Source organism: Aestuariirhabdus litorea (assembly GCF_003864255.1).
Taxonomy (GTDB): Bacteria; Pseudomonadota; Gammaproteobacteria; order Pseudomonadales; family Aestuariirhabdaceae; genus Aestuariirhabdus; species Aestuariirhabdus litorea.
In genome coordinates, this window is record NZ_QWEZ01000002.1 from 1 (window position 1) to 230,686 (window position 230,686).

The following is a 230,686-nucleotide window of genomic DNA, read 5'->3' on the forward strand; positions in this document are numbered from 1 at the left end:
GAAATCCCCTCTCAACGCCAGATTTCCCCCGCCTTGGCGGTGCCTTGTCGTTGAGAAGGACGCGCATTATATAGCGAGCAGCGACTTCGTCAAGCCCCTTTACTCAAACAATTTCAACCGACCCGCCACCGCAACGGAAACCACCGGGACAATAAAGATAGCCAGCCCACCAGGACCGCGCCTCCCCATCGAAAGATCGTTTCGCAATTACCACAACACTGAAAACGTTTACGCTTATATAGACAAAAGAAAAGGCGCCTTCGGCGCCTTTTCCAATGCTTATCTCAGGGTTTGCCCGTCGAAGCCGATCGACTTCGACGACCTAACCGCATAACCGCCATCACCGGCCCTGAAATCGTGTACCCCAGGAACACCACCCACAACACCCTGGGAGGGTCGTAGGCTACAACAGCAAACACCAACACCACGACCAGAATAAAAACAAAGGGCACCCTTCCTTTCAGGTCGAGGTCCTTAAAGCTATGAAAGCGGATGTTGGTCACCATCATCACGCCCGCAGCCGCGGTAACAATCATTGCCATCAAGGAGAACCAGAGCGAGTGATCACCACCGTATTCGCTGAAGGACCACACCATGCCGGCCACCACCGCCGCCGCCGCCGGGCTCGGCAGGCCGGTAAAAAAGCGCTTGTCCGCCGAACTGATCTGGGTGTTAAAACGCGCCAGCCGCAAAGCCGCCCCGGCAGCGTAAATAAAGGCCACAACCCAGCCCAGCTTTCCCAAATCCTCCAGCGCCCAGCTGTAGGCAACCACGGCGGGAGCTACTCCAAAGGAGACCATGTCGGAAAGGCTATCGTATTCCGCACCAAAGGCGCTCTGGGTATTGGTCAAGCGGGCAACACGCCCATCGAGACCATCGAGCACCATCGCTACGAAAATCGAAATGGCGGCAGGCTCGAAGGCCCCTTTCATAGCAGCGATCACCGCATAAAAACCACAAAAAAGCGCTGCCGTTGTAAACAGGTTGGGAAGCAGGTAGATCCCCCGGTGCTGAACTCGGCGACCATTTTCAGCCACCTCTTCGACATGCTCGTCAATCAGCAGGCTCTCCTGCAGATCAGCCCCATCGTCACCAGTCACTTTGCTATCATCAGTCATCGCTATCAGCGCCCACAAGAAACAGTGCCGGCATTATAAACAGCATCCCGTCAAATGTCCCCCATGGTCTCAGGAGGCCCTAGCGGCGCACACTTTCCGCAATCGACCACAACGCCTTGATGGCCGGTTTCTGTAATGACCGCCCGCGGACACAGAGTCCGATCTCGAAGGCGGGCAGTCGCGGCTCAATGGGCAGCACTTTTACCCGGTCAACCACCGGGCTGTTCTGCAATACCAGCTCCGGCACCACCCCCACACCACACCCCAGGTTCACCATGGCGACAATGGCCTCGTTTCCGGCCACGGTGGCGTAGACATTCGGCTCAATGCCCTGCTCGACAAACCAGGCATCCAGATAGGTTCTCGCCAACCCACTTTCAGCCTGCACCAGGGGCAGCTCATACCACGAAGCTCCTGCCTCCAGGCTACTTAACACCCCCCCTTCCAGCAACGGGGCGATTAACTGCAGCGGCGTTTCACTGATGGGCTGAAAATGGAAATCCGCACTCAGCTCCTCTGGCCGCGCGGCAATCACGAGATCTGCCTCCCCGCCCATCAATTTGGGCAGTGAGAGTGCGGCATCGCCGGTTCTTAAGTTGATCTCCACCCCCGGGTGGCGACGCCGGAACTCACTCAACAGCTCCGGCAAAAATCGATAGCTGGCGGTTACGGAGCAATAGATGCTCAGCTCACCACCGAGCGGACCACTTTCACCGATGCGTTCCTTGAGCTGCCACCAGCGCTCGACCACTTCACGGGCGTAACGCTGGAACTCGCGCCCCGCCGGCGTCAGCATAACCGAGCGGTTATCCCGGTAGAGAAGCGGCGCCCCCACCTCGGACTCCAGCCGCTGCACCACCCGGCTCAGAGTCGAAGGGCTCACATGGCACAGCTCACTCGCCCGGGAAAAATGCAGCGACTCGCTCAACACCAGAAACTGTTCCAACGCTACCCGATTCATCACCGCCCCCTTTATTGCAATTTATGAAACAAAGTATTTCATATAATTCATTTTACGCAATAAAGATATTTCGGTAGGGTGACGTCACCGTTGCCGCACCGGCGAGCAACACCCCCATGTCGCGCCCTTGCGGTGCTACCCACTACCGGAGAGACGAATGAACTATTTCAACACCCTGCCACTGCGCATCCAACTGGAAGAGCTCGGCAAGTGCCGCTTCATGCAACGCCACGAGTTTGACCAGGGCGTTAGCAAGATCAAAGACTGGAAGCTGGTCATCGTGGGTTGTGGTGCCCAGGGCCTGAACCAGGGCCTGAACCTGCGCGACAGTGGCCTGGATGTCTCCTACGCACTGCGTGAAGCAGCGATCACCGAGAAGCGCCAGTCCTGGAAGAACGCCAGCGAAAACGGCTTCAACGTTGGCACCTATGAAGACCTGATCCCCGCTGCAGACCTGGTCCTGAACCTGACACCCGACAAGCAGCACACCTCCGTTGTGAAGCAGGTTGTACCGCTGATGAAAAAAGGCGCCACCCTGGCCTACTCCCACGGCTTCAACATCGTTGAAGAGGGCACCAAGATCCGCGAGGACATCACTGTCGTGATGGTGGCTCCGAAGTGCCCCGGCACCGAAGTTCGCGAAGAGTACAAGCGCGGGTTTGGTGTGCCCACCCTGATCGCCGTCCACCGTGAAAACGACCCCAATGGTGACGGGCTGGAGATCGCCAAGGCATACGCTGCCGGTACCGGCGGCCATCGCGCGGGCGTACTCGAATCCTCCTTTATCGCCGAAGTAAAGTCGGACCTGGTGGGTGAGCAAACCATCCTCTGCGGCATGCTGCAAGCCGGCTCCCTGCTGTGCTTCGACCGCATGATCGAGAAGGGCATCGACGCCGGCTACGCCTCCAAGCTGATCCAGTACGGCTGGGAAGTGATCACCGAAGGCCTCAAGCTGGGCGGCATAACCAACATGATGGATCGCCTGAGCAACCCGGCCAAGATTCGCACCTTCGAGCTGGCGGAAGAGCTGAAAGAGCTGATGCGCCCGCTCTATAACAAGCACATGGATGACGTCATCAGCGGCCACTTCTCCTCCACCATGATGGCCGACTGGGCCAACGACGATGCTGACCTGCTGGCCTGGCGCGCCGCGACCCAGGACACCGCATTTGAGAACACCCCGGCGGGTGACGTTGAGATCAACGAGCAGGAGTACTACGACAATGGCATCCTCATGATCGCCATGGTCAAGGCGGGTGTTGAGCTTGCCTTTGAAGCGATGACCAGCTCCGGAATCATTGCCGAGTCAGCCTACTACGAGTCACTCCATGAGCTGCCCCTGATCGCCAACACCGTGGCGCGCAAGAAACTCTATGAAATGAACGTGGTGATCTCCGATACCGCCGAGTACGGCAACTACCTGTTCGCCAACGCCTGCGTACCACTGTTGAAGGATTTCATGCAGACTGTCGATACCGACGTAATCGGTGCCGGCCTGAAGGTCTCCAGCAACAGCGTTGACAACCGTCAGCTGGTGGATATCAACGAACGCATCCGTAGCCACGGTGTCGAAGTGATCGGCAAGCAGCTACGCGCCTACATGACCGACATGAAGCGCATCGTGTAACCCGCACGAGCAGCAACAAAAAAAGCCCGGCAATGCCGGGCTTTTTGCTATCTGTTCCAGCTCGGGAGCCGGTGGCTGCCGAGACTCACTACAGGCTCAACACCTTCTCACCGCGGGCGATACCGGAAACCCCGGTCCGCACCACCTCGACAATAATAGAGGGGCCGATCGCCTGGATGAAGGCATCCAGCTTGTCACTATCGCCGGTCAGTTGCAGCGTATAGATTGAGCTGGTGACATCCACCACCTGGCCACGAAAGATATCGGTGGTGCGCTTGACTTCGGCACGCTGTGCACCTCCCGCCTTTACCTTCACCAACATCAGCTCACGCTCAATGTGAGCCCCCTCGGTCAGGTCAACCACCTTAACCACATCAACCAGCTTGTTGAGCTGCTTGGTGATCTGCTCGATCTTCTTATCCTCCCCGACGGTGGTCAGGGTCAGGCGCGACAGCGTCGAGTCTTCCGTGGGTGCCACATTGAGGCTTTCAATGTTGTAGTTACGCTGGGCAAAAAGACCCACGATGCGAGACAGGGCACCTGGCTCGTTTTCCATCAATACAGAAATAATATGGCGCATCAGGTTCGCTCCGTCTTACTCAACCACATATCACGCATGGACCCATCCTTGATCTGCATCGGATAGACATGCTCGGAGGCATCAACCACGATATCCATAAAGACCAGCCGGTCTTTCATCGCAAAGGCTTCCTCCATCGCCGGCTTCAGGTCAGCGAGCTTTTCGACTCGCATACCGACGTGCCCATAGGCCTCGACCAGCTTTTTGAAGTCCGGCAGCGAGTCCATGTAGGAGTGGGAATACCGCCCCTCGTACTGCATCTCCTGCCACTGGCGCACCATGCCCAGCACCTGGTTGTTCAGGTTGATAATCTTTACCGGCAGGTCGTACTGCATGCAGGTGGAGAGCTCCTGAATATTCATCTGGATACTGCCCTCACCGGTGATGCAGGCCACCTCCGCATTGGGGTAATGCAGCTTGATGCCGTTAGCAGCCGGGAAACCGAAACCCATGGTGCCCAGGCCACCGGAGTTGATCCAGCGACGCGGCTTGTCAAACTTGAAGTACTGGGCGCCGAACATCTGGTGTTGACCCACATCGGAGGTGATGTAGATATCCATATCCCGGGTCACTTCGTAGAGGGTCTCCACCGCCTTTTGCGGTTTGATAATCACCCCGTCGCCCTCATCGTAGGGGAAGATTCCCTTGCTGGAGCGCCACTCGTTCACCTGCTTCCACCAGCTGGCGATCGCCTCCTTATCGGCACCGCGCTTTTCCTCCTTCAGCTGCTTCAGCATCTCGTTCAGCACGCTGTCGACCGGACCCACAATAGGAATGTCGGCCACGATATTTTTGGAGATGCTCGCCGGGTCAACATCAATATGTATCACCTTTGCGCCGGGACAAAACTTGCCAATACCGTTGGTTACCCGATCATCAAAGCGAGCCCCTACTGCCAGAATCACATCCGCGTGGTGCATCGCCAGGTTGGAAGGATAGCTGCCGTGCATACCCAGCATGCCCAGAAACTGCTCGTCAGAGCCGGGAAAGCCACCCAACCCCATGAGGGTGTTGGTGACCGGAAAATTGAGCATTCGGGCCAGCTCTGTCAGCTCCGCAGAAGCACCACCGGTCACCACACCACCGCCACTGTAGATCACCGGGCGCTTTGCACTCAGGAGCAGGTCCAGTGCCTTACGGATCTGGCCGCTGTGGCCACGGTTGGCAGGGTTGTAGGAGCGCATCTTGACCTTTTTAGGGTAGTGATACTCAAACTTTTCCGCCGGGTTGGTGATGTCCTTGGGAATATCCACCACCACAGGACCGGGTCGGCCTGTCTGGGCAATATGGAACGCTTTCTTGATGGTTTCCGGGATATCCTCGGCGCGCTTAACCAGGAAGCTGTGCTTCACGATCGGACGCGAGATACCGACCATATCGGTCTCCTGGAACATGTCCGTGCCAATGAAATCGGAGGGTACCTGGCCAGACAAAATCACCATCGGGATGGAGTCCATATAGGCCGTTGCAATACCGGTAATGGTATTGGTTGCACCCGGCCCCGAAGTGACCAGCACCACGCCTGGCTTACCGCTGGCGCGAGCGTAACCATCCGCCATATGGGTGGCCGCCTGCTCGTGCCTTACCAGGATGTGGGTGACCGCATCCTGCCTGAAAATTGCGTCGTAAACATGAAGAAGGGCTCCGCCCGGATACCCGTAAATATATTCAACCCCTTCGTCTGCAAGGGAGCGCACTACCATTTCTGCGCCAGATAAAAGCTCCACAATATTCCCCTAAAATATGTACAGACCACTACCAGGAGTGATCCTGAATAACTGAGATACATTGACTATACGGTCTACTGCAATCCGTACAAACAGGACAGAGCACACCACCACACCGGATACCGAACAACAAAAATAACAAGCCTGACCATACCGGCCATCGCTTGTCCGCTTCCGTTGTCCTGTCCCCGTAGCCAAACTACTTTGCCCTCATGGGCTTTGGGCTACTATAAAGCCAGATTGTCGATGCGCCCCGCTTGTCGCGAAACGCCACAACCCAGCGCGTGGTAACGCGTCTCGGGAGAATCCGTTGCCGAGGGTAACAGCGCCGGATCTGATGGGTCAGGACCCTGCACCCCAAACGCCAGGCTCGCGGGTGCCAGTCTTTCTCGAAGGGGCATTATTGTAACTTCACTTCTATAAGTCAACGCCGGCCCAAAACCGTGCTCAAATCACAGTGCGATACCACTTCACAGCCTTCGGCTACACAGCCTATAACCAAAGGTATATAGTAATTGCACACAAGGATATTGCCTTCGGGAAGCGCTCAGATGAAAAAAGCCTGCCTCATAATTATTTCTGTTCTCATGACCGCTAACGCTGCTCAGGCGGCCAGCTACTACAAGTGGGTCGACGAAAACGGGTTAACCCACTTTTCGGCCACTCCACCCGTCGGCATTCCCAGCATTCAGATAGAGAAAGGAATGGCTCGGCCAGCATCCGGCTCCGGGGGCTCCCCGCTCCCGGCACCGGGATTGGCGGAACCCGACTCCGACGAGACCAGTACCGAGAAACAGGCTGAGCAAGAGGGCTTTCAGGATCAGCTGGCAGAAGCCGACGAAACCCGCCAAAAGAACTGCGAGACGGCTAAACAGAACAAGATTCAGCTGACCCTGAAGAACCGCATCCGCCTGCTGCAAGAGGACGGCTCCTATCGAGTACTCTCCGATGCCGAGAAGCAGCAGGAACTACGCCAGGCCGACGAGGCGATCGACACCTACTGCAACTGAGTTTTGGTCCGGGGATCGCTAGCGGGTTAGCAACCGATCGATCTCCCCGATCAACCTGAGCAAGGCTGCGCTTTCGGCCAGCCGCCCCTTAAAATACTCCTCGGCCAACGGACGCAATTCGCTCTTTCCGGGAAGCTCGGCCTGCGCCTCGATCATGGCCCGCAACCGGGCTACAAACACCCATTGCAACCACTGGTCAAACCCCATCGTATCAATACAAAAGGGCTCCTGGCTGGCAAACGCCTCAGCCGGCGGAGGCGTCCCCTGCCACAAGCGCAGTGCCCGCATCTCCTCTTCGAGTTGTGACAGCAACAGGGTCAGTTCACTGGCGACCACAGCCTACCCCCTCATCCGGGATTGAGCCTGCTCAACCAGACGCTGCAAGCGGGCCCGCTGGGCCGCATCCTGGGTAACCGATAACCCTCGGCGGGCGAGCTGATCGGCCTGGTCGTAACGACCCTGCTGCATGCGCACCAGCGCCAGTCGATAATAGAGATCGGGATCTGTCGGCGAGATCCGCAGCGCCCGCTCCAGGGAGGCCGCTGCGGCGTCGTACTGCTCATCGTTTCGCTGCTGCTCGGACAGTGCCACCAACTGTTCCACCCCGGCCGACCGCTTGGCCGGCTTAGCCGATACAGGATCAATGTAGGCGTAGGGTTGCTCGACCGGTTCCACAGGCGCCACGGCTTCGGTGCGGGTGTCGGCTTCTACCTCCGGCACCAACCCGCGCCCCGGGTCCTGCTCGGGAACGTAATAGTACTGCGGATGGGAGGCACATCCGGCCAACATCAAGCCCCCGATAAACACACTAAAGACCTTAACGCTTGCCATCACCTTTTCCCATCTGCCGAAATCCGCTCCACTAGTCAAACCAGGAGCGGAACCAGTCTACCACAGGCCCCTGGATACGGCAGATACTACTGGATCGAGGCTCGCTGCCAACGATAAACGGCATGTAGCGTGCCCCGGAACAGCCCGCTCCGCTGCGCTTACCGCTACCCGACTCCACCCACAGATAACTCACCCCCTCTACCGGGGTAGGCTGCAGAGATTCTCGCTGCCCTTGCGCCATAAAATCACTCCACACGCGAAGGGCGCCGCTACTGCCCGTCAGACGGGTCGAGCGGTTATCGTCGCGCCCAAGCCACACCACCGCCAGCCGGTCTGCACTGTAGCCGGCAAACCAGCTATCCCTAAGGTCATTGGTGGTGCCGGTTTTCCCGGCTACGCGCATGGAGTCGGGCAAAAACTGGTAGGCCGAGCGCCCTGTTCCCTCCCGCATAACCTCCATCAGGGCGTACTGGAGCAGGTGCACCACCGCCGGCGAGAACCGCTGCTCTACCGCCAGCGGGTAGCGGCTCAGGAGAACGCCTTGATTGGTCACCACCGAACGAATCGAGCGCAGCGGCACCTCAAAGCCATTGGACGCAATGGTCTGATAGAGAGAGGCCACCTCAATGGGGGAAAGTGAGGCGGCTCCCAGCAGTAGCGCCGGATAGTCGGTAAGCGGACGGGTAACACCGAGCCGGCGTAACACCTGCTGAACCTCGGATACTCCGACCTCCATACCCAACCTCGCCGCCGCCTGGTTGTAAGAGCGTGCCAGCGCCTCGTGCAACGGCACGTGACCGTGGCTCTTACGGTCGAAATTCTGTGGCGTCCATACATCCTCCTGGGAGAGGGTCACACTGAACGGTCCATCATCGACAGGGGTAACCAGATTGTATCGATCGTACTGCTCCAGCGCCGCCAGATAGACCGCCGGTTTGATGAGGGAGCCGATCGGGCGCAGCGCGTCCAACGCCCGGTTAAAGCCGGCGAAGCCTGCTTTGCGCCCCCCCACCAGCGCCAGCACCTCCCCCGTGCCAGGCGAGGTCACCACCATCGCCCCCTGGATCTGGTCATCCTCACCTGCCACACGGGACAGGGTGCGCTGCACGCTGGCCTGGGCTCGCTGCTGAGCCAGTGGCGACAAACTGGTAAAGATTCTCAACCCCTCGGAGGTCAGGTCCTGCTCGCGATAATCCCGTTTTAATTGACGCTTCACCAGATCCAGGTACGCGGTGTAGAGATTCCCCTGACCTCCCGGGCGACTGATCACCCCCAGCGGTTTCTGTTTGGCCCGCTCACCTTCAGCCCCGGACACCTCCCCCTGCTTAACCAGCTGGTCAATCACCAGGTTGCGTCGAGCCAACGCGCGCTCGGGGTGACGGCGGGGGTCATAGTAGGAAGCCCCTTTGACCAGCCCCACCAGCAGCGCCGCTCGCTCAAGGGACAGTTCCTCCAGCGGTTGCCCAAAATAAAACTCACTGGCCAGGCCAAACCCATGAATCGCCCGCTGCCCCTGCTGCCCCAGATAGATCTCGTTGATGTAGGTTTCGAGTATCTCCTCCTTGCTGTAATGAAACTCCAGCAGGAGCGCCATCAGCGCCTCGATACCCTTGCGCCACAGTGAGCGCTCATCACTGAGGTAGAAGTTTTTGACCAGCTGCTGGGTCAGGGTGCTCCCCCCCTGGCGTACCCCGCCCGCGCCTATATTGACCACCAGCGCCCGGGCGATCGATTTCGGCGACACTCCCATATGCTCATAAAACCCTCGATCTTCCACGGCTAACAGCGCCGGGATCAGGGTCGATGGCAGCTGTTGAAGGTTCACCAGCAGCCGATCCTCATTATTGGACGGATAGATTCCCCCCATCAGCAGCGGTTCCAGGCGTGCGACCCCCAGCTCAGCGCCGGCCGTATCGCTAAGCGCTACTACCCGGCCAGCCGAAAACTCAACCACCAGGCGCTGCGAAGGCTCTGCTCCGTCGGGAAACGCAAAACCACGGGTATGAATCTCCAGGCGCTGCCCGCTACGGGCGACTTGTCCGGGCCGATTCACCCGGCCCACGGGCTGGTACCCCAGCAGCTTTATCTGTTCAAGGGCCGACTCGAGATCGATCGGAGCCCCCACATAGAACTCCAGTGGGCTGGCATACACTTTGGCTGGAATCGCCCATTTCTTACCTTCAAAGCGACTGACCACCGCTGCGTCCAGATAGGCCAGCAGGAACCCGCCCACCACACAAGCCGCCAAAAGCCCCTTGAGCAGCAGCGAACCCCAGTTTTGTTTGCGGAAAGCCGGAGATCTCCGGCGGCGCCTTGAACGGCGCTTAGAGGTGGATGTCGACATAGGCGCGGATTATACCCCAGCCAACCGCTGGAACTGCGTGCTACATTTACTATTGAAGCAAAATCGCCATAATGGTCCGTCCGATACAGAACCGACCCCGAGGAGCTGCCGTGAGCAACCCCCTGATCGAGGCGCTTTCACGCCCCTCCCTGTTTGATCATCCGGTCGACTCATTCGAGTTGATCGAGACCCATATCTCCTGGGTCCTGCTTACCGGCCCCTATGCCTACAAGATCAAAAAGCCGGTAGACTTCGGGTTTCTCAACTTCACCTCTCTTGAGGCCCGCAAGACCTACTGTGAAGCCGAGGTCGAGCTGAACCGGCGCCTGGCACCCAACATCTACGATTGTGTTCTGCCTCTTTACGGCACGGCAGAGGCCCCCTCCTTTAACCCTGGGGGCGAACCCTTCGAGTACCTGGTGCGCATGCATCAATTCCCCAAGGGGCAACTGCTCAGCCAGCTGCAGGAACGCGGTGAGCTCAGCCTTGAGCAGATCGACCAGCTGGGAAAAATCCTGGCGGACTTCCATGCCAGCATCGAGGTAGCCGCCCCCGACAGCGACTACGGCACCCCGGACCAGGTGATGGCCCCGATCAGCCAAAACTTTGAGCAGGTCCGCCCCCTGCTGGGGGAGGACACCCAGGCCCTGCGGCAACTGGAGTTACTGCAGGGCTGGGCTGAGGACAGCTTTCAGCGACTCCACCCCCTGCTGACCCAACGCAAGGAGCAGGGTTTCATCCGCGCCTGCCATGGTGATGTCCATCTGGGTAACATCACCCTCTTTAATGACCAGGTCACCCTGTTCGACTGCATCGAGTTCAACGAGTCTTTCCGCTGGACCGACACCTGCGCTGATATCGCCTTCCTGATCATGGACCTGGAAGCCCGCGGTGAGCCCCAGCTCGCCAACCACTGCCTCAATCGCTACCTTGAGATCAGTGGCGATTACCAATCCCTGGCCCTTCTCAGCTTTTACAAGGCTTACCGCGCCATGGTTCGAGCCAAGGTATCGCTGTTTATGATGCAGGGGGCTGACGAGGCGGGCCGCGAAGCGCTGCTCAGGGAGTACCACAAGTACGCTGAGCTGGCGGAGAGTTACACCTGCGTACCCTTCCGCTTTGCCGCCATCACCCATGGCCTTTCCGGCTCCGGCAAGAGCACCGCCAGCAGCAAGCTGATTGACGGGCTGCGTATTATCCGTGTGCGTTCCGATGTCGAGCGCAAGCGCCTGTTCGGACTGGCCCCAGACGCCTCCTCCGACAGCGAACTCAACGCCAACATCTATACGCCGGAGGCGAGCCAGCGTACCTACGACCACCTGACACAACTGTGCACCGAGATTCTCGGCTACGGCTTCAGCGTGGTGGTCGACGCCACCTACCTGAAACAGCAGCAACGCCAGCAGATCCATGACGCTGTCGAGGAGCTGGGGGTTCCCTTCCTTATCCTCAGCTGCGAAGCAGAACTGGATAACATCCGCCAGTGGATCAGGGAGCGCGCCGCTCAGGGGGGCGACCCCTCCGAAGCCAACCTGGATGTACTGGAGCAGCAGCTGAAAAGCAGCGAGCCCCTGACCGAGCAAGAGAGGCTTTACCGCAAACTGGTCAAAACCGACGACAAAGACAGCGTCGACTCCCTGGTTGCCCGTATACACCAGCGTTTCGAGTAACCCGGTCCCCATCCTTGCATTTGTCTCAGGTCGTCTATTATTAGTGGGTGAACCATTTCCGTTCGCCCACTTCTCCAGACCACCAGCAAACACGGCGTTATCGCCGCGTGACCAAAAGGACTGCAAGCGATGTCATCCAACCTGATCGAAATGAAGAACCTGGGTAAGACCTCGGTTCAATGGCTCAATGCGGTGGGGATCCGCGATAAGGAAAAACTGCAGGAGGTCGGCTCGGTTGAAGCCTACCGAAAGATCAAAACCCGCGGCTTTAAAGTATCCAAAGTCCTTCTCTATGCCCTCGAAGGGGCGCTGATCAACGCCCACTGGAATAAGCTTGACCCCTCCCTTAAGGAACGCCTGGTCGAGCAGGCTGAGGACAACGGGTAAAAAATAGGACGCAGTCGACAGACTGTCTCTTTAACTTACCCGGCAATTGGCCTATCGTTGACCGTTGAATTGTACTTCGGAAGCTTGATATGTACCTGCTGGGTGAACATCCTCCTTATATTGACAGCCTGATCGAGAGCCTTCAGGCCCTCCCTGCCCAGATGCTTGATGGCCTCGAGCCGGTCGACCAGCCCATCGAACTCAGCGGCATTGATAACCTTTACCAGCAATACAGCAGTGACCGGCTCTATTATGTCCAGCAGGGTGTTGTGCACGTCGAAATTGAGGGACGCGCGCTCTTCTACCTGCAAGACGGCGATCTGGCGGGCTTACGCCAGGGGCTGGGGCTTCCCCCCAGCACCTACTCCATTGGCCACAGTGCCGTACTCATACCCTACGACCGCCAGCAGGCCTTCCGACATATCCATCAGGATGAGGAGCGCCAGCAACTGTTCACCCGCTATATCCTCGGCCATGCAGCGCTGTTTGCCGACGCCCTGGCCCGCAACAGCCAGGTCAAAGCCCACCCGGCCACCGGCTTTATGCATGTTCGCAAGGGGGAGGCGATCATCCGCGAGGGTGAGGTGGCTGACCACGTTTACATCATTATGACCGGCCACGCCGAGGCCTTCGTCGAGGGGGTCAAGGTGGGAGAGGTCTATAAAGACGAAGTGTTTGGTGCAATGGCCGTGTTCACTGGTGAAAAACGAAGCGCCTCCGTGGTCGCCAGCGAAAACTCCACCGTTATGACCGTCCCCAAGGACCAGTTTGTCGACCTGATGCAGACCCACCCAAGAATCTGCTCCACTCTCATAGAGAACATGGCCCGGACCATCACCTCCCTCAATAAAAAATTGTTGGAGTGTGAGACCTGTCGCAAGCCCTGATCACTCCCACGGGAGAAGAAAGCCTACTTCCACTTGACCCGGAAGATGAGAATGATTATTATTTGCATAGGTTGTCGCAGGGCAACTCGATAAGCTGAACAGGACAGTCTAGCAATCCTGCTCGGGTTATCTCCTCATCAGGCTAATCACGGTTTGCCCCTCTCTAACGAGAGGGGTTTTTTTATGTACAGGATGTACGGTAGATCGCGAGAGCCAGGGACGGCGGTAGCGATCAGACGGATGAGCCTGGTCGCGAGAGCCAGGGACGGCGGTAGCGGTCAGACGGATGGGCCAGGTCGCAGCGCCATCCCCCCCTAACTGCCCCCGGAGTGTTTGGCCCAGTCAGCACAATAGTCGGGCCGGGGCATCTGGGGGGTAAACCAGAGATAGTCATACACCCCTTGATGGTTCAGGAGCGCCTTATCAAGGCCGCCATCAGCCTCCTCCGTCAGCTCAATCATGGCCAGCGTGGCAAGCTTGGCGTCCGGCTCCTGACGTAACAGATAGAGGGGCACCCCGAGATCCCGACGAATGTGGTAACCACCGGCCACCAGAACCGATACCCGTGGCAGCCCCGCCATCGCCTGCGCCATACTGAGGTCACGATTCTGCTGAACACGGACCATCGCCTTCAAATGCCCGCCTTCGGCTTGGCCGCAGTGGGATTCAATGATCTGCGCCTCCAGTTCCTTCTGTACCCGCTCCTGCTGATCGGGCCCCAGCAGGGCAGCCACCTCCTCTCCCTGACCATAGATCTCACGGATCCGGGCTCGATCCAGGTTACCGGCCCGCAGAGGCACTCCTTGAGACAGCGCCAGCTGCATCATTGGTCCGTAAAAGGGCCAGTCCCACCCTTTCACCTCGTCCCAGCGCAACGCCGCTTTCAGATCCGACAACCCGGGGTCCTGCAACTGGGCTGCACGGTCAACCAGAGACTGCTGCTCCTGCTTGAGCATCTCCATGGTGAGCGCCCCCAGCCGCTGCTGCTGCTGCAGCCGGTAGAGCAGATACCATTGAATACGGTGATGGTCGGGGTTGTCGTGCTTCTCTCCCAGCATGAGGTAATCATCCTGCGCAACCGCCTCCACCAGCTCATCCACCGAGATCCACTGCATCCGCGGGTAAGACCAGATACGCCCCAAAGCCGGTGCGTCTCTATTCAAGGGCGCCTGCCATTGCTGAAGTTCTGCTGCTTCCCTGACCTCTATAGAGGGCTGCACAGCACAACCTGCAAGAGCAGCCAGGAGAACCGCACCAAGGGCGGCCAGCCACACACTTTTCATACCGTTTCCAGCTCCTTTATATTTGTTGGCTTCAGTGCGAAGGGCAAACGCCCTGTCAGGCCGATCGACACCGGACTCACCTCAGCCCCATAAGCGATCACTTCAACCCCCGCCTCCACGGCCAGCCGCAGAGTGTTGGCATACTCGGGGTCGATCATCGACGCCGGCGCCACCTTATCGATGGCCGTATGGGGTACCACAAACAACAAAACCGCCCGTCCCCCGGCGGCAACCACCGCCATCAACTCACGCAGATGTTTACTGCCACGGGCCGTGACGGCGTCGGGAAAAAGCCCAAGCCCTCCCCCCACGGCCAGAGTGACACTTTTCACTTCAACATAGCAGTCGGGTCGCCCTTCGGCCTGTAGCAAAAGATCGATACGGCTTCGCTCCTCGCCATAGGCAACCTCCCGGCGAATCTTGCTGTACCCCCTCAACTCCGCCAACACCCCCGATTCAATTGCCTCATGCGCGATCTGGTTGGGGCGAGCGGTATTGATACAGGCCACCCCCTCTATCGAACCCTCCCCCAGCTCCGTTTCGGAAGTCTCCACCAACTCCCAGGTATGGGGGTACTTGCGCTTGCTATTGCCGGAGTCCCAGAACCAGACCCGACTACCCGGGAGAGCGCAGTTTTTCATCGAGCCGGTGTTGGGGCAGTGAAGGGTCAGGCAGTCCCCCGCCGCGGTCTCGATATCAGCCAGGAAACGCTTGTAGCGGCGCACAAGGCGCCCTTCCAGCAAGGGGGGGGAGTAGATCATGGAACCGCCAAATTCATAGGCCGGGCCATCTGTGGATGGCCCCCACAGGGTTAATCGGCAACCTTAGCCCCCCATTAAACCGATGAATTTGTGAGAATTCACGCAGATTCTGACCCACCGTCAACGAAGCGGTGATTTTTTTATTAATTTTCTAGCGCAGCGACCACTGTTCTGGTAGTTTCTCCGCTCTTGCGAGTAGATGGATTCTACGTGACCGATCCACTGGGTGGGCCCATCTGCGATAAAGATATCTATTTCTGTAGAGGCTGAGAGTATGCCAGCACAAAAAAACACCACCAACCTGATTCGTAGCTTCGTCCCTTATAAAGAGAAGAAGGGCGAAGAGTATATGAATGAGGCCCAGGTTGCCCACTTCACCCAGATTCTCAACAACTGGAAACTGGAGCTGATGGAGGAGGTGGATCGCACGGTTAACCATATGCAGGATGAAGCCGCCAACTTCCCTGACCCTGCTGACAGGGCAAGCCAGGAGGAGGAGTTCAGCCTCGAGCTACGCACCCGCGACCGCGAGCGTAAATTGATCAAAAAGATTGAGAAAACCCTGCAACGCATCGAAGATGACGACTACGGCTACTGCGACTCCTGCGGTGTCGAGATCGGCATTCGTCGCCTGGAAGCGCGCCCAACCGCGACCCTCTGCATCGACTGCAAAACCCTTGCTGAGATCAAGGAAAAGCAGCTGGGTACCTGATGTATGCCCGGAGCCGCTCACACCTGAGGGCGGCTCTATCCAGCTATGGCTGATCCCTCCTACATCGGGCGCTTTGCCCCCTCCCCCACCGGCCCCCTTCACTTCGGCTCCTTGCTTGCCGCGCTAGCCAGCTATCTGGATGCACGCGCCGAGGGCGGACAGTGGCTACTGCGTATCGATGACATCGACCCCCTGCGGGAACAGGCCGGGGCCAGCGATGCAATCCAGCGAACCCTGGAGCACTTTGGCCTGACCTGGGATGGAAGCACTCACTTCCAGTCCCGACACCTTGAGCGCTTCCGCGACCTCTGCGACCAGCTACAACAGGCTCACCAGGCTTACCCCTGTAACTGCTCACGCAAAAAACTGGCGGCCTATGGTGGCCGCTATCCCGGGTTTTGCCGACAAGGCCCCTCGGGGAGCGGCGACTTCGCGATCCGGGTGTGGTGCGACCATAACCCGGTCGAGTTTACCGACCGGATCCAGGGACACCAGCACTACGACCTCGCCCAGGATCCAGGGGATTACATTATCTGGCGCCGCGACAATTTGGTCGCTTACCAACTGGCGGCCGCTGCTGACGACGCCTGGCAGGAGGTCAACCAGGTCGTCCGTGGCGTTGACCTGATCGACTCAACACCCCGCCAGCTTCACCTCCAGGCGCTGCTTGGCTTCCCCCCCGCGACCTACGCTCATATTCCCGTGGTGGTCAACGACAACGGACAAAAGCTCAGCAAGCAGAACCTGGCCCGGCCGCTCCCAGAGGATGACCCTCGCCCGGCCCTGGTGGCAGCACTGGAGCTATTGGGCCAGCATCCCCCCTCTGAGCTGCGGGAAAGCGCCCTGGATGACCTGTTGGGGTGGGGGATCGCCCACTGGTCGTTGGCGCAGGTTCCGCGCCGCATCGCGCTATCAGCCTCCACGCTGGAGTTGCCCTTTGATGTTTAACCACAGCTTGAGTACCATCGGTCCCACCCTGGACACCAGAGGCCTGTTATGTACATCTACCGACTGGTAACCCTGCTGGTTATAGGCATCTACCTGTTCTCCCCCGCGATCATGGATTGGTGGATACGCTCATCCGTCGACTGGTATGCCCCCTGGGTTCTGTGGCTGATCCTGATCATTGTCTGCCTGCTTCTGCAGCAGCAGCGGAGCTCCGATGAGCTTTGAACTCAGCACCCTGTTACTGGTCACCCTCGGCTATCTCGCCTGCCTCTTCCTGGCGGCCTGGGTCACCGAACGCGGGCTGATCCCCAGCCGTCTGGTTCGCCACCCATTAACCTATGTGCTGTCACTGGGGGTATACGCAAGCGCCTGGGCGATCTACGGCTCCGTCGGTTTTGCGCACCATTACGGCATGGTGTTCCTCGCGTATTACCTGGGAATCTGCGGCGCCTTCTTTCTGGCGCCGGTACTGCTGGCCCCCATTCTTAAAATCACACGCACTTACCAGCTGGGCTCGCTGGCCGACCTCTTTGCTTTCCGCTTCCGCAGTTCCTGGGCTGGAACCCTCAGTACTGCCCTCATGGTGATCGCCATCTTGCCGCTGCTGGCCCTGCAGATACAGGCCGTAGCCGATGCCGTGCAACTGCTGACCCACCACCGTTCCCCGGAGGCGCTGGCCCTCGGTTTCTGCCTGCTGATGATCCTCTTCTCCATCCTGTTCGGGGCCCGTCATACCTCTTCTCGCGAGCGCCACGAAGGGCTGGTCTTCGCCATCGCCTTCGAATCAGTGGTTAAACTGGTGGCCATGGTGGCCCTCAGCCTGCTGGCGGTGTACCAGTTTTTTGATGGCCCGGAGGGGCTTGAGCGCTGGCTGGAGTCGAACCAGTCACTGATGCCCGCCCTTGAGTACTCTCTCGAGGGGGGACCCTGGCGCACCCTCCTGCTGGTGTTTTTCGCCTCTGCCGTCACCATGCCCCACATGTTCCACATGATCTTTACGGAAAACCTCAACCGCCGCGCCCTGCTTAGCGCCAGCTGGGGTATGCCCCTGTTTCTGCTGGTGCTGAGCCTTTGTGTCATCCCCATCCTGGCCAGCGGCCTTTTTCTCAACGCCCCGACCAACCCGGAGTACTTCACCCTCGGCATTGGCATCGGTGCTGAAAGCCCGCTGATGAGCCTGCTGGCTTACATCGCAGGACTCTCCGCCTCCAGCGGACTGATTATCGTCACCACCCTGGCGTTATCGGCGATGGTGCTCAACCATCTGGTGTTGCCCTTCTACCAACCCAGCGCCAAAGGCAACATCTACAGCTGGCTGGGGTGGACCCGTCGCATTCTCATCAGCACCATCATCCTGGCCAGTTACGGCTTTTATCACCTGCTGCAATCCAACCAGGATCTCTCCAACCTGGCGGTGGTCGCCTTCGTCGGCACCCTGCAGTTCCTGCCCGGTATCCTGGCCACCCTCTACTGGCCCACCGCCAACCGCCAAGGCTTCATAGCAGGCTTGCTGGCAGGCGGACTGGTGTGGACCCTGGCCATGCTGATTCCGCTGATTACCGGCTGGCAGCAGATCACGCTGCCCCTTTTCGATTACCCCCTCGCGATCGATGGCGACACCTGGAACACTGCTGCCATCCTTTCCCTGAGCCTCAACAGCCTGGTCTTTATCGTAATTTCCATGCTCACCCGCAGCTCGGCCGAAGAGATCAGCGCCGCCTCCGCCTGCGCCGTGGATGCCATGAACCGACCCCAACGCCGCGAGCTGAGTATTCAGACCCCGCAGGAGTTCCAGCAGCAGCTGGGTAAACCCCTCGGGGCAAGAATTGCCCAACGCGAGGTCAACCAGGCTTTGCGGGATCTGGGGTTGGGCTACAACGAAAAGCGCCCCTACGCACTGCGACGCCTGCGTGACCGTATCCAGGCCAACCTTTCAGGCCTGATGGGGCCCAGCGTTGCCCAGGAGATCGTCGACAACTTCCTCCCCTATAAGGAGGGGGTCGCCGGTTACATCACCGAAGATATCCACTTTATGGAGAGTCGGCTCGAGGACTACCACCACCAACTCAGCGGTATGGCTGCGGAGCTTGACGGCTTGCGACGTTACCACCGGGAAACCCTCAAAAGCCTACCGATGGCAGTCTGCTCGCTGGGAGAGGATCAGGAGATCCTGATGTGGAACCGGGTAATGGAACAGATCACCGGCATCGAGTCCAGCGAGATCATTGGTTCCCGCCTGGGAGATATCCCGCCCCCCTGGCGCGAGCTGTTGCAAGGCTTTGTGGAGGACAGCGCCCCCCACCTCTACAAGCAGCAGGTCGACATACTGGGGGAACAGCGCTGGATCAGTCTGCACAAAGCCGCCATCAGCGCGACCCAGACACTGCGCAGCGGCACCATTGTGTTGCTGGAGGACCTAACCGACACCAAGTTGTTGGAGGAGAAGCTGGTTCACAGCGAGCGTCTGGCCTCCATCGGCCGCCTGGCCGCAGGGGTCGCCCACGAGATCGGCAACCCGATTACCGGTATCGCCTGCCTGGCCCAGGAGATGCGCGAAGAGGCCGACAACGAGGAGTTCCGTGACATGGCACAACAGGTGCTGGGGCAAACCCAGCGCGTCACCCGCATCGTGCAATCACTGGTCAACTTTTCCCACAGTGGCACCAACCACCAGCAAAATGCGCCTGCCGATCCGGTCAATATGCGAGTCACGGTCAATGAGGCGATCGACCTGCTCTCCCTCAGCCGCAAGGAGCAAGGGATCCGCTACAACAACCAGATCGAGGCTCAGCTGACCGCCAGCGGTGACAGCCAGCGCCTATTGCAGGTGTTCGTCAATCTGCTCAGCAACGCCCGCGATGCTTCTCCGCCCAACAGTGAAATCACCATTAGCTGCGGCGCAAGTGAGCACACACTGACTCTTTCCGTATCTGACCAGGGAAGCGGTATCCCGGAAGGGATCCGAGACACCCTGTTTGAACCCTTTGTCACCACCAAGGACCCCGGCAAGGGCACCGGACTGGGTTTGGCTTTGGTATACAGTATTATTGAAGAACATTTTGGTAAGATAGAAGTGGTCAGTCCAACCGAAAGCGGTCGCGGCACCTGTATTCAGGTGACCCTGCCACGATACCAGCAGACCATAGTCTCCCCTGAGTCCCACTAATAGAGCATACAGGTTTTCCATGCAGCCAATCCTGATCGTCGAAGATGAACCCATCATTCGCTCTGCCCTGCGTCGCCTTTTGGAACGGAATGACTATCAGGTTCGCGAGGCCGGTTCGGTTCAGGAGGCACTGCAGAACAATAACCTACAGGAGCTGTCCCTGATCATCAGTGACCTGCGCTTGCCGGGTGAACCCGGTACCGACATGATCAAACACGCCAACGGGACGCCAGTGTTGATCATGACCAGCTACGCCAGCCTTCGCTCTGCAGTAGACTCCATGAAAATGGGGGCAGTCGACTACATCGCCAAGCCCTTCGACCACGAGGAGATGCTGCAAGCCGTCAAGCGCATCACCCTTGGACACCAGGACCGAACCAGCAACCCGTCGCAGTCGGCCGGTAGCGATAGCGAAGCGCCTACCCAGGGTAACGAAATCATCGGCCAGTGCCCCCCCATGCTGGAACTGTTTAAACGCATCAGCAAGGTCGCCCCCACCGATACCACCGTGCTGATTCTGGGCGAGTCGGGTACGGGCAAGGAGCTGGTTGCCCGGGCGCTGCACCGTGAAAGCCGACGCACTGACGCGCCCCTGATCTCCGTAAACTGCGCAGCGATTCCCGAGACACTGATTGAGTCCGAACTGTTCGGTCATGAAAAGGGGGCCTTTACCGGCGCCACCAACGCTCGTAACGGTCTGGTGGAGGCGGCTGACGGGGGCACCCTGTTCCTGGACGAGATAGGAGAGCTCCCCCTCGAAGCCCAGGCCCGTCTGTTACGGGTCCTGCAGGAGGGTGAAATTCGCAGGGTAGGCTCGGTGCAAAGCCACAAAGTTAATGTGCGGCTGATCGCAGCTACCCACCGCAACCTCAAGGCGCTGGCCAAAACCGGTGAGTTCCGGGAAGACCTCTACTACCGCCTCAATGTGATGCAGCTGCAGCTACCCGCGCTGCGGGAGCGGGGCAGCGATGTCATTGAGATCGCCCAGAAACTGCTGCAGCGAACCTGCGAAAAGCTTGGCAAGGAGCCCCACTTCTTTAGCCCCGAGTCCCTGCAGGCGATCGCCGGCTATCATTGGCCTGGTAACGTGAGGGAGCTGGAAAATGCGGTGGAGCGAGCGGTAATTCTGGCGGAAAACGGTATCATCAGCCATGACCTGCTGGACATCGAGTTTGAAGCTCCTGCCTCCGACCGCAGCCTCCCTCGCTCGGGCGGTATCGATGACGAATTGCCCCTCGGGAGCGAGATCGCGGCGCCACAGGCAAGTGTTGCCCAGGAGGAGCTGTCGCTGGAGGATTATTTCCAGCATTTCGTGCTTGAGCATCAGGATAAGATGACCGAGACCGAACTGGCACAGAAGCTGGGGATCAGCCGTAAATGCCTGTGGGAGCGTCGCCAACGGCTCGGCATCCCCCGTAAGAAGAGCAGCACCACCAGCCACTAACCACCCAGTAGGGCAGGCTTTCACTCGGCCAGCCCTCTTTACCCAGCCCATGCCCCACCTCCGGCGGTAACCCCCGCAACCCACCGACTGTTACCGTCCGTCCGCAGCAAACTGTTACCCCCGCCAGATGGAGGTAACACCTTAGCCGGCCCGGGGTACACCATCGGTAACACTTTTGGGTTTCTTCCCCCTCAAATCCCCACACAAAAAACAGAGAAATACGCAAAGTATTGTTTTTAAAGGTTTTTATAAAACTGGCACAGGACCTGCTCTAGTAAGCGCACAATAAAAATAAAAACCCATAACAATAAGAACAACAGAACGCCCGCATAATAAAAATAACAGGGGTAGAGCAAACTGATTTTTTTGGAGAGGGGCCTTTTTAGTGGCCAGATGAGCACTCTGCGGAGTGGCCGGATAATAAAAAGATCGCGCAAGCGAGGATAATACCGGCAGGCAAAACATGCTTCTCAACAACTGCCTCACCCAGCTTCCAAAAGAATCCGCTTGCTGCTTGCAGGCCGTTTGGGCCTCATACACCCGGGAGGGTGGATTCAACATAATAAGAATAAAAACGACAACAAGAACAACAGCAAAGCATTTTTATACAAGGAGGGCCCTGCCCTCCTTTTGCTTTACTGACGCGTCGAAATTATCCTGAAACACTGAAATGCCGCGACCTCAGTGGTATGATTGCCCACCAATACAACGATTGTCCCACTTTTCAGGAACCCATCCCCACGATGTTAAAACGGCTGTTTCGCAAACTGCGCCCGTCGCCGTCCGGCATTGCCATGCCCACCCAAACCCTGATCCCCCGAGACCACCACACCGTTAGCCGTAAACGGATCAGCGATAATGCCCTCAAGGTGCTTCGCCGCCTGCAGGAGGGCGGGTTCGATGCCTTTTTGGTGGGTGGCTGCATTCGCGATATCTTGCTGGGTCACCACCCCAAGGATTTTGATGTTGCCACCAACGCGACCCCGGAACAGGTCCGCGGCCTGTTCCGCAACTCGCGCCTGATCGGCCGACGCTTCAAACTGGTGCATGTGCAGTTTGGGCGCGAAATCATCGAGGTGGCCACCTTCCGTGCCGACCACAGCGCCGCCACCGGCCGCAAGGACAAATCCCGGGTTGCCGACAGCGGACGCATCCTGCGGGACAACGTCTACGGCACCATCGAGCAGGACGCGATCCGGCGGGATTTCACCATGAACGCGCTTTACTACACCTCGGAAGATTTCAGCATCCGCGACTTCACGGATGGGCTGCGCGATATCAAGCAACGCAAGATCCGCCTTATCGGCGACCCCACCACCCGCTACCAGGAGGACCCGGTGCGTATGCTGCGGGCCGTGCGCTTCGCGGCCAAGCTCGATTTTACGATTGAAAAGCAGACGGCCGCCCCCATCCGCCCCCTCGCACACCTGCTGGGCGAGGTACCTGCCGCCCGCATGTTCGACGAAATCCTGAAGCTATTGCAGGCGGGTCGGGGGCACCGTACCTTCACCCTAATGCAGGAGTATCACCTGCTCGAGCCCCTGTTTCCCGCCACCCATCGCGCACTGACGGAGGACAGCTTCTATCAGCGCATGATCGAGTCGGCCCTGCACAACACCGACGAGCGCCTGCGCCAAAGGAAGCCGGTCACCCCTGCCTTCCTGTTTGCAGCGCTGCTATGGGGTCCCCTGCAAGCCTGTCGCAAGGAGATCGAAGCCCAGGGCATACCGCCGATTCCAGCCCTGCAGCAGGCCATTCAGGTGGTGATTAACAACCAGTCCAACCACACCACCATCCCCAAGCGGTTTGGTATCCCGATGCGAGAGATCTGGGAACTACAGGATCGACTGCCCCGCCGCCAGGGCAAGCGTGCCGAGCAGCTGATGGAGCATCCGCGCTTCCGTGCCGCCTACGATTTCATGCTGTTGCGCTGCGAAGCGGGCGAGAGCGAACTCAAGGAGCTGTGTGACTGGTGGACCCACTACCAAACTCTGGAGGAGGGTGACCGCCGCACGCTTTCGCAGCAGATTGCTCCGCAAAAGCGTTCGCGCCCCCGCCGCCGTCGACGCAAGCCTGCTAACCCCTCATGATTCGCTGCTACCTGGGACTGGGAAGCAACCTGGCCGCACCGCAGCAGCAGCTGCAAGCAGCCGTTAACGCCCTGTCCCGGTTACCCCAGAGCCGCTGGTGCGGTAGCTCCAGCCAGTATGGGAGCCGGGCTGTCGGCCCCGAGCAGCCCGACTACCTCAATTTGGTCGCTGCCCTGGACACCCGACTCTCCCCCCTCGTATTACTGGATGCCCTGCAAACGATCGAGCAGGAGCAGGGGCGCGAGCGCAAGGAGCGCTGGGGTCCCCGCACCCTCGACATTGACCTGCTACTCTACGGCAACCAGTCGATCGACCTGCCCCGCCTTAAAGTCCCTCACCCCGAGATGCACTGGCGGGATTTTGTGCTGGTGCCGTTGCAAGAACTCGCCCCCGACAGTCAACTGCCAACGGGTGAGTCCCTCGCCCCCTTACTAGCAACCTGCGTGGACACCCACCTTACCCGGGTGGGACCGCCATTAACTCCCACGGACTGACCTGTGAGCCTGAGCCAACCACCCCGTCACCGTTTTATCGCCGTTGAGGGTCCCATCGGGGTCGGTAAAACCACCCTGGCCCGTCGTCTGGCCGAAAGTTTTGAATACGCCCCCCTGCTGGAATCGGTGGAGCACAACCCCTTCCTCGAGCGTTTTTACCGGAACCCGCGTCAGGGCGCCTTCGCCGCCCAGCTCTACTTCCTCTTCCAGCGCACTCAACAGATCCAGGAGCTGCGCCAGAACGACCTCTTCAGCCCCGCCTGGGTGGCCGACTTCCTGATGGATAAGGACCGCCTTTTCGCACGCCTGACCCTCGATGCAGACGAGCTCGATCTCTACAACAAGGCCTACGAACTGCAAACCCTGGATATCCCCCAGCCCGATCTGGTGATCTACCTGCAGGCTCCCACCCAGGTGCTGCAGCAGCGCATCCACCGACGCGGGGTCGCCGCCGAACAGCAGATCAGCGACCGTTACCTGCAAAGTATCAACGATGCCTACACCGAGTTCTTCTATTACTACGATGAGGCCCCGCTGTTGATCATCAACGCCAGCGATATCGACCTGGTCAATAATGAAGCGGACTACAACCAGTTGCTGCTGCAGATCAACAGCATCGGTAGTGGCCGCCACTACTTCAACCCCGGCCACCAGCCCTGACAGGCGGCCTGAGGCGCGGGCGCAGATATGGGATTTAAGGCGATTTTGCGTATAATCGCTGCTTCATTCGCAGTATTGATTGGTGATCGCGTTGAATATAACCCTCGACACTCTTCGTAAGCTCAAGGCCGGTGGCGACAAGTTTGCCTGCCTGACCGCTTACGATGCCGCCTTTGCCCATGCGGTCAGTACCGCCGGAGTGGAGGTTATCCTGGTCGGCGATTCCCTGGGCATGGTACTGCAAGGACGCGACAGCACCCTGCCGGTAACGGTCGAGGATATGGTGTACCACACTCGCTGCGTTGCCCGCGGCAACCAGGGGGCCCTGATCATGGCCGACTTGCCCTTTGGCAGCTACTCCAGCCCCGAGCAGACCCTCGAAAACTCGGCCGCGCTGATGCGCGCCGGGGCCCACCTGGTCAAGCTGGAGGGCGGCAGCTGGCTGTGCGATAGCGTGCAGCTACTGGCCCGTAACGGCATTCCCGCCTGTGTCCATCTGGGGCTCACCCCCCAATCGGTCAATGTGTTCGGCGGATTCAAGGTACAGGGCCGCAATCAGGACGCAGCGCGCGCGATGGTCGAAGATGGCCAGCGACTGGACCAGGCCGGCGCTGCCCTGCTGCTGCTCGAATGCGTCCCCTCGACGTTGGCCAGGGAGTTTACCCAGGCGGTGTCCGCGCCGGTGATCGGCATCGGGGCGGGTGGTGATACCGATGGCCAGGTGCTGGTACTGCACGACATGCTGGGGGTTACCCCCGGTCGCCGCCCGCGCTTCGTTAAAAACTTCATGGAGGGGCAATCCAGCATCGAAAACGCCATCAAGGCCTACAGCGAGGCGGTCAAATCCTCCCAATTCCCCGCCGAGGAGCATCAGTTCACATCATGAATACCGTTTACAGCATTGCCGATGTGCGTGAATACGTGCGGACTGCCCGGGCAGCTGGCCAGCGTATCGCCTTTGTCCCCACCATGGGTAATCTCCACAAGGGACACCTGACTCTGGTGCACAAGGCCCGTGAACACGCCGACCTGGTGATTGTCAGCATCTACGTCAACCCGCTGCAGTTTGGTGCCAGCGAGGATCTCGAATCCTACCCCCGCACCCTGGCCGAAGACCAGGCCCAGCTCAAGGACGAGAAGGTTGACCTGCTGTTTGCACCCTCCAGCAACGAGATCTATCCCCACGGTATGGAACACCACACCAATGTTTCGGTGGACTGCCTCTCCAATATGCACTGCGGCAAGAGCCGTCCGGGCCACTTCACCGGCGTAGCAACCATCGTCTGCAAGCTGTTTAATATTGTACAGCCCGACGTCGCGGTGTTTGGGGTCAAGGATTTCCAGCAGCTGGCGGTGATTCGCCAGATGGTGGAGGATCTCTACATGCCGGTTGAGATCATCGGTGCCGACATCGCCCGTGACAGCCGTGGCCTTGCGCTCAGCTCCCGTAACGGTTACCTGAGTGACGCCGAGCTGGATATCGCCCCCAGCCTCTACCGCGTCCTCTGCGAGGCTCGTGAACAGATATTGCAAGGGGTCAGTTACGACCTGATCCTGCGGGATGCGCTGGCCAAACTGGCCCAGGCCGGGCTTAAGCCCGACTATATTGATATCTGCAGCCAACATAGCCTGCAACCCGCCAGTGCCCAGGACCGGGAGCTGGTGATTCTGGCCGCCGCCCACCTCGGTCGTGCGCGCCTGATCGATAACGTCACCCTGACCCTCGACTGAGGAGCCCGGGCAACAGGAGAGGAATCCTGAAACAGTACGCCGCCTACCCGCTGCTGGCGCAGCACAAACAGCGCCTCACCGAACAGACCCTCTGCGACCTGTTCGCGCAGCAACCCGACCGCTTCCAGCGCTATCATCGGGTGGCGGCCGACTGGACCCTCGACTTTTCCAAGAACCGGATTGACGATTCCGCCCTGGCCGAGCTGTTGCGGCTCGCCGAGCAGACCGGTATCGCCGACAAGCGCGACGCCCTCTTTGCCGGCGAACCGGTCAACCATACTGAACAGCGCCCTGCCCTGCACACGGCGCTGCGCAGCCAGGACACCCAACCGCTGATTGTGGATGGGGAGGATATTCGCCCCCTGATCCACTCAACCCGGCAGCAGATCCAGCGCTTATGCGAGCAGATCCACGGCGGGCAGTGGCGCGGCTTCAGCGGCCAGCCGATACGGGACGTGGTTAATATCGGCATCGGCGGCTCCTTCCTGGGCCCCAAGGTGGTGATCGAAGGGCTGCAGCCCTACCGCCACCCCGGTATCAAGGTGCACTTTATCGCCAACATTGACCCGGCGGACATGCAGGAAACCCTCAACCGGATCGATCCCGCCACCACGCTCTTTATTGTCGCCTCCAAATCCTTCGGCACCCAGGAGACAATCTGCAACGCCCGCGCCTGCCGCGCCTGGCTGCAGGCCGCCGGGGTGGCAGAGGCCGATCTGGCCAAGCACTTTGTGGCGGTGACCGCCAATGTGGCCAAGGCCGTCGCCTTTGGTATCGATGCCCGCAATGTACTGCCGATGTGGGACTGGGTGGGCGGGCGCTACTCGCTCTGGTCCGCCATTGGCCTGCCGATCGCCCTCGGGGTGGGTTACCAACACTTCTGCCAGCTGCTCGATGGTGCCCGTGCCATGGACGAGCATTTCTGCGAGGCCCCCCTCACCGACAACCTGCCGGTGCTGCTGGGGATGCTCGGTATCTGGTACCAGAACTTCTGGCACGCCCGTAGCCACGGCCTGCTCTGCTACAGCTACTACCTGCGCAGCCTGGTGGATCATATCCAGCAGCTCGACATGGAGAGTAACGGCAAGAGCATCAACCGCCTTGGCACAGTGATCAACTACCGAAGCGGCGCCATTATCTGGGGCGGTGAAGGCTGCAACGGCCAGCACGCCTACCACCAGCTGCTGCACCAGGGCAACCAGTTCACCCCGGTGGACTTTATCCTGCCGCTCCTGAGCCACCACCCGGAACACCAAGCCCAACACCGGATACTGGTGGCCAACGCCCTCAGCCAGAGCCAGGCCCTGATGCAGGGCAAGAGCAGCGGCCAGATCAGCGATGAGTTGCGCGCCCAGGGGCTGGACGCCGCGGCCATCGAAGCACTGCTCCCCCACAAGATGGTGCCCGGCAACCGACCCAGTAACACCCTGGTCACCGACCGCCTCACCCCCCACAGCCTGGGGGCCTTGCTGGCGCTCTACGAGCACAAGGTGTTCGTGCAGGCGATGGTGTGGGGCATCAACCCCTTCGACCAATGGGGAGTTGAACTGGGTAAACAGCTAAGCGACACTCTGCTTGAAAGGTTACAGGACCCCGGGGCGCCGGCGGATCAGGACAGTTCCAGCAACGGTTTGATCAGGCTTTATCATCGCGCTCTCGACGTGTAACCGTCACGGCCCCTGCGGCCGCGTACTATAACAATAACCCAAACGAGAGACGCAACATGTTCGAGATTGAAAACCATCCGGTCAAGGATGCCATCAAGCAACGCGCCCATATCAACGATGCCCAGTACAAGGAGATGTACCAGCAGTCCATCGAGCAGCCCGACACCTTCTGGGGCAATATGGCCAGCGAGTTCCTGGAGTGGTTTACCCCCTGGGAAAAGGTCTCCGAGTTTGATTTCAATAAGGGCGAGGCCACCTGGTTCAAGGGCGGGAAGCTGAACGTCAGCCACAACTGCATCGACCGCCATCTCGCCACCAAGGCCAACGATACCGCCATTATCTGGGAGGGGGACAATCCGGACGAAGACCTCACCATCACCTACCAGCAGCTGCACGACAAGGTGTGCCGCCTGGCCAACGTTCTCAAGGCCCGCGGCGTAAAGAAGGGTGACCGGGTCTGCATCTACATGCCGATGATCCCCGAAGCGGCTTACGCCATGCTGGCCTGTGCCCGCATCGGCGCCGTGCACTCGGTGGTGTTCGGCGGTTTCTCCCCCGAATCCCTCAAGGACCGTATTCTCGACTCCGACTGCCAGGCCGTAATCACCGCTGACGAAGGTCTGCGTGGAGGCAAGGCGGTACCCCTCAAGGTCAACACCGACACCGCGCTGGCCAGCTGCCCCAACGTGCACACCGTCGTGGTCGTCAAACGCACCGGCGGAGAGATCGCCTGGAACGACAGCCGTGACATCTGGTACCACGAGCAGACCGACGCCGCCAGCAACCAGTGTCCTGCCGAACCGATGGACGCTGAAGACCCGCTGTTCATCCTCTACACCTCCGGCTCCACAGGCAAGCCCAAGGGGGTGCTGCACACCACCGGCGGCTACCTGTTGCAGTCGGCCATGACCCACAAGTACATCTTCGATTACCACCCCGGTGACGTCTACTGGTGTACCGCCGACGTCGGCTGGATCACCGGCCACTCCTACATCGTCTACGGCCCGCTGTGCAATGCGGCCATCACCCTGATGTTCGAGGGGGTCCCCACCTACCCCGACGCCTCCCGCTGCTGGCAGGTGATCGACAAACACCAGGTCAATGTCTTCTACACTGCCCCCACCGCCATCCGCGCACTGATGGCCCAGGGCGACGATTACGTGACCCGTACCGACCGCTCTAGCCTCAAGATCCTCGGTACCGTGGGCGAGCCGATCAACCCCGAGGCCTGGGAGTGGTACTACCATGTAGTGGGAGAGACCCGCTGTCCGATCATGGACACCTGGTGGCAGACCGAAACCGGCGCCGTGATGATCACCCCGCTGCCCGGCGCCACCAACCTCAAACCCGGTTCCGCTACCCGCCCCTTCTTTGGTGTGCAGCCCGCGCTGGTTGACCCGGAAGGCCAGATCCTCGAAGGGGCCACCGAGGGTAACCTGGTGATCACCGCCTCCTGGCCGAGCCAGATCCGTAGCGTTTACGGCGACCACGAGCGCTGCATCCAGACCTACTACAGCACCTATCCCGGCTATTACTTCACCGGTGATGGCGCGCGTCGTGACGAGGATGGCTATTACTGGATCACCGGCCGTGTGGACGACGTACTCAACGTGTCCGGTCACCGCATGGGGACCGCCGAGATCGAGAGCGCCCTGGTGCTGCACGATGCCGTGGCCGAGGCCGCCGTGGTGGGCTTCCCCCACGATATCAAGGGGCAGGGGATCTATGCCTACATCACCCCGATGCACGATGTGGAGCCCAGTCCCGAACTGGAGAAGGAGCTGCGCGAGTTCGTCACCAAGGAGATCGGTGCCATCGCCAAGCCGGACTTCATCCAGTGGGCGGTTGGCCTGCCGAAGACCCGCTCCGGCAAGATCATGCGCCGCATCCTGCGCAAGATCGCCAGCGACGAGATCGATTCCCTGGGCGACACCTCAACTCTGGCCGACCCCAGCGTGGTCGACAACCTGATCGACAACCGCGCCAAGCGTTAAACCAAACGTTACAAGGCACAAAAAAGGGCGGCCCTTTGGCCGCCCTTTTTTGTGCCCTTCCAATCACATCATACTCAGGCCCCGACCGCCTCCGCCGCACTCTCCACCCTAAGGTAACGCACCCGGTTCTTGCCCTGCTGCTTGGCCAGGTAGAGCTGTTCATCTGCCTTGCCGATTAACTCCTCAAGCCGACCGCCGGCAACATCACTCACCGCAATCCCAATGCTGGCCGTACAGGCAAAGGCTTCGCTGCCCACCTCCACCGCCATGGTCTCGATGCGGCAACGAATCCGTTCGGCTACTCGCGCCGCCTCCTCCAACGCGGTATCGGGCAACAACGCGATGAACTCCTCTCCCCCCCAGCGCGAAGCTATGTCGCTGGACCTGAGCCCCTTGCGCAGGGTGTGGGCTACCTGCACCAACACCTCGTCGCCGGCCGTATGCCCGTGCAGGTCGTTGATCGCTTTAAAACCGTCCACATCCAGCAGTAACACGCACAGTGGCCGTCGGCTGCGCTGGGCCGAGCTCCAGAGGGGCGCCACCAGCTCGTAGAAGGCGCGCCGGTTATTCAGCCCGGTCAACGGATCGACCCGGGCCAGGGTCTCGGCCTTAACCTTTGCATCCTGGGTAATACGGAAACGGTCCGCCAGCGCCATCGCCAACAGCACCACATCGAACAACATGCCGATATCGATCGCACGGAAGGTAAGGCTGTTGTAGGGGATGACTCCCAACACCGCCAGCCCCGTCACCGAAGCCCCCCCCGCCGCCGACAGCGAGCCCAGCAGGAAGAACTTGGCTGAACGGTTGCCGGAGCGCAGCGAGAGTGCCCCCAGCCATACCATGGAGAAGGGAAACAATACCACTAAGAAAAATGCCACCCACAACGCCCAGGTGCGGTTATCAAAGGCGACCGCCAGCAGCATCAACATACAGAGCAAGAGGACGAAGGCATGCATCCCGCGATAGACACGGGGGAAGCTCTGTTTGAGATCGAGGAAGCGGCTGGCAAACAACCAGCCACTGAGGATATAACCCATCATCAACAGCGGGTTTGCCCATTGCTGCCAGACAGGCGAGTCAGGCCACCCCCACAGGTAAGCATGCCCTGTGTAAGCAAGGTTCATCGCCAGAAAGGCGGACAGGTAGAGAGCGTAATAGAGGTAACGGTTATCTCGCAGCCCGACAAAGAGCATCAGGTTGTAGGCCAGCAGGGAGCCCACCGCACCGTAGAGAAACCCGTAGCTGTAACCCTCGAAGAGGGAGGCTTCAGCCGCCGCATCCTGATCCCGTAGGTAAACCGGAAGCACCATCGGATCGCTGGTCTCCACCCGGATCAAGAGGGTGGTCTGGCCAGGGACGAAGTCGTGATCTAATACAAAGAAGCGATGGTTGTTACCTCGCTCGGCAAAAGGCGCCCGGTCGCCTGTCTGGTTGCTGGCCACCAGCCGCCCTTCATAAAACAGGTAGAATTCAACCCGGTCCAGCCAGGCAGCCTCGACCGACAGCCGCTTGCGAACCGGGAAAAGGGTGCTGTTTTGCAGCTCGGCCCCGAGCCAGTGCCCCCCCGCCCCGATACCAAAACCAAGGACCTCGCGTTGGGAGGCGCTGAACTGCCCCCCTTCAAGTGCCGCCAGCGCCTCCTGGGGGGAGAGCGGAGCACCGGGTTCCGCCAGGCTGTGCAGGTAGCGGCCGATCGGCTCCTCCACTCCAGCGGTCAGGTCAAGGGTAGCGGCACCAGCCGGTGCCGCCAGCAGCATAAGCGCAAAAAATAACGACCCCCCCCAGCCCATAACCCCCAGCCCTTTCCATCAATAGTTGGTGCACAGCCCTCCAGGGCCCGCTCAGAGCATCCTGACACAGATTCAGAATAACTCAAGCCACCCACCGCAAAGCCGACCCTGAAGGCTATTGGCTCCCCCCCACCAAGACGCTATAATCGCCGCTCTTTTCGGGCCTATAGCTCAGTTGGTTAGAGCAGGGGACTCATAATCCCTTGGTCCCAGGTTCAAGTCCTGGTGGGCCCACCAGTAAAATCAAAGCCTTGCAGCGTTTATGCCCTGCAAGGCTTTTTTGTTTATAGCCCGTGTAGACGCAATGTAGACACCGATTGATCCTTTGCTCGAAAGACTGCCAAATATCTTTTCCCCTTGATCGATTGGGATGAATTACGGAAAAAATTACCTGCCCAGAGCTCCAGGCTAACGAACTTTTCGGATGGTTATCGAGCCTAATGGAGTGTCGCTAAAAGGCAGCTATCAACACTTTGCTGCCGCTCATCTTTGGCTAGAGCAGGCTGTCGATGAAACCTCGTAGTTCCAGAAAGCGGACACCTATCAGAGCGAGAGGTCACGGCAGGAATATCTACAGCGCGGCCATCAGGATCGAAGAACCATAGGCAGCAGACCTGCTCGCTTTGGGCTTGTCAGCATGAACCAAATTCAATCTGATGATGGGCGTGAAACTCATCACTTTTCATAGGTGGGGGCTTATTGATGAGTCACCCGATTTCAGCTTATGCGCCCTAAGCAGGCATCTCGATGGCTTCCGATATTGCGGTTTCAACGACACTGCCAACATTTTCTCGTACCTTTGCAGGGGTATTCATAGACCTTAAAGTGCAGACAATCAGACACCTTCTAAGCTGTTTGCTGGGTAACGTTGTGAGAGGCAAGAGCATAATGGAGCTGGCTTAGATGGTTACCATGCCTGCAATATACCGATTGCATCAAAACGTAAAATCGACATTTATGGCTTTGAGGGTTTGGCTTAACTGCTCAAAGACCAACTGGCGCAACCAAATATGTCCAGGGTCTTTCAAATGCCGTTTATGCCAGATGATGGAATAGGTAAAGTCATCCTGTTCCAGAGGGAAGGGTAGGATTTTGAGCTGATACTGCGCCGCACAACTTTTTGCTAATCCGTAAGGTACCGTCAATATGAGATCACTTTGAGCAACCAGTGCCAGTGCTGCAACGAAATGAGGCACTCTTAATGCGATACGGCGTTTTAGCCCTTTTTGCTCGAGTAGGTGGTCAATCGCTCCCTTACGCGAGCCTCCCATCGTAATCAATGCATGCGGGTGACCGACATAACGTTCCAGATCCAGCCCTTGTGCACTGAGATGGTGCCCTTCACGCACGACACAGACAAACCGGTCACTGCCGACCCCGCGACCATGAATCGTAGCAGGGACATCGGCGACAGTGCAGGTGGCCAGGTCGATATCCTGTTGATCCAGCTGCTGCAACAAACTCTCGTGCCACGGAATGATCTCCAGATTCACCTGCGGTGCTTCGACTCTCAGGCGCTTTATTACCGACGGCAATAAGACTTGAGCGCCATAATCTGTCGTCGCTAGCCTGAAGTTATTAGTCGCCTCTGCGGGAATAAAGGTCGCCGGTTCAATCAACAGGCTGAGATCTTGCAATGACTGCTGCAGCTGAAGCGCTAGAGCTTGCGCTCGTGGGGTCGGAGCCAAGCCCTTAGGCGTGCGTGTAAACAGGGGGTCGTTAAACAGCTGACGCAACCGAGCCAAGTTACGGCTGATAGCCGGCTGGGTTAAATTCAAACGGCCGGCAGCACGGGTGACATTTCGCTCTTCCAACAGCACCTGAAAAACAGGCAGTAGATTCAGGTCAGCAGAAGACAGGCTAGTTAGATTCAAGGTTGTCATACCTTCATTGAATAACTAATAATCATAACATCTATTCTTGTAATGCATTGGATGCATCTTAAATAGCAGAATAAACTATTGGCCTGATAACTGACAACGCTTTACCAGAGGCCTAACCATGTACATCGAAAAGAACCTACAGATTCACCTTAAAAGCCGTCCCGTAGGCCTACCTGCCGCAGAAAATTTCAGTCTCGTTTCGACGCCCATTGCCATGTTGAAAGACGGCGAGGTTCTGGTTAAAAACCTATGGATGTCGGTCGACCCTTATATGCGTGGCCGCATGATTGATCGCGACAGCTACATCGCGCCTTTTGCCATCGATAAAGTTCTTGAGGGTGGCGCTATTGGTGAAGTGGTTGAATCCAACAACCCGGCATTCGTCGTCGGAGCCAAAGTCTCTAGCATGAATGGCTGGCGCCAGTATTTCACCACAACCGGTGAAGACCTGCAGGTGCTGCCAGAAACCGGGATTGCTGAACAAGCGTTTTTAGGGGTGTTGGGTATGCCGGGGCTGACGGCCTTTACCGGGCTGACGAAAATTGCAGAGCTTAAACCCAGCGATCGTGTATTTGTCTCGGCGGCATCGGGTGCAGTAGGGGCCATTGTTTGCCAAATCGCCAAATTGAAAGGCTGTTATGTGGCTGGCAGTGTTGGCTCTGATGCCAAATCCCGCTACCTGATGGAGGAACTAGGAGTCGATGCCGTGGTTAATTACAAAACCACCGACGACCTGCAGCAGGATATTGCTACCGCGTGCCCCGAAGGCATCGATGTCTATTTTGAAAATGTGGGTGGCGCGCATCTGGAAGCCGTCCTCAATCTGATGAACGCCAATGGCCGAATAGCCGTCTGCGGTATGATCGACCAATACAACGCGACAACACCTCAACCGGGGCCAGCAAACCTGTCACAGATTGTCAGAAAAAAGCTGAAGATGCAGGGCTTTATTGTGTTTGACCATTGGGATGGCTACCCCGCGTTTGTCGAGCAAATGGTGCAGTGGATTCAGCAAGGGAAAGTCAGCTGGAGGGAGACCGTTTTTAACGGCATAGAGCAGGCTCCAGAAGCGTTTATTGGCCTGTTTGAAGGTAAAAATACCGGCAAGATGCTGGTCAAGTTATAAGAAATCTGATCACTAACAGCCTAGGTTCCCGCCTCTAATCGATCAAAATGGTCGACCTAAGCCATGACTCATGGCAGGCGGTAATTTTCAAGGAAAAGCCCTATGAACATCCTATTCGTTTTGACCTCGCACGACTCGCTCGGTAATACCGGCGAAAAAACCGGCTTCTGGATTGAAGAGTTTGCTGCTCCGTATTACACACTTGCTGATGCAGGAAGTCATATCACCTTGGCGTCACCGGCGGGCGGACAGCCTCCGATTGATCCCAAAAGTGAGCTTGAGGATTTTCAGACCGACGCCACGCGTCGCTTTGATACGGATAGCGAGCTTCAGAAAAAACTGGCTAAAACGCTACGGCTAACAGAGGTCAATGCGGATGATTATGACGCCATCTTCTATCCGGGAGGGCATGGCCCCATGTGGGATTTAACCACTGATGCCGATTCGATTCGATTGATCGAAGCTTTCGCCCGGCAGAACAAGCCGATTTCCGCCGTCTGTCACGCTCCTAGCGTGCTGCTGAATGCTAAAAACGCACAGGGAGAGTCACTGCTTAATGGCAAGCAAATTACCGGTTTTACTAATACAGAAGAAGCCGCTGTTGGACTGACCGAGGTGGTGCCTTTCTTGCTTGAAGATGAACTGAAGAACCGGGGCGGATTATACAGTCAGGGCCCTGACTGGACGCCCTACTGTGTCCAGGATGGTGTGTTGATCACCGGCCAAAACCCCGCTTCGTCGACTGCCGTGGCAGAGGCAGTGTTGACCCGTCTTAAAGACTAAGCCTGATTAAGGGCTGAACGAGGAAGGACCGACGTGCTGAACTTCTCCGCCCTGCGGACGGCCCACACCTTCAAGCGTGCCAGTAGCACGCCTGGCAAACGATCACCCGGTCAACCACACCCTTTACGCGCTGAATAGTCTCCCCATAGGCGTTCTTTTTCGGCTGGCCTTCGGCGTTTTTCTCAGGGCTTTAAACAGCTGCAGCGCCTGCTCCAGACGCTTGGCAATAGGCCCACCCATCAGCAATACAAAAGTTGAGTGCATCAGCGGCAGCACGCGCTTTGTCTATCGACTCGGGCAACGCCCTGCCAGTTTGGCCTCCTCATCTGAAATCCTGCACAGCTCTCGCCAAATAGATACCTGCGGACCACCAAAATGAGCGGCGATTATAGCGTCACAGCTGCTCCACACTTCCGTTTACTGACATAGAACAGCCTCCGTCCAAGGGGCTTCCGTCCTTGGCCGGGACATCGTTTCGAACCTCATGGCGCAAGGGTCAACTGAAGCCAACAGCGACTGTAGTGGTCAAGTAAAACTGGCCAATGGTTTATAAGCCTTCCCGTACGTTCTCTCGGCCACATTTGGCGGCAGATCGTCATTGTGTCGATGATATTGATAGCGCAAAAAAGTCACTACAGATCAGGACTTAATCAGGGTTCCAATGCATCTGGATAGTACTGCTCGAGTAGCTCGTTGACGACCGCCAGGTTTTGACCGAGTTTTTTAAGCCCCAAAAGGCGCATTCGGTTGAACTTGGCGTTCTTTGGCACGAGACGCATTATGTAAGCCGCTCGCTTGCCTTGAGCTACGCCCTCGGACTTGTGGAAGAATGCATTACAGAACAGAAGCGCATCACCAGCATCCAGGGAGGGGGTGAATTTGGTCCGCTCCATATACTCATGCTCCTGCCGCGTCATTTGGAACGGTGGATGCTCCGGCACCGTCGGATCGACAACCCTCAACAGGCTATGTAACTGGTTGGCTTCACGGATCAATGACAGTCTAACGGCGCCCTCTTCCATAACGATCGACAGCTGCCCGGAGCCGACCTCGTTGACGGGTGTCAGCGGAATCCAAACAGTGAGCATCTCCTCGGGGCGCTCCATGAAGCCGATGGAGTCAAAATCTGTATGGAACGGAAAACCGTCGTCGCCGGGCGTCTTCTCCAAATAGAGATCGGCCAAAATGCGGTACTCAGGCAACAGCTGCTTGATTGTATCGGCGATCCCCAAATCCTGGTCGCGAAACACCATGGGGCCATAGATGGCTTTGGCGTAAATGTCGGCGTACCAGGTTTCACTGCTCGGCATGGCATCCAGCTTGGCCGCTAGCTTCTGCCGTATCTCCCTATTAAGCACATTGCGCACCACCTCACCATGATGTGGCGAGATGCCCTGCAAAAACTCGGGGCGGCTTGTTGTCATCTTTTGCTGACCCTTTGGTAGTTACGAGATCCTGGTGCTGATTGTCACGATCCCTGCTATTGCTCTCCCTTGAAGGAGACGGGGGCAACGTTTCCTCTGTCGACACTTAGTTGAAAAACATCGGGCCGGCCATAATGACCCGTTACATCGAGAGATTTTCTGGCGTTTTTAGAGGCCTCGAGGTCGATATCGGCGTACAGAACGGCCTTCTGTTTGTGCATCGGCCCTGCGGCGATACCACCAAAAGGCTTCACCACCACTGCGCCGCCTGTATTAATCCACTCGTCGCCATCAAACAGCTGGGCCTTGCCCGGGAAGTCAGCGGGGATATCATTTCCGGAAATGGCGGTCGCGGTACTGAGCACCCAACAGCCACCTTCTCTGGCGATGTGATTCATTGAGGCGACCCAGGTATCGCCATTGTCCCAGGTTGGAGCGATATAGATATCGATGTTTTGACTGTAGAGCGCAAATCGAGCCAGCGGCATGTAGCTTTCCCAGCAGATCAGGCAGCCCAACCGCCCTACCGCGGTTTCCACAACTTTCAGCCCGGACGCATCTCCCATGCCCCACACCATCCGTTCCGGGTTGGTGGGCATCAATTTACGGTGGCGATTGACCAGGCTGCCATCGGCATCGAACACAAACAGGGAGTTGAACAGGGTTGAACCGCTGAATTCGGATTCCAGTTCATGGCCGCCCATCACGACGACGATCTGGTGCTTGGCCGCCGCCTGGGCAATAGGGTCCAGGTCTCCCGCCTGAAGATCGACAGAGTTGGCGCGTAGCCTGGCATGTATCTCATTACCCAGCCCAATATCTCCGCCCGGCCTCAGACGCCATATCCAGGTGGGATAACCGGGCAGATAGGCCTCGGGGAAGACAATCAGCCTGGCGCCGTTGCCGGCCGCCTCTTCGATGGTTTCCACTGCCCGCGCCAGTGAAGCGTGAAGATCCAGCAGCACCGGAGGCTTTTGGGTAATAGCGACCTTAACCATGACTTTCCCCTTTTGGCTCACTGTCTATTTCATTCATTCATTCATCTCTTCGCCAGAGCCACCCATCTCGGCAGGCACGTCTTTAAGCTTGGTCACGCCGTCCTTGATCGCCAACCGATGCTCCTGATAGTGGACATGCACGCCAGCCTGATAAGGAAAGTCTGGAATCACCGCCGCAAAGACATCGATCAAGCCCATACCGGGATGCTCGGTGAAGATGTGGCCACCGCACTGTTGGCACCACTTGCGGTAACTATTGGGCGTTTTGTTGAAGGTGCCGATGTTGTCCGCGCCCTGTTGCACTTGAACCTGTTCGGGTTTCCACAGGGTGAAAGCATTAACCGGCGAAGCCGACCAGTGGCGACAGGATTCGCAGTGGCAATAGCCCATCCCTGCTGGCTCACCCGTCACGGTGAATTGGACAGCTCCGCAGAAGCAGCTGCCGCTATAGCTCTTTTGGTTAGTCATCGTTGCCTCCTGCTATAGATAGCAAGTTATCTGTCCGCTTGGGCGAGCAACGCTCTTGCACCCACCGGGGGCATGCTGTGAGCGTATGGAATATCCTTCCACATCACCGCGCATGTTAGACAAAGCCCAGCGGCCTGGCCTCGAAAGACGCCTTGGTTGCAACCGCCGGTCGCATCGTCATCCCGCGGGCATCGTTACAGATGGCTGAGTTATCACCAGGCAGGGTTTCGGCCATGCCGGCCCAGCCGTTACTGCCTTTAGCGATCTCTTTTCCCTGGTGGATAACGGTCGCGTTGGCACTGACCAGCGAAGGTGCAACGGCGCGGGGCTGGTCGATCAGAAGCGGGTGATTATCAGCCGATACCAGTGAAGTTGTGGTTAGCAAAAGCGCGTCGCAATACAGCCGTTTTGTCGAGAAGAGTATAGAACCTCCCGCGTTAGCGTCGTCGCTTGAACTGGAGGTTGGGTACAGCCATTAACCAACCGGTTTACTCGGTTGTGTAACTATAGACCACGCCGTTCGCTCTAACATAAGTTTTGAGGTGCCAAACGGCATCCCCACACCAGGCCACTGGCTGGTTTCCATGACCTTGTCGGAGAGCTTCGGCGCATCCAGGGTGATCCCCTGTGGCGGAAGCAGCCTGCCCACGTAAACCAATAATACCCACACAGTTAGAGCGCCTATACTGGAGGCATACCATTAAGCTTTTGGGTATGCACGTGTTCAGGCCGTTATCTTATCGCATGAAGGGGAACATCATGCTCAATAGATTGTTCGATAGCGCTCGTTCGCCGTGGAAACTCTTCATGTTTTGGCCAGTCTTGGCGTTTTTACTAAGCGCTTGCGTAGCCAATGTTCAATACCAGGCCGCGGTGCCTCTGATCCCCTCAGGAACGGTTGGAAAGATCCACAACGAGCTAATTGAACTTAAGTTGCCCAAGGTAACGCTATACGCCCAGCTGCAGGCATTTAATTGGAGCGGCCAGTACCTGCTACCCCCTTTAGGGTTGTGGCTGAATATAGAGCCTCACAAGGGGCCGCTATCATTAACCACAGCAAAAGTCCTCCTGCTCTCCGACGGTTCCCAAGCCCGCACAGTATCCTATCTTGGGCCAGACTCAGCCTGGTTCAGCCCGAGGGCCCTGGCAGCAGGATGCGGCCCTCGATTCTACAGAACAGGTATTGGATTGACCCGATTTGGAGCATCCCAGGAGTCAGTCCTTAGCGCAGACAACTCATTGGGAATTTTCAGGCCATCAGAACAACCGGTCTCTTTTGAGAACACAAGTTGCTTTATGTTCTGGTTTGACACCGATTCCCTTCCCAGCCACAACTTTATCTTAAAGGTCGACGGACTAAGCTCCGATGGTGAACGGATTGAGATTCCCGAAATACAGTTTCAACAGAAAACACTCAGGCAGTTTCGGGCTTTTCCCTAAACAGGGGCAGCCCCCAAACCAGACCAAATCCGGCATGCCATGTTGCCGAGACTAAGCACTCTGTTATCGATAACTGCCCTGGCCACTTCTGGCTGTGCCTGGTACGAGGAAACGTACAAGAATCCCGACAGGGAATGCTGGGCGCGCAAAGGCGAGCTACTGAATACGGTTAGCTGCCAGGCGTTTATTCAACTGAAGTGTCCTGACCCGCTCTATCCAAAAGCAGCTCCTCTTGAGAACGGGAGTACAGCCAAATCTATACCGATTTTAATCAAGGTCCCTGATGGCCCTGAGTCGCCACGCGTCGGCAACCTTATGGCTCACGTGAATCCGTACCCCATCCATGCAAAAAAATCACCCTGGCAGACACTAAAGAGAGACCTCGAACGAATCTTGCTCGAACAGGGTTACTCCATCGTTGCCGTTCCCGATGAAGCCTCTTACCTGTTTAAAGCCGACATCACTTATCTTGATGTTCGCTCAGAAACCGGCTGGGTCAAGGGAGTCACCCATGCAGAAGCAAAGTTTGTTGTAGCGGTATCAGACGCAGAAGGCAATCCATTAGGCAATAGAGGTTTTTCCGGTAAACATGACAAGGCGTTCACCTACGCCTACATAAAGGACTATGAAGTAACGCTGGGAGAGGCCTACTGCCAGGCGCTCAAGCAGTTCTCAAGCCACTTGGGAAATTCTGATTTTGAAAAGCTGCAGTGGTAATTCTCAGAATGACATGCCCCTTCAGGCGGAGACTGTTCCGGCCTCTGCCCGGTAGTTTTATTCCCTCCCCTATCGACACGGATCTGCAAGCTCATAAAGGAAGTGTTGCTTGGCCTTAGCGGGCTCTCAACAGTGAATAGAAGCATGCACAGCGCCTTGAGGCCCAGGGTTCTTTGCCACCCTCTCAACTTCGCTCACCACCCCTTGCTACCCCGGTTCAGGCCATGGTGGGCAGCCGTAACCGCCAGCAGGTCGGCCAGCAGCAGGGTACCGTAGATCATGGCGTAGGCGTTACTGGTCAGGGGCTTGAGCCCCCGTTGCTGTGGCGCAGCGAGATCATATTGCCCAGCGAAAAGAGAGAGGTGCCGAGCACCGCCAACCCCATCCCCTTGAGGTCGGCCAAGGTGGCGCCGCTGCGGTCGAGTTCCGGCCAGAACGTCAGTCCGAGGCCCGCCACCCCAAGCCCACCGGCACCAAGCACCCGCGCGCCGTCACGCTCTCCCCAGAACAGGCGGCTATAGAGGGCGTTAAAAAGAGTGACACCGGCGCAATACCGCAACCTGACCACTGCAACGCCGCTCGTCACGGCCTTACTCGACCAGCTCTGTGCCGTTCCCTGATGACCTTTACCCTGCTTTTCCTTTATCCTTAGCCGTCGGATTAGCCCCCCGGCGCCCCCACACAGCGGCCCCGCACGCCGGGAAACATCAGCCTGCACCGATAGGACACACTATGGACATCGCTACCTACCTGAACGCGGTTACCGCCCTTTTTGTGATCATCGACCCGGTGGGGGCGGCGCTGGTGTTCCACGCGTTGGTTCCGGCCGGCGATGCCCGTCACCGCTTTGCCATGGCGGCCAAGGCCACCCTGATTTCGACGTTGCTGCTGATTATCTTCGGCAACTACGGCGGGCCCCTCATGAGTCGGCTCGGTATCAGCATCGATGCGCTGCGCATCTCCGGAGGACTGCTGCTGTTCTTCACCGCCTTCAACATGATCACCAAGGATTTTGAGGTCAGCCAGTCCACCGAGCGCAAGGATGTGTCGGTCTTCCCCCTGTCGATCCCGATGTTGGCAGGCCCCGGCTCTCTCACCCTGGCGATCCTGCTTTTCTCCCGCGCGGATGCCCTCCCGGCACAGCTATCGGTGTTGACCGCTATCCTCAGCATCACCCTGCTCACCTTTGTACTGATGCTGCTATCGAAATACGTCAAGCTGGTGATCGGGCGCACCGGTGATGAGATCCTGCGTCGCTTCCTGGGAGTGATTCTTGCGGCTCTGGCCATCCAGTTTATCGCCGACGGGATTGCCGGCATGGGTTTCTGATCGACCAGCCACAAATGATGGTCAGTGCCGCAACCCCAACGCCGGTGGCCCCTATTTGATGTTGCGGGATACCTCCTACGCCCACATCATGATTCCGGTGCAGAAGCGAGACTAGCTAACGCATGGCGGGCGAGGCGTTCCGCCGTATTTGAAAGGGCTTTCAACAACTGCCGAGGTTGCTCAAGGCCTTGGCAATAGCGCCTGCCCATCAGCAAGACAAAAAACCTGCTTAACGAATCAGCTGATCTACCTAGCCCCCCATTAAGCGTTGCGCACGATTTATATAGTGGTTTAATTTTGTACCCACACAGCTGCGAAGGTCATTCCACGACCTCTAGCGTCGAACGGATTGAGGGGATCGCTCACGACTCTGGTACTGACCGTGGCCACGCTTTCCTGTTACCTTGCCATTATCCAGCACCACCACTCCCCGACTCAGCACAGTCACCGGCCAGCCTGTAATTTCGACTCCCTCATACGGCGTGTAATCGCAGGCGCTATGCAACATTTCATGGGTAATGGTTACTTTCTTGATGGGGTCCCAGAGCGCGATATCAGCATCGGACCCAACCGCAATAGTGCCTTTTTTAGGGTACATGCCATAGAGCTTCGCGTGGTTTGTCGAACTTAGTGCAACAAACCGATTAAGGTCGATACGACCTTTTGACACTCCCTCCGAAAAGAGGATGGGCAATCGTGTCTCTACTCCCGGGACGCCGTTGGCAACACGGCAAAACGAGGTATGCTCGCCTTCACGAAGTTTTCCTGTAGTCCCCTCAAACAGAAATGGGCAATGGTCCGAAGAAAACACCTGAAACACATTCTGCTGCAATCCCTCCCAGCATGCCTCCTGGCTATCTCTATCACGAGGGGGAGGAGAGCAAATATATTTAGCTCCCTCCTGCCCCTCCCTGTCCAGGTCGTCCTGGGTCAACATCAGGTACTGCGGACAGGTTTCACCGTAAATCTTCAAGCCTTTCTGCTGTCCCCAACGGATCTGCTCCATTGCTTCACGAGCTGATACGTGAACCAACAGCATTGGTACATCGATAAATTCGGCTAGCGATATAGCTCGGTGAGTAGCTTCACGCTCAACCAGTTGTGGCCGCGACAGCGCATGGGAAAATGCTTCGGTTCGACCTTCGGCTTCCAGCTTTTCAACCATATAACGAATAGTGTCATAGCCTTCTGCGTGCACCATGATGAAAGCCCCGTGACGACGAGCCACCTCCAACAAATCAAGAATCTGACGATCATCGAGTCGCAGGCCTTCATAAGTCATGAATACTTTATACGAGGTATAACCCTCATCTACCATCGCAGGCAGCTCACACTCCAGAACGTCCTTGGTAGGATCGCTGATAATCATATGGAAGCTGTGATCAATCCAGCTTTGCCCCTCGGCTTTGTCATGATAAATCTTTACCGCCTCGCGCAGTGATTGCCCTTTATCCTGGAAGGCAAATGGAATAACCGTAGTATTGCCACCGCATAGGGCTGACAACGTACCGCTATCAAAACCGTCCGCCATTACGATGCCTGGACCCGAGGGTTGATCCAAGTGAATATGGCTGTCGATACCACCGGGCATTACTAGCAGCCCGCTAGCATTGATTACGTGAGCGCCTTCATCCTGCAAGTCGGCCCCTAGGGTTGTCACTATGCCGTCCCGAATGCCGACATCGCAACGAATGGTGTCGGCTGCGGTGACGACTGTGCCACCACGAATAATAGTATCGAACTGTTTCATGCTGGATTCCTTGGTTTCTATTGCGCTAGTTGAGTATGCGGGTGAGGCTTTCGATCAACTGGTCGACCTCTTCAGTGGTGTTGTAATGCACCATGGAAACCCGGATCACTCCGTCACCGTCAACCAGATCCAGCTTTTCAATAAGCCGGCGCGAATGGAAGTCCCCGTAACGAATGCCAATTTTATCTTCATTTGCCAGCTCCACGACCTGACGAGAGTTACGCCCTTTGACCCGAAATGAAATGGTCGGGACCCTCAGTGCTCTGTTGCTACTGCTTTTACCAATAATATTTATGTCATCACGTTCCCGTAACCATGAAAGCAGGCGCTCGCTGAGCAGCTCTTCATGGGCAGCGATCGCATCAAACCCTTTAATAATTGAGGTACGGTCTCCTCCCCCGCCCCCCAGAGTATCGATGTAATCAACAATCGCCGTGGTCCCCCAGGCCAGCTCATAATTGGCATTACCAGGCTCCATTTTTGCCGGCACTTTGTCCTTCCCATAAAAATAGTGATAAAGCCCATCCAACTTCAGCATCTCTTCATGCTTTGCATATAACATAGCGAAATGGGGGCCATAGACCTTATAAAAACTGAGCACATAAAAATCGACATCCCACTCGGCTACGTCAACTGCACGGTGCGGCGCATAGGCCACCGCATCTACACAGATTTTCGCACCCTGGTCGTGAACTATCTTGGCTATATCTCCGACCGGGTAGATCTCACCAAAAATGTTGGATGCATGGGTCATGGCAACCAATTTGGTGCGATCCGTCATCAGCGCTTTAAGATCTTCGACGTCGGGTGACATAGTCTCAGAATTTATGTTCCACACCTTGATCACAGCACCGCACTCTTGCAGCGTTAGCCATGGACCTATATTCGATTCATGATCAAAGTCAGTAATGATAATCTCGTCGCCGGCCTCTATCTGCCCTCGAATCGCACGAGCCAACCATTGCAGGCATACCGTAGCACCAGGCCCAAAGGCAATCTCATCCGGGCGTTCGGCACCAACGAATCTGGCAACTTTAGTACGGGCTTCTTGCAATCTGGCCACCGCAATCTGAGACAAGGTATAGCTGGCGCCATGCTGCACATTGGTGTTAATTAAATAGTCGGATATTCGCTCTGCGACTGATTTCAGCACTTGCGAGCCACCTGCATTGTCCAGCAGCACATTGTCTGCGCAGAGACCGGGAAATTGAGATCGAACATAGTCAAGGTTTAAGGTCATGACAGTACGGTATCCTGTTGTCTAATAACGGATGAAACTTGAAATGGAGCACTGAGCCGACACTCAACACAGTCAGCATCGGTTTGCTGTTTCCACATAATCATCGTAAATAAGCCTTCTTCATCTAGCGGCATCAGTGGAAGGTGCCAAGTCTGGGGAAAGTAATGAACGCCAGTGCAAGCAGGCGCGATAAACGCCCTGACTTGATCCATATCAGGCAACCCAACTGAGTTGGATGGCGCCACAACAACCAAATAACGCTCAGATCTAACTGGGATAAAGACCTGGCTAGAATGCGGGTGGCGCTCCAATAAGTTTATAATGACCGGGAGACTACTAGGCATCACCTTATACATTGAGATGCAGGGATCGCTCTCAGTCTCGAAATGATCGAGATTGAACTGGCATTCAAATTTCTCACCCCGCCCCTGATTAACTTTAGTGCCTTGCCCTGAAACACACTGAACATCAACCAACTCTCCAAAAAGGTGAAAATCAGCACCCTCGATAGGGCACGGAAAAATAGTTTCCATAATGCCCTCCTAGTGAGAAAGAATGGATTCAAGGAAGGTTTTAAGCCGCGGGTCTTTAGGATTGGAAAATATCTCGTCCGGAGAACCCTCCTCCACAATCCTTCCGTTTTCCATGAATACCACCCGATCAGCAACTTGACGTGCGAAGCCCATTTCATGGGTCACAACAATCATTGTTACTCCATCCTGTGCTAGGCTTTTCATCACATCGAGGACTTCCCCAACCATCTCTGGATCCAGTGCTGAGGTCGGCTCATCAAAGAGCAGCACTTCAGGTTCCATAGCTAGCGCGCGCGCAATCGCTACACGCTGCTGCTGACCGCCAGATAGTTGCGAAGGATATTTTTGTGCCTGCGCGGCAATGTTCACCCTTTCGAGCAGCTTCATTGCTCTCTGCTCGGCTTCCCGCCATGACAGTCCACGCACCCGGACAGGCGCCAAAGCAACATTCCGCAAAATTGACATATTAGGAAACAGGTTAAAGCCTTGAAAGACCATACCCACGTCAGCTCTCACGGCTGACAGGTTAGCGCCATTCTCGACTCGAACCCCTGCAACGAGAATGTCGCCCTCGTCATAGGACTCCAGTAAATTAATGCACCGTGCCAAGGTTGACTTTCCTGAACCTGACGGGCCAATAACAACGACCACCTCACCTTTTGCAATATCAAGATTAATGTCTGTAATTGCAGTGAATTTACCGAAACGTTTTTCAACGCCTTTTATTTCAATAATATTTTGAACCACGGAAGCAATCACCTCTCAGCAAAACGTTTTTCAAATACTGCTACCAGGCGTACTAGTGGCAATAAGAGCAGAATATAGATTACTGCCGCGCCAATGAGCGGAGTCGGATTTGCAGCCAAGGCCTGCGCCTGTGTTGCTTGCTTTAAGAGGTCTGGCATGGCTACTACTGATGCCAGCGCAGTGTCTTTTAAAACATTAATTGAGTTACTGGTAATGGGTGGGATTACAATCTTTATTGCCTGAGGTAAAACAACATCTCCCATTAGCCAGAAATAGTTCAAGCCAAGCGCGCGCGCTGCTTCAAACTGTCCCTTTGGCACGGCTTCAATGCCCGAACGAAAAATTTCTGCAGCATACGCGCTTGAAACGATAGTTAGCGCTAAAGTTGCGGCAGTGAATGAGGTCAGGCGCACCCCTATAAATGGTAGGGCGTAATAAATAACAATGAGTAAAACCAGAAGCGGAATTGCCCGAAAGACGTCAATAAACGCGATCGCTATCCCACGAATATAAGTAGGTCCATATAAGCGGCATAGCGCCAGCATCAAACCGCCGATGAGCCCCAGAACAATACTTAATGCACCGAGCTTGATGGTTATCCACAGCCCCTTCAGCAGCATAGGTAAGGCATCGACAAATACTGGCCAATTTAGAAATGTATTAAAAATATCCAATTCATTACCCATTGCTTTTGTTATTAGTTGCGCAGCCACCAGCAGGCGTCAGCCTGTAACCTCCGACGCCCGCTAGTACTCAAAACCATATGAGATTTTTTAGCTATGACTCCTTGGGAGCATCCATTACCATCACGGTAGAGGTGGTTTTTTCAGGTACAGAGCCAAACCACTTGCCGTGAAGAGCTGCGATATAGCCCTCTTTCTTCAGTTCTGTCAGGACTGAGTTAACTTTGGCTTGCAGCGGAGAGTTTTTCGCAAACATGATCGAGTACTGCTCCCCCGTTTTGATGCGAGCAACAACCTTCAAATCTGGCTTGTCTTTGGTGTAATACTGCATTGCAGGAATATCACTGATATAACCATCGGTGCGACCGGCAACCAGGTCCAGCATTGCGTTACTTAAGCCTTCATAACGACGGATCTCAGCAATACCTGTCTTCTCTTTATTTGCCTCTGCCCAAATATCTCCGGTGGATCCAGTGTCGACAGAGATAATTTTACCCTTGATATCATCAACGCTTTTGACCTTGCTATCGCTGCGCGCCGTTAGTGATTGATCACTGTCATAGTAGGGCTGGGCAAAAGAGACCGATTTAAGGCGTTTTTCTGTGATGGTAATGGAAGAAACTGCAGCATCAATCTGGCCGGACTGAACAGCCGCAAACAACCCGTTGAATGGAATATTTGTTATCTCAACATCCATCTGTAGTCGCTTTGCAACCTCGTTTACCAGGTCAATTTCAAAACCTATATTTTTGCCGCTCTTATCCTGAAACTCCCACGGGACATTGCCAATATTTGCGCCGACCTTGAGTGTTTCTGCTTGAGCTGCATTAGCGCCTAGCGCGACTGTGGCAATAAGTAGCGTTGTTTTAAAAATATTCTTCATTCCCATTCCACCTTTAGATTATGTTGTCGTTTAGAGTATGATTCATCTCTGTGGCTGGTCTTACCGGTCAGACCGGTCTGTCCGATAATGTTTCAAGTCGGCTTCTCTTGTCAACCACAGGCCTTCTTTTCTGCAGTCTATGAATTAATTACACTGATACCGACTCAAGGATTCTTAGGTTTATGGCTTCTCTAGCGATTGATAGTCTCAAGTTGTTACTGCCTAGCAACGACACACTCAGTGCAAGATTATTGGCACGCCATCTTCAACGACTGATTTTAAATGGTTCCATTGAGCCGGGCGTTCAGCTGCCCTCTCAGCGAGAGCTTTCCGAGGGGCTATCAATCAGTCGTCCCTCCTTACGCGAAGCCATCTCTACCCTGGAAGCATTGGGCCTGGTGCGTGTTGATACGGGGAAGGGTGCTTTTGTTACTACCCCTGAGCAGCGCGTCCCAACCTGGAGATTTTCCAGCCACTGCACACCCAATGACGTATATGAGTCTCGCTATGGCCTTGAAGCGTATGCAGCGAGCTTGGCCGCGATGCGCATTGGTAACGAGAGTTTAAAGCGATTGAAAGACCGGCTGGATAACATGCGAGAGGCCGGCAAGCAGTTGGATTTAGCCCTTATATCCGTTAATGACACTGAATTTCACGACATCATTGTAGAGGCTGCAAACAATCCATTGATCTCTTTTATGTATCGCTCCCTTCGTGAGGAGCTGATCGAGTGCCAGCACGTGTTCTTAATACCCGAGGAGCTCGATAGCAATTTAAGGGAACATCAGGCGATATATGACGCTATAGAGCAAAAAAACCCCGCCGCTGCCGCTGACCAAATGCGTCAACACATAGCCGCTTCAGCAATAAGGACAGGTACCGACTTCAAACCACACCCCCTCTAGTCGAACACAATATTGGAGATAGCGGTGAGTCGAGCAGGCAGTACTTGTAGCGATTACCTGTCCTCCCCTATTCACTTGATACGGCAGGCTCTCGTCTCAGGTACAACGTCTGGTCAGGGTGACCCAGAGGCACGAGCATGAGTGATGGCATAGAGAATGCGTAACCCCATGACCGGGAGTCGCTAACCATGGCTGGCGATCAGTTTCTCACTGCCCATATAGCCGGCATGGGTTTCTGATCGATCCCGGCCCATCGCCACAACAAACTGGTCATAAAACAGGCAAAACCGACGATTCGGTCCTATAGTTATTTACCCGACTGAACGGGTTGGTTAAATGCTGTATCCAGCCTCCACCCTACAACTGCCGAGTGGCAGAGGAGGTCCCATGATGAATACCCCCAAACAACTGGCTTGCATCCTACTGCTGGCATCCTCTACTCAGGCCCTGGGCGACCAGAACCAGGCCCTGATCGACCAGGCGCGAATGGCCGCCCCCTCGATGGTCAGTGCCGAGGCCACCATTGTCTATCAAGGGAAAGTGCTCCACCAGGGCACCAACGGCTGGACCTGCATGCCGGAAACCCTGCCGGGGGATAACTCCCCCATCTGTAACGACCCTACCTGGATGCAGATGCTGCAGGCGGTGGGCAGCAAGGCGCCCTTTGAAACTCAGGGCCTTGGTTTTTCCTACATGCTGGGCGGCGATGGCGGCGTCAGCAACTCCGACCCCTACCATCCGGATCACAGGAGTGCGAAAGACTTTATCAAGGAGGGCCCCCACCTGATGCTGATCGTCCCCAGAGCCGCCCTTGAGGGGATCACGGACGACCCCCACGCCGGTGGTCCCTATGTGATGTGGCGGGATACCCCCTACGCCCACATCATGATTCCGGTGGGGGCGCGGGACTAGCAAACCGCCCAGCGGGCGCGCCGTCTTAGGTGCTCTCCAAAATCTTGAGGAAGGTATCCAGCACCAGGTTGGCACGCCCCCCCTTACGGGTGATGGCGGCAAAACGGGTGTTGTAGTGGTAGCGCTCCGGTAGCAGCACCTGCATCCGCCCCTCGCTGACCCAGCGTTGGGCAAAGTGGCTGGGGAGGTAGCCGATGTAGCAGTCGGACAGGATCAGGAAAGCCACCCCCTCCCGGTCGGTGGCGGTGGCCGACGCCTTGAAGGGTTGGTAGCGCGAGCGGATCTCCGGGGACTGGGCGTAGGAGGGAACCACCGCCTCCTGTCCGCGGATCATCGCCTCCGTCAACTGCCCTTCGGGTACCCGGAACAGGGGGTGATTGGAGGAGCAGTAGAGCAGTGACTGCTCCTCGTAGAGAGAGCGGTACTCAAGTCCGGAGAGGGGCTTCAGTTCGGGCACTACCCCCAGGTGCAGCCGCCCCTCCAGCACCCCCAGTTCGATCTCGTTGGGGGGGCTCATGCGAATGTGGTAATTGACCTCCGCCCCCTGCCCCTTCAGCGCCTTGAGGGCATTGGTGATGCGCATATGGGGCATGGTGACCAGATTGTCGGTGATACCGATATTGAGCTCCCCCTTGAGCTGGGCGTGGAGCGCATTGACCTGGGTGCGAAAATCCTCCAGCGCGGAGAGCAGCTGCAAGCTGTAATCGTAGACCCGGCTGCCCTCGTCGGTAAGGGAGAAACCGGAGCGTCCACGCTGGCACAACCGCAACCCCAAACGGGTCTCCAGATCCGCCATGGCGATACTGATCGCCGCCCGGCTGATATTAAGCTCCACCTCGGCGGCGGAAAACCCGCCGCACTCGACTACCTTGCGAAAGATCCGCAACATGCGCAGGTCGACATCGCTGACCTGCCCCTTGAACCGGCTTGGTTTGGTCTTCATGTGGCCCATTCTTTGGTTAGCATTTATTTAACTAAAGTTAAGTAAAAATAGATTTACTAAACATATTCAGGCAGTCACAGTGTGTCAACCGAGCACGGGACCGACCAGGTCGGACCCAGCCTACAGGATTCCCTTCCGCCCCTGGGGCGGCCCGAACGATATAAACAGGATTGAGGAGATAGCATGACCACCATTGGCCACCTGATTAATGGCGAAACCCGCTGCGATGCCGAGCGCACCCAGGCGGTGTTTAACCCCTCCACCGGCGCTGCCGACAAGCAGGTTGCCCTCGCCTCCAAGGCGACCGTCGAGGAGGCGATCGCTGCCGCCCAGGCTGCCTTCCCGGCCTGGCGCGCCACTCCGCCTCTGAAACGGGCCCGCATCATGTTCCGTTTCAAGGAGCTGCTGGAGGCCAACAGCGAGACCATCTGCCGGCTGATCGGTGAAGAGCATGGAAAGATCGCCCACGACGCCGCCGGCGAGCTGCAGCGGGGCATCGAAAACGTGGAGTACGCCTGCGGCGTGCCCGAGCTGCTGAAGGGTGAGCACAGCCGGGACGTGGGCCCGGGGATCGACTCCTGGAGCGAGTTTCAGCCGCTGGGGGTAGTGGCCGGCATCACCCCCTTCAACTTCCCGGTAATGGTGCCCCTGTGGATGTACCCAATGGCGATCGCCTGCGGCAACACCTTTGTCCTCAAACCCTCCGAGCGCGACCCCAGCTCAACCCTCTTCATCGCCCGTTTGCTGGAGGAGGCAGGCCTGCCCAAGGGGGTGCTCAACGTAGTCAACGGTGACAAGACCGCGGTCGACTGCCTGCTCACCGACAGCCGCATCAAGGCAGTCAGCTTCGTCGGTTCTACCCCCATCGCCGAATACATCTACAGCACCGCAAACGCCAACGGCAAGCGCTGCCAGGCGCTGGGCGGCGCCAAGAACCATGCCATCGTGATGCCCGATGCCGACATGGATAACGCCGTTAACCAGCTGCTGGGAGCGGCTTTCGGCTCCTCCGGCGAGCGCTGCATGGCGTTGTCGGTGGCGGTGGCGGTGGGTGATGCCGCGGCCGATGCCCTGGTCAGCAAGATGCAGGCGGCAATGGCGAGCCTCAAGGTCGGTGCCTTTTCCGACAGCAGCAATGACTTTGGTCCGCTGATCACCGCCGCCCACCGCGACAAGGTGGTGGGCTACATCAACAGCGCCGAGGCCGATGGCGCCGAGGTGGTGGTCGATGGCCGTCACCCCGAGGTTGAGGGGCATGCGGAAGGTTTCTTCGTAGGCGGCACCCTGATCGACCGGGTCACCCCAGAGATGGTCTCCTACAAGGAGGAGATCTTCGGCCCTGTGCTGCAGGTGGTTCGGGTCAAGACCATGGAGGAGGCGATGCAGCTGATCAACGACCACGAGTACGGGAACGGCACCTGCATCTTCACCCGTGACGGAGAAGCCGCGCGCTACTTCTCCGACCACATCGAGGTGGGGATGGTGGGCATCAACGTGCCCTTACCGGTGCCGGTGGCCTACCACAGCTTCGGTGGCTGGAAACGCTCGCTGTTTGGTGACCTCCACGCCTACGGACCCGATGCGGTTCGCTTCTACACCAAGCGCAAGACCATCACCCAACGCTGGCCCTCGGCGGGAGTGCGTGAAGGGGTCCAGTTCGCCTTCCCCTCCTGACCGAAAACAGGGGCACTCAGCGCCCCCAACCGCAGGGCTCCAGCCGGGGCCCTGCTCTCTCTTGTCCCCCTGATTAGAAAGCCTCGCGCTCGCGGGCTATAGTAGGGCTTTACCGCCGAGAGGCGGTCTCATTCATCTGTTCACGAGGACTCCCAATGCGTTTGACGCTGCTGCCCCTGGCATCGCTGCTGGTCAGCTGTTTTATCATGATGCTGGGCAACGGACTGATCAACATCCTGCTGCCAGTGCGTATGGACCTGGAGTCGATGGGCACCGATACCATCGGCCTGGTGCTGTCGCTCTATTTTGTCGGCATGCTCGCCGGAGGGCTTTATGCCCGCCAGCTGATCCGCCGCGCCGGCCATATCCGCATGTTTGCCGGCTGCCTGGCCATTGCCGCAGTCAGCGTCCTGCTGTGCAGCCTCTACACCGACGCCGCCCTGTGGGGAGCGATGCGCGTCGTGATCGGCTTTTGCAACGCCTGCGCATATTGCGCCATGGAGAGCTGGCTCAATGAAAGTGCCAGCAAGAGTAACCGCGGGCGGGTGCTGGCCTTCTATCAAGTTGTGATGCTGGTGGGGCTTTTCATGGGCCAGTTCCTGCTCAACCTGGCCGCGCCTACCGAAACCACCCTGTTCGTGCTGGGTGGCATCCTGCTGACCGCCTCTGTGATTCCGGTGGTCCTGAGCCGCCAGAGCGGCCCCGCACTGGCGGAAGTGGCCACCATGTCCCTGAAAACGCTCTACCAGCGCTCGCCGCTGGGGGTGGTGAGCTGTTTTATGGCCGGAGTGGTCTACTCGGCCCTGTTCAACATGCTACCCCTGTTCGCCCGCTATTACGGGATCACCGATAGTCGTCTACCCCTTTATATGGGGGCCGCCATTATGGGCGGGTTCCTGCTGCAGTTCCCCGTGGGTTACCTGACCGACCGCTTTGATCGCCGTAGCGTCCTGCTGGTGGTGCTGCTGATCTCCTGCATCAGTGGCCTCTCAGTCACGGGTCTGGCGAGTGCCGGGCAGTTCTGGCTGACCTGCGCGGCGACGGCGGTTACTGCGGGAATCATCTCCTGCTTCTACCCCATTAGCATCGCCGAGGCGTTCGACAAGCTACGCACCAACGAGATGGTGGCGGCTATGGGTTGCCTGATCCTCGCCTTCTCGCTGGGGGGTATCCTGGGCCCCTACGCGGCATCTCTGGTCATGGGCGTAGCCGGCTATGGCGCCTTGTTTGTTTTCCTGGCTGTAGGGCAACTGTTACTGGCCGCCTTCGTGGTCTACCGTATGCGGGCCCGAAAGGCACTGCCGGTGGAGGAGCAGGAGCAGGTTTCGGTGCACACCGGCGCTGCACCCATGATGCCCGACCGCGACCCACGCACCGACTTCATCGAATCGCCCGGCGAGCTCAGTGAGGAGGCGCGGATCGCCTCCGAGGTCGCCGAAACCGATCCGGGCGCGGCTATCAAACTGGCACGGGCGGTGGCGATGGCTGGTTCCGAGCACAGCGCCGAAATCACCACCGCGGTCGCCAGCGTCGAACAGATCGACCCCTTGCGCTTCTACCAGGTGCTGCTGGATGCGGTACCGGAGCAGGCATTGGAGATTACCATTGCCATTGTCCGCGCCCAACCGAATCGCGCTTACGCCCTGGTCAGCCGCCTGGCCCGAGAGATGCCGGAACGGGTGGTGGAGATCGCCGCCGAGATCGGCCGGGAGATGCCGGATCTGCGGCTGGAGATGGCGAGAGTAGCCATCGAATCGGCCCCCGAATCCGCCATAGCGGTGGCTGAATACTACGCCCGGGTACTGGCCGAAGAACACCAGTCCGTGCGCCCAGCCGACCGCGAGGATGACAACAGCGAGCAGAGCGCCGCCGAGTTGGTCAGCGAGATTTCGGAGCTGGCCCCCGAGCAGGCCGCTGAGGTGGCCGCCACCTTCGCCGAGGCGATGCCCGAGGTGGCAGAGGTTTTGGCCGAGGAGCTGGACAACACCCCGGCTGGCCGTTGATCGACCAACGTAGTAGCTCTCCGGACGGCCCTTTTTTGCTATAGTCGTGCGCCCGTTAACTGGAGGTTGCTATGCCCGCGTACGTACTTGGTCACAAAATCCCCGATTCCGACTCCATCTGCTCCGCTATCGCCCTTGCCCACCTAAAAAACAGCATCGGCGAATCGGCGGCCCCGGCGCGGTTGGGGGAGCTGAATCCCGAGACCGCTTTTATCCTCGACACCTTCGGACTGGAGGCCCCGGCCCTGAAAACCTCCTTCGCCGGCGAATCGGTCTACATCGTCGACCATTCCGACCGCGCCCAGAGCCCGGACGATCTCAGTGAAGCCACCATCCTCGGTATCGTGGACCACCATAAGCTGGGGGATATCACCACCTCGGCACCGCTGGAGTGCTGGATCCGGCCGGTGGGCTGCAGCAACACCATCATCAAGGAGATGTACGACTACTACGGTATCGAAATCCCCAAGGCGATTGCCGGCATCATGATGAGCGCTATCCTCAGCGATACCGTGATCTTTAAGTCCCCCACCTGCACCCCCCTCGACATCGCTGCAGTGGAAGCCCTGGCCACCATCGCCGGCGTCGAGGACGCCAAGGCCTTTGGGGTTGAGATGTTCAAGGTAAAGTCTAACGTGCAGGGTACCCCGGTACGCGAGCTGGTGATGCGCGATTTCAAGGATTTCGATATGGGTGGCAAGCGCGTGGGCATCGGCCAGCTGGAGACCGTGGACCTGTCGGTGTTTGACCCCATCAAGGCCGACCTGCAGGCCGATATTGCTCGTCTCAAGGCGGAGGGGGAGCGCCACAGCGTCTGCCTGCTGCTGACCGACATCATGCAGGAGGGATCCGAGCTACTGGTGGTGAGCGATGACCTCAGCCTGGTTGAAAACGCCTTCGAGACCGCCCTCGTGGAGGGTCGGGCCTGGCTCGACGGCGTCCTCAGCCGCAAGAAGCAGGTGGTTCCACCGCTGGAAAAAGCCTTCGCCTGATCCCCTCAGGTCCGCCCCGGTCGCCGGGGTTCACCCCGGCGGTCCTAACTACTCCTCGAGCGAATCAAACGCTCCGTGGCGGCCCGCCCCAGCCGCAAACCGTTCGGCACCGCTCAGCGCCTCCTGAAACACAATGGGGTAGCCCCCTGCCCCCTCATTGGCCAGTGCCGTCGGCAAATCATGGTCCCACTGCTGGTAGCTGGAGCGACGATCGGCGTTCATGCACTGCTGGGGAAAAGCGGCGATATCCCGCGCCAGTTGACGAGCTGCTTCCAGCGCCTCACCCTCCTCAACCACCCGGTTGGCCAACCCGATCTGCAGGGCCTCATCGGCCTTCACCGGGCGCCCGGTGAGGATCATATCCAGGGCTCGCCCCTGGCCGATGATGCGCGGCAGACGCACGGTACCGCCGTCGATCAGTGGCACCCCCCAGCGCCGGCAAAATACCCCGAACACTGCCGAGCGCTCGGCCACTCGCAGGTCGCACAGCAGGGCCAACTCCAGGCCGCCCGCCACCGCATGACCGGATACTGCTGCAATCACCGGTTTGCTCAGCAGCATCCGGCTCGGCCCCATGGGCCCCGGACCGGTACCGCTGGGCTCGATCGCGTTGCGCCGCTGCGGGTCACCGAAGGCCTTGAGATCAGCCCCGGCACAGAAGTTCCCACCGGCACCGGCCAGTACGGCTACGTGCAGCGTGGGGTCGGCATCAAAGCGCTCGAAGGCGGCACGCAGCGCCGTCGCCGTCGGGCCATCCACGGCGTTGCGTACCTCCGGCCGGTTAAGAGTGATGGTGCAGACGGCACCCTCGATGTCGAACAGAACGGCAGATGAAGTCACACAGGCTCCCGGCGGTATGAATTACGAAGGCTGACCGACGCCCGTGGAGCCTTGTTCTCGCTGCAAGCGTGGTAACCGATGATCGTCATGATAGCGACTGCACGGCGCACATCTCAATACGCAGAGCGGGGGCGACAGCTTAGGCCAGGTTGTTGACGCCCCTCTGTCCGCAACCAACTACCAGCAGGCTGCGGGGGTTTTGAGGCCCGTATGAGCGAGGGTCAGTGTGGTGCAGCCGGTATCATTAACCTGCCCACGGGTTGCCGTTGCCGTCAACACAAAGCAATCACCGTCGGCCGCACAGCCGGTGGTGGCCGCGGTATTGTCCACCGACAGGTTGTAATAACCCTCAGCGGAGACGTTACCCCCGATGTCCGCCATCGCGTTGCTGTAGCGATTATTGCGGGTAAAGAAACGCTCCTGCAGGGTAGCGGCGTTGGCCAGCGCCGCCTTGCCATCCGATCGATTGGATTTGCGAACGCTCTCCTGGTAGTTGGGGATGGCAATGGCGGCAATAACGGCCACGATGGCCACCACGATCATCAATTCAATCAGTGAAAAACCTTTTTGTGGTTGCATCTTAAGTCCTTAAACCTGGGCGCCCCTGCCCATAGCAGGGCGCCTCTCTATTACTAAAAAATCTGCCGCCAGCTGGCTCGACCACCCCGGGAGGTCACGTTGACCAGATCGGTACCGATTTCACCGGTCGACTTCTGGGTAATGATACTGGTGGTTCCGTCCCCACCCCGGTGGATGAGGGGAGCAGAGGCCAGCCCGGTACCAATATCAAGCCGGTCGACAATCACATTGTTGGTATTGCTGACGTACTCTGTGCTGTTGCCGAATCCTTGCATCAGCGAAGCCGTCCCGGTGCGGTAGTCCAGCGCATTGATGTAACTGTTACCCTCAATATCACACTGTTCGGCAGGCGGTACATATTCGGTAAAATACAGGGTTTCAAACAGCCGCTCGGACGCACTCAGGTTACGGCCGCTGGGTAGGCTGTTGTTATGCTCCAGATTGCGTTTCCAGCCAGACCAGTTATTCATCTCCCGGATGAGGGAGGCCATATTGGTCAGGGTGGACCCATTAATCACCACATCCTGCAGCGAACCGCTGCTTATATCCTTGATCGAGCTATCGGTGAACACCGCTATAGAGCTGTTGTCACTGATCTCACTCATGGGCACTGAGGCGTAGGTGCGCACGCCGGTCGTGGCATCCAGAGGCTCCTTCACACCATAGTAGCTCTGCTGTTCGATATTGCGGTTGTCGCTGGTCACCAGTAGGCGGCCGGTGCCGGCATAGATCCAGTTGCGCTTGAGGGTATCAACCAGAGTGTAGGGCTCCGCCACGATCGGTTGCCCGGTCTCCAGCAGGGTTGAAATGCCCGAGCCGGTGGTGACCCCATTGGAATCCCAGCTCAGCACCCAGCGTTTGAGGTTACCCGACACGCTATTGCCGCCACTGAGATCGACGTTACTGGTGCCAAAGTAAACCACATCGTCGATGTTGTCATCGTTCCAGTCCACCGCGGTGAGGTCGCCAAGATAACTGCTGCCGAGCGCGCTGTCACCCGCTGCGGAGGCCACACCCACCGCCGTCAGACCGCTGGCAAATTGACCGGTGGCCAGATCAAAGAGAAAGAGTTTACCAGTCTGGTTGCTGGCCGCCGAGGCGAGGTCAGTCGGGCCGGAGCCCAGCGCCAGATACCACTTATTGAGTACCGGCGGCTGGCTCCAGTCCGGTGCATTGAGTGCGTCCACTGCGGGTACCCGTGCCTTGACCAGGGTCGGTTTGCTGGTGGTATAACCGAGCTCAGGGTGGGTAATTTCCGCCAGCAGGGTCGGTGGCGACTCGGGGTCGGTCACATCAAAGACCAGATAGCCAGAGCTCAGGACTTCACTGGTACCGCCAACGGTCACGCTCTGGGCTCCACCACCGAACCGCATACCCACCACCAGAATCGTACCCCAGCCATTGGGATGGGTGGTGGAGGGGGTAAAGATGTTAGCGTCAAAGCTGATCGGCTCGCCATCCACATAGTAGACATGGGGGTAATTGCGCTCGGCCAGCCATCGAAGATGAGGCAGTACCTGCTTGGGCACGTAGCCCCAGACTTCCGCCCCAAGTTCATGGGCCGTTTCCGAGGTTCTTACCTTGTCGAAGCCCTGGGTATTTGAGTTCCAGAAGCCGCCATTGAAGGCGTGTAACATACCGTCATTGGCGCCCACGTAGATCATCTGGCGGCGATCCTTATAGGTGTTCCAGTACTCCGTGAAGGTCGGGTCCTGACGGGTGATGTTGTAGTTGCCTTCGGGCGGCCCCACGATCTCGGGGGTCGAATGAATAACATCGCCCAGGCGCCAGACCTTGGCCGTTCCGCTAGAATCCATCACGATGGTACGGCTGCGGAAGTTGGGATTACTGTCATCGCCCCGAATGTAGTTCACTAACTGAGTCGCTTCCGACGCACTGGGGACCGCCAGATACTCATAAAAACTGCTCATGGTGGACGCGGTGAAGTCCACCAGTTCATCCGCTCCGTCGCCGTCCGTATCCAGCGAGGTCAGCAGATGGCGCAACGTATTGGCTGCGTTGTAGCCGCGCTGGGTGGCCGCGTTGCCATTACTCATTTTGGCCAGCTCAAGTCGCGCATCCCAAATGGGCTTCAGCTCAGAGATATCCCGCGGTGAACCGGTCGGGCTCAGGGTCTGGTCGGTATTGACCACATAGCGCTGCAGCAGGGTGCGATCCACCGAGGCATCAAAGTAGATATTAATGGCGTAGTCGGAGGAGTCCAGACGCTTGTTGCCATTGCTGTCCTCGCGAATACGGCCACGACCATCGATAAAGAGGGAGTGCATGTAACCGGCCCAGGTCACCGCCTGGTTCCCCTTGTTAACCCGTGGCTGGTACAGCGCCTGGTAGATGGCCCCGACACCGGTATTGGAGCTGGAGACCACCGCGGCGTTGGTTCCCGAAGAGGTGCGACTGATGATGCTGTCAAACACTTCGCTCAACTGGCTTTTCAGGCGCGCCGGGTTGCTGGCAAAGAAGTAGTTATCCGGCTCTCCATCGGGCACAAACTCACCAGTGAGGTTATTCTTCGCATCCCACTCCCGGTTATCGCCCGAACTGTGGTTGGGGGTGTTGTCACCATCCAGGTCATTGAAACCGCCGTACTTGGCGGTATACCAAAGCGGGCTCTTGAGCAACACGGCGGTGGTTCGGCCCGCGGTAAACACCGTATCGATGGGGGAGGGCTGGTTGCCGAGGTTAACCTCCTCTCCGGGGAAGGCACTGAAGTTCTGCCCCCCTGGGCGCAGCAGCCAGTTGCCGTTGCTGTTCCCCGTATTGAGGCCGTCACGGGTCGATCCGGAGACCGCGTAGGTGAAGCGCATGCTATTGCCGGCAAATGCATAGATGAGGCCGTTGGTAAAACGCACCTCGTTAGCCCTGACTTGGTTAGAACCGCAGGTGGCTCCCACGCAATAGTCGATGGTTTGCACCCCGTCGATATCGTAGTCATTGCCCCACAGCGAGTCCTCCCAGTAAAACCGCAGGGTGCCCTGGGTCGACGTACTGCCATCAACAATCTCTACGTTGGTCAGGCTGCATCCCTGCCAATTACTATCGCCGAGGTCACTACTTACCTTGTTGGACTCGCAGGCTGGTAAAATGCTGATCATGCCGCCATCAACCTGGAACTCGAAGCTGGGCAGCGTCTCATTCATCTGCATGGCGTAGGTGGTAATGTTTTGCTGGTCGGGCAGTGCATTTCTCAGGTCAGCAATGCGGGAGTAGTAGGCCAGGCCAGCCGAATCATACCCGCCCTTGAGCATGGGCACTTCGGGGCAGACCCCGTCGATACCCGACAGCTGGGTTACCGTCTGTGCGACACAGTTGCCGTTGCCATTGTTGGCGATGTACTCACCGCTGAAGCTACCGCCCATCTCAATGTTACCGACCCGGTCGGTCAGGGCCTGCACATCGGCCGTACCGCTCAACCCCTCTACATCGGCTGCCGAGGCAAGCTGGTCGCGGTCGAAGGAGTTCATTCCGGAAGCCAGCATAATGATGGCGCAACTGGCACAGGCGTTGGTGCTGTTCAGCGGATCGATCCAGTTGCTTTCCCGGGTCAAGCCCGTGACATAGTCATCATCGTTGGCGGTATCGAAGGTCGTGGTCGCTACCTGGGCACCGGAGAAGTAGCGCAGCGCCTCAAGGTAGATTTCGGCAACCGGGTTACCCCAGTTGCTGCACTTATAATCCCCCCTGAGGTATTGGTCGACGCTGACACTGTGGGTGCCACAATCGGTATAACGGTGGGTGCTGTGGTCATATTTGGCGATGCGAAAACGATCGATGGTGTTGATAATGCCGTTGACCGTATTGAAACGGCCCGATACGGCATCCACCTCATCGTCGGTGGGGTCGGTATTGCCGCCGATCAGGCCGATATTCTTGCGCAACACCCCGCCGGCATCCCGTTTGTCGTAACTGCCGGAGATCAGGCCAAAGCGGATGTTGCCCTGCTCACCGTAGTTCTGCAGTAAACCCACGGGCTTGTGGTTTCCGTTACTGTAGGTCTGGCACTCGTCCGACGTCGCCGCATCCAGGCTGGCTTCACAACGCACCACCCTCACATAGGCTTCCATCAGCTTATTGGTAGCCTCAGGGGGCGAAGATAGCCCATTATCCCAGGCGCACTGAAAGGACTCACTGGAGGCCCAGCGCGGCCAATCACCACTGGCGACGCGCATCAAGGGGGCACTGGTGGTGGAGGTGGAGAGACTGCACAGGCTGACGGCGCTGGTATATGGGGTCAGCTGGCCAATATCGGACCCCTGATAGACCTTGCCAAAGGCATGCACATCTTCGGGCAGATAGGCCCGCTCCAGCACCGTTTTGCCATCGATATCCGTGCTGCGCTTGCCGCCATAGAGCACCTTGCGAATCAGGTCGATGCGACTCATGCTTGCCCAGTTGAGGAAGTTACCACTCCACAGCCGTTGCCCTGAGAGGGAGCTGCAATAGTGGTTAGAGCCGTCGCTGATCCCGTCTACGGCTTTGATGGGGGAAAACTCCCCACTGCCATAGCTGTAGCACCAGTCGCTGTCGAAATAGCCGTAGTAATCGAAGCTGTCGGTGTAAGTGGTGTTCAGCTGCCCATCCGCATCCAGGTCGGTGTAGTCGCTGTAAGCCCGCTTGAACAACTCGTGGTCGACCGACATCCCGAGCATCACCAATGGTACGCTGCTGCGGGTCAACAGGGGGGGGGTTGCGGAAAAGTCATCGGATGTCGCCACACTGGCGTCGATAGCCGCATTGCTCTGGGTGGATGCCAGCAGGAGCACCAGCGCACCAAGGGTTTTGTAGATCACAGGTTGTTGGCTCATGATGACTCTCCTAATCCTTACGAACCGTGCTTTGCAGCATGGCTCGATTCGTGTCCCGACCACCGGTACCCAGCGCCGTAATTCGATACAGTTCGGACCACTGCGCGGCATCGTTCGGATAGGGCTGCGGTGCCGGAGCTTCCGGGTCCTTTTGGGTAAAACAGCGGAACTCAACAATGTACTTGGCCGGCGAGCTCACCCCGGAGAGGGTGGTGCCCACGGTGCGGTGGAGGTTAGCATCCTCCCAGACATTGACGTAGTTGCCTGAACCATCGTGGGCAGCGGCGTCGGTCAGTTCATTTCCGGTGGCCGGATCGACTACCCAGGGGTGGTTTTCGGTGGTACGCAGCGAGCAACCACTGCTGATCGCCCCCGTCAGGCACAGTCCTCCATCGCAGCCGCTATCAAAACAGAGTGCATTGCCGGTACATCCGGCACGCAGGTGCACCTCGCGGTCGAAGTCGGTGCTCAGTACCCAGTCCTCGGCTTCGGTCAGGGCCGCCTCCGCGGCCTGGAAAGCCAGGTTGTTGTCCTGGTAGTTTCCGGACATACGCTCCTCCAGCGCCGTCGACTGCATGCCGCGGATCCCCACCATGGTCAGGATCAGGAGAAGGATCAGGCTGATGGCCAATACACTGCCACGTTGCTTTTTCACGCAATTATCCCCGGTTACGAATCTGTACGGTGGTCGTAAAGCGCTGGCGGAGGTAGTCCCCCTCGAAGCGCTCGATACTGCGAACATCGAGAATCAGGCGCACGGCCACCACCATGGGCCAGTCCGACTCATCCACTTCGGTGGCCAATAGATACTGGTTAGCTACTGCGTCCAGGTCGGTATCTAGGCCATACAAAACCCTCAGTCCCTCTACACCCGGCACCAGCTCCTCGGCGCTGGTCTCATTTACCCGCAACCGGTAGAGGGCGGGTGTTGAAGCATCGGCCCCTGAGTTGCGAATAAAATAGGTGGATGACTCAACTGCCAACACGCTGGAGCCCGGCCCATATTGCTTGGCCTCAGCCGATCCGGAGACACAGGTAAACTCACCGCCGAGGAACTTGGTACAGTTTTCCACGGGGTTGGTACCGGTATTGTGCACAATGGTGGTTGCGTTATTGCTGTTATTGGTGGGGCCGGACATGGCAAACACACCGATCTGCGAGCAATCCTCGCTGGCCATGATCATGATGGTGCCCGGCTTATAGGAGTGGGTCTGGTCGAAATGGATGGTGGCCGCATTGGGATTGTGGGCGGTCACGGTCAACCCCTCACCACCGCCGACATTGTGGGCCTGGAAGGCATCGGTGCCGGGCCAGGCATCGTTGAGTATGGCGGGGTAGTCACTGACCGGGATGACATCCACCCCACGGGCCGGGTAACCATCCCCTGCTTTATCAAGGTGAAAGCCGACAATTCCCTGCTGGAACATCGCCCCCTCTCCGGAGGGGTCATCCACACTGTTGGCTATTTTGGTGGCACTGCCACAGCCACCGTAGCCCACCATGCGCAGGTCTTCGGTCATCTCATGCAGGGCGAAGCGGGCGCTCTCCTGAATGCCCTCCTGCTCTCGCTGCATCAGGTAGGTGCCTTTGTTGGCGATAAAGATCTGCACCACCCCCGCCATCAGGATCAGACCGATCGCCATGGCCACCAGCAACTCCACCAGGGAGAAGCCTCTAATCCCCTTGGACCCGTTCATCATAACAGCGCCTCCACCGTTTCCGTGGCCAGGGTCTGGGCCGCCTGACCGCGGCTCTCATCCCACTGCACGGTGACCGTTACCCGACCGCCCGCAACCGACACGGTGCCATCCCCCTTGGGCAGCTGGGACTGCAACAGGAACAGCCACTGCTGCTTGTCGTAGGTGGCCAGCGTGGCAGTATTGCAGGCAGCCGCTTCGCAGGTATCCACATCACTGCCGCTATCGCCGATAGCGATATCATAGCCACCACCCTGGGCTACCGTTGGGTTGGCCCTGATGCGGTCGATAATGTCGTAAGCGAGGACACTGGCCTGGGTGCGCACGTAGGCGGAGTGACCCAACCGCAGCGCGTTGGCCTGCAGCGCTGCCATACCCAGAAAGCCAACCGCAAGGATCAGCAGGGTGACCAGGATTTCGATCAGGCCCACACCGGCCTGCTTGCGGGGAAATGAACTCAACATGCCAACGCCCCCCCGTTCACTGTTTTTTCCGAGCGCCGCACCCGCCCGGTATTGGTCACCGTGACGGACTTTGCGTACACCAGACTGGCGTCGTCGTCACACAGAGTGAAGGTACCGGTAACCGAGGTGAAGCCCTGGTTGTTGTATACCAGGCTGCCGCCGCTACTCCAGGACAGTGTTGCCCCGGTCAGCGCGCTGCGGACCCTCAGGGCCTGTTCACCGGCGTCCAGGGTGCCATTGGCGTTGGCGTCCTCAAACACGATCCAGCCGCTACTCCAGTCAACCACTCCGGCGCCGCCGCTGCAGCTGGTTTGATTGGCGCTGACACAGAGGCTCACCGGTAACGAGCGGTTGACCGCTTCGGAACGGGCAAAGATCAATGCGCTAAACAGCTCGTCCTGCGCCATCGCCACCCGGTTGCGCTTTATGGAGTCACGAAACGTTGGCATGGCCAGGCTGACCAACACCCCTGCTATCGCCACCGCGATCATCAGTTCCATGATGGTAAAACCTTTTTCCCTGTACTTCTGAGGCATCATTGACCATCCTGCAGTTTGGCATTCAGAACGCCAGTCAAACTTAAATCCACCCGATCAAAATACTCCAATTTCGATGCGCGGTATTACCAGTAACCTACAGCATTTAACACTTTTATCTTACCCCGAGCTTTATCTATATCCTGCATAATAATCCACTTTTACGCCAATTTGTTGACGCGAAACACGTTTCCAAGGATGACCCTGTGTATATCTCATTGAATTGACGGGCTATTGAATGCAGTGCCATCCAGCCCCCTAACTTTTGAGGCGATAACCGGTATAAAAAATCCGACCGACGACCCCCAGACAGAGCAGCAAGAACAGCAGCGTCATCCCCAGGCTGAGGGCCAGGTTGACGTCGGCGACCCCGTAAAAGGCCCAGCGGAAACCGCTAATCAGGTAAACCACCGGGTTGAACAGGGTCAGTGTCTGCCAGGGCTCGGGCAACATGCTGATGGAGTAGAAGGCACCGCCGAGGAAGGTAAGGGGGGTGATCACCATCAAGGGGATGATCTGCAGCTTCTGGAAATCATCCGCCCAGATGCCGATCACGAAGCCAAACAGGCTGAAGGTAACGGCCGTCAGCACCAGGAAAGTCAGCATCCACAGCGGGTGCTGGATCTCGTAGTCCACAAACAGCCGGGCCGTCAGCAGGATCAGCAGCCCCAACAGAATTGACTTGGTGGCCGCCGCCCCCACGTAGCCCAATACGATCTCGAAGGGGGAGACCGGCGCCGATAACACCTCATAGATGGTGCCGGAAAACTTGGGGAAAAATATCCCGAACGAAGCGTTGGAGATACTCTCCCCCAGCAGCGATAGCATCACCAGCCCGGGGATAATGAAGGCTCCGTAGCTGATCCCCTCGATATTACCCATGCGATCGCCAATGGCGGTGCCGAACACCACAAAATAGAGGGTGGTGGAGAGCACCGGCGAAGCGATGCTCTGCATCAGGGTGCGCCAGGCCCTTGCCATCTCAAAGGTATAAATGGCTCGTATTCCGTACAGGTTCATCTCAGGGCTCCCGCACCAGGCTGACGAAGATCTCTTCCAGCGAGCTTTCACTGGAGTGGAGATCACGCACTTCCAGGCCCGCTTCGTTGAGGCTACGCAAAAGGTCGGCGATGCCGTTCTCCGAGCGCTGGGTATCGTAACCGTACACCAGCACGCAGCCATCTTCCTCAACCCCCAGCTTATAGGTTGCCAGGGCGGTAGGCATTTGCTCCAGCGGGCGTTGCAGGGTAACCCGCAGCTCTTTCTTACCCAGTTTGGCCATCAGCTGCCGCTTCTCCTCTACCAGAATCAGCCGCCCCTTGTTGATCACCCCGATCCGGTCGGCCATCTCTTCCGCCTCCTCGATGTAGTGGGTGGTAAGAATAATGGTGACCCCCCGGTCCCGCAGCTGACGCACCATCTCCCACATATCCCGGCGCAGCTCAACATCCACCCCCGCCGTGGGTTCGTCGAGGAACAGGATGTCGGGCTCATGGGAGAGCGCCTTGGCGATCATCACCCGCCGCTTCATCCCCCCGGAAAGCTCCCTGAGCTGGGCGTGCCGCTTATCCCACAGCGAAAGCTGGCGCAGTACCTGCTCGATATAGGCCGCATTGGGCGCCTTACCGAACAGACCGCGACTGAAGGTCACCGTAGCCCACACGCTTTCGAAGGAGTCGGTGCAGAGCTCCTGGGGCACCAGCCCGATCTTGCGACGGGCCGCGCGGTAGTCGCGCAGGATATCGTGACCGTCGGCCAGCACCCGCCCCTTGGAGGGGTTGACGATGCCGCAAACGATGCTGATAAGGGTGGTCTTACCGGCACCATTAGGCCCCAATAGCGCGAAAATCTCGCCGCGTCGGATCTCCAGGTCGATCCCCCTGAGGGCGACAAAACCGGAGCCGTAGGTCTTACCGAGGCCGGTGACTGAAATGATGGGATCCACTGCGCCTCCTGCGGGGAATAGATCGACTGGGGCCCATACCCTGAGCTTCAACACGCCGCTCGGCCCGAGCGTTCATTGCCCCACCCATAACGTTGTGACGGGTGGCTATGGTACTCTATATGCCTCAGGTTGCCGACTCCTGCACTGCTTAGGCACGCGGGATATGGCCAGTCTGAATCAGGCCGTTCCATCCACCAGTGCAGCAGAAAAGGACCCCATGTCCACGGCCATCCACCTGCAGCACACCCCTGCGTCGACGATCGGGGAGCACCGCCAGCGCCGCCGAGACAGCGAGGCGCATACTGTTTGAGCACATCCGCCGCAGCGTAGAAGTAGCGTTCAGACCCCTTCGGTCGAAGTCCCCTCCGTAACCGCTTCTCGCCTGTCGCCCGCGGATTCGGTTACAGCTCGACACTCACCTCGCCCACGCCGGGAAAGCAAACCCTGACCGAACTGCCCGGAGGCACAAACTCCATGCCGGTCCAGGTACCGGTGGTCACGTGGTCACCCGCCCGCAGCCCACCCTGGCGACCGGTGCAATGGTTGACCAGCCAGGGGATCAGGCAGAGGGGGTCCCCCAGGGGGTGCGACCCCGTGCGGGCGATCACCCGCTTGCCATTGAGCCACTGCTCCGCCGCCTGACGGGAATTGTCGACCCCCTGCCAGTCGTCGATGCCCGAGCCCAGCACTAGGCCGCCGTTGACCTGGTTATCCGCCAGTTTCCACCAGGGCCCCGCCTCGTCCCAGCGTTCAAGCCGGGTATCGACGATCTCGATGGCGGCGCAGACGCCGTCGATCCCCTCCCACACCTCCTCAGGGGTATACGCCTCAGACCGGGCAGGAAAGTCGCGACAAAAGCGGTAGGCAAGCTCCGCCTCGATGCCGATGACATAGAACCCGGCACCCTCAAGCCGTGCTCCGTCAGGGTGGACCAGGGCGTCTGCAATCGGCGCCGCGATCGGGGTGGCCTCCCGCGAGGGGGCCCCCACCTTCCAGGCACTGACCCGTTGCTGACGCCCAGCAGCCAGGCGGGCCAGTACTGCCTCCTGTATCCAGTACGCCTCCTCCTCCGTGGCAGGCCCCCTGACAGCGGCCAGTTGCGACAGACTCAGGGGGCGTTGCTGCTCTCGGGCCTGACACAACAGCTCGACCGCCGGCGCCAGGTGGTTGTTATTACTGGGCATAAATGCACTCCTCGTCGGTGATCTGCCTCCACGGTCTCCCGGGGCCAGCATATAGAATATGTAATTATATCTGCTTCACCACAAGCTCCCATCGAGCTACAGCAAGTATCTCGCCCACCCTTCACTTTGGGCTCCCGGCAAAAAAAAACCACACCCAAAGGTGTGGCTTTTTGTCGGGAGCAAAGCCCTACTTCTTGGCGTTACGCTTGACCCAGAAGTCGGCGTTCTTGATCCCCAGCTTCTCGGGATCGAAGCTGTAACGCTCTACCCCCTCTTTCTGCTGACGCTCGTAGTCCTTGAGGGCCTTCATCGCCGGACGGGCCATAAAGAAGATGATCAGGATTCCGATGATGTTAAGCCAGGCCATCAGACCCACACCCACATCGCCCAGGCCCCAGGCCAGATCCGCAGTTCGCACAGCTCCGTAGAAGGTGGACGCCATCAGTGCGATCTTCAGGGCGAAGATCAGCCCCGGGATGTGCAGCGTACGTTTGATGTAAGCCACATTGGTCTCGGCAATATAGTAGTAGGCCAGAATGGTGGTGAAAGAGAAGAAGAACAACGCCAGCGCTACAAACGGCTTGCCCACACCCGGCAGCACCGACTCCACCGCGGTCTGGGTAAAGGCAGGGCTGTTGGCCGCCACGTTGGCCGCGAGGTTTTGCACCAGGAAGGCATCGCCGGCACCGTGCACATTGTAGGCACCGGTGATCAGGATCATAAAGGCGGTGGCGGAGCAGACAAACAGGGTGTCTACATACACGGAAAACGCCTGCACCAGACCCTGTTGGGCAGGATGCTGCACTTCAGCGGCGGCCGCCGCGTGGGGACCGGTGCCCTGGCCCGCTTCGTTGGAGTAAACCCCGCGTTTCACACCCCAGCCGATCGCCGCACCCACTCCCGCCATGGGGGTGAAGGCATCGCTGAGGATCATGCCGATGATGCCGGGGATCTCGCTAATATTGAGGGCGATGATCACGCAGGCAAGGATGATGTAGGAGAGCGCCATAAAGGGCACCACAACCTGGGTAAAATGGGCGATCCGCTTCACACCTCCGAAGATGATGAAGCCCAGCACCAGCACCACAATGGTGCCACTGAGGATCTTGGCAAAGCTCAGCTGGCCCATAGCGGTATCAATCATGGCGCCACTACCGAAGGCCAGCTCGACCGCATTACCGATACTGTTGGACTGAACCCCCGGGAGCAGCACACCCACGGCAAAGATGGTGGCGATGGCAAAGATCCAGGCGTACCACTTCTGTCCCATCGCTTTTTCGATGTAGTAGGCGGGGCCCCCACGGTACTCACCCTCCTGCTCCTCTTTATAGATCTGCGCCAGGGTGGACTCAATGTACGCCGTGGCCGCCCCTAGAAAAGCCACCATCCACATCCAGAAAACCGCACCGGGTCCGCCGAAGCCGATGGCTGCCGCAACACCGGCAATGTTACCCGTGCCCACGCGACCGGAAAGAGAAACCGCCAGCGCCTGGAAGGAGGAGATCCCCTTCTCGGACTCCTTGCCGGAGAACAGCAGGCGCCACATCTCACGAAAATGCCGTACCTGCACAAAACGGGTGACGATAGAGAAAAAGAGACCGGTTCCCAGGCACAGGTAGATCAGTGCCGGGCTCCAGATAAAACCGTTGAGAGTATCAACCAGGTCTTGCATCACAAGGCTCCATAGATGGCTATTTATTAGATTGCTGTCGATGTGGACAGAGGGTCAGAAAGGCGGCGATTATACGTAAAAGCCGAAATACCAACTGTCGTAATTGAGACATCAAATATCGAAAGTGCGCACTGCCCGGTTTGACCGACATAGCCCTGCAGGCAGGCTTGGGCGTATGATGCAGCCCCATGCCGCTTCCCTGCCCCCCCCCACCCAGCGACCTCTGCGCACAGTTTCAACAGCTGGACCGTCTTCTGCTCGCACTGCGTCCCTACTGGCAGCTGCGCCCTTTTGCCGAACTGCAACTCCCCTGGGAGAACAACCCCGACCTGCAGGCATTCCTGGCTCGCCTTAGCGATGAGCAGCTGGACCGGCTGGAGGCGAATATGCAGTCACGCACCGCAGCCCTCGCCCCTTTTATCCCCGAAGTCGACACCCTGATGGCGCTGAGCCAGGCCCAACCGCTGCCCCTGCAGCGGGCTCCATTGCAGGATGCCGCCTTGAGCTTCGGTGTCCCCGGGCGCAAGTGGCAGCAGGTCACCGCTTTCTGTGCGACCCTGCCACAGGAGTCACTCCCCTTTCTGGAGTGGTGTGCCGGCAAGGGGCATCTGGGCCGGGTCCTGCACCGAGTACATGGCCACCCCGTGACCAGCCTCGAGCTGCAAACGGAGCTCTGCCACGCCGGTGACCGACTGACCCAGCGCCACGGCAGCAACTGCCGCATGCAAGCCTGTGATGTACTGTCAGATGAGGTACTTCAGCACCTCCAGCCCGGGCAGCATGCAGTGGCTCTGCATGCCTGCGGCCAGTTGCACCTGCAGCTACTGCAGCAGGCCAGCCGCCAGCAAGTGCAACGAGTGAGCCTCTCCCCCTGCTGCTACCACCTGATTGCAGCGGACCGCTATCAGCCCCTGAGTGAGCATGCCCAGGCCAGCCCCCTGCGCCTGAGCCGTCATGACCTGCGGCTGGCGGTGCAGGAGACCGTCACCGCCGGCGCCCGCGAACGACGCCACCGCGACCGTGAGTTTCACTGGCGACTCAGCTTCGACCTGTTGCAACGAATCCTGCGGGGGAAGAACAGCTACCTCAACTGTCCCGCGGTTCCCCGCAGCCTGTTAGGGAAGAGGTTTCGCGATTTCTGCGCGTATATGGCCCAGCATAAAGGGCTAACCCTGGATCCAGCTCTGGACTACGACCGGTTCGAGCGGGAGGGGCTGGCCCGAACGGCGATTGTCTCGCGCATTGAGCTGGTTCGACACCTGTTCCGGCGCCCCCTGGAGCTGTGGCTGGTGCTGGACCGGGCGCTCTATCTGCAGCAGCAGGGCTACCGGGTCACAGTCGGTGAGTTCTGCGACTACCGCCTGACGCCGAGAAACCTGCTGATCCTGGCGTCCCGCACCTGACTCCTTCCGGGATAAATGGCTACTCGGCGATGCGATAGCCTTTTTTCCCGGTCTCCTTTACCAGGTACATCGCCCGGTCCGCCGAGCGCGTCAGAGCGTCGCAGTCTTCACCATGGTCGGGATAGAGGCTGACCCCCACGGAGGCCCCAATCTGGGCGTCCCCCCCGGAGGGCAGGGGTATCGGCCGCGTCACCGACTGTACAATCTTGTCGGCAATATCGGTAATGGTGGCCATATCGCCGCAGTCCTCCAGTAGCACGACGAACTCATCGCCCCCGTGACGGGCCAGGATGTCGGTACTGCGAATACAACCTCGGATACGAGCAACCGTCACCTGCAATACCGAATCCCCTGATTCGTGGCCAAAACGGTCGTTGACCGCTTTAAAGTCATCCAGATCAACAAACATCAGCGCCAGCCGTGCCCGCCTTCTGGCCGCCAGTTTGATGGTCCGTTCAAACTGGTCGTAAAACAGTGTTCGGTTGGCCACCCCGGTGAGGAGATCCGTATGGACCAGCTCCTTCAAGCGGTTTTCCATCCGCTTGCGGTCTGTGATATCAATGGCCATCGACACCACCATGCGCCCCCGTCCCCGCACCGCGGGCAATACCACATTGCGCCAATCGCAGAGAATCTTGCGTCCGCTTTTGGTCAGGTTCCAGTTTTCATGCTGCTGTACCGAGCGCTGCTCCAATAGATTGAACAGGTTGCCCACTGCCTGTATCTCCTCGGGCGGAACCATAAAGTCGTTGATCGAACGACCCAGCACCTCATCACGCCGCCAGCCAAAGGTCTGCTGGGCCTGGTGACTCCAGCCCACCACCCGCCCCCCCTCATCAATCTGCACCAGGGCGGTGGGGGCGTGATCAAACAGCATCTGCAACCAGGCTTCGCTCGAGGCCAAACGGCGACTCAGGCGAAAGAATGCCAGCGCCAGCAGCAGCGCGATAGCCGACAGCAGCAGCCATACCCACACCCAGGGCTGCCAGATCAGGGAGCCCCTCTCGTTGGGATCATAGAGGAACCCCTCCAGCTTCAGGTTGCCCGGCATCATCCCCAGCTCCCGATAAACACTGGCAATATGTTGCCAACGTCCCTCACTCATATAGCCCACATCCACCAGGTCGGGGCGCATCAGGCGCTGCATCTCCGCGGCCTCGAAGCGGAGGTGCTCGGCGCTGTGGCGAGTGCTGTATTTGCTGAGAATCAACTGCACCATCTCCTCGGGGTGGGACATGGCGTAGCGCCATCCCTTGAGGCTAGCCTCGCGAAAGGCGGCCACCACCTCCGGGGATTGCGCCACCCGCTGCTCGGTGGTGAAGAGGTTGTCGCCGTAGAAATCGATGCCCCCCACGGAGGGCTCAAACAGCTGGTAGTTGACCCCCGCACGCTGCAAAACGAAGGGCTCGTCGGTCACATAGACCGACATGGCCGCCACTTTGCCGGAGATCAGGTCATTGGTATCAAAACTGTGGGGGACGATTTTCAGGCGTTCACTGGCGATCCCCTCATTGGCGAGGAAGCCCAGCAGCTCCGCTGAGTTGGGCTCCACCATCAGTGGCCGGTCGGCCAGATCGTGAATATTTCGCACGCTGCCGTTGCGTAGCGCCAACAGGCCCAGCGGGGAGTGTTGCATAACCACCCCCAGCACAACCACCGGCTCCCCTCGCTGACGGAGCAGCAGCAGGTCCGAGGTTCCCACCCCGAAGTCCGCCTTTCCGTCAATGACCGCAGCAACGGTATCCTGGCCCTGCTGCGCCGGAAGCAGTTCCACCTCAAGGCCGGCCGCCCGGTAGTATCCGTGTTCAATGGCAGCGTAGTAACCGGCAAATTGGAACTGGTGTTTCCACTTCAGCTGGAGGCTGACCTTCTGCAGGGCTGAGGCCGGGGAGGCCAGCAGGCAGAGCAGTAAGCAGCCGCCAACGGCCCATCCTGGGGTACGGTGTTTGATCATTAATTCGCCTATCTCTATCCCTGACGGCATCGGTCCCGGTATTGTGGCCAGCGTCCTCCAGTTTTGCAATCCAGCCATCAGGCGCTGGCGATTGAGGTGATACAGGCTCTATAATTGCGCCCCTCTTCCAGCTACTCCCCACAGGAGCCCGCGATGGCCTGGCTACAACTGCGCATTGATATCACCCCGGACCAGATAGAGCGGTTCGAGGAGTTCCTGCTCGCCTTCGGCGCCCATGCCGTCACCCTCGAAGATCGTAAGAACCAGCCGCTGTTTGAGCCCACCCCGGATTACACCCCTTTTTGGGATCACACCCGGTTAACCGCGCTGTTTGACGCCGACACCGATATGGAGCCCTTGCTTGAACAGCTCAGGAGTGCTCTCGGTTACGACAGCCTGCCGCGTCACCAAGTGGAGATACTGGAAGACAAGGATTGGGTACGGGAGTGGATGAGCCACTTTGAGCCGACCCGCTTCGGCCAGCAGCTGTGGGTCTGTCCCAGCTGGAAGCCGGTACCCGATCCCGATGCTGTCAACCTGATGCTCGATCCGGGGCTGGCCTTCGGCACCGGCACCCACCCCACCACCGCCCTGTGCCTGGAGTGGCTGGATGGCCAGCCCCTGCGCGGCCAGCAGGTCGTGGACTACGGTTGTGGCTCCGGCATCCTGGGGATTGCCGCCCTGCTGTTGGGCGCCGAGCGGGTCACAGGTGTTGACTACGACCCCCAGGCCCTGGAAGCCAGCGCCGATAACCTGCAGCGCAACCAGCTACCCGCTGACGCCATGGCGCTCTACCTGCCGGGGGACACGCCTGAGCTCAGTGCTGACCTGGTGATCGCCAATATACTTGCCGGCCCGCTGCAGCAGCTCTACCCGACCCTCGACGGGCTGCTCAAGCCGGGGGGGCGAATCGCCCTTTCCGGCATTCTGGTAGAGCAGGCTCCAAGCCTATTGGAGACCTACAGCGCCAGCTTCGATATGGAGCCCCCACGGGTAAAAGGTGACTGGGTTCTGCTTTACGGTCGTAAACGCGGCTGATGCCCATTCCCACGACTAGCCTTGCAGGCACTATATTGGATACACTCGACAGCTCAGGAAGCAAGGGATCGCCTCCCACCACTAGAAGTCGCCACATATGAGTAAAACCTGGGTTACACGCTGCCCGCAGTGCCAGACCGCTTTTCGCCTTACCCGTGCCCAGCTGCAAGCGGCCAACGGCTCGGTGCGCTGCGGTTCCTGCCTGCATGTGTTCAAGGCGACCAACCACATCGTCGGCCAGCCCGATTCTGCGCCTGCCCCTGCTCCGGCGGCCGCCCCCAAAACGCCTCCGCCTGCCCCGGCACGCCCGGCCACCCCGCCGGTCTCCCACCCGGAGCAACCCCGGGAAGAGTTCGAGCTAAGCGACGATTTCCAGAGCCTTGACGCCTGGACCCCGGAGCGCACCTCGACCTTCAGCCACGACAGCGACAAAGTAGGCGACGAAGCCGCCGACGAAAGCTGGGCTATGGCCATGCTGGAGGAAATGGAGAAGGAGCACCAGCCCGCGCCGCCCCAGGCGACGGCCAAGCCTGCCCCCAAACCCACCCCTGCCGCTGATGATGGCGACTGGGGACTCGACGGCGAGCCAGACTTTTCAGACAGTGACCTCTCCACCTTCGACGAGATAAACCGCATGGAGGCCTCCCACCCGCAGAGCGCCCCGCCTGCGGATGAGATGAGTGGCCTCAGGGCAGACCGGCGGGTACTCCACGGCCTCAACGAAGAGCCGCTCAATCTCCACCTGCCCGAGCAGCCTGCTCGCTGGAAAAGGGTGCTCACCGGCCTCGCCAGCCTGCTGGCGGCGGCGGCCCTGCTGCTGCAATACGCCTGGTACGACCGCGACCGGCTGGCGCGTCAGGACAGTCTGCGACCCTATTACCAACTGGTCTGCGATCGGGCCGGCTGCTCGCTGCCCGAAAAGGTCAACATCGCCGCCATACGCGGTACTAACCTGGTGGTGCGCAGCCATCCCCGCTTCGAGAACGCACTGATGGTCGACGCCATCATCAGCAACCAGGCCAACTACAGCCAGCCCTTCCCGGCCATCCAGATCAGTTTTTCCGACCTCTCCGGCAACCCGGTCGCCTCGCGTCGTTTCACCCCTACCGAGTACCTGGCGGGGGAGTTAGCCGGTACCCGCGAGATGCCCAGCCACACTCCCATCCACCTGGCCCTGGAGATCGTCGACCCCGGCCAGAAGGCGGTCAACTACCACCTCGACTTCTTTCCGGCGCCCTGATTCCAGGGCACCATACCGGCGTGTAAACGGCTGCCCATTTTTCCACCAAGCGGGGCAGAATTCGTCCAATTTTTCCTTTATCGGCCGCCACCAACAGAGTATGATACCGCCCCCTGAGCGACAGGTTTATTTTTAACCAGCCCACCCCTTGCGCTGATCCGTCGCCCACCCAACCCAAGACCCCATTACCGACGATACGACGATTGCAGCGTGTTTCAGATAGGCCCATACCAGATAGAGAACCCGGTGGTCCTGGCCCCCATGGCGGGCGTCACAGACCAGCCATTCCGTCTGCTGTGCCGGCGCCTTGGGGCAGGGCTGGTGGTCTCCGAGATGGTGACCTCGGACCAGCGTCTGTGGAACACCCGCAAATCGCGCCAGCGCCTTAACCACAGCGGCGAGTGCGAACCCCGTTCAGTCCAGATCGCCGGCAACGACCCACAAATGATGGCGCAGGCGGCCCGCGAAAGCGTACGTCTGGGGGCGCAGATCGTCGATATCAACATGGGCTGCCCCGCCAAGAAAGTGTGCAACAAGGCCGCCGGTTCGGCGCTGCTGCGGGACGAGCCCCTGGTGCGCGATATCCTGCAGGCGGTGGTTGAGGCGGTCAGCGTTCCGGTCACCGTCAAGATTCGTACCGGATGGAGCCCCGAGCAGCGTAACGGAGTAACCATTGCGCGCATCGCCGAGGACTGTGGCATCCGCGCTATCGCGGTGCACGGGCGCACCCGTGCCTGCGCCTATAAAGGAGCGGTGGAGTACGACACCATCGCCCGCATTAAACAGGCGGTCGCTATTCCCGTGATCGCCAATGGAGACATCAACAGTCCGGCCGATGCCAGGGCTGTTATCGACTACACCGGTGCCGATGGTGTGATGATCGGTCGCGGAGCCCATGGCCGGCCCTGGATCTTCCGCGAGATCAACCACTACCTGCGCACCGGTTCCACCCTGTGTACCATCGACCTGCACGAGTTCCAGTCGATACTGCTCGAGCATCTGAGCAGTATTCACGCCTTCTATGGGGAATATCTGGGCGTACGGATCGCGCGCAAGCATGTTGCCTGGTACACCAATACGCAGCCAGGCGGCAGCGCGTTTCGACGCGAGTTTGTGCAACTCGAATCCGCTCAAGCCCAGTGCGCGAGCGCTCAACAGTTTTGTGAGCGCCTAATTAACAATGAGGATATTGCGGCATGACTGCACCCGAACTAGCTTCCAACGACCAGATGACTGCAGCGGATGTTACCCTGCGTCAAAACCTGACCCAGCAGCCCGTGGAGAAGGGAGAAACCCTGCGTGACTGCGTCGAGAGTGCGCTCAGCAACTATTTTGCGCACCTCGAAGGCCAGTCGGTCACCGACGTTTACCAAATGGTGCTGTCCGAGGTTGAGGCCCCCCTGCTGGATGTGGTGATGGCCCACGTTAAGGGTAACCAGACCAAGGCGTCGATTCTGCTGGGGCTCAACCGGGGCACCCTGCGCAAGAAGCTGAAGCAGTACGGACTGCTCTAAGCTGACGCGACCCCAAAGGCGGATTGGACTCAATCCGCCTTTTTGCATTATCCGACCCCCTTTTTCCATTCACCTCCTATCGAATCGAATCTATCACTATGGCTGACCAACACCCCCTTCCCGTCCGCAGAGCGCTGATCAGCGTTTCCGATAAAACCGGCATCGTCGAATTTGCCCAGGCCCTGCACCAGCGCGGCATCGAAATCCTGTCAACCGGCGGCACTTTTCGCCTGCTGACCGAGAGCGGTATTCCCGCCATCGAGGTTTCCGATTACACCGGTTTCCCGGAGATGATGGATGGCCGCGTCAAGACCCTGCACCCGAAGATTCACGGCGGTATTCTCGCCCGTCGCGGTCAGGATGATGAGGTGATGGCCGCCCACGGCATCCAGCCGATCGACATGGTGGTGGTGAACCTTTACCCCTTCGAGCAGACCATCGCCCGCGAGGATTGCGACCTGGCGATGGCGATCGAGAACATCGACATCGGTGGCCCCACCATGGTGCGCGCCACCGCCAAGAACCACCGCTACGTCTCCATCGTGGTCAACAGCAGTGACTACCAAGCGATCCTGAATGAGCTGGCGCAAAACGAGGGTAGCCTCTCCCAGGCGACCCGCTTCGACCTGGCCGTAAAAGCCTTCGAACACACTGCCGCCTACGATGGTGCCATCGCCAATTACCTCGGCCGTCTCACCGAAGGTGACAGCCCCGCCACCTTCCCGCGCACCTTCAACACCCAGCTGGTCAAGGCACAGGATATGCGTTACGGCGAAAACCCCCACCAGCGCGCCGCCTTTTATGTCGAGAAACAGCCCGCCGAGGCCAGTGTCGCCACTGCCCGCCAGCTGCAGGGTAAGGAGCTCTCCTACAACAACGTGGCCGATACCGACGCCGCCCTGGAGTGCGTAAAGTCCTTCGAGGAGCCGGCCTGCGTCATCGTCAAGCACGCCAACCCCTGTGGAGTGGCGCTGGGCAGCGACCTCCTCGAGGCCTACCTGCTGGCCTACCAGACCGACCCCACCTCGGCCTTTGGCGGCATCATCGCCTTTAACCGTGAGCTGAGCGTTGAGGTTGCCCAGGCGATCATCGACCGCCAGTTCGTAGAGGTGATCATCGCACCCAGCGTATCCGCTGAGGCCGCTGCGGTGCTGGCACAAAAGCAGAACGTACGCCTGCTGGCCTGCGGCCAGTGGCCGAGCGAACGCATCGCCGGGCTCGACTACAAGCGCGTCAACGGCGGCCTGCTGGTGCAGGACACCGACCTGGGCCGCATCAGCGCCGATGACCTCAGGATCGTCACCGAGCGCCAGCCCACCCCCAGCGAGTTGAGTGATCTGCTGTTTGCCTGGCGCGTTGCCAAGTACGTTAAATCCAACGCCATCGTCTATGCCCGCAACGGCCAGACCATCGGTGTCGGCGCCGGCCAGATGAGCCGTGTTTACAGTGCCCGCATCGCCGGCATCAAGGCGGCTGACGAGAACCTGGAGGTGAAAGGCTCCGTGATGGCCTCCGACGCCTTCTTCCCCTTCCGCGATGGCATCGATGCCGCGGCCAACGCCGGCATCAGTGCGGTGGTCCAGCCCGGCGGCTCCATGCGCGACCAGGAGGTGATCGACGCCGCCAACGAAGCGGGCATGGCGATGGTCTTCACCGGCATGCGTCACTTCCGCCACTAAGCCAACCAACAGAGGGAACCGCAATGAAAGTACTGGTAATTGGCAGCGGCGGGCGTGAGCACGCACTGGCCTGGAAAGCAGCGCAGGACCCCCGGGTAGAGCAGGTGTTCGTCGCCCCAGGCAATGCGGGCACCGCCATCGAGCCGGGCCTCAGCAACGTCGATATCTCCGTGGACGACCAGCAGGCACTGGCGGATTTCGCCACCGAGCAGGGCATCGACCTCACGATCGTCGGTCCCGAGGGGCCCCTGGTCGCCGGCGTTGTCGACTATTTCCAGAGCCGGCAGCTGGCCTGCTTCGGTCCCAGCAAGGGGGCGGCCCAACTGGAGGGCTCCAAAGCCTTCACCAAGGATTTCCTCCACCGCCACCGGATACCCACCGCAGCCTACCGGAACTTCACCGAAGTGGAGCCGGCGCTGGCGTACTTGCGTGAGATGGGAGCCCCCATTGTGGTCAAGGCCGATGGCCTGGCGGCGGGCAAGGGCGTTATCGTGGCTGAAACCTTGGCGCAGGCGGAAGAAGCGGTACGCGACATGCTGTCCGGCAACGCCTTCGGCGACGCCGGCTGCCGCGTTGTGATCGAGGAGTTCCTGACCGGCGAAGAGGCCAGCTTCATCGTCATGGTCGACGGCAGCAATGTACTGGCGATGGCCACCAGCCAGGACCACAAGCGCGTGGGTGAAGGCGATACCGGCCCCAACACCGGAGGCATGGGGGCCTACTCGCCCGCACCGGTGGTGACCCCCGAGATCCACCAACGCATCATGGAGGAGGTGATCTACCCGACTGTGAAGGGGATGGCGGCCGAGGGCAACACCTACACCGGCTTCCTCTACGCCGGCCTGATGATCGATGACTCCGGCACCCCCAAGGTGATCGAATACAACTGTCGTTTCGGCGATCCCGAGACCCAGCCCATCATGCTGCGCCTCAACTCCAGCCTGGTGGCTCTGTGTGAGGCAGCTCTCGACGGGCGCCTGGACCAGGTCAGTGCCGACTGGGACCCCCGCGCCAGTGTTGGCGTGGTGCTGGCAGCCGGCGGCTATCCCGGCGACTACGCCAAGGGAGCCCCGATCAAGGGACTCGAGGCGGCCACCAGTGAGTTCGGTAAGGTGTTCCACGCCGGCACCCGCCTTGAGCAGGACTCAGTCGTGACCAGCGGCGGGCGGGTACTCTGTGCCACCGCCCTGGGTGACAGCGTCAGCACTGCGCAACAGGCGGCCTACCAGCTGGCCGACCGCATCAGCTGGGAGGGGATCTACCGCCGTAACGACATCGCCTGGCGGGCGATCGAGCGCGAGCAGCAGTAGTCTGGCCGGGCGCCGACACCGGACCTGCCGGCGCCCTTAGACACCCCCCCCGATTTCTATATAATCAGGGATCAGCAGCAGGGAGGCAGACCGTGACCCGGTCCAGACAACAGATGAGAACCCTTCATGGACCCATGGCCAGCTGCCTGTTATGGCTGCTCGTTCTCATCGCCCCGTCCGTTTTCGCTATGGTTGAGGTGCCCACCGGCAGCTACCATATCAACCTCACTCGCAGCCTCGACACCTATCTGGACGACAGCGGTAATCTCTCCCTTGAGGAGCTCCGCTCGGACTATTACGTCAACCGTTTTTCCCCATCACGGCTGGAGTACCTGCAACTGGGGTCGACCGATGCTACCGTATGGATCCGCATCCGACTCAACAGTACCCAGGCCACCCTCACCCCCTACCTGATGGTGACACCTCCGGATATCGGTGAGCTGGAACTGTTTCAACGCAACCAGCAGGGTTGGACCAGCACCCTGACCGGCGCCAACCACCCCTACCCCACGCGACCCATCGATACCCGGGACTTCATCTTTCCGCTGGCGGCCAGTGACGTGCCCCAGGAAATCTATCTGCGCCTGCGATCCGCACGCCCCCTGAACATCAGTGTCCACCTGGCCAGTGCCGACCAACTGATTGGGCATGAGCACTCGGCCCACTGGTTCAGCGGCGTGCTGTTTGGGCTATTTTTGGCCACGCTCATCTATAACCTGATCGCCTGGAGCGGCTTTAGGGACCGCAGCTTCATCTATCTCTCCCTGTTTATGCTTTGCGGGTTACTGTTCCAGGCCAGTTGGCAGGGCCTTCTTGCCGAACTACTACCGCAGTGGCCCCGTTTACAGTCCTATACCTACACCCTGTCGATACTGGCCGGCACTGCCCTGGGCTCCCAGCTGATACGCCGTTTTTTTTCGACCCACGAAACCCAACCCCTGATCGACCAGAGCCTGCGCCTGCTTGTGATCATCCCGCTACTAGCGAGCCTCCTGGTTCCCTTTCTGGGTGATCGGTTTCCGGTTGGTGCGGCGCTCCTTATGGGTACCCTCTCCTCTACCCTCATTTTCGCCTCAACGCTCTACTACATCCGCAAAAACTTTCCCTGCGCCATTGATCTTTTCGTTGCCCAAACCCCTTTTGCCCTCGCCGCCCTGCTCAATTTCCTGGCAGCGCTTTCCCTTGTCCGCATAGATCCCCAGGTACTGGAGTGGGCCATCATCAGCATCGCCAGCCTGACCATGATCGGTGAGTCCTGGGCCTTCACCAAACACCACCGCCGACTGCGCCGGCAAAAAACCCAGGCGGTCGTGCAGGACCGCATCCGCACCACCTCGGCCATTGCCAAAAGTGAGCTACTTTCGAAGATCAGTCACAGCCTGCGTGGCCCGATGAACGGCATTCTGGGCATGAGCGAGCTCCTGCTAGAAAGCAGCCTGACCCCTAAGCAGAAAGATTATGTGAGTACCATACACAATTCGGGTAACGACCTGCTCAACCTGCTGAACGAAGTGCAGGACATCAGCAAGCTCGAAACCGGCAAAATGATACTCAGCGATGTGCGCTTCGAACTGCACCCCCTTATTGACTCCTGCCTCGACCTCTACAAGGTAACGGCCGAACAGCGCGGCATTGAGTTGATCAGCTACGTGCAGTTAGGCATACCCGAAACCCTCAATGGCGACCCGGTCCGTCTCAAGCACGTACTACTGGCGATGCTGGCACAATCGTTTCGCACCATCGAACAGGGTGAGGTACTGCTCTCGGTAACCCTGGTCTCCTCCAGCGAGACACCGCGCATCCTCTTTACCGTTAAAGACAGTAGCAACAGCATCAGCGAAGCGGAACGTTCCTTTCTCCTCAACACCCGCATCGACACCCACAACTTCCTCGATAGCAGCAACACCCAGTACTCCCTCGGACTGCTGGTATCACGCCACGTCATCAACCAGATGGGCGGCACACTGGGTATAGAGTCGACCCCCGGCGTCGGTAACCGGTACTGGTTTACCCTGCCCTACCTGCCCATCGATGAAGCCGCCTCTGATACCGGATCTTTCAATTTCTCCGGCATACGGGCTCTGGTGGTGGATGACAATGACACCTGCCTTAAGGTGCTGACCCAGCAGTGCCTGGCACTGGGTATGGAGGTGAGCCCCTGCCTGGATGGGAAAGAGGCGCTGGCATTACTGCGTACCAAAAGCCACCTCAACAGCCCCTTTGACCTGGTAATCCTGGACCACAATATGCCGGGTATGAACGGTATGGAGCTGGCCGCCAAGATCAAGGAGGACCCGGCCTTCTCCGAGCTGGTGATCATCATGTTGACGGGCATCAGCAACACCCCCAGCCGCATCATGTCACGCAATGCCGGCATCCAGCGCATTTTGACCAAGCCGGTTGCCAACTACATGCTGCGCACCACCCTGGCGGAGGAGCTTCAAAACCACCTGCCGGCCAAGCCGGGCGGCGAGCCCGGGTCGGAAACCCTACTGGTGGTGACTCAAAACAGCGCCCTGGGGCAAGAGGTACAGCAGCTCGCCCGCCAGCGCCAGATAGAAACCAGTATCGCCATCAGCGCCAGCCAGGCACTGGACACCCTGCGCAGCGGTGACTATCGGCTGGTATTGATCGACTGCTCGAGCCGGGTCCACGATGGCTTTGAGGTCGCCCAGCGCATTCGCCGCTGGCAGGAAGCCCAGGGACTGAGCGCGGTCCCGTTGGTGGCGATGAGTGAACAGAGCAACCCCGACTTCGATCAACAGCTGCGCCTGGTTCAGATCAACGGCCTGCTCCCCCTCCCGCTGACATCAGCCCAGCTGGACAAACAACTTGACCATTGGCTCTCCTGACCCATGACACTGGCGGCCCTGCTGTTTGCCCTGCTGGGGGAGACGGTGCATCCCGCCCCCGCGCCGTTGGCGCTGCTCCAGAGCCTTCCGATAGAATCCAGCGACTCAGGCCTGCACCTCTCGGCCCTCAGCCTTTGCGACGGCACGCTGCTGACCCTATCCGACCGCCACGACCGGCAGGTCTATCGGCTTGAAATCGACCCCACCGCTGCACTGGCCAGGACCCAGGTCTGGCGTACCCTTTCGCCCCCGGCCCCGGCGGATTGGGGCTGGCGGCAAAGGGTCTCATCCTGGTTTGCCGGCCGCCTGTACGATTGGGAAGGGATTGCCTGCCGGGGCGATCGGCTCTACCTCCTCAGCGAGCAGCTCAACGACCTGCTCATCAGTAGCAACCGGGGTGAGTCCTGGTTGCAGCTACCCCGCCAGCAGTTTGTCAATCAAGGGGGCGTTCTGCGCTCCACCAACGCCGGTCTCGAGGGTCTCACCTTCAACGGGCAGGGGCTGGTGCTGGCGGCGGAGCGGGAGGCCCGCGGTCTGCTACAGTTCGTGCCGGAAAAGGGGGGCTGGCAGCTGCAGTGGCTCCACAGCCCGCTGCCACCGGAACCGCCGCTGGCCGGGCGCAGCCCTGACTTCTCCGGCCTCTGGTTCGAGTCGCCCTGGCTCTACACACTGGAGCGGAACCTGTTCCGTATCTGCCGCAGGGATACCCGCTTTCAGCAGCAGCGCTGCTGGAGTTACGCCGATACCGAACTCGCCCCCGAGCGGCGCTATCGCACCGAGTTCGGGGTTGCGGAGGGGATCGCCGCCGATGCGCAGCGCATCTACCTGATTACCGATAACAACGGCGATGCGCGGGTCGCGGACGCCGATGACCGGCGTCCCCAGCTATGGATTTTCGCCAAGCCGGCGGACTGGCGGGAGTAATTATTCGAAGCCGTAGCCGTCGTAGACGCCGGGGGCCAGATTCTCGAAGCGGGTGTACTTACCGATAAAGGCCATGCGGGCGGTGCCGATCGGACCGTTCCGCTGCTTACCAATAATGATTTCGGCCACCCCCTTGAACTCGGTATCGGGGTTGTAGACCTCGTCGCGGTAAACAAACATGATGACGTCGGCATCCTGCTCGATTGCGCCCGATTCCCGCAGATCCGAGTTGACCGGCCGCTTGTTGGGGCGGTTCTCGAGGGAGCGGTTGAGCTGTGACAGCGCCACCACCGGCACCTCGAACTCCTTGGCCAGCGCCTTGAGGGATCGGGAGATCTCGGAGATCTCGTTAGTACGGTTCTCTCCACCGCCGGGAATCTGCATCAGCTGCAGGTAGTCGATCATGATCAGCCCCAGCTCGCCGTGCTCGCGCACCACCCGCCGCGCGCGCGAACGCATCTCGGAGGGGCTGATACCGGCGGTGTCGTCGATCAGCAGCTTCTTGTCGTTGAGCATGGTGACCGCCGAGGTCAGCTTGGGCCAATCCTCATCCTCCAGAGCCCCGGCCCGCATACGGGTGGCATCGATGCGTCCCAGGGAGGAGAGCATACGCGCCACCAGCTGGTCCGCAGGCATCTCCAGGCTGAACACCAGCATGGTCTTATCGCTGTTGAGCAGGGCGTTCTCCACCAGGTTCATGGCGAAGGTGGTCTTACCCATGGAGGGACGCCCCGCCACAATGATCAGGTCGGAAGACTGCAGCCCAGAGGTCATCTCGTCGAGATCGGTAAAGCCGGTGGTCATACCGGTGAGGCCGCCACCACTGTTGAACAGGTGGTCGATGCGGTCGATCGCCTTGCCCAACAGGTCCTTGACCGCGACCGGGCCCCCGCTCTTGGGCCGCGACTCGGCGATCTGGAACACCTCGCGCTCCGCCTCATCGAGCAGTTCGGCGCTGGTGCGCCCCTCAGGGTTGTAGGCACGGTCGGCGATCTGGGTGCTGGCCTTGATCAGCTTACGCATCACCGAGCGCTCATAGATGATCTCGGCGTAGGCGCGAATATTGGAGATACTGGGGGTGTTCTGCACCAGCTCGGTGAGGTAGGCCAGTCCACCGATGCGCTCGAGTTCACCGTGGCTGTCGAGGCGCTCGGAGAGGGTGATGGGGTCGAAGGGTTCGCTCTGCCCCACCAGCTCACCGATCATACGGTAGAGAATACGGTGCGACGGGTTGTAGAAATCCCCCTCCACCAGGCGATCGGAGACCGCCTCCCAGGCGTTGTTGTCCAGCAACAGCCCCCCCAGCACCGACTGCTCCGCCTCCACTGAGTGGGGCGGGGTTTTCAGGGAGATCACCTGATCGTCAAAACCGGGGAACTGTTGGGGGATAGTCTCGCTCACACTTACCGCACCTGTCTGGGGGAAGGGGTATTCTGGCATAGCCGGCAGAGACAAAAAAGCACCTCCCGCCCAAGGCGGAGAGGTGCTTCTCAATCAGCCAGGCTGATCTTAGGCGGAGGTAACGATTACCTTAACGGTAGCGGTTACATCGCTGTGCAGCTGAAGGTCGATCTCGAACTCGCCTACCTGGCGCAGAACGCCCTCGGGCAGACGAACTTCAGACTTGTCCACTTCAACGCCGGCGGCAGTGATGGCATCCGCCAGGTCGCGGGTACCGATGGAGCCAAACAGCTTGCCCTCGTCTCCGGCCTTGGCCTCGATGGTCACTTCCAGACCGCTCAGCTTCTCGGCACGTGCCTCTGCAGCCGCGCGCTTCTCAGCAGCGATCTTCTCCAGCTCGGCGCGACGGGCTTCAAATTCAGCCACGTTGGAAGCAGTTGCAGGAACCGCCTTGCCGAAAGGGATCAGAAAGTTACGGCCGTAGCCAGACTTTACGTTTACCTTGTCACCCAGGTTACCCAGGTTTGAAATTCTCTCGAGCAGAATAACTTCCATCTCGTTTACCTCTAAATCTATGTCAAGTCGTTGTCTGACTCAGGCTTGCGGCTTGGCCGCGCGGCTCCGAAAATCAAACAAACTGTCCAAAAACGCCATCAGTACGATCAGGGGATAGGCAATCTGCGTGGCAATAAAGAGCATCAGGTAGAGTCCGTAGATCCACACCCGAGACATCTTTCGTAGAGCCACCTGCCCGTGCAGCAGCGCCAGTCCGGCAACAAACAGCGGTACCGATGCAATCGGTATCATGGCTGTCACCATAGGCGGTAACTGGGCTCCCATCAGGATCATCGCCAGCAACGCCACCGCCCAGAGGACGGGCAACCGCAGCTGGTAGAACTCCTGCTGAAAACCACCGGGGTTATAGAGCAGTGACTGCCAGTAACGCGCCAGCGCCAGGGAGGCTACTGCGAACAGCAGGTAAGCCCAGGCGATCACACCGGCCATCACAAAGGGCAAGAGCTGTTGCAGACGATCCAGCAGAGCGTCCAGCTCAGGGCTCTCGCCGACCGAGGCCAGCTGTTGCGCGATAATCTGGTGGGCCTGTGCACTCAGCTCGTTGATGGTACCGGGTATCAATACCTGAACCATCACCACCAGTGCCGCCCCCACAATCAGGGCCAGCAGCAGGGTGGTTCGCCAGGAGACCGTGATTCGCAACAGGGCGGCCAACACCGCACCCGCGCTGATCACGAGCAGTGCCGCAGGATTTCCCTGCAGCGCCCAGTAACCCGCTGGAATCAAGGCGGCAATCAGTACCTCCAGGGCACTGTTCCAGCCTCGACGCAGCAGCACCAGTGCCACCACCGCCGAACTCAACCAGAAAAACATCGGCACAGCCGCAGCCACCAGTGCAATTCCACCGGCCTGCAGTCGACCCTTCATGATCAGTTCAGCGAGACTACGCATCGATTACTATTCCCCCAACAACCCGTACTTACTCGTGGGCGTCGGTGTAAGGCAGCAGCGCAACGTAACGCGCGCGCTTGATCGCAGTAGCCAGCTGACGCTGGTACTTGGCCTTGGTGCCAGTAATACGGCTGGGTACGATCTTGCCGGTTTCGGACACATAAGCCTTCAGGGTAGCCAGATCCTTGTAATCGATCTCGACGGTTCCTTCAGCGGTAAAACGACAGAACTTTCTACGACGGAAAAAACGTGCCATAGCAACGTCTCCTTTATCTTTAACTCAATATTCGTTGGACAATCGGCAGAACCGATCAGGCTTCGCTTGCAGTTTCTTCGTCAGCGGAAGTATCAGCGGGCTTTTCAGCCTTGGCTTCGCTGTTGTCACTGCGCTGGTCACGGTCACGACGATCCTCACGGTTGTCACGACGCTCGCTACGGCTCTCTTCAGCCTTGAGAATATCGGACGGTTCGGTGACGGCGGCGTTGCGACGGATAACCATGCTACGAATAACGGCATCGTTAAAGCGGAAGTTGCTGTTCAGCTCTTCCAGAACCTCATTGCTGCACTCGATGTTCATCAGAACATAGTGAGCCTTGTGGATCTTGTTGATGGGATAAGCGAGCTGACGACGACCCCAATCCTCCAGACGGTGGATTTTGCCGTTGTCGTCTTCGATCAGCTTGGTGTAACGCTCGACCATAGCGTTAACTTGCTCGCTTTGGTCGGGGTGCACCAAGAATACAATTTCATAATGACGCATAATTGCTCCTTACGGGTTATAGCCTCCCGAAGCGGGACCATCCCGTCGGTAAGGCAAGGAGAAAAACAGAGAGCGTCCAGAGATGAAGTCGCGCCAGGCGCTGGCTTCTACTGCAGTCTCTCTGGATTCCTTTCAAGGAACCGCGCATTCTAGTGATTTGATCGTCAACATGCAAGCCCCTGAATCCCCCTTGAGCGCCCAGAATTCGTGGGGTTCAGGGGGATACAGAGGCAAGTGGGAGGGGTTTCTCACACCAGACGGTTGCGCGACTCCCCGGCCAAAAATGCCCTGAGATTGCCGGCCGCGATCTCCACCAGGCGCTGGCGCGCCTCGCGGCTGCCCCAGGCGCTGTGGGGCGTCAGGATCAGGTTGGGAATATCTTTTCCCAGCAAGGGGTTATCGGCCCGCGGCGGCTCACTGCTTAGAACATCCACCCCGGCACCGGCCAGCTGGCCGGCGCGCAGGGCTGCAGCCAGTGCCGCCTCATCCACCAACCCGCCGCGTGCGGTGTTGATCAACAGCGCGGAAGGCTTCATCAACCCCAGGCGGCGGGCATCCACCAGGCCGAGGGTGGGTTCGGTCAGGGGGCAATGCAAGCTGATCACATCCGCCCCGGGCAAGGCCGCATCAAGATCCGGACGATCCCTGCGCTGGTTGGGTGAGCCCGGGGTGTTGGCCACCACCACCTTCATAGCGAACGCCTCAGCGATCCGCGCCACCCCCTGCCCCAACTCACCGTAGCCCACCAGCAGCAGGGTTTTGCCCGCCAGTTCCATGATGGGGTAGTCGAGCAGGCAGAAGCTGTCGCTGACGGTCCAGCGTCCGGCGACCACATCCCGGTGGTAAAGAGACTGGCGCGTGGCCAGGGAGAGGATCAATGACCAGCAGTGCTGCACCACACTGGGGGCGCCATAGCCGGTGACATTGGTGACCGCCACCCCGCAAGCCTCAGCGGCCTTGAGGTCCACATTATTGGTGCCGGTGGCCAGTACCCCGATGTAGCGCAACTGCGGATTGGCCTCAATCAGCGACCGGTCAAGCACCACCTTGTTGGTGAGCACAATCTCCGCTCCTGCTATCCGCTCTGCCAACTCGCCGGTGGCGGTTTTCGGGTAGCGTTGCCAATCGGCTTCTATCGATAGCAGCCCCGAGAGATCGAGGTCCTCTGCAGCCAGGGTGGCTTCGTCGACAATCACTGCTCGCATCAGGCTACCCCCCCTGGCGCTTGGCGCTGGCGCACCGCTTCAAACAGGCAGATACCGGTGGCCACTGACACGTTCAGGCTGCTGACCTCGCCCGCCATCGGCAGGTAGGCGAGGCGGTCGCAGTGTTCACGGGTCAGGCGACGCATCCCCTTGCCCTCGGCCCCCATCACCACGGCAAGCGGCCCGGTCAGGTCGAGTTGAAACAGCGATTCGGTTGCCTCACCGGCGGTACCGGTGATCCATATCCCCCGTTGCTGAAGGCCTTTCATCGTCCGAGCCAGGTTGGTCACCGCAATATAGGGGATCACCTCGGCGGCTCCGCAGGCCACCTTACGCACCGTGGCGTTGAGGGGCGCCGAACGATCCTTGGGTGCGATCACCGCGTGCACGCCAGCGGCATCGGCGCTGCGCAGGCAGGCACCCAGGTTATGTGGGTCGGTGACGCCATCGAGGATCAACAGCAGCGGCGGCACCTCAAGCCCCTCCAGTAGCTGCTCCAGGCTTCCTTCATTCCCCGCCCGTAGCATGGCAACCCGGGCGGCGACACCCTGGTGCACCCCCTCCAGATGCTCATCCATCCAGCGCTTATCCTTGTACCCGATACGGATACCGGCGGCCTCCGCCCGCATCAGCAGTTCATCGATACGTCCTCCCCGTTTGCCGCGCTGGAGAATCAGCTCCTGCACCTGGTCGGGGTGGTTATCCAGCAGGGAGGCTACCGCGTGCACCCCGAAACTGATTTCGCTACTCACTACATCTCCTTACTGTTTGCACCCAACCCATTGACCAGGCCGGACATGGTCTCTGCGAGCGGCCGCGACTAGCGGTCCGCCGGCTTGCGACGGGACGAGCGCCGCTTGCGGCTCTTGCTCTTGCCTTTGTTCTTGTCACCCGACTGGGCCGCCTCGGCCGCTTTTTTTACCAGTTCTTCCCGCGCTCCGCTCTTTTTCTGGCCAGTGCGCGCCGATGAGCGGCCCGAACTCGTCCCCTTGGCGGAGCGGCGACCACCCCCGCCTTTGGCGCGCTTCGGCGGGCGGCTGTCGGCCAGCTCGAAATCGATCTTCTTCTCGTCGAGATCGACCCGTACCACCTTGACCATCAACTCATCACCCAGCCGATAGCTGACCCGACTGCGCTCGCCCTGAAGCCGCTGGTGGACCGGATCAAAACTGAAGTAGTCGCTGCCCAGGCCGGTGACATGGACCAACCCCTCAACAAAGATCTCCTCCAACTCGACAAAGAGCCCAAAGCCGGTCACTGCGGTGACTACCCCCGGGTAGGTTTCGCCGATATGACCCTGCATATATTCGCACTTGAGCCAGGACTCCACATCCCTGACCGCCTCGTCCGCCCGTCGCTCGGCCATGGAGCAGTGCTCGCCCAGAGTCAGCATACGGGCCAGGTCATAGGGGTAGATCTCTTCCCTCTTCAGCAGCCCGGCGCCCTTTACGCGCCCCATGACAGCACTGTCCCCCCGGGGACGAATGGTATCCTTGATGCGCGACAGCACGCCGGTACGACGCGTGCCACCCTCCGTTGCCCCTTGGGCACTGGAGCGGATCATGTAACGGATTGCCCGGTGAACCAGCAGGTCCGGATAGCGACGAATGGGGGAGGTGAAGTGGGCGTAGGCGCTGTACGCCAGGCCGAAGTGGCCATCGTTATCCGGGGTATAAACCGCCTGCCCAAGGGACCGCAGCATCATCGACTGGATCATATGGGCATCGGGGCGATCCTTGACCCGCTCCAGCAACTGCTGGTAGTCCCGTGGTTCAGGCTTGTCACGCCCGGGCAGGCTCAAACCCAGCTCGCCGAGAAACTTGTGCAGATTCTCCAGCTTTTCCTGCTTGGGCCCGGGGTGTACCCGGTAGAGCGCCGGCACATCGAGTTTTTCCAGGAAGCGCGCGGTGGCCACATTGGCGCACAGCATGCACTCCTCGATCAGTTTGTGGGCTTCGTTGCGCACGGTCGGGACAATGCGCTCGATCTTGCGCTCTTCCCCGAACAGGATGCGGGTTTCGACGGTTTCGAAATCGATCGCGCCGCGCTGTTCACGACTCTTGCGTAACACCTTGTAGAGGGCAAACAGCTCCTGAAGGTGCGGCACCAGCGGATCCAGTTGACGGATCAGCTGCTTGCCCGCACGGGACTCGGGATGCTCAAGCAGCGTGCCGACCTGAGTGTAGGTGAGGCGGGCGTGGGAGCAGATCACCGCCTCATAGAATCGATAACCGCTCAGCTTGCCACTGGCACTGATGGTCATCTCACAGACCATCGCCAGGCGATCCACTTCGGGATTCAACGAGCAGAGACCGTTGGAGAGCACCTCCGGCAGCATGGGAATAACCTGGCCGGGAAAATAGACGGAGGTGGCCCGGTTCAACGCTTCCTCATCCAGCGCGGTGCCCACTTTTACGTAATGGGAGACATCAGCGATCGCCACATAGAGGCGCCAGCCGCCCCCGCGCTTGGCTTCGCAGTAGACCGCATCGTCGAAGTCCCGGGCATCTTCACCATCGATGGTCACCAGAGGCAGTTGACGCAGGTCGACCCGCGCCTGCTTGTCGGCCTCCGTAACCCGCTCGCTGAAGTCTCGAATCTGGCGAAGCACTGCATCGGGCCAGCTGTGGGGGAGCTGGTGGGAACGCACCGCCACATCGATCTCCATACCCGGCGCCATGTGATCTCCCAGCACCTCCTTGACGATCCCCTGGGCGGCGCTGTGCTTTCCGGGCTGGGCGGTGATCTCGACCACAACAAACTGACCCTGGCGTACTTTGAGGGAGGAGCCACTGATCTGCACATCCTGTCCCAGGCGGGCGTTGTCGGGCACGACGAAGGCGTGACCGTTCTCCTCGAAGTAGCGCCCTACCAGGCTATGGGTATTACGTTCGAGTACCTCCACCAGAACCCCTTCACGGCGCCCGCGTCGATCAACCCCCCCAACACGCACCAGCGCACGGTCACCATCAAACAGCCGGCGCATCTGCCCCTGACTCAGGAACAGATCATCCCCCCCCGCATCGGGCACAAGGAAGCCATAACCATCCTTGTGCCCCTGCACGCGCCCGGGGATCAGGTTCATTTTACTCATCGGGCCATAGCACTCGTTGCGGTGGGTGTAGACCAGCTGCCCATCGCGGCACATGGCACGCAGGCGAAACTGCAGGGCTTCCTGTTCGCCGGTCTGTTCCAGCCCCAACTCCTTGCACAGCTTGGCATGGTTGGCGGGTGCCCCCCGCTGTTCCAGGTGCTGCAGAATCAGCTCCCGGCTGGGAATCGGGTTATCGTAATTGCGCGCCTCTCGCTCGGCGTGGGGGTCTTTTCGACTCCATTTCTTGCTCATGGGGTTCTCCATTGGAGCGGGACAGGGCTAAAGGCAGTATAGAGTAGCCGAATCAGTGGGGTTTAGGGGAATATCCCCGGGGAAAATAAAAAGAGGGGCCCAGGCCCCTCTTTTGTCCAGCGCGAAGCGGTTACTCCGCAAAGGGGTGGCGCAGCACAATGGTTTCGTTACGATCCGGGCCGGTAGAAACGATATCGATCGGGGCGCCAACCAGCTTGGCAATACGCTCGATGTAAGCCTGTGCTGCCGCAGGCAGATCGTCGATCGCCTTGGCACCCAGAGTGGACTCACTCCAGCCGGGCATCTCTTCGTAGATAGGCTTAAGGGCGGCGTAGTCCTCGGCATCCACCGGGCTGGCGGTGATCTCCTGGCCTTCGGCATCCCGGTAACCGACACAGATCTGGATCGTCTCCAGGCCATCCATGACATCGAGCTTGGTCAGGCAGAGACCGGAGATGCTGTTGACCTGCACCGCGTGGCGCAGTGCTACTGCATCAAACCAGCCACAGCGACGGGCGCGCCCGGTGGTTGCACCAAACTCATGGCCCCGCTCGGCCAGGTATTTGCCCACTTCGCACTCGAGTTCGGTGGGAAAGGGGCCGGAGCCAACGCGGGTGGTGTAGGCCTTAGTGATACCCAGAATGTAGTCAAGGTAGAGCGGCCCCACTCCACTGCCGGTGGCGGTCCCGCCAGCGGTGGTGTTGGAGGAGGTGACGAAGGGATAGGTGCCGTGGTCGATATCCAGCAGCGATCCCTGCGCGCCCTCGAACATGATCTTGTCGCCATTCCGGCGGTGCTGATGGAGCGCATCCACCACGTTCACTACCATCGGCGCCAGGGTACGCCCCATTTCCATGAAACTGTCGAGTACCGTCTGGTAGTCGATCGCGGCTTCCTGGTAGTAGTTGGTCAGCATGAAGTTATGATACTCCATCACTTCTTTCAGCTTGCTGGCAAAGCGCTCAGGGTGAGCCAGATCGCCCACACGCAGGCCTCGACGCGCAACCTTATCCTCGTAGGCGGGACCAATACCACGACCGGTGGTACCTATCTTGGCGTTACCACGCGCCTTTTCACGCGCCTGGTCCAGCGCAATATGGAAGGGCAGGATCAACGGGCAGGCAGGGCTCAGGCGCAGGCGCTCGGAGACCGGAATCCCCTTCGCCTCCAGCTCAGCCATCTCCTTGAGCAGTGCCTCAGGAGACAACACCACGCCGTTGCCGATGTAGCAGGTAACCCCATCACGCAGGATACCGGATGGTATCAGGTGCAACACCGTCTTCACGCCATCGATCACCAGCGTGTGACCGGCATTGTGTCCTCCCTGGAAGCGAACTACCGCCGCGGCCTGGTCGGTGAGAAGATCCACGATCTTGCCCTTGCCCTCATCACCCCACTGGGTGCCCAGCACTACAACATTTTTACCCATGTCTGTTCTCTTTAAACAACGCTAGATTAATCTGCCGGCGAGACTACTGCTCGACAGGCTCGATCTGCCAACCACCGGCGGTCTCCACCAGGCGACGATTGCAACCCAACTCAGCCGCTCCCTGCGACTGTCCCGGTAACTCATAAATAACCCGCTCGCCCTGGGCCCGCAGCCCCTGCACCAGCTCCGCACTGGCCCCCTGGGGGGCGAAAATGGCGGAGCGGGGGGCGGTTTCCTGCACCATTAACCCCAGTAGCAACTTGAGGTCGGTACTGAAGCCGGTGGCCGGTCGTGCCCGACCGAAGGCCGCACCAATGCCGTCATAGCGACCGCCCTTGGCGATCGCCTGCCCGCTACCGGGCAGATAGGCCGCAAACACAACCCCTGTATGGTAGTTGTAGTTGTAGCCGCTGAGCTCGCTCAAGTCGAAGTAGAGCGACACCTCAGGAAATGCTTGCTGAACCCCGGCGGCAATCTGCTCCAGCAGAACCAGCGCCGCGCGCACATCGGCCGGAGCCCCCGCGAGCCGCTTGCCCGCGTCGGCCAGAATGGAGATATCCCCATTAAGATGGGGGAGCAGGCACAGCATCTCGGCGATAGCCGGATCATTGACCCCCTCCGCCACCAGCGCCTGCACCTCGGGATTGGCCTTGCGCTGGAGGGCATCGAACAGCCGCTCCTGCTGGTCGGCATCCAGCCCGGACTCACGCATCAGGCCGCGAAAAATACCGGCGTGCCCGATATCCACATTGATCTGCTGCTGGCCCACATGCTTGAGGGTGGTGAGCATCAGGGAGATCACCTCCACATCGCTCTCGAACCCGGCATGGCCGTAAAGCTCCGCTCCCAACTGGATCGGGCTGCGCGATGCCGAGGAGGCGCTCGCCTTGGTATGAAACACGCTACCGCAATAGCAGAGGCGAACCGGCCCCTCGCGCCGCAGGGTGTGGGCGTCGATGCGAGCCACCGAGGGGGTAGTATCGGCCCGTAGCCCCATCATGCGCCCGGTCAGCTGGTCAACGACCTTGAAGGTTTGCAGGTCCAGGTCATGGCCCGCTCCCGCCTGCAGGGACTCGAGGTATTCAATGTGCGGCGGAATCACCAGCTCGTAGCCCCAGCTGGAGTAAAGATCCAGAAGCTCACGCCGCAAACGTTCCACCTGCTGCGCCGCAGCGGGCAACACCTCGTCGATTCCATCCGGCAGCAGCCAGCGGTCAGCTATCGTCATTCGTCAACGCCTGTTGTTAATTCACCAGGTAGAGCAGCCCAGTGCCACACAGCATGGTAACCAGCCCCATTATCCTCAATGTGCGATCGTCGGTGGCGGCCAGTTGCGCGACCAGCACCCGCCAGCGGCGAGGATACAGAAAGGGGATGATTCCCTCCAGCACCAGCATCAGACAAAACGCCACCAGCAACTGGTGCCAAATATCCATTCGCAGCCCTGCCCGTTTAAATCGGGGTCATAAAAAAACCGGGTGGGACCCGGTTTGAACAATATTAACACAATACTGTTGGGAGGCAGAAGTACTCTGCGCTCCCATTTACAGTGCGGTGCTATTTGACTTCGGACTGCTTGAGATAACGGAAGAAATCGCTCTCCGGATCAAGCACCATGATGTCACCTTGCTTGCGGAAGGTCTCCTTATAGGCCTGCATACTGCGGTAGAAGGAGAAGAACTCCGTGTCAGCGTTGTAGGCCTGGGCATAGATGGCAGCGGACTGAGCGTCACCATCACCGCGCAGCTTTTCAGCATCACGATAGGCCTCGGCCAGCAGTACCCGCTTCTGGCGATCTGCATCGGCACGGATCACCTCCGCCTGCTCGTTACCCTGAGAGCGAATCTCCTGGGCTTCCTTGTCTCGCTCCGTGCGCATCCGCTCGAAGACCGAGTCGCTTACCTGGGGGGGCAGGTCGATTCGCTTGACCCGCACATCCACCACCTCTACACCCAGCTCCTTACGGGCAATGTTGTTGAGGCTGAGGGTAATCGCTTGCATCAGCTCGTCACGCTCACCGGACACCACCTCCTGCAGCGACTTACCACCCACGATATTACGCAGGCGGGATTCAACCCGCTGGGAGAGCAGCTGGTTGGCACGGCGAATATCACCGGAGGTCGCGGTGTAGAAGGTTTCAACGTTATCGATCCGCCACTTGACGAAGGAGTCGACAATCAGCGCCTTCTTTTCCTGGGTCAGGAAACGCTCCGGCGGGGAATCGAGGGTCAGCAGACGGCCATCAAAAATTCGTACCTTGTCGATAAAGGGCGCTTTGAGGTGTAAACCCGGCTGCACGTTCGGCTCGATCAGCTCACCGAAGCGCAACACCACGGCCCGCTCACGTTCGCTAACAACGTAGAGACTTTCAATCCCCACCAGCACCGCCAGGGCCAGCACGATAACGCCTAACATACTTTTCGGACTCATTGTGCGCTCCTCCCGCTACGGCTGCTGGTACTACTGCGCGAGCGCAGGTCCTCGGCCACCTGGTTAGCCAGTTCGCGAATCTGCTGTGCATCCAGCTCAACGCGACCGCTGGAGGTGGCTCCTCCCCTTTCCTGCATAATCTTATCGAGCGGCAGGTACATCATATTGTTACCCCCATCCACATCGACCAGCACCTTATTGCTCTGGCCCAGGACCTCCTGCAGGGTATCCAGGTAGATACGCTGACGGGTCACTTCGGGCGCTTTCCTGTACTCGGTCAGCAGCTGGGTAAAGCGGTTCGCCTCACCCTCTGCCCGGGCGATCACCTCCTGGCGATAACCCTCGGCTTCTTCCAGCAGGCGCTGGGCTTCACCGCGAGCCTCAGGAACAATAGCGTTGGCGTAGGACTGTGCCCGGTTCTGGGAACGCTCCTTATCCTCCCGCGCACGAATCACATCGTCAAACGCAGGCTGGACCTCCTGGGGCGCCGAGGTACTTTCGACGTTGATCTTGCCCACATTGATGCCGGAGCCGTAGTTATTGATGTAGCTTTGCAGGCGCTCGCGCACTTCATCGGCCATCGCCTCACGCCCCTCGGTCAGCACCTGGTGCATCTCCGAACCACCGACCACATGGCGCAGCGCACTCTGGGTCGCCTGTTCGAGACTGCTCTCAGGATTTTCGACATTGAGGATAAAGTCCTTGAGGTCGGAGATGTTGTACTGCACCGACATAGCCACCTCGACGATATTTTCATCTTCGGTCAGCATCTGCTGGCGCAGGTTGTAGGTACGAAACTCCGTCACGTTCTCCTGGTATTTGCTGTCGATCGGGGGAAAATAGATATGCAGGCCGGGAGTCACCGTTTCCAGGTACTCACCAAAGCGCAGCACCACCGCCCGCTCTTTCTGGTCAACGATATAGACCGCATTCCAGATATAGGCAGCAAAGGCCACCAGCAGTGCAACTACAAAAACACCGCCACCGCCACTAGAGGAGGAAGAGCCCCCTCCCTTGCCGCCGAAGATACCGTTCAGTTTCTCCTGCAGTTTGCGAAACGCCTCATCCAGATCAGGCGGTCCTTGATTACCACCTCGATTACCACCCCCCCAGGGGTCCTGATCTTTACCGTTACCACCCGGTTCATTCCAGGCCATAGACCTCTCCATTTATTACGTGAAATCAATTTGGTCGACGGGATAACCTGCCAACCCTGCGTTTAACTGTTTACGATTACAACGATTCTAGGGAGCCTCCTCCCCCGCTGCAAGCCTGTCCAGGTACTCCTCTTCAGGAACCGGTAACGGATCAAGACCGGCCTCTTTCATCAAGCGAGACAAATCCTGCCGAGGCATCCTCACCTCAACCCTCATCTCCCCAGACTCGTCGCAATGCTCAGCCACTACCCCGCCCAGGGCATAAAGACGGGCCCGAAAGCGCCCCTGACTGTGGTCGAGCGGCAACTCCATGTGCACCATATCGTTACCCAGGCGTTCACCAATAGCCTGCAACAACAGGTCGATCCCTTCACCCGTTGCCGCCGAACACCAGACCCGCTCAATCTCGCCTGCCTCGTTGCGCTGGATAGAGGGAGCAACGGACTCCATCAGGTCGATCTTGTTGTAGACCTGAAGCACCGGCAGCTCGCCCGCACCGATCTCGTCCAATACCTGCTCAACCTGGAGGATATTATCGTCACGCTCGGTATCTGCGGCATCCACGATGTGCAGCAGCAGGTCGGACTGAACAGACTCCTCCAGCGTGGCCCTGAACGCTTCCACCAGCCGGTGCGGAAGGTGGCGGATAAAGCCTACGGTATCCGCCAGCACCACAGGCCCCAGCTCATCCACATCGATACGACGCAGGGTCGGATCCAGGGTCGCAAACAGCTGGTCTGCGGCGTACACATCCGAGTCGGTTAGCCGGTTAAACAGCGTCGACTTACCGGCATTGGTATACCCCACCAAAGAGATATTGGGGATTTGCGCCCGACGTCGTGAGCGACGCCCCTGGTCACGCTGCTTGCGCACCCGCTCCAGCCGCTTCATGATCGCTTTAATACGCGCCCGCAGCAGGCGCCGGTCGGTTTCCAGCTGAGTTTCACCCGGACCACGCAGGCCGATCCCCCCTTTTTGACGCTCAAGGTGGGTCCAGCCCCGTATCAGACGTGTGCTCATGTAGTGCAACTGGGCAAGCTCTACCTGCAGCTTACCCTCATGGGTACGCGCGCGCTGGGCAAAGATATCGAGAATCAGCCCGGTGCGATCCAGAACCCTGCACTGCAACGCCCGCTCCAGGTTACGCTCCTGGGAGGGGGTCAGCGAGTGGTTGAAGATCACAACTTCAGCCTGGTGGGCGACCACCAGCTGACGAATCTCCTCCACCTTGCCGGTACCCACAAAAAAACGGGCACTGGGCTGCAGTCGAGACACCGAGATAAAGGCCACCGCAAGGGCGCCGGCCGAACTGACCAGCTCCTCAAACTCCCGGGGGTCCTCGCGCTCACTGTCTTCTGAAAACTCGGGATGAACCAGTATCGCGTGCTCACCGCCTTCATGGCGCTCAAAAAACAATGAGGTACTCCAATCTAGCTAATAATTAGACGTTGTCCGCCTCACCCTGCTCGGATGCAGGAACCGGCATACGCACCGGACGACTTGGAACAACCGTTGAGATAGCGTGCTTGTACACCATCTGGCTGACGGTGTTTTTCAGCAGAATGACAAACTGATCGAATGACTCGACCTGGCCCTGCAGCTTGATGCCGTTTACCAGATAGATGGAAACGGGAATGCGTTCCTTGCGCAATACGTTCAGATAAGGGTCTTGTAGGGTATGCCCTTTTGACATGGTTCTACTCCTTAAGTAGGTAAAAAATGGTGACCAGGTGTATGAAAAAATCAGCTTGGATAACAGGCGGCGCCTACTGTTACAGCACCTCAAGAACCCGTCACCCTATGCCCCCGAATTATAGACGTCAATACCGATAAGCCGCTATAAAAACCAGTTTACGTCTTCGAACGCTTTATATGAGGTCGGCTGGCAGCTGTTTCAAGGCCTGCGCCAACAGATTTGGCGCCAGACTGTCCAGCCAACACAGCTCCCCCCAACCCCGCAACCAGGTGTACTGTCGCTTGGCCAATTGCCGAGTTGCGATGATGCCTTTTTCGACCATCGCCTCGCGGCCTAGTTCCCCGCTCAGGTACTCCCACACCTGGCGGTAGCCCACCGAGCGGATGGAGGGAAGCTTGAGGCTCAGGTCACCCCGCCGATAGAGCGCCTCTACCTCCTCGATCAACCCCTGCTCAAGCATCAGACCGAAACGCTGGGCAATACGGCCGTGCAATACCGAGCGCTCGGCCGGTGCGACCGCCAGCGAGAGCAGGCGAAACGGGAAAGGTTCTGTGGTGGACGCTTTCTGCTCCTCTCGCAGTTCAGTAATGGTCTTACCAGTCAGCTCGCAAAGCTCCAGCGCGCGCTGCAGTCGCTGGGGGTCGTTTGGATGAATCCGTGCCGCCGACTCGGGGTCCAGCACCGCCAGGCGGCGATGCAGAGCCGGCCACCCCAACTCGGCCGCTTCATCCAGCAGGCGCTGGCGAATCTGCTCATCCGCACCGGGCATCTCCGCCAGGCCATCGCGCAGCGCTTTGTAATAGAGCATGGTCCCCCCCACCAGCAGGGGCACACGTCCGGCGTCGTGGCTGCGCCGCATGGCGGCCAGGGCGTCCCGGGAGAACTCGGCGGCAGAGTAGGGTTCGGCCGGGTCACGAATATCAATCAGCTGGTGGGGAGCCCGCGCCAGCAGCTCGGCGTCCGGCTTGGCGGTGCCAATATCCATCTGCCGGTAAACCATGGCCGAGTCCACACTGATCAGGTCGCAGGGTAAGCGCTCGTGCAGGGCCACCGCCAGGTCAGTTTTACCCGCTGCGGTTGGCCCCATGAGAAAGATCGCCCAGGGACGCTGATCCGGTTCGGTGACCACCCCCTAGCGCCCCCGTAAGAACAGCTTGTCCAGCTCACCCATGTCGAGCTGGGTCCAGGTGGGGCGACCATGGTTGCACTGGCCACTGCGCTCAGTCACCTCCATATCCCGCAACAGGGCGTTCATCTCGGGCAGGGTCAGGCGCCGGTTAGCCCGTACCGACCCATGACAGGCCATGGTGGCCAGGATCTCATGCTGACGAGCCTCCAGCAGATCGCTGCTACCCTGTTCCATCAAGTCCGCCAACAGGTCCCGCAGCAACTGCTCCACATCGGCGTTGCGCAGTAACGCAGGCAACTGGCGGACCGTCAGGGTCTCTGGGCCCATCCTTTCCACCTGCATGCCCAGTTGCGCTAACAGCGCCTGCTGCTGCTCAGCGCAATCGGCCTCACGCTGACTCACCGCCACTGACACCGGCACCAGCAACGGCTGGCTGGTAATACCCCGGTCCGCCCAGGTCAGCTTCAGCCGTTCGTAGGTGATCCGTTCATGGGCCGCGTGCATATCCACCAGAATCAGCCCCTGTTGGTTCTCGGCCAGGATATAAACCCCTTTGAGCTGGGCCAGCGCATAACCCAGCGGCGGTACCTCTTCATCGGCCGGCTCCGACTCCGCCGGTTTAGCGATGCCCCCTGCTGCACCGTTGGTCAGCAGCTGGTCGACGGCCGCATGCATACTGCGGTAGGTGGCCAGCTGATCACTGACCCTTCCCGCCGGCGGGCGCTCGCTCCAACCACTGGAGGATGCCTGCAGCGCCATGGGCTGCTGCCCCCCAAACTCCCCGGCCGCCAATCCACTGGCCCTAGGCGCTGGCGATTCGGACAATGGCGACCGCTCCTGGACCTGGTCCTGGGGGCGGACTTCCGCTAACACCCGGTGCAGGGTGCTGAACAGAAAACTGTGTACATTGCGCCCATCCCGAAACCGCACCTCGTGCTTGGTGGGGTGCACGTTGACATCCACACCGGTGGGGTCAAGTTCGAGGAAAAGTACAAAGGTGGGGTGGCGACCGTTATACAACACATCGCGGTACGCCTGGCGCACCGCGTGGGCCACCAGCTTGTCGCGAATGACCCGACCGTTGACGTAAAAATATTGCATATCCGCCTGGCTGCGGGAGAAGGTGGGTAAACCGACCCACCCCCAAAGACGCAGTCCCGAGGCCTCCACATCGACGCAGACCGCGTTGTCGATAAAGGCGGGACCACAGAGCATGGCGATACGACGTTCGCGCTCCAGTTGTGACTCGGCCGGTTTCAATTGATGAACGGTGCGCTGGTTATGGCGCAGGTGGAAGCCCACATCAAAGCGACTCAACGCCAGCCGCTTGATCACCTCTTCAAGGTGACCAAACTCAGTTTTTTCGGTGCGCAGAAATTTGCGCCGGGCGGGCGTGTTGAAAAACAGGTCGCGGACCTCAACCGTGGTGCCGCGGGGGTGCGCCGCCGGGAACAACTGGGCTTCCATATCCCGCCCCTCGGTCTGCACCCGCCACCCTTGCTCCTGGCCTTCCGCCGACGAAGTGAGTGATAACTTACTTACCGAGCTAATACTGGCCAGTGCCTCACCGCGGAAACCGAGACTGCCGACTGCTTCCAGATCCTCCAGCTCACTGATTTTGCTGGTTGCGTGTCGACTCAGGGCCAGCGGCAACTGATCTTCGGGAATGCCCCAACCGTCGTCGCGGATACGGATCAGTTTGACCCCGCCCTGCTCAACGTCGATATCGATGCGACGGGCACCGGCATCGAGGCAGTTTTCCAGCAACTCCTTAACCACCGAGGAGGGGCGTTCCACCACCTCTCCCGCCGCAATCTGGTTCGCCAGGCGAGGGGGCAACAACTGAATCTTTTTCATAGGGGATATACAGGTAAGCAGAACAACAGGGGCCAGTGTACCTGAGCAGGGGCCGCCCCAACAGGGGCAGCGCTCTCAGGGGATCTGTATCACCTGGCCAATGCGCAGGAGATCCGCGTCAAGCTTGTTGTGCTGGCGCAGGCTGGCGACCGACACGCGATAGCGCGACGCGATGGAGGAGAGGGTGTCACCCCGCGCGATCACATGGTGCTGCTGGTTGCCCCGCTTATGGCCGGCCAGGTAGGTTCCCGGGGGAGGGGTTCGGGTAAAGTAGCGCTTGACCCCGTTGAAGATCGAGCGGGCCAGGCGCTTCTGGTGGGCGTCACTGGCCAGGTTCTTGCCATCGGTCGGGTTGGTGATAAAGCCGGTCTCCACCAGAATCGACGGAATATCGGGCGACTTCAATACCACAAAGGCAGCCTGCTCCACCCGCCGCTTGTGGAGGCGGTTGACTTGCCCCACCTCCTTCAGCACTTCGGACCCGGCGTCCAGGCTTGCGGAGAGGCTCGCGGTCATCGACAGGTCCAGCAGCACTCCCGCCAGTACCGAGTCCTTGTCATCCAGGCTCACGCCGCCCACGCCCCCGATCAGGTCCGAACTGTTCTCGCTGCTGGCTAACCAGCGAGCGGTCTCCGAGGTTGCGCCGCGCTGCGAGATGGCAAACACCGAAGCGCCGTTGGCCTTGCGGTCCTTGAAGGCGTCCGCGTGGATGGAGACCAGCAGGTCCGCATTGGCCTCACGGGCACGCTGGGTTCGCTTGCGCAACCCGACGTAATAGTCCCCGGTGCGAACCAACACCGGCTTGAAGCCGGGCTCAGCCTCCAGCAGCTTGGCCAGTTCACGGGCGATCTTGAGTACCACCTCCTTCTCTTTGAGCCCCCGATAGCCGATCGCACCCGGGTCCTCTCCCCCGTGGCCTGCATCGATCGCGATGATCACATCCGCTGATCGGGAGGCGCCGGGCGCCACCACCTCCTCGACGGTTTTGACCGAGGATCTCTGCTGGTCATCCAGGTCCAGCACCAGGCGGTGACCATAGGAGGCGTTTGGCTTCAGCAGAAAGCTACGGGGCTTAACGCTGGCGTTGAGGTCCAATACGATGCGCAGGTCCTTGCCGTTACGGGGCGCCCAGCGCAGCTGCTTCACCGGGGTATTGTCGGTCGCCAGCTTGCTCACCGCAGACGACATTTCAGCGCCGCTGAGATCAATAACCAGCCGGTCCGGGTTCTTGAGGGGAAACAGGCTGTGCTCAACCGGAGCGCTGAGGTCGAACACCAGGCGGGTACTGTCGGGTGCCCGCCAGATACGCATACTTTCCACGCTTGCCCCCCAGGCAAGGCTGGACAGCATCAGCTGAATCCACAGGACAGATCCCCATCCGAGCCATCTCATCACACCTGGCCTCCCCAATGCGCTTGTACCGCTTCCAGCATCTGCTCCCCTCGGGGGCTATTGGCCAGCAGCTGCAGCTGCCGCCCCGGCGAGCTGACTTCAATCCGCACCTCAAGATCCGCTGCGGGCAACCAGCCCTCCCCCCGCTGAGGCCACTCGATCAGGCAGAGTGCGCCGCCGGAGAGATAGTCCCGCACCCCCAGAAACTCGAGCTCTTCAGGGTCGGCAAGGCGATAAAGATCAAAATGGTAGATCGCTCCACGCTCCAGTTCGTAAGGTTCCACCAGGGTGTAGGTCGGGCTCTTGACGGCGCCTGTATAGCCCAGAGACCGCACCAACCCCCGACTCAGGGTGGTTTTACCGGCCCCCAGGTCGCCTTGCAGGTAGATCACCCCCTCGAGCCCGCTGGAATCCGCCAGTACAGCGCCCAGCTCAATCATCTGCTGCTCATCGGAAATATATAGATTCAAGGAGTTAGGCATGCAATCTAACCAACACCATTAACGTATTTGCGTATTTGTACCAGTAAATCGGTCGCCAGCAAACCTCTCACCCCCTGCTCAAGGGCAACCCGGTCCGCCGCTGCACTGTGCAACCAGCATCCCAACAGGGCCGCTTCCAGTGTCGCCACCCCCTGCGCCAGCAACGATCCGATCACCCCCGACAACAGGTCCCCCATCCCCCCGACTGCCATGGCGGGATTACCTGCGCGACATAGCTGCGCCGTTCCCTGGGGGCCCGCCACCAGGGAGCCAGCCCCTTTGAGCACCACCACGTCCCCCCACTGCTTCTGCAGCCGGGCCACCGCCGCAAAGCGATCCCGCTGCACCTCGTGACTGCTGCAGGCCAGCAGCCTGGCCGCCTCTCCCGGATGCGGTGTAAGCACACACTCGCTCTCCAGACCATTGAGTAACTGGGGCTGATCCGCCAACAGATTGAGGGCATCGGCATCAAGCAACAGCGGTAACCCGCTGGCCAGTGCGCACTCCAACAAGTTAACCGCCCAATCGTCCTGCCCCAAACCCGGTCCCACCACCAGCGCACTCTTACCGACAAGCAGCGACTGTAGCTGATCGGCATCCTCAACCCCTCGCGCCATCAACTCGGGCCGACGCGCGAGCATGGCCGCAATGTGTTCAGCGCGGGTCGCGACCGATACCAGCCCGCTGCCGGCATAGAGTGCCGCCTCGGCAGCCAGGATGGCGGCCCCACCCATACCGTGATTTCCCCCTACGACCAGCAGGTGCCCATGGCGCCCCTTATGGGCATCGGGCCGACGCCGGGGAAGGTTCGCCAATAGCGGCGCCGGATCAATCGCCTGCAGGTCGGCGGGTAATTGGCGAAATAACTGGGAAGGGACGTCGAGGTCATCGTACAGCAGCTCACCGCAGCAGAGGGGACCAGCGGCGGTGAACAGCCCACGCTTGAGGGCGATAAAGGTTACTGTCAGGTCAGCCCGCACGGCACAACCGAGTTCGGCTCCGCTATCGGCACTCAAACCCGAGGGGATATCCACCGCCAGCACAGGCGAAGCAGACGCATTGATCGCCTCGATGGCCGCGCGGTAATCCCCCTGCACCTCACCCTTAAGGCCCGTTCCCAGCAGGGCGTCCACCAGCAGCCCCTCCTCCGGCAATTCGAGATCCCGCTGCCAGGGCTGCATGGGCACCCCCTGCTCAGAGGCCAGCTGCCAGGAACGCTGCGCATCCCCTCGCAGTCTGGCGGGATCGCCCACACTCACTACCGACACCTGCAACCCGGCCTGGCGGGCCAGCGCCGCCAGCAGGTAACCGTCACCAGCGTTGTTACCCGACCCACAGAGGACACAGAGTGAGGATTCCCCACCATAGTGCTCCAGCAGGCTGTCCAGGCAGCTTTGCGCTGCCCGGCGCATCAAGTCAAAGCCGGAGATGCCATGACCCTCAATGGCCAGCCGATCCAGTTCCCTGACTTGCTCCGCTCGATAAAGCCCCTGTGGTAGACTGCGCTTCATCCGTCACCCCGGCCTCGCTGTTATTCGCTGCAGTATGCCAGAAACCGACCACCCTCATCGACCCCATGCCCAACAAACCCGATATCGATTACCAACAGCTCGCCGCGGACATCCATCGCTGGGGCAGAGAGCTGGGTTTCCAGCAGATCGGCATCGGCCCTGTCGAGCTGGATGAGCATGAACAGCACCTGCAACACTGGCTGGAGCAGGGTTACCACGGAGAGATGGACTATCTGGCACGACACGGAAACCTGCGCAGTCGACCGGCGGAGCTGTTACCCGGCACGCTGAGGGTAATCAGCGCCCGTATCGATTACCTGCCCCCGGAGACCGACTGCATCCGCATCCTCAACAACCCCGAAAAAGCCTACCTGTCGCGCTACGCCCTTGGACGCGACTATCACAAGCTGGTACGCAAACGCCTGACCCAGCTCGGTAAACAGATTGAGGCGGTGGTCGGGCAGCACGGTTACCGCGCCTTCGTCGATAGTGCGCCGGTGCTGGAACGTGCCCTCGGCAGCCGTAGCGGGCTGGGGTGGATCGGCAAAAACACCATGCTCATCAACCGGCAGGCCGGTTCCTGGTTTTTCCTCGGGGAGCTGTTTACCGACCTTCCGCTGCCCCTGGACAGCGCCGACGATGCTGACCATTGCGGCCGCTGCTCTCGCTGCCTTGAGGTGTGCCCTACCCGGGCGTTTGTAAATGCCCACCAGCTCGACGCCCGGCGCTGTATCTCCTACCTGACCATCGAACTCAAGGGAGCCATCCCCATGGAGTTGCGCGAAGCGATGGGAAACCGGGTGTTTGGGTGCGACGACTGCCAGTTGGTGTGTCCCTGGAACCGGTTTGCCAAGGCCAGTCCAGAAAGCGATTTTCGCCCGCGTCACCAACTCGACAGCAGCGACCTGGCCGACCTCTTCGGGTGGAGCGAGACCGAGTTCCTGGATCGGACCGCCGGGTCCCCCATCCGCCGCAGTGGCTACAGCGGCTGGCTACGCAACCTGGCCGTCGGGTTGGGCAACGCCCCCTCTTCACCGCGTGTGATCGAGGCGCTGCGTGCGCGACGCCACTATCCCGAGCCGATGGTTCGCGAGCATATCCAGTGGGCGCTGGCGCGCCACGGCATCACTCCAGATTGAGGAAGTGTTCGCGGTAGTAGCGCAGCTCTTCGATCGATTCCCGAATATCGTCAAGGGCCAGGTGGGTCGCCTTCTTGGTGAGGCCGTTGAGGATCTGTGGCTTCCAGCGCCGTGCCAGCTCCTTGAGGGTGCTGACATCAAGGTAGCGGTAGTGGAAATAGGCCTCCAGCTCCGGCATATAACGCTCCAGGAAGCGACGGTCCTGGCCGATGGTATTGCCGCAGATGGGCGAACTCTTGGGGTCGGTGTGCTGGCGCAAAAACTCGAGGGTGATCTGCTCGGCCTCGGCCTCGCTGATGGTGCTGTCGATCACCCGCTGGGTCAGGCCACTGGCACCGTGGGTACGGGTACACCACTCATCCATGGCCTCAATCAACGCCGGCGGCTGGTGAACTGCCATCACCGGGCCTTCGGCGATCACGTTCAGCTGGGGGTCGGTCACAATGGTGGCGATCTCGATGATACGATCCGCCTCCGGGTCAAGGCCGGTCATCTCGAGATCGATCCAGATCAGGTTTTCCGCTTTAGACATCCACAGCTCTCCGGTTGATAACGCGCAAAAGCTCCATAATAATGCCCAAGGCGCCCAGCCGTAAACGAAACAAGGACACTCCCCTGAGCAAAAGACGTCTTAACCGCCGGCAGAACTGGCGTATCCAGAAGATCCAGCAGGAACGCACCAAACGAGCCGAGGCGCGGGAGGACAGGGTCCAGGAACAACTCCAGGCCGGTGAACTGGGGGGCGAACAGATGGGTACCGTGATCGCCCACTACGGCAGCCAGCTGGATATTGAACCGGCCGACCAACCCGACACCCTGTATCGATGCCACCTGCGAGCCAACCTGCCGCCACTGGTGACCGGTGACCGAGTCATCTGGCGCGCGGGCAGCGACCTGAGCGGCGTCGTGGTGGCGGTACAGGAGCGCGACTCGGAGCTCTGCCGCCCCGACAGCCGCGGGCAGCTGAAGCCGGTGGCCGCCAACATCGATTACATCGTGCAGGTCATTGCCCCCCTGCCGACACCCCACCCCAACCTGATCGACCGCTATCTGGTCGCCGCTGAAGCGGTCGGCATCGAGCCTGTGATCCTGTTCAACAAGATCGACCTGCTGAACGACAGCAATCGAGACCACTTTGATCAGCTGCTGGATCGATACCAATCGATCGGCTACCGGGTCATTCACGCTTCGACCCACTCCAGCACCGGACTCGAGGAGATCAAGGGGCTACTAAAAGGGCACACCAGCGTTTTCGTGGGCCAGTCAGGGGTAGGCAAGTCCTCACTGATCAACGCCCTGCTGCCGGGGGTCGATATCCGTGTCGGCGCCCTGTCGGAACAGACTGGCAAGGGCACTCACACCACCACCGCCGCCCGCCTGTTTCACTTCCCGGCCGGAGGCAACCTGATTGACTCCCCCGGCATCCGCGAATTTGGCCTCGGTCATATCGACCAGGCGACCCTGATTGAGGGTTTTCGGGAATTTCGCCCCTTCCTGGGCTACTGCCGCTTCCGCGACTGCCAACATGAGCAGGAACCTGGCTGCGCATTGCTGGAGGCGCTGGCGGAGGGCAAGATCAGCCAGAAGCGGCTCGACAGCTATCGCCATATCCTTTCCGGAAACTGACTTCAGGGCAGGGCCCTGCGAGATTCCAGGCTAAAAGTTCTGGTCGGGCGGCAACTGATTCTGCTCGGCGCGCTGGCGGGCATCAAACAGGTTGCTGCGCTCCTGTTGACGCACCTCGGGCGCCTTTCCGGCACGTTTTTCCAAGCCACCGGCCATACGCTCGATGTTGTTCTGGGTGCGTTTGCTCATGATCAGGATGTCGATACGCCGGTTGACCGGGTTGGTCGGGTTGGCGGTATCGAACAGGATGGACTCGCCATAGCCCACCACCTGGGCAATCTGGGCATCCCTAATACCGCCAAACAGCAGGGTGCGGCGGGCCGTGTTGGCACGAGCCGCCGACAGCTCCCAGTTACCCACCCCTTCATCATTCATGAAGGGGGTGGCATCGGTGTGGCCACTGATGCTGATCTTGTTGGGTACCGAGCCAATCAGGGGGGCAATCTCCAGCAGGATATCCTCGAAATAGTACTTCAGAGTCGAACTGCCGCTGTCAAACATCGGCCGCTGGCTGTCGTCGACCACCTGAATACGCAAGCCATCGGGGGTGATCTCCATGATCAGCTGATCCTTAAAGCGACGCAGCATCTCATTTTCTTCCACCTTCGCCTGCAATTCGCTCAGCAACGACTCCAGCCGGGTCTCCTCAATCTGGTCAGCAATTGAGGTGATCTCCTCCGCGTCCAGCCGCTTGGCATCCTCCTCATCCATGGGGGCACCTATTCCCTCCCCCTTGGTCACGGCCGCCGAGCCCCCCAGATCGATCACGTAGGGGCTGGCACTCTTGCTGAAGCCGGCAGGATCATGAAAGAAGCCGGCAATGGCCATCTTCTGCTCGGGTGTGGTTTGCGAGGTCAGCCAGAGCACCAGAAAGAACGCCATCATCGCCGTAGCAAAGTCGGCAAAAGCGATCTTCCAGGAGCCTCCGTGGTGCTTATGGCGCCCCTTGCGAACCCGCTTGATGATGATGGATTGGTCTTTATCCAAGATTATCGACCCCGGACATGGTTCTCCAGCTCGGTAAAGCTGGGGCGAGAATCGCTATAGATCGCCTTACGCCCAAATTCCACCGCCAACGCGGGCGGCATACCACCCAGCGAGGAGACCAGGCAGGCCTTGACGGTTTCATACCCGTTCAGTTCCTCCTGCGCCCCCTGCTCCAGGGCAGTACCCAGCGGGCCGACAAAACCATAGGCGGCCAAAATACCAATAAAGGTTCCCACCAGGGCAGCTGCGACGTGGGCTCCCAACTCCTCGGGAGGGCCGGCAATCCCCTCCATGGAGATCACAATACCCAGCACCGCCGCCACGATACCAAAGCCGGGCAAGGCATCGGCTACCTTAATGACGGCCGAGCCAGGGCGCTCCAGCTCCTCAAGACGGGTCTCAATCTCCATATCGAAGAGCGACTCCAGCTCGTGGGGCGCCATGTTGCCCGACGACATCAATCTCAGGTAGTCGGCAATGAAATCGGTCAGCTGCCTGTCTTTCAAAATCGCGGGATAACGGGTAAACACTGCGCTGGAATCCGGGTCGTCGACATCGGCCTCAATTGACATCATGCCGTCGCGCCGACTCTTATTGAGGAGATCGTACAGCAGCCCGAGCAGGTCCATATAGAAAGCACGATTGAAGCGGCTACCGAAAAACAGGTTGGGCAAGCGCTTGAGTACGGATAACTGCACACTCCAGGGGTTGGAGATCATAAAACCGCCCAACGCAGCCCCACCGATAATCAGCAGCTCGAAGGGTTGCCAAAGCGCCAGCAGCTTACCGTGGGACAGCACAAAGCCCCCCAGCACACTCGCTATGACAATCAGTATCCCAAGCAGCTTGAGCATATATTCTTCCTGCCCTCAAAAGCGCTCCAGCGCCTGTTGTTACGGGAAAATAACCATATAATGAGTTAACCCTTTAATCAACGACCGGCGCACAGCGACAACGAACCCCTCAATGAGCAGCGATCATACCACGTACAGCATGGAACATTGGCAACAGCTGCTGACCCAGAACCCCCTGCCGGTGATGGCGCGCTCACACGCCGACGTTTGCGATGCCCTAAAAAATGAGGATGTATCTCTTTACCGGCTCGCCCAACTGATTAGACCCTGCCCGGTGATCTGCCTGCATGTGTTTGCGGCCGTGAACCGGCAACGTAAGCCGGGCGCACCCCGGGTCAACAACCTTGAACACGCGCTCTCCCTGATGGGTCTGACACCCCTCGAGCAGCTGATGGCCTCCCTCGAGCCCATTCATCCACTGCGAGACCTGGCGAGCCAGCGCTACTCCCAAGCCATAACCGCCAGCTACCACGCCGCCCGGCAGGCGCTTTGCTGGTACGAATACCTCAACCGGGAAGCCAGTGAAGGCGTCTTCTGGTCCACCCTCTTTGCCCAAATGATCCGCTGGCCCCTCTGGCTCTATGCTCCTGACGCCATGCAACGCCTTCAGGATCGGCAGGCACAGGGTGGAGACCCCTCCCAGAATGAGGCCGATGTGCTGGGAGGCACCATTGACGAGCTGGCACTGATGATGGACAGCCACTGGCCCCTTCCCCGTATCGATGCCCATGATCTTGAGCTAATGCAATCGGTCTCAGGCTCAACCTGGTTACAGCTCTCGAGGGTGGCCACTAAACCCAGCGCCCAGCGTTACACGCACGCCCCCCTATATGACCGCTACCTGCGCCTGCTCCACGAAGACCGCGCCATCAAGTTAATCAGGAACGGCCACTGCGGGGCGGTTATGCTTGCCAACCGCATCGCACAGGAAGCAACTCACAGCTGGTACAGCAAAGGCATGCGCCGCCTGCTGCGCCTGCTGGCGCTGTTCACCAGCAGCGACCTGGAAAAAGCGGCCGAGCTAAGCCATCAGGCCGCGATCAATACCTCTCGGGAGCAGCGAGACTGGCTCATGCCGGCACCCGCCGCCGCCCTGTTATGGCCCACCCCCCTGCATGAACCGAAGATCAAGCCCACTGAAGCGGTGCCAGCATCCGCCCAGGACAGCATCCAGCCAGCCCCCCCCCAGCGGCCACCGGCCCGAAAAGCGAACCCGGCTCGCTTCAAGGAGATCTACCAACAGCTGACCAGCGCTCCACAAGAGATCAAGGATCTCCCCCAACTGGTGGATCTGCTGGGCGAAGCCCTCTTCGAGGGCATGGGGTTCGACCGAGTAGTGATCGCGCTCCCCAACAAAGAGCGTTCCAGCCTGATTTCGTTTCGCCGTTATGGCGATGACAGCCTCAGGTTCGCACTGGACCTCACCCCGGCATCACTTCTGCGCAGCATGATGCAAAAGCCCGCGGCCATCTGGATCAAAGGGCCCTCACAACAAGCGATCTGGAGCCAGATACCCGCCCCCTTCAAAAAGCTGGTCAACCACGACCAGTTTTTCCTGCGCTCGCTGTTTGCAGGCTCACGCAGCGCAGCACTGCTGTTTGTGGATATGGGGGTCAGCAAGCGCCCGCTGAGCGACAAGCACTACCAGTACTTCCAGACCCTCTGTAAAGCGGCAGGCCCCGCGCTCACACACTTAGCCCAGGGCACCAAAACCAGCCGCCAGGGCAGCGCCTGAGCGGCTCTGGAATTATTGGCCGGTTGGGGTACAATCGGGCGTTTACTTCGCAGTAGCAGAACTTCACCATGACCCAATTGCGCCACCTACCGCTGATCCTTGAGCCGGATGAGCTCCTCCCCCTGTTAGGTCACCCCGAACTCTTGATTCTGGACCTGTGCCGCGGCGATCTCTATCAGCGCACCCATATTCCCGGCGCCGTGCACGTCGAGCCCTCCTGGCTGATGCGCCGCGAGGGTACCGCCATGGGCAAATGCCCCAGCGAGGAGCAGTTACGCGAGCTGTTCAGCGCCCTGGGTTACACCGGACGCGAGCACATCGTCGTCTACGACGACGAGGGCGGCGGCTGGGCCGGGCGCATGATCTGGACTCTTGACCTGATCCAACACCCCAGTTACTCCTACCTCAACGGCGGCATGCTGGCCTGGCTGGAGAGCGACCTGCCGACCGAACAGCAGCCCAACCTCCCTACCCCGTGCGAGGTTGAGCTGAACTTTGACTTCAGCCCCTTGATCACCCGCGAGGAGCTGCAAGCGCAGCTGGGTGCCGACGATCTGGTAATCTGGGATGCGCGCTCAGCCGAGGAGTATCGGGGCGAGCGCCTGATGGCTCAACGGGGAGGACACATCCCCGGCGCTATCAATTTTGAGTGGACCCGGGCGATGGATCGCAGCAAACAGCTGCGCATTCGCGAAGACCTCTTGCCCGAGCTGGAGTCCCTCGGTATCTGCCGCAATAAACGTATCGTGACCCACTGCCAGTCGCACCATCGCTCAGGCTTTACCTACCTGCTGGGAAAAGCGCTGGGCTTTGAGTCGGTGCAAGCCTATGCAGGCTCCTGGTCCGAGTGGGGCAACCTGCCCGACACCCCTATTGAAAGCTAGTTTGTCCAAGAGAACCCCTACGTGAATCCTAAACTCTTCGCTCTACTCCAGTACCTTGTACCCCAGCATCTCCTCTCCCGCGCAGCGGGCTGGGTTGCCGAGTGCCGCTGGCCCTGGTTCAAAAACCGTTTTATCAGCCTGTTCGTCAACCACTACCAGGTCGATATGAGCCAGGCCCTGGAGGAGGACCCCAAGGCCTACGAGCACTTCAACGCCTTTTTCACCCGGGCCTTGAAGCCCGGCGCCCGCATCCTGGCTCCCGACCCCAGGCAATTGATCTGCCCCGCTGATGGCCAGATTAGCCAGATCGGCCAGATTGAGTACGGTCGTATCTTTCAGGCCAAGGGCCACGACTTCAGCCTGACCGAACTGGTGGGCGGTGATACCTCACTGGCTGACGAGTTCATGAACGGTTCCTTCGCCACCATCTACCTCTCCCCCCGCGACTACCACCGGGTCCACATGCCGGTCGAAGGCACCCTGCGCACCATGGTCCACGTGCCCGGCAAGCTGTTCTCGGTTAACCAGGCCACTGCCGAAAACATACCCGGACTCTTTGCCCGTAACGAGCGGGTGGTGGCCATTTTTGATACCGCCCAAGGCCCCATGGCGATGATCCTGGTGGGAGCGATGATCGTCGCCAGCATCGAAACCGTTTGGGCGGGCCTGGTAGCTCCCCCGCGCCGGGAGCCTAAACGCACCGACTACAACGCGGCAGCTCGCCAGCCTGTCACCCTCGGACGAGGCGAGGAGATGGGGCGATTCAAACTGGGCTCCACTGTGATCCTGCTCTACCCGCAGCAGAGTATGCGCTGGCTTGAATCGATGCGGGCTGGCAACAGCGTCCGCATGGGGGAGGCCCTGGGAACGATCTGCGAAAAAGCCGCTCTTTAGGCGCGCTCGAAATCGAAGGCCAGCACATCGGCAATGCGCCGGGTGCCGGCCATCAACATCAACACCCGATCAAGACCGATCGCGACCCCGGCACAATCCGGCAGGCCAGCTTCCAGCGCCTGCAACAAACGGTGATCATGGGGAAACTCCCGCCGCCCCAGATCCGCCCGTGCACGGTCATCCGCTTCAAAGCGCTGGCGCTGCTCCTCGGGGTCACTCAGCTCGTGGTAGCCGTTGGCCAGCTCCAGGCCATCGACAAAGAGCTCAAAACGGCGAGCCACCCAATCACCGGCCTCCTGCTCGATGCGCGCCAGCGCGGCCATGGAGGCAGGGTAGTCATACACATAAACCCCCGCCAGCACACCCTCACCGGCCACCCCGAGCTGGGGCTCAATCCGCTGCGAAAACAGCAGGTCCAGGCACTCATTGCGTGACAGCCCCTGCAACTGGGGATCCACTTTGTCCGCCACCAGGTGCCGCAACTGATCCTCCTCGACCCGATGGGGGTTGATCCCGAAATGATCCTCAAACAGGCGCCTGTAGCTCACCCGCCGCAACTCCCGAAAGCCGGCGGCGGTGGCCAGCATACCGGTCATATCGGTCATCAACTGCTGCTGGTCCATCCCCAGCCGGTACCACTCCAGCAGGGTGAACTCCGGATTATGGCGCCCGCCTACCTCACCGTTACGAAACACCCGGCAGATCTGGTAGATATCACCACTGCCCGCTGCCAGCAGGCGTTTCATGGGAAACTCCGGCGAAGTATGCAGGTACCGTGTCAGGTTGCGCCCGCCGCCCGAGGGCAGGAAGCGGGTACCAAAACTGTCGATATTGAGGTCGGTCACCGCGGCGCAGGAGAGCATGGGGGTTTCCACCTCCAGCACCTGCTGCTGCTCGAAATAGTGACGAATCTGGCTGAGCAGCTGCGCACGGCGCTTGAGCTCGGGGAGGGCGGCACTGGGTCGCCAGCTGGCATCGGTCATAAGGGCTCCGCAAAACAACCGTTGACGCAAAAAGGGCACCGGATGGTGCCCCCTGGAAACTAGCTCTTGGCGCGACTCATGTATTCGCCCGTACGGGTATCAATTCTGAGCACTTCACCAATGTTAATAAACAGTGGCACTTTAACCACCGCGCCGGTGGTCAGGGTGGCTGGCTTGGAACCGCCCTGGGCCGTGTCACCCTTAAGCCCGGGGTCGGTTTCCACCACTTCAAGGTCGACGAAGTTGGGGGCCGTCACACTCAGGGGAGCACCGTTGTAGAGAGTCACTTCGTACTTCTCCTGCTCCTTGAGCCAATTGACGGTATCGCCAACCGCCTTGGCATCGGCGGCGTATTGCTCGAAGGTGCCGTCCGTCAGCATGAAGTGCCAGAACTCACCGTCGGTATAAAGGTATTCCATCTCCAGGTCCATCACATCGGCCCCTTCGAGGGATTCACCGGACTTGAAGGTGCGCTCCCACACGCGGCCGGTCTTCAGGTTACGGAACTTGACCCGATTAAACGCCTGACCCTTTCCCGGCTTAACGAATTCGTTCTCCAGAATAGAACAGGGGTCTCCGTCCACCATCAATTTAAGACCCGACTTGAATTCGTTGGTAGAATAGTTAGCCATTTTATTTACACCATTCGATTAAAACGTCCATGATAGCGCGAACCACCCCTTCTGTGCAGACCGAGAGTTGGCAACAGCTGCTCCGCAACGCAATTCGTGACCCCAAAGAGCTTTTCAGGGCGTTGGACCTCCCCTGGCAGACCGATTTGAGCCCTGCCCTGGCCCACCAGCAGTTTCCCGTCGTGGTCCCGACGCCCTACCTCTCACGCATCCGCAAAGGGGATCCCAACGACCCGCTCCTGCTTCAGGTGCTGCCCAGCGCTCCCGAACTGCTCACGGTCGAAGGCTTCACCCAGGACCCTTTGGAGGAGGCCGCCTCCAACCCCCTGCCGGGATTGATTCATAAATATGGCAACCGTGTACTGCTCACGGTCGCGGGGCACTGCGCCATTAACTGTCGATACTGTTTCCGACGCCACTTCCCCTATGACAGCAACACACCGGGACGCGAGCACTGGCAAAAGGTGCTGGACTACATCGCCCTGCGTCCGGAGATCGAAGAGGTGATCTACAGTGGCGGAGAACCCCTTGCCGTCAACGACCAACGCCTGGGCTGGCTCAGCGCGGAGCTGGAGCAGATCTCCCACCTTAAACGCCTGCGCATCCATACCCGAATGCCGGTAGCGATTCCGCAACGGGTCGACGACGGCCTGCTCTCCTGGTTAGGGCGGGGGCGCCTCAAAAGCGTATTGGTGATCCATTGCAACCACCCGCGGGAGATCGACCTCGAAGTGCGAAACGCCTTGCAACTCCTGCACGCAAACGGAGTCTTATTACTCAACCAGTCCGTTCTTCTGCGAGGGGTCAACGATTGCGTCGACACGCTGGAGAGACTTAGCCAGGCGCTTATTGATGCGTCCGTGCAGCCTTATTACCTGCATCTGCTCGACCGTGTAGCGGGTGCTGCCCACTTTGAAGTGGCTGAAGAGCGGGCACTGGAGCTGATGCGCCTTTTGCGAGAGCGGTGCAGTGGCTACATGGTTCCCTCCCTGGTTCGGGAATGCGCCGGCGCCCGCTCCAAAACGATCATTGGATAGGTTTTACCCGTTTCGAGGAAACCGCACTTTATTATTAATATTTAAAGGTTTTATTGACTAAGCTATAGTGCAAAAGAGCATACTTGTATCATTGGATATATTTACTTTCGGAGAGTATCGAGCCGGAACCGCATAATAAGGGTGGAGCAACACCAGGTAAATGGATAACGATATTTCACATCTTCAGCTGAGGGTGCCCCAGCGGACGCAGAGCGAGCTCAGTTTCTGCCTGCCTACCCCCTCAGCCCTGGAAAGCTGGCTGAGCGGCCTGCCAAAGGCCAATCTTGGCGAAATTTCACGCCTGCTTTACAGCGCCCTGGTCGAGTTGAACAAGCTCAACACCAAGCCCCAGCTTCGCTTTCAGTTACTTGAACTGCTCCGCCCCACCATCTATTACACCCTGAGCGCCCTGAGCAAACACTATCTGGGGCAAAGCGTCATTCTCAACGAGCAGCAGAAAAAAGTGGCCAACCTGGCCCAGGCGCTGCAGACCAACCTCGCGACAGGCTACAAGCACATCATTCTCGACTGCCACGCCCTGGAGGATGAGCGCCAGCTGTGTTGCAATGCGATTCACCGCGCCATCACGGAGCTGTCACGAGCCCAGCTTCGTGCTTACCAACTCTATTGCCCGCCACCCCGTTATCTGTGGCTTGAGCTCGGCCAGCTCTTCCAGGCTGCGGAGCATCTTCACCTTCTGGACCAGGAGGTTGCTGACACGCAGAACGCCTTTATCACGGCCAGCTCCGCCCGCACCCTGTTCACCCGTATCCTGCTACTGAGCTGCAGCCGCCCTAACCAGCTACGCCAGGCTGACCTCAGCCAGGTGTTCGATGTGCTGGAGCTTTGGGCACCCAGGGCATCGGTGCAGGTGATTGGGCGTCATGATCCTACCTTTATCATCAACCTCGAGGCGGACCATCCCCCCAGCTATTTTGCCCTGACCCGGGAGCCGGTCACCATCGCGTCCCGGGGACTGGACAGCGTACCCCTGATGCAAGCGCTTATGGTGGCGCAGAAGCGTCCCGCGCTGTCGACAGACCAGCAGCCGATCACCATCCCCAAGTCAATGTCGCCCGAACTGATCAAGCACCTGATCCAGGCCTGGGGTCCCCTGAAAGAGCGCGCATTCAAACGCATCAACGCCAACGGTGCACTGCAGATCACCGTTGGCCTCTCCGCTACCCACTACTTCCTCAGCGGTGAAAAGGATTTCAATGAGCAGCTTATCGCCTACAGCGCGGCCTCCCGCAAGGCGCGCTTTATGGCTGGCGGCTTGGGATCCGACGCCTGGTCCAACGCCTTCGATGCCGATACCTCTGACCTGAAGCTACACTCCCCGTTACGGGATGGCGAGGAGATCGCTTTCAAGCACAGCAGCGACAAGACGGTTACCCACTACCAGATCCATGAGACCCATCTGCTCGATACCAGCCCGGGTGGCTACTGTGTTGTCTGGCCGGGCAACCTGCCCCCCCAGACCCAGTCGGGAGAGCTGATCGGCGTACGTGAGAGTGAAACCGACCAATGGTGCCTGGCTGTCATTCGCTGGATCAAGGTGGAGTCCCCGGAGCGCGCCCTGATGGGTATTGAACTGTTGACTCCCAACGCCCAGCCCTGCGCGCTTTCGCTGCTGCGCAAATCCAGCGACGCCAGCCTGGCAATGCGAGCCTTCCTGCTGCCGGAGATCATGGCGATCGCACAGCCAGCTACCCTGATCACCCCCCTGCGCCCCTTCGAGGAGGGCAGCAAGGTTCTACTCAACCAGAGGGGCAAGGAGAGCAAGGGGCAGTTGACCCATAAACTGATGGGCACCCGCAGCTTTTCCCAGTTTGAGTTCAAGTTTCTCCAACAGCTTCTCGGCACAGAGTCGGATCAGGGCGGTGGGGCCGATGACGAGGAAGACTTCACCTCGGTCTGGAAACTGCTTTGAACCATTCGGCAGATTTCGTCACCTCTACGACCTGTCCACACTTTTCAATCGTGCCCTGATTGAACTGTGGTACGATATCGGCACACAGGGCTCCACGCCCACCCTTGCTCAGATAAGAGCCAACCCACCGGTAATTGAAGATCAACGATTCGTCGCACTATGGCCAAGGAAAAAAAGACTCTACGCCTTCTGATCATCGAAGAATCTCAAAACGATGCCGAACAGCTCGTTAATGTCTTTCGTAATTCAGGCCACGCCACCCGAGCCCATAGAACGATCTCTGCCGAGGCGCTGGAAGAGGAGCTGCAAAGCCAAACCTGGGACCTGCTGCTGGCCAGCGAGGCCAGTGATGAGATAAGCGCCGACCAGGCGCTGGATATCGTTAACTCCCTCCATAAGGATATTCCGGTTCTGTTAATGTTGCCGGAGCCCAGCAGTGAGCAGATCACCGAGGCCCTGCAGAAAGGGTACCGCGACGTTATCCCTTACGACGAAGACAAACGGCTGGTACTGGTGGCCAACCGCGAGCTCGCGCAGCTCGAAGAGCGCCGTCGCCGGCGCCAGCTCGAGGTAAGCCTGAAAGAGACCGAAAAGCGCTGCCAGCTTCTGCTCGATAGCTCGGTCGATGCCATCGCCTACATTCATGACGGCATGCACATCTATGCCAACCGCGCCTACGTAGAACTGTTCGGGTATGAGGATGCTGACGATCTGGCGGGAATGCCCATCATCGACATGGTGGCCCCGGAGAATCAGGCCGAAATCAAAAAGGTGTTGAAAGAGTTTCACAACCAGGGAAGCGGCGAGGGCAAACTCACCTGCTCCGGCCAGCGCCAGGATGAGAGCCAGTTCCAGGCCAATATGGAGTTCTCACCCGCCATCTACGACGGCGAGCCCTGCGAACAGGTGGTGATCCGGGTTGACACCGGCAACCCGGAGCTGGAGGAGAAACTCAAGGAGATCAGCACCCAGGACCTTGTCACCGGGTTGTTCAACCGGGACTACTTCTCCCAGCAACTCGATGCAGCCATCGAAAAGGCGGTCGGGGGCAAGCAGAACAGCGCCGTGTTTTATATCTCACTCGATAACTTTGGTGAGATTCGAGACAAGGCAGGCATTTCGGGCACCGACCTGGTACTGACCGATGTGGGTTCCCTACTGAAAGAGAACGTTCCCAGCCCCAATGTGCTGGCCCGCTACGGCGATGACATCTTCCTGGCCCTGGTGGCCCACGACCAACTGGACAAGCTCAAGGCGATTGCCGACAAGATTTGCGCTGAGGTTGCCGAGCACATGTCCGATGTCTCCGGTGTCACCGTACAGACCACCTGCAGCATCGGTATCGCCATTGTCAACGAAACCACCAGCTCAGCTGATGGCATCATGGACCGCGCCCAGCGCGCCGCGAGTCGTGCACAGGCGGGCGGCGGCAGCCGCTGTCACCTGCACAACCCCAAAGATGACATTGAAGCCCAGGCCAACAAGGGCGATGTCGGCGCCATGATTCAGCAGGCACTGGATAACAACAGCTTCAAGCTGTTGTTCCAACCCATCATCAGCCTGCGGGGTGACACCCACGAGCACTACGAGGTGCTGTTGCGACTGATCGACGCCGACGGTAAAGAGGTCAGCCCCAAGGAATTTATGAGCGTTGCCCGCGAAACCGGGCTAAGCACCAAGATCGACCGCTGGGCGATCCTGCAGTCGATCAAACTGCTGGCGGCGCACCGGGCCAACAACCACGACACACGCCTGTTCATCCACCTGAGCGGCGACTCCATCATGGACCCAACTCTTCCACCCTGGCTCAGCGTGGCCCTCAAGGCTGCTCGCCTGCCCAGCGATGCGATCATCTTCGAAATCTCCGAGACCGACGCCACCACCCACCTCAAGCAGGCCAAGGTGCTGACCAAGGCGATCAACGAGCTTCACTGCCGCGTGGCCCTGGGTCATTTTGGGGGCTCCCTTAACCCCTTCAACAATCTCAAGCACCTGGATGTTGCCTTCGTTAAACTGGACGGTTCCTTCTCCGAGGATATCGATAACAGCGACACCTTCGAGAGCATGAAGAACATGATCAGCTCGCTGCAAAGCCAGGGCAAGCTCACCATCGTCCCCATGGTCGAAAGCGCTTCCATGCTCTCCGTCCTGTGGCAGGCGGGGGTTAACTACATTCAGGGCTACTACCTGCAGGGCCCTACGGAGCATATGGATTACGACTTCTCCAACGACATGTAGGCCTTAAGCCTCCACGCAGGGCAATAAAAAGGGCAGCTCACCGGCTGCCCTTTTTATTGCGCTTGAGATATCAGGGGTGCCTCATTACACCTGGTCGCGGTCCCGGAAGCCGATCAGGTAGAGGATGGCATCCAGCCCCAGAGTAGAGATCGACTGTTTAGCGCTCTCCTTGACGATGGGCTTGGCGCGGAAGGCGACCCCCAGCCCTGCAACGCTGAGCATGGGTAGGTCGTTGGCACCATCCCCCACAGCGATCACCTGCTCAAGACGAATCCCCTCCTGCGCCGCGATCTGCTGCAGCAGCTCCGCCTTGCGCTGGCCATCCACTACGGTCCCCGTTACCCGCCCGGTTACCTTGCCCTCCTCAATCTCCAGCTCATTGGCGTGAACATAATCGATCCCCAGCCGCTGCTGAAGGTGCTTCGCAAAAAAGGTGAAGCCGCCCGAGAGGATGGCGGTCTTATAACCCAATCCCTTGAGGGTGGCGATCAGTGTCTCGGCGCCCTCGGTCATGCGCAGCTGGCCGGCGATGGTGGCCAGTGTTGACTCCTCCAACCCTTTCAGCAAGGCAACTCGTCGGCTGAAGCTTTCGGTGAAATCGATCTCACCACGCATCGCTTGCTCAGTAATCTCGGACACCTGTTCGCCAACGCCCGCAGCCTTGGCCAGCTCGTCAATCACTTCCGCCTCGATCAGGGTCGAATCCATATCGAACACCACCAGGCGGCGGTTACGCCGGAAGATGCTGTCCTCCTGAAACGCGATATCCACCTCCAACTCGCTGGAGATATGCAGGAAATCAGCCTTCAACGCCTCCAGGTCCGGCACTGAGCCGCGGACCGAGAATTCCAGGCAAGCCTTATTCTGCGGAGTCGGGTGCTCCAGCGAAACCCGGCTCGAGAGGCGGTTGATGCTATCAATATTGAGGCCATGGTTGGCCGTGATCCCTGACACACGTGCAATCTGGTCAGCACTGATTGAACGTGACAGCAGGGTAACGATGTAGCGCGCCTTACCCTTGCCGCTGACCCACTGCTCGTACTCCTCGGCGGAGACCGCATCGAAGCGGACCTGCAGTCCCAGCTCGTGCATATGAAACAGCAGGTCCTTGAGCAGCGGCGATGACTCCTTCTCAGAGGGAATCTGCACCAGGATGCCCCAGGTCAGGTGGTCGTGAATAACCGCCTGCCCAATATCCAGAATGGTCAGGTTAAACTGCGCCATGATACCGGTGATCGAGGAGGTCAGGCCCGGCTTGTCCTGCCCCGACACATTGATAAGGATGATCTTGCTCACTGGAGTTGATCCGCTGAATGAACTGGTTCGCTATTGTAACCGAGAGCTTTTGCAGATGCTTCAGTGAGGGACAGAATCCTCTATTCAAGTTACAATGACGGCGCAGTCACCGACTGCTTCTCCCCCTCTGTAACCCTGACCGGACATCCTCCGTGCCCGATACGCTGAAAACATTGGCCCGCCAGCACACCGGCCCGCTCCTGATGCTTTTTTATGCCGCCAGCCTGGCTCTCTTCTGCCTGATCGCCTACCAACAAATCCGCTTCACCAGCGAAACCCAGGCCTATGTTTTCGGTGATACCCTGGCCTCCCAAACCGCCAGCCAGGCGACTGAGCTGCTGGTCAGCAATGACATCCTCAGCCTCAACGTGATGCTCAACCAGCTCAGCGAAAACCCCTACATCGCCGCCATCAATATCTACAGCATTGATAACCAGCTGCTGGCGGGGCGTGATTTTGACCACAACGCCGCGGGGCGCCTCTTTACGGCTCCGGTGCACTATCAGGAGGTGATTGCCGGTTACGTGCGTGTTCGCCTCAATGACCGGTACATCCGCCAACCGGCCCGCGATGCCATCACCCTGATCCTGCTCTCCGCACTCCTGCTATCGGTGATCGCCTTTCTCATCCTCCGTCACCTGCCCGTCCATCAAGGAGAGCGCTTCCCCCTCACTGCGCCGGCTCCCAGCGCCTCCAGGCAGGACGAAGCTGCCGCCGATCCCCTCCAGGGGGTGGAGCCAGAGGAGGAGGAACCCTATATCGACAGTGACGCCAGCGCCCTGCTCTGCATCCGCTTCAACAACCAGCCAACCCTGCAGCAGTGCATGAACCCCGGCGACTTCAAGCAACTACTGGAACAGCAGACCCGCGCATTACGCCATGCCGCTCGCCTCTACAACGGTGAGTTAAGCTACTCCGCGGAGGGACAGGCCTATCTCAGGTTTCCCGAGCGGTTTAACGAAGACTACCTGTTCAGCGCCCTCTGCTGCGGACTGCTACTGGAGCGGCTCAGCCAGCTCCGCAAGCAACAGCAGCAGCCCCGCTTCAGCCTGGGCCTCGGCATGAGCCACCAGCACGAGGGGGAGGCGGTAGATGAACACCCGCTGCGGCGACCTACGGCGCCCTCCATCGCCTTCCAACTGGCGACCGCCGAGCTGCGCAGCGGAATCACGGTCTGCCCTGAAATAGCCGACATCCTGCAGGATGAAAGCCGGGTCGAGATCGAAGCGCAAGGCCCCCATGCCGGCCCCCGGGTCACCTCGGTTCACAGCAGCTACCAGCACCTCCTGGAGCAGCAGTGCCAGCAGATGGCCGCCCACGCACTGGGCTGACCACGGAGGGCTGTGATCAGCCCTCGGCCTCTATCCGATCCACCTTCTGAAAACCACGCGGCAACTTGTTACCCCTGCGCCCCCGCTCCCCGCGGTAGTGCTCAAGATCCGAAGGGCGCAGGTTAAGGTGACGCTTGCCGGCATAAAGCACCAGCGTCTGGGTGGGTGATAGCACCGTCAGGTCGATCACGAACTCCTCCCGCGACGCCACCCGTGCCGAGGCAATATTGATGATCTTGTTGCCCTTGCCGCGGGCCAGCTGGGGCAGGTCCGCTACCGGGAACAGCAGCAGGCGACCCTCGTTGGTGACCGCCGCCACCAGCTCCTGTGAGAGGTCGGTGATCGCCACCGGCGGCAACACCCTCGCCCCCTTGGGCAGGCTGAGTGCAGCCTTACCGGAGCGATTTTTGCTTTGCAGCTCGCCGAGGGTGGTGACGAATCCATAGCCGGCATCGGAAGCCATCAACAGGGTCTGGCGCTCCTCACCGATCAGCATCCCCTCAAAACTGGCGCCGGAGGGCACGTTCAGCCGACCCGTCAGGGGTTCACCCTGGCCCCGGGCAGAGGGGAGACTATGGGTAGTGACGCTGTAGCTGCGCCCGGTGGAGTCGATCACCACAGTAGGCTGGTTGCTGCGCCCCTTCACCGACAACTGATACTCATCCCCCGACTTGTAGCTGAGGGCCGCCGGATCAACATCGTGCCCCTTGGCCGAGCGGATCCAGCCTTTTTTCGACAGCACTACGGTCACCGGCTCCGCCGCCATCAGTTCGGTTTCATCCAGTGCACGGGCCTCACCACGCTCCACGATGGGTGAGCGACGCTCATCCCCATAGCTCTCGGCGTCGGCAATAATCTCTTTTTTGATCAGGGTCTTAAGGCGAGCCTCGGAGCCCAGGATCTTCTCCAGTTTCTCACGCTCCTGCTCGAGCTCCGACTGCTCGGTGCGGATCTTCATCTCCTCCAGGCGCGCCAGCTGGCGCAAGCGGGTATCGAGGATGTAATCGGCCTGCACCTCGGTGAGCCCGAAGCGCTCCATCAATACCGGCTTGGGCTCATCCTCGGTGCGGATGATATGGATTACCTCATCCAGGTTGAGGAAAGCGATCAACAAACCATCGAGCAGGTGCAGGCGCTTGTTGACCTTGTCGAGCCGATACTGCAAACGCCGGCGCACGGTTTCGGTTCGATAGCTCAGCCACTCCCGCAGCAGCTGGTCGAGCGCCTTCACCTGGGGACGGCCGTCGATGCCGATCAGATTGAGGTTTACCCGGTAGGTGCGCTCCAGATCGGTGGTGGCGAACAGGTGGTTCATCAGCTGTTCGGTGTCGATGCGGTTGGAACGCGGTACGATCACCAGGCGTGTCGGGTTCTCGTGGTCGGATTCATCCCTGAGGTCGGCCACCATCGGCAGCTTCTTTTTCTGCATCTGGTCGGCAATCTGCTCCAGCACCTTGGCGCCGGACACCTGGTGGGGCAGCGCCGTGATCACCAGATCGCCATTCTCACGCTGGTAGACCGCCCGCATCCGCAGGCTGCCGCGACCGCTCTGGTACATCTTCAGCAGTTCGGCCCTGGGGGTGATCAGCTCAGCTTCGGTCGGGAAGTCGGGCCCCTTGATATGCTCGCACAGCTGCTCCAGGGTCGCCTTCGGCTCCTCCAGCAGGCGCACGCAAGCCGCCGCTACCTCCCGCAGGTTGTGGGGTGGTATATCGGTGGCCATGCCGACCGCAATACCGGTACCGCCGTTAAGCAGCACATTGGGCAGGCGCGCCGGCAGGGTGGCGGGTTCATCGAGGGTGCCATCGAAGTTGGGGACCCAGTCCACGGTCCCCTGCCCCAGCTCCCCGAGCAACACCTCGGAGTAGGTGGAGAGCTTGGCCTCGGTATAACGCATCGCCGCAAAGGACTTGGGGTCATCGGGTGAGCCCCAGTTACCCTGCCCCTCGACCAGCGTATATCGGTAGGAGAAGGGCTGAGCCATCAACACCATCGCCTCGTAGCAGGCGCTGTCGCCGTGGGGGTGAAACTTACCCAGCACGTCACCAATGGTACGCGCCGACTTCTTGTATTTGGCGCTATTTTTCAGCCCCAGCTCACTCATGGCGTAGACAATACGCCGCTGCACCGGTTTGAGGCCGTCCCCCACGTGGGGTAGTGCACGGTCGAGAATGACGTACATCGAGTAGTTGAGGTAGGCGTTTCGGGTGTAATCCCTGAGGCTTTGGCGTTCGACGCCATCGTCGCCAATAATAATCTGGTCTGTCATACGACTGCTGTTCTCTAAATCGGTTCGGGAGGTGGGGTTACACTTCGGCCAGGTTGCCGCTGCTCTCCAACCACTCTTTGCGGTCGGCGGCGCGTTTTTTGGCCAGCAGCATATCCATCGAGCTGGTGGTGTCATCGCCCTGGTCAACCGTCAGTTGCACTAACCGCCGGGTGTCGGGCGCCATGGTGGTCTCCCGCAGCTGCAGCGGGTTCATCTCACCCAGTCCCTTGAAGCGCTGGACGTTAACCTTGCCCCGCAGTTTTTCGGCTTCGATGCGATCGAGCAGCCCCTGCTTCTCGCCATCATCGAGGGCATAGAACACCTCCTTGCCCACATCGATCCGGTAAAGGGGGGGCATGGCAACAAAGATGTGGCCCGCCTCCACCAGCGGTCGGAAATGCTTCACAAAGAGGGCGCACAGCAGGGTGGCGATGTGCAAACCATCGGAGTCCGCATCGGCAAGGATGCAGATCTTGCCGTAGCGCAACCCCTCCAGGTTGTTGGAGCCGGGGTCCACCCCCAGCGCCACCGAAATATCGTGGATCTCCTGGGAAGCCAGCACCTCGCTGGAGTCCACCTCCCAGGTGTTCATGATCTTGCCCCGCAACGGCATAATCGCCTGGAACTCGCGATCCCGCGCCTGCTTGGCACTACCACCGGCGGAGTCCCCCTCCACCAGAAAGAGTTCGCCGCGGTCGGAGTCCTGGCTGGAGCAGTCCGCCAGCTTGCCCGGCAGGGCCGGACCGGCGGTCACCCGCTTTCGCGCCACTTTCTTGCTTGCGCGCAGACGACGCTGGGCATTGCTGATGCAGAGTTCGGCCAGCGCTTCGGCTTGAGCCGTATGCTGGTTTAGCCACAGGCTGAAGGCGTCCTTGACGATACCGGAGACGAAAGCCGCGCATTCGCGGGAGGAGAGCCGCTCCTTGGTCTGGCCGGAAAACTGCGGGTCCGCCAGCTTGGCCGACAGTACATAGCAGCAGCGATCCCAGATATCGTCCGGGGAGAGTTTGACACCACGGGGCAGCAGGCTACGGAACTCGCAGAATTCGCGCAGCGCCTCGAGCAAGCCGGTGCGCAACCCGTTAACGTGGGTGCCCCCCTGAGCCGTTGGAATCAGGTTGACGTAGCTCTCGGTGACCAGCTCGCCTCCTTCGGGTAACCACTGAACCGCCCAGTCTACCGCTTCGGCGTTACCGCTCATGGAGCCGATAAAGGGCTCGGGGGGGAGGGTCTCCCAGCCACGGGTGGCACCAATAAGGTAGTCCTGTAAGCCGGACTCAAACAGCCACTCCTCCGAGGCGTCCCCCTGCAGGTCGTTGAAGATCACCTTCAGCCCGGGGCAAAGCACCGCTTTCGCCCGCAACACGTGCTTGAGGCGCGGAATGGAATATTTGTGGGAGTCGAAATACTTGGGGTCGGCCAGAAAGCGCACCATGGTCCCGGTGTTACGCTTGCCGCAGCTGTCGATCACCTCCAGCTCGGTCGCCTTGTCTCCGTTGGTGAACCCCATACGATAGACCTGGCCATCGCGGCGCACGGTGACTTCGAGACGGGTGGAGAGGGCGTTGACAACCGATACCCCTACCCCGTGGAGACCTCCCGAGAACTGGTAGTTGTCGTTGGAAAACTTGCCCCCAGCGTGAAGCCGGGTGAGGATCAGCTCCACCCCGCTGACCCCCTCCTCAGGGTGTATATCCACCGGCATCCCGCGGCCATTATCGGCCACCTCCAGCGAGTTATCGGGGTGCAGGGTCACTGTCAGCTGGCTGGCGAAGCCGGCCAGCGCCTCATCCACACTGTTGTCGATGACCTCCTGCGCCAGATGGTTGGGGCGGGTGGTTTCCGTGTACATCCCCGGGCGTTTGCGCACCGGGTCAAGTCCGCTGAGTACCTCAATGGCTCCAGCGTTATAGGTATGATTGCTCATGTCAGGGTGATATCACTTGGCATCAGTAAAATGGAAAAAACGGTAGATCTCCGGCAGCGTCGCTTCAAAACCATCGAAGCCGTGGGAGCCCCCCTCCTCAACCCGCTGCCGGCAACCTGCGTAGCGCTTAACGGCACGGCGATAATCGAGGGTTTCATCACCGGTTTGAACCAGCAGCAGGCAGTCGTCGGGCGCACTCGGCCCCTCAACATCCAATAGCGCCAGCTGGCGTATGTGGTCCATGGTCAGCTCGTAGCGCTCCCCGGTGTAGAGGTTCTGCTGCTCGCCCAGATAGCTTTCCCAGTACTCGAAGGGGCGTACCCCGGGGTTGATCAGCACCAAGGGAATGCGGGTACCGGGCGCCGCTTCGGCCAGCAGCCGCTCGCGCAACCAGGTGCCGTAATACCCCCCCAGTGAACTCCCGATCAGCGCCAGTGGACGCTGACCGACCAGTGGACGCAGGCGGGTAAACATCAGCTTCACCGCCTCGGCGGGCCAGTGGGGCAGATCCGGTAGCCACAGCTCGCAGTCAAAGGCGCGCTGCTCGAGATCCTGCTGTAACTGTCGCCCCTTTACCGAGCTCGCCGAGCTGTTGAATCCATGAATGTAGAGCAGCAAGGGAACAGGGTTGGTCATCGGTCAGAGGGCCACGCAGCAGGAATTGTTGGACGAAGCCCTGAAGAGTAAGCAAAACGTTGCGGCGAAACAAGCGGATCCCTGCCCGCGCCGCTTAATAGCCCATCAACTCTCGATTAATCGTGAGCTCGTGGGGACTGACCCGGTGCACCTGGGTGTCAAAGGAACCGTCGTCGTACAGCTCGAGGGTTCGCAGCCCTGGCATCTCCTCGGTGACGCCAAAGCTATCGGACAGCGGCGCAAACTGAAAGCAGGTGGCAGGCGTGGTCAGCAGGGTCACCCCCTGGTGCCGGCGCTCCTGATGCTGGTGTACATGGCCGCAGAGCAGGATCACCTGCCCCTGCGCCAGGGCCAGCCGTTCCCAAAGCTGTTGCTGGTTGGCGATGGCAATACGATCCATCCACTGGCTACCAACCGCCAGGGGATGGTGATGCATACAGATCAGGCTGTGGCCCTTAAACGCTCTCAGGCTCCGCTCCACCAGCTCCAGCTCCGCCTCCGCCAGTGCCCCACCCACTTCACCCTCTACCTGGGAGTGCAGCATCAACAGCTGCCATGACCCCATAACGATCCGCTTGCTCAGCGTCTGGGGCTGGTCGGCCAGGGCTTCGGCCATCGCCAGGGCGTTGTCGTGGTTACCACAGATCCAGTGGGAAGGTACGTTGAGGGGAGCAATGCGCTCACGCAGGAGGCGATAGGAGTCAGGTGTGCCATCCTGGGCCAGATCGCCGGTCAGCAGCAACCGGTCTGGAGAGGGCAACGAGCGGGCGAGCTCCAGCACCCAGTCGAGGGTCTGGGAGGTGTCTACCCCCATCAGCCGACCGTCCGCATCGGCAAACAGATGGCAATCTGTAATCTGCATCAGTTTGATAGCAGGTGATGAACCTGAACTGGGCAAAACAAAACTCCCCGCGTGCGCTTGCCGCCATCCTCAAAGAGTCTCACTATAGCAGTGCGCCCCGGCGGACTCAGGGGTTTATGGCAAAATTCCCAACTCAGTCACATCGCCGCCGCCTGCCAGGGCTCAAGGCTGCAGCCCCCCTCCAGGCAGTGGCTTAACCACTCCCCCAGAAAGCGGTTCCACTGCGCCTTTTCGTCGGGCAGCTCCATGCGCTGGTTGGGGTAGTCGTGGCGAGCCACCCGCTGCGGACGATCGAGGGCGCTGACCACCTCGGCCATCCGCAGGTCGTGATACACCCGCACCTCCATCAAGGGCAGGGGCAGCCACTGCCCCCAGTCTGCCTGATGACTGATCTCCACCATGCTGGTGTAGGGACAGCGCTGCTGTATAAGCAGGCGAACCCGAGCGCTATGCTCCCCAAACCGGACCGCAAAGCAGTGCTCGTCGGCCTGGTCCCATTGCGGCAGCAACTTTAGCAGGCGCGCATAGTTGCGCTCACAGAGCGCCTGCTGGGCGACCAGGTCGATTTGATAACGCGGTTTTCGGGCAGCGGCTGTGGTCACGTTACACCTTGTGGTAAAGCTCCGATCCCTGTTGTTTGAACTCGTCCGATTTGGCCTGCATCCCTTGATCTGCCTCCAGGTTGATCGCCGCGATCTGGCTTTCGTCCAGGTCGCGCACCTCCTGGCTGATCTTCATCGAACAGAACTTGGGGCCGCACATGGAGCAGAAGTGGGCCACCTTGGCCGACTCCTTGGGGAGGGTTTCATCGTGATAGGCACGCGCCGTGTCCGGGTCGAGGCCGAGATTGAACTGGTCCTCCCAGCGGAACTCAAAGCGCGCCTTGGACATGGCGTTGTCGCGAATCTGGGCGCCAGGGTGCCCCTTGGCCAGGTCGGCCGCATGGGCAGCGATCTTGTAGGTAATGATTCCCTGCTTAACGTCATCCTTGTTAGGCAGCCCCAGGTGCTCCTTGGGGGTGACATAGCAGAGCATGGCGCAGCCGTACCAGCCGATCATGGCGGCACCGATCCCTGAGGTGATGTGGTCATAGCCGGGGGCAATATCGGTCGTCAAGGGGCCCAGGGTGTAAAAGGGGGCCTCGTCGCACTCCTTCAGCTGCTTGTCCATGTTCTCCTTGATCATATGCATCGGGATATGACCGGGCCCTTCAATAATGACCTGGACATCGTGCTTCCAGGCGACCTTGGTCAGCTCACCCAGCGCCTCCAGCTCACCGAACTGCGCCTCGTCGTTGGCGTCGGCGATGGAGCCCGGACGCAACCCATCCCCTAAGGAGAAGGAGACGTCGTAGGCTTTCATGATCTCGCAGATCTCTTCGAAATGGGTGTAAAGGAAATTCTCTTTGTGGTGCGCCAGGCACCACTTGGCCATGATGGATCCGCCGCGGGAGACAATACCGGTGACGCGCTTGGCGGTCAGGGGTACGTGACGCAGCAGCACGCCGGCGTGGATGGTAAAGTAGTCCACCCCCTGCTCGGCCTGCTCGATCAGGGTGTCGCGAAACACCTCCCAGCTGAGATCTTCGGCAACACCATTAACCTTCTCCAGAGCCTGGTAGATCGGCACGGTCCCGATCGGCACCGGTGAATTGCGTACGATCCACTCGCGAGTCTCGTGGATATTCTTGCCGGTGGAGAGATCCATGATGGTATCGGCTCCCCAACGAATTCCCCAGGTCAGTTTGGCCACCTCCTCCTCGATAGAGGAGCCGAGAGCGCTGTTGCCGATGTTGCCATTGATCTTGACCAGGAAATTGCGGCCGATAATCATCGGTTCCAGCTCGGGGTGGTTAATATTGGCGGGGATGATCGCGCGGCCACGGGCGATCTCCTCACGCACGAACTCGGGGGTAATTTGGTCGGGAATAGCCGCGCCGAAGGAGTGACCGGGATGCTGGACCAGTGCCCCCTGGGCACGCGCCTCCTGCAGCTTCATGTTTTCGCGGATCGCGACATACTCCATTTCCGGGGTGATCACCCCCTGACGAGCATAGTAAAGCTGGGTAACATTTTTCCCGGGCAGGGCACGACGGGGTTTGCGCTGCAGGGCAAACCGCAGTTTGTTCAACTCGATATCGTTTTCCCGCTGCCGCGCAAATTCGGAGCTCGAGCCAGACAGCACCTCGGTATCACCCCGTTCAACCACCCAGCCCTCGCGTACAGGCGCCAGCCCCTTACGGATGTCGATCGCGACGGCGGGGTCGGAGTAAGGGCCAGAGGTATCATAAACCAGCACCGGCGCATTGGCCTCACCACCAAAATCGGTGGGGGTGTCGGCCAGCGAAATCTCCCGCATGGGCACCCGAATATCCGGGCGACTGCCCTCAACGAAGATCTTGCGGGAGTTGGGAAAGGGCTTGACCGAGTCGCCATCAACGATGGCCGTTTCGCTCAAAAATTCGTTGGCAGGTTTATTCATTCTTGGCCCTATTAAGTAAGTCAGGTTGGACAGTCAATCGTACACCAGAGAGATAAAGATGACCCACCGGTGCAGAGGCGGACAGAGATGGCGATCGGTCGGTTATCGAGACGCAGAGCTGAAACTATATACTGGCCCGCGGGATATTTAATATTCCCGACCGATGTCGTTTTGTTACACTGGGTTAATCCGAAAGACGGTTGCATTATACACAGGATACGCCGTTTTTCGGCACATCGTTGATCCAACTCACAGGGAACAGTACACCTCATGGCGTTTAAAAAACTTCCGAGTTATCTGCTGGCCGGGCTTGCAACCCTTAGCAGCGCGCTCTACGCACAACAGGAACCGGCGGATCTGCTGGAGATCTACCAACAAGCCCTGGCCAACGATGCCGAGCTGGCAGCGGCCGGTGCCTCCCTTAAGGCCAACGAGGAGCTACCCAACCAGGGGCTCGCCGGCCTGCTCCCCAATATCACCCTCAACGCCTCCACGGCCAAAGCCACTGATCGCAGCCTCAACGCCACCTCGCTGCCCGGCATTAACCGTACCCGCGACTTCAATGAGCACGGCTGGGCCGCACAGCTGGTTCAGCCGGTGTTCCGGCTTGAGCGCTGGTTTACCTATACCCGTGCTGAAGCCTTATCCGACCAGGCCCAGGCGGAGTTCAGCGCGATCCAACAGGACCTGATCCTGCGCGTTGCCGATGCCTACTTCGAAGTGCTGCGGGCACAGGACACCCTCACCACAACCATCTCCGAGGAGAAGGCCTTCAAACGCCAGCTGGAGCAAGCGGAACAGCGCTTCGAAGTGGGCTTGATCGCCCAGACCGACGTCCACGAAGCGCGCGCCGTCTACGACAACGCCCGAGTTAACCGTATCGTGGCGGAGAATAATGTCGAGGTCAGCCTGGAAAGGCTGCGCACCCTGACCGCCCGGGAGCACCGTCAAATCGGCAGCCTCAACAAGGAGATGCCGGTGGTGAACCCCACGCCGGAGGTGAAGGAGGAGTGGGTGAACAGCTCGCTGGTCCAGAACCTCAACATCGCTGCTGCGCGCGAGGCGGTGCGTGCTACTGAGGAGGCGCTAAAACTTTCAAAATCTGGCCACGCACCGACCCTGGATGCCATCGCCACATACTCCCACAACGTGACCGGCGACCCCTCCTTCAGCCTGACCGGTTTCAACGGCAAGCAAAACAGCCAGTACTATGGGCTCCAGCTCAGCGTACCGATCTACAGCGGTGGCGGCACCAGCTCCCGTGTACGAGAAGCCACCTACCGTCTGCAGGAGGCACAGGATCGGCTGGACTCCCTCAACCGCCAGACCAGCCAGCGTACCCGCAACCTCTACAGCTCGGTAACCGCCGATGTGCAGCGGATCTCGGCCCGCGCCCAGGGCATCATCTCCACCCAAAGCGCCCTCGATGCCACCGAAAGCGGATATGAAGTAGGCTCACGAAACATCGTCGATGTGCTCAACGCCCAGCGTAATCTCTACGCTTCCCAGCGGGACTACCTCAATGCGCGCTACGACTACCTGCTCAACACCCTGCGCCTCAAGCGTGAGGCGGGCACCCTGAGCCCCCAGGACCTGACCGATCTCAACCAGTGGATCACCAAGACCAGCACCGAGCTGCTGCCCAAGCTCTAGCGCCCTTTGTGCGAGCCCTGCGTCTCCAGCAGGTGCTCGCACAGCGCCAGCTGTCGCTTGAGCGCCCCCCGGTTGCTGTTCACCACTGCCAGACCGGCGGCCCCCATGCGCTCACGAGCCTCCCGGTCAGCCAGCAGTGCCTGCAGGGCATCGGCTAAGGCTGACGCATCCTCAACGACCTGCATGGCACCCGCCTCCAGCAACTGGTCGCTGATCTCTTTGAAGTTAAAGAGGTGGGGACCACTCAGCACAGGCACTGCCAAGGCCGAGGCCTCCAGCATATTATGACCACCGGTCGGCACCAGGCTGCCGCCGATAAAGGCGATATCCGCCGCCGCCAATAGCAGCAACATCTCCCCCATGGTATCGGCCAGTACCACGCGTGTATCCGCCTTCACCGGTTCTCCGAGACTGCGACGGGCAGAGGGGTATCCGCCCCGGTCCAGTAACTCGGCAACCCTTGGGAAACGCTCGGGATGGCGGGGCACCAGCACCAGCAGCACGGGCGTCGACTGACCCTCCAGTGCCTTCAACACCAGCTCATCCTCCCCCTGATGGGTACTGGCGGCTACCAGGACGCGGGTACCGGGGGGCTGATGCGCAAGCCAGGCTCGGCGTAGCGCTTCCCCCTCCTCGCGCATACCGGCTTCGATCGGCAGGTCAAACTTAAGGCTTCCCGTCACCTCTATCCGCTCCTTTGCCACCCCCAGCTGACGAAAGCGCTCGGCGGCCTCATCGCTCTGGGCGGCAACGGCGCCCAGCGCCTGCAGCATGGGCGTTACCAGTGCGGGAAAGCGAGCGTAGCCCCGCGCACTGCGCTCCGACAGGCGCGCATTAGCCAGCAGCAGGGGGACGCCTCGGTTGCGGCAGGCCGCCACCGTATTGGGCCAGAGTTCGGTCTCCATGATGACCGCTAGCCGCGGTTGTACCCGCGTCAGGAAACGGGACAATGCATCGGGGAGATCGTAGGGGGCGTAGACGTGAAACACGCTATCGCCGTAGAGCGCCCTTACCCGCTCCGAGCCGGTCGGGGTCATGGTAGTCACCACCAGCTGGTGTTGCGGATAGCGCTCCTGCAGCCCTTTAACCAGGGGGGCCGCCGCAATGGACTCCCCAACCGAGACGCTGTGCACCCAGATCACCGGCCGCCCCTTCAGGGGCGAGCCATCGAACCAGCCAAAGCGCTCCTTCCAGCGGCGGGCATAGGCAGGAGCTCGCCAGGCCCGATAGAGCAGGCGCGCCACCACCAGGGGAAGCAGCAGGTAAAAGAGCAGACTGTAGCTGAAGCGGTTGATCATGATGTAGGGCTGGTTGTAAGGAAGGCGCAATTATACCCCGTTGGCTCTGCAAATGAGCCCCTGCCGGTGACCTCGACCCGAGGTCACCGTATACTGTGCCCCTCAACCGGTTAATGAGCACACCATGACGCACCATCTGGATACCGACATCGCCATCCTGGGCGGCGGCATCGCCGGCCTCTGGCTGCTCCGGCGCCTCAGCGAACTGGGCTACTCCACCCTGTTGCTGGAAAACGCGACCCTGGGGGGCGGGCAAAGCATCAAGTCCCAGGGCATTATTCACGGTGGCACCAAGTACGCCCTATCGGGCAACCTGACCCACGCCTCCGAGTGCATCGCCGGCATGCCCAAGCGCTGGCAAGCGTGCCTGCAGGGTGAGGGGGAGATCGACCTTTCCTGTGCCCGTATCCTTAGCCCGCACCACTATATGTGGTCCAGTGCCGGGTTGGGCTCCAAGCTCACCACCTTTTTCGCCAGCAAGGCGCTGCGCGGACGGGTCGACCAGCTCAAGCCCAAAAACTACCCCGCTTTTTTCCAGCACCCGGCCTTTCGAGGTAGCCTTTACCAACTGAATGAGTTTGTACTCGACGTGCCCAGTGTGGTCTCCAGCCTGGTGCAGGGGCTTGAGGATAGAACCCTGTCCATCGACTGGGAAAAAAGCCGCATTGAGCACGATACCGATGGCAAGATCAGCGCCATCCTGCTGGAGCACCAGGGCGAGCAGACCATGATCCGCGCCCGCCGCTACCTGTTTACCGCCGGTGCCGGTACCGCCGATCTGCTCCAGCGCTGGGGGGTTGAGGGTCCGGCCATGCAACTGCGTCCCCTGCACATGGCGATGGTCCGGGTACCGGGTGCCCAACCCCTGTTTGCCCATTGCATCGGTACCAGCACCGTGCCTCGCCTGACCATCACCAGCCATCCCGACCAGCAGGGCAACTGGATCTGGTACATTGGCGGTGAGCCCGCCGAGTCCGGCGTCAAACGCGAGCCTTCAGAACAGATCGCCCGCTGCCAACAGGAGCTGACGCAGTTAATGCCCTGGATCGACTTCACCAGCGCCGAGTGGGGCACCCTCCGGGTAGACCGGGCCGAGCCCCGCCAAAGCAACCTGCTGCGCCCGGATGCTGCCTACTGCAAGGCGCTTCACAACGCGCTGATCAACTGGCCCACCAAGCTGGCCCTGGCCCCTAACCTGAGTGACGAGGTGCTGCGACAGTTGCAACTGCAGGGAATCGCCCCGCAGATCCCCCAGCCCGCCGCGACCAGCCTGCCGCGCCCCCCGGTCGGCAAGCCCTTCTGGGAGGGGGTGCTCCCATGATCACCTCCGCCATCGCCGATACCGGCGTCGAAGTGACCCCCCTGGGCTTCGGCACCGTTAAACTGGGCCGTAACGAAGGGGTCAAGTACCCCCAGGGGTTTCGCATCCCCGACGACCGCCAGGCGCTGGAGCTGATCAACCTGGCCGCCGACCTCGGGATCAACCTGATCGATACCGCCCCAGCCTACGGCACCAGCGAGGAACGTCTCGGCACCCTGCTGTCCGGGCAACGTTCGCGCTGGGTAATTTGCACCAAAGTAGGCGAAGAGTTTGAGCAGGGTGTTTCCCGCTTCGATTTCTCCCCCGAACACACCCGTTTCAGCATTGAGCGCAGTCTCAAGCGACTCAACACCGACTACCTGGACCTGGTGCTGGTCCACTCCGACGGCAACGATCAGGCGATTGTAGACCAGCACGGCACCCTCGAGGTGCTGGCAGACCTCAAGCGCCAGGGGCTGATCCGTGCTACCGGCATCTCCAGCAAAACCGTCGCCGGCGGCATTGCCGCGCTGGCCCACTGCGACTGCGCCATGGTCACCTACAACCTGGTTGAGCCGCAGGAGGGGGAGGTGATCGACTTCGCCCACCAGCACCACAAAGGGATCCTGATCAAGAAGGCACTGGCCAGCGGCCACCTCTGCCAACAGGGGGAGGATCCGGTAGCACGTAGCATGGAGTTTGTGTTCGCCCGCCCGGGCGTTTGCAGTGCCATCGTCGGTACCATTAATCCCGACCACCTGAAAAGCAACCTGGCGGCGGCCCTGAAGGCACTGGGGCAATAACTCATGCTCCTCAGCCAACACCCGCCTGATGCGTTCCGCACCCGCAATATCCAGGTCGAGCTGGAGGGAAGCGCAGTGCATTTGAGCGCCTGCGGCCCCCCTTTCGACTTTACCGACCTGCTGCAGCAGCGCTCTAATCCGCCGCCGCAGGAGGGCAGCGCGTTTACCGCCACCCACCTCGGGGTGTCGGGGTTTATCCGCCTTCGTTGGCAGGAGCTGCGTTTCCTGCTGCTGGTGCGCCAGCAGCGTGCCGACCGCGGGGACCGGGTGCTAAAACTGCCTTCGGGCTACGTTGACCTCGACCTGCTGGCCACCCCCGCACTGGCCCTCGAGCAGGAGATCAGCCAGGAGTTACTCCTGCACTCCGAGCAGGAGCTGTGGCCCATCGAACGCAATGGGAGCGAACTGCAGCGGGTCTACCAGGCGCAGCTCAGTTACCACCCGGAGTGCGCGCAGCTGGCTACTGCGACCCCCTTCAGGTCACGGGAGGTGTACTGGGAGGGGGAACCCCTGACCGAGTGCGAATGCTACCTGCACCGCCCTACCGGCAGCGTGCAGCTGGTCTATCACTGGGATCTGGAACTGCCGGACCGGCCCATGTCGGACCTGAGCCTGTGGCAGCTGGAGGAGCGGATCAACCCCCGTAGCGGTTTGCTGGAGACCCTCTGGGAGGAGCGTGAACCCCTGTGGCTGGCGGCCCTTAACGATTACAACCTGATCGATGGTGGCTTCTACCAGTTGCGCGATGGCCTGTTACTGCCGGCCGAGGGGAGCGCCGAGCTGCAGCTCAGCGAGTATTTTGCCCCGCGCCAGGGGCTCTGGGTTAACGCCGGCAACCAGCCACTGCGCGAGTATCACCCCTACTGCTGAAGCGGCTCAGGTACGGTCGAGAATCTTGTTGACGATTGCCGTAGTGGAGCAGTTATCGAGGAAATCGAGCACCTGTACCTCACCGCCGTATTCGCGCACAATCTCGCCGCCGACCACCCCATCGACGCCGTAATCGCCCCCCTTCACGAGCACATCGGGGCGAATCAGCCGCAACAAAGCTTCGGGGGTGTCTTCGTTGAAGCAGACCGACCAGTCCACTGCCTCCAGCCCTGCCAGCACCGCCATGCGGCGCTCCGCGGGGTTGATCGGCCGACCCTCACCCTTGAGGCGCTTGACGGACGCATCACTGTTGACGGCCACAATCAGGCGATCTCCCAGGGCGCGTGCCTGCTCCAGATAGCCCACATGGCCGGCGTGAAGGATGTCGAAACAGCCGTTGGTAAAGACAATCTTTTCGCCGTGGGCACGGGCGTCCTCCAGCGCCACCAACAACTGCTCGGCGCTCATCACCCCCCGCTCCGAGCCTTGGCTCTGGCTGACGGCGCGACGCAGCTCCGGCGCACTGATGGCAGCGGTGCCCAGTTTGCCCACCACCACGCCGGCAGCAATATTGGCCAGCGCCACCGCCTGCGGCATCGGTTCCCCCGCCGCCAGGGCGGTGGCCAACACCGAGATGACGGTGTCGCCCGCACCGGTGACGTCATAGACTTCACGCGCCTTGGCGGGCAGGTGCAGCTCGGGCTCCCCCTCCCTGAGCAAAGTCATGCCGTGCTCACCGCGGGTCACCAGCAGCGCCTCGAGCTCCAGTTCTCGCAGCAGCTCGACCCCCTTCATCACCAACTCCTGCTCGTCGCGGCAACGACCCACCACCGCCTCGAATTCGTGCAGGTTGGGGGTGATCAGGGTCGCTCCCCGGTAGAGGCTGAAGTCGTGCCCTTTAGGGTCAGCCAGTATCGCCACACCGGCGTCCCGCGCCATCGTGATCAGCTGCTGGTGGTTGCGCAACGCTCCCTTGTTGTAGTCGGACAGGATCACCACATCAACCTCGGCCAACAAGGACTCAAAACGGCGCGTCAGGGCCTTGATGTCCAGGTGCTCGAAGGGCTCTTCAAAGTCCAGGCGAATCAGTTGCTGGCTGTGGCTGATGATGCGCAGCTTGGTGATGGTAGGGTCGTCAGCCACGGTTTCGAAATCACAGTGCACCCCGGCCGCTTCCAGGCGGCTGCGCAACACCTGCGCCGCTTCGTCATCCCCGGTGGGCGCCACCAGAAAGGCGGGTGCCCCCAATGCCGCGATGTTGAGCGCGACGTTACCCGCTCCGCCGGGGCGATCCTCGACCTGGTTTACCTTGACCACCGGCACCGGCGCCTCGGGGGAGATGCGGTGGGTGGCGCCGTGCCAGTAGCGATCTAGCATCAGGTCGCCAATCACCAGCACGCGGGCCTGGTCAAAACGGGGAAAGGTCAGTTTCATCTCAACAAATTCCAGTGTCTGCAATCATTAACACGATAGGGGGTAGAGCTGGAGGCAGCAAGACTAGCTCACTGCGTCCTGAAACTGCTGGCTGTGGAGACGCGCGTAGTGCTCGCCCCGCTCCAGCAGCTCCTCGTGGGTTCCGCTCTCGATGATGCGCCCCTGGTCCATCACCAGGATGCGGTCGGCCTGCTCGATGGTGGAGAGCCGGTGGGCGATCACCACCGTGGTACGGTTCTTCATCACCTCGTCAAGGGCGGCCTGGATATAGCGCTCCGACTCGGTATCGAGCGCCGAGGTGGCCTCGTCAAGGATCAGGATAGGGGCATCCTTGAGAATGGCCCTGGCGATCGCCAGCCGTTGGCGCTGGCCACCCGACAGACGCACACCGTCCTCGCCGATCAGGGTGTGCAGGCCTTCTGGCAGGTCCTTGATGAACTCCATAGCATAGGCTGATTCCGCCGCCGCCTTAATATCTTCGTCGGGCGTCCCCTGCAGGTCGCCGTAGGCGATGTTATTGGCCACCGAGTCATTGAACAGGCTCACCTGCTGGTTCACCAGTGCGATCTGGCGCCGCAGGCTGGTGAGGGTATAGCGCTCCACCGGCACCCCGTCGATCAGAATCTCACCCTGGTGGTGGTTATAGAAACGGGGGATCAGGCTCGCCAGGGTGCTCTTGCCACTACCGGAGCGCCCCACCAGCGCAATGGTCTGCCCCGGCTCAACGATGAAGTTGAGTCCCTTGAGCACCGGGTCCTCCGCATCGTTGTAGGCGAAGCTCAGGTTGCGAACCTCAATACGCCCTTCAACACGCCCCGCTTCATGATCCCCCTGATCCACCTCCTGGGTCTCGTCCAGCTGTTCGAAGATGGTCTCGCAGGCGGCGATCCCCTTCTGGATATTGCCGTACACCTCCGACAGCTGGCGGATCGGTTTGGGCAGCATGCCCGCCGCCACTACAAATGAGATCAGGGCGGCCGTCGAGGAGGTATCACGCATGTAGAGCACGAGGAACATGATCGCCCCCATCGCGCTGATTACCAGAAACTGCAGTACCGGCGTGGTGATGGCGGAGACCTTTACCATCTTCATCGCCTGGCGCAGATTGTTAGCGCTGGCGGAGTAGAATCGACTCCTTTCGAAGGCCTCCCCGCCAAAGCTGCGAACCACCCGGTAGCCCTTGATGGTCTCCGAAGTCACATGGGTCACATCCCCCATGGCATCCTGGATCTTGTGACTGAGCTTGCGCAGGCGTCGCCCAACCACCCCCACCACCAGGGCAATGACGGGTAAAATGGCCAGAAACACCAGTGTCAGCTTCCAGTTGGTCCACAGCAGGTAGCCGAGCAGAAAGAGTACGGTCAGCCCTTCACGCACCACCACCTTGATGGCATCGGTCGCGGCCGCCGTTACCATGGTCACGTTGTAGGTGATGCGGGAGATCAGGTGGCCCGAGTTGTTGTCATCAAAATAGCGGCTGGGCAGGGTCACCAGCTTGTTGAACAGCTCGATTCGTAGGTCATGGACCAGCCCCTGGGAGACCATGGCCAGAAAGTAGTTGCCCAGGAAGGAGCCCAGTCCGCGCAGAATCGCCAGAGCCACTACCGCCAGGGGCACCAGGTAGAGAAAGCGCTCATCCGCTCCCTCGAGCCCTTCGATAAAGTACTCCACCATCTTGGCGTAGCCGGGCTGGGTAGCGGCGAAGAAGGCAAACCCCAGAATACTGACGACAAAGGGAACAATGTAAGGCTTTACGTACCCCAGCAGGCGCAGGTAGACCCTGATACTGCTCGTTTGCTGCTTTTGTTCGGGAGAGGCCAAAGGAATTACCTGACTCGAGGGTGGACCGATACTGTGCCACAGAGCACAACCAAAGAGGGCGCATCATAGCATAGTCCTGTGATTTCGAGTCCAATGAGGCTAAAATGCCGCCTGATTTCTCCCCCCCAAGAGCCCGATGAAAACCCTCAACGCCCCAGAGTTCTCCAGCCTCACCCACCAAGCAACTGTACTGGAGGAGGATGGCTATGGCGTCAAGGTGATGAAGCTGAACGACGGCAGTTTTCTCAAACTGTTTCGCCTCAAACGCACCTTCTCCTCGGCCCTGTTTTACCCCTACGCCAAACGCTTTGCCGCCAACGCCGCCGAGCTGCAGCGCCTTGGCGTTCCCACACCCAGGGTGATCCAGTGCTTTAGCGTTGCTGAACCCAAACGCAACTGCGTCCACTACCACCCGCTGGAGGGGGTCACCCTGCGGGAGCTCTACCGCCGAGAGCAACAGCCCATGCCCGATGAGCGGGTTAGGCTGCTGGGGCAGTTTCTCGCCAGCTTGCACGACAAGGGGGTCTATTTTCGCTCGATCCACCTCGGCAATATCGTGCTGACACCGGCGAGTGACCTGGGGCTGATCGACCTCTCGGATATGAAGATTCAACGCCGCCCCCTGAGCAACCGCCTGCGCCTGAGGAACTTTGCCCACCTGATCAAGGGGGAGGAGGACCAGGCCAGCCTGCAGCTCGCCGGCGAACAGGGGCGCCTGCTTCTTGTCAGCTATCTTGAGGGCAGCCAACATTCGGACAAGGGGCTCAAAGAGGCGCTTACTAACGCACTGGATATTCCGCTATGAAATTACTGATTACCGGCGGTGCGGGCTTTATCGGCTCCGCCCTGATTCGCCTGATCATCGCCGAGGGCCGGCACCAGGTGCTCAACCTCGACAAGCTGACCTACGCAGGTAACCTCGATAACCTGGCCAGCGTCGAGAGCGCCCCTCACTACAGCTTTACCCGTACCGACATCTGCGACCGCGCCGCTGTCCAGCAACAGATCGATCAGTTCCAACCCGACGCCATCATGCACCTGGCGGCCGAGTCCCACGTCGATCGTTCCATTGACGGTCCCGGTGATTTTATCCAGACCAACATTGTCGGTACCTATACCCTGCTCGAATGCGCACGGGAGTATGTGGCCAGCGGCAAGGCCCCGGCCGGATTCCGTTTCCATCACATCTCCACCGATGAGGTCTACGGCACCCTGGGCGCCGACGGGCTCTTTACCGAGACCAGCCCCTACCAACCAAATTCCCCCTACTCCGCCTCCAAGGCCGGGTCGGACCATCTGGTCAGGGCCTGGCACGAGACCTTTGGCCTGCCGACCCTGGTCAGCAACTGCTCCAACAACTACGGCCCCTGCCAGTTCCCGGAGAAGCTGATCCCCCTGATGATCGGCAACGCCCTGGCCGGCAAGCCGCTGCCAATCTACGGTAACGGCCAGCAGGTACGTGACTGGCTTTATGTGGATGACCACGCCCGCGCCCTGCTGGAGATCGTGACCCGGGGTGAAGTGGGCGAGACCTACAACATCGGCGGCCATAATGAGAAAGCCAACCTCGAGGTGGTTCACAGCCTCTGCCAACTGCTGGAGGAGCTGCGCCCGCAAAAACCCGCCGGAGTGGCCCACTACCGCGACCTGATTACCCATGTCACCGACCGGCCCGGCCACGACCTGCGCTACGCCATCGACGCCAGCTATATCCAGCAGCAGCTAGGCTGGACCCCCGCCGAGACTTTCGACAGCGGACTGCGCAAGACCCTTGAGTGGTACCTGGACAACCCGACCTGGTGTGATCGCATCCATAATGGCAGCTACCAGGGCACGCGCCTGGGACTATCCAACGACCCCCGGGAGGGAACCGAATGAAAGGTATTATCCTCGCGGGTGGCTCCGGCACCCGCCTGCACCCGCTGACTCTGGCGGTCTCCAAGCAACTGCTGCCGGTCTACGACAAGCCGATGATCTACTACCCCCTCTGCACGCTGATGGAGGCGGGGATTCGCGACATCATGATCATCACCACCCCCCACGATGGCCCTTTGTTCCAGCACCTGCTCAAGGATGGCGCCCAATGGGGCATGAACCTGGAGTACTGTGTGCAGGAGAGCCCCGACGGCATCGCCCAGGCGTTCCTGCTGGCGGAGCAATTTATTGCCGGCGACAGCTGTTGCCTGATCCTGGGGGACAATATCTATTACGGCCAGGGGCTGGCCGAGCTGCTGCATTCCGCCGCTGGCAAAACCTCTGGCGCCACGGTGTTCGCCTACCCGGTGCACGACCCGGAACGCTACGGGGTGGTGGAGTTCGATCCCTCAGGGCAAGCCCTCAGCATCGAAGAGAAGCCCGCCAGGCCCAAGTCCCGTTTTGCCGTCACCGGCCTCTATTTTTACGACCAACAGGTGGTCGATATCGCCCGCACCATTACCCCCTCAGACCGGGGTGAGCTGGAGATCACCAGCGTTAACCAGCACTACCTCCAACAGGGGCAGCTGGATGTACAGGTGATGGGGCGCGGCATGGCCTGGCTGGACACCGGCACCCACGAGTCGCTATTGGAAGCGTCCCAGTTTGTACAGACCATCGAAAAACGCCAGGGGATGAAGATCGCCGCGCCCGAAGAGCTGGCCTGGCGTGCCGGTTGGATCAGCGACCAGCAGCTCCGTGACCACGCTCGCCCGCTGCTCAAGAGCGGCTACGGCGCCTACCTGAACTCGCTACTGGAGCAACCATGAAGGTCCTCAATACCCCCCTGCCCGGGGTCATCATCATTGAGCCCCGTCTGTTCGGCGACAAGCGGGGGTTCTTTCTCGAAAGCTACAGCGCCACCCGCTACCGGGAGGCGGGGCTCGACGTCGAGTTCGTGCAGGACAACCACTCGCGCTCCAGTCATCATGTCCTGCGCGGGCTGCATTTTCAGCTCAGGCACCCGCAGGGCAAGCTGGTACGGGTTTCCCGCGGCAGCGTCTTCGATGTGGTCGCCGATGTGCGCACCGGCTCTCCCACCTTCGGCCAGTGGTTCGGGGTGGAGCTGAACGACGACAATGCGCGCCAACTTTATATCCCCCCCGGCTATGCCCATGGCTTTCAGGTGCTCTCAGACGTAGCCGATTTCGAATACAAGTGCACCGATTACTACCATCCTGAAGATGAGGGAGGGGTAGCCTGGAATGACCCCGGCCTGGGGATCGAGTGGCCCTGCCCGGAGCAGGCGATTGTCTCCGACAAGGATCAGCGTTGGGGCCCGCTACAGGCACTGACCGATGAACAGTTACCGCCGTACCTCCTATGAAGATACTGATCACCGGAGCCAATGGGCAGCTCGGGCGCTGCCTCCAGGAACGTTTATGCCTTGAGCCCGGCCTCCAGACTGTCGCCTGCGACCGGGCGCAGCTGGATATCAGCTGCGATCCCGAACTGGGCCATTACCTGGAGCAGGAGCGCCCTGCGCTGGTGATCAACGCGGCCGCCTATACTGCGGTCGACCGCGCTGAGGAGGAGCAGGCGCTCGCCTACCGCGTCAACGCCCTTGGCCCGGAGTTGCTGGCCCGACACTGCGCCCGCCTGCAGATCCCCCTGACCCAGATCAGCACCGACTTTGTATTCGATGGTCGCCACAGCCTCCCCTATCAGGAATCCGATCCCTGCCACCCGCTGTCGATCTACGGCCAGAGCAAGTGGGCCGGGGAGGAGCGGGTGCGCGAACACTGCCCCCGGCACCTGATCGTGCGTACCAGCTGGGTGTTCAGCTCCCATGGAGCCAACTTCGTCAAAACCATGTTGCGCCTGATGGCCGAACGTGAACACCTCGGCATCGTTGATGACCAGGTCGGCTGCCCCACTTCCGCCGCTGATTTGGCGGAGGCGGTGCTTAGCCTCTCACGCCAGGCGATGAACAACCCGGCCCTGTTTGGCACCTACCACTTCTGCAACCAGGGGGCCACCAGCTGGTATCGCTTTGCCGAGGCGATCTATCAACAGGCGACCGAGCTCGGGCTGCTGGCATCCCCCTGTAACCTGTCGCCCATCACCACCGACCAGTACCCGACTGCCGCCGTGCGACCCGCCTACTCAGTGCTGGACACGGCTAAGCTCAGCGCCGCCATCAATCATTCCCCCCGACCCTGGCAGGATGCCCTGCGTGCCACCCTGACCACCTTAAAGGAATCCGACCATGGCTGAATCGCTCCCACTGGTTAGCGTCATCGTTGCCTGCTACAACCACGACCAATACATCGAAGCCTGCCTGACCAGCATCCTGCGCCAGACCTATCCGGCGATCGAGTTGATCGTGCTCGACGACGGTTCCAAAGACCGCAGTCCGGAGCTGATCGCGGCGCTGGCCAAAGAGCAGGGTTTCTTTTTCGAAGCCCAGGCGAACATGGGCCTGTCGGCCACCCTCAACAAGGGGCTGAACATCGCCAAAGGTGAGTATATTGTTACCTTTGGCTCGGACGACATCATGATGCTGGACCGCATTGAGAAACAGGTCGCCTATATGCAGGCCAACACTGAGCTGGGGCTCTGTGGCGGCAACATGCTGAAGATCAACGAGCATGGCACCGTTTTAAGCAAACAGAAGTTCAGTGGCGAGCACCGTCTCGACTTTGAAGATGTGTTACTGGGGCGAAAAGAGGGCACACCGGCCCCGACACTTTTTTTCCGTCAGGCAGCACTGGCGAAGGCGGGCGGTTTTCACCCCGAAATCAAGCTGGAAGACCTCTACATCGAGCTAAAGATCAGCTCTCTGGGATACCCCATCGGCTTTATGAACGATGTGCTGGCCTACTACCGGGTGCACCCGACCAACACTTACAAAAACTACCGCTACATGATCGATAACGTGCTCAAGACCTACGAAGAGTTTCGCGATCACCCCGCCTACGAACAGGCCTATTACCGATTCCTCAACTCCATGCTGGTCAAGTGCGCCGGCAAGGACAAAGCCCTGGCCCGGGAGCTGCTGAAACAGATTCCGCTTCGCGAGTTCCGTATGAAAACCCTCAAGGGGATCGGTCGCCTGCTGTTTAGCTAGGCGTCTCGCGATTCGGCGTAGTCGAGAAAGGCGTCGACCTCTCCGCTGCACAATTGCGGAATCACCGCCTCCACCTCGGCAAAGGGCCACTCCCACCAGCGCACACCGAGCAGGCGCTCGATGATCTCGGGCTCAAAGCGGTAGCGCAGGATTTTCGCGGGGTTGCCACCAACGATGGCGTAGGGCGGCACATCGCGGGTCACCAAAGCGCCGTTGGCCACCACCGCCCCGTCACCGATGGTCACTCCGGAAAGAATAGAGGCATTAGCGCAAAGCCAAACATCGTTGCCGATCACCACATCTCCATTGCTGCCGCCGTACTCGGGGATGGTGGCGGCGGACCGGACAAAGGCCGGAAAGGGGTAGCTGGAGACCCAGTCGGCTCGGTGGTGTCCCCCCAAATAGATATTGACCCCCGAGGAGATGGAACAGTAGGCGCCGATGCTGAGGGTCGTGCCCTCGTTCCAGTCATGCACAATAGGGATCCCGTAGCTGCCAAAACCGATCTTATAATCCGGGTAAATCGCCTTAAATTTCTGTTGCTGGCGATGAATGCGATCTGGCCGGGGGGCACTACCCTTCCCCTTCTTTAACCAGCGCCTTAGTTTCCGTTCAAGGGTTTTCAGCATGGGGGGGCGACGCCTCTTCATCAGCGGCCAGCCTGGTGCGGCCATAATCGACACAGACAATAAACAGGATCGGCAGCCAGATGTTAAACCACTGCTCATTCGGACGGGCAAACAGGCCGCCGCCGTCGGTCAGGCTGGCGAGTACGCCGTAGGCGGTTATGCACAGAAGCAGGCGCCCCTCCCGCCCAGGTAACCTTGCCAGCCACAGTGCCCGCAGGTAGGGAAGCAAAAAAATCCCCAGCCCCAGCAGGCCAAAATAGTAAAGCACCCCGAGAAACACGTTGTGGGCATCGAGGAAGTTTATCTGCAACTCCTCGACCCAGATCTGCAGCGGTGCCTCGTAACCATGTCCCACCAGCCAGTAGCCTTCCATCTGGGCAATCACCCCGGACCAGATCTCTGGCCGGTAGGAGAGTCCCCGTTGGCTGATCGTCTCCCAGTTCAGCAAACCAAGCAGCAGAAGCCCCCCTCCGGAAAGTAAAACCCAGGGCAAATGCATGCGATTAAAGCGGCCAACCAGCAGCATCGACAGGGCGAGAGGTACCGACACCAGTGGGGTGCGGGATCCCGTCGCCAGCATCAGCAGGGCGATCGGCATCACCAGGACCAGCAGGGCCCTGCGTTGCTTGGGGGACTGCACATAAAGCAGTATGTAGGCGGTTGCGAAGGTCACCAGAAAGGCCAACTGATGACTCATCAACAAAGGGTTGTAGATAGACCCATACTCTTCCGTTATCCCATTTGGAAATCGAACAGAAAGAGCAAAGCCCTTCATGCCATAGAAGTCGATTAGCCACCAGAGGCTGATCGCCGCACCCAGGGCCAGCGCAGCCAGTGCCCCCTGTTCGAAGCGGCGACGCTGTTCACCGAACAGGTAGGCCAGCCCGGAACAAACCAGCGCAAAGATCAGCGCCCGTTTGATCGGGATACCCTCATCCGCCGGGCTCCAGAGACAGCTCAATAACACCCACAGGAGGTAGAGCGAAAGCATCCCGAAGGCCGGGGTGCTAAACAGGTGCCTGGCGTAAGGTGTAAACAGCAGTACCAGCCCCGGTAGGGCGAGCCCCAGGTAGACAAGGTTTTTATAGCCGTTGCGGGATTCCAGCAGCAGCATGCCTACCGCCAGAAAGAGCAGCCCCGCCGCCAGCCAATAGCCCAACACCTTTTCCAGCCGCCCGCCAGGCTCGATCCCCAGTTTGCCCGTCAGAGGGTTTTGCATCATTCGGTTAGCCTATGGTTGTCTGTGGCACTACTCGCCAGCAAGACCCTGTTCGATCAGGGTTCGATACTGACGCCGGAAATCGTGGATCGAGTGATTTTTCTGCAGATAGGAAAAATGCCGCTCGCCTAGTGCCTTTCGCTCGCTCTCGGGCAGTTCGGCCCAGCTTGCCATGGCCTCCGCCAGGGCAGGCACATCGCCCACGGGAACCACCACCCCGACCCGTTCAACGATGGGCTTGAGGGTGGGAATATCGGAGCTGATCACCGGCAGGGAGGCGGACATCCCCTCGAGCAGTGCCAACGGCAAACCTTCACTGAGGGAGGGAAGGACAAAGAGATCAAAGGCTCGCGCAAAGCGAAAGGCATTTTCGATGGTGCCCAGCAAATGGATTCGGGACGCCAACCCCAGGGACTCCACCCGGCTCCTGAGTTCCGCCTCAAGCCGCCCTCCGCCAATGATGGCGAGCTGGGCATGGGGATACCTGGGGGCGATCTCGGCGAAGGCGTCGATCAGGTAACTATGCCCCTTGACCGGCACCAGGCGCCCGATGGCGCCAAACAGCAGCGCATCGGCAGGCAGACCCAGCTGGTCTCTCGCCGCCGCCCGGGGCATTAACCCGGCGACCGCAGCCTCTATATCGATCGCGTTATTGATGGCCACCGTATTAGCCTCGGTAAACCCCGCTTTTGCCTGCACCAAATAGCGCCTTACCGGCTCCGAGACGCCGACAATTTTCCAGTTGTCACGAATGAGCCAGCGACATTCCAGCTTACGGTAGAGCCGATCGTAATCCCCAAAACCGTGGGCAACGCCGATGCAGAGACGAAAGCGGAGCTTGCGGTTGAGTACCATCAACATATGAATTGGCTTGAAGCGATGGGCGATCACCACATCAAACTGCTGTTCCCGGCAAAAATTGGCGAGCTGCTTCATGGCGCCGAGGCGCAGCCCCTTGGTCTCCTTGCTGGAAAACTCGAAGTACTTCACCCGGGGGGCGCTGGTTTCCATCTCTCCCGGCCCCGGCTTACCCTTGAGGTAGGCTGAGGTGACCTCATACTGTTCTGGTGGAAGCGCCCGAATCACCTGTTCGGCCAGGTCGGATGAGTTAACGTTATAGCGAGCCTGAAGCTGAAGAACCCTTATCTTTTTACTCATGCCTTTCCCGTAACATCAGCCGCAAAAACTTGCTCAAATAGCTCCACTTGAGCAGGGAACGACGGTCGGTGCTGACCGCAAGTCGGTAATACTTTTTCGCCTTTGCCCAATCCTTCGCCAGGTAGTAACTGCGAAACAGCGATAAACAGCGCTGCGCCTGGTAGCTGCGACGCAGCGAAAGGAAGGGTGCTGGCAACAACCGGGGGTCGAAGAGGTGATCCACTACCCTTAACGCCACCTCATCGGCGTAGGCCATATTATGGCGCAGGCTGTCGTCGTGCTTATGGATTCTGGCCAGGGGGGCATCCACCGCCGCGCATTCATAGAGGGCGACGGCCTGGGCGAAGACCGGAATATCTTCGCTGTTGCGGCAATCCTCCGGATAACGGAGCCGGTCGAACAGCGCCCGGTGGAAAAACACCGCACCGTTGGAAAGCGCCAGACGCTTATTGAGGTAGTCACTAAAGCGCTGCAGCCCATCCGCCGCCACCGGCGACACCGGATGGAGCTTTTCGCGCCCATCCGGGTTGGTCGACCAGTGCCCGCCGATCAGCACCTGGGCGCCGGGCACATCAAGGTGGCGCTGGCAAACCGCCGCTAGGGCCCCCGGTTCCAATTCGTCGTCGGCATCGAGAAACACCAGAAATTTCCCTGTACTTTCCTCGATACCCCGGTTACGTGCCGCCGCTGCTCCGGCGTTCTCCTGATGGATCGCCCTCAGCTCCGGGTACTGCTGCTGGAGATCTTGGGTGACCGCTTCGGTGTTGTCCGTGGAGCCGTCGTTCACCACCAGCACCTCAACGTCCCCGGCCTGCTGGCTGAACACTGACTTCACCGCACGGGGCAACAAGGCCGCATAGTTATAGCAGGGGATAATAACGCTGATCAGGGTCTGGTCCATGGCGCTCTCGCATCGGATCGGCCCACCCAAAGGGGAGGGTGGGCATCAGGCAACTCAGGCTTCGACGGGCTGGTCCAGGTGCTCGGGGAACTCACCCTTGACCACCAGGATATCCTCCATGATCAGGTACTGCAGGTCGGAGCCGAAGAACATGTTCATGGCATCGGTCGGTGTGCAGACCACCGGCTCACCCCGACGGTTGAGGGAGGTGTTGAGCACCACACCGTTACCGGTCAGCTTCTCCATCTCCTCCATCAGCTCGTAGTAGCGTGGATTGTACTCACGCACCAGCGCCTGGCCGCGGGAGGTACCATCCTCGTGCACCACTTCCGGCACCCGTGTTTTCCACTCATCCTTCACCTCGAAGGTGAAGGTCATGTAAGGCGCGGGGTGGTCCACCTTGAACATCTCTTTGGCGACCCGGTCCAGCATGGAGGGGCAGAAGGGGCGCCAGCGCTCACGGAACTTGATCTGCTCGTTGATGCGATCGGCAATACCCGGATAGCTGGGGCAGCCCACGATACTGCGGCCACCCAGGGCGCGAGGTCCAAACTCCATGCGCCCCTGGAACCAGGCCACCGGATTACCCTCGTTGAGGATACGGGCAATGCGCTGGGGTACCTGGTCGATCTTGCGGAATTTTGGTTTGTCGGGATGGGCTTCGCACGCCTCAATCACCTGCTCGTTGGTGAAGCTGGGGCCGAGATAGACGTGCTCCATCTTCTCCACCTTGACGCCACGACGCTCGGAAGCGAAGGAGGCGGCGCCCACAGCGGTGCCGGAGTCACCGGAGGCGGGCTGCACAAACAGCTCCTTAACCTCGGGACGGGCGATGATCTTCTGGTTCAGCTTCACGTTCAGGGCTCCGCCACCGGAGAAGGCGATCTTGCCGGTCTCCTTGATGATATCTCCCAGGTAGTGATCCATCAGCTTGAGGGCCACCTCTTCGTACAGCGCCTGGATAGAGGCGGCGTAGTGAATGTAGGGATCATCGGCAATGTCGCCCTTGCGACGCGGGCCCAGCCATTCAATCAGCTTGTCGGTGAAGTAGAAGCCTTTGCCCTTCTCCTTGTAACGACGCAGGCCGATGACGTTGGCGTAATCGGTGTTGACGCGGAACTCCTTGCCGTCAAAGTCGATCAGGCGGGAGAGGTCATACTTGCCGGGGTCGCCGTAGGGGGCCATTCCCATCACCTTGTATTCACCGTCGAGCATCTCAAAGCCCAGGTATTCGGTGATCGCGCCGTAAAGCCCGCCCAGGGAATCGGGATCGTAAAACTCCTTGATCTTGTGGATCTTGCCATTCTCACCGTAGCCGAAGAAGGTGGTGGCGTACTCACCCTTGCCATCGATGCCCATGATCGCAGTCTTCTCGGTGAAACCACTGAGGTGGTAAGCGCTGGACGCGTGGGCAAGGTGGTGCTCAACGGAGTCGAACTCGAACTGCCCCCACTGGAATCCCAGGGATTCGAGCATCTCCCGAATCCGCCCTACATAGCGGCGATAGCGGCGGTTGCCGTTGAAAAGCACATCCAATGCCCGGTCTGGGGCGTACCAGTAGCGTTTGGCGTAATGCCAGCGGGCCGGCGTCGACAGGCTGATGGGGGCGAAGGGAACCGCCACCACATCGATATCCGAGGGCTTCAGACCAGCAAAATCGAGGCAAAACTTGGTCGCCTCGAGGGGCATCTTGTTCTTGGCGTGCTTGTCGCGCAGAAACCGCTCCTCTTCGGCGGCCGCCACCAGCTTGCCGTCGATATAGAGTGCCGCGGAGGGATCATGACTCAATGATCCGGAAAGGCCCAAAATAGTCAGTGCCACGTTAAAAACCTCATTTCTGGGACGCCCATTGGCGCCATTAACTTGAAAAACCGAGAGAGCCCGCTCGCCACCGGCATCGGACCAGTTGGATCCGGGGTACCGGTAACAAACCCTCCTGTTACCCGACCCCGCTGCAGATTGGTGCGCATTATAGGCCATTCGCCCCTTCGCGCACAAAATGAACCGTTCCCCTTGTGGACCAGCTCTATTCGCGGCCGGAGAAAAACCCCAACACCCGGCGAACCCGGCGCCGATCCTGAGGATTGAGGCGCTGGCGCCCGGCATAGCGCAGGTAAAAACGCAGCCGCTGGGTTCGGCTCAGGTGGTATTTGGCCACCTTGTCGAGACAGGCAAGGTCCTTAATAATTCGGTACTCCAGGAAAGGCCAACACCACCGCTGACCGGCCGGGCAGTCAATCAGGTAGGCCTCGGGCTCGCCCTGCTCGGTACGCACCAGAATATTGCGCCACTTCAGGTCATTGTGAGCAAAGCCGTGGCTGTGCAGAGTGCGGGCAATAGCGGCCACCCGTTCCACCAGTCCGTTGACCCAGCGCGCGTCTGACAGCAGCGGGGAATCCTCCAGTGCCAACGCGGCCAGATCCTTGGTGTTCTCCAGCGCCTCGGTCACCAGTGCGCCGCGCACCGTCTTACCCAGCAACCGGCACTGGCCATAGGCCACCACCCGTGCCGCCGGAATCCCCCAGCGCAGGAAACGCAGCTGGTTGCGCCACTCCACCGAGATACGGCTCATCCACAGGTAACTGCGCAAACCTTTGGTGGTGTGGTAACGCTTGACGTAATAACGCCGCCCTCCAACCTGGAAGGGAAAGACGCAACTTTCACCATCGGAGGCCACCGCCTCCCCCTCCAGTGCAAACACTTTCTCCAGGGAGTCAAACGCGCTTCCCGCTTCTGTTTCGCGATACTCCGGGGTAACTGTCCACTCATTGGTCATCGGATCTTGTCACCCTTGCGCTTGAGACGCGCCATCAATTTATCGGCCTTGCGCTGCAGGCGCCGCCACAAAGGGCCCTGCTCCGCCAGTGCCTGACGCAGGCTGGTCTGGCGGTAGGTGCGAATAAAGCGCAGATAGTCGCGCCGGGTGAGGCCGATCTCCATGGCGGAAAAGTAGAGCCCCGACAGATCCTTTTCGATCCAGCGTTGCGGCGTCTTCCGGCGAATCTGGGCCCGGTGCAGATCGATCAAGGAGAGTTTGATCGTCTGGGCTGTCAGCGCCTCCACCCCGGCGGAGATATCCAGTAAAAAATGGCAGATGTAATAGTCGCGGTGATTGACACCATTCTGGTGCAGCTGGCGGGAGATCCAGGCCACCCGCTCAATCAGGGCACGCTTGAGGGCAACGGTTGGCGGTTGTTGGGGCCAGTCCCGGCAAAAATCCTCAAGGCTGATGGTGTTGACCAAATCCTCGGTGACAATAAAGGAGTGCTGGCGGGCGGGGTTCAGGCCCCGCTTGCCGTAGGCCACCGCAGTCATGGTATCGACCCCGAGCGCCTTCAGCCTCTCAATTGCGCGCCACTCATTTTCCGCCCCCAGAACCGGCAGGCGCCCCCGCAGCAGGTTCTCGACAATCTCCCACCAACCGATACCGCGGTGAATCTTGGCAAAAAAGGAGCGCCCTCCCAGCTCAAAGCGCAGGGTTCTCCGCGCCTCCAGCTCGCGGAACACCTCCCCCTCCAGCCGCTCTACCCGCTCAAAGGGGTCGCTTCCGCTCCAGGCTGCTGCAAAATCATCGCGCAGATAGAGGGTCACAAACGTGCCCCCACCTGCTCGATCAGTTCTGCGGCACGCTCGGGCATACTGAAGATATCGGCGTGCTCGGCAAAGCGCAGCGCATTACGTTTCCAGTTTTCCCGGTTGGGGGAGGTCAACATCACCTCCAGCTTGCGATCCATGTCCGCCTGCTCAAAGGGGGACTCCAGCAGCAGTCCCGCGCCGGCCTTTTCCACGTAGTGGGCGTAACCGCAAACATCGGTCACCAGTACGGGCAGGCCGGCCACCACCGCCTCCAACAGCACGGTGCCGGTATTCTCGTTGTAGGCCGGATGCACCAGCAGGTCGGCGCCCTGCATAAAACGGGGAATGTCATCGCGTCCGGACAGGAAGCTCACCTGCCCTTCAACGCCCAGTCGCCTGGCTATTCGCTCGAAGGGGGTAAAGTTGTCCTGCCCAATCACCATAAAGCGGGTGCGGGCGCGCAACGCAGCGGGCAGGGAAGCCAGCGCATAGAGGGCACGGTCAAGCCCTTTGGTTTTGAACCCTGAGCCCACCATTAACAGCAAGCGATCCTCCTCGCCTAGTCCTTGCTCGCGCCTGAAGTCGGCACGGATCTCGGCGGCGTTGGCGGGCGCGCAACGATCCCGCGAGATACCCGGTGGCAGCAGATGAAAGCGTTCAGCGGGGGTCTCGAAATGGCGCTGGAAGAGGGGGATCTGCACTTCCGAGATCATCAGAATCTCGGTTTTACTGTCGACCCCAAACACGGCGCGTTCGGCCTCGTGGAAGTGCCGGTAGCGAGCGCCGAGGCGATAGAGCGCCGAGCGCTGGGTCAACGCCTTATCCTCGTAGCAGGGATCGGCGGCGTAGTAGAGGTCGAGGCCGGCCATCTTGTTGAAACCGACCACGGCATCCACCGGCTCCTGCGCAATGGAGTAGCTGACCTTGCGCTGGAATGACTCGTTACGCCGATGCGCCGACAGCGCCTTGACGTTGAGAACACGCACATCGAATCCCTCTGGACAGGGCCCCTGCCATTCCATGGTATAGACCCGAATGCTATGGCCGCGCTGCTGGCACAGGGTGGCGATGCGCAAAAAATCACGCTGAAGGCCACCGTAGGGAAAATATTTGAACAGCACAAAGGCCAGTTTCATAGTGGGCGCAATACCTGTCTCGACAAGGAAGCGGGCTATTCTACTACATCAAGTCCAGCAGCGCCGTCTTAACCAGCGCCGGGTGCAACGGGGCAAAAATGGCCGGATCAACCGCCTTGCCAGAGCCGTTTTGGGGGATTTCAGTATAGTCAGTGGCCCGCAGGTGCCGCTGGTGAGCGCCATAGGCACCAATCAGGTCCGGTGAGGTGGGGCCATAAAGCGACACCGTCGGCACCGCCAGCGCCGCCGCCAGGTGGCCAAGGCCGGTATCCACCGCCACTGCCCCACTGGCCCCCACCAGCTGGGTTGCGATCTCAGCCAGGCTCAAGCGGGGCAGCACCGTGGCGGCCGGGGTGATGCGGGCAATCGCTTCGGCGCGCTGGCGCTCACGTTCGTTACCCCACGGTAGGCGGATCTGGTAGCCGCGGTGGGCCATCATCCCGCACAGGGTCTGCCAGTAGGGCTCTGGCCAATGCTTGTCGTCACGGGTGGTGCCGTGGAGGAAAACCACATAGGGCTTATCTTCGGTCACCACCTCGGGAAGGAACTGCTCGCGCTGCACACCGAACGCCCCCACCTCAGTTGGCACCGGGTACTCCAACGCCTGGGCAAACAGCTGCCGAATACGCTCTACTGCATGCTGCTGCCGCGCTACCGGAAATGACTTTTTATAGAAGTGACTGGCCACGGGCTCTCGTGCACTGTTGCGATCCATACCGCAGGTCAGCCCGCGTGCCTGACGGGTAATCCAGGCGCTTTTCAACAGCCCCTGGGCATCGATAACCCGGTCGTATCGCTCGCGGGTGAGCTCGGCACGAAACGCCTTGATCTCACCCGAAAAAAAGGACTTCAACCACTGCTTGCGCCAGCGCCGGATCGACACCGGAATCACCCGATCCACCGCCGGGTGCCATCCGGGAATCTCGGCAAACCCCTCCTCAACGACCCAGTCGACCTTCAGGTCCGGGAAGCGGGCCAGGGCATCCGTCAGGGCCGGCAGGGCATGAATCACATCCCCCATCGACGAGGTCTTAACCAGTAATACCCTCATGATTTCACCTCGATGGCTGCCGCTTCGGGTAGCAACCGGTCAAGCGCCTCCAACACACGGGAGGACGGCAATTGCTTCAAGCAGTTGGTGTGGCCGAGCGGGCAGTCGCGTTTGAAACAGGGGCTGCACTCCAACCCCAGGGAGACCACCGCGTGGTTGGGGTTCAGGGGCGGGGTAAAGGCCGGCGAGGTAGAACCGTAGACCACAACCAGCGGGCGGTGCAGGGCGGCGGCGATGTGCATCAAGCCGGAGTCGTTGCTCACCACGGCATTGGCGAGGGAGATCAGGTCAACCGCCTGTGCCAGCACCGTCCTCCCCGCCAGGTTTTCACAGCAGGACTGCAGGGAATCAGGAAGCGCCTGGCGGATCCTTTCTGCCCCCTCCCGATCCTTGTCGGAGCCCAGGATCCAGACCTGCCAGCCCTGCTCAAGGCGGGCCTTGGCCACTTGCGCGTAGGCGGCTTCCGGCCAGCGCTTGGCCTCGCCAAACTCGGCACCGGGGCAGAGCACCAGCACGGGTCGCTCGCGGTTCAACCCCAGCGACTCAACCGCCTGCGCACGCGACCCGGGATCGATCTCAAGGCGGGGGGCGGGCAGCGGGCTGGGCAGGGCGGCACCCGCATCCTGCCCCAGTGCAATAAAGCGCTCGATCATGAGCGGGTAACGCTGCTTATCAAGCACCCGCAGATCGTTGAGCAGGCCGTAGCGCATCTCCCCCCGCCAACCGGTGCGGCGTGGAATCCGGGCCCAGGCCGCCACCAGCGCCGATTTGAAGGAGTTGGGCAGGGTAATGGCCCAGTCGTACCCCTCCACACGCAGCGTCAGCCCCAGCTGTCGGCGCACCGACAGCTGCAGGGCACCGTGGCCGAGCGGCAGGTCAATCGCCCGGCGCACCTGGGGCATACGCTCCAGCAGCGGACGACTCCAGGCCGGCGCCAATACATCAATGACGCACCCCGGGTGCTGCCCGGCAAGGTGAATAAACAGGGTTTGCGCCATCACCATATCCCCCACCCAGGAGGGACCGACGACCAGGATCTTCAACGATTGTGTACTCACAAGGGGGATTCCGCGAACCGTGCGGGGCGAACGCCCCGCACGCCGCACTCAATCAGCGACCGGGGTCAGCCACTCAGGGTTCTGGCTACGCTTGCCGGTCACCTGGGCAAAGTAGGCCGCCTGCAGCTGCTCGGTGATGGGTCCACGGCGGCCGCTGCCGATCACGCGCCCATCGTGCTCCCGAATCGGCAACACCTCCGCCGCGGTACCGGTGAAGAACGCCTCGTCCGCGACATAAACCTCATCACGGGTGATGCGGCGCTCACGAATGGTATAACCAAACTCGTCCGCCAGGTGGAATATGGTATCGCGGGTGATACCGGACAGGCAGGAGGTGAGCTCGGGGGTGTGGATGATCCCGTTCTTGACGATAAAGATGTTCTCTCCGCTACCCTCGGCAACGTAGCCCTCGTTATCCAGCAGCAACGCCTCTTCGCAGCCCGAGTCCAGCGCTTCGCGCAGGGCCAGCATCGAGTTGATGTAGTTACCGTTGGCCTTCGCCTTGCACATGGTGATATTCACATGGTGGCGGGTGTAAGAGGAGGTGCGAATCTTGATCCCCAACTCCTTGGCCTCGGGCGTCATGTAGGAGGGCCACTCCCAGGCAGCGACAATGCAGTGCACCTTGAGGTTGTCGGCCCGCAGTCCCATACCCTCGGATCCGTAAAAGCACATCGGGCGCAGGTACGCCTGATCCAGGTTGTTCTCCCGCACCACGCTACGCTGTGCTTCGTTCAGGGTCTCCTTATCGAAGGGGATCGCCATGCGCAGGATATGGGCGCTCTGGAACAGACGATCCGTATGTTCCTTGAGACGGAAGATACTGGCTCCCTTGTCGGTCGGGTAGGCTCGCACCCCTTCAAACACGCCCAGACCATAATGGAGGGTATGGGTCAGCACATGGGTCTTGGCTTCGCGCCACGGCACCATCTCACCATCGAACCAGATAACCCCATCTCTGTCAGCCATCGACATTCGGACACTCTCCTAACATAAATTCATACTGTTGGGCCCGGTCACTGGGGACCGGACTGCTGCTCGTTTGCTTCCAGCATCAGGCGTCGCCACAGATCGCAAACCCCCTGCCGGTAGGTATGAAAGGCGTCGCCACCCACTACCCCTTTTTGATTCTGTAGTGCCAGTCGGTGCGCCGCCGAACGGTACGCCTTGTAGGCCTCCCGTAGCAGGTCCGCGTCCTCGGCGGGGATGAGGCTCGTGGCCTCCAGCGCATCCAGCACCCGGATATTATCGCTGAAGCGATACAGTTCAGGGTGGCGGTGCGACCAGGCTAAAACGCCATATTGCACCATAAATTCGATATCAACGATACCTCCATGGTCCTGTTTCAGGTGAAATTGGGCATCGGCACTCCAGCTGCTCTCGCTGGTGCCTGCGGCGGTTTCAGGGGTGCCCAGGTTGTCGCGCATCTTCTGCCGCATCCGGACCACCTCCTCTCGCAACTTATCCAGATCCCGTTCGCGACCCAACACCCGCCCGCGAACCTGCTCAAACCGCCCTGCCAGGACGTCACTGCCGGCAATTACCCGGGCACGGCACAGGGCCTGGTGCTCCCAGGTCCAGGCATCCTGCTGCTGATAACGTTCAAACGCCTCCAGGGAGTTCACCAGCAGCCCCGAGGCACCCGAGGGCCTAAGTCGCATATCCACCTCGTAGAGTTGCCCTGAAGCGGTTTGGGTATTGAGGATATGGATAATGCGCTGCCCCAGGCGCATGAAAAAGGTCTGGTTATCGATACTGCGCTCGCCATCGGTGCTGCGCTGGCCGTCGACCCCGTGCACAAACACCAGGTCCAGGTCGGACCCATAGCCCAGCTCGACCCCCCCCAGTTTCCCGTAACCGATCACGATAAAGTCCCTCGGCGCGGGTTCGCCATCCGCCCCGCAGGGGGTTCCGTGGCGAGCCACCATGTTCGACCAGGCGATCTCCACCACTTCGCACACCACCACCTCAGCAATCCAGGTCAGGTAGTCGCTCACTTTCATCAGCGGCAGGGTACCCGCTATCTCGGCGGCCGCTACCCGCAGCACATGGGAGGTTTTAAAGTAGCGCAACGCTTCCATCTGCTGCTCAAGGTCATCGTCCGGTATGCGCATCATCTGCTGGCGCAACTCGTCGGCGAGCTGGCCACGGACGGGGGGCGCAAACAGCGAGTCAACATCCAGGAACTCGTCCAGCAGCATGGGGTGGCGGGCGATCTGCTCGGCGATCCAGGGGCTGGAAGCGCAGAGGGTCAACAGCTGGGTCAGTGCGCTGCGATTCTCCATCAGCAGCACCAGGTAAGCGGTGCGCCGCATCACCGATTCCACCAGCGGTACCAGTCGATGCAGCGCTTCATCCGGCGCATCCAGCTCGGCCAGGTGAGCCAACAGCATCGGCATAAACAGGTCAATTCGCTCCCGCCCCTTACGCTGCACCGACTGCAGGGCACGCCCCTGGCGCAGGCTATCCACCAGTTTGCTGCAGCGCTCGGGCTGCGCGTAACCCGCCTCGGCAAATCGGGCCTGGGCATCTTCTTCCGACAGATGACCGGCCCAAAACAGCGCCCACCCCTCATCATCCAGCTGCTCGTCACTTTGCTCGGAGGGGTCCGCTATCACCCCGTCAAAGTGACACTGCACTGCATCCCGACAAGCCTGCAACCGGGCCTTGAACGCCGCCCAATCCTCGAAGCCCATCACCCAGGCCAAGCGTCGTTGGGCCACCTCAGCTTCTGGCAGTTTTTGCGTCTGCTTATCATCGACCGCCTGCAGCGCATGCTCGACATTGCGCAGGAGTACATAGGCGTCAACCAACTGATCAACTGCCGCCTTCGGCAGGTACTCCTTCTCCTGCAGCACCGCCAGCACCCCCATGATGGGCCGCTGCTGGAGGGCGCGGTCGCGCCCGCCGTGGATCAGCTGGAAAGCCTGGCCAATGAACTCCACCTCGCGGATGCCACCCCCTCCGAGCTTGACGTTTTCCTGCATGCCCTTGCGCTTGACCTCGGTCTGGATCATGCGCTTCATATCCCGCAACGCATCGACGGCACTGAAGTCGATGTAGCGCCGGTAGACGAAGGGGCGCAGCATCGCCAACAGTTCGCTCCCCCGCTGCTGGTCGCCCGCCACCACCCGGGCTTTTATCATGGCGTAGCGCTCCCAGTCGCGCCCCTGGTCCTGGTAGTACTGTTCCATCGCATCGAAACTCAACACCAGGGCCCCGCTTTGCCCGTAGGGACGCAGCCGCATATCCACCCGAAACACGAAGCCCTCCACAGTCGGGGCATCCAGCACCTTGATCAGCTTCTGCCCCAGGCGGATAAAAAATTCCTGGTTTGAGAGCGAACGGCGCCCCCCCTGTGTCTCCCCCTGGCAGGGATAGGAAAAGATCAGGTCGATATCGGAGGAAAGGTTCAGCTCGCAGGCACCCAGCTTCCCCATCCCCAACACCACCAGGTGCTGCGCCCAGGGCGCCTCGTCCGCCTCAGCCCCCATTGGCACCCCCCAGTCCTGGGTGCAGCGACCGTAGAGCCACTGGTAGGCCGCATCGATGGCAGCGTCCGCCATGGCGGAAAGCTCCGCAGTGGTTTGCACCATCGACGCCTGCCGGTTGAGGTCTCGCCAGATGATGCGCACCTGCTCCCGCTGGCGAAAGCGGCGCAGCTGAAACGCCAGTTGATCCTCGGTTTCTACCTCTGCCAGCAGGGCATCCAGCTTGTATCGCAACTCCTCCGCCTGGTAGGGGCGCTGCAGGTCGCCACTGGCGATCAGCTCAGTCAACAGCTCGGGCCGCCGACAACAGAGCTCGGCCACGTAGTCACTCCCCCCCCAACAGCGGACCAGCTGGTCCTGGAGTGCTGTGTCAGCCAACAAATACTGCTGCAGCCGCGCCAACCCGTCGGCATCGACCGCCCCACTTTCCTGCATCGCCTGCCAGCGCGCCTTGACCGTGCGTTCAACCCACTCGGGCTGCTGCTTTAACACTCCCAGTTCCATGCTTCCCATCCTTAAGCGACACCCACCTGAAGGCCACAGTATAACGACAATTGCTGATCCGAGGGGCTGCTACACTTCTGTCTGTATGCTTATGTAAAAAAATGTAGTTAGGCTACACTAGAAGCCCGCGAAGATTGATTTGGCCCCCTGCTTTGTAGTAAAACTACAAATATAATAACGAACATAGCAACAGCTTTCACCGCGCCGGAAGCGCCTCTGTACCGCAGGGGATACTCATACTATTTAACCGACTTTGCGGCGCATCTGACTTGGAGCAAGACCCATGCAAAAAGATGTAGATCCGATTGAAACCCAGGAGTGGCTGGATGCGCTGGATTCTGTACTCGAGAGTGAGGGTGAAGACCGCGCCCATTACCTGCTGACCCGCCTGGCGCGGCGTGCGACCCGCACCGGCACCCAGATTCCTTACGCCATTAACACCCCTTACCGCAACACCATCCCCTCGGCCAAAGAGGCGCGCATGCCCGGTGACCTGTTCATGGAGCGTCGCATCCGTTCCATCGTTCGCTGGAACGCGCTGGCCATGGTGATGCGCGCCAACAAGCGCGACCCGGACCTGGGTGGACACATCTCCTCCTTCTCCTCGGGCGCTACCCTGTACGACATCGGCTTCAACTACTTTTTCAAGGGACCCAGCGATGGGCAGGAGGGTGACCTGATCTACTTCCAGGGCCACTCCTCACCTGGTATTTACTCCCGCGCCTTCCTGGAGGGGCGCCTGACGGAGGAGCAGCTCGACAACTTCCGTCGTGAAGTCGATGGCAAGGGGCTGCCCTCCTACCCGCACCCCAAACTGAAGCCCGATTTCTGGCAGTTCCCCACCGTCTCCATGGGTCTCGGCCCCCTGCAGGCAATCTATCAGGCCCACTTTATGAAGTACCTGGAGAACCGCGATTTCAGCCCGGTTAACCAGCGCAAGGTGTGGGCATTCCTGGGTGACGGTGAGATGGACGAGCCCGAGTCCCTCGGTGCCATCGGCCTGGCCGGTCGTGAAAAGCTCGACAACCTCATTTTTGTCGTCAACTGTAACCTGCAGCGCCTCGACGGTCCCGTTCGCGGTAACGGCAAGATCATGCAGGAGCTGGAAGGCCAGTTCCGCGGTGCCGGCTGGAACGTCATCAAGGTGGTTTGGGGACGTCACTGGGACCCCCTGTTCGCCCAGGACAAGAGCGGCATTATGCAGCAGCGCATGGACGAGTGCGTCGATGGCGACTACCAGAACTGCAAAGCCAAGGGCGGCGCCTTTACCCGCGAGCATTTCTTCGGCAAGTACCCCGAGCTCAAGGAGATGGTAGCCCACCTCTCCGATGATGATATTTTCAATCTCAACCGTGGCGGCCACGACCCCTATAAGGTCTACGCGGCCTACCACGCGGCCGTTAATCACCGTGGTCAGCCCACCGTCATCCTTGCCAAGACCGTTAAGGGATACGCCTATGGCGAGTCCGCAGAAGCGGCCAACACCTCCCATTCGGTCAAGAAGCTCTCTCTCAACGACCTCAAGGCATTCCGCGACCGTTTCGATATCCCGGTCAAGGACGATGAGCTTAACAACGTACCCTACTACCGCCCCGATCCGGACAGCCCGGAGATGGTCTACATGCGCAAGCGCCGCGAATCGCTCGGCGGTTTTGTGCCCCAGCGCCGCATCAACAGCAAGAGCCTGGAGATCCCCGCTCTGTCTGCGTTCGAGGCCGTCACCAAGGGCAGCGGTGAGCGTGAGATCTCCAGCACCATGGCTTACGTGCGCGTCCTCTCCGCTCTGGTCAAGGACAAGCAGATCGGCAAGCACCTGGTGCCTATTGTGCCCGACGAGGCTCGCACCTTCGGCATGGAGGGCATGTTCCGCCAGCTCGGCATCTACTCTTCCGAAGGCCAGCTCTATGAGCCCATGGATTCGGACCAGGTGATGTTCTACAAGGAGGACAAGAAGGGGCAGATCCTTGAAGAGGGGATCAACGAGGCCGGCGCTCACGCCGCCTGGATTGCCGCCGGTACCAGCTACAGCTGCAACAACGTGCCGATGATCCCCTTCTACACTTTCTACTCCATGTTCGGCCTGCAGCGTACCGGGGACCTGGCCTGGGCCTCCGGCGACATCCAGGCGCGCGGATTCCTGATCGGTGCTACCGCAGGCCGCACCACCCTCAACGGTGAAGGCCTGCAGCACCAGGATGGCCACAGTCATATCCTGGCGTCCACCATTCCCAACTGTGTCAGCTACGACCCCACCTACGGCTATGAGATGGCGGTCATCATCCAGGATGGTTTGCGGCGCATGATGCAAGAGCAGGAGAACGTCTTCTACTACATCACCGCGATGAACGAAGCCTACGTGCACCCTGCCCTGCCCGAGGGCGACGCCGTGATCGAGGGGATAATCAAGGGGCTTTACTGCTTCGAGGAGAACTCCCGCAAGAGCAAGCTCAAAGTGCAGTTGATGGGTAGCGGCACCATACTCAACGAGGTGCGGGCGGCCGCCGAGATTCTGCGCGACGAGTTCAAGGTGGAGTCCGATATCTGGAGCGCGACCAGCTTCAACGAGCTGCGCCGTGAGGGGATGGATGTGGAGCGCTGGAACCTGATGCACCCCACCGAGGAACCTCGCGAAAGCTACGTCACCCAGTGCCTGAAGAATCGCCAGGGCCCGGTGATTGCTGCTACCGATTACATGAAGGTCTACGCCGACCAGATCCGTGACTTCGTACCGGCCACCTTCATCTCTTTGGGAACCGACGGCTTTGGACGCAGCGATACCCGCAAGAAGCTGCGCGAGTTTTTCGAGGTGGACCGCTACTTCATTGTGGTCGCGGCGCTCTATGCACTGAAGCAGGATGGACTGGTGAAAGGGGACCTGGTCGCCAAGGCGATGAAGAAGTTCAACATCGACCCGAACAAGCCCAACCCCTTGTACTGCTAATCAGCCACCAGAGATAGGAACCCAGATATGAGCGACGAAATTATCAAAGTACCTGATCTCGGCGGCGACGGCGAGATCATCGAAATCAGTGTGCAGGTGGGCGACCAGATCGAAGCGGAAGATGCCATTATGGTGGTCGAGTCCGACAAAGCCAGCATGGAAGTACCCGCACCCCGTGCAGGTACCGTTACTGAAATACTGGTCAAGGTAGGTGACACCGCCAGCGAAGGCGTCCCCATGATCAAGCTCTCCTCAGAGGGCGATGTGGCCGCGTCCGACGACAAGGAAACGGCAACCGAGGAGCCGGCCGCCGAAAAGGAACAGGAAAAGGAGCCTGCTCCCGAGCCTGCAGAGGCAGCACCGGCCAGCTCTTCCGAGAAGCTGGTCAAGGTCCCCGACCTGGGCGGCGACGGAGAGGTGATTGAGGTCTGTGTCCAGGTGGGAGACAAGCTGGAGGCGGAGGATGCCATCGTAGTGGTGGAATCCGACAAGGCCAGTATGGAGGTACCCGCCCCCTTCGCCGGAACGGTCACCGAAATCCTCATCAAGCTCGGTGATACCGCTACCGAAGGGGTTCCCCTGGTCAAGCTGATGACCCAGGAGGCGGCGCCCAAGGCCAGCGCCCCGGCGGCCGCCCCCCAGCCCCAGTCCAGCGAACCCAAGGCCGCTCCCGAAGCAGCGCCTGCCCAGGCGCCGGTGGACTCCGGGATCATCACCACTCGCAACAAAAAGGTCCATGCCGGCCCCGCCGTGCGCCGAATCGCCCGCGAGTTTGGTGTCGACCTTGCGGAAGTCAAAGGCAGTGGTCCGCGCGCACGCATCCTCAAGGAGGATGTGCAGGCGTTCGTTAAGAAGCGCCTGCAGCAACCTGCCGCAGCGCCGACCGCCGCCACAGGAGGCAGCGGTATACCCGCCGTGCCTGCGATCGACTTCAGCAAGTTCGGCCCGATCAAAGAGGTTGCCATGAGCCGCCTGCAGCAGGTCGGCGCCGCCAACCTGCACCGCAGCTGGCTCAATGTGCCCCATGTGACCCAGTTCGACGAGGCCGACATCACCGAAATGGAAGCCTTCCGCAAGGCGCAGAAGGCCCAGGGGATCAGCATGACCCCCCTGCCCTTTATCATCAAAGCCTGCACCACCGCCCTCAGGCGCATGCCCCAGTTCAATGCCTCCCTCAACCCTGATGGCACTGCCCTGATCTATAAGGAGTACTGTCACATCGGCTTCGCGGTGGATACCCCCGACGGTCTGTTGGTGCCGGTCATCCGTGACGCTGACAAGAAGGGGCTCAAGGAGCTGGCCGAAGAGATGTCCGTACTGGCGGGCAAGGCGCAACAGAAGAAGCTGTCGCCAGCGGAGATGCAGGGAGCCTGCTTCACCATCTCCAGCCTGGGCAGTGTGGGAGGGACCGCCTTCACACCGATCGTCAACACCCCCGAGGTAGCAATCCTGGGCGTCTCCAAGGCCAGTATCAAACCGGTGTGGGACGGTAACGCCTTCCAGCCGCGCCTGATGTTGCCGCTGTCCCTCTCTTACGACCACCGGGCCATCAACGGTGCCGACGCGGCGCGCTTTACCACGCTGCTTAGCGCCCTGATGGGTGACATTCGTACCCTGCTGCTGTGATCCTATTGCTGTAAAGAGGTCCTGCCTCTTCTTGCCCCGCCCCCACTCAGGTGCGGGGCTTTTTTATGCCCAGGGACGGGCGGTATGCCGCGGGGCCAAGGATGGCCAGGAGCGGCTTATGTACAGGATGTACGGTATGGCGCGAGAGCCATGGATGGCAGTAGCGCCTTATGCGCAGGATGTACGGGCCGGCAGTCTTGCTCCTGCACGACCGGCACTCCCCACTTCCATGTAGGTCGTATAGCGCGATAGCCCGTGATGGGCCGGGGCGCTAGCGGCACTCCTGCCCGACCGGGGCGCTTCCCAATAAAGGCCGGCAGGGAACCTCAACGCCCCGGGGCCCTCCAATTCATCTATAACGAATAGGGAAACCACACCGAACAGGCACCGAACCCAGCACCATGAACCTGCTCACTCCCATGCCACCGCTGTTTTTTGTGGCCAGCCTGCTGCTCTCGCTGGGCTCCATCCTGCTGGCGCTCCGACTTGCTCCCTGGCGCGCCCTGCTGCGAGTGCCCATCAGGCAGCACCTCTGGCTCGGCTCCATTCTGTTTCTGGCGCTGTTCTGGTCTCTGAATGTGAATGTGTCGGGTTTTTTTGCGCTTCACCCATTGGCCATTGCCACCCTGGCGATCCTCTTTGGCTGGTCCCTGGCGGTGCTTGCCGGGGCCATGGCCTCCGCCCTGTGGCTGCTGATCAACCCCATTTTTAGTAGCCAGGCCCAGGGGTTGTGGAGCAACTTTTTCAGCGACCACCTGCTCTCAGTGGTGGTTCCCGTCAGTGCCAGCTGCCTGTTGGCCTATTGGGTGGGCCGTCTGCCCCGCAAGAACCTGTTTGCATTTACCCTGGGGGTTGGTTTTTTCGGCTCCATCGTCGGCATTTTGGCCACACTACTGGTCAGTGCCGCCCTCATGTTCAGCCTCGCCAGCGAAGCGCAGTGGCAGCTCTATGCCGATAAGGCGATCTTGCTCCTGTTTCTTGCCTTCGAGGAGGGGGTGATCAACGGCATGATGATCACTCTCTTTACAGTGCTGACACCGGACCTGGTCAAAACATTCGATGATCGTGCTTACCTTGACCAACCCCCCTGAGCACTGCGCCACACTAAGCGTAAAGCGATCGTAAATATGATGCTTTTCCCTTTTGTTCGCGCTCCCATCACGGGATAATCTTCTCCCTTAGGAGAAACAGCAGGGCGGTTCCGATGAAAAAACAGAAACGTGTGGTGCTGGTAGCTGCTCTTGTGCTGCCCGTACTGGTGGTTGTAGGCCTTTGGTTCGCCATGACGCCGCCTGCAGAAACACCCGAGCTCTCCGCCGCTCGCGCCGAAGCCCTGGTGCGCCCCCACTCCCCTGTTCTAGGCAGCTCCCGCGCCCAGGTCACCCTGGTGGAGTTTCTGGACCCCGCCTGCGAAACCTGCAAACTGTTTTACCCTGAGGTAAAGAAACTGCTTGCCGGTCACGCTGGCAAGGTAGAGCTGGTGGTCCGCTACGCCCCTTTCCACCGGGGCTCCGACACTATGGTCAAGATGTTGGTTGCCGCCCAGCGGCAGGGTAAGTTCTGGCCTGTGCTGGAGGTGATGCTGGAGACCCAACAGCAGTGGGCCATTAATCATCAGGCGCACCCCGAACTGATGTGGCCGCACCTGGGTGGACTCGGGCTGGACATAGAACAGCTCAAACAGGATATGAAGGACCCCGCCATCGACGCCATTATCCAGCAGGATCTGGCGGATGCAGCCACCCTGGGGGTGAAAAAGACACCCGACTTCTTCGTCAATGGGCAGCCACTGCCCCGCTTCGGCTACCAGGAGCTCCGTGACCTTCTGCTGGATGAGGTGAACCGGGTTTACTGAGGCTTGATGTGCCGGCCTGAAGGCCGCCGCTTCATCCCTGGGCCTAACTCTCGGCCCTCCCTGGCTCTCGCGCCATACGACCTACAGGGATGTGGGGAGTGCCGATTGCGCAGAAGCACCGCCATCGGCCCGCCCATTCCTTTGATCGTTATCGGCATCCCTGCCTATCGCGATCTACCTACCTCCTTGTAGGCAATAAAAAAGGCCAGCATAGGCTGGCCAAAGAAGACAACCGCCGGGCTATTCGCGGACCCGGCAGCGCTTTAAAAACAGCAAAACCGAATCAGGACTCGCAGCGCTTGCAGGTGCTCAACCCAAGAATGCGATAGAGCGGGCAGAAGCTGATGGTGCCGGTCAGCAGTGGCACCAGTCCGACCCAGCCCCAAGGGGTCTGGGGACCCACAAATACCAGGCTCAGCAGGGCCAGGCCAACGATGACTCGCAGCGCGCGATCAAAGGTTCCAACGTTACTCATTATCCACTCTCCTATGCGGGGACATCGACTGAACAGGATGCAAGCATAGGGGGCACCGAGCCTCGGCTCAGTGACTTTCTCACACTGGGAACAGGTTTAGGGCATAGGTATTACTGTGAAAGCAGCAGATCAATGCGCTGCTGCAAGCCCACTGCATCGATCACCTCAATGCGCCCACGCCCCAACTGCAGCCACCCATTGGACTCGAAATCCTTGAGGTGCCGACTAACCACTTCGCGTGCGGTGCCCAGCTCCTCGGCAAGGTTCTGGTGAGTCAGTCCTATCTGCTGGCCTGCATTGCGCACCAGGTAACGGGCCAGACGGACATCGATCCTTTCGAAGGCGATCTGTTGTACCAGCGTAATCAGACGTGACAATCGCTCACTGTAGGTATTGAACACGAATTCCCGCAGGGCAACCGACTCCTCCAGCGCCCGCTCGAAGACCCGGACGGGGATTGCAACCGCTTTGAGCGCCGTTTCACTGACCCCTTCGGCGGGGTAGGGGGAGTGGGCGAAAAGGCAGGAGGTAGTTAGCACACAGGATCCACCATCGTCGATATGGTAGAGCACGATCTCACGCCCCTGTTCGGAGCGGGCAAACACCTTTACCGACCCCTCGAGCACAATCAGGTAGTTATCGCAGGCGTCCCCCTGCCGGAACAGGGTGGTCTGCGCCGGCACCTCCACCAGCATCGCATTTTCCAGCGCACGGGCTGCCGCGGCGTCCGCCAATAGTTTGGCCAGTGCGGGTATCTTTTCCAGTGCAGAGGGGCTGAAGGGCTGCATTTTTACTCCTGAAGCTGTTTGATCAGCGCGGTTAGACTCTTGCTCAACTCGGCGGCGGCCTTGTCATCCCGGCGAATTTCAAGCCAGGTTTTTCCACTGACCGGATGGGCGATCGAACAGAGGTTCTTCGCCCGATCACAGCGCGCTTCCACGTAGGGGTTGATGCCGAATACCCGGAGTTTCGCATTGCTGTACTGGTAACCGTTTTCACCGGCGCGCCTAAGGGTCACCATCAACTCCCCTCTCTGAGGTACCGACAACTGGTAGAGGTGATCATCAGCCCGGTCCAGGTTCAGCACCCGGCTATCGCGCACGACGAAGTTACGCAGCAGTCCGTTGATGTGGAGTAACAGCGCCTCCTGGGTCGAATCGGTCAGGTAGAGGCTCTTTAGCTGTTGCATCCAGGTATCCGCTTGTTGCGTCCCGGCATTAACGACTGAGGCCCGATCGGGTTCAGGGCTGGCCAGGGGCTTGGCCTCGCGCTCCTCGATCAGGGTCAGCAGCTCGAGGGCATCCCGATAATACTCCCCCTCTTTCTGGGTCTGCTGAAGGTACTTCTCCAGGGTTTCCCGAGCCAGCTGCAGCTTCCCATTGTGGTGGAGCACTTCACCGTAGACGTAATAAAACTCCGCCGGGGGGGGGATCTGCAAGGCGACGGCACGCTGCAGGTACTGCTCAGCCTCCCTGAAATTACCCAATCGCACATGGCGCTGGGCTGCCAGCAGATAGCGGTCCATCTCCATTTCGGGTGACAACGCCTGCGCCGGCATAGCGGGCAGCAGCACCAGCAGGACTACCCCTAGCGTTCGTGTAATGATCCCCTGTCTCTTCATTGCCTTGGCCTCCCCCGCCCACCTCAATATCCGTCAGGCCTAGCGCCTGACCGCTTCGACCCGCAGTACCAGATCCTCGAGTCCCACCACCTTCACCAGGGTGCCCTTGGGCAAGTCCTCCCCGCTGACGCTCCAGAAGCTGTCATCGACACGGATCTTGCCCCGCCCCTGGCGTATCGGCTCCCAGAGTTCAAACTCACGACCTATATAGGCGCGGCCACGCTGGTTAAGCCCTTCGCTGGCATCTCCCGCACGATTACGCTGGGCGTACCACCAACCCACGGCGGTCGCCAGCGAGAGGAGTGCAAAGGTTAGCCATTGAGTCTCCCAGCCCATGCCCGGCACCACCCACTTGATCACCCCCACCGTCGCCGCCGACAGGCCGATCCACAGCAGGTAGCCTCCCGCCCCCAGTACCTCGAGCACCAGCAACAGAACCCCCAGCCCCAGCCAGACCCAAAAGCTGACCCCTTCCAGAAGCGCGATCAAGCCTTGGCCTCCGGGTTCTTCTCCTGCAGCGCCGTCTTTAACAGGTCGCCGATGCCGGCCACGCTGCCGATCACTGCGCTGGCTTCCAGCGGCATCATGATCAGCTTGCTGTTCTCCGCACTGCCAATCTGTCCCAGTGCATCCACGTATTTTTGCGCGATAAAGTAATTGATCGCCTGCATATCGCCGCTGGCGATCGCACGGGAAACCATATCGGTCGCCTTCGCCTCGGCTTCCGCCGCTCGCTCGCGCGCCTCTGCAGCGAGGAAGGCGGCCTGCCGTTCCCCCTCGGCCTTGAGGATCTGCCCCTGTTTCTCACCCTCGGCGGTCAGGATCTCTGCCTGCCGCTTACCTTCTGCAGTGAGGATGGAGGCCCGCTTCTCTCGCTCCGCCTTCATCTGATTGGCCATGGCGTTCACCAGGTCCTGGGGCGGCGTGATGTCCTTGATCTCGATCCGCGTCACCTTGACCCCCCAGGGATTGGTGGCAGCGTCCACGGTCACCAGCAGGCGCTCGTTGATCTGGTCACGCTGGGAGAGCATGGCGTCCAGCTCGAGGGAGCCCAGCACGGTGCGGATATTGGTCATGGTGAGGTTGCGAATGGCGTGTTCCAGCCCACTCACCTCGTAGGCGGCCTGGGCAGAGTTCACCACCTGGTAGAAGCAGACCGCATCGATGGTCACCATCGCGTTATCCCGGCTGATCACCTCCTGGGGAGGGATATCCAGCACCTGCTCCATCATGTTCATTTTGTGACCGATCTGGTCCATCACCGGCACGATGATATTGAGCCCCGGCTTCAGGCTACGGGTAAAGCGCCCAAAGCGCTCCACCGTCCACTGATACCCCTGGGGAACCGACTTGACCCCCATAAATACGATCGAGAGGAAGAACATCACCACCAGGGCGATGACGATCAAAGATTCCGTTACCATGCTGATTCCCTGTTTTCTGTGCCGACCCTTGGCCAGCGGCTCCTATTCGCGGACCTCGGCACTGCGGTCCCGCTCCTGCTCAGGGGTCACCCGCAACACCTCGGCTATGGTGGTAACCCCCTGGGCCACCTTCTGCGCCCCACTGAGACGCAGGCTTTTCATTCCTTCGCGAAACGCCTGGCGCCGCAGGGCGGCCAGGTCACAACGCTCGTCGATAAGCTCCTTGAGATTATCCACCAGCGGCATGATTTCGTATACGCCTGCCCGCCCCCGATAGCCGGTCTGTCGACATTCATCACAGCCCACCGGTTCAAACATCTGCTTGGGGGGGGGCAGCTTCCAGGGTCGGGTCAAACTTCGCCAGGCCGCCTGGTCCACCTCAGCAGACCGTTTGCACAGGGGGCAGAGCGTCCTCACCAGGCGCTGTGCCATCACCCCGTTGATGGTGGATTTCACCATGTAGGGGGGTATACCCAACTCCAGCAGGCGACTCACCGCAGAGGGCGCATCGTTGGTGTGCAGGGTCGAGAGCACCAGGTGCCCGGTGAGCGCCGCCTGCATCGCCATCTCGGCGGTCTCCAGGTCACGGATCTCGCCAATCATGATGATGTCCGGGTCCTGACGCATGAGAGCGCGCACGCCGCTGGCGAAATCGAGACCGATGGAGTGGTGAACCTGCATCTGGTTAAAGGCGGGCTCCACCATCTCGATCGGGTCCTCAATGGAGCAGACGTTGACCTCGGAGGTCGCCAGCGCCTTTAACGAGGAGTAGAGCGTAGTGGTCTTTCCCGAGCCGGTGGGTCCGGTCACCAGCACAATCCCGTTGGGCTGGTTGATCATCCCCTGCCAGCGGACATTATCCTCCCGCCCCAACCCCAGCTCAGAGAAACTTTTGAGCAGTACATCGGGGTCAAACACCCGCATCACCAGCTTTTCACCAAAGGCCGTGGGGAGCGTCGACAGGCGCAGTTCCACCTCATTGCCCTCCAGGCTTTTGGTCTTCAGGCGGCCATCCTGGGGCTTGCGTTTTTCGGCCACATTCATGCGCCCGAGGATCTTGATACGGCTGGTCACCGCGGCATTCACCTTGGCCGGAAAGTCGTACACATTATGCAGCACACCATCGATACGAAATCGCACCTTGCCCTGCTCCCGCCGGGGTTCAATATGGATATCGCTGGCACGTTGCTCGAAGGCGTATTGCAGCAGCCAGTCGACGATGTTGACGATGTGCTGGTCATTGGCGTCTGGCGCCTGCAGGTTACCCAGCTCCAGCAACTGCTCGAAGTTGCCCAGGGTGCGGCTGTGACCCGCATCCTCGCCCACGGCGTGGGAGACCGATTGCGAAAGTTTGAAAAACTCGGCGGAATAGCGGCGGATATCGGCCGGATTGGCGACCACCCGTTTAATCTCACGCCGCAGCACATGGCGCAGGTTCTCCTCCCAGCCCCGCATGAAAGGCTGGGCACTGGCAATGGTGACGGTCTCGTCGTCCATCTCCAGCGCCAGAATCTGGTGGCGCTCTGCAAAGGCCTGGGACATCAGCGGGATCACCCGCTGCACATCCACCTTAAGGGGGTCGATATGGTAGAGGGGCTGGCCAGCCCACTCGGCCAGCCAGCGGCTCAGGTAATCAAGATCCAGCGGGCGATCACTGCCATCATGGCGGGTAAAACCATGCCCCGCGACAAACTCCAGCGGATGCAGGCGCGACTGGCTGGAGGCCCGGGGGCGTGCCAACACCTCTTCGGCCTGATCCGGCGTAATGATGTTTTTCGCCATCAACTGCCGCACAACCGCAGACAGGTCGAGCAACTGCTCGTCCACCATCACTTTCATTCTGGCTGCCCCATCAGCCGATAGCCGCGCTGCGCCTTGCTGGCATCACCCGGCACCAACTCCACCGTCTTCGACAGCAGGTCGGCCACCTCCTGCAGCGCCCGCTCATCGCCCGCCTTAAGTTCCAGCTCCAGCTCACAGATCGGCAGCTGTCGTCCTCCCGCTACTACCTGCCCCTGATCCAGCGCCACCTCGATCAGGCCCGGGTTCTCTCCTGCCCACTCCAGCAGCCAGCACTCACGCTCGAAGTCGGTATTGAAACAGGGCAGCAGGTTGGCCTTGATGCGCTCATCCAGCGGCCAATGCTGCTCGTCGAGCAGCTCGAGATCGATGGTTTCGCTGGCCAGAGGCCACTCCCACTCCTCCCGCCGACTCAGCCCACCGCTGCGCTCCCCACTGGTTTTCAGCGTTTGTATATAGCCCGATGCGAGGTGGCGCACCCTCAAGGCGACCCGGTTAGCGCGCAAATCAAACTGTGGCGTATCGTAGTAACAGTTCAGCAGGCGTTGGCTCCCCTGGTATTGCGCCTGCTCGGACTGCAGAAGTGGATGGCTGCGCAGAGGCTCGACCTGGTCGGGCGACAGCAGTAGTTTCAGTTCCGTTTCCAGCGCCATAACTCTGTTTTCCTTGAGATTTCAGGATAAAAACCATGCTAACAAGGGTACTTGCGCTACCCTTGTGTTACCAGTGTAAATGCCGCAAAAATCATGATCGACAATAATGGCCAGCAGGGCTCGCCGTAATTTCTGCCCCGAGGGACTGGCCACCCATTGACCAGATTCGTATACTTGCGCCCACTTTAAACAGGACCCTTTATTATGGTTGCCAACTCACCCTTTTCCAGAATGTTCGGACGCTCCCCGATCGGCCCGATCCAGGAGCATATCAGCAAGGCGCATGAGTGCGCCGAACAACTGCTACCCTTTATCGATGCGGCCATGGCCGGCGACTGGGAAGAGGCCAAGCGCCTGCAGAAGGCGCTGTCGGCGCTCGAAGAGGAGGCCGACCGCCTTAAGAAAAACGTGCGTCTGTCGCTGCCCAAGAGTCTGTTTCTCCCCGTTCCCCGTAACGACCTGCTGGACATAGTCACGGTGCAGGACAAAGTGGCCAACCGCGCCAAAGATATCGCCGGCCTGATGCTGGGCCGCCAGATGATGGTGCCCGCCCCCCTACAGGGTGCTTTTCGCCGCTATCTTGAGCGCTCCATCGAAACCTCTGCCCAGGCGGTCAAAGCGATCCACGAGCTGGACGAGCTGCTGGAAACCGGTTTCCGCGGGCGCGAGGTCAGTGTAGTCGAGGCGATGATCGAAGAACTCGACAAGATCGAAGGCGATACCGATGACCTGCAGGTCGCGCTGCGCCGGGCGCTTTTCAAAATGGAGCAGGATCTGCCACCGGTGGATGTCATGTTCCTCTATCGTGTCATTGACTGGGTGGGGGATCTTGCTGATCGCGCCTCCCGTGTCGGATCTCGCCTGCAGTTACTGCTGGCCCGTTAACGAATTCGGATACAAAGCTTATGAGCATTATCGCTGAACACGCCACACTCCTGCTGGCGATGGCCTGCCTCTTTGGATTTTTCATGGCCTGGGGTGTAGGCGCCAACGACGTGGCTAACGCCATGGGAACCTCTGTTGGTTCCAAGGCGCTCACCGTTAAACAAGCGATCATTATCGCGATCATCTTTGAATTTGCCGGTGCCTTCCTCGCCGGGGGTGAGGTAACGGCCACCATCCGCAAGGGCATTATTGACCCCTCGCTACTGGCCGACACGCCTGAACTACTGGTGTACGGCATGCTCGCTTCACTGCTGGCAGCAGGTATCTGGCTACTGGTCGCTACCCACTTCGGCTGGCCGGTCTCCACCACCCACTCCATTGTGGGCGCCATTGTCGGCTTTGCTGCTGTGGGGATCTCCATGGAGGCGGTGGCCTGGGGCAAGGTGGGCACCATCGCCGCCAGTTGGGTGGTCTCTCCCCTGCTGGCGGGCACCATCGGCTTTTTCACCTTTATGAGCGTGCAGCGGCTGGTGCTCGACACCAAAAACCCCTTCGAATCCGCCCAGCGCTATGTACCGATGTACATCTTCATTGTGGCCTTCCTGATCAGCATGGTGACCATGGTTAAAGGGCTCAAACACATCACCGCCTTCAAGGCGCTGAATCTGAACTTTTTCCACGACGCCATGATCTCTGTGGGCATCGCCACCCTGGTCACCCTGATCGGTATCTCCATGCTGCGCAAGATCAAGATGGTACCCAGTGAAAACAAGGACTTCCACTTTACCAGTGTGGAGAAGCTGTTCGGCGTACTGATGATGTTCACCGCCTGCGCCATGGCCTTCGCCCACGGCTCCAACGACGTGGCTAACGCCGTTGGCCCCCTCGCGGCGGTCGCCAGCATAGTCTCCTCCGGTGGTGAAATCGGTGCCAAGAGCGCCATGCCGATGTGGGTCCTGCTACTGGGCGGCGGAGGTATCGTTGCTGGCCTGGTGATGTACGGCCACAAGGTGATCGCCACCATCGGCACCAACATCACCGAGCTGACCCCCAGCCGCGGATTTGCGGCCACCCTGGCCGCTGCCGCCACCGTCGTTCTGGCCTCCGGTACCGGACTGCCCATCTCCACCACCCACACATTGGTGGGGGCCGTACTGGGCGTGGGCATCGCACGGGGTATCGGCGCGCTGAACCTGCGGGTCATCGGTACCATTTTCATGTCCTGGATCGTGACCCTGCCTGCAGGTGCCGGCCTGGCCATTCTCTTCTTCTTCCTCTTCAAGGGTATCTTCTCCTGATACCGCGCTGGGCCGGTGGTCAACCACCGGCCCTTCCCTTCCTGGGCGTATTGCCCTAGTCGATCACACAGCCCCTATGGCACACTGGCAACGACCCATTGTTGGGTTGTTGACTGGAGCCATGGATGCCAACCACCAAGCTGCCACCCCTGCTACCGCTTTTAGCAAGGCTGATCGAACTTCCCTCCATCAGCTGCACCAACCCCCGGCTGGACCAGGGTAACCGTGCCCTCATCGACCAGTTAGCCCAATGGTTTGAGTCCCTTGGCTTTACCATCGATATCCAGCCCCTGCCGAACCAGCCACATAAAGCCAACCTGATTGCCACCCTGGGCAGTGGCCCCGGCGGTCTGGTGCTGGCGGGTCACACCGACACCGTGCCCTGCGATGAATCCCTCTGGAGCAGCAACCCCTTTAGCCTGGCCGAACGCGACCAGCGACTCTATGGCCTCGGGGTGTGCGACATGAAGGGGTTCTTTCCCCTGGTGATTGAGGCGATCCGTGAGCTGCCCCTGAACCGCTTGCAACAACCGTTGGTGATTCTGGCCACCGCCGATGAGGAGTCCTCCATGGCGGGCGCGCGCGCCCTGGCTAAGGCCGGCAAACCCAAGGGGCGCTTTGCCCTGATCGGGGAGCCTACCGGCATGCGCCCGGTGCACATGCACAAGGGCATCATGATGGAGCGCATCCATATCCAGGGGCAATCGGGTCATTCCAGCAACCCCTCCCTGGGCCGCAACGCCGCTGAGAGCATGCAGCGGGTGATGGCCGAACTGATGCGCTTCCGGGCCGAGCTGCAGCAGCAGTACCACAATGAGTTGTTTGAGGTACCGGTGCCCACCCTCAACCTGGGCTGCCTCCACGGCGGCGACAACCCCAACCGTATCTGCGGCCAATGCACTCTGGAGTACGACCTGCGCCCGCTACCGGGCATGCAACCGGCCGAGTTGCGCGAGATGATCCGCCAGCGCCTGCAGCCCATCGCGGCCGCCGACCAGGTCAGCATCCGTGTTGAGCCGATCTTTGACAGCATCATGCCCTTCGCTACCGCGACCAGCTCCGAGCTGGTGACCGCCTGCGAACAACTCACCGGCTACAGCGCCGAGGCGGTCGCCTTTGCGACCGAGGCCCCGTTCCTCAGCAGTCTGGGCATGGATACCCTGGTGCTGGGACCCGGCGATATTGACCAGGCGCACCAGCCCGATGAGTTTTTGGCGTTGGAGCGCATCAACCCCATGGTCGATCTGATCCGATCCCTGATCCGCCGCTTCTGTCTGCAGCCATGACGGGTATAATCATCTTGCCTTCCCATTGTTCAACGCCAGCAGGACCGCCAGCGTGAAGATATCCAGCGCCGAGTACGTCAACTTTTTTCGCCACTCCTCCCCCTACATCAATGCACACCGGGGGCGCACCTTCGTGATCCACCTCGGGGGGGCAACCCTTGCCGATGAAGGCTTCAGCACCATTGTTCACGACATCGCCCTGCTTAACAGCCTCGGGGTTCGCCTGGTGCTGGTGTTCGGCGCACGTCCCCAGATCGAGCAGCGGGTAGTAGAGCGCGGCATCAACTGCAGGTTTCACCATGGTGTCCGCCTGACCAGCAAAGAGGTACTGGAGTCGGTCAAGGATGCCGTTGGCAGCCTGCGCATCCGTATCGAATCGATGCTGTCCATGGGGTTGGCCAACTCGCCGATGCACGGCGCCCGCATCCGCGTGGTCTCGGGGAATTTCGTCACCGCCAAACCCCTGGGGGTGGTCGATGGCATCGATTTCCAGCAGACCGGTGAGGTGCGCCGCATCGACCGCGAGGCGATCACCCAGCTGCTCAACGACGGCTATGTGGTACTGCTCTCCTGCCTGGGCTCCTCCCCGACGGGCGAGGTATTCAACCTGCCGGTGGAGCAGGTCGCGACCGCTACCGCGGCGGCCCTCAAGGCCGAGAAGCTGATCCTGTTCGGCGCTGGCAACGGCATCTGTAATGCCGAGGGGGAGCTGCTACGGCAGATGCGGGTGCAGCAGGCCCGCACCCTGTTACCTGCCCTTGAAGATGAGCCCAAGCAACTGCTTGAGGCGTCGATCAATGCCTGCGCCCAGGGGGTCAACCGCTGTCATATCATTGGCCACGGCACCGACGGCGCGCTGCTGCAGGAGCTCTTTACCCGCGACGGGGCCGGCACCCTGGTCACCCAGCAAGGCTACGAAGAGACCCGCCAGGCCACCATTGAAGATGTCGGCGGCATCCTGGAGTTGATCCAGCCGCTGGAGGAGCAGGGGGTGTTGGTACGCCGCTCGCGCAAGCAGCTGGAGCAGGAGATCGACCTGTTCACCGTGATCGAGCGTGATGGCATGATCATCGGTTGCGCCTCGCTGCACCCCTTTACCGACGTCCGTTGTGCCGAGCTGGCCTGCGTCGCCATTCACCCCGACTACCGTCAAGGCAGCCGTGGAGACCTGCTGCTGGAGTACGCCGAGGAGTTCGCCCGCCGACAGGGAATCGAGCGGCTGTTTGTGCTCACCACCCGTACCGCCCACTGGTTTGTCGAGCGGGGCTTTGGCGAGATCCCGGTAGAGCAGCTGCCGGAAGCCAAGAAGCAGATCTACAACCTGCAGCGCAACTCCAAGGTGTTTGAAAAGCAGCTGTAGCTTTTTAGTGGGTCGCGCCTTCCAGGGCCCGGGCGCGCAAGGGCCGTAGCTCGCCCGGCAACAACCGCTCCAGCTGGCGCCCGTAGAGCTCACGCAACCGTTGCTGCAGCTGCTGGCGCCCGCTGCCGGGAAAAACGGTCGCCAACGCCTTCCAGCTCTTCCCCTCCAGCACCTTGCCCAACAGCAGCGTCCGCTCCTCTTCGCTCACCGGCTCCAGCAGACCCTGCGCCAGCCACTCCTCAAGCGCTGCCTTGAGGGTCGCCATGCAGGTTTCGTAGAGTCGCTGGCCATCGGCAAAGCTGATCAGGTCACGCCAGTGCAGTATCCTCGCCTCGGCGGGGGTCAGCGGCGCCTCACCGGCCGCCCCCGCGCGCAGGCGCTGCGCCAGCTCGGCGTCGAGATCGGGGTATAGCTCGACCATTTGGCCGGGAAACTCGGCGGCAAAGCGGGCCACCCCCAGATGGATCATGCGGCAACCATCGGCGCTCAACCCCTTGCCCACCATCACCGAATGGGTACCACTACTGGCTTCACGGCTCACCCCAAGGCGCAGCGGCCGAAGCCCCGCCCGAAGCCAGAAGGGGAGCAGGCGCGTGGTCACGCCAAAGCTGGAGCCCAGGTAATCGCAACCGAGCTCCCTAGCCTCACGTTCCACCTCCGCCAGCAGCTGGCTCCCATACCCCCGGCTCTGGCACTGGGGATGAATGGCGATCCTCATGACCCGCAGGCAGCGCAGCAGGGGGGCCTGCCAGAGCCCACCGTGGGCAGCCAGGGACTGGGGCAGCAGGTGCCCCCGTGGACGCCGCCTCCCGAGCCAAATCTGCTGCCCCAGGGGGCGGTCAAAGCCCCCCTCGAGCGAGATCAGGGCCGTGCCCAGCAGTTGCTGGCCCCGCTCGAGCAGGGCGATCCTCAGGTTGGGACCATCCAGAAGGTGTCTCAAATCAGAGGCGCTGGTGCGATAGTGAGCCATTACCAACAAACCAAACAGCCGGCGCAGTAGGGGACCCTCCTCCACCAGTTGGGACTGGCTGACCCAGCGCACAGCCAGCGGTTCCGCTGTCTCAGCGCGCCATTCACAATCGGCATCCAATAACAGGCTATCGAAACACCAGCGCTCCAGTGGGTCCCCATCGGCCCAGCGGATCGGCTGCTGCAGCCTGATCTCTCGCCATCCGGGCCGGCGACGCTCAAGCACCTGCTGGAAGCGCAACGCAAAGCCCCGCCCTGAGCCCTCGTAGCCGTGAATGGTGGAGGCGTACACCAGCGCCGGATAGTGATCCAGCATCGACTCCAGCAGCGGCGCCGGGATTGCGGCCGCCTCATCCACCAGCAGCAGCTGTGCGGCGGGGCGCTCCTGCAGCAGCTCATCGGGTGCACAAAACCGCAGACGCCCCTGGCCCCACTCGAGATCACCCCGGCTCGCCTCCAGCCCCAGCCGCCGACGCGCATTTTCAAACAGGGAGTCGGCGGCGGCGCGCCGCGGAGCGCATACCAGGATCTCCTTCACTCCGGCCTTGAACAGGTTGGCCGCGGCAATGCCCAGCGCAGCGGATTTACCCCGCCCGCGATCGGAGCGGATCACCAGCGGCGGCACTCCAGGCGTGCGGGCAACCCGCTCAATGGCCTCCACCGCCTCCCGCTGCCCGGGCGTCAGGCATCCACTGTCGTCATGCAGCAGGGGGGAAGCGAGGAGCGAGGGGGCAGGGGGCATAGCCGGCAGGGGCGCCCCCTCCTCCAGCAATAACAGATGGGGGCTGCGGTGAACCTGCCGGGCCATCCAGCGCAGGAACTGACCTCGGACCGCCTCTGGCTGCAACGGCCACACCGCCAGACGCTCGTAATCGGGATCGGGGAAGTCAGGCCACTGGGCCAGGGGTGGAACCAGCAGTAGCATCAAACCGCCGCCCATCACCGCACCGCAGGCGGCCCCCAGGGCGTCGGGGTGCAGTCCACTCCAGCCATCGAACACCAGCAGCGCCCACTCGCTACCCAAAAGGGCTCCTGACTGGGTGGGGGCAATCCGGGTCGCCTCGGGGAGCGTCTCCCCTGTACCCACCCAACAGGCCCGAGGGCTGCGGTTATCGGCTAACAGATGCTGGCACAGCAACCGCGCCTGCGCCTGCCCCCATTCGCGCCCGCCGCTAAGGACCAGCAGTCGGCGCTGGCGGGTCGCCGCCGCCTGGCTTTGGAGGGAACGACAGAGGTCAATAAAAGCGGCTTCCGCCATTACCGGGCTGCTCCACAGGTGAGTTCGCGCCCCATTCTACACCAGCGCTGGCGCTGCGCGCTGTTTTCCCCCTCTGTGCATCCTGCTATTCTAGGCAGCCATAAAAAACCATACTGCTGTGCAGGAGCTACCATGCCGGATTATCGTTCCAAAACATCCACCCACGGCCGCAATATGGCCGGTGCTCGCGCGCTCTGGCGTGCCACCGGCGTCAAGGGCGAAGACTTCGGCAAGCCGATTATCGCCGTGGTCAACTCCTTTACCCAATTCGTCCCAGGCCACGTTCACCTCAAGGACCTGGGCCAGCTGGTTGCCCGCGAGATCGAAAAAGCGGGTGGCATTGCCAAGGAGTTCAACACCATCGCGGTGGATGACGGTATCGCCATGGGCCACGATGGCATGCTCTACTCGCTGCCCTCGCGGGAGGTGATCGCCGATTCAGTGGAGTATATGGCCAACGCCCACTGCGCCGATGCCCTGGTGTGCATCTCCAACTGCGACAAGATCACCCCCGGCATGCTGATGGCGGCCCTGCGCCTCAATATCCCCGCGGTCTTCGTTTCCGGTGGCCCGATGGAGGCCGGCAAGACCAAACTGGCGGGTGACCTGATCAAGCTCGACCTGGTGGACGCCATGGTCGCCGCCGTCGACCCCAATGTCTCCGACGCTGATGCCGCCGAGTACGAGCGCAGCGCCTGCCCCACCTGCGGCTCCTGCTCAGGCATGTTCACCGCCAACTCCATGAACTGCCTGACCGAGGCCCTGGGCCTCTCCCTGCCCGGTAACGGCAGTCTGCTGGCCACCCACGCCGACCGCGAACAGCTGTTCCTGGAGGCGGGACGCCGCATCGTCGATATCACCAAACGTTACTACGAAGGTAACGACGCCAGTCTGCTGCCCCGCAATATCGCCAACTACGCGGCCTTCGAGAACGCAATGACCCTGGATATCGCCATGGGCGGCTCCACCAACACCATCCTGCACCTGCTGGCCGCGGCGCAAGAGGCCGAGCTCGATTTCGGGCTGGCAGAGATCGACGCCCTCTCACGCAAGGTGCCTCAGCTGTGCAAGGTGGCACCCAACACGCCCCTCTACCACATGGAGGATGTGCACCGAGCCGGCGGCATTATGGCGATCCTGGGCGAGCTCGACCGCGCCGGCCTGCTCAATGCTGATATCCCCACCGTCCACAGTGCCACTCTCCGCGAGGCACTCGAGCAGTGGGACATCATGCGCAGCCAGGATCCCGCCACCCACAAATGGTACCTCGCCGGCCCCGCCGGCATTCCCACCCAGCAGGCCTTCAGTCAGGATTGCCGCTGGGACAGCCTCGATACTGACCGGGCGGGTGGCTGCATTCGTGACCTCGAGCACGCCTATTCCCAAGAGGGGGGGCTGGCGGTCCTGCATGGCAACATCGCCGAGAACGGCTGCGTGGTCAAAACCGCCGGCGTGGACGAAAGCATTCTGGTGTTTGAGGGCCGCGCCCGGATTTTCGAGAGTCAGGATGCCGCCGTGCGCGGTATTCTCGATGACCAGATCGTCGCCGGTGATGTGGTGGTGATTCGTTACGAGGGCCCCAAGGGGGGACCGGGTATGCAGGAGATGCTCTACCCCACCAGTTACCTCAAGTCCAAGGGGCTGGGCAAGGTCTGTGCCCTGCTGACCGATGGCCGCTTCTCCGGCGGTACCTCGGGTCTCTCCATTGGCCACGTGTCCCCGGAGGCCGCTTCCGGGGGTGCCATCGGCCTGGTGGAGGAGGGGGACCGGATCCTTATAGACATCCCCGCCCGCACCATCAACCTGCAGATCAGCGACGAGGAGATGGCCGCTCGCCGGGCCGCCATGGATGCCAGGGGTCGCGATGGCTGGAAACCGACTCAACCCCGCGAGCGCAAGGTGAGCACCGCCCTCAAGGCCTATGCCGCGATGGCCACCAGCGCCGACCGCGGCGGAGTGCGCGACCTCAGCCAACTCGACTAGCGCGCATGCCGGCACACCCACAGGGCGCCCCTCAGGCGCCCTGTTTTTTTGGTTAGTTCCCCACCCCGGCCAGCTCAATCCCCTTGAGGGCCAGTTTCAAGGCCAGGAACCACATCAGCAGCCAGACCCCGATATCGACCAGTTTCCATACCAGAGGGCGATCGAGCCAGGGGGCCAGCCTGGCCGCCCCCAGCCCCAGCCCGTAAAACCAGAACAGCGAGGCGCAGACTGCCCCGAGGGCAAAATAGAGCCGTTCATCGCCCTGGTATTGCCCGCCGATGGAGCCCAACACCACCACCGTATCGAGGTAGACATGGGGGTTCAGCAGAGTCACCGCCAGCGCTCCGGCCAGTACCGAACGCAGGCTGCTGAGCGGAATGCTGGACTCCCGCAACTGCTGGGGCTGCAGGGCACTGCGCAGCGATAGCCCGCCATACCAGGCCAGGAACAGCGCACCGCCCCAACAAGCAACCTGAATCCACAGTGGGTTACTGGAGACCAGGGTGCCCACCCCCATCACCCCCACCAGGATCAGCACCAGATCGCAAACCGCACAGAGGGTCGCCACCCAGAAGGGGTAGCGTCGGCGCAGACCGCTGGTGAGGACGTAGGCGTTCTGGGCCCCGATCGGGATAATCATGCTGGCACCCAGCCCCAGCCCGGTTAAATAGGCACTCATACTCGCCCGGCTCCTTCAGGTTGTTCATCACTGGCTTCAGCATAAAGAGGAGGCATGATAAATTAAAACTAATAGCACTAATGGTTTATTAATTTTTATTATGATGGATTACAAATTGGTGGAGGCCGTTGCGGCGGTGATCGAGTGCGGCGGTTTCGAAAAGGCCGCCCAGCGCCTTAACCTCACCCAGTCTGCGGTGTCCCAGCGGGTGCGGCTGCTGGAGGAGCGAATGGCGACTCCGCTGATCATCCGCGCCACACCACCCCAGGCCACCGACAGCGGCCTGCGCTTGCTGCGTCACTACCAACAGGTGCATACCCTGGAGCTGAGTCTGGTGGATGAACTCTCCCCCCAGGCCTCGGCCCAGTACAAAACGCTCTCCATCGGGATCAACGCCGACAGCCTGGCGACCTGGTTCCTCGACAGCATTGCCGACGAATGTCGCCAGCAGCGCCTGCTACTGGACCTGCACAGCGCGGACGAGAGCGTGACCCTGGGCATGCTACGACGGGGACAGGTGATCGGCTGCATCAGTTCCAGCGCCGAGCCGATCCAGGGCTGTCGTATCGAGCCCCTGGGGCGCATGGCCTACATCGCGGTGGCCACCCCGGCGTTTATCCGCCACCATTTTCCCAGGGGCGTCTGCGCGGAGGGGCTTCGCGGCGCCCCCACGGTGATTTTTAACCTCGACGATCGGCTGCAGGAACGTTACCTGCAGCAGCATTTCCAGCTGCAACCCGGGGAATACCCCCACCACCTGCTGCCCTCGACCCAGGCTTTTGCCGATGCCGCACAGCTCGGTATCGCCTATAGCCTGGTGCCCCGGCTGCAGGTAGAGCGCCAGCTTCGCGAGGGATCCCTGCAGGAGCTGGCCCCCGGACGGGCTGTCTACAGCGAGCTCTACTGGCACTACTGGAATATCCGCAGCCCGCTGCTGGATCGCCTCAGTCGTACCCTGATTCGCGAGGCAGGCTCGCGTCTGCTGCCCATAAAGGGCTAGACCGAGTTAGGACTCAGCCCGGTCGAGCACCAGGTAGCTGTATCTCAAGGGAGGCTCATCTTCGCTGAAGTGATCCTCCCGTTGTACCTCCCGCCACTGGGCCGGATCGAGTTCAGGAAACCAGGCGTCCCCTTCAAAGCTCTGGTACACCCGGGTCAGATAGATCCTTTCTGCCTTTGAGAGCGCCAACCGATAGATCTGCTCGCCACCGATCACCATCATCTCCGGCTGGCCATTGATCAGACCGACACTCTCGGCCCGTTCAATCGCCTGCTCCAGACTCTGCACCACCTGGACCCCCTCGGGCTGGTAGTGAGCGTTCCGGCTGATCACGATATTGGTTCGTCCCGGCAGTGGCTTGCGCAGGGACTCGAAGGTTTTGCGCCCCATAATGACCGGTTTGCCCAGGGTCACCGCTTTGAAGTAACGCAGATCACCGGGTAGGTACCAGGGCAGTTTGTTATTGATGCCGATAGCTCCATTTTCAGCTACCGCAGCGATCATCGCTATTTTCATAGAGGCGCTCATCCGGTCAAAGAGGTGGGCGCAAGGATAACCAGCGTGTTGACTGCAAACAAGAGTGCACTCGAGCGTTGTTTCTGTTCTAGACTTAGTAACGCTTGCTATTAACCGCTGGAAAGGAACCCCCATGCAAATCTTAAGATCCCCCCGTTTACTCATTAGCTCGCTGATTTTATTCCTGCTCGGTGGCTGTGCTACCGAAGGCCCCTGGTATACCGACTGGCGCAACTGTGCCATGGCCGGTGCCGCTGTAGTGGGCGGTGCCGTAGCTGCCGACGACAAAGACTCTGCCCTCGGTGCGGCGGCAGGTGGCGCCATTGTCAGCGGTTTGATCTGCGCCGCCATCGATACCACGCCACCGGACTCTGATGGCGATGGCGTTACCGATGACAAGGACCAGTGTCCAGCCACTCCCATGGGAGCCAAGGTTGATGCCGTTGGCTGTGAGCTGGATAGCGATGGCGACGGTGTGGTTGACCGCCTCGACCAGTGCCCCAACACACCGCGTGGAACCCAGGTCGATCGTTACGGGTGCCCGGTGAAAAAAGCACCCCCTCCTGCACCGGTAGTGATGGACAGTGACGAGGATGGCGTACCCGATGATCGTGACTTCTGCCCGGATACCGAAAAAGGGGTTGTGGTGAACGTGATCGGTTGTGACTCCACCAAGCCAACCCTGTTGCGTGGCGTTAACTTCGAGTATGACTCCGCAGAGATCAAGGGCGAGTCCTATGCCATTCTTGATGATGCCGCCGACCGCTTGCGTCTGTTCCCGGAGGTGAAGGTCGAGATCGTGGGCTACACCGACAGCATCGGTAGCGAAGTCTACAATCAGGGCCTCTCTGAACGACGGGCAGAATCCGTGCGTTACTACCTGGTCAGCAAAGGCGTTAAGGACGATAACATCAAAGCCATTGGCCTTGGTGAGCAATACCCCATCGCCGATAACGCAACCGCAGCGGGACGCGCAGAAAACCGACGCATCGAGATTCGGGTAGCAAACTGAGCCCTAAGGGCTAATTAACGGCACCTTCGGGTGCCGTTTTTTATGCGCGCTCGTTACACTAGGCGGATCAGCAAGGGCAGGACATCAGCTTGAAAAAACGTATCTATATCGCTTACACCGGCGGCACCATCGGCATGCATCGTTCGCCCAAAGGCTACGTGGTTATGCCGGGATTTGCCCGCCTGATTGAGGAGAAGATCCCTCCGCGCCTTTCAGGCGAGATGCCCGACTACGATCTGCACGAATACCCGAACCAGATCGACAGCAGCAACATCGTACCCGCCGACTGGCTGGCGATCGCGAGGGACATCGCCAGTCGCTACCATGACTACGATGGCTTTGTGGTGCTGCACGGTACCGACACCATGGCCTACACCGCCTCCGCCCTCAGCTTCATGCTGCAGGGGCTCGCCAAGCCGGTGATCGTAACCGGCTCCCAGATCCCCCTCAGCGAAACCCGTAATGATGCCCAGGACAATCTGGTGACGGCCATTGAACTGGCTTGTGGCTTCGCCATTCCCGAGGTGTGCCTCTACTTCAACGGGCGGCTGCTCAGGGGCAACCGCAGTCTCAAGGTTAAAGCCACCGGCTTTGACGCCTTTGACAGCCCCAACTACCCCTGGCTGGCACAGATCGGGATTCATATCGAACCCAACCACAATGCCCTGATGAAGGCCCCCGCGGCCACCCGTTTCGAGTTGCCCGATGACTACGCCACCAACCGGGTGATCCCGATCCAGCTGTTCCCCGGTATCAGTGGTGAGCTGATCGATGCCGTCACGACGCTCAACTGCCGGGGGCTTATCCTGCGCAGCTACGGGGTTGGTAATGCCCCCGACAACGATCCCGGCCTGCTCAATGCCCTGGCGCGGGCCAATGCCCGGGGCACCATCATACTCAACCTGAGCCAGTGCCTGCAGGGAGGGGTGCATCAGGGCAGCTACGCGACCGGTTCCGCACTGTCCAGTGCGGGAGTTATCAGTGGCGGTGACATGACCCTTGAGGCCGCGTTCACCAAGTTACATCACTTGTTCGCCTGTGGTCTGGAGGAGCAGAAGATACGCGAGTTGATGGCGCGCAACCTGTGCGGGGAGTTGAGCGAACACACCAGCTGAAGCGATCATTGAGTTTTCCAGACCACCGCCTATGCTGGTTCCATGGAATGGAGATCGATCTGGATTGGGTCACTGATACTGCTGCTGGCTGGCTGTACGGCAGAGCAGAGATTCCGCCCGGAAAACCTGGCCAAGAGTGACCTCGACTTCATCGCCGACAGCCAGCTTGCCCAGATTGACCAACACCTGCAGCGGTTAATGCAGAAGCTTTACCGACGCAATCCAAGGGAGTTGGCCAAGACCCCCCAGGCCACCATCGCCAGCCGCACTCAACTGCTGTTTGACCTGCCTCCGCCACTGATCTTTGATGAGTTGGGGGGGCGCCAGTCGATCGACGCCATGCTACTGGCTCTCGACCCCGGATTCCGGGGGGATCGGGTATTCGCGCTGATGGTGGGGCTGACCGGTATGCTGCTCCAGGCCTACGACAACAAGTCGGAGTTTTTCCTGCTCGACCGGCTCGATGAGCAAAAACTCTATAACAGTGCTCGCAACATTGAGGTGTTGGCATGGCGCTTGAGAACCCGGGTGGATGTCACCGGTGCTCCCCTGATCCTCACCAACAGTCTCGATCCCCAGATGCCTAACCTCAGCTTCGAGCGTCTATTTGGCCAACTGATCGCTCTGCAAGACAGCATCGCCCAGGCCGTTGCCCAACGCAATCAGCGCACCATCAACCGGTTGGTACATGGGCTGGCGACCAGCTTTTTGCCGATCTAGGGTCAGGAGGCGGCGCCCCGCCCCTGCAACATACCGGCGATCTTTTGGGGCACCCCAACAAGGGACTCCAGCGACTGGGGCCGGCTCATCCAGTAGCCCTGGGCGATATCGCAACGATACGCCTCCAGACGGTGGTACTGATCCTCATCCTCGACCCCTTCGGCGACCACCTCCAGCTCCAGCTTATGGGCCATCGCGATGATCGCCTCGACGATCATCTGGTCGCTGCGGTCCCAGCTCAGGGTCTGGATAAAACTGCGATCGATCTTCAGCTTATTGATCGGCAGGCGTTTAACGTACGCCAGAGAGGAGTAGCCGGTGCCAAAGTCATCGATCGCGATCCCTATCCCCAGGGCCTGGACCCGGTTCAATATGCCGATCGCCTCATCCAGGTCACGCATCAGCACCGACTCGGTGATTTCGAGCTCCAGACGCCCCCTGCCAATACCGTGCTCCAGCACAGTGGCCTCGATTCGGGACAGCAGTTCGGGATCAGAGAACTGGGCCGGCGAGAGGTTGACGGCAATCATGCAGCCATCCCCCAGCAGCGCCTGCTCGTCACGTAACAGTCGGCAAGCCTCACGGATCACCCGGTAACCGATTTCACGAATCAAGCCAGACTGTTCCGCCACTCCGATAAAAGCATCGGGGTAGAGCAGCCCCTGCTGGGGATGACGCCAGCGGATAAGCGCCTCATACCCCATCACCTGGCGGGCAGTGAAGCTCACCAGCGGTTGCAAGTGGAGCTCAAACTGCTCAAGCTCCAGCGCCGATCTCAAGTCCTCCTCAATCCGCATCCGCTGGACTAGCTGGTCGCGCATGGCGTCATTGAACAGACGATACTGATGCTTTCCCTCACGCTTGGCGTCGTACATCGCCAGATCGGCATTACGCAGCAAGGTTTCCACTGTGCGCCCGTCCTCGGGCAACAGGGTGACACCGATCGAAACCGAGACAAGGAACTCCTTGCCGCCCACCGTCAAAGGCTCTTCAATGGCGCGGATCAGCTTGTCACAGACCCGGGTGATCGCCGAAGGCTCATGGGTATCCTGTAACAGGATGCCAAACTCATCCCCCCCCAGCCGCGCCACCAGATCACTTTCACGTACCACGGAGCGTAAGCGCTGGGCGACCTGAGCCAGCAGGTTATCCCCCGCCGTATGCCCCATGGAGTCATTGACCAGTTTAAAGTCATCCAGATCCAGGTAGAGCAGGGCGGCTCTGTCGCCGTCACGGTGCAATCTTTTCAGCACCAGCTCCAACTGCTCGTGCAGCAAGCGTCGATTGGCCAGTCCGGTCAGGGGGTCGTAAAACGCCAGTTCCTGCAGCCGGCGGGTCTTGTCCTCCACCACCTGGCGCAGTGTTTCAGGCTGGCGCAGTAACAGGTTTACCATCCAGGACACCAGCAACCCCGCCAGGAAACTCACCGGGTAGCCGAGCGAAAAAAGACTGTCCAGCGCCGACGGTGGCCGGCTCATCGCCAGTCGCCATTGGGCATTAGGCACCGCGATGGCGTATTCAAAGGCATCCTCGGCTACTGGGCTCTCACTTGAGGCGAAGGTGACCTGCTGGCGGCTGACCGGGTCAAAGCGCGACAGGCGATAGCGATAGCCCTTACGCTCCAGGGCCTCCAGATCGGTGACTTCAAGGAGATCTTCGAGGAAGATAAGTGCCGAGGTAAAGCCCCAGAAATACTCCTCTCCATCTCGATAGATAAATACCGGGTTGCGGCCAATGACGGCAATGCCTCCCTGTACCAGTTCAAAGGGGCCGGCAAGGGTCATCCTGCGACTGGCGATCGCTTTATGGGCCTCCTCGCGGCGGCTATCGTCGTTGAGGATGTCATGGCCCAGGGCTTTTTCATTACCCTCCAGCGGATACACTTTGCGAATCACCCCATCCGGGGCCAGCTGAAGGTTGGAGACACCGCCGATCGCCTGGATAACACCATGGGCGTACTCATCAAAGTCGCGAAAATCGCCCCCCTGCTGGCGTACTTCCTGAGCCAGGATGTCGGTGGAGGAGAGCGAGCGAGACAGGCGACGCTCGATGGCCGACGCCTCGGAATCCACCAGCTGCTGCATCAGCAAGCGCTGCTCGTTCTGGGCCGAACGGTAAGAGAGCTGGGTCCAGTAACTTCCTAATGCAAACACGGCTGCAAAACAGAGCAACGCGGTGAGCAGGCGGTGTGAGTACTTAAATTGTGGCATCGCAGCAAGACTAACAGCTCTATTACCAATACCCCATATGAAAGGGCAAATATATATCCGCTAGCCGGCCTGGAGAAAGCGCAGGCTCAGGGTACAAAAGAGATCGGGTTTTTCTGCGTGCAACCAATGGCCGGTGCCGCTGATCACCTTCAGCTCAGCATGGGGGAAGAGTTTGGCAACCCGGTCTCGGTGGCGCGGCAGTATGTAGTCCGAGTTACCCCCTTTGATAAAGAGGGTCGGCCCTTCGAAAGGGGTTCCCTGCTGACCACGCATAATGTTCTGGTACTGGCCATGGAGGACCGGCAGATTAACCCGCCAGCCGAAGCCCCCCAACCCGTCACTGCGACGTACCAGGTTTTTTAACAGGAAGGAGCGCACCGCCAGCTCGTGGACAAAGGGGGCCAGTAACCGGTCCGCCTCGGCCCTTGAGGTCAGCGTGGCGGGATCAAAACTGAGAAGCCCCTTGAAGATGTCGCGGTGGTGATCCTCGTAAGTGACCGGCGCGATATCGGCCACAATCAACCGGCTGACCCGCTCGGGATGGCTGAGCGCCAGCTGCATCGCCACTTTGCCCCCCATCGAGTGTCCCAGCAGATTGACCCGCTGCAGCTGCTGCTGCTCCATAAAGCGTAACAGGTCTCCCACCATCAGCTCGTAGCTCATCAGGTCCTGATGGGGTGAGCGTCCGTGGTTGCGCATGTCCAGTGAGTAAACGGTGAAATGGGCACTGAACTGTTTGGCCAGGTAGCCGAGGTTCTCCAGCGAACCGAAGAGTCCGTGGATCAGCAGCAGGGGCTCTCCCTCACCGTCTTTGCGAAAATGCAGGTTCATCCGGGTTTTGTCCTCAACCAACGCAGCGCAGGATTATACATCGCCCGAGGCGCGGCGGCAGTCCCTGCCTCAGGCGGTCGGCAGCTCCACCCGACTGGTAACCGGCCGGCTCAGGTCCACTGCCAAGGCTCCGGACACCAGGTTGATGGCGGAGATATTGTAGCCGGTAAAGCGTGCCACCCACCCCTCTGGCCCCAACAGTCGGTCACTGATCTGGCGTGTGCTGTGTCCCTGGCGCGCGAGCCGCTGTGCCTCATCACACAGGCTGAGCAGGTTATCGAGCTTCTCCTGCAGCGAGGCCTTTCCCTGCTCTACGATGCCCCGATGGGGGCAAAACAGCACCTCAAAGTCGAGCTCCAGCACCTTGCCGATGCTGTCGATCAGCTGGCTCAGGTTTTCATCCACCCGCAGCATCCTCAGGGACTTGGCGATGTAGAGGTCGCCACTGAAAAACCAGCCTTGCTGGGGCAGGAAAAAGCAGGTGAGATCCCTGGCGTGGCCAGGGGTATGGATCGGGTACAGCGTCCCCCCATCGGCCAGCTCAACCCGCTCCGGCAGCGGGTCCGTCGCCACAGGCTGTGCCCGCCCCCAAACCAGGCGTTGCAACGCCGGGGTTGCAAACCCCTGGCGCAGCTTTGTGCGGGCCAGCTCGGGCGCCAGGGGCCTGATACCGAACTGGCGCGCGATCCTGGCCGCATTGCCGCTGTGATCCTCGTGGTGGTGCGTAATCAGCAGCTGCTCGACCCGCCGCTCGGAAAGAAATTGGCGCACCGGTCGCCACTGGTTTGAGGGCCCACAATCGATCAGGGTAGAGCCGATCCGATAGAGGATGAAGGTGGTGTTGATACCGGCGTTGAGGCGCCCCACTCGGACCCCCTCCACGCCATCGTGCTGTAAGCGCTGGCGAATGGGCATAATCAATTCAGGTTAGATTGTCCGCCGATGCTCCGGAAAGCGCGCTGGGTGAGCAATGGCAAAAAGCAACGATCCGGCTGTCAAAATAGACCAGAATCCTCCTTCAGCAGACAGGCACCCCTGCTTATCCCTTGATCGCTGGCGTCTAACTGTTTACCGTCCCAACACAGAACAACGACAAAAAAGCTGGAGCACCATGAAAATACTGGAAACCAAAACGGCCCCCAATGCCCGCCGCGTGCGTATGTTCCTTGCCGAGAAGGGGGTGGATATCGAGTACATCCAGGTCGATATCACCCAGGGCGAGAACCTCAGCCCCGATTTTCGCAGCAAGAACCCCTGGGGGAAGGTGCCGGTTCTCGAGCTGGGCGATGGCACCTGCATCGCCGAGTCGATCGCGATCTGCCGCTATTTTGAGGAGACTGTCCCCGAGCCGCCACTGATGGGCCGCGATCCCCTGGAGAGGGCCCAGATCGAGATGTGGCAACGGCGCATGGAGTTTTCCCTGATGCTCAGCGTGGGGATGGCTTTCCAACACCTGTCCGGTTTTTTCAAAGACCGCATGACCCCGGTCAAGGAGTGGGGCGAGATCAACAAAGAGGCGGTCAGCAAGCTGCTCGCCCAGCTGGACCACCACCTCGCCAGCAGCACCTACATCGCCGGAGAGCAGTTTTCCGTCGCCGATATCACCGCCCTGTGCGCCATCGACTTCGCCCGTGTAATTGATGTCCGTCCTACGCCCGAGCAGACCCACCTGACGCGCTGGCACCAGCAGGTCTCCAGCCGTCCCAGTGCCAAAGCCTGATTGAGGAACCTCCATGATCGACCTCTATACCGCCGCCACTCCCAATGGCTACAAGATCAGCATCGCGCTGGAAGAGATGGCCCTGCCCTATAACCTGATTCCCCTCAACCTGATGGCCGGGGAGCAGAAACAGCCCGATTTCCTCAAGATCTGCCCCAACGGCCGCATCCCCGCCATCGTGGACCGCGACAACGACGACTTCGCGGTTTTTGAATCGGGCGCCATCCTCATCTACCTGGCGGAAAAGTCGGGTAAGTTTCTTCCTACCGAGCCCAAGGCCCGCTCGCAGGTATTGCAGTGGCTGATGTTCCAGATGGGCGGGATCGGACCGATGATGGGGCAGGCCAACGTCTTTTACCGCTATTTCCCCGAGACCATTCAGCCGGCTATCGACCGCTACCAGCACGAGTGCCGACGCTTGTTTGAAGTGCTCAACGACCGCCTCGCCCACCACGAATACCTGGTCGATGACTACAGCATCGCCGATATGGCCAACTGGGCCTGGGTTCGCACTCACGAGTGGTCCGGTGTACCGGTAGAGGGACTGGAACACCTGCAGCGCTGGATCAACGCCCTTTACCAGCGTCCTGCCTGCAAAAAGGGGATCACCTTGCCCCCAAGACAGGATGCCTCGACCGTCACCAAGGCCGGCAGCTCGATGATTACCCGCTAGCCCCGACCGGCGGGCGGGGCCCCTGCCCCCTCGCCGTACTTATAGGATTCCCGTCTTACTGACGCTGTTTGATCGAAAAAACCTCTAAAGCGACCCGCCCCTCTTTCCTATACTTGTACCAGGTGTGCCATTTTGGCCCCCTAAGGAGACGGTGCGATGAAAAACAGCCCACAGCAACATCAGATCCTCAATGTACTTTCTACCTCGCTGGTTGAACTGGTGATGTACCGCCACGGCAAGGATATCTCCCCCAAACTGGTCAAGCTCGGTGCCAAGCTGCACGCACGGCTCTACGCCATGCCTGCCGACACCACTGAGGATGGCTGGAAATACCCCTGCTAACCCAAGCCCCTGCGCCTGTTATCCCCCCTTCGCCCCGGCTACAATGCCCGCTCGTTTGAACAGATTGGAGCCATGGGGCGGTGACGGATAATCACAAACCAAAGGGGGAGGAGCTTCCCCCAAGCGCACAGTTCAAGGCGTTTTTGCAAACGCGCAACAGCCTGATGCTGGCGACGCTGGACAGCGATGGAATGCCGCTTGCCAGTTATGCGCCCTGCTACTGCGATCAGGAGAGTTTTTTTGTCTTCCTCAGCGAACTCGCGCCCCACACAGCTCCCCTGCTAAAGGGGGGGGCCCTGTCGATCCTGCTGATCGAAGATGAAGCCCAGTGCAACAACCCGTTTCGTCGGGTGCGACTCAGCTGCCAGGCACGGGTGCAACCCATTGTGCGCGAGAGCGAGCACTGGGCCCCACTGATTGCCCAGCTGCAGCAGCGTCTTGGCAAGACAGTGCAGCTGCTCAAACAGTTGGGGGATTTTCACCTGTTCCGGATTACACCCACCCACGGCACCTTCGTCAGTGGATTTGGCCACGCCTACCGCGTACAGGGACTCGACAGCCAAAGCCTGGAGGCGATCAGCGGGCGCTGAGCGCTCAGGGCGACAGCAGTCGAATCTCCGCAAAACAGGCCGACGCCTGCTCACCCGTGTTATCGGCGTCACTCATCAGCGCAATGCCGGAGATGGGAGGGGGCTCGGCGTTGAAAGCCCGACGGTAATCGGCAGCGATATCGCGGCGCTCCTCCAGCCACTGGTCAGTGACATCCCCACGCCCCCTGACCACCAGCATCATCGAGTTATCCACGTAGGGGCTGACGGCCATCGCCCCGGCCGCTTCGGCACTGCCCCAGACGTAGTTGAGTACCGCCTGCGGAGGGTACTCCCCGTAGATCAAGCGATAACCTTCATACTGGATCCGCTGGCCAAATCCCGCCTGCTCCGGCTGGTAGGCAAAGCTGATGTAGACACGGGCGGGGAAATCATCGCCATCCCGTTGCCCCAGACGCGCCTTCTCGTAGGTGTTGGAGATCCGCCAGCGCCAAGCCAGATAAGGGTATTGTTCAACAGGGGCATCGATGCGATAGATCAGACCCGATGCCGACCCTTTGGCATCGGCACAGACGAGCGGGCGCCCCTTGTCATTGAGAAAGTGGTATTGGGTCGGTTCCCGCCCCGAGAAGGTTAAGGGCTGCCAACCGGTCGGCGGCTGCCCCTCGACCAGGGGGTGTTCTCCCAGCAGGGGAATCGGCTGTGCGTGGAGGCGGACAGGTAGCAGCACCAGCAACCCCAGCACAAAGTAACCGCAACGCATCCCCATGCCCAATTCTCCTCAGTAACCCCTAACCATCATAGCGGTAAAGCAGCAGCTTCAGCCCCTTGTTGGTGTCCTGCTCGGGAAAATCCTCTCCGGTTTCAATGCGCCGCACGAAGCCTAGTGCGTCACCCGCCCCCTTGACCGCCTGCTGCACAAAGTCGACCCCCAGATCCGGATCGTTCAGGCACAGCAGTACCTCGCCCCCTGGGGCCAGTAGCTCCGGCAGGCGAGCAACCACCTTCTGGTAGTGGCGCTCCGCCTCGAAGCTCCCCTTCTGGAACGAGGGGGGATCGACGATCACCCGATCAAAAGGCCCTTTGCGCTTGAGCTTGCCCCAGGACTTGAGCAGGTCATGGGGCAAAAACTCAACCCGACCCAGGTCGATGCCGTTAAGGCGATGGTTGATCCACCCCTTTTGCAATGAGCGCTGGCTCATGTCCAGGTTGACCACCCGCTGGGCACCGCCGAGCATGGCGACCACCGAAAAGGCACAGGTGTAAGCGAACAGGTTGAGCACCCGCGCCCCCTCAGAGTGCTCCCTTAACCACTGGCGCCCGGTGGCCATATCGAGAAACAGGCCGCTGTTCTGCTGTTTACCCAGCTCCAGCTGGTAGCGGGCACCTGCTTCGATCACGATCGGTTGTGGCTGTAGCTCCCCCAAAAGCACTTCGGTGGGCGCCCCCGGCAGATAGCGTCGCTGCAGCAACAGGGCCTGCAGAGGCTCCCCCTTGCAGCGATGCGCCAGCGCCTGCAGCGCCGCCACCAACTCAGCCAGCGGCTCCTCACCCACCTCCCGGTAGAGGGTCAGTAGCCATTGGCGCCCGAGGGCATCTAAATTAATGGCCTCCAGGCCCGGGAAGCAGTGGCCGCGACCGTGGAACAGTCGACGTACATTATCGGAGATGGGGCTGGCCCGCCCGGCTGCCTGCTGCAGCAGAGGTTCCCAGCACCCGTCGATGGGTTGGGCTGTTGTTGTCATAGCATACCTGTGAAGCACGCCCCGGGGGCACTGTGACAGCGCTTTGCGGGCGGATTGACCGGCAGCTGTGGTTGCCGGACGAGAGCCCTATTCTACCCCAAGCACCACCGATCCGCAGGCCCAGCGGGGACACGCTATCTTAAAACAGCGGCACCCCAAACAGCTTGCCGTGGAACATCAGCACGCCTGTCCACAGCGCACTACCGACCAGCACCACCAGCAGGTCCCAGTACCAGGGCTGTTTGATGCGGGCACGGGTGGCACCGCGCCGATTGGCGGAGGCGATCGCCACCACCGAGTAGGCGGCAAAACCGCCAAACAGGATGGCCGAAGCCTGGTCGCCATTGGCCAGCAGATGGCCCAGGGCCCACAGGATCACCCCACCCAGCATCGGATGCGGCGTCAGGCGACGCAGGTTGGAGGGGAGATAGGCGGCCACCAGCAGGATAAAGCCCAGCAGCACCAGAGGTGCCGTAAAGGCCCGTCCCCAGGAGGGAGGGGTCCAGAGAGGCACCATAGGGGCCTGCCCCTTGCCCATAACGATCATCACCAGCGCCAGGGCGGATATGAGGGCAAACAGTCCGCGGTAGGGGAGTGCCCCCAACCGTTCCACCAGTCCGGCGCGCAGCGAGACCGCCGTCGGCAGCAGATGGATGGCAATAAATAACAACATTCCAGACACCAGCAGGGTCATCGTTCTCTCCTTGTTCCGATCATTCGGGATGCCCACCAGCATATCAGCGCTTACCCCCAACCCCAACTTCCCTTGCAGGCCGATCCCCTGCACCCTAGTATCGAGCCATGAACCCGACGTTCCCCGATATGCCGCGCCCCGCACCTTCACCCCTGCTCGCCGGCCGCTGGCACCCCTTCGACCACCACGCCCATTGCTGCCAGCGCCTGGCGCAGGTGATGGCGAGCCAACTCAGTCGGCGTCTCAAGCAGCAGCCCCGCGCCAGCCTGGTGCTCTCCGGCGGTTCCACCCCCGCCCCCCTGTTTGATCGGCTCGCCACCTATGAGCTGCCCTGGGATCGGGTCGATACCACCCTGGCCGATGACCGCTGGGTCGCTCCAGACTCCCCCGACAGCAACCTGCACCTGTTGCGGACGCACTTGCTCCAGGGGCCGGCCAGCGCCACCCACCTGATCCCTCTGGTGGGGGAAGAAGCGGGCCCGGAGCAGGGGCAGGCCGCCTGCGAGCGACGCCTGCAAGAGATGAAGTGGCCGATCGACCTCCTGCTGCTGGGGATGGGCAACGACGGTCACACCGCATCCCTTTTTCCCGGCTCCCCGGGGCTGGACGCGGCAATGGCCCTCGACCGCACACAACGCTGCTGGGCGATGCGGGCTCCCAGCGCGCCGCAGCAGCGCATCAGCCTGGGGCTGGCTCCCCTGGCCGGCGCCGCTGATATATTCTTATTGCTGAAAGGGGAGGAGAAGTACCAGACCCTGACTCGCGCGCTGGCGAGTCAGGACCCGGTGCAGATGCCGATTTGTGCGCTCCTCAGCCTACCGCAATTACAGGTCTGGTGGAGCCCCTGAGGGCGGAGCCCGCAGGGGTCAGAAACTGTCGAGTGGGAATTGGGTGGCGCCGGTGTCGGCGCTGCTGGCCTGGCGACGAAACAGGGTAAAGAGCTCTCGGCCGCATCCCTGTGGGTCAACGGCGGGCACCGGGTCAGGCTCCCGAGCAGCCAGCAGGTCGGGGTCGACCAGCAGTTCCAGCTCGCCGTGCTCGCAATCGACCCTGATCAGGTCACCATCGCGCACCCTGGCCAACAGCCCGCCCCGTGCCGCCTCCGGGCACAGGTGTATCGCCGCGGGGACCTTGCCGGAGGCGCCCGACATACGTCCATCGGTAACCAACGCAACCCGATAGCCCCGATCCTGCAACACCCCCAACACCGGGGTCAGCTTGTGCAGTTCGGGCATACCCCGCGCAACGGGCCCCTGGAAGCGGACCACCGCTACCAGATCCCGGTTCAGCTCACCCGCTTCAAAGGCGCGCTCAAGCGCATGCTGATCGTCAAACACCCGCGCCTCAGCCTCCACGACCCGCTGGCTGGGCACAACCGCCGAGACCTTGATCATGGCGCGGCCCAGGTTTCCCTGCAGCAGGCGCAGCCCCCCCTGGGCATCGAACGGGCGCTCAAGGCTGGTCAAGACTTCGCCATCGTCGTTGCCACCGGTAGCCGGCTGCCAGCAAAAGGCTCCCTCCACCAGCGCCGGTACCCGCCGATAGTGCTCCAGCCCGGTGCCCGCCACGGTCGACACCTCTTCGTGCAGAAGCCCACCTCGCCCCAGCTCCTGCAGCAGCCGAGGAATCCCGCCCGCCTGCTGGAAGGCGTTGATATCGGCCGGCCCGTTGGGGTAGATGCGCGCCAGCAGTGGCACCACCGAAGAGAGCCGATCAAAATCCTCCCAGCGCAAGTCGATGCCGGCGGCGGCAGCGATAGCGGGCAGGTGCAGGCTATGGTTGGTGGAGCCACCACTGGCCAGCAACCCGACCATGCCATTGACCAGGCTGCGTTCATCCAACACTTTCCACAGCGGGGTCGGTTCACTGCCCGCTTCACTCAGGGCGACCACCCGCTCACCCGCCATCCGGGTAAGCCATTCACGGCGTTCATCCCGGGGGTGCACGAAGGCACTGCCGGGCAGCTGAAGGCCCATCACCTCCATCAGCAGTTGGTTACTGTTGGCGGTGCCGAAAAAGGTACAGGTACCCTCACCGTGGTAGGCACGGGTTTCCGCCTCCAATAGCGCTTCCCGGTCCACTTTACCCTCGGCGTACTGCTGGCGCACCTTTGCCTTCTCCGGGTTTGAGATACCGCTACTCATCGGCCCGGCCGGCACAAAAAGCGCCGGCAAGTGACCAAAGCGCAAAGCGCCGAGCAGCAGGCCAGGGACAATCTTGTCGCACACCCCGAGGCACAGCAGGCCATCAAACAAATTGTGGCTCATGGCCACCGCGGTGGACATGGCGATCAGGTCGCGACTGAACAGGCTCAACTCCATCCCCGGCTGGCCCTGGGTCACACCGTCGCACATCGCCGGCACGCCGGCGGCGAATTGGGCAGTTCCCCCTGCCGAAGCCACCGCCGTCTTAAGCTGCTGCGGGTACTCCCCCAACGGCTGGTGCGCCGACAACAGGTCATTGTAGGAGGAGACGATGGCAATATTGGGGACGTCCATCTGCCGTAGCCGAATGCGGTCGGGGCCCGGTGCGGCGGCCATGGCGTGGGCCAGGTTGCTGCAGGAGAGTTCCTGCCGCAGGGGCCGGCTTCGGCGTGCATCGGCCATCTGCTGCAGGTAGCGCTCGCGGGTCGGTTTGCTGCGCTCGATCATATCCCGGGTCACCTGCTCAACTACCGCGTGCATTCGCTGCTCCTGATAAAATAAAAGGAAAGCTGTCTCCAGCCCAACATCCCGGGGAGTTACCCAGAAGAGCCTACCCTGCCAAGCCTATTCCTGACTGTAAAGGTCGAGTAAGGGTATAGGAAGATGCCTTGGCAGTGGCGTACACTAAATTGGTTATTAACCCGAACCCTGACTGCATTTTCTGGCACACGACTGCTGCTCACATGCCCCAACCGTTTCAACTTACCGTATCCATGCTCGGCTGTCTGCTACTGGCAAGCTGTAGCACCATCGATAGCCGGGTCGAGCCCTCCACCCCCATCGTCGCTAACCAGTGGTCCGCCGACGAGTTGCAGCAGCAGATGGACCGCGAGCCCTGGCTGGACAGTTTTTCCAACTCCGGACTCAACCAGCTGGTGGCCGAGGCGCTGGCCGCCAACTACTCACTGCGTGCGGCCCGGGCTCGCAGCGAGGTCGCCCTTGCTAAAGCACGCATTGCGGGCGCCGATCGCTACCCCGAACTCAACGCCGGCCTGGATGCGCTGCGGCGCAAGCAGACCCAGGGGGGCGAGTCGACCATCGATAACAGCTTCTCCGCCGAGCTGGAACTGGTATGGGAGCTGGACCTTTGGGGCAGGCTCGATGCCAGCACCCAGGCGGCCCTCAATGACTACCTCGCCAGCCAGGCGGAGTTTGAGCAGGCTCGTTTCCAGCTGGCCGCCGATGTCGCCAGCGCCTGGTTCAACCTCAGCGAGGCGCGCATGCAGCTCGACCTGGTGGAGCGACGCCTCAACAACCAGTCCAGCAACCTGGAGATCATTCGCCAGAACTACCTCAGTGGTCTTAGCGACTCCCTTGATCTCTACCTGGCCCGGGCTGATCTGGAGGGGGACCGTAGCCGTCGCCAGGCCCGCCTTCAAACACTGAAACAACGTACCCGTGAGCTGGAGATCCTGCTGGGTCGCTACCCGGCCACCGCCCTTGAGGCGCCCGCCTCGGTGCCCACCCTTACAGAGCCCCCGCCGGCCGGCCTCCCCTCAGAGCTGCTGCAACGCCGGCAGGACCTGATCGCCGCCCGCCTTAGCCTGCGAGCGGCTGACCTGCGCGCCGAGGAGGCCCACCTGCAGCGCTATCCCCGCCTGCGCCTGACCGCCACCGGCGGCACGCGAAGCGACGAGCTGGGCGACCTGCTGCGCAGCGACTACCTCGGCTGGTCCCTGTTGGGGGGGCTGACCGCTCCGCTCTTCAATGCTGGCCGACTGGAAGCCGGAGAGCTCCAGGCCCGCGCCCGCACCCGGGAAGCCGAGGCTGACTACTCCGCTACGGTGCAGCGGGCCTTTGCCGAGGTTGAACAGGCGCTCGGCGACGAAGGACTCCTGCTGGAGCAGCAGCGGGCCCTGAAAAACGCCGCCACCGACTCCATCAGCGCCGAAAAGCTGGCCTTCGAGAGCTACCGTTCCGGGCTGGTGGAGTTTGTTACCGTGCTGGAGTCCCAACGCCGTAGTTTCGACGCCCAGAGTGCCGAGATCGAGGTGCGCAACCGGCTGCTGCAAAACCGCATTAATCTCTATCTGGCGCTGGGCGGCGATTTTGCCCTCTCCCCCAGCCCCCTCGAGGAACCCTGATGTCCCGTTTGCGTAAAGCGATCCCCCCCCTGCTGGTGCTGGGCCTGAGCCTGGCCGCGGTGCATTACATCATCAACAACAAGCCCGCCCCGAGCCAGCGTCCCCAACCCCGCGCAGCGCTTTCCGTCGAGGCCCTGACCCTGGTGCCGACCGACTACCAGGTGGTACTCAGCAGCCACGGTACGGTCCATCCCCATACCCAGGGCAGCCTGATTCCGGAGGTCTCCGGCACCATTGTCGCGGTCTCCGACAACTTCCGCGAAGGGCGTTTCTTCGACAAGGGGGAGGTACTGCTGAGGATCGATGACCGTGACTATCAAGCCGCCCTCACCATTGCCCGCGCGGCATTAATCCAGGCCCGGTTTGAGCTTCAGGAGGAGCAGGCCCGGGCCGCGCAGGCGAAGCGGGACTGGGAGCGGCTCGGCGAAGCCGGCGAGCCCACCCCACTGGTGCTTCGCGAGCCCCAGCTGGCCGCCGCCCGCGCAAAAATTGCTTCGACCGAAGCCCAGTACACCCAGGCCGAGCTCGACCTTCAGCGCACCCGCATCCGCGCCCCCTACGCCGGTCGCATCCTCAGCAAACAGGTGGATATTGGCCAGTTTGTCACCAGTGGCAGCGAGCTGGCGGAGATCTACGCCATCGACTTCGTGGAGGTACGCCTGCCGCTCAACAGCCGCCAGCTCGAGTTCGTTGAGATTCCCGAGCTCTACCGCGGTAACCGACCCCAGGCCGACCTGCGCTACCCCGACGTCACCATCAAAGCACGCCTGGGCCGATCCGAATACCATTGGCAAGGGCGGATCGTGCGCGCTGAAGGGGCGGTGGACAGCGGTTCCCGCCAGCTCTTTGTGGTGGCGCGGGTCGATGACCCTTACGGCAACGACGGCAGCCAGCGCCCTCCCCTCAAGATCGGCCAGTTTGTCGAAGCCGAAATCCAGGGCACCCTGCTGCGCGATGTCTACGTGATGCCACGCAGCGCGCTGCGCCAGGATAACCAGATCGCACTGGTCAAGGACAACAAGCTGCAGCGCCTTCCGGTTGAGCTGGTCTGGAGCGATCCCGACGCAGCCGTCATTGAGGGGCCACTGCAAAGCGGTGAGCAGCTGGTGATCTCACCCACCGGCAGCGCCATCAGCGGCACGCCGGTGACCATCAGCACCCTCGATGGCAAGGCCCAGCTCGCCAGCCAGCCGGCCAAAGCGGCCCCCACCGATGCCTCACCGGGGCAGGGGAGCTAATCCATGCACGCCATGATCGCCTGGTTTGCGCGTAACCACGTCGCCGCCAACCTGCTACTGGTCACCATCATCGGTGTCGGCCTCTACTCCATGAGCAACCGGGTTCCGCTGGAAGTGTTCCCCAGCATTGACCTCGATATCGTGACCATTAATGTCGCCTACCGGGGCGCCACCCCCGCCGAAGCGGAGGAGAGTGTCACAGTCCGCATTGAGGAGGCGATCCATGACCTGGAGGGGATCGAAAAGCTTCGCTCCCGCTCGGTCGAGGGACGCTCGCAAGTCACTGTCGAGGTGGCCAGCGGCTTCGATTCGCGGGAGCTGATGAACGACATCAAAAGCCGGGTCGATGCCATCAGCACGCTGCCGGAGGACGCCGAGCGGCCGGTGGTGGCCACCCGTAAGCGCACCCGGGAGGTGATCAGCGTGGTGGCCTCCGGTGATCTCAGCGAGATGGAGTTACGCTTGCTGGGAGAACGGATACGGGACGACCTGGTACGGCTGCCGGGCATCTCCCAGGTGGAGCTGGAGGGGGTTCGCCCCTACGAGATCTCCATCGAGGTGGATGAACGTACCCTCAAGGAGTTTGGGCTCACCCTGGAACAGGTCGCGGATCGGCTGGGCAACAGCTCCCTCGACCTGTCGGCGGGCAACATCCGCGCCCGCAGTGGTGAAGTGCTGGTGCGAACCAAGGGGCAGGCGTATACCCAGCGCGAGTTCGAAGAGATCGTCATCCTCACCCGCAGTGATGGCACCCTGCTGCACCTGAGCGATATTGCTACCGTGCGCGATGGTTTTGATGAAAACCTTATCATCAACTCCTTCAACGGCAAGCCGGCGGTACTGGTAGAGGTGTATCGAATCGGTGACCAAAGTGCCATCGAGGTGGCGGATGCGGTCAAGCAATACATCGCTGAAACGGCCCCCACCCTACCGGAGGGGGTGGATCTGGGCTTCTGGCGTGACCGCTCCAAGATCGTCAAGGCGCGTCTCAAGACCCTCACCGACAGTGCCCTGCAGGGGGGAATTCTGGTGATCCTGCTACTGAGCCTGTTCCTGCGCCCGGCACTGGCATTCTGGGTCTTTATCGGTATCCCGGTCTCCTTTCTGGGTGCCTTTATCGTCATGCCGATGCTGGGGGTGACCCTCAACATCATCAGCCTGTTCGCCTTTATCCTGGTGTTGGGTATTGTGGTGGATGACGCCATTGTCACCGGCGAAAACGTCTACACACATTTGCAGCGCTCTGAGAACCCGCTGCACGCGGCCATCGAGGGCACCCAGGAGGTCTCCATCCCGGTCACCTTTGGCGTCCTCACGACGGTCGCCGCCTTTACCCCGCTGCTGATGATTGGTGGGCCGCGCGGGGCGGTCTTCGCGCAGATCCCGATGATCGTGATCCCCGTGCTGCTCTTTTCCCTTATCGAATCCAAGTTTGTGTTGCCCGCTCACCTCAAGAACATCAAGCCCCCCTCAGCGCGGGAGGGACGCTTCTCACGCCTGCAGATTGCTATCGCGCGCGGCCTGGAAACCGGCATTCGCCGCTACTACGCTCCGGTGTTGGACCGGGTGCTGGCACATCGCTACCTGTCGTTGGCGGTGATCTGCGGCATCTCCGCCATCGTGTTTGCCATGGTATCGAGCGGCTGGATGCGCTTCATCTACTTCCCCAAGGTGCAAAGTGAAACCGCCCGCGCCACCCTCACCATGCCGGCGGGGACCCCCTTCGAAGTCACCGATCGCCACATCCTGAGGATGGCGAAAGCCGCCCGTGAGCTACAGCAACAATACATCGACCCCGCCACCGGCGAGAGTGTGATCACCCAGGTGCTGGCCACCACCGGTTCGACGGGGGGCGGCGGGGGCGGCGAATCCAATATAGGGCGCGTGATGTTTGAGATCGTTGCTCCGGAACATCGCACCCTCAATGTCACCAGTTCGCAACTGGTGAACCAGTGGCGACAGAAGATCGGTACCATCGCCGGTCTTGAGAGCCTGACCCTCAGGGCCGAGATCGGTCGCAGCAGCGACCCCGTTGATGTTCAGCTCTACGGTAATGATTTTACCGAGCTACGCGCCGTGGCCGCCCGCTTGCGCCAGCATCTGGCCACCTTCCCCGACCTGTTCGACATTCAGGACAGCCTCTCCAATGGCAAGGAGGAGTTACAACTCGGTATCAAACCCCAGGCTGAGCTGCTGGGCCTCACGCTCAATGACCTCGCTCGCCAGGTGCGGGCCGCTTTCTTCGGCTTCGAGCTGCAGCGTATCCAGCGCGGCCGGGAGGATGTGCGGGTCATGGTCCGCTTCCCCGCCAGCCAGCGCGAGTCTCTGGACAGCCTGCAAAGCATGTTTATCCGTACCCCTCAGGGGGCAGAGGTGCCCTTCTTTGAAGTGGCCAAAATATCACCCGGACGCAGCCCGACCGCGATCCACCGCCTCAACCGGGAGCGGGTGGTCAATGTGACTGCGGACGCCAACAAGGAGAGCGCCGATATCGAAGCGATTAAGCGCGACCTGCGCCGCTTTATGGATGAGCTGAAACCCCTCTACCCCGGCATCGGCTATAGCCTGGAGGGTGAGGCCCGCGAGCAGGCGGACTCATTCAGCAAGCTGGGCTGGGGCTTGCTGGGGGTGCTTTTTGTCATCTACACCCTGCTGGCGATCCCCTTCCGCTCCTATGTCCAGCCCCTGGTGGTGATGTCGATCATCCCCTTTGGGGTGGTCGGTGCCATTGTCGGCCACTGGATCATGGACATGAGCCTGACCATTATGAGCCTGATGGGGATGCTCGCCCTGACCGGGGTGGTGATCAACGACTCGCTGGTGCTGGTCGATTACATTAACCAGCAGCGACGCAAGGGGCTCAACCTCAAGCAGGCGGTGCGGGGGGCTGGCGTAGCGCGTTTCCGCCCGGTGCTGCTGACCTCGCTGACCACTTTCTTCGGCTTGATGCCTCTGATCTTCGAAAAGAGCACCCAGGCCCAGTTCCTGATCCCGATGGCCGTATCCCTGGGCTTCGGAATCCTGTTCGCGACCCTGATTACCCTGCTGATTGTCCCCGTCAACTACCTGATTCTTGAGGATCTGCTGGGCCACCGCGAGCGGGAGGCTGAGGGGGTAACGGCCCACTAGTGTTATCCCCTGTGATGGAGAGACCCTAGCGCTTTCGTTCGGCGTCCAGCTTGTGGTCGAGGGCCTGCAGCAGATCAATGGCCGACAGCATACCCACCAGGGTTTGGGTCTTGTCGAGTACCGGCACAGCCCCTACCCGCTGCTCCAGCAGCAGCTTCACCGCTTTGCTGAGGCTGTCGTAGGTGTGTACACAAAAGACATTGCGCACCATGATATCGCCGACGTCGAGGTCGTTGTTGAGGTCATAGATATGGGTGATATCGCGATCCTCATCAACCCAGTTAGGGCGGCGCAGCTCGCGGTCGCTGACGATGCCCACGAGCTGGTTCTCGTCATCGACCACCGGCAGGTGACGTACCCCCTCATCGCGCATGATAAAAAAGGCTTCGCGCACCCCCAGGTCAGGCTTTACGCTAATCACCTTGGCGGTCATGTACTCGGATACCTTGGTTGGCATTGCTCCTCCCGTGTTGTGGTTGAACTCAGTGGGCCCCATCTTCGTCACTTTAACGGGCAGGTTCAACCCTGCGCCCGATGACCAGCCCGTAATTTTCCCATCCCACTGACCTGAAGCAACTGCAAGCGCAGGCGGCGGGCTACAGCCTGTTATTCCTCGGTTATCTACTCTATAGTTTTCTGGAGCGAAAGCGCAGGGAGCGCGTTTTCATGACGTTGGGCCAGGAGGGCTTAGCAAGCAACAATATGACTCTATGACCAGACACCCCTTTGTACCCCTGTTACTGCTGCTCTCCTTTTTTACCCTAAGTGGAGTGGCCCAGGCCAGCCCTGGTGCCATTGCCGAGCGCCTCAAACCCTACGGTACCCTGTGCCTGAAAGGGGACCCCTGTGAACAGCAAGTAGTGGCCACAACGCCTGCGGCCGAGCCGGACCGCTATCGCTACGCACAAACAGGCTCGCTGACCGAGCGGCTGCGGCCCTATGGGCGGGTCTGCCTTAAGGGAGATCCCTGCGATCCCAGTGCCGCGGCACCTGTGCCCGAGCACCATGAGGTCAGCCGTGAAGCCGTTGCCGGCGAGCCTCAGGTGACGGTCACCGTGACCGTCACCACACGTCCGGCCTCCTCGCCCGAGACCAGCCAACCGCCCCCCACTGCCAAACCCGCAACCCCACCCCGGCAGGAGACCGGCATTAGGGTGTCCAGTGCCGAACGTAAACGCGGGCAGCAGATTGTTTCCAGCAGCTGCTATGGCTGCCACGACACCGGCGTCATGGGAGCCCCCCGTATTGGCCAGAAAGCGGACTGGGCCCCCCGTGCCCGTAAAGGGGTGGACGCCCTGCTAGCGCAGGCCAAGAAGGGCTTCGAGGGGCGTATGCCCCCGCGGGGAATGTGCAGCGACTGCAGCGACGCTGACCTGCGGGCCGCAATCCGATACATGCTGAGCGAATCCCTCTAGCCTCAGACCGCCTCCTCGCCCGCCGGATCCGCTGCGGGCGGGGCAGGGATAATTTCCCCTCCTTACCCACGCACAGCCGATATACTGAATCTATGTGGCTGAGCGGCAATACCGCCGCTTGCATCTCCATTGTTGACCGTACAAGAGGGATCCATGAACAACGTAAGGGAACTGATCGCCGCCTGGGAGGGGGAGTCCAGCAAGGCACCCCGCGACCATGAACTCAGGGTTAAGTTGACCGCCCACGACAGTGCTCGCCTGCGCGCTCTGGCCGACATCTATCCAGGACGCAGCCAGGAGCAGATTCTGGGAGACCTGGTGGCGACCGCATTAAACGAGGTTGAGGAAGCGCTACCCTACGTCCAGGGTAAGAAAGTGATCGCCCGGGATGAAATGGGAGACCCGCTCTACGAAGATATCGGCATCACCCCACGCTTTGAGGCATTAACCCGAAAGTACCTGCAGGGGTCAAAAGGTTGACCAAGGGCAGGCGCACCCCATCCCGCGACGGGGTGCGCCCTCGCATCCTGCGAATCAAGCAGCCTGATCACTCGGCTTCGAGCAGCATCCGCATGGCTTTAGCCAGGTTCTGCTCAGACTTCTTGTGATCACCGCTCTTGTGAAGCTCCATCCCCTTATCCCTTAGTGCCTGCACTTCGCTTTTCTGCGCTGCAGACAGGGAGGTGGTCTGCAATGCCTTATCGATTGCCTTGGCGTCGAGGGGGCAGTGTCCCGCCATCACCGGCGTGATCATCGCCAGTGAAAGTGCACCAGCCAACAGGGTGGATTTATTCATCATCGCTGTGTCCTCTCTAGGTCGCATCAAATTGATGCCGGAGCCTAAGTGTAGTCACTTCTCGCCAACCCGCCCCAGCCTGTGTCCGCTGCCGCCTGGTCGATCGACGCCGGATCGATATCGGCGCCATAGTGGACGGAGGCCAAGCGGCAACCCCAATACCGCCGTCCTTCCAGACCTATGACCCGGTCCAGGGCCAGTCGTGTTCGGCGCTTTCGCTTTGTGGCCGGCGGTCTCTATCAATCCATCACCTGTTCATCCGGGCTTACGTAGCCTGAGGCCTGTCACCCCGGCGCGCCAGAGGTAAACCTGCAACGGGCCGCCTGACATTGAAAGGGATATGGAGTGCGGGCAGATAACAGGCCCTCCCCGTCCATTGCGATGCCCACTCTCGATTGTGGGTCCAGCCCATCATCGGTTTTTCAAGCGTTTCTCTTTTTCACAAAGAGGACGTGCTCGGCGTACATCACCACCTCGTCGTGCTGGTTAAGCACCTCCTTTACCTCCACGACCTGGCCATACCCCTTTTTCTTGGGGTGGTCCTCCTTGGAGTGAACGGTGATCCTGACCCGGATCGTATCACCCGCAAACACCGGCTTGGGATAACGAAGCTTGTTGTAGCCGTAGGACATCCCATTGGGGTTCAAGGGCTGGCCGGACACCGACAGGCCGATGGCCATTGCGAAAGTCATAGTGCCGTGGGCAATGACCTTCTTGAAGGGCTGGGTCTTGCAGAATTCGGCATCGGTGTGGTGGGGCATAAAGTCACCCGAGTGACCCGCATGGATCACGATATCGGCTTCCGTAACGGTTCGCGCATGGGTGACACGTGATGTCCCCATCTCGAAATCTTCAAAAAACTCAACGGGATGCATTGCAGCTCCTGTAACGGGGGTTAGCGAATGGTGCAGAAAAAACGGGAGAGGGCTGTTGCCGCTCTCCCTGTTGATCGGCCCGGGTTGTTGGCCCGGGCCGGCTCCCGGCTATCAGGAGTACAGGCCCTTCTTCTCCAGGCAGTAGAGGGCTTCCATCAGGAAGAAGTCGCCCCAGATGGTTTCGTTCTTGGGGGCAACCTTTTTCCGGCCATTCATGCAGCCGTCCAACAGCATCCCCACCGGGCGCTCATCCTGATCGTCAATCGGCGTCAGGTGCTTGCACAGGTTCTCCAACATGGGCTCGAGGCGGTCGGTGAAGGGCTTCGCCTCTTCCGGAAGCGGATCCAACACCGCCAACCGGGCCAGCGCCGAACAGACGATGGCAGAAGCCGAGGTATCCAGGGGCGCATCCGGGCTAGGGTCGTCAAAGTCCCAGGGTGGGATCTCGGCACCCACTTTATTCCACCAGTAGTCAAACAGCTTTTTAGCGGTTTGCAGGTAGTGGGTATTGCGAGTGTGCTCGTAGGCCCATAGGGTTCCGGCAATGGCCCAGGACTGGCCACGCGACCAGCACGAGTCATCGGCATAGCCGAGCAGGGTGGGAATCTCACCGATCAGCTCACCGGTCTCCCAGTTAAACATGATGTTCTCAATGGTGGAGCCATCTTCACGAATGAAGTGGTCCTCCAGCACCTTGTGCATCCGCTCGGCACCCTTCAGGAAGGTGTCGTCGCCGGTTTCTTTCCAGGCCCACCAGTCCAGGATCAGCGCAGGGTGTACGTTGTCGACACACACGGTGTTACGCGACAGGGCTCCCTTCACCACCTCATCGGCGAACTCAACGGCCCCCAGTACCTGGCACTGGCTGCCCACCGGCATGGCACCGTTGCCCTTGTTGGCGCTGGAGCGCATTGCCCAGGCTGCGGCCAACGCCAGCGTACGCATGTGCTGGTCACCGGTGGCGCCATAGAGGCGCGCGGCGGAGTAGGCAAAGCGGTGACCGCGAAACATATCATCCAGTTCGAGCTTATAGCGCACGCTCTCGGTGCGGCGGAACGCCTCCTCGACGAGATCTGGACGATCCAGCAGGTCACCGGTCATGCGCAGCATGTCAATCCAGTGGCCCTCGACCCAGTCACCCGTGGCGACGGTGTTCCACTGGCCCGTTTCAGGATCCGCATTGTGCGCCCAGGCGTCACCTATTTGTTCGCGGGTACTCAGTACACGCTGGCACAGTAGCTCCAGCGCTTTCGATCGTTCTGCCATAAATCCTCCGGTCTATGTTTTGTTATTTCGTGCTTGAGTATTGCCCCACTTATCACGCACTGCTTGTTATAAAAGGACAACTCTGCCGGTGTCGGAGACCCCAGGAAACGAAACAGAAAGAGGCGCTGGGAGCCCCCGATTAAGGGGCCAGTTTGCAGCGGCAGGACACGCTGCCACCCTGACCGGCCCGGATCGACCGTCGTCCCAAACCAATAAAGGCGAGCCCGCCGGTGCGGGATCGCCTTTATTGGGTTTAGGTGCCAATTACGTCCTTAAGCCAGCGGTGACCCAGAATGTTATCGCCCGTTTATCCGGCCCGTCTCAATGGCCGAAATCATGCCCGTGGCCGGACTCATCGACTGTGAATGCAGGAATCGTAATGTTTTTCAGGAACTCTGAGTGATCCAGCCCTTGAAACCGACCCTCCTCATCCGCTTCGAAGCGGATAGGCTGGCCTGCCCACACCTTCTTGAAGGTTCCGTTCTCGACGACGGCCTGACCATTAACGATCACATAGGAGATACCGGTGGTGGGCAATCCCTGTTCACCCCGCTTATAGGTTGCGTTGTCAGTGACGTTTTCGGGATCGAAGATCGTTATGTCTGCGACCATTCCCTCCTGCAGGCGCCCCCGCTCATCCATCGCCTGTACCCCTGCCTGCCCGAGGTGCATCGCGGGCCAATAGGACATTTGAGACAAGGTAAACATCAATGGTACGCCCTCTTCACGCGCCATACGCAGCACCCGTCCTCGGGTTCCCGCTGTGCGGGGATGCCCCTTGTATTCAGTCGGTGCAACATCCCAGGAATCAAGACCCAGCTCTGAGGAGAGCGAGTCGGCCGCAACGGTCATATGAGGTACCCTGAGCCAGGATTTCATCCAGTCCTTACGGGGCGGACTGAATACCGTCACAAGGTGGCCGGGCTCTTCCTTGGCCAGGGCCAGGTATTCATCTTTGGTGAGGAATTTATCCTGCTGAGGATCATACATAATGTCCTCATATTTATAGCCGAACACCCCTTCTACCGATTCAGGCACCAGAAAGGAGGAACCAATCGCTGTGGCAGCCGCACCGTAGGGGTAATATTCCGACCACATATTGAGCCCTCGCTCGCGAGCGAGCTTGAGCTTTTCTTCGATCTCCCACCACCCATAATCATTATTGTGGGCGATCAGCAGAGGCGACCCCAACACCATGGCATTGGTAAACACCTCATCAAAGCCCAGCTGCGCCTCTGGGTTAACGGGGTTTGCGTGGAATCGTGTATGGGAAGAGGTAAAGCGTCCCCAGTTGGCAGCGACCTTCATGGACTGATACATCTCAAAGGAGGTAAGCCCATTGCGCATATAGGCGGTGGTCGACGCCAGGTTAAGGGCACCCTCTTTGAAACCCTCATCGAGGATTTTTAAAATCTGATTCATCTGCTCGGGGTCGGCTTTTGATACCGACCAGCCGCTCACCCCATCCTTGGCAGCGGCATTACGCAATGCACCAATAATTCCGATCGCATCCTGTGGAACGTCAATTTTGACCTCAGGGTCGAGCACCTGCAGGCGAGCACCTTCATGGCTGATGCCCGTGCCATAGTTCAAGGGCCACTTTCCTTTTTTGGATTCATACCAGTCAGCAATACCGATCGCACCCACCTCCAGGTCCATCCCGGTGGTGACGCCATCCAGGGCGCCCAGCTTGACGGCCAAACCATCAAGCGAATGGAAATGGGTGTCGATAAAGCCGGGGGCAACCACCTGGCCCGTCGCATCAATGGTGGTGCTGCCCTCCAGCTTTGAGGGGGTGATTTTAACGATCCGGCCATCCTTGACGCCGATATTCAAGACCGCATCAAGCATGGTTTCCGGGTCCATGACACGACCGTTTTCAATCACCATATCGTAGTCTGAAGCCATAAGGGGAGCGACGGTTAAACACAAGGCCATCCCTAATGCACCGCTGAGGCGCCTATTGGTTACTTTCATGTTGTTATTTTACTCCTGACCGCCTTGACGGAGGGCAGGCCACCGATCAACAACACCGGTGGCCAGTCAGCCCTGTTCATTGTTAAAAACTCACAACCCCTTAGCGGGTTAGGCTTCCACCCGGGCTTTACCGAACACCTGCTTTCTCGCAACAAAAAACAGAAATATCACCCCTAAATAGCCGGCCAGCGGAAAGATGAAATTGACCAGTGCAGAAAAAGGCAGCAACACAGAACAGAAATAACCAAGCAGGGAGAGAACGGCCGCATAAAGCCGATATTTTTTGCTTTTATCGTCCGGAGAAAACCTGGCCAAAACCATCCACAAGCAGGGGGCGCAGGTCGTGAATATTCCCGCCAAAATGATATAAACAAACAGCTCTGCAATTTTTCCCGTACTCTGCGCCGCGAGCACCAGGGTGGGGATTTCCGCACCAGTAACAGCAGGCGTTGAAGCAATCAAAGCGAGCACCAACAACAGCAACGTCAGGAACAGCAGCAAGGACCCCAGAAGGCCGCCACCGATCAGGTTTTTACTGATTTTCTCCCGCCCACCAATAACCGGCAAGATACTGGCCAGCCCTATCACCTGGAAGGCGAGATAGATAATTCCAGAGAGCCACCAGTAGGGCGTCGCCTGGTACTGGGCCCCGGACTCCGCCAAAGGCCGGTCATAATCAAAACCAAGCCCGGTGTCCATAAGCACCGACAGTGCAATCACCACCACCAGGCCAACCAGCAGGGGCCCTATTGATCCAACAACATTAACGAGCTGTTGCAACCCGAATATAACCACTAGCAGCACCAGCACCGCCATTAGGCCGGCCCCCGCTGCCACAGGCACCCCGAAGGACTGTGAAATCACCGAGCCCGCTCCCGACAACATCACCACATAGGCAGAAAAGAGGAACAGTGTGGCAAACCAGGACATCAGCTTTCCTGCAATATCGCCGAGATAGTAGCGAAAAACCTCCTCGCCACTCTTGAAGTGATATTTTTGCCCCACCAGCAAAAGAGAGATCGTTGCATAGGAGCAGAGCGCAAAGAAAATCAGGGTTCCTGCTAGGCCCAGGCTTCCATGCACTACAAAAAACTGCATCACCTCCTGGCCCGTTGCAAAGCCGGCACCGACGATCAAGGCAACGATAGCCCCCGCAATTTTTAGGGTTTTAAATGCATCTTGAAACATAGGAATACTCATTTTTATTATTTTTAGCTGTGAGTCACGCCCCCAAAGGGGCGTTGAACTCACCGCGATATAAATGCCCGATCAGACATTGAGGTCAAAGCAGTGGCGGTTGTAACACGCCCTCGCCTTTTCCCAGACCGGGCCCACCTTGCCATCGGCAACGGGCCGACCGTCGAGCGTCACAACCGGCAAAATATGAACACCGGAATTGGTCACCCATACCTCATCAGCCCCGCGAACCTCATCCATATGAATGACCCGCTCTGACACGCCGAACCCGCCCTCCTTGCGGAGACTTTCGATCATCAGGTGACGAGTAATACCAGGCAGGATCTGCTCATCCAGAGGCGGTGTAATGATTTGATTGTCGTTGACGATAACTACGTTACTGGCACTACCTTCGGTGAGCTCATTGTCGGCATTGTACAAAATGCACTCATTGCCACCGCGACTGTAACTGTCCTGGAAATGTAAAACATTGCCCAGCAGCGCCGTGGACTTGACGTTACAGCGCTTCCAGCGCTTGTCCTGCGCCGTGTAGCAGGATAATCCCGGCTGGGTTTCGCTGTCGGGTTCACCCAGGAAAGGAAATATCGGCGTGGTCATCGCAAATACCGTGGGGGTCACTTTCTCCGGGAAGGCATGGTAACGACGTCCCTCGTCGCCACGAGTAATGTGCAAGTAGATGCCTAAGTCAGTACCCTCATTGCGTTCAAGCAGTTGCTGTGAAATCTCAAGCCACTGCCGCACAGAAATATCCGGCCGCACGATACCGATGGCATCGAGGCCATTATTCATGCGATCCAGATGGAGGTTAAAGCCGACAAAGCGCCCGGAATGCGACGGGATCAACTCGTATATGCCATCACCAAACAGGAAACCACGGTCCATGGGGGATATTTTTGCCTGCTCTACAGGCATAAAGTCGCCATTAAGATAAACAATCATCAGTAACCTCTTCTTGAATAGCCAACACAACTCCTCCCCTTTATGCACCCTACGGACAGCGCTGGAGGTTTACAGGTCACGGAGAGGGTGCCGGGGGGGCTAATTAACTCCGGCTCAGGTACAACACCCGTTTCTCTGTAGCGCCAAAGCCTTCATCCACCCGCCCTCGATCTTTTGGAACACAGGGCGGGAGTTGCATGTTCCTCTCTACTCAGGAAGCCTTTGAGGCGGGATGGGCCAGGGGGCCTTCATGCGCCAGCCCCACCTCCTCGCTTTCACCTGCACCCTCAGGCTGCGTTTCGCTGCCTTTCGCCCTGGGTTTGACCAGGAAGTAGGCCAGTGCCGGCAGCACCAGCAGCGCGCCCACCATGTTCCACACAAACATAAAGGTCAGCAGCAGCCCCATATCGGCCTGGAACTTGATTGGCGAGAAGGTCCAGGTCGCTACACCAACACCCAGCGTCACACCGGTAAAGGCCACGGCCCGGCCAGTGGTTTTGAGGGTTTCTATATAGGCACGATGGACGTCATAACCCTTATCCAGCCACTCCTTCATCTTGCTGTAGATGTAGATGCCGTAGTCGATACCAATGCCCACACCCACCGCGATCACCGGCAGTGTGGCCACCTTGATACCGATGCCCATTTTGGTCATCAGGGCCTCACACAGCACCGAGGTGATGTAGAGCGGCACGACGATGCAGATGGCGGCGCGGACACTGCGGAAGGTGATGATGCAGACCATGATTACCGTGATGTAGACCACCCAGGTGGTCAGCAGGTGCGCGTTCTCAACCTCATGATTGGTGGCCGCTTCAATGCCAGCGTTACCGGCCGCCAGCAGGAAGTTAACCCCATCCAGATCCACCGTTTCATTGAACGCTTCTACCACCGCAACCACGCGATCCAGGGTCTCCGCCTTATGGTCGGTCAGGTACACCTTGATGGGGCTGAAGTTACAATCAATGGTGGTCCACTCCGGCTTCGCCCGGGTAGCGGTATAGCCGAGGAACTGGTCGCTTCGTGAAAGCGTTTTCGCCTTCAGCGAGCCTTCGCTCATACCGGCATTGAAGTTTTTGGTGAAATCCGCGATCGATTGCGTCGACTGAACCCCGGGGGTGTTGCGCAGCTGCCACTGCAAACGGTCGATCTCGACCAGGGTGCGATAATCGGTACACTTGTCCTTGGGACTCTCCACCATCACCACAAACAGGTCACTACTGGTTGAGTAGTGATCGATGATGTAGGCGTTGTCGATGTTGTAGCGCGAGTCGGGCCTTAGCTCGGGTGCACCGGGATCCAGATCACCGATCTTGAGGTCCATCCTGACGTAAGAGGCACCGGCGAACAGTACCGCAGTCCCCGCGAGGACAGCGATGGCGTAGGGACGCTTGGTCACTTGCGCAATCTTGGTCCACAGGACGCTGCTCTCTTCCTCTTCGATCTTTTCCAGCTTATTCACCGCTCGGCGGCTGACACCGGTGTAACTCATCAATACCGGCAGCAAGCAGAGGTCACACAGGGCCACAACCGCCACGCCGATGGTGGCGCCCACCGCGATATCCTGAATCACGCCGATCGCAATGATGAACAGCAGGGCAAAGCCGACGCCATCGGTAAACAGTGCCGATAGACCAGGCAGGTAGACCGCACGGTAGGCGCGTCGTACGGCGGTCAGTTTGTCCTGGCCGGCCATCAGCTCATGGACCACCGCATTGAACATCTGGATGCCGTGGCTGACGCCCAGCGCAAACATGAGGAACGGCACCAGCATCGAGTAGGGGTTAAGCCCAAACCCGAGGGCATGGAGTATGCCCATCTGCAGCACCACCGCGATGATGGAGGAGACCGCCCGTGAGAGGGTACTGCGCCAGCAGCGTGAGTTGACCCACAGCAGCGCCAGCAAAATGACAAAGGCGATCAGGAAGAAAAAGCCGACCAGGATCGCGCCGTCGATCAGGTCACCCACCAGTTTGGCAAAGCCAATGATGCGTATCTTGATCTTTTCATTCTGGAACCGGTCCCGGATCTGCTCTTCGAGCGCCCCGCTAAACTCATGATAGTCGAGAGGCTTTTTTGCTTCGGTATCGTACTCGACCAAGGGGACGATGAGGGTGGTCGACTTGAAGTCATTGGCAACCATCGACCCCACCAAACCGGCCGTTTGTATGTTCTTCTTCAATTGCTGCAAAGAGGCTTCGGAACCATCAAAGCCATTCGGCATGACGGTATCACCCGTAAAGCCCTCTTCGGTTACCTCGGTATAGCGAACCGCCGAGGCCCACAACGAGATCATATTCTGGCGATCGACTCCGCGCAGGAAGAAGGTGGCATCGTGCACTTCACGCAGGGTCTCGATGTACTCTTTGGTGAAGATATCTCCTTCGGTGGTTTCAACAACAATGCGAACCGTGTTACTCAGCCCTTTGAGCTTATCGCTGTGTTTTTGGTTGGCCTGAATGTACTCGTGATAAATGGGGATCATGCGTTCGAAGCTGGCCACCGGGCGCATCTGCATGACGTGGTAACCAAAATAGAGGGTTAGCAGCGCAAAGATGATCAGTACCAGAGGCCGGTTGCCGAATACAAGGCGTTCGATTAGCGGCGCGTTATCCGTAGACGAGGCCAGGGTGTTGTTGTGCTTCATGATCAGTTGACCTCGACAGAAAAGCTCTGGGCGCTGTGAGCCGTAACGCCATTAGTACCGACGGTAATCATTGGGCCCTGCTGGAGAATCAGGAACGATGAAATCGCCCCGGTGCTGGACCAGGGAAGCCGTTTAAAGGCGGTACTGTCCGGGTTTGAAATCAGCAGTTGCGGGGCATATTGCGACATCAAAAAGCGGCCATCCTCCAACAGGACGGCCTTGGAGAGGTTGAGGTTGGTACCGGTCTCTACCGGGGCCCAGGTCTCGCCATTATCTTCAGAGAGGAAGGCGTTACCGCGCAGCCCCAGCAGCAGCACGCGCTCCTTATCCACCACCACATCGAAGAAGGAGCCCTCATAAGGGGAGTCCAGCAGTTCCCAGGTCTCCCCCCCGTCGGTGGAGCGCTGTATATGCCCGCCTTCACCAGCGATAAAGAGCGCATTCTCGTCACCGGCCATGGCGTTGTAGTGACGCGCGTCGGGGTTCTTTAATGAGGGGGCCGGGCTATACCAGCTTTTGCCGCCATCCCTGGTACGCAGGATCAGCCCAAAGGTGCCCACGGCAAACCCCTCCGAGGGGTTTTTAAACCAAAGGTCCACGAAGGGACGAACCGGCCCCTCTTCGACAAAAGAGGCCGAGTCATCGAGCATAAACTCGAGGCTTTCCAGCTCCATTTCGAGGGGCTCGCGTTCGGACTCAGCGGCCAGCTCCAGCGCCTCGATCCTGGCCTCTGCGGCCGTCGTGAAAGCATCCACCATCAGCTGGTGTGCCTGGTTGCCGTCCAGCTGTTTGCTCCAGGTCAGGCCGCCATCCTGGCTCATCAGGATGACACCCTGATGGCCAACGGCCCAGCCCAGAGGGCCGGCATCCGGGAAGGTGACGGCGGTGAGCATCACCCGTACCGGTACCTCGGCCTGCGTCCAGCTTTGTCCCAGGTCGTCGGAGTACAGGATATGCCCCCGCTCGCCAACGGCGACGATCCGCGAGCCGGTTAACGCCACATCCAACAGCAGCGATTGGGCGGCGACGGGGACCTGGATAGCCGGTGCGTGCAGCGGATCCTCAAACGCCTGCGCCTGCACACTGAGCAAGAGGGCAAACACGGCGACCTGGGCTGGCCGGTGCAACCGTCGTAGCTGGCGAGCACACGCACTTTTCACTGAACCTGGTGACTCATGAAACAACATAGAAACCTCTGACGGACGTTTTATTCTTGATTTAGCCCCAACCGGATAACGCCAACCGTTTCCGCTTGGTTTGTAGTAACGGGGGTTGGATAGATCGGCGCACTATCGATCTGTGGCTGTGGTGGTAGAAACCACCAGAAAGCCAGAAGTAGATCGGCGTCGAGAAAGTGAATGGACACAGGCTCGGTCGACCCCCTGCCCATTCACCCAACTGCAGGTTAGCGTCTGGCCTGTTTACGGATGCCCTGAGGCGTGAAGAATTCCTTCTCTTTAGGCTCAACGCCTGCGAGCGGATGCGTATCTACGTAAGCCCACAGGAACTGGCCGGAGTCGATATCAAAGGCCATAATCGGCCGGGCGAATGAGCCCTGGATAGCGGGATCATAGGCCTGGTAGACGTTGGCCCAGGTATAACGCCACAGCTCACCCTTGCCATCGTATTTCTCTGTCAGGGCGATGTTCCAGGTATCTTCATCGAGATAGAAGGTACGCTTGGCATAGATATGGCGCTCACCCTCTTTCAGGGTCGCTTCAACCACCCATACCCGGTGCAGTTCCCAACGCCACAAGTTTTTGGGGTCTGAGGCGATCGCCTCCTCCATCTTCATCTCGCCTTTACCGTAGGCACTCGCCAGATCATAACCACTGTAGGGGATATAGATCTCTTTTTTACCAAGTACTTTCCAGTCGTAACGGTCTGGTGATCCGTTGTACAGGAAGGCATCGTCATAGGTGAAGATGCTGCTATCGGGTGTATCGTACGCCACGGTAGGGGCACGACGGACACGACGCTGGCCAGGAATATACTGCCACGCCTCTCGAGGCGTCGCTGCTGCATCGATATAGTCGTTCACCAGGATCATTTCACCCTTACGACGAGCCGGGTAGTTGTAGGTCACGAAGAACGAAAACAGCTGCCCGTCCGAACAGTCGCTGTTCTGGTCGTAGTAGTGCCACTGCCACAGCGTGTTGGACTCACCCGCCAGGGTCGTTGCGGGGTTGTGCATATAGCTCTGGAAGGCGGTGTACTGCATGTGCAGGGATGACCCTTTCCAACGCGAGTTATGGTTGAGGATCATCTCATTGCCGTTGTTGGTAATCGGGAAAGGAATACCGCCGCAGGCATTGTTGGCACCAGTGCCCGCGTCATTCAGTGAGGCGTTGATGGCGTTGTTGTAGGTGTTCTCCTGAACCCAATCCGGCGCCGCCGCAGTACGGTGGGTCGGGTAGACGTTCATCTTGATCTGATCGGGGTAGCGCTTGAAGGCATCAATCTGGCTGGGGGTGAGCTTGTCGATATACTGCTCATAGTTAGACGCCGTAATGGTAAACAGCGGCTTCTCGTCGGCGAATGGATTAGGCATCCAGTCTCCTGACTGGAACCCGGCTGGCGCCTCGGTCAAACCGCCTGTCCACTCAGGGATCGTGCCGTCCGCATTACCCCCACGCTCGGCCCCAAACGGGGTCAGCACTGATTTCAACTTCTCTGCTTCTTCTACCGTAACTGCCGCCTGGGCGGAGCTTATGCCCAGCAGCATCGCACTGCCAATCGTCATCAATTTATTACGCATGATGATCTCCCACTAATTTTTAGAGTTGTTCGCTGTTATTAGAATGAATACTTCAGAGCCAGGCTGACGTAGTCGCGATCGTCCTTTGAGTTCTGCCGGGAACCACCAAAGAAGTTCACGTAACCAAGCTGCATCTGGTACTTCAGCTTGTAGATCACATCCAGGGTGACACCCACCTTGTCAGAGCCTTCAGTGAACGATCCACCCATCGCAGAGTTACCATTAACGCCCTGCGACAAACTGATGGGCAGATTGATGTCCGTGTTCGGGAAGGCTTCCAGCCAGGTCGGCTTCAGGGTCAGGGCATAGCCGTAGGCAAACTTGTCTTTGGCCAGCTCATCGCGGTCCATATCCAGCACATCATCGGCCGCGACCTCTGCGGTCAGGCTGAGGTTATCCATCAGCGCGTTGGCACCGAAAATATGGATCCCGGAGAGCGAGTAGTGCATCAGCTTGGCGCGCTCCCAGGTAAATCCGAGAGGGTTGCCTGCTTTAACGGTAACCGGGGCATTTTCGCGGTAGCTGACCTCACCGGAGATATTGGTGCTGCCGATGACCGTACCGAAGCTGGCCGCCCACAAACGCACATCTTCTACGTAATCGAGATAGTATTCGAAGTTTGCCAAGTCCAAAGTCAACTGCGGCAACTGGTCATGGTAGGTGATGTAGTAGAGGCCAAACTCGGTACCGTTGAGCTCTTCGGCCAGGTAACGCAGAGCGACACCCCACTGACCACTATCTCTCGCCTCGTTGTCTGCACCACGAGGTATCGGCCCAAACGGGCTTAGCAGACTTTCTCCTCCCTCATCGATCATATCAGCGGTTGAGAAGTAGCTACCGGCCGCATCCAGGGTGTGTTCTTGCCACTCCCACTGGTAGTAGGCTTCCATCGAGAGGTTATCGGTCAGCGAGGTCTGGATAGCGATCTGCTCAACCGGCAAAAACAGCTCTTTAAGCTCTGCACCGGGCTGGTTGAAACCGGTGGCGTCCACCGGGCCCTGGGAGGTGGCCACACCGCCGAGCAGGAACAGGGTTTCACCCCAGTTCAGCGCCTGGCTGCCGATCCGCAGGGTGGTGTCGTGACCACCCAGATCTGCCCCCGCGTAGAGGAAGTAATCCAGCATCTCGGCATCGCGGCCATGCTGGCGGCGGGTGTCCTCGGTGAACTCGTTGTAGGGCTTGGACACATTGTTACTGGTGGCTGGGGAGTCGTGGTCGTTGGAGCGGTTATAGACCCGGTCGTACCAGGCGCGGCCGCGGACAAAGGCCCCCAAATCGTAGAAGGGACCGACTTCCCCAAAGTTCAGGTCCGCCTCCGTAATCACGTCAAAGCGGTTCTTGATCAGGCTGTTCTTATCAAAGTTGCGGTTGCCGTCATCGCCGTTGGCGTTTTTGCCGCGAAGTAGATAGTCGTCCTGCTTGGCCACACGTTGGGCAACGGTGTAACGAAGGTTGGTATCCCAGTCCAGAGTGGTTTGCTCCCCCAACTGAAAGTTCAGAGCGTACACACTGGAAGACGCCGCCAGATAGACAGGGATAGCCATCGCTGCCTGAATTGCGGCCTTTATTGTTGTTTTTTTCTGCATTGTTGTTTCCTTCTATGGATATCCATAATTGGAATTTGTCTTGTTATTTTTCTTTCCGCAGACCCGACCATACAGAAGAGAGCCGCAGACAGAGGGTTTATCACCAGACGATTGCCAAGGGCATTCCGGTTACGGGCTGGACCAGGTCTCCACAGACCATCCCCTTGCCTCGGCCAAACCTACCGCCGGCGCCTACGGGGGTCTGTCAACGAGATTACATTTGCTGTTCCGCCGCCATACCCCAGCAGGCGCCGAGATGCGTTCGCTCCACACCCCTGGCGGTTAGTTGCTGCCACAAAACCCTTGTAACACAAGGGTTTATCGACAGAAGCACAAAGCAGCGCCCTCTATTTTTCGCCCCGTGCAAGCCCTCAATACGCCCAAAGCACTGTCTCTTCATAACAAGCAAAAGCCCTGTAAGAGGGTCGATACTAAGGCGCTGACTACCCAGTTCCGCTTCATCGAAATCTACAGAGAAGAATGAACACGACTATGAAAACAACAATGCGATTTAAGTTGGTCAACACCCTGTCCCTGTTCTTTATTACGGCGGCCCCTTTGGCCACCGCCGCGGTGGATGTTACGAAGACACGTGACGGTTATACCCTGGAGCAGAGCCAAACCTATTCCAGTGCAACGGGTTACAAGGAGCTACTGGGAGGCGACAGTGTCACCTCCTGGTGGGCTGAGAATATCTCTCGCACTATGCTGACCGCGGTTCTTCCTAACCGCCTTCCTGCCAGCACCTTTGAAACCGACCTCGACGAGTGGCCCCTGAAGCTGGAGGCAGTCACTGCCGATACCCACCTCGGCGAGATAACCCTGTCCGAAGCGATTAACGATCCACGCGCTGCGGTCAAAGCGATGATCATTCTGCACAAGGGTAAAGTGGTATTTGAAACCTATCCCGGTTTGCATCCGGCCAATAGCCACTTGTGGGCCTCCGTGGCCAAGCCCACCGCCGCACTGCTTATCGAGCAGCTGATCGATGAGGGCAAACTGAACGATAGCGATCGGGTCGATACCTACCTGCCCGATTTCGCGGGGACGGCACTGGGCGAGACCACGGTGCAGCAACTGCTGGACATGGTTCCCGGTAGCGACACCCACGACAGCCCCTCGACCCGCCGGGACCCAGACTCCGTGGCCACCCGCTATTATCGCGCCGAGTTCGATGAAGCCTATAAGGACGGCAAAGTCGAAACCGTACGTGAAATACTGCAGGGGGCCGGTCGTACCGGCCCTGCCGGTGAACGGTTCGAGTACAGCTCCGGCATTACCCAGATGCTGGTTTTCATAGCCGAGGCGGTCACCAACCAAAGCTGGTCCGATGCGTTTGACGAGCGGGTTTGGTCCCACGTTCGTGCCGATGGCGCCCTGCAAGTGCACCTTGCACCCGACGGCATGGCAATGGCTCACGGTATTGTCTCCTCTCGCCTGCGCGACCTGGCTCGCTACGGCTTGCTCTACACGCCCTACTGGTCTCAGGTGGCCGACAAGCAGGTGGTGTCCGACGCCGCGATGGCGCGCATTGTCAACGCAGAGCACAACCGTGAGGCCTACGCGAAGGGGGACGGGCAGCGTTTTACCCCTCTGCTCGGTGAAGCACCGGTTGCCAACTCTCGTCAGTGGGATGCTATTTATGCCGATGGCGGTATGTTTAAAGGCGGCCTATTCGGCCAGGGGCTTTACGTATCACCCGAAGAGGGGATCGTGATTGCCTACTACTCCACCGCTCCCGCATCCCCCCTGCACCGGTTCGTAAGGCCGCTATCGAAAGCACTTACCCAGGAGTGATAGAAGCCGCTGGCCCCGCGCCCGGCTCACAACACAAAAAGACACCGGCACGCTACGAATGGGTTATTGATGAGCACAATCGTAGCGTCATCCGGTAACTGGCCACGGCCTTGTCGGGCTGTCCGCTTCTGGTTTGAGGCGCGAGGGCATCACGGAAGAGGAGCATCTGCAAAAAGGGAGGTATCGCCTGAGTCATAGGGCAGGGCAGAGCCGACATCGCGCTCAGGGCTAGCACAACAAGCCAGTAACCGGAGGCCGTTCATCGTAAACCTCCAACACGTAATCTAGAGGGCTAGCAATCCCATGACAAACAGCGCCAACTGGATGTTACTACTGCCTGAAGAGGTGAGAACGGAGCTCTCGCGACACATGACGCTACGCAACTATCAGGACGGTCAATACATATACCGCGCGGGCGAAAGCAGCCATTCCCTCTACCAGATTAAAGAGGGAGGGGTAAGGTTACGGGTCCTTTCCGAGAGCGGCAAAGAGGTTACCTACATCATATACAGCCCCGGTGACTGTTTCGGTTTTTTATCGGCTATTGATAGTGAGCCACGACCTCAAGACACCATCGCCGTTGGCGAGGTCACGGTTGCCAGTCTGTCCGTCAGTGAATTCGAACGACTTAGGAACCTGTACCCGGCTATCGACCGGGCGCTGCTGCGGCACACCTCCTGGCGTATCCGCGAACTGTTCAAGATGTATGAGTTTGGAAACCTTTGCGATCTGCGCAGGCGACTGGCGTTGCAAATTGGCTTTCTACTCGACTTCGGTGGCAAGTCAGACAGTGGCGACTCAGTCCAGGAAATTAAACTGACCCAGGACACCCTTGCCTCCTCTGTGTGCGCAACGCGCCAGGCCATCAGCAAGGTGCTCAAGAGCTGGTCGGATAAAGGCATTATTGAGTACCGTTATGGCCGCCTGAGGGTACTGGATCGCGGTCAGTTGGCCAAAATCTCCGAGCAAAGCAGCCCGGAGCACTAAACGGCCCGGTTCTCCCCCTATAGCCGGTAGAGTGCGCCCCTAAAGCGGGTGGCTGCCCTGGTGACGGTGGACGGGAGCCAAGCGTAAGCCCCCTCTCTCCAGGCCGATACCCAGCCCGGAGCCAGTCACGTTTTGCGCTTTTTATGGCCGTCGGGCTCTACCTGTTCATCCGGGCTTTTCGAACCTAGGCCTGTCTCCCCTGCGCGCCAAAGGTAAACCTGCAACGGGCGCTCCGGGCCGCAGAATCACTCCGCGCGCCTGTCCAATCAGCTCAAGTTAAATACTCGATTAGGGGTAATAATGACACCAATCCCCTGTCGAGCATGGCCTCTGGGCGATCAAGACAACAACCGGCGACTCCTAACAGCATCACTGTATCGCAGCCCCGTAAGCCGCACATGCCTGAGAGGCCTGAGGTTTAAAGGCCAGAGCAAAAACAACCAAACAGAGTGGTTTAGCCATGTCCGAATATCAGTTTATCCTGTCGGAACGGATCAATAATGTCGGCGTCATCACCCTCAACCGTCCCGAGCAGCTTAACGCCATCAATGAGCTCGTCACCCAGGAGCTGGTTGATGCCTTGAGTGCCTTTGACCGCGATGATCGTATCGGCGCTATTGTGTTGACCGGCAACCGCCAGTGTTTCGCTGCCGGTGCCGATCTCAAGCACATTGCCCAGCTCGAATTTGCCGACGCCTACCGCTCCGATTTCGCCGCCCCCATCGACCAGGTGGCAGCCATTCGTAAGCCCATTATCGCAGCGGTATCCGGTATCGCTTTCGGGGCAGGCACCGAAATCGCGCTGATGTGCGACATCATCCTGGCTTCGCAAAGCGCCCGGTTTGGGCTTCCGGAAGTCACCCTGGGGGTGATTCCCGGCGCCGGTGGCACCCAGCGCCTGTCTGACCGTATCGGGAAAGCCAAAGCGATGTATTACATCCTGACCGGGCGCCCCTTTAACGCCAGCGAGGCCGAGCAAATGGGACTGATCTCGCAGATCATGCCTGACGATACCCTGCTGGATGAGGCGATTAAGCTGGCGACAACCATTGCCAACAATCCTCGCCTGGCGGTGCTGGCCGGCAAGGAGACCGTCAACCAGGTGGCCGAGATAACGCTGGCTCAAGGGCTACAACTCGAGCGGCGGTTGTTCCATGGACTTTTTGGGACTGCCGACCAGAAGGAGGGTATGGCCGCCTTTGGCGAAAAGCGTAAGCCTAACTACACCACCTACGAATAACCCCACCGCTGAATAGGGAAACTGCGATGCAAAAAGTGATCGTTGAAAAAAAAGACGGTGTGGTCCACGTTCGGCTCAATCGCCCGGAAGTGATGAATGCCTGCGATGGCGACACCTATAACGCCATCGCCGATGCATGGGATGAGCTTGAAAACGATCCCTCCTTACGGGTAGGAATCCTCAGCGGCGAGGGTCGCGCATTTTGTGTCGGTACCGATATCAAGTGGGTCAAATCCCCGGCCGCAGAGGGTTTTCAGGACCGCCTCTATCCACGCATGCTGAGCCTCACCAAGCCGGTAGTCGCGGCAATCCATGGCCACTGCAACGGGGGTGGCCTGGAGCAGGCATTGGGGGCTGACATTCGCGTCTCCAGCGATGACGCCCATTATGGTTTTGGTGAAGCTCGCCTTGGCTGGATTCCTGGCGGCCATGGGACCCAAAGACTGCCACGCCTTATCCCCTTGGGTAACGCACTTGAGCTGCTCTACACCGCCAACCGTATCGACGCCCGCGAAGCTCACCGTCTGGGCCTCGTCAACCATGTGGTACCGGCGGACCAGCTGATCTCCCGATGTGAGCAGATCGCTGAAGATATCATCAAGAGTGCCCCGCTGGCCGTGCAGAAGATGAAGGTCGCTGTGATGCAGGGACTTGATATGCCAATGGCCCAAGGGGTCAGACTGGAACAGGAGTGCTTCAAGTGGCTGATGCAGACCGAGGACGCCAAAGAGGGCGCGTTGGCGTTCGCTGAAAAGCGCGCGCCAAACTGGCAGGCTAAATAGTTTTAGCTCTCTCGCCAGGGGCGCATGGGCAGAACCCCCATAAGGATCACCCGCCGCCCGCAACATGATCACGCTCCAGCACATTGGCAAGGCCGGTTTTGCGGCATAACCGACCTGCCAAGGGGACGAGCGTCCCCGCCATTAGGCTGCGGGCACAACCGGCCACAACCAGAAGGAGAAACCAATGAAAGAGACCCTAACCCTGGGCTGTACCAAGACCCTGCGCGTGATCATCGATGATGCCCGCACGATCGACTTTATGGGCGAAGAGATGCGGGTCTACGCCACCCCTGAGCTGGTCCGGGATATTGAGATGACCTGTCGCGAGATACTGGTGGAACACTCCGATGCCGGCGAAGACTCGGTCGGCACCCGGGTGGTGGTGGACCATATGGGCGCCACGCTCAAGAGTATGTGGGTCGACATTACCGCTACCGTTACAGCCGTTGAGGGGCCCCTGGTACACTTTGAGGTGACGGCCAACGACGCCCTTGAACAGATCGCCAGGGGAAGCCACCGTCGCTTTTCCGTTCCCGTCAGCAAGCTGGAACAGAAACTGAAGGCCAAACTCGCCTGCCTTTAACGGCGCTCAACGCGTTCAATCACCTCCGGGCTGAGCTGGCCAACCTGGTTTATCCCCATCAGCGCCATTCCGATACTGGTCTCGTGCTGGAAACGGGTCAGCAGGTTCGCCAGCCCCTCCTCGCCGCCACCGGCCAGGGCCCACACCCAGGGACGACCGATCAGCACACCCCGGGCCCCCAGGGCAACGGCCTTGAGCAGGTCCAGACCGTTGCGCACACCGCCATCGAGGTAGACTTCGGCCCGCTCCCCGACCGCTGCGGCTATAGCCGGCAACCTGGAAATGGTGGACGCAACACTGTCGAGCTGTCGGCCCCCGTGATTGGAGACCACCACCCCATCGGCGCCGACATCGATCGCCGCCACGGCATCGTCGGTCTCGAGCACCCCCTTGATCAGCAGTTTACCTGGCCATAGGGAGCGCAACCAGGCGATCTCCTCCCAGGTCACCGAGGGGTCATACTGGGACTCGATAAAGGCTTTGCAGGCATCCAGCTCATTGAGGTCAGGCCTTAGGTCCGCCAGGTTGCCAATACTCAATGGTTTCCCCTTGATGGCAACATTGAGCAGCCAGTGGGGGCTGCTGAGTATTTGTGCTGCTTTCGAGATCTTCCCAACCCGGCCACCCGCCGCTACTCCGTTTCGAAAAACCCGTGTACGGAAGCCGGTCAGCGGCGCATCCACAGCGAACACCAGGGTCGTGCAGCCGGCCCGCTGGGCCCGCTCCAACAGCGCTTGCATCAAGTCGCGATCTTTCAACATATAGAGCTGGAACCACGCGGGTCGCCCGCTGGCCAATGCCACCTCCTCGGTCGAGCTGATGCCGAAGGCTGATAGCGTAAAGGGGATATCGACCGATCTCGCCGCCATCGCGGCCTGTACCTCTCCACGGCGCGCAAACAGCCCGGCCATACCGATGGGCGCCAACGCCAGCGGCATACTGGAGGGCTGGCCCGCCAGGGTGGTGCGGGTATCGACCTGGCTGACATCCTTCATGACCCGCTGGACCAGCTGGTAACCGTCGAAGTCAGTTGCATTGCGGGCCAATGTGGCTTCGTTGTTGGCGCCACAGTCGATAAAGTCAAACAGGAAGCGGGGCAGGCGACGTCGCGCCCGGCGCCGATAATCATCCACGGTGACCGGGTTAAAATTCACTATCTCCATCTTCAACTCCTGCCAAAATAGGAAAGCCGATTTACGAGTGGATGGCCCCGGGAGTAGTTGGGCCAGGGCCCTCACGCCTTATCAACGCAGGGACCTGGCGCAGCCGCTGCCCCTTCCTATCCGAGTATGCCAACTTATCCGATCACGCCGATGACCCCGATCATCGCCAATGTGACCGCGACCGGTATCACCACCGTAATCACCCCGACATCCCGGTATGCCTCTTTATGGTTCAACCCCGTAACGCTCAACATGGCGATAATGGCTCCACAATGGGGTAGTGAATCGAACCCCCCGGAGGCCATGGTGGCGATACGGTGCAAGGTTTGCGGCTCAACCCCCATTTCCAGATAGGCCGGCGCCATGGTTTGCATAAATATTTGAAGCCCTCCGGTCGCAGATCCGGTAATAGCGGACACCAGGCTGATGGAGGTAAAGGCGGAGATCAAAGGGGGAAGTCCTGATTCGAGCATCATGGACGAGAACTGGGCAAACCCCGAGGTATGCACTACGATCCCGCCAAAACCCACCACCGCCGCCGTATTGATCAGCGGCATGATGGAGTCCTGGGTACCGTCACCCAGCACCTTCATAGCCTTGCCTCGAATATGTTCAAACAACGCAACCGCCAGCAGGGTACCGACCGTGAGCGCAATGCTGGGCCAGAGAATCGGTTGGCTCAGGGCAAATTTCAACACCCCGTAGAGCAGCGAGTCATGGGCAAGGGTTTCAATGTCCATGGAAAGGCTGATCAGGCGCGGAAGGATGATGACCAGCATGACGAAGATCAGCGGCAGGCAGGCTAGCTTCCAACTCGGGTAGTCACTGGCGTCGACCGTCGAAATCTGGTCGGTCGCAGCGGGCACAAAGCGTTCACCATTCCTGGCCGCCGCCAGCCGCTGGCGCTCCAGGTACCAGAGGCCAATCAGCAACATCAACAGCCCGGACACAAGCCCGATCCAAAAGCCGGCAAAGAGATCCGTTCCCAGTGACGAGGCCGAGATAACATTATGGATGGAGGGGGTACCGGGCAGGGCCGTCATGGTGAAGGTACCCGCACCCAGCGCCAGGGCAGCACAAAACAGGCGTTTGGGAATGTCCGCCTCCTGCAGCAGTTTCAACCCCAGCGGATACATGGCAAAGATCACCACAAACGTCACCACTCCGCCGTAGGTCAATGCTGCGCAGGCCAGCGTGGTGATGACCAACGCCCGGTGGGCACCCATCACGCGGATTAATGACAGGGCAATGCTGGACGCTGCGTGGCTTTCGCCCATTACGCGTCCGAATACAGCACCGGCAGCAAACAACAAAAAGAACTTCCCGGCAAAGGTGAAGGCACCGAGCGGGCCAAAGGCGTAGTACTCGTTCAGGCTATCCGCCAGGGATAACCCGCTGGTCAGGATGACCAGAAGTGAACAGAGCAACGAGGCCAATATAATATTCACGCCCCGCAGGGCTAGCCAGATCAGCAGCACAACGCTGCCAAGTAATCCGATGGATTCCATCGTGAGGTACTCTCCGCTTACGATTGTAGTTATTGTGCCGTGCGAATAACGGCGTAAAGCTAGGACAACAGGGTGTTCACTCAATAAGGGGACTGCAGCCAAAACGCTGCAACCCTCAATGGAAACAGCAGGCGCCCGCTACTTGGCGATATGCACAGCTCCCTCTTCAGCCAGACGCTGGATCTGCGCTTCGGAATACCCTACGGCTTTCATTTCCGTCACCGTATCACCTCCAATCTCGGATACTTTACGGGGTTTCACCTTCTCGAAGCCTTCGATTTGAATCGGGCTGTCGATGGTACGGTGCCCTGGGGTTCCCTCAATTTCGGGGAAGCATCCATTGGCCATCATATGCTCGTCGGTTGCACACTCCGCCGGGGTTTGGATAACGCCATGGTTAACGCCATTGCTCTTGAAGCGCTTTTCAACGTCCGCCAGCTCCAGGCTACTGAACACCTGCTGGATCTCATCCCACAATACCCGCACGTTCTTGGCACGCATCTCAGCCGTCGAAAAGCGTTCATCAGCGCTCAGGTGGGTGGCGCCCAGCGCTTCCCATACGCCCGCCGCATTGTTTGGGTTGAGTTCATTGACCAGCACGTAGCGGTCGTCACGGGTTTTATAAATGGCGCCCATGACGGCCTGGGGCCACTCATCACGGTGGTACTTCTCCATGGGCGGAGCACCAACCAGGGCTGCCTGCACCATAGATCCGTTAGACCACAGGCCATTGTTCATAAGCGATGTGCTGACCTTGCAGCCTTCGCCGGTGCGCTCTCGATGAAAGAGCCCTGTCATGATGGCGCCGAACAGCGCAGTTGCGGAAGCGGAATCGCCCAGGCCGATGGGTTGCATGGTGGGCGAACCACCCTTGGGACGAGCCTGTTCTGCGATACCACAGCGGGCCCAGGATGCGGTCACATCGAAGCCCGGCAGGTCCTTATCCGGGCCCTTGAGGCCAAAGCCATTGACCCAGCCGAAAATAATCCTTGGGTTGATCTTGCGGATATCCTCGTAGGTGTGTGCACAGTCCTGCTGCACCTTGAGAGGGGAGTTGGTCAGCAACACGTCCGCGCTTTCCACCAGCTTATGCAGAATTTCCTGGGCGCTCGGGTGTTTAAGGTTGAGAGACACCGACTTCTTGGTGCGATTACGGAAGTAGGTGGTGTAGGGGATTTTGCTCGGAGGCATGCCGGCGATCAGGTGCCCATATCGCCAGGGATCGCCAGTGGGCACCTCCACCTTAATAACTTCGGCACCAAAATCCGCCAGGATCACCCCCGCAGAGGGTCCTGCGGCCATGGTGGCAACCTCGATAACCTTAATGCCTTCCAGAATAGTCTTCATGCCTCATTCCTCTCCATTCAATACAGAATGTTCAGCCTCTTGTTGTTATGGCAATGCTCGCAAACAAAACCGCGACCGCCCGCACGCCTGCAGGAGCGGCTGTACCTTCTTACGATAACGATCTGACGCGCTATTATTACGCTACCCCTTTGAGAGCTACTTGTTTTAAGCGGACAAACCCTAGAGCAAAATCGACGTTTGAGAGAGGTTTTTAGCGCCAGCCTGCAGGAGCCGGAGACCCGGACAGTGACTGGGCTGGGCCGTTGGGAGGGGAAAACGCGTTAGGGGGATGAGGTTAAAGGGCCTGGAGAAGTCCCTCAGGGCAGCGAATGAGTCGCGCTGTGAGCATCGGTGGCACCTTGCCTTAGCCGCCGCCTCCAAACAGCAGGAGAGACCTTATGGCGGCTTTTGAAAGCGTGGGAAAAGCTACTCAGCTCGCTGAATTTCAATATTTCTGAAATGGTAGTCAGCGGTATTTCCGAATCCTTCAGGTAGCGCTCCGCCATATCCAGCCGCACCTCCGCCTTCAACTCACGAAAGGTCACCCCCTCGTTTTTCAGTTTCCTCTGCAAGGCTTTGGGGTGCATGGAAAGCAGCCCGGCTATCCCCGTCTGGGAGCAGTCCTCAGTGTGGATTGCCTTCTGTATCAGCAGCTTCATCTTTGAGCAGAAATCCTGCTTACGCTCGTCCTGACTTTCCAGTTGCTGCAACTGCCTGGTCAACTGATCATAAATGCCTCGATTATGATCCGTAATTTTCCTTTCCAGAAAAGCCGCAGGGAAAACGATCTGATTTAATGCCTGATTGAACTCAACTTTGACGCCAAAGAACTTGTTGTACGCCTTCGCATTGGCCGGGGCGGTGTGTATAAAGCTTACCTCTGAAGGCAACCAGTCAGCGCCACACAGCACTTTCAGTACGCCGAACATGGCACAGGTACTGTGCACGGCATACTGGAAGGAGGATACCTGGCCGGCTACCCGCGCCTCCCGAACCTCGCGGATGATTTGGGCGTAGCTGCCCTCGACCACCAACTGCCACGACAGACCCTGACTGTGAAAGTGGAGGTGCTCCGACCCTACTTTCAGTGCCTCCCCCACATCTGAGCAGTGCGCCATCAGCGGCCATAAAAGACCAATCTGGGATCGTTTCCACTGCCCCCCCAGAATCAGTCCCAGCTCCTCCTGCCCCGACTCTTTGGCGGCGGTATCCATCAATTCACAGACCCTGTCGTAGGGCACCATATAGTCGGAGTTCGCCATCAGCAACGGTGTCAACCCCACTCGACGATAGAGCGGCCGCGGGTCGGTACCCAGCTGCCGCAGCAGGTCATCAAGCCCCGCCACCGTGTCACTGCGCACTAGATAGATATCGTTTGCCATAAACCCTTGTGACCACCTGCCGCTTGTTGTCCGGCCTGTTTCTGCCACCATTATCACTGTCCACTCACAGCAAGTACAGTATGGGTTCGATAGCCCCTGGATACCAGTGGAGAGAGTTCACGCACTACCCGGTGCGCCTCAGCAGACCGAGCGATCTCGATACCCGGGCTGATATGGGAGTCAGGGTGAAGGTTGCCTGTTTTTAAGCAGCTCGTTTTGCTGCTCCACCAACCGCTTCAACTCCTCGACCTGCATCGACAGGGTCTCTATCGATGGCCGCCCGCCCGCCAGTGCCTCCTCATCGCGCTCCTTCTGGTGCTCCTCTTCCAGTACATTGACCACTATCCCGATCACCATATTGAGGAACGCGAACGCGGTGAGGAAGATAAAACTCAGGTAGTAGAGCCAGCTGATCGGGTAGACCTCCATGGTTTCGTACATGACATCGGTCCAGTCCTCGAAGGTCATCACCCGGAACAGGGTGAGCATGGCCACACTGATGTCCTCCCACAGGAAGGGATTGATGCTGGAGAAGAGAGTGGCGCCAATGGCAGCATAGATATAGAAGATGATAAACATCAGCAGAATCACATAACCCAGCTTGGGCAGCGCTTGCAGCAGCGAGTTCAACAACAGGCGCAGCTCGGGAATGATCGATACCATCCGGAGCACCCTGAACACCCTGATCAGGCGTCCCACCAGCGCCATATCACTGTTGTCGACCGGTACCAGGCTCACCACCACGATCAGGGTGTCGAAAATATTCCAGGGCTGTTTGAAAAAGTCCCGCTTGCGCTCCTCCCCAAAAAACCGGATCAGGATCTCGATCAGGAAGATGGCGGTAATCCCGTGATCCATCCACCAGATCAGCTCCAGCAGGGCGGGATCTATATTGTAGGTTTTGGCCCCCACCACCAGTGCCGAAAAGATGATGACGCCGACCACAAAGAGTTCAAAAGCCTTATTGCTGCGAATGCGCAGAAAGGTTTGTTGCAACGACTGATTGTTCATAGGTTCCAAGGCATTCTGGTCAGGTGGGAGCGCTCTCACACGCTAACGAAAAGGGTGCAAGTCATGGTAAATTGGCGCGCAACAGATTACCGCAGATCGAGGTAAAAGGTGAGCACCGAATACAGCAAAAATTTCCCGGTTTCCTGGGAGGAGTTACATCGTGATGGCCGTGCCCTGGCCTGGAAATTACTGGATATGGGCCCGTGGAAAGGGCTGATCGCCATCACCCGGGGCGGCATGGTGCCGGCGGCTATCGTTGCCCGGGAGCTCAACATCCGCCTCATCGACACCATCTGCATCAGTAGCTACGAAGGCGAACGACGGGGCGAACTGCATCTGCTCAAGGGGGTCGAGGGGGATGGCGAAGGGTGGTTGCTCATCGACGACCTGGTCGATACCGGCAGCACCGCCAGGATGGTGCGCGAACTGCTACCCAAGGCGCACTTTGCCACCCTCTATGCCAAGCCCGCCGGCAAACCTCTGGTGGACAGTTTTATCACCGAAGTGAGCCAGGACACCTGGATCCGCTTCCCCTGGGATATGGAGCTGCAGGTGGCTACCCCCCTGGTGGAGCGGCGCAAGTCCTGACCCCTTTACTCCCGGCGAGGTGC

General features: G+C 59.8%; 198 protein-coding genes and 1 tRNA gene. 84 read left to right on the forward strand and 115 right to left on the reverse strand.

Translation table 11 applies throughout. The annotated features are described in order from the left end of the window. Positions 1-284: 284 nt before the first annotated feature. Both pssA and ilvY read right to left on the reverse strand, forming a co-directional pair. Positions 285-1,118 carry a CDP-diacylglycerol--serine O-phosphatidyltransferase gene (pssA, locus tag D0544_RS10090; RefSeq protein ID WP_125015947.1) on the reverse strand — a complete coding sequence of 278 codons (834 nt, stop codon included), beginning with the start codon at positions 1,116-1,118 and terminating at the stop codon, positions 285-287. A 79-nt stretch (positions 1,119-1,197) separates the two neighbouring features. Next, the gene (ilvY, locus tag D0544_RS10095) at positions 1,198-2,079 is read right to left on the reverse strand and encodes an HTH-type transcriptional activator IlvY (RefSeq protein WP_125015948.1); all 882 of its coding nucleotides are present in this window, start codon (positions 2,077-2,079) and stop codon (positions 1,198-1,200) included. A gap of 157 nt (positions 2,080-2,236) precedes the next feature. Between ilvY and ilvC the strand changes: the two genes are divergently transcribed. Then, complete coding sequence (gene ilvC, locus D0544_RS10100) at positions 2,237-3,706, forward strand: ketol-acid reductoisomerase (protein ID WP_125015949.1); 1,470 nt, start codon at positions 2,237-2,239, stop codon at positions 3,704-3,706. 88 nt (positions 3,707-3,794) lie between these two features. Here the strand turns inward: ilvC and ilvN are convergent, their stop codons facing one another. Together ilvN and D0544_RS10110 are read right to left on the reverse strand one after the other, a co-directional pair. After that, on the reverse strand, positions 3,795-4,286 hold the full coding sequence (ilvN, locus tag D0544_RS10105; RefSeq protein ID WP_125015950.1) for an acetolactate synthase small subunit: 492 nt from the start codon (positions 4,284-4,286) through the stop codon (positions 3,795-3,797). Next, on the reverse strand, positions 4,286-6,013 hold the full coding sequence (locus D0544_RS10110) for an acetolactate synthase 3 large subunit (RefSeq protein WP_125015951.1): 1,728 nt from the start codon (positions 6,011-6,013) through the stop codon (positions 4,286-4,288). The genes ilvN and D0544_RS10110 overlap by 1 nt, the downstream gene beginning before the upstream one ends. Before the next feature lie 551 nt (positions 6,014-6,564). Between D0544_RS10110 and D0544_RS10115 the strand changes: the two genes are divergently transcribed. Continuing rightward, on the forward strand, positions 6,565-7,023 hold the full coding sequence (locus D0544_RS10115; RefSeq protein WP_125015952.1) for a DUF4124 domain-containing protein: 459 nt from the start codon (positions 6,565-6,567) through the stop codon (positions 7,021-7,023). An 18-nt stretch (positions 7,024-7,041) separates the two neighbouring features. On the opposite strand, the gene D0544_RS10120 is transcribed toward D0544_RS10115, so the two are convergent. The 3 genes from D0544_RS10120 to mrcB are packed head-to-tail and all read right to left on the reverse strand — an operon-like array spanning position 7,042 to position 10,198. Further along, on the reverse strand, positions 7,042-7,359 hold the full coding sequence (locus D0544_RS10120) for a YqcC family protein (protein WP_243647313.1): 318 nt from the start codon (positions 7,357-7,359) through the stop codon (positions 7,042-7,044). A 3-nt stretch (positions 7,360-7,362) separates the two neighbouring features. Then, the gene (locus D0544_RS10125; protein WP_125015953.1) at positions 7,363-7,854 is read right to left on the reverse strand and encodes a tetratricopeptide repeat protein; all 492 of its coding nucleotides are present in this window, start codon (positions 7,852-7,854) and stop codon (positions 7,363-7,365) included. A gap of 31 nt (positions 7,855-7,885) precedes the next feature. Continuing rightward, on the reverse strand, positions 7,886-10,198 hold the full coding sequence (gene mrcB, locus D0544_RS10130) for a penicillin-binding protein 1B (RefSeq protein WP_125015954.1): 2,313 nt from the start codon (positions 10,196-10,198) through the stop codon (positions 7,886-7,888). 110 nt (positions 10,199-10,308) lie between these two features. On the opposite strand from mrcB, the gene D0544_RS10135 reads away from it, so the two are divergent. From D0544_RS10135 to D0544_RS10145, 3 genes are all read left to right on the forward strand, one after another. After that, complete coding sequence (locus D0544_RS10135) at positions 10,309-11,868, forward strand: bifunctional aminoglycoside phosphotransferase/ATP-binding protein (protein ID WP_125015955.1); 1,560 nt, start codon at positions 10,309-10,311, stop codon at positions 11,866-11,868. 129 nt (positions 11,869-11,997) lie between these two features. Next, complete coding sequence (locus D0544_RS10140) at positions 11,998-12,255, forward strand: TfoX/Sxy family protein (protein WP_125015956.1); 258 nt, start codon at positions 11,998-12,000, stop codon at positions 12,253-12,255. An 89-nt stretch (positions 12,256-12,344) separates the two neighbouring features. Beyond that, a complete protein-coding gene (locus tag D0544_RS10145) occupies positions 12,345-13,142 on the forward strand; it encodes a cyclic nucleotide-binding domain-containing protein (RefSeq protein ID WP_125015957.1) in 798 nt (265 codons plus the stop codon). Positions 13,143-13,456: 314 nt separating this feature from the next. On the opposite strand, the gene D0544_RS10150 is transcribed toward D0544_RS10145, so the two are convergent. Beyond that, entirely contained in the window at positions 13,457-14,425 is a 969-nt protein-coding gene (locus D0544_RS10150) for a ChaN family lipoprotein (protein ID WP_125015958.1), read from the reverse strand. Next, positions 14,422-15,186, reverse strand: coding sequence for a DNA/RNA nuclease SfsA (gene sfsA / locus D0544_RS10155; protein ID WP_125015959.1), 765 nt, complete (start codon positions 15,184-15,186; stop codon positions 14,422-14,424). The genes D0544_RS10150 and sfsA overlap by 4 nt, the downstream gene beginning before the upstream one ends. Positions 15,187-15,460: 274 nt before the next feature. Here sfsA and dksA point away from each other — a divergent pair, with 274 nt between their 5' ends. The 12 genes from dksA to acs all read left to right on the forward strand — a co-directional run bounded on the left by dksA (position 15,461) and on the right by acs (position 30,092). Beyond that, positions 15,461-15,898 carry an RNA polymerase-binding protein DksA gene (gene dksA / locus D0544_RS10160; protein WP_125015960.1) on the forward strand — a complete coding sequence of 146 codons (438 nt, stop codon included), beginning with the start codon at positions 15,461-15,463 and terminating at the stop codon, positions 15,896-15,898. Between the two features lie 45 nt (positions 15,899-15,943). After that, complete coding sequence (gene gluQRS, locus D0544_RS10165; RefSeq protein WP_125015961.1) at positions 15,944-16,846, forward strand: tRNA glutamyl-Q(34) synthetase GluQRS; 903 nt, start codon at positions 15,944-15,946, stop codon at positions 16,844-16,846. A 48-nt stretch (positions 16,847-16,894) separates the two neighbouring features. Then, entirely contained in the window at positions 16,895-17,071 is a 177-nt protein-coding gene (locus D0544_RS17160) for a hypothetical protein (RefSeq protein ID WP_164880902.1), read from the forward strand. Further along, a complete protein-coding gene (locus D0544_RS10170) occupies positions 17,061-20,012 on the forward strand; it encodes a sensor histidine kinase (RefSeq protein WP_125015962.1) in 2,952 nt (983 codons plus the stop codon). The genes D0544_RS17160 and D0544_RS10170 overlap by 11 nt, the downstream gene beginning before the upstream one ends. A gap of 19 nt (positions 20,013-20,031) precedes the next feature. Beyond that, positions 20,032-21,456: a sigma-54-dependent transcriptional regulator gene (locus D0544_RS10175; RefSeq protein WP_125015963.1), complete on the forward strand. Its 1,425-nt coding sequence runs from the start codon at positions 20,032-20,034 to the stop codon at positions 21,454-21,456. A 743-nt stretch (positions 21,457-22,199) separates the two neighbouring features. Further along, a complete protein-coding gene (gene pcnB / locus D0544_RS10180; RefSeq protein ID WP_125015964.1) occupies positions 22,200-23,546 on the forward strand; it encodes a polynucleotide adenylyltransferase PcnB in 1,347 nt (448 codons plus the stop codon). Next, positions 23,543-24,040 (forward strand): 2-amino-4-hydroxy-6-hydroxymethyldihydropteridine diphosphokinase, encoded by a 498-nt coding sequence (gene folK, locus D0544_RS10185; protein WP_125015965.1) that lies wholly within the window; start codon positions 23,543-23,545, stop codon positions 24,038-24,040. The genes pcnB and folK overlap by 4 nt, the downstream gene beginning before the upstream one ends. A 3-nt stretch (positions 24,041-24,043) precedes the next feature. After that, a complete protein-coding gene (locus tag D0544_RS10190) occupies positions 24,044-24,700 on the forward strand; it encodes a deoxynucleoside kinase (RefSeq protein ID WP_125015966.1) in 657 nt (218 codons plus the stop codon). A 91-nt stretch (positions 24,701-24,791) separates the two neighbouring features. Next, positions 24,792-25,586 (forward strand): 3-methyl-2-oxobutanoate hydroxymethyltransferase, encoded by a 795-nt coding sequence (panB, locus tag D0544_RS10195; protein ID WP_125018198.1) that lies wholly within the window; start codon positions 24,792-24,794, stop codon positions 25,584-25,586. Continuing rightward, positions 25,583-26,431, forward strand: coding sequence for a pantoate--beta-alanine ligase (gene panC, locus D0544_RS10200; protein WP_125015967.1), 849 nt, complete (start codon positions 25,583-25,585; stop codon positions 26,429-26,431). Before panB ends, panC begins: the two co-directional genes overlap by 4 nt. 26 nt (positions 26,432-26,457) lie before the next feature. Continuing rightward, the gene (gene pgi, locus D0544_RS10205; RefSeq protein ID WP_279387279.1) at positions 26,458-28,098 is read left to right on the forward strand and encodes a glucose-6-phosphate isomerase; all 1,641 of its coding nucleotides are present in this window, start codon (positions 26,458-26,460) and stop codon (positions 28,096-28,098) included. Between the two features lie 56 nt (positions 28,099-28,154). Continuing rightward, positions 28,155-30,092 (forward strand): acetate--CoA ligase, encoded by a 1,938-nt coding sequence (acs, locus tag D0544_RS10210; protein ID WP_125015969.1) that lies wholly within the window; start codon positions 28,155-28,157, stop codon positions 30,090-30,092. Positions 30,093-30,166: 74 nt separating this feature from the next. Here the strand turns inward: acs and D0544_RS10215 are convergent, their stop codons facing one another. After that, entirely contained in the window at positions 30,167-31,885 is a 1,719-nt protein-coding gene (locus D0544_RS10215) for a sensor domain-containing diguanylate cyclase (RefSeq protein WP_125015970.1), read from the reverse strand. Between the two features lie 160 nt (positions 31,886-32,045). On the opposite strand from D0544_RS10215, the gene D0544_RS10220 reads away from it, so the two are divergent. After that, positions 32,046-32,122, forward strand: a tRNA-Ile gene (locus tag D0544_RS10220). Positions 32,123-32,820: 698 nt separating this feature from the next. Here D0544_RS10220 and D0544_RS10225 read toward each other — a convergent pair. Continuing rightward, positions 32,821-33,768 carry a LysR family transcriptional regulator gene (locus tag D0544_RS10225; protein WP_125015971.1) on the reverse strand — a complete coding sequence of 316 codons (948 nt, stop codon included), beginning with the start codon at positions 33,766-33,768 and terminating at the stop codon, positions 32,821-32,823. A 118-nt stretch (positions 33,769-33,886) separates the two neighbouring features. Here D0544_RS10225 and D0544_RS10230 point away from each other — a divergent pair, with 118 nt between their 5' ends. Together D0544_RS10230 and D0544_RS10235 are read left to right on the forward strand one after the other, a co-directional pair. Next, positions 33,887-34,894 (forward strand): NADP-dependent oxidoreductase, encoded by a 1,008-nt coding sequence (locus tag D0544_RS10230; RefSeq protein ID WP_125015972.1) that lies wholly within the window; start codon positions 33,887-33,889, stop codon positions 34,892-34,894. A 102-nt stretch (positions 34,895-34,996) separates the two neighbouring features. Then, positions 34,997-35,677 carry a type 1 glutamine amidotransferase domain-containing protein gene (locus D0544_RS10235; protein WP_125015973.1) on the forward strand — a complete coding sequence of 227 codons (681 nt, stop codon included), beginning with the start codon at positions 34,997-34,999 and terminating at the stop codon, positions 35,675-35,677. A 650-nt stretch (positions 35,678-36,327) separates the two neighbouring features. Here D0544_RS10235 and D0544_RS10240 read toward each other — a convergent pair. The 4 genes from D0544_RS10240 to D0544_RS10255 all read right to left on the reverse strand — a co-directional run bounded on the left by D0544_RS10240 (position 36,328) and on the right by D0544_RS10255 (position 38,952). After that, a complete protein-coding gene (locus tag D0544_RS10240) occupies positions 36,328-37,101 on the reverse strand; it encodes a phytanoyl-CoA dioxygenase family protein (RefSeq protein ID WP_125015974.1) in 774 nt (257 codons plus the stop codon). A 56-nt stretch (positions 37,102-37,157) separates the two neighbouring features. After that, positions 37,158-38,099, reverse strand: coding sequence for a carbon-nitrogen hydrolase family protein (locus tag D0544_RS10245; protein WP_125015975.1), 942 nt, complete (start codon positions 38,097-38,099; stop codon positions 37,158-37,160). Positions 38,100-38,132: 33 nt separating this feature from the next. Further along, positions 38,133-38,567, reverse strand: coding sequence for a GFA family protein (locus D0544_RS10250; RefSeq protein ID WP_125015976.1), 435 nt, complete (start codon positions 38,565-38,567; stop codon positions 38,133-38,135). A gap of 115 nt (positions 38,568-38,682) precedes the next feature. Next, positions 38,683-38,952, reverse strand: a complete 270-nt coding sequence (locus tag D0544_RS10255) for a hypothetical protein (protein WP_125015977.1) — start codon at positions 38,950-38,952, stop codon at positions 38,683-38,685. Positions 38,953-40,046: 1,094 nt separating this feature from the next. Here D0544_RS10255 and D0544_RS10260 point away from each other — a divergent pair. Beyond that, entirely contained in the window at positions 40,047-40,724 is a 678-nt protein-coding gene (locus D0544_RS10260) for a YajG family lipoprotein (protein ID WP_125015978.1), read from the forward strand. Between the two features lie 298 nt (positions 40,725-41,022). On the opposite strand, the gene D0544_RS10265 is transcribed toward D0544_RS10260, so the two are convergent. After that, positions 41,023-41,292 carry a hypothetical protein gene (locus D0544_RS10265; RefSeq protein WP_125015979.1) on the reverse strand — a complete coding sequence of 90 codons (270 nt, stop codon included), beginning with the start codon at positions 41,290-41,292 and terminating at the stop codon, positions 41,023-41,025. Between the two features lie 164 nt (positions 41,293-41,456). Here D0544_RS10265 and D0544_RS10270 point away from each other — a divergent pair, with 164 nt between their 5' ends. Beyond that, positions 41,457-42,053, forward strand: coding sequence for a MarC family protein (locus D0544_RS10270; protein WP_125015980.1), 597 nt, complete (start codon positions 41,457-41,459; stop codon positions 42,051-42,053). A 334-nt stretch (positions 42,054-42,387) separates the two neighbouring features. Here the strand turns inward: D0544_RS10270 and hydA are convergent, their stop codons facing one another. From hydA to D0544_RS10300, 6 genes are all read right to left on the reverse strand, one after another. Next, complete coding sequence (gene hydA, locus D0544_RS10275) at positions 42,388-43,803, reverse strand: dihydropyrimidinase (RefSeq protein WP_125015981.1); 1,416 nt, start codon at positions 43,801-43,803, stop codon at positions 42,388-42,390. A 25-nt stretch (positions 43,804-43,828) separates the two neighbouring features. Further along, positions 43,829-45,043: a cysteine desulfurase-like protein gene (locus D0544_RS10280; protein ID WP_125015982.1), complete on the reverse strand. Its 1,215-nt coding sequence runs from the start codon at positions 45,041-45,043 to the stop codon at positions 43,829-43,831. Beyond that, positions 45,040-45,576: an ureidoglycolate lyase gene (locus tag D0544_RS10285; protein WP_125015983.1), complete on the reverse strand. Its 537-nt coding sequence runs from the start codon at positions 45,574-45,576 to the stop codon at positions 45,040-45,042. The genes D0544_RS10280 and D0544_RS10285 overlap by 4 nt, the downstream gene beginning before the upstream one ends. A gap of 9 nt (positions 45,577-45,585) precedes the next feature. Continuing rightward, positions 45,586-46,323 (reverse strand): amino acid ABC transporter ATP-binding protein, encoded by a 738-nt coding sequence (locus D0544_RS10290; protein ID WP_125015984.1) that lies wholly within the window; start codon positions 46,321-46,323, stop codon positions 45,586-45,588. An 8-nt stretch (positions 46,324-46,331) separates the two neighbouring features. After that, positions 46,332-47,036, reverse strand: coding sequence for an amino acid ABC transporter permease (locus D0544_RS10295; RefSeq protein WP_207905855.1), 705 nt, complete (start codon positions 47,034-47,036; stop codon positions 46,332-46,334). Positions 47,037-47,100: 64 nt separating this feature from the next. Further along, complete coding sequence (locus D0544_RS10300; protein ID WP_207905856.1) at positions 47,101-47,889, reverse strand: transporter substrate-binding domain-containing protein; 789 nt, start codon at positions 47,887-47,889, stop codon at positions 47,101-47,103. 182 nt (positions 47,890-48,071) lie between these two features. Here D0544_RS10300 and D0544_RS10305 point away from each other — a divergent pair, with 182 nt between their 5' ends. Then, a complete protein-coding gene (locus D0544_RS10305; protein WP_125015986.1) occupies positions 48,072-48,794 on the forward strand; it encodes a FadR/GntR family transcriptional regulator in 723 nt (240 codons plus the stop codon). A gap of 387 nt (positions 48,795-49,181) precedes the next feature. Beyond that, positions 49,182-49,706 (forward strand): hypothetical protein, encoded by a 525-nt coding sequence (locus tag D0544_RS10310; protein ID WP_125015987.1) that lies wholly within the window; start codon positions 49,182-49,184, stop codon positions 49,704-49,706. Positions 49,707-49,731: 25 nt separating this feature from the next. Here D0544_RS10310 and D0544_RS10315 read toward each other — a convergent pair whose 3' ends face one another. Beyond that, the gene (locus D0544_RS10315; protein WP_125015988.1) at positions 49,732-50,649 is read right to left on the reverse strand and encodes a LysR family transcriptional regulator; all 918 of its coding nucleotides are present in this window, start codon (positions 50,647-50,649) and stop codon (positions 49,732-49,734) included. Positions 50,650-50,832: 183 nt separating this feature from the next. Between D0544_RS10315 and D0544_RS10320 the strand changes: the two genes are divergently transcribed. The 3 genes from D0544_RS10320 (at position 50,833) to D0544_RS10330 (ending at position 55,318) form a co-directional block, all read left to right on the forward strand. After that, positions 50,833-52,323, forward strand: coding sequence for a CoA-acylating methylmalonate-semialdehyde dehydrogenase (locus tag D0544_RS10320; protein ID WP_125015989.1), 1,491 nt, complete (start codon positions 50,833-50,835; stop codon positions 52,321-52,323). A 155-nt stretch (positions 52,324-52,478) separates the two neighbouring features. Continuing rightward, positions 52,479-54,326, forward strand: coding sequence for an MFS transporter (locus tag D0544_RS10325; RefSeq protein WP_125015990.1), 1,848 nt, complete (start codon positions 52,479-52,481; stop codon positions 54,324-54,326). A gap of 71 nt (positions 54,327-54,397) precedes the next feature. Then, complete coding sequence (locus tag D0544_RS10330) at positions 54,398-55,318, forward strand: manganese-dependent inorganic pyrophosphatase (protein WP_125015991.1); 921 nt, start codon at positions 54,398-54,400, stop codon at positions 55,316-55,318. A 48-nt stretch (positions 55,319-55,366) separates the two neighbouring features. Here the strand turns inward: D0544_RS10330 and D0544_RS10335 are convergent, their stop codons facing one another. From D0544_RS10335 to D0544_RS10385, 11 genes are all read right to left on the reverse strand, one after another. Beyond that, positions 55,367-56,158: a crotonase/enoyl-CoA hydratase family protein gene (locus D0544_RS10335; RefSeq protein WP_125015992.1), complete on the reverse strand. Its 792-nt coding sequence runs from the start codon at positions 56,156-56,158 to the stop codon at positions 55,367-55,369. A 177-nt stretch (positions 56,159-56,335) separates the two neighbouring features. Continuing rightward, positions 56,336-56,737: a type IV pilin protein gene (locus D0544_RS10340; protein WP_125015993.1), complete on the reverse strand. Its 402-nt coding sequence runs from the start codon at positions 56,735-56,737 to the stop codon at positions 56,336-56,338. Between the two features lie 53 nt (positions 56,738-56,790). Continuing rightward, positions 56,791-61,560: a pilus assembly protein gene (locus D0544_RS10345; RefSeq protein WP_164880903.1), complete on the reverse strand. Its 4,770-nt coding sequence runs from the start codon at positions 61,558-61,560 to the stop codon at positions 56,791-56,793. Between the two features lie 10 nt (positions 61,561-61,570). After that, a complete protein-coding gene (locus tag D0544_RS10350) occupies positions 61,571-62,215 on the reverse strand; it encodes a pilus assembly PilX family protein (protein WP_207905857.1) in 645 nt (214 codons plus the stop codon). A gap of 4 nt (positions 62,216-62,219) precedes the next feature. Further along, positions 62,220-63,260: a PilW family protein gene (locus D0544_RS10355; protein ID WP_125015996.1), complete on the reverse strand. Its 1,041-nt coding sequence runs from the start codon at positions 63,258-63,260 to the stop codon at positions 62,220-62,222. Continuing rightward, positions 63,257-63,721: a type IV pilus modification protein PilV gene (gene pilV, locus D0544_RS10360; protein ID WP_125015997.1), complete on the reverse strand. Its 465-nt coding sequence runs from the start codon at positions 63,719-63,721 to the stop codon at positions 63,257-63,259. Before pilV ends, D0544_RS10355 begins: the two co-directional genes overlap by 4 nt. Then, the gene (locus D0544_RS10365) at positions 63,715-64,260 is read right to left on the reverse strand and encodes a GspH/FimT family pseudopilin (protein WP_125015998.1); all 546 of its coding nucleotides are present in this window, start codon (positions 64,258-64,260) and stop codon (positions 63,715-63,717) included. Before D0544_RS10365 ends, pilV begins: the two co-directional genes overlap by 7 nt. 255 nt (positions 64,261-64,515) lie before the next feature. Further along, positions 64,516-65,277 (reverse strand): ABC transporter permease, encoded by a 762-nt coding sequence (locus tag D0544_RS10370; protein WP_125015999.1) that lies wholly within the window; start codon positions 65,275-65,277, stop codon positions 64,516-64,518. 1 nt (position 65,278) lies between these two features. Next, positions 65,279-66,202, reverse strand: a complete 924-nt coding sequence (locus D0544_RS10375; RefSeq protein WP_125016000.1) for an ABC transporter ATP-binding protein — start codon at positions 66,200-66,202, stop codon at positions 65,279-65,281. Positions 66,203-66,603: 401 nt separating this feature from the next. Next, positions 66,604-67,386, reverse strand: coding sequence for a 2-keto-4-pentenoate hydratase (locus D0544_RS10380; protein ID WP_164880904.1), 783 nt, complete (start codon positions 67,384-67,386; stop codon positions 66,604-66,606). A gap of 187 nt (positions 67,387-67,573) precedes the next feature. Beyond that, complete coding sequence (locus tag D0544_RS10385; RefSeq protein ID WP_125016002.1) at positions 67,574-69,058, reverse strand: alanine/glycine:cation symporter family protein; 1,485 nt, start codon at positions 69,056-69,058, stop codon at positions 67,574-67,576. 188 nt (positions 69,059-69,246) lie between these two features. On the opposite strand from D0544_RS10385, the gene D0544_RS10390 reads away from it, so the two are divergent. Beyond that, positions 69,247-70,461, forward strand: a complete 1,215-nt coding sequence (locus tag D0544_RS10390) for a methyltransferase (RefSeq protein WP_125016003.1) — start codon at positions 69,247-69,249, stop codon at positions 70,459-70,461. Positions 70,462-70,480: 19 nt separating this feature from the next. Here the strand turns inward: D0544_RS10390 and D0544_RS10395 are convergent, their stop codons facing one another. Further along, a complete protein-coding gene (locus D0544_RS10395) occupies positions 70,481-72,415 on the reverse strand; it encodes an ABC transporter substrate-binding protein (RefSeq protein ID WP_164880905.1) in 1,935 nt (644 codons plus the stop codon). 153 nt (positions 72,416-72,568) lie between these two features. Between D0544_RS10395 and prmA the strand changes: the two genes are divergently transcribed. The 8 genes from prmA to D0544_RS10435 all read left to right on the forward strand — a co-directional run bounded on the left by prmA (position 72,569) and on the right by D0544_RS10435 (position 82,972). Continuing rightward, on the forward strand, positions 72,569-73,453 hold the full coding sequence (gene prmA, locus D0544_RS10400) for a 50S ribosomal protein L11 methyltransferase (RefSeq protein ID WP_125016005.1): 885 nt from the start codon (positions 72,569-72,571) through the stop codon (positions 73,451-73,453). 97 nt (positions 73,454-73,550) lie between these two features. Then, a complete protein-coding gene (locus D0544_RS10405; protein ID WP_125016006.1) occupies positions 73,551-74,693 on the forward strand; it encodes a DUF3426 domain-containing protein in 1,143 nt (380 codons plus the stop codon). 261 nt (positions 74,694-74,954) lie between these two features. Further along, entirely contained in the window at positions 74,955-75,893 is a 939-nt protein-coding gene (gene dusB / locus D0544_RS10410) for a tRNA dihydrouridine synthase DusB (RefSeq protein ID WP_243647314.1), read from the forward strand. 29 nt (positions 75,894-75,922) lie between these two features. Then, positions 75,923-76,207: a DNA-binding transcriptional regulator Fis gene (fis, locus tag D0544_RS10415; RefSeq protein ID WP_424220788.1), complete on the forward strand. Its 285-nt coding sequence runs from the start codon at positions 75,923-75,925 to the stop codon at positions 76,205-76,207. Between the two features lie 98 nt (positions 76,208-76,305). Then, a complete protein-coding gene (purH, locus tag D0544_RS10420) occupies positions 76,306-77,886 on the forward strand; it encodes a bifunctional phosphoribosylaminoimidazolecarboxamide formyltransferase/IMP cyclohydrolase (RefSeq protein ID WP_125016009.1) in 1,581 nt (526 codons plus the stop codon). 23 nt (positions 77,887-77,909) lie between these two features. Beyond that, the gene (purD, locus tag D0544_RS10425; RefSeq protein WP_125016010.1) at positions 77,910-79,196 is read left to right on the forward strand and encodes a phosphoribosylamine--glycine ligase; all 1,287 of its coding nucleotides are present in this window, start codon (positions 77,910-77,912) and stop codon (positions 79,194-79,196) included. A gap of 92 nt (positions 79,197-79,288) precedes the next feature. Next, positions 79,289-82,048, forward strand: a complete 2,760-nt coding sequence (locus tag D0544_RS10430) for a response regulator (protein WP_125016011.1) — start codon at positions 79,289-79,291, stop codon at positions 82,046-82,048. Positions 82,049-82,051: 3 nt separating this feature from the next. Beyond that, complete coding sequence (locus tag D0544_RS10435) at positions 82,052-82,972, forward strand: esterase-like activity of phytase family protein (protein ID WP_125016012.1); 921 nt, start codon at positions 82,052-82,054, stop codon at positions 82,970-82,972. Here D0544_RS10435 and dnaB read toward each other — a convergent pair whose 3' ends face one another. The 20 genes from dnaB to D0544_RS10535 form a co-directional block, all read right to left on the reverse strand. Further along, complete coding sequence (gene dnaB, locus D0544_RS10440) at positions 82,973-84,373, reverse strand: replicative DNA helicase (protein ID WP_207905858.1); 1,401 nt, start codon at positions 84,371-84,373, stop codon at positions 82,973-82,975. A 108-nt stretch (positions 84,374-84,481) separates the two neighbouring features. Beyond that, the gene (gene rplI, locus D0544_RS10445; protein WP_125016013.1) at positions 84,482-84,928 is read right to left on the reverse strand and encodes a 50S ribosomal protein L9; all 447 of its coding nucleotides are present in this window, start codon (positions 84,926-84,928) and stop codon (positions 84,482-84,484) included. Positions 84,929-84,967: 39 nt separating this feature from the next. Continuing rightward, a complete protein-coding gene (locus D0544_RS10450) occupies positions 84,968-85,840 on the reverse strand; it encodes a YybS family protein (protein ID WP_125016014.1) in 873 nt (290 codons plus the stop codon). Positions 85,841-85,868: 28 nt separating this feature from the next. Continuing rightward, complete coding sequence (rpsR, locus tag D0544_RS10455; RefSeq protein WP_125016015.1) at positions 85,869-86,096, reverse strand: 30S ribosomal protein S18; 228 nt, start codon at positions 86,094-86,096, stop codon at positions 85,869-85,871. Positions 86,097-86,151: 55 nt separating this feature from the next. Beyond that, positions 86,152-86,601 carry a 30S ribosomal protein S6 gene (gene rpsF / locus D0544_RS10460; RefSeq protein WP_125016016.1) on the reverse strand — a complete coding sequence of 150 codons (450 nt, stop codon included), beginning with the start codon at positions 86,599-86,601 and terminating at the stop codon, positions 86,152-86,154. Between the two features lie 248 nt (positions 86,602-86,849). Beyond that, positions 86,850-87,806, reverse strand: a complete 957-nt coding sequence (locus D0544_RS10465) for a D-2-hydroxyacid dehydrogenase (protein ID WP_125016017.1) — start codon at positions 87,804-87,806, stop codon at positions 86,850-86,852. Beyond that, positions 87,806-88,558: a 23S rRNA (guanosine(2251)-2'-O)-methyltransferase RlmB gene (gene rlmB / locus D0544_RS10470; RefSeq protein ID WP_125016018.1), complete on the reverse strand. Its 753-nt coding sequence runs from the start codon at positions 88,556-88,558 to the stop codon at positions 87,806-87,808. The genes D0544_RS10465 and rlmB overlap by 1 nt, the downstream gene beginning before the upstream one ends. Positions 88,559-88,626: 68 nt before the next feature. After that, positions 88,627-91,152, reverse strand: a complete 2,526-nt coding sequence (rnr, locus tag D0544_RS10475; RefSeq protein ID WP_125016019.1) for a ribonuclease R — start codon at positions 91,150-91,152, stop codon at positions 88,627-88,629. 130 nt (positions 91,153-91,282) lie between these two features. Further along, positions 91,283-92,581, reverse strand: a complete 1,299-nt coding sequence (locus tag D0544_RS10480) for an adenylosuccinate synthase (RefSeq protein WP_125016020.1) — start codon at positions 92,579-92,581, stop codon at positions 91,283-91,285. Between the two features lie 43 nt (positions 92,582-92,624). After that, positions 92,625-93,809 (reverse strand): ATP phosphoribosyltransferase regulatory subunit, encoded by a 1,185-nt coding sequence (locus tag D0544_RS10485; protein WP_125016021.1) that lies wholly within the window; start codon positions 93,807-93,809, stop codon positions 92,625-92,627. 16 nt (positions 93,810-93,825) lie between these two features. Next, positions 93,826-94,017 carry a DUF2065 domain-containing protein gene (locus D0544_RS10490; RefSeq protein ID WP_125016022.1) on the reverse strand — a complete coding sequence of 64 codons (192 nt, stop codon included), beginning with the start codon at positions 94,015-94,017 and terminating at the stop codon, positions 93,826-93,828. A gap of 121 nt (positions 94,018-94,138) precedes the next feature. Next, positions 94,139-95,011, reverse strand: a complete 873-nt coding sequence (gene hflC / locus D0544_RS10495) for a protease modulator HflC (protein WP_125016023.1) — start codon at positions 95,009-95,011, stop codon at positions 94,139-94,141. Beyond that, positions 95,008-96,168 carry an FtsH protease activity modulator HflK gene (hflK, locus tag D0544_RS10500; protein WP_125016024.1) on the reverse strand — a complete coding sequence of 387 codons (1,161 nt, stop codon included), beginning with the start codon at positions 96,166-96,168 and terminating at the stop codon, positions 95,008-95,010. The genes hflC and hflK overlap by 4 nt, the downstream gene beginning before the upstream one ends. A gap of 87 nt (positions 96,169-96,255) precedes the next feature. Beyond that, positions 96,256-97,584, reverse strand: a complete 1,329-nt coding sequence (gene hflX / locus D0544_RS10505) for a ribosome rescue GTPase HflX (RefSeq protein WP_125016025.1) — start codon at positions 97,582-97,584, stop codon at positions 96,256-96,258. Between the two features lie 25 nt (positions 97,585-97,609). After that, the gene (hfq, locus tag D0544_RS10510; protein WP_125016026.1) at positions 97,610-97,861 is read right to left on the reverse strand and encodes an RNA chaperone Hfq; all 252 of its coding nucleotides are present in this window, start codon (positions 97,859-97,861) and stop codon (positions 97,610-97,612) included. Positions 97,862-98,036: 175 nt separating this feature from the next. Further along, positions 98,037-98,951 carry a tRNA (adenosine(37)-N6)-dimethylallyltransferase MiaA gene (gene miaA / locus D0544_RS10515; protein ID WP_125018204.1) on the reverse strand — a complete coding sequence of 305 codons (915 nt, stop codon included), beginning with the start codon at positions 98,949-98,951 and terminating at the stop codon, positions 98,037-98,039. Positions 98,952-98,996: 45 nt separating this feature from the next. Then, positions 98,997-100,850, reverse strand: a complete 1,854-nt coding sequence (mutL, locus tag D0544_RS10520) for a DNA mismatch repair endonuclease MutL (protein WP_125016027.1) — start codon at positions 100,848-100,850, stop codon at positions 98,997-98,999. A 75-nt stretch (positions 100,851-100,925) separates the two neighbouring features. Then, positions 100,926-102,200: an N-acetylmuramoyl-L-alanine amidase gene (locus tag D0544_RS10525; protein ID WP_243647315.1), complete on the reverse strand. Its 1,275-nt coding sequence runs from the start codon at positions 102,198-102,200 to the stop codon at positions 100,926-100,928. 41 nt (positions 102,201-102,241) lie between these two features. Then, entirely contained in the window at positions 102,242-102,724 is a 483-nt protein-coding gene (tsaE, locus tag D0544_RS10530) for a tRNA (adenosine(37)-N6)-threonylcarbamoyltransferase complex ATPase subunit type 1 TsaE (RefSeq protein ID WP_125016029.1), read from the reverse strand. 5 nt (positions 102,725-102,729) lie between these two features. Beyond that, entirely contained in the window at positions 102,730-104,235 is a 1,506-nt protein-coding gene (locus D0544_RS10535) for an NAD(P)H-hydrate dehydratase (protein WP_125016030.1), read from the reverse strand. A 65-nt stretch (positions 104,236-104,300) separates the two neighbouring features. Here D0544_RS10535 and queG point away from each other — a divergent pair, with 65 nt between their 5' ends. Further along, complete coding sequence (gene queG, locus D0544_RS10540; RefSeq protein ID WP_125016031.1) at positions 104,301-105,374, forward strand: tRNA epoxyqueuosine(34) reductase QueG; 1,074 nt, start codon at positions 104,301-104,303, stop codon at positions 105,372-105,374. Here the strand turns inward: queG and orn are convergent. Next, complete coding sequence (gene orn / locus D0544_RS10545; protein WP_125016032.1) at positions 105,361-105,906, reverse strand: oligoribonuclease; 546 nt, start codon at positions 105,904-105,906, stop codon at positions 105,361-105,363. The genes queG and orn overlap by 14 nt on opposite strands. An 83-nt stretch (positions 105,907-105,989) precedes the next feature. On the opposite strand from orn, the gene rsgA reads away from it, so the two are divergent. Further along, positions 105,990-107,000, forward strand: coding sequence for a small ribosomal subunit biogenesis GTPase RsgA (gene rsgA, locus D0544_RS10550; RefSeq protein WP_125018206.1), 1,011 nt, complete (start codon positions 105,990-105,992; stop codon positions 106,998-107,000). Between the two features lie 30 nt (positions 107,001-107,030). Here the strand turns inward: rsgA and motB are convergent, their stop codons facing one another. Continuing rightward, a complete protein-coding gene (motB, locus tag D0544_RS10555) occupies positions 107,031-107,987 on the reverse strand; it encodes a flagellar motor protein MotB (protein WP_125016033.1) in 957 nt (318 codons plus the stop codon). A 2-nt stretch (positions 107,988-107,989) separates the two neighbouring features. Continuing rightward, positions 107,990-108,841 carry a flagellar motor stator protein MotA gene (motA, locus tag D0544_RS10560; RefSeq protein ID WP_125016034.1) on the reverse strand — a complete coding sequence of 284 codons (852 nt, stop codon included), beginning with the start codon at positions 108,839-108,841 and terminating at the stop codon, positions 107,990-107,992. 112 nt (positions 108,842-108,953) lie between these two features. Here motA and D0544_RS10565 point away from each other — a divergent pair, with 112 nt between their 5' ends. From D0544_RS10565 to asd, 3 genes are all read left to right on the forward strand, one after another. Next, the gene (locus D0544_RS10565) at positions 108,954-110,576 is read left to right on the forward strand and encodes an HDOD domain-containing protein (RefSeq protein ID WP_125016035.1); all 1,623 of its coding nucleotides are present in this window, start codon (positions 108,954-108,956) and stop codon (positions 110,574-110,576) included. Positions 110,577-110,644: 68 nt separating this feature from the next. After that, positions 110,645-111,460, forward strand: coding sequence for a sulfurtransferase (locus D0544_RS10570; protein ID WP_125016036.1), 816 nt, complete (start codon positions 110,645-110,647; stop codon positions 111,458-111,460). Between the two features lie 21 nt (positions 111,461-111,481). Next, on the forward strand, positions 111,482-112,354 hold the full coding sequence (asd, locus tag D0544_RS10575; protein ID WP_125016037.1) for an archaetidylserine decarboxylase: 873 nt from the start codon (positions 111,482-111,484) through the stop codon (positions 112,352-112,354). On the opposite strand, the gene epmA is transcribed toward asd, so the two are convergent. Beyond that, positions 112,351-113,337, reverse strand: a complete 987-nt coding sequence (epmA, locus tag D0544_RS10580; RefSeq protein WP_125016038.1) for an EF-P lysine aminoacylase EpmA — start codon at positions 113,335-113,337, stop codon at positions 112,351-112,353. The genes asd and epmA overlap by 4 nt on opposite strands. Positions 113,338-113,396: 59 nt before the next feature. After that, positions 113,397-113,969, reverse strand: coding sequence for an elongation factor P (gene efp / locus D0544_RS10585; RefSeq protein WP_125016039.1), 573 nt, complete (start codon positions 113,967-113,969; stop codon positions 113,397-113,399). A gap of 29 nt (positions 113,970-113,998) precedes the next feature. Between efp and epmB the strand changes: the two genes are divergently transcribed. From epmB to D0544_RS10600, 3 genes are all read left to right on the forward strand, one after another. Further along, positions 113,999-115,006 (forward strand): EF-P beta-lysylation protein EpmB, encoded by a 1,008-nt coding sequence (gene epmB / locus D0544_RS10590; protein ID WP_125016040.1) that lies wholly within the window; start codon positions 113,999-114,001, stop codon positions 115,004-115,006. A gap of 160 nt (positions 115,007-115,166) precedes the next feature. Beyond that, positions 115,167-116,939, forward strand: coding sequence for a hypothetical protein (locus D0544_RS10595; protein WP_125016041.1), 1,773 nt, complete (start codon positions 115,167-115,169; stop codon positions 116,937-116,939). A gap of 159 nt (positions 116,940-117,098) precedes the next feature. After that, on the forward strand, positions 117,099-119,177 hold the full coding sequence (locus D0544_RS10600; RefSeq protein WP_125016042.1) for an EAL domain-containing response regulator: 2,079 nt from the start codon (positions 117,099-117,101) through the stop codon (positions 119,175-119,177). Positions 119,178-119,261: 84 nt separating this feature from the next. Here the strand turns inward: D0544_RS10600 and serB are convergent, their stop codons facing one another. Beyond that, positions 119,262-120,473, reverse strand: coding sequence for a phosphoserine phosphatase SerB (serB, locus tag D0544_RS10605; RefSeq protein WP_125016043.1), 1,212 nt, complete (start codon positions 120,471-120,473; stop codon positions 119,262-119,264). 152 nt (positions 120,474-120,625) lie between these two features. Here serB and D0544_RS10610 point away from each other — a divergent pair, with 152 nt between their 5' ends. Continuing rightward, positions 120,626-121,804 (forward strand): hypothetical protein, encoded by a 1,179-nt coding sequence (locus D0544_RS10610; protein WP_125016044.1) that lies wholly within the window; start codon positions 120,626-120,628, stop codon positions 121,802-121,804. A gap of 16 nt (positions 121,805-121,820) precedes the next feature. Here D0544_RS10610 and parC read toward each other — a convergent pair whose 3' ends face one another. The 6 genes from parC to thiC all read right to left on the reverse strand — a co-directional run bounded on the left by parC (position 121,821) and on the right by thiC (position 129,979). Further along, on the reverse strand, positions 121,821-124,073 hold the full coding sequence (gene parC, locus D0544_RS10615; protein ID WP_125016045.1) for a DNA topoisomerase IV subunit A: 2,253 nt from the start codon (positions 124,071-124,073) through the stop codon (positions 121,821-121,823). Between the two features lie 37 nt (positions 124,074-124,110). Beyond that, positions 124,111-126,000, reverse strand: a complete 1,890-nt coding sequence (gene parE, locus D0544_RS10620) for a DNA topoisomerase IV subunit B (RefSeq protein WP_125016046.1) — start codon at positions 125,998-126,000, stop codon at positions 124,111-124,113. A gap of 12 nt (positions 126,001-126,012) precedes the next feature. After that, entirely contained in the window at positions 126,013-126,636 is a 624-nt protein-coding gene (locus D0544_RS10625; RefSeq protein ID WP_125016047.1) for a YqiA/YcfP family alpha/beta fold hydrolase, read from the reverse strand. A gap of 94 nt (positions 126,637-126,730) precedes the next feature. Continuing rightward, positions 126,731-127,534 carry a 3',5'-cyclic-AMP phosphodiesterase gene (gene cpdA / locus D0544_RS10630; protein ID WP_279387271.1) on the reverse strand — a complete coding sequence of 268 codons (804 nt, stop codon included), beginning with the start codon at positions 127,532-127,534 and terminating at the stop codon, positions 126,731-126,733. Positions 127,535-127,635: 101 nt separating this feature from the next. Next, entirely contained in the window at positions 127,636-128,100 is a 465-nt protein-coding gene (locus tag D0544_RS10635; protein WP_125016049.1) for a DUF1249 domain-containing protein, read from the reverse strand. Between the two features lies 1 nt (position 128,101). Beyond that, positions 128,102-129,979: a phosphomethylpyrimidine synthase ThiC gene (gene thiC, locus D0544_RS10640; RefSeq protein WP_125016050.1), complete on the reverse strand. Its 1,878-nt coding sequence runs from the start codon at positions 129,977-129,979 to the stop codon at positions 128,102-128,104. A gap of 270 nt (positions 129,980-130,249) precedes the next feature. On the opposite strand from thiC, the gene D0544_RS10645 reads away from it, so the two are divergent. Continuing rightward, positions 130,250-131,632 carry a TolC family outer membrane protein gene (locus D0544_RS10645; protein ID WP_125016051.1) on the forward strand — a complete coding sequence of 461 codons (1,383 nt, stop codon included), beginning with the start codon at positions 130,250-130,252 and terminating at the stop codon, positions 131,630-131,632. On the opposite strand, the gene waaA is transcribed toward D0544_RS10645, so the two are convergent. Beyond that, positions 131,629-132,960 carry a lipid IV(A) 3-deoxy-D-manno-octulosonic acid transferase gene (gene waaA / locus D0544_RS10650; RefSeq protein WP_243647316.1) on the reverse strand — a complete coding sequence of 444 codons (1,332 nt, stop codon included), beginning with the start codon at positions 132,958-132,960 and terminating at the stop codon, positions 131,629-131,631. The two genes, D0544_RS10645 and waaA, sit on opposite strands and share 4 nt — an antisense overlap. Positions 132,961-133,054: 94 nt before the next feature. Between waaA and D0544_RS10655 the strand changes: the two genes are divergently transcribed. The 3 genes from D0544_RS10655 to D0544_RS10665 are packed head-to-tail and all read left to right on the forward strand — an operon-like array spanning position 133,055 to position 135,903. Next, on the forward strand, positions 133,055-134,251 hold the full coding sequence (locus D0544_RS10655) for an NAD(P)/FAD-dependent oxidoreductase (RefSeq protein WP_125016052.1): 1,197 nt from the start codon (positions 133,055-133,057) through the stop codon (positions 134,249-134,251). Beyond that, positions 134,248-135,033 carry an aldo/keto reductase gene (locus tag D0544_RS10660; RefSeq protein ID WP_125016053.1) on the forward strand — a complete coding sequence of 262 codons (786 nt, stop codon included), beginning with the start codon at positions 134,248-134,250 and terminating at the stop codon, positions 135,031-135,033. Before D0544_RS10655 ends, D0544_RS10660 begins: the two co-directional genes overlap by 4 nt. Positions 135,034-135,036: 3 nt before the next feature. After that, on the forward strand, positions 135,037-135,903 hold the full coding sequence (locus tag D0544_RS10665) for a hypothetical protein (protein WP_125016054.1): 867 nt from the start codon (positions 135,037-135,039) through the stop codon (positions 135,901-135,903). A gap of 6 nt (positions 135,904-135,909) precedes the next feature. Here the strand turns inward: D0544_RS10665 and hldE are convergent, their stop codons facing one another. Both hldE and msbA read right to left on the reverse strand, forming a co-directional pair. Next, positions 135,910-137,337 (reverse strand): bifunctional D-glycero-beta-D-manno-heptose-7-phosphate kinase/D-glycero-beta-D-manno-heptose 1-phosphate adenylyltransferase HldE, encoded by a 1,428-nt coding sequence (gene hldE, locus D0544_RS10670; RefSeq protein WP_125016055.1) that lies wholly within the window; start codon positions 137,335-137,337, stop codon positions 135,910-135,912. 63 nt (positions 137,338-137,400) lie between these two features. After that, entirely contained in the window at positions 137,401-139,158 is a 1,758-nt protein-coding gene (gene msbA / locus D0544_RS10675) for a lipid A export permease/ATP-binding protein MsbA (RefSeq protein ID WP_125016056.1), read from the reverse strand. A gap of 136 nt (positions 139,159-139,294) precedes the next feature. Here msbA and D0544_RS10680 point away from each other — a divergent pair, with 136 nt between their 5' ends. The 6 genes from D0544_RS10680 to D0544_RS10705 are packed head-to-tail and all read left to right on the forward strand — an operon-like array spanning position 139,295 to position 144,202. After that, complete coding sequence (locus D0544_RS10680) at positions 139,295-139,963, forward strand: BUD32 family EKC/KEOPS complex subunit (RefSeq protein ID WP_125016057.1); 669 nt, start codon at positions 139,295-139,297, stop codon at positions 139,961-139,963. Next, positions 139,960-141,036 carry a dTDP-glucose 4,6-dehydratase gene (rfbB, locus tag D0544_RS10685; RefSeq protein WP_125016058.1) on the forward strand — a complete coding sequence of 359 codons (1,077 nt, stop codon included), beginning with the start codon at positions 139,960-139,962 and terminating at the stop codon, positions 141,034-141,036. Before D0544_RS10680 ends, rfbB begins: the two co-directional genes overlap by 4 nt. Then, positions 141,033-141,902: a glucose-1-phosphate thymidylyltransferase RfbA gene (gene rfbA / locus D0544_RS10690; protein WP_125016059.1), complete on the forward strand. Its 870-nt coding sequence runs from the start codon at positions 141,033-141,035 to the stop codon at positions 141,900-141,902. The genes rfbB and rfbA overlap by 4 nt, the downstream gene beginning before the upstream one ends. Further along, positions 141,899-142,459: a dTDP-4-dehydrorhamnose 3,5-epimerase gene (gene rfbC / locus D0544_RS10695; RefSeq protein WP_125016060.1), complete on the forward strand. Its 561-nt coding sequence runs from the start codon at positions 141,899-141,901 to the stop codon at positions 142,457-142,459. Before rfbA ends, rfbC begins: the two co-directional genes overlap by 4 nt. Next, entirely contained in the window at positions 142,456-143,349 is an 894-nt protein-coding gene (rfbD, locus tag D0544_RS10700; RefSeq protein ID WP_125016061.1) for a dTDP-4-dehydrorhamnose reductase, read from the forward strand. The genes rfbC and rfbD overlap by 4 nt, the downstream gene beginning before the upstream one ends. Continuing rightward, positions 143,342-144,202 carry a glycosyltransferase family 2 protein gene (locus tag D0544_RS10705; RefSeq protein ID WP_125016062.1) on the forward strand — a complete coding sequence of 287 codons (861 nt, stop codon included), beginning with the start codon at positions 143,342-143,344 and terminating at the stop codon, positions 144,200-144,202. The genes rfbD and D0544_RS10705 overlap by 8 nt, the downstream gene beginning before the upstream one ends. On the opposite strand, the gene D0544_RS17410 is transcribed toward D0544_RS10705, so the two are convergent. From D0544_RS17410 to glnE, 12 genes are all read right to left on the reverse strand, one after another. Then, positions 144,199-144,678: a CatB-related O-acetyltransferase gene (locus D0544_RS17410; RefSeq protein ID WP_279387272.1), complete on the reverse strand. Its 480-nt coding sequence runs from the start codon at positions 144,676-144,678 to the stop codon at positions 144,199-144,201. The genes D0544_RS10705 and D0544_RS17410 overlap by 4 nt on opposite strands. Positions 144,679-144,814: 136 nt before the next feature. Further along, complete coding sequence (locus D0544_RS10715; protein WP_125016063.1) at positions 144,815-146,053, reverse strand: O-antigen ligase family protein; 1,239 nt, start codon at positions 146,051-146,053, stop codon at positions 144,815-144,817. A 27-nt stretch (positions 146,054-146,080) separates the two neighbouring features. Next, on the reverse strand, positions 146,081-147,208 hold the full coding sequence (locus D0544_RS10720) for a glycosyltransferase (protein WP_125016064.1): 1,128 nt from the start codon (positions 147,206-147,208) through the stop codon (positions 146,081-146,083). Then, the gene (locus tag D0544_RS10725) at positions 147,201-148,109 is read right to left on the reverse strand and encodes a glycosyltransferase family 2 protein (RefSeq protein ID WP_125016065.1); all 909 of its coding nucleotides are present in this window, start codon (positions 148,107-148,109) and stop codon (positions 147,201-147,203) included. The genes D0544_RS10720 and D0544_RS10725 overlap by 8 nt, the downstream gene beginning before the upstream one ends. Positions 148,110-148,163: 54 nt before the next feature. Next, complete coding sequence (locus D0544_RS10730; RefSeq protein WP_125016066.1) at positions 148,164-149,930, reverse strand: carbamoyltransferase family protein; 1,767 nt, start codon at positions 149,928-149,930, stop codon at positions 148,164-148,166. 205 nt (positions 149,931-150,135) lie between these two features. Then, positions 150,136-150,885, reverse strand: coding sequence for a lipopolysaccharide kinase InaA family protein (locus tag D0544_RS10735; RefSeq protein WP_125016067.1), 750 nt, complete (start codon positions 150,883-150,885; stop codon positions 150,136-150,138). Then, a complete protein-coding gene (gene rfaP / locus D0544_RS10740; RefSeq protein ID WP_125016068.1) occupies positions 150,882-151,700 on the reverse strand; it encodes a lipopolysaccharide core heptose(I) kinase RfaP in 819 nt (272 codons plus the stop codon). Before rfaP ends, D0544_RS10735 begins: the two co-directional genes overlap by 4 nt. Continuing rightward, entirely contained in the window at positions 151,697-152,821 is a 1,125-nt protein-coding gene (locus D0544_RS10745; RefSeq protein ID WP_125016069.1) for a glycosyltransferase family 4 protein, read from the reverse strand. Before D0544_RS10745 ends, rfaP begins: the two co-directional genes overlap by 4 nt. Before the next feature lie 43 nt (positions 152,822-152,864). Next, on the reverse strand, positions 152,865-153,872 hold the full coding sequence (rfaC, locus tag D0544_RS10750; protein WP_125016070.1) for a lipopolysaccharide heptosyltransferase RfaC: 1,008 nt from the start codon (positions 153,870-153,872) through the stop codon (positions 152,865-152,867). Further along, the gene (gene waaF, locus D0544_RS10755; RefSeq protein ID WP_243647317.1) at positions 153,869-154,930 is read right to left on the reverse strand and encodes a lipopolysaccharide heptosyltransferase II; all 1,062 of its coding nucleotides are present in this window, start codon (positions 154,928-154,930) and stop codon (positions 153,869-153,871) included. Before waaF ends, rfaC begins: the two co-directional genes overlap by 4 nt. 48 nt (positions 154,931-154,978) lie before the next feature. After that, positions 154,979-155,905: a branched-chain amino acid transaminase gene (locus D0544_RS10760; RefSeq protein ID WP_125016071.1), complete on the reverse strand. Its 927-nt coding sequence runs from the start codon at positions 155,903-155,905 to the stop codon at positions 154,979-154,981. A 41-nt stretch (positions 155,906-155,946) separates the two neighbouring features. Beyond that, positions 155,947-158,925, reverse strand: a complete 2,979-nt coding sequence (glnE, locus tag D0544_RS10765) for a bifunctional [glutamate--ammonia ligase]-adenylyl-L-tyrosine phosphorylase/[glutamate--ammonia-ligase] adenylyltransferase (protein WP_207905859.1) — start codon at positions 158,923-158,925, stop codon at positions 155,947-155,949. Between the two features lie 283 nt (positions 158,926-159,208). Between glnE and aceE the strand changes: the two genes are divergently transcribed. The 4 genes from aceE (at position 159,209) to D0544_RS10785 (ending at position 165,347) form a co-directional block, all read left to right on the forward strand. Continuing rightward, on the forward strand, positions 159,209-161,866 hold the full coding sequence (aceE, locus tag D0544_RS10770; protein WP_125016072.1) for a pyruvate dehydrogenase (acetyl-transferring), homodimeric type: 2,658 nt from the start codon (positions 159,209-159,211) through the stop codon (positions 161,864-161,866). Positions 161,867-161,893: 27 nt separating this feature from the next. Continuing rightward, the gene (gene aceF / locus D0544_RS10775) at positions 161,894-163,492 is read left to right on the forward strand and encodes a dihydrolipoyllysine-residue acetyltransferase (RefSeq protein ID WP_125016073.1); all 1,599 of its coding nucleotides are present in this window, start codon (positions 161,894-161,896) and stop codon (positions 163,490-163,492) included. 401 nt (positions 163,493-163,893) lie between these two features. Then, positions 163,894-164,583, forward strand: a complete 690-nt coding sequence (locus D0544_RS10780) for a hypothetical protein (protein ID WP_125016074.1) — start codon at positions 163,894-163,896, stop codon at positions 164,581-164,583. 113 nt (positions 164,584-164,696) lie between these two features. Then, positions 164,697-165,347 (forward strand): DsbA family protein, encoded by a 651-nt coding sequence (locus tag D0544_RS10785; protein ID WP_125016075.1) that lies wholly within the window; start codon positions 164,697-164,699, stop codon positions 165,345-165,347. 283 nt (positions 165,348-165,630) lie between these two features. On the opposite strand, the gene D0544_RS10790 is transcribed toward D0544_RS10785, so the two are convergent. From D0544_RS10790 to D0544_RS10820, 7 genes are all read right to left on the reverse strand, one after another. Further along, the gene (locus tag D0544_RS10790) at positions 165,631-165,822 is read right to left on the reverse strand and encodes a YgaP family membrane protein (RefSeq protein WP_341538852.1); all 192 of its coding nucleotides are present in this window, start codon (positions 165,820-165,822) and stop codon (positions 165,631-165,633) included. Positions 165,823-165,932: 110 nt separating this feature from the next. Further along, complete coding sequence (locus tag D0544_RS10795; RefSeq protein ID WP_125016077.1) at positions 165,933-166,610, reverse strand: Crp/Fnr family transcriptional regulator; 678 nt, start codon at positions 166,608-166,610, stop codon at positions 165,933-165,935. A gap of 2 nt (positions 166,611-166,612) precedes the next feature. Beyond that, positions 166,613-167,443, reverse strand: a complete 831-nt coding sequence (locus D0544_RS10800) for a tetratricopeptide repeat protein (protein WP_125016078.1) — start codon at positions 167,441-167,443, stop codon at positions 166,613-166,615. 39 nt (positions 167,444-167,482) lie between these two features. Continuing rightward, the gene (locus tag D0544_RS10805) at positions 167,483-167,932 is read right to left on the reverse strand and encodes an NfeD family protein (protein WP_125016079.1); all 450 of its coding nucleotides are present in this window, start codon (positions 167,930-167,932) and stop codon (positions 167,483-167,485) included. Further along, a complete protein-coding gene (locus D0544_RS10810; RefSeq protein WP_207905860.1) occupies positions 167,929-168,867 on the reverse strand; it encodes an SPFH domain-containing protein in 939 nt (312 codons plus the stop codon). Before D0544_RS10810 ends, D0544_RS10805 begins: the two co-directional genes overlap by 4 nt. A 42-nt stretch (positions 168,868-168,909) precedes the next feature. Further along, a complete protein-coding gene (tfpB, locus tag D0544_RS10815; RefSeq protein ID WP_125016080.1) occupies positions 168,910-170,706 on the reverse strand; it encodes a type IV pilus assembly ATPase TfpB in 1,797 nt (598 codons plus the stop codon). Beyond that, entirely contained in the window at positions 170,703-171,320 is a 618-nt protein-coding gene (locus D0544_RS10820) for a CYTH domain-containing protein (protein ID WP_125016081.1), read from the reverse strand. The genes tfpB and D0544_RS10820 overlap by 4 nt, the downstream gene beginning before the upstream one ends. A 204-nt stretch (positions 171,321-171,524) precedes the next feature. On the opposite strand from D0544_RS10820, the gene D0544_RS10825 reads away from it, so the two are divergent. From D0544_RS10825 to argA, 4 genes are all read left to right on the forward strand, one after another. Beyond that, on the forward strand, positions 171,525-172,205 hold the full coding sequence (locus D0544_RS10825) for a TIGR00153 family protein (RefSeq protein ID WP_125016082.1): 681 nt from the start codon (positions 171,525-171,527) through the stop codon (positions 172,203-172,205). Between the two features lie 20 nt (positions 172,206-172,225). Beyond that, the gene (locus D0544_RS10830; protein WP_125016083.1) at positions 172,226-173,503 is read left to right on the forward strand and encodes an inorganic phosphate transporter; all 1,278 of its coding nucleotides are present in this window, start codon (positions 172,226-172,228) and stop codon (positions 173,501-173,503) included. 125 nt (positions 173,504-173,628) lie between these two features. Next, the gene (argE, locus tag D0544_RS10835; protein WP_125016084.1) at positions 173,629-174,789 is read left to right on the forward strand and encodes an acetylornithine deacetylase; all 1,161 of its coding nucleotides are present in this window, start codon (positions 173,629-173,631) and stop codon (positions 174,787-174,789) included. A 52-nt stretch (positions 174,790-174,841) separates the two neighbouring features. After that, entirely contained in the window at positions 174,842-176,149 is a 1,308-nt protein-coding gene (gene argA, locus D0544_RS10840; protein WP_243647318.1) for an amino-acid N-acetyltransferase, read from the forward strand. Between the two features lie 4 nt (positions 176,150-176,153). Here the strand turns inward: argA and D0544_RS10845 are convergent, their stop codons facing one another. Further along, positions 176,154-178,376 carry a tRNA(Met) cytidine acetyltransferase TmcA gene (locus D0544_RS10845; protein ID WP_125016085.1) on the reverse strand — a complete coding sequence of 741 codons (2,223 nt, stop codon included), beginning with the start codon at positions 178,374-178,376 and terminating at the stop codon, positions 176,154-176,156. Positions 178,377-178,508: 132 nt separating this feature from the next. Between D0544_RS10845 and ilvD the strand changes: the two genes are divergently transcribed. Next, positions 178,509-180,359, forward strand: a complete 1,851-nt coding sequence (gene ilvD / locus D0544_RS10850) for a dihydroxy-acid dehydratase (protein WP_125016086.1) — start codon at positions 178,509-178,511, stop codon at positions 180,357-180,359. Positions 180,360-180,411: 52 nt separating this feature from the next. Here the strand turns inward: ilvD and D0544_RS10855 are convergent, their stop codons facing one another. After that, positions 180,412-181,038, reverse strand: a complete 627-nt coding sequence (locus D0544_RS10855; RefSeq protein WP_125016087.1) for a LysE/ArgO family amino acid transporter — start codon at positions 181,036-181,038, stop codon at positions 180,412-180,414. A gap of 100 nt (positions 181,039-181,138) precedes the next feature. On the opposite strand from D0544_RS10855, the gene D0544_RS10860 reads away from it, so the two are divergent. Then, entirely contained in the window at positions 181,139-182,038 is a 900-nt protein-coding gene (locus D0544_RS10860) for a LysR family transcriptional regulator ArgP (RefSeq protein WP_125016088.1), read from the forward strand. Positions 182,039-182,044: 6 nt separating this feature from the next. Here D0544_RS10860 and D0544_RS10865 read toward each other — a convergent pair whose 3' ends face one another. Continuing rightward, on the reverse strand, positions 182,045-182,554 hold the full coding sequence (locus D0544_RS10865) for a dihydrofolate reductase (protein ID WP_125016089.1): 510 nt from the start codon (positions 182,552-182,554) through the stop codon (positions 182,045-182,047). Between the two features lie 133 nt (positions 182,555-182,687). Between D0544_RS10865 and D0544_RS10870 the strand changes: the two genes are divergently transcribed. The 3 genes from D0544_RS10870 (at position 182,688) to D0544_RS10880 (ending at position 185,401) form a co-directional block, all read left to right on the forward strand. Next, positions 182,688-183,566, forward strand: coding sequence for an OmpA family protein (locus tag D0544_RS10870; RefSeq protein ID WP_125016090.1), 879 nt, complete (start codon positions 182,688-182,690; stop codon positions 183,564-183,566). 89 nt (positions 183,567-183,655) lie between these two features. Beyond that, a complete protein-coding gene (ansA, locus tag D0544_RS10875) occupies positions 183,656-184,681 on the forward strand; it encodes an asparaginase (RefSeq protein ID WP_125016091.1) in 1,026 nt (341 codons plus the stop codon). A gap of 42 nt (positions 184,682-184,723) precedes the next feature. Then, on the forward strand, positions 184,724-185,401 hold the full coding sequence (locus tag D0544_RS10880) for a hypothetical protein (protein ID WP_125016092.1): 678 nt from the start codon (positions 184,724-184,726) through the stop codon (positions 185,399-185,401). Positions 185,402-185,403: 2 nt separating this feature from the next. Here the strand turns inward: D0544_RS10880 and D0544_RS10885 are convergent, their stop codons facing one another. The 3 genes from D0544_RS10885 to D0544_RS10895 all read right to left on the reverse strand — a co-directional run bounded on the left by D0544_RS10885 (position 185,404) and on the right by D0544_RS10895 (position 189,357). Continuing rightward, positions 185,404-187,611: a putative bifunctional diguanylate cyclase/phosphodiesterase gene (locus tag D0544_RS10885; RefSeq protein ID WP_125016093.1), complete on the reverse strand. Its 2,208-nt coding sequence runs from the start codon at positions 187,609-187,611 to the stop codon at positions 185,404-185,406. A gap of 60 nt (positions 187,612-187,671) precedes the next feature. Further along, a complete protein-coding gene (locus tag D0544_RS10890) occupies positions 187,672-188,442 on the reverse strand; it encodes an alpha/beta fold hydrolase (RefSeq protein WP_125016094.1) in 771 nt (256 codons plus the stop codon). Positions 188,443-188,511: 69 nt separating this feature from the next. Further along, positions 188,512-189,357 carry an MBL fold metallo-hydrolase gene (locus D0544_RS10895; RefSeq protein WP_125016095.1) on the reverse strand — a complete coding sequence of 282 codons (846 nt, stop codon included), beginning with the start codon at positions 189,355-189,357 and terminating at the stop codon, positions 188,512-188,514. Between the two features lie 196 nt (positions 189,358-189,553). Here D0544_RS10895 and D0544_RS10900 point away from each other — a divergent pair, with 196 nt between their 5' ends. From D0544_RS10900 to D0544_RS10915, 4 genes are all read left to right on the forward strand, one after another. After that, the gene (locus D0544_RS10900) at positions 189,554-190,162 is read left to right on the forward strand and encodes a glutathione S-transferase family protein (protein ID WP_125016096.1); all 609 of its coding nucleotides are present in this window, start codon (positions 189,554-189,556) and stop codon (positions 190,160-190,162) included. A gap of 13 nt (positions 190,163-190,175) precedes the next feature. Beyond that, positions 190,176-190,835: a glutathione S-transferase family protein gene (locus tag D0544_RS10905; protein ID WP_125016097.1), complete on the forward strand. Its 660-nt coding sequence runs from the start codon at positions 190,176-190,178 to the stop codon at positions 190,833-190,835. Positions 190,836-190,991: 156 nt separating this feature from the next. After that, positions 190,992-191,177, forward strand: coding sequence for a hypothetical protein (locus D0544_RS10910; protein ID WP_125016098.1), 186 nt, complete (start codon positions 190,992-190,994; stop codon positions 191,175-191,177). Positions 191,178-191,257: 80 nt separating this feature from the next. Next, positions 191,258-191,767 (forward strand): HugZ family pyridoxamine 5'-phosphate oxidase, encoded by a 510-nt coding sequence (locus tag D0544_RS10915; protein WP_125016099.1) that lies wholly within the window; start codon positions 191,258-191,260, stop codon positions 191,765-191,767. A gap of 4 nt (positions 191,768-191,771) precedes the next feature. On the opposite strand, the gene D0544_RS10920 is transcribed toward D0544_RS10915, so the two are convergent. The 3 genes from D0544_RS10920 to D0544_RS10930 all read right to left on the reverse strand — a co-directional run bounded on the left by D0544_RS10920 (position 191,772) and on the right by D0544_RS10930 (position 194,164). Next, positions 191,772-192,494 carry a DUF3047 domain-containing protein gene (locus D0544_RS10920; RefSeq protein ID WP_125016100.1) on the reverse strand — a complete coding sequence of 241 codons (723 nt, stop codon included), beginning with the start codon at positions 192,492-192,494 and terminating at the stop codon, positions 191,772-191,774. 22 nt (positions 192,495-192,516) lie between these two features. Next, complete coding sequence (locus D0544_RS10925) at positions 192,517-193,470, reverse strand: class I SAM-dependent methyltransferase (protein WP_125016101.1); 954 nt, start codon at positions 193,468-193,470, stop codon at positions 192,517-192,519. A gap of 139 nt (positions 193,471-193,609) precedes the next feature. Further along, entirely contained in the window at positions 193,610-194,164 is a 555-nt protein-coding gene (locus D0544_RS10930; RefSeq protein WP_164880907.1) for an NnrU family protein, read from the reverse strand. A gap of 107 nt (positions 194,165-194,271) precedes the next feature. On the opposite strand from D0544_RS10930, the gene pgl reads away from it, so the two are divergent. Further along, positions 194,272-195,012, forward strand: a complete 741-nt coding sequence (gene pgl, locus D0544_RS10935; RefSeq protein ID WP_125016103.1) for a 6-phosphogluconolactonase — start codon at positions 194,272-194,274, stop codon at positions 195,010-195,012. 18 nt (positions 195,013-195,030) lie between these two features. Here the strand turns inward: pgl and edd are convergent, their stop codons facing one another. Further along, on the reverse strand, positions 195,031-196,848 hold the full coding sequence (gene edd, locus D0544_RS10940) for a phosphogluconate dehydratase (RefSeq protein ID WP_125016104.1): 1,818 nt from the start codon (positions 196,846-196,848) through the stop codon (positions 195,031-195,033). 203 nt (positions 196,849-197,051) lie between these two features. Here edd and D0544_RS10945 point away from each other — a divergent pair, with 203 nt between their 5' ends. From D0544_RS10945 to D0544_RS10955, 3 genes are read left to right on the forward strand one after another with little or no spacing between them, the layout of a single operon-like run. Next, positions 197,052-198,452: an efflux transporter outer membrane subunit gene (locus D0544_RS10945; RefSeq protein WP_125016105.1), complete on the forward strand. Its 1,401-nt coding sequence runs from the start codon at positions 197,052-197,054 to the stop codon at positions 198,450-198,452. After that, on the forward strand, positions 198,452-199,690 hold the full coding sequence (locus D0544_RS10950; protein ID WP_125016106.1) for an efflux RND transporter periplasmic adaptor subunit: 1,239 nt from the start codon (positions 198,452-198,454) through the stop codon (positions 199,688-199,690). Before D0544_RS10945 ends, D0544_RS10950 begins: the two co-directional genes overlap by 1 nt. 3 nt (positions 199,691-199,693) lie before the next feature. Next, positions 199,694-202,819: an efflux RND transporter permease subunit gene (locus D0544_RS10955; RefSeq protein WP_243647319.1), complete on the forward strand. Its 3,126-nt coding sequence runs from the start codon at positions 199,694-199,696 to the stop codon at positions 202,817-202,819. Positions 202,820-202,844: 25 nt separating this feature from the next. Here the strand turns inward: D0544_RS10955 and D0544_RS10960 are convergent, their stop codons facing one another. Next, positions 202,845-203,276 (reverse strand): CBS domain-containing protein, encoded by a 432-nt coding sequence (locus tag D0544_RS10960; protein ID WP_125016107.1) that lies wholly within the window; start codon positions 203,274-203,276, stop codon positions 202,845-202,847. A 253-nt stretch (positions 203,277-203,529) separates the two neighbouring features. Between D0544_RS10960 and D0544_RS10965 the strand changes: the two genes are divergently transcribed. Together D0544_RS10965 and D0544_RS10970 are read left to right on the forward strand one after the other, a co-directional pair. Continuing rightward, on the forward strand, positions 203,530-204,234 hold the full coding sequence (locus tag D0544_RS10965; protein ID WP_125016108.1) for a c-type cytochrome: 705 nt from the start codon (positions 203,530-203,532) through the stop codon (positions 204,232-204,234). A 153-nt stretch (positions 204,235-204,387) separates the two neighbouring features. Continuing rightward, on the forward strand, positions 204,388-204,714 hold the full coding sequence (locus D0544_RS10970) for a type 1 pili tip component (protein WP_207905861.1): 327 nt from the start codon (positions 204,388-204,390) through the stop codon (positions 204,712-204,714). Between the two features lie 67 nt (positions 204,715-204,781). Here the strand turns inward: D0544_RS10970 and D0544_RS10975 are convergent, their stop codons facing one another. The 10 genes from D0544_RS10975 to D0544_RS11020 form a co-directional block, all read right to left on the reverse strand. After that, positions 204,782-205,033 (reverse strand): hypothetical protein, encoded by a 252-nt coding sequence (locus tag D0544_RS10975; RefSeq protein ID WP_243647320.1) that lies wholly within the window; start codon positions 205,031-205,033, stop codon positions 204,782-204,784. Positions 205,034-205,452: 419 nt separating this feature from the next. Beyond that, the gene (locus D0544_RS10980) at positions 205,453-205,905 is read right to left on the reverse strand and encodes a MaoC family dehydratase (protein WP_125016109.1); all 453 of its coding nucleotides are present in this window, start codon (positions 205,903-205,905) and stop codon (positions 205,453-205,455) included. A 111-nt stretch (positions 205,906-206,016) separates the two neighbouring features. Beyond that, positions 206,017-207,171, reverse strand: coding sequence for a YyaL domain-containing protein (locus D0544_RS10985; protein WP_125016110.1), 1,155 nt, complete (start codon positions 207,169-207,171; stop codon positions 206,017-206,019). Positions 207,172-207,492: 321 nt separating this feature from the next. Continuing rightward, the gene (locus D0544_RS10990; RefSeq protein WP_125016111.1) at positions 207,493-209,148 is read right to left on the reverse strand and encodes an amidohydrolase family protein; all 1,656 of its coding nucleotides are present in this window, start codon (positions 209,146-209,148) and stop codon (positions 207,493-207,495) included. Between the two features lie 108 nt (positions 209,149-209,256). Further along, the gene (locus tag D0544_RS10995) at positions 209,257-210,336 is read right to left on the reverse strand and encodes a YkvI family membrane protein (protein WP_125016112.1); all 1,080 of its coding nucleotides are present in this window, start codon (positions 210,334-210,336) and stop codon (positions 209,257-209,259) included. Between the two features lie 81 nt (positions 210,337-210,417). Beyond that, positions 210,418-211,284, reverse strand: coding sequence for an aminotransferase class IV (locus tag D0544_RS11000; RefSeq protein ID WP_341538853.1), 867 nt, complete (start codon positions 211,282-211,284; stop codon positions 210,418-210,420). A gap of 211 nt (positions 211,285-211,495) precedes the next feature. Then, positions 211,496-213,931 (reverse strand): efflux RND transporter permease subunit, encoded by a 2,436-nt coding sequence (locus tag D0544_RS11005; RefSeq protein WP_125016113.1) that lies wholly within the window; start codon positions 213,929-213,931, stop codon positions 211,496-211,498. Positions 213,932-213,933: 2 nt separating this feature from the next. Beyond that, positions 213,934-215,091 (reverse strand): WD40/YVTN/BNR-like repeat-containing protein, encoded by a 1,158-nt coding sequence (locus D0544_RS11010; protein WP_164880908.1) that lies wholly within the window; start codon positions 215,089-215,091, stop codon positions 213,934-213,936. 245 nt (positions 215,092-215,336) lie between these two features. Next, positions 215,337-216,482, reverse strand: coding sequence for a DUF1329 domain-containing protein (locus D0544_RS11015; RefSeq protein ID WP_164880909.1), 1,146 nt, complete (start codon positions 216,480-216,482; stop codon positions 215,337-215,339). A 245-nt stretch (positions 216,483-216,727) separates the two neighbouring features. Next, complete coding sequence (locus D0544_RS11020; protein WP_125016116.1) at positions 216,728-218,275, reverse strand: DUF1302 domain-containing protein; 1,548 nt, start codon at positions 218,273-218,275, stop codon at positions 216,728-216,730. A 504-nt stretch (positions 218,276-218,779) separates the two neighbouring features. Between D0544_RS11020 and D0544_RS11025 the strand changes: the two genes are divergently transcribed. From D0544_RS11025 to D0544_RS11045, 5 genes are all read left to right on the forward strand, one after another. Then, positions 218,780-220,072, forward strand: coding sequence for a serine hydrolase domain-containing protein (locus D0544_RS11025; protein ID WP_164880910.1), 1,293 nt, complete (start codon positions 218,780-218,782; stop codon positions 220,070-220,072). A gap of 303 nt (positions 220,073-220,375) precedes the next feature. Further along, positions 220,376-221,059, forward strand: coding sequence for a Crp/Fnr family transcriptional regulator (locus D0544_RS11030; RefSeq protein WP_125016118.1), 684 nt, complete (start codon positions 220,376-220,378; stop codon positions 221,057-221,059). 460 nt (positions 221,060-221,519) lie between these two features. After that, entirely contained in the window at positions 221,520-222,299 is a 780-nt protein-coding gene (locus tag D0544_RS11035) for an enoyl-CoA hydratase-related protein (RefSeq protein WP_125016119.1), read from the forward strand. Positions 222,300-222,325: 26 nt separating this feature from the next. Further along, entirely contained in the window at positions 222,326-223,081 is a 756-nt protein-coding gene (locus tag D0544_RS11040; protein ID WP_125016120.1) for an enoyl-CoA hydratase/isomerase family protein, read from the forward strand. Positions 223,082-223,265: 184 nt separating this feature from the next. Continuing rightward, on the forward strand, positions 223,266-223,664 hold the full coding sequence (locus D0544_RS11045) for a thioesterase family protein (RefSeq protein ID WP_125016121.1): 399 nt from the start codon (positions 223,266-223,268) through the stop codon (positions 223,662-223,664). Here the strand turns inward: D0544_RS11045 and D0544_RS11050 are convergent. The 5 genes from D0544_RS11050 to D0544_RS11070 form a co-directional block, all read right to left on the reverse strand. Then, the gene (locus D0544_RS11050; protein WP_125016122.1) at positions 223,661-224,827 is read right to left on the reverse strand and encodes an alpha-hydroxy acid oxidase; all 1,167 of its coding nucleotides are present in this window, start codon (positions 224,825-224,827) and stop codon (positions 223,661-223,663) included. The two genes, D0544_RS11045 and D0544_RS11050, sit on opposite strands and share 4 nt — an antisense overlap. A gap of 134 nt (positions 224,828-224,961) precedes the next feature. Further along, entirely contained in the window at positions 224,962-226,335 is a 1,374-nt protein-coding gene (locus tag D0544_RS11055) for a GntP family permease (protein WP_125016123.1), read from the reverse strand. A 138-nt stretch (positions 226,336-226,473) separates the two neighbouring features. Continuing rightward, entirely contained in the window at positions 226,474-227,682 is a 1,209-nt protein-coding gene (locus D0544_RS11060; protein ID WP_125016124.1) for a CaiB/BaiF CoA transferase family protein, read from the reverse strand. Positions 227,683-227,999: 317 nt separating this feature from the next. Continuing rightward, a complete protein-coding gene (locus D0544_RS11065; protein WP_164880911.1) occupies positions 228,000-229,064 on the reverse strand; it encodes an AraC family transcriptional regulator in 1,065 nt (354 codons plus the stop codon). A gap of 180 nt (positions 229,065-229,244) precedes the next feature. Continuing rightward, positions 229,245-230,075 (reverse strand): ion transporter, encoded by an 831-nt coding sequence (locus D0544_RS11070; RefSeq protein ID WP_125016127.1) that lies wholly within the window; start codon positions 230,073-230,075, stop codon positions 229,245-229,247. Between the two features lie 108 nt (positions 230,076-230,183). Here D0544_RS11070 and gpt point away from each other — a divergent pair, with 108 nt between their 5' ends. Next, positions 230,184-230,663, forward strand: a complete 480-nt coding sequence (gene gpt, locus D0544_RS11075; protein ID WP_125016128.1) for a xanthine phosphoribosyltransferase — start codon at positions 230,184-230,186, stop codon at positions 230,661-230,663. Positions 230,664-230,686: the final 23 nt, after the last annotated feature.

Bases quoted from the DNA above. Each gene is read 5' to 3' on its own strand.
- pssA (WP_125015947.1), bottom strand. From the start codon at position 1,118: ATGACTGATGATAGCAAAGTGACTGGTGACGATGGGGCTGATCTGCAG.
- ilvY (WP_125015948.1), bottom strand. From the start codon at position 2,079: ATGAATCGGGTAGCGTTGGAACAGTTTCTGGTGTTGAGCGAGTCGCTG.
- ilvC (WP_125015949.1), top strand. From the start codon at position 2,237: ATGAACTATTTCAACACCCTGCCACTGCGCATCCAACTGGAAGAGCTC.
- ilvN (WP_125015950.1), bottom strand. From the start codon at position 4,286: ATGCGCCATATTATTTCTGTATTGATGGAAAACGAGCCAGGTGCCCTG.
- D0544_RS10115 (WP_125015952.1), top strand. From the start codon at position 6,565: ATGAAAAAAGCCTGCCTCATAATTATTTCTGTTCTCATGACCGCTAAC.
- D0544_RS10125 (WP_125015953.1), bottom strand. From the start codon at position 7,854: ATGGCAAGCGTTAAGGTCTTTAGTGTGTTTATCGGGGGCTTGATGTTG.
- mrcB (WP_125015954.1), bottom strand. From the start codon at position 10,198: ATGTCGACATCCACCTCTAAGCGCCGTTCAAGGCGCCGCCGGAGATCT.
- D0544_RS10140 (WP_125015956.1), top strand. From the start codon at position 11,998: ATGTCATCCAACCTGATCGAAATGAAGAACCTGGGTAAGACCTCGGTT.
- D0544_RS10145 (WP_125015957.1), top strand. From the start codon at position 12,345: ATGTACCTGCTGGGTGAACATCCTCCTTATATTGACAGCCTGATCGAG.
- D0544_RS10150 (WP_125015958.1), bottom strand. From the start codon at position 14,425: ATGAAAAGTGTGTGGCTGGCCGCCCTTGGTGCGGTTCTCCTGGCTGCT.
- sfsA (WP_125015959.1), bottom strand. From the start codon at position 15,186: ATGATCTACTCCCCCCCCTTGCTGGAAGGGCGCCTTGTGCGCCGCTAC.
- dksA (WP_125015960.1), top strand. From the start codon at position 15,461: ATGCCAGCACAAAAAAACACCACCAACCTGATTCGTAGCTTCGTCCCT.
- gluQRS (WP_125015961.1), top strand. From the start codon at position 15,944: ATGGCTGATCCCTCCTACATCGGGCGCTTTGCCCCCTCCCCCACCGGC.
- D0544_RS17160 (WP_164880902.1), top strand. From the start codon at position 16,895: ATGTACATCTACCGACTGGTAACCCTGCTGGTTATAGGCATCTACCTG.
- D0544_RS10170 (WP_125015962.1), top strand. From the start codon at position 17,061: ATGAGCTTTGAACTCAGCACCCTGTTACTGGTCACCCTCGGCTATCTC.
- D0544_RS10175 (WP_125015963.1), top strand. From the start codon at position 20,032: ATGCAGCCAATCCTGATCGTCGAAGATGAACCCATCATTCGCTCTGCC.
- pcnB (WP_125015964.1), top strand. From the start codon at position 22,200: ATGTTAAAACGGCTGTTTCGCAAACTGCGCCCGTCGCCGTCCGGCATT.
- folK (WP_125015965.1), top strand. From the start codon at position 23,543: ATGATTCGCTGCTACCTGGGACTGGGAAGCAACCTGGCCGCACCGCAG.
- panC (WP_125015967.1), top strand. From the start codon at position 25,583: ATGAATACCGTTTACAGCATTGCCGATGTGCGTGAATACGTGCGGACT.
- acs (WP_125015969.1), top strand. From the start codon at position 28,155: ATGTTCGAGATTGAAAACCATCCGGTCAAGGATGCCATCAAGCAACGC.
- D0544_RS10215 (WP_125015970.1), bottom strand. From the start codon at position 31,885: ATGGGCTGGGGGGGGTCGTTATTTTTTGCGCTTATGCTGCTGGCGGCA.
- D0544_RS10225 (WP_125015971.1), bottom strand. From the start codon at position 33,768: ATGACAACCTTGAATCTAACTAGCCTGTCTTCTGCTGACCTGAATCTA.
- D0544_RS10230 (WP_125015972.1), top strand. From the start codon at position 33,887: ATGTACATCGAAAAGAACCTACAGATTCACCTTAAAAGCCGTCCCGTA.
- D0544_RS10235 (WP_125015973.1), top strand. From the start codon at position 34,997: ATGAACATCCTATTCGTTTTGACCTCGCACGACTCGCTCGGTAATACC.
- D0544_RS10240 (WP_125015974.1), bottom strand. From the start codon at position 37,101: ATGACAACAAGCCGCCCCGAGTTTTTGCAGGGCATCTCGCCACATCAT.
- D0544_RS10245 (WP_125015975.1), bottom strand. From the start codon at position 38,099: ATGGTTAAGGTCGCTATTACCCAAAAGCCTCCGGTGCTGCTGGATCTT.
- D0544_RS10250 (WP_125015976.1), bottom strand. From the start codon at position 38,567: ATGACTAACCAAAAGAGCTATAGCGGCAGCTGCTTCTGCGGAGCTGTC.
- D0544_RS10260 (WP_125015978.1), top strand. From the start codon at position 40,047: ATGTTGCCGAGACTAAGCACTCTGTTATCGATAACTGCCCTGGCCACT.
- D0544_RS10270 (WP_125015980.1), top strand. From the start codon at position 41,457: ATGGACATCGCTACCTACCTGAACGCGGTTACCGCCCTTTTTGTGATC.
- hydA (WP_125015981.1), bottom strand. From the start codon at position 43,803: ATGAAACAGTTCGATACTATTATTCGTGGTGGCACAGTCGTCACCGCA.
- D0544_RS10280 (WP_125015982.1), bottom strand. From the start codon at position 45,043: ATGACCTTAAACCTTGACTATGTTCGATCTCAATTTCCCGGTCTCTGC.
- D0544_RS10285 (WP_125015983.1), bottom strand. From the start codon at position 45,576: ATGGAAACTATTTTTCCGTGCCCTATCGAGGGTGCTGATTTTCACCTT.
- D0544_RS10300 (WP_207905856.1), bottom strand. From the start codon at position 47,889: ATGAAGAATATTTTTAAAACAACGCTACTTATTGCCACAGTCGCGCTA.
- D0544_RS10305 (WP_125015986.1), top strand. From the start codon at position 48,072: ATGGCTTCTCTAGCGATTGATAGTCTCAAGTTGTTACTGCCTAGCAAC.
- D0544_RS10310 (WP_125015987.1), top strand. From the start codon at position 49,182: ATGATGAATACCCCCAAACAACTGGCTTGCATCCTACTGCTGGCATCC.
- D0544_RS10315 (WP_125015988.1), bottom strand. From the start codon at position 50,649: ATGAAGACCAAACCAAGCCGGTTCAAGGGGCAGGTCAGCGATGTCGAC.
- D0544_RS10320 (WP_125015989.1), top strand. From the start codon at position 50,833: ATGACCACCATTGGCCACCTGATTAATGGCGAAACCCGCTGCGATGCC.
- D0544_RS10325 (WP_125015990.1), top strand. From the start codon at position 52,479: ATGCGTTTGACGCTGCTGCCCCTGGCATCGCTGCTGGTCAGCTGTTTT.
- D0544_RS10330 (WP_125015991.1), top strand. From the start codon at position 54,398: ATGCCCGCGTACGTACTTGGTCACAAAATCCCCGATTCCGACTCCATC.
- D0544_RS10340 (WP_125015993.1), bottom strand. From the start codon at position 56,737: ATGCAACCACAAAAAGGTTTTTCACTGATTGAATTGATGATCGTGGTG.
- D0544_RS10345 (WP_164880903.1), bottom strand. From the start codon at position 61,560: ATGAGCCAACAACCTGTGATCTACAAAACCCTTGGTGCGCTGGTGCTC.
- D0544_RS10355 (WP_125015996.1), bottom strand. From the start codon at position 63,260: ATGATGAACGGGTCCAAGGGGATTAGAGGCTTCTCCCTGGTGGAGTTG.
- pilV (WP_125015997.1), bottom strand. From the start codon at position 63,721: ATGTTGAGTTCATTTCCCCGCAAGCAGGCCGGTGTGGGCCTGATCGAA.
- D0544_RS10365 (WP_125015998.1), bottom strand. From the start codon at position 64,260: ATGATGCCTCAGAAGTACAGGGAAAAAGGTTTTACCATCATGGAACTG.
- D0544_RS10370 (WP_125015999.1), bottom strand. From the start codon at position 65,277: ATGAACCTGTACGGAATACGAGCCATTTATACCTTTGAGATGGCAAGG.
- D0544_RS10380 (WP_164880904.1), bottom strand. From the start codon at position 67,386: ATGCCCAGTAATAACAACCACCTGGCGCCGGCGGTCGAGCTGTTGTGT.
- D0544_RS10385 (WP_125016002.1), bottom strand. From the start codon at position 69,058: ATGCAAGACCTGGTTGATACTCTCAACGGTTTTATCTGGAGCCCGGCA.
- D0544_RS10390 (WP_125016003.1), top strand. From the start codon at position 69,247: ATGCCGCTTCCCTGCCCCCCCCCACCCAGCGACCTCTGCGCACAGTTT.
- D0544_RS10395 (WP_164880905.1), bottom strand. From the start codon at position 72,415: ATGATCAAACACCGTACCCCAGGATGGGCCGTTGGCGGCTGCTTACTG.
- prmA (WP_125016005.1), top strand. From the start codon at position 72,569: ATGGCCTGGCTACAACTGCGCATTGATATCACCCCGGACCAGATAGAG.
- D0544_RS10405 (WP_125016006.1), top strand. From the start codon at position 73,551: ATGAGTAAAACCTGGGTTACACGCTGCCCGCAGTGCCAGACCGCTTTT.
- dusB (WP_243647314.1), top strand. From the start codon at position 74,955: ATGGCGGGCGTCACAGACCAGCCATTCCGTCTGCTGTGCCGGCGCCTT.
- fis (WP_424220788.1), top strand. From the start codon at position 75,923: ATGACTGCAGCGGATGTTACCCTGCGTCAAAACCTGACCCAGCAGCCC.
- purH (WP_125016009.1), top strand. From the start codon at position 76,306: ATGGCTGACCAACACCCCCTTCCCGTCCGCAGAGCGCTGATCAGCGTT.
- purD (WP_125016010.1), top strand. From the start codon at position 77,910: ATGAAAGTACTGGTAATTGGCAGCGGCGGGCGTGAGCACGCACTGGCC.
- D0544_RS10435 (WP_125016012.1), top strand. From the start codon at position 82,052: ATGACACTGGCGGCCCTGCTGTTTGCCCTGCTGGGGGAGACGGTGCAT.
- rplI (WP_125016013.1), bottom strand. From the start codon at position 84,928: ATGGAAGTTATTCTGCTCGAGAGAATTTCAAACCTGGGTAACCTGGGT.
- D0544_RS10450 (WP_125016014.1), bottom strand. From the start codon at position 85,840: ATGCGTAGTCTCGCTGAACTGATCATGAAGGGTCGACTGCAGGCCGGT.
- rpsR (WP_125016015.1), bottom strand. From the start codon at position 86,096: ATGGCACGTTTTTTCCGTCGTAGAAAGTTCTGTCGTTTTACCGCTGAA.
- rpsF (WP_125016016.1), bottom strand. From the start codon at position 86,601: ATGCGTCATTATGAAATTGTATTCTTGGTGCACCCCGACCAAAGCGAG.
- D0544_RS10465 (WP_125016017.1), bottom strand. From the start codon at position 87,806: ATGCGAGCAGTGATTGTCGACGAAGCCACCCTGGCTGCAGAGGACCTC.
- rnr (WP_125016019.1), bottom strand. From the start codon at position 91,152: ATGAGCAAGAAATGGAGTCGAAAAGACCCCCACGCCGAGCGAGAGGCG.
- D0544_RS10480 (WP_125016020.1), bottom strand. From the start codon at position 92,581: ATGGGTAAAAATGTTGTAGTGCTGGGCACCCAGTGGGGTGATGAGGGC.
- D0544_RS10485 (WP_125016021.1), bottom strand. From the start codon at position 93,809: ATGACGATAGCTGACCGCTGGCTGCTGCCGGATGGAATCGACGAGGTG.
- D0544_RS10490 (WP_125016022.1), bottom strand. From the start codon at position 94,017: ATGGATATTTGGCACCAGTTGCTGGTGGCGTTTTGTCTGATGCTGGTG.
- hflC (WP_125016023.1), bottom strand. From the start codon at position 95,011: ATGAGTCCGAAAAGTATGTTAGGCGTTATCGTGCTGGCCCTGGCGGTG.
- hflK (WP_125016024.1), bottom strand. From the start codon at position 96,168: ATGGCCTGGAATGAACCGGGTGGTAACGGTAAAGATCAGGACCCCTGG.
- hfq (WP_125016026.1), bottom strand. From the start codon at position 97,861: ATGTCAAAAGGGCATACCCTACAAGACCCTTATCTGAACGTATTGCGC.
- miaA (WP_125018204.1), bottom strand. From the start codon at position 98,951: ATGGGGCCAACCGCAGCGGGTAAAACTGACCTGGCGGTGGCCCTGCAC.
- mutL (WP_125016027.1), bottom strand. From the start codon at position 100,850: ATGAAAAAGATTCAGTTGTTGCCCCCTCGCCTGGCGAACCAGATTGCG.
- D0544_RS10525 (WP_243647315.1), bottom strand. From the start codon at position 102,200: ATGCTGTCCAGCCTTGCCTGGGGGGCAAGCGTGGAAAGTATGCGTATC.
- tsaE (WP_125016029.1), bottom strand. From the start codon at position 102,724: ATGCCTAACTCCTTGAATCTATATATTTCCGATGAGCAGCAGATGATT.
- D0544_RS10535 (WP_125016030.1), bottom strand. From the start codon at position 104,235: ATGAAGCGCAGTCTACCACAGGGGCTTTATCGAGCGGAGCAAGTCAGG.
- queG (WP_125016031.1), top strand. From the start codon at position 104,301: ATGCCCAACAAACCCGATATCGATTACCAACAGCTCGCCGCGGACATC.
- orn (WP_125016032.1), bottom strand. From the start codon at position 105,906: ATGTCTAAAGCGGAAAACCTGATCTGGATCGATCTCGAGATGACCGGC.
- motA (WP_125016034.1), bottom strand. From the start codon at position 108,841: ATGCTCAAGCTGCTTGGGATACTGATTGTCATAGCGAGTGTGCTGGGG.
- D0544_RS10565 (WP_125016035.1), top strand. From the start codon at position 108,954: ATGAGCAGCGATCATACCACGTACAGCATGGAACATTGGCAACAGCTG.
- D0544_RS10570 (WP_125016036.1), top strand. From the start codon at position 110,645: ATGACCCAATTGCGCCACCTACCGCTGATCCTTGAGCCGGATGAGCTC.
- epmA (WP_125016038.1), bottom strand. From the start codon at position 113,337: ATGACCGATGCCAGCTGGCGACCCAGTGCCGCCCTCCCCGAGCTCAAG.
- efp (WP_125016039.1), bottom strand. From the start codon at position 113,969: ATGGCTAACTATTCTACCAACGAATTCAAGTCGGGTCTTAAATTGATG.
- epmB (WP_125016040.1), top strand. From the start codon at position 113,999: ATGATAGCGCGAACCACCCCTTCTGTGCAGACCGAGAGTTGGCAACAG.
- D0544_RS10595 (WP_125016041.1), top strand. From the start codon at position 115,167: ATGGATAACGATATTTCACATCTTCAGCTGAGGGTGCCCCAGCGGACG.
- D0544_RS10600 (WP_125016042.1), top strand. From the start codon at position 117,099: ATGGCCAAGGAAAAAAAGACTCTACGCCTTCTGATCATCGAAGAATCT.
- parC (WP_125016045.1), bottom strand. From the start codon at position 124,073: ATGACAGACCAGATTATTATTGGCGACGATGGCGTCGAACGCCAAAGC.
- parE (WP_125016046.1), bottom strand. From the start codon at position 126,000: ATGAGCAATCATACCTATAACGCTGGAGCCATTGAGGTACTCAGCGGA.
- D0544_RS10625 (WP_125016047.1), bottom strand. From the start codon at position 126,636: ATGACCAACCCTGTTCCCTTGCTGCTCTACATTCATGGATTCAACAGC.
- thiC (WP_125016050.1), bottom strand. From the start codon at position 129,979: ATGAATAAACCTGCCAACGAATTTTTGAGCGAAACGGCCATCGTTGAT.
- D0544_RS10645 (WP_125016051.1), top strand. From the start codon at position 130,250: ATGGCGTTTAAAAAACTTCCGAGTTATCTGCTGGCCGGGCTTGCAACC.
- D0544_RS10655 (WP_125016052.1), top strand. From the start codon at position 133,055: ATGACGCACCATCTGGATACCGACATCGCCATCCTGGGCGGCGGCATC.
- D0544_RS10660 (WP_125016053.1), top strand. From the start codon at position 134,248: ATGATCACCTCCGCCATCGCCGATACCGGCGTCGAAGTGACCCCCCTG.
- D0544_RS10665 (WP_125016054.1), top strand. From the start codon at position 135,037: ATGCTCCTCAGCCAACACCCGCCTGATGCGTTCCGCACCCGCAATATC.
- hldE (WP_125016055.1), bottom strand. From the start codon at position 137,337: ATGAAACTGACCTTTCCCCGTTTTGACCAGGCCCGCGTGCTGGTGATT.
- D0544_RS10680 (WP_125016057.1), top strand. From the start codon at position 139,295: ATGAAAACCCTCAACGCCCCAGAGTTCTCCAGCCTCACCCACCAAGCA.
- rfbB (WP_125016058.1), top strand. From the start codon at position 139,960: ATGAAATTACTGATTACCGGCGGTGCGGGCTTTATCGGCTCCGCCCTG.
- rfbA (WP_125016059.1), top strand. From the start codon at position 141,033: ATGAAAGGTATTATCCTCGCGGGTGGCTCCGGCACCCGCCTGCACCCG.
- rfbC (WP_125016060.1), top strand. From the start codon at position 141,899: ATGAAGGTCCTCAATACCCCCCTGCCCGGGGTCATCATCATTGAGCCC.
- rfbD (WP_125016061.1), top strand. From the start codon at position 142,456: ATGAAGATACTGATCACCGGAGCCAATGGGCAGCTCGGGCGCTGCCTC.
- D0544_RS10705 (WP_125016062.1), top strand. From the start codon at position 143,342: ATGGCTGAATCGCTCCCACTGGTTAGCGTCATCGTTGCCTGCTACAAC.
- D0544_RS10715 (WP_125016063.1), bottom strand. From the start codon at position 146,053: ATGATGCAAAACCCTCTGACGGGCAAACTGGGGATCGAGCCTGGCGGG.
- D0544_RS10720 (WP_125016064.1), bottom strand. From the start codon at position 147,208: ATGAGTAAAAAGATAAGGGTTCTTCAGCTTCAGGCTCGCTATAACGTT.
- D0544_RS10725 (WP_125016065.1), bottom strand. From the start codon at position 148,109: ATGGACCAGACCCTGATCAGCGTTATTATCCCCTGCTATAACTATGCG.
- D0544_RS10735 (WP_125016067.1), bottom strand. From the start codon at position 150,885: ATGACCAATGAGTGGACAGTTACCCCGGAGTATCGCGAAACAGAAGCG.
- D0544_RS10745 (WP_125016069.1), bottom strand. From the start codon at position 152,821: ATGAAACTGGCCTTTGTGCTGTTCAAATATTTTCCCTACGGTGGCCTT.
- rfaC (WP_125016070.1), bottom strand. From the start codon at position 153,872: ATGAGGGTATTACTGGTTAAGACCTCGTCGATGGGGGATGTGATTCAT.
- D0544_RS10760 (WP_125016071.1), bottom strand. From the start codon at position 155,905: ATGTCGATGGCTGACAGAGATGGGGTTATCTGGTTCGATGGTGAGATG.
- glnE (WP_207905859.1), bottom strand. From the start codon at position 158,925: ATGGAACTGGGAGTGTTAAAGCAGCAGCCCGAGTGGGTTGAACGCACG.
- aceE (WP_125016072.1), top strand. From the start codon at position 159,209: ATGCAAAAAGATGTAGATCCGATTGAAACCCAGGAGTGGCTGGATGCG.
- aceF (WP_125016073.1), top strand. From the start codon at position 161,894: ATGAGCGACGAAATTATCAAAGTACCTGATCTCGGCGGCGACGGCGAG.
- D0544_RS10780 (WP_125016074.1), top strand. From the start codon at position 163,894: ATGAACCTGCTCACTCCCATGCCACCGCTGTTTTTTGTGGCCAGCCTG.
- D0544_RS10785 (WP_125016075.1), top strand. From the start codon at position 164,697: ATGAAAAAACAGAAACGTGTGGTGCTGGTAGCTGCTCTTGTGCTGCCC.
- D0544_RS10790 (WP_341538852.1), bottom strand. From the start codon at position 165,822: ATGAGTAACGTTGGAACCTTTGATCGCGCGCTGCGAGTCATCGTTGGC.
- D0544_RS10795 (WP_125016077.1), bottom strand. From the start codon at position 166,610: ATGCAGCCCTTCAGCCCCTCTGCACTGGAAAAGATACCCGCACTGGCC.
- D0544_RS10800 (WP_125016078.1), bottom strand. From the start codon at position 167,443: ATGAAGAGACAGGGGATCATTACACGAACGCTAGGGGTAGTCCTGCTG.
- D0544_RS10810 (WP_207905860.1), bottom strand. From the start codon at position 168,867: ATGGTAACGGAATCTTTGATCGTCATCGCCCTGGTGGTGATGTTCTTC.
- tfpB (WP_125016080.1), bottom strand. From the start codon at position 170,706: ATGAAAGTGATGGTGGACGAGCAGTTGCTCGACCTGTCTGCGGTTGTG.
- D0544_RS10820 (WP_125016081.1), bottom strand. From the start codon at position 171,320: ATGGCGCTGGAAACGGAACTGAAACTACTGCTGTCGCCCGACCAGGTC.
- D0544_RS10825 (WP_125016082.1), top strand. From the start codon at position 171,525: ATGGTTGCCAACTCACCCTTTTCCAGAATGTTCGGACGCTCCCCGATC.
- D0544_RS10830 (WP_125016083.1), top strand. From the start codon at position 172,226: ATGAGCATTATCGCTGAACACGCCACACTCCTGCTGGCGATGGCCTGC.
- argE (WP_125016084.1), top strand. From the start codon at position 173,629: ATGCCAACCACCAAGCTGCCACCCCTGCTACCGCTTTTAGCAAGGCTG.
- D0544_RS10845 (WP_125016085.1), bottom strand. From the start codon at position 178,376: ATGGCGGAAGCCGCTTTTATTGACCTCTGTCGTTCCCTCCAAAGCCAG.
- ilvD (WP_125016086.1), top strand. From the start codon at position 178,509: ATGCCGGATTATCGTTCCAAAACATCCACCCACGGCCGCAATATGGCC.
- D0544_RS10855 (WP_125016087.1), bottom strand. From the start codon at position 181,038: ATGAGTGCCTATTTAACCGGGCTGGGGCTGGGTGCCAGCATGATTATC.
- D0544_RS10860 (WP_125016088.1), top strand. From the start codon at position 181,139: ATGATGGATTACAAATTGGTGGAGGCCGTTGCGGCGGTGATCGAGTGC.
- D0544_RS10865 (WP_125016089.1), bottom strand. From the start codon at position 182,554: ATGAAAATAGCGATGATCGCTGCGGTAGCTGAAAATGGAGCTATCGGC.
- D0544_RS10870 (WP_125016090.1), top strand. From the start codon at position 182,688: ATGCAAATCTTAAGATCCCCCCGTTTACTCATTAGCTCGCTGATTTTA.
- D0544_RS10880 (WP_125016092.1), top strand. From the start codon at position 184,724: ATGGAATGGAGATCGATCTGGATTGGGTCACTGATACTGCTGCTGGCT.
- D0544_RS10885 (WP_125016093.1), bottom strand. From the start codon at position 187,611: ATGCCACAATTTAAGTACTCACACCGCCTGCTCACCGCGTTGCTCTGT.
- D0544_RS10890 (WP_125016094.1), bottom strand. From the start codon at position 188,442: ATGAACCTGCATTTTCGCAAAGACGGTGAGGGAGAGCCCCTGCTGCTG.
- D0544_RS10895 (WP_125016095.1), bottom strand. From the start codon at position 189,357: ATGCCCATTCGCCAGCGCTTACAGCACGATGGCGTGGAGGGGGTCCGA.
- D0544_RS10900 (WP_125016096.1), top strand. From the start codon at position 189,554: ATGAAAATACTGGAAACCAAAACGGCCCCCAATGCCCGCCGCGTGCGT.
- D0544_RS10905 (WP_125016097.1), top strand. From the start codon at position 190,176: ATGATCGACCTCTATACCGCCGCCACTCCCAATGGCTACAAGATCAGC.
- D0544_RS10910 (WP_125016098.1), top strand. From the start codon at position 190,992: ATGAAAAACAGCCCACAGCAACATCAGATCCTCAATGTACTTTCTACC.
- D0544_RS10920 (WP_125016100.1), bottom strand. From the start codon at position 192,494: ATGGGGATGCGTTGCGGTTACTTTGTGCTGGGGTTGCTGGTGCTGCTA.
- D0544_RS10925 (WP_125016101.1), bottom strand. From the start codon at position 193,470: ATGACAACAACAGCCCAACCCATCGACGGGTGCTGGGAACCTCTGCTG.
- D0544_RS10930 (WP_164880907.1), bottom strand. From the start codon at position 194,164: ATGACCCTGCTGGTGTCTGGAATGTTGTTATTTATTGCCATCCATCTG.
- pgl (WP_125016103.1), top strand. From the start codon at position 194,272: ATGAACCCGACGTTCCCCGATATGCCGCGCCCCGCACCTTCACCCCTG.
- edd (WP_125016104.1), bottom strand. From the start codon at position 196,848: ATGCACGCGGTAGTTGAGCAGGTGACCCGGGATATGATCGAGCGCAGC.
- D0544_RS10945 (WP_125016105.1), top strand. From the start codon at position 197,052: ATGCCCCAACCGTTTCAACTTACCGTATCCATGCTCGGCTGTCTGCTA.
- D0544_RS10950 (WP_125016106.1), top strand. From the start codon at position 198,452: ATGTCCCGTTTGCGTAAAGCGATCCCCCCCCTGCTGGTGCTGGGCCTG.
- D0544_RS10955 (WP_243647319.1), top strand. From the start codon at position 199,694: ATGCACGCCATGATCGCCTGGTTTGCGCGTAACCACGTCGCCGCCAAC.
- D0544_RS10960 (WP_125016107.1), bottom strand. From the start codon at position 203,276: ATGCCAACCAAGGTATCCGAGTACATGACCGCCAAGGTGATTAGCGTA.
- D0544_RS10965 (WP_125016108.1), top strand. From the start codon at position 203,530: ATGACCAGACACCCCTTTGTACCCCTGTTACTGCTGCTCTCCTTTTTT.
- D0544_RS10970 (WP_207905861.1), top strand. From the start codon at position 204,388: ATGAACAACGTAAGGGAACTGATCGCCGCCTGGGAGGGGGAGTCCAGC.
- D0544_RS10975 (WP_243647320.1), bottom strand. From the start codon at position 205,033: ATGATGAATAAATCCACCCTGTTGGCTGGTGCACTTTCACTGGCGATG.
- D0544_RS10980 (WP_125016109.1), bottom strand. From the start codon at position 205,905: ATGCATCCCGTTGAGTTTTTTGAAGATTTCGAGATGGGGACATCACGT.
- D0544_RS10985 (WP_125016110.1), bottom strand. From the start codon at position 207,171: ATGGCAGAACGATCGAAAGCGCTGGAGCTACTGTGCCAGCGTGTACTG.
- D0544_RS10990 (WP_125016111.1), bottom strand. From the start codon at position 209,148: ATGAAAGTAACCAATAGGCGCCTCAGCGGTGCATTAGGGATGGCCTTG.
- D0544_RS10995 (WP_125016112.1), bottom strand. From the start codon at position 210,336: ATGTTTCAAGATGCATTTAAAACCCTAAAAATTGCGGGGGCTATCGTT.
- D0544_RS11000 (WP_341538853.1), bottom strand. From the start codon at position 211,284: ATGATTGTTTATCTTAATGGCGACTTTATGCCTGTAGAGCAGGCAAAA.
- D0544_RS11005 (WP_125016113.1), bottom strand. From the start codon at position 213,931: ATGAAGCACAACAACACCCTGGCCTCGTCTACGGATAACGCGCCGCTA.
- D0544_RS11015 (WP_164880909.1), bottom strand. From the start codon at position 216,482: ATGCCTAATCCATTCGCCGACGAGAAGCCGCTGTTTACCATTACGGCG.
- D0544_RS11020 (WP_125016116.1), bottom strand. From the start codon at position 218,275: ATGCAGAAAAAAACAACAATAAAGGCCGCAATTCAGGCAGCGATGGCT.
- D0544_RS11025 (WP_164880910.1), top strand. From the start codon at position 218,780: ATGCGATTTAAGTTGGTCAACACCCTGTCCCTGTTCTTTATTACGGCG.
- D0544_RS11030 (WP_125016118.1), top strand. From the start codon at position 220,376: ATGACAAACAGCGCCAACTGGATGTTACTACTGCCTGAAGAGGTGAGA.
- D0544_RS11035 (WP_125016119.1), top strand. From the start codon at position 221,520: ATGTCCGAATATCAGTTTATCCTGTCGGAACGGATCAATAATGTCGGC.
- D0544_RS11040 (WP_125016120.1), top strand. From the start codon at position 222,326: ATGCAAAAAGTGATCGTTGAAAAAAAAGACGGTGTGGTCCACGTTCGG.
- D0544_RS11045 (WP_125016121.1), top strand. From the start codon at position 223,266: ATGAAAGAGACCCTAACCCTGGGCTGTACCAAGACCCTGCGCGTGATC.
- D0544_RS11050 (WP_125016122.1), bottom strand. From the start codon at position 224,827: ATGGAGATAGTGAATTTTAACCCGGTCACCGTGGATGATTATCGGCGC.
- D0544_RS11055 (WP_125016123.1), bottom strand. From the start codon at position 226,335: ATGGAATCCATCGGATTACTTGGCAGCGTTGTGCTGCTGATCTGGCTA.
- D0544_RS11060 (WP_125016124.1), bottom strand. From the start codon at position 227,682: ATGAAGACTATTCTGGAAGGCATTAAGGTTATCGAGGTTGCCACCATG.
- D0544_RS11065 (WP_164880911.1), bottom strand. From the start codon at position 229,064: ATGGCAAACGATATCTATCTAGTGCGCAGTGACACGGTGGCGGGGCTT.
- D0544_RS11070 (WP_125016127.1), bottom strand. From the start codon at position 230,075: ATGAACAATCAGTCGTTGCAACAAACCTTTCTGCGCATTCGCAGCAAT.